Source organism: Micromonospora sp. NPDC047620, assembly GCF_043205005.1.
Lineage (GTDB): Bacteria > Actinomycetota > Actinomycetes > Mycobacteriales > Micromonosporaceae > Micromonospora.
Map to the genome: position 1 here is coordinate 1 of NZ_JBIDDG010000010.1, position 227,991 is coordinate 227,991.

At 74.1% G+C, this 227,991-nt stretch carries 200 protein-coding genes, 1 tRNA gene and 4 pseudogenes (1 of these 205 only partly in view); 60 read left to right on the forward strand and 145 right to left on the reverse strand.

Annotation, left to right across the window (positions count from 1 at the left end):
• Nucleotides 1–134 precede the first annotated feature (134 nt).
• Nucleotides 135–491, reverse strand: coding sequence for a glyoxalase (locus ACGF5C_RS13935; protein ID WP_393301102.1), 357 nt, complete (start codon nt 489–491; stop codon nt 135–137).
• A gap of 160 nt (nt 492–651) precedes the next feature.
• On the opposite strand from ACGF5C_RS13935, the gene ACGF5C_RS13940 reads away from it, so the two are divergent.
• The gene (locus ACGF5C_RS13940) at nt 652–3,507 is read left to right on the forward strand and encodes an aconitate hydratase (RefSeq protein WP_393301105.1); all 2,856 of its coding nucleotides are present in this window, start codon (nt 652–654) and stop codon (nt 3,505–3,507) included.
• A gap of 122 nt (nt 3,508–3,629) precedes the next feature.
• Here the strand turns inward: ACGF5C_RS13940 and ACGF5C_RS13945 are convergent, their stop codons facing one another.
• The 8 genes from ACGF5C_RS13945 to ACGF5C_RS13980 all read right to left on the reverse strand — a co-directional run bounded on the left by ACGF5C_RS13945 (nt 3,630) and on the right by ACGF5C_RS13980 (nt 12,868).
• Complete coding sequence (locus ACGF5C_RS13945; protein ID WP_393301108.1) at nt 3,630–4,232, reverse strand: ATP/GTP-binding protein; 603 nt, start codon at nt 4,230–4,232, stop codon at nt 3,630–3,632.
• The gene (locus tag ACGF5C_RS13950; protein ID WP_350686947.1) at nt 4,213–4,599 is read right to left on the reverse strand and encodes a DUF742 domain-containing protein; all 387 of its coding nucleotides are present in this window, start codon (nt 4,597–4,599) and stop codon (nt 4,213–4,215) included. Before ACGF5C_RS13950 ends, ACGF5C_RS13945 begins: the two co-directional genes overlap by 20 nt.
• A gap of 5 nt (nt 4,600–4,604) precedes the next feature.
• The gene (locus tag ACGF5C_RS13955) at nt 4,605–5,024 is read right to left on the reverse strand and encodes a roadblock/LC7 domain-containing protein (RefSeq protein WP_350686945.1); all 420 of its coding nucleotides are present in this window, start codon (nt 5,022–5,024) and stop codon (nt 4,605–4,607) included.
• 92 nt (nt 5,025–5,116) lie between these two features.
• Nucleotides 5,117–7,738 (reverse strand): nitrate- and nitrite sensing domain-containing protein, encoded by a 2,622-nt coding sequence (locus ACGF5C_RS13960; protein WP_393301110.1) that lies wholly within the window; start codon nt 7,736–7,738, stop codon nt 5,117–5,119.
• Between the two features lie 152 nt (nt 7,739–7,890).
• Entirely contained in the window at nt 7,891–9,477 is a 1,587-nt protein-coding gene (locus ACGF5C_RS13965) for a prenyltransferase/squalene oxidase repeat-containing protein (RefSeq protein ID WP_393301113.1), read from the reverse strand.
• Nucleotides 9,474–10,385, reverse strand: coding sequence for a terpene synthase family protein (locus tag ACGF5C_RS13970; protein ID WP_393301116.1), 912 nt, complete (start codon nt 10,383–10,385; stop codon nt 9,474–9,476). The genes ACGF5C_RS13965 and ACGF5C_RS13970 overlap by 4 nt, the downstream gene beginning before the upstream one ends.
• A complete protein-coding gene (locus tag ACGF5C_RS13975; protein WP_393301652.1) occupies nt 10,382–11,722 on the reverse strand; it encodes a cytochrome P450 in 1,341 nt (446 codons plus the stop codon). Before ACGF5C_RS13975 ends, ACGF5C_RS13970 begins: the two co-directional genes overlap by 4 nt.
• A gap of 231 nt (nt 11,723–11,953) precedes the next feature.
• Complete coding sequence (locus ACGF5C_RS13980; RefSeq protein WP_393301119.1) at nt 11,954–12,868, reverse strand: GNAT family N-acetyltransferase; 915 nt, start codon at nt 12,866–12,868, stop codon at nt 11,954–11,956.
• A gap of 92 nt (nt 12,869–12,960) precedes the next feature.
• Here ACGF5C_RS13980 and ACGF5C_RS13985 point away from each other — a divergent pair, with 92 nt between their 5' ends.
• Nucleotides 12,961–13,209 carry a DUF2630 family protein gene (locus ACGF5C_RS13985; RefSeq protein WP_393268845.1) on the forward strand — a complete coding sequence of 83 codons (249 nt, stop codon included), beginning with the start codon at nt 12,961–12,963 and terminating at the stop codon, nt 13,207–13,209.
• Nucleotides 13,210–13,254: 45 nt separating this feature from the next.
• Here the strand turns inward: ACGF5C_RS13985 and ACGF5C_RS13990 are convergent, their stop codons facing one another.
• The gene (locus ACGF5C_RS13990) at nt 13,255–14,190 is read right to left on the reverse strand and encodes a serine protein kinase RIO (RefSeq protein WP_393301122.1); all 936 of its coding nucleotides are present in this window, start codon (nt 14,188–14,190) and stop codon (nt 13,255–13,257) included.
• 348 nt (nt 14,191–14,538) lie between these two features.
• Complete coding sequence (locus ACGF5C_RS13995; RefSeq protein ID WP_393301125.1) at nt 14,539–15,408, reverse strand: carbon-nitrogen hydrolase family protein; 870 nt, start codon at nt 15,406–15,408, stop codon at nt 14,539–14,541.
• Between the two features lie 105 nt (nt 15,409–15,513).
• Here ACGF5C_RS13995 and ACGF5C_RS14000 point away from each other — a divergent pair, with 105 nt between their 5' ends.
• From ACGF5C_RS14000 to mug, 6 genes are all read left to right on the forward strand, one after another.
• The gene (locus tag ACGF5C_RS14000) at nt 15,514–16,086 is read left to right on the forward strand and encodes a helix-turn-helix domain-containing protein (protein ID WP_350685345.1); all 573 of its coding nucleotides are present in this window, start codon (nt 15,514–15,516) and stop codon (nt 16,084–16,086) included.
• Between the two features lie 163 nt (nt 16,087–16,249).
• Nucleotides 16,250–17,152, forward strand: coding sequence for a TIGR04222 domain-containing membrane protein (locus ACGF5C_RS14005; RefSeq protein WP_393301128.1), 903 nt, complete (start codon nt 16,250–16,252; stop codon nt 17,150–17,152).
• Nucleotides 17,149–17,967: a DUF692 domain-containing protein gene (locus ACGF5C_RS14010; protein ID WP_393301131.1), complete on the forward strand. Its 819-nt coding sequence runs from the start codon at nt 17,149–17,151 to the stop codon at nt 17,965–17,967. The genes ACGF5C_RS14005 and ACGF5C_RS14010 overlap by 4 nt, the downstream gene beginning before the upstream one ends.
• Nucleotides 17,964–18,410 (forward strand): hypothetical protein, encoded by a 447-nt coding sequence (locus tag ACGF5C_RS14015; RefSeq protein ID WP_393301134.1) that lies wholly within the window; start codon nt 17,964–17,966, stop codon nt 18,408–18,410. Before ACGF5C_RS14010 ends, ACGF5C_RS14015 begins: the two co-directional genes overlap by 4 nt.
• A 54-nt stretch (nt 18,411–18,464) precedes the next feature.
• Complete coding sequence (locus ACGF5C_RS14020) at nt 18,465–19,232, forward strand: SDR family oxidoreductase (protein WP_363705376.1); 768 nt, start codon at nt 18,465–18,467, stop codon at nt 19,230–19,232.
• Nucleotides 19,232–19,879, forward strand: a complete 648-nt coding sequence (mug, locus tag ACGF5C_RS14025) for a G/U mismatch-specific DNA glycosylase (protein ID WP_393301138.1) — start codon at nt 19,232–19,234, stop codon at nt 19,877–19,879. Before ACGF5C_RS14020 ends, mug begins: the two co-directional genes overlap by 1 nt.
• Before the next feature lie 4 nt (nt 19,880–19,883).
• Here the strand turns inward: mug and ACGF5C_RS14030 are convergent, their stop codons facing one another.
• The 3 genes from ACGF5C_RS14030 to ACGF5C_RS14040 form a co-directional block, all read right to left on the reverse strand.
• Nucleotides 19,884–21,860 carry an ABC transporter ATP-binding protein gene (locus ACGF5C_RS14030; protein ID WP_393301655.1) on the reverse strand — a complete coding sequence of 659 codons (1,977 nt, stop codon included), beginning with the start codon at nt 21,858–21,860 and terminating at the stop codon, nt 19,884–19,886.
• 112 nt (nt 21,861–21,972) lie between these two features.
• Nucleotides 21,973–22,740, reverse strand: a complete 768-nt coding sequence (locus tag ACGF5C_RS14035; RefSeq protein ID WP_393301141.1) for an enoyl-CoA hydratase/isomerase family protein — start codon at nt 22,738–22,740, stop codon at nt 21,973–21,975.
• 46 nt (nt 22,741–22,786) lie between these two features.
• Nucleotides 22,787–23,014, reverse strand: a complete 228-nt coding sequence (locus tag ACGF5C_RS14040) for a helix-turn-helix domain-containing protein (protein ID WP_007462679.1) — start codon at nt 23,012–23,014, stop codon at nt 22,787–22,789.
• A gap of 206 nt (nt 23,015–23,220) precedes the next feature.
• Between ACGF5C_RS14040 and ACGF5C_RS14045 the strand changes: the two genes are divergently transcribed.
• Complete coding sequence (locus ACGF5C_RS14045; RefSeq protein ID WP_393301144.1) at nt 23,221–23,820, forward strand: cadmium resistance transporter; 600 nt, start codon at nt 23,221–23,223, stop codon at nt 23,818–23,820.
• Between the two features lie 115 nt (nt 23,821–23,935).
• Here ACGF5C_RS14045 and ACGF5C_RS14050 read toward each other — a convergent pair whose 3' ends face one another.
• Nucleotides 23,936–25,540, reverse strand: a complete 1,605-nt coding sequence (locus tag ACGF5C_RS14050; protein ID WP_350709103.1) for an ABC-F family ATP-binding cassette domain-containing protein — start codon at nt 25,538–25,540, stop codon at nt 23,936–23,938.
• A 244-nt stretch (nt 25,541–25,784) separates the two neighbouring features.
• On the opposite strand from ACGF5C_RS14050, the gene ACGF5C_RS14055 reads away from it, so the two are divergent.
• On the forward strand, nt 25,785–26,702 hold the full coding sequence (locus ACGF5C_RS14055; protein ID WP_393301658.1) for a neutral zinc metallopeptidase: 918 nt from the start codon (nt 25,785–25,787) through the stop codon (nt 26,700–26,702).
• Nucleotides 26,703–26,776: 74 nt separating this feature from the next.
• On the opposite strand, the gene ACGF5C_RS14060 is transcribed toward ACGF5C_RS14055, so the two are convergent.
• Together ACGF5C_RS14060 and ACGF5C_RS14065 are read right to left on the reverse strand one after the other, a co-directional pair.
• Nucleotides 26,777–27,430, reverse strand: coding sequence for an acVLRF1 family peptidyl-tRNA hydrolase (locus ACGF5C_RS14060; RefSeq protein WP_393301148.1), 654 nt, complete (start codon nt 27,428–27,430; stop codon nt 26,777–26,779).
• Between the two features lie 42 nt (nt 27,431–27,472).
• Nucleotides 27,473–28,030, reverse strand: a complete 558-nt coding sequence (locus ACGF5C_RS14065; RefSeq protein ID WP_393301151.1) for a TetR/AcrR family transcriptional regulator — start codon at nt 28,028–28,030, stop codon at nt 27,473–27,475.
• A gap of 56 nt (nt 28,031–28,086) precedes the next feature.
• Here ACGF5C_RS14065 and ACGF5C_RS14070 point away from each other — a divergent pair, with 56 nt between their 5' ends.
• Nucleotides 28,087–29,067, forward strand: a complete 981-nt coding sequence (locus ACGF5C_RS14070; protein ID WP_393301154.1) for a DsbA family protein — start codon at nt 28,087–28,089, stop codon at nt 29,065–29,067.
• Between the two features lie 61 nt (nt 29,068–29,128).
• Here the strand turns inward: ACGF5C_RS14070 and ACGF5C_RS14075 are convergent, their stop codons facing one another.
• From ACGF5C_RS14075 to ACGF5C_RS14120, 10 genes are all read right to left on the reverse strand, one after another.
• Nucleotides 29,129–29,758, reverse strand: a complete 630-nt coding sequence (locus ACGF5C_RS14075; RefSeq protein WP_393301157.1) for a LysE family transporter — start codon at nt 29,756–29,758, stop codon at nt 29,129–29,131.
• Nucleotides 29,759–29,946: 188 nt separating this feature from the next.
• On the reverse strand, nt 29,947–30,333 hold the full coding sequence (locus ACGF5C_RS14080) for a hypothetical protein (protein ID WP_393301160.1): 387 nt from the start codon (nt 30,331–30,333) through the stop codon (nt 29,947–29,949).
• A 255-nt stretch (nt 30,334–30,588) separates the two neighbouring features.
• The gene (locus ACGF5C_RS14085) at nt 30,589–31,026 is read right to left on the reverse strand and encodes a metal-sulfur cluster assembly factor (RefSeq protein ID WP_393301163.1); all 438 of its coding nucleotides are present in this window, start codon (nt 31,024–31,026) and stop codon (nt 30,589–30,591) included.
• Nucleotides 31,023–31,499 carry a Fe-S cluster assembly sulfur transfer protein SufU gene (gene sufU, locus ACGF5C_RS14090; protein ID WP_393301166.1) on the reverse strand — a complete coding sequence of 159 codons (477 nt, stop codon included), beginning with the start codon at nt 31,497–31,499 and terminating at the stop codon, nt 31,023–31,025. Before sufU ends, ACGF5C_RS14085 begins: the two co-directional genes overlap by 4 nt.
• Entirely contained in the window at nt 31,499–32,803 is a 1,305-nt protein-coding gene (locus tag ACGF5C_RS14095; protein ID WP_357701735.1) for a cysteine desulfurase, read from the reverse strand. Before ACGF5C_RS14095 ends, sufU begins: the two co-directional genes overlap by 1 nt.
• Before the next feature lie 31 nt (nt 32,804–32,834).
• Complete coding sequence (gene sufC, locus ACGF5C_RS14100; RefSeq protein ID WP_393301169.1) at nt 32,835–33,608, reverse strand: Fe-S cluster assembly ATPase SufC; 774 nt, start codon at nt 33,606–33,608, stop codon at nt 32,835–32,837.
• Entirely contained in the window at nt 33,608–33,934 is a 327-nt protein-coding gene (locus ACGF5C_RS14105) for a non-heme iron oxygenase ferredoxin subunit (RefSeq protein ID WP_393301172.1), read from the reverse strand. The genes sufC and ACGF5C_RS14105 overlap by 1 nt, the downstream gene beginning before the upstream one ends.
• Nucleotides 33,934–35,082 (reverse strand): Fe-S cluster assembly protein SufD, encoded by a 1,149-nt coding sequence (gene sufD / locus ACGF5C_RS14110; protein WP_393301175.1) that lies wholly within the window; start codon nt 35,080–35,082, stop codon nt 33,934–33,936. The genes ACGF5C_RS14105 and sufD overlap by 1 nt, the downstream gene beginning before the upstream one ends.
• A 79-nt stretch (nt 35,083–35,161) precedes the next feature.
• The gene (gene sufB / locus ACGF5C_RS14115; protein ID WP_357465121.1) at nt 35,162–36,592 is read right to left on the reverse strand and encodes a Fe-S cluster assembly protein SufB; all 1,431 of its coding nucleotides are present in this window, start codon (nt 36,590–36,592) and stop codon (nt 35,162–35,164) included.
• Nucleotides 36,589–37,341 (reverse strand): helix-turn-helix transcriptional regulator, encoded by a 753-nt coding sequence (locus ACGF5C_RS14120; RefSeq protein WP_393301178.1) that lies wholly within the window; start codon nt 37,339–37,341, stop codon nt 36,589–36,591. Before ACGF5C_RS14120 ends, sufB begins: the two co-directional genes overlap by 4 nt.
• Before the next feature lie 98 nt (nt 37,342–37,439).
• Between ACGF5C_RS14120 and ACGF5C_RS14125 the strand changes: the two genes are divergently transcribed.
• A complete protein-coding gene (locus tag ACGF5C_RS14125) occupies nt 37,440–38,402 on the forward strand; it encodes a heme A synthase (RefSeq protein WP_393301181.1) in 963 nt (320 codons plus the stop codon).
• A 141-nt stretch (nt 38,403–38,543) separates the two neighbouring features.
• On the opposite strand, the gene ACGF5C_RS14130 is transcribed toward ACGF5C_RS14125, so the two are convergent.
• From ACGF5C_RS14130 to ACGF5C_RS14140, 3 genes are all read right to left on the reverse strand, one after another.
• Nucleotides 38,544–39,467, reverse strand: a complete 924-nt coding sequence (locus ACGF5C_RS14130) for a RimK family alpha-L-glutamate ligase (RefSeq protein ID WP_393301184.1) — start codon at nt 39,465–39,467, stop codon at nt 38,544–38,546.
• A 6-nt stretch (nt 39,468–39,473) separates the two neighbouring features.
• Nucleotides 39,474–39,806: a hypothetical protein gene (locus ACGF5C_RS14135; RefSeq protein ID WP_393301187.1), complete on the reverse strand. Its 333-nt coding sequence runs from the start codon at nt 39,804–39,806 to the stop codon at nt 39,474–39,476.
• 317 nt (nt 39,807–40,123) lie between these two features.
• On the reverse strand, nt 40,124–41,083 hold the full coding sequence (locus tag ACGF5C_RS14140; RefSeq protein ID WP_393301190.1) for a heme o synthase: 960 nt from the start codon (nt 41,081–41,083) through the stop codon (nt 40,124–40,126).
• A 263-nt stretch (nt 41,084–41,346) separates the two neighbouring features.
• Here ACGF5C_RS14140 and tkt point away from each other — a divergent pair, with 263 nt between their 5' ends.
• From tkt to pgl, 6 genes are all read left to right on the forward strand, one after another.
• On the forward strand, nt 41,347–43,485 hold the full coding sequence (gene tkt, locus ACGF5C_RS14145; RefSeq protein ID WP_393301193.1) for a transketolase: 2,139 nt from the start codon (nt 41,347–41,349) through the stop codon (nt 43,483–43,485).
• A gap of 16 nt (nt 43,486–43,501) precedes the next feature.
• Entirely contained in the window at nt 43,502–44,683 is a 1,182-nt protein-coding gene (gene tal, locus ACGF5C_RS14150; protein ID WP_393301196.1) for a transaldolase, read from the forward strand.
• Nucleotides 44,684–44,750: 67 nt separating this feature from the next.
• The gene (locus tag ACGF5C_RS14155) at nt 44,751–46,400 is read left to right on the forward strand and encodes a glucose-6-phosphate isomerase (RefSeq protein WP_393301199.1); all 1,650 of its coding nucleotides are present in this window, start codon (nt 44,751–44,753) and stop codon (nt 46,398–46,400) included.
• An 11-nt stretch (nt 46,401–46,411) separates the two neighbouring features.
• Nucleotides 46,412–47,953 carry a glucose-6-phosphate dehydrogenase gene (gene zwf, locus ACGF5C_RS14160; protein WP_393301202.1) on the forward strand — a complete coding sequence of 514 codons (1,542 nt, stop codon included), beginning with the start codon at nt 46,412–46,414 and terminating at the stop codon, nt 47,951–47,953.
• A gap of 31 nt (nt 47,954–47,984) precedes the next feature.
• The gene (locus ACGF5C_RS14165) at nt 47,985–49,001 is read left to right on the forward strand and encodes a glucose-6-phosphate dehydrogenase assembly protein OpcA (protein WP_393301205.1); all 1,017 of its coding nucleotides are present in this window, start codon (nt 47,985–47,987) and stop codon (nt 48,999–49,001) included.
• Between the two features lie 67 nt (nt 49,002–49,068).
• Nucleotides 49,069–49,839: a 6-phosphogluconolactonase gene (pgl, locus tag ACGF5C_RS14170; protein ID WP_393301208.1), complete on the forward strand. Its 771-nt coding sequence runs from the start codon at nt 49,069–49,071 to the stop codon at nt 49,837–49,839.
• 53 nt (nt 49,840–49,892) lie between these two features.
• Here the strand turns inward: pgl and ACGF5C_RS14175 are convergent, their stop codons facing one another.
• The 8 genes from ACGF5C_RS14175 to rapZ all read right to left on the reverse strand — a co-directional run bounded on the left by ACGF5C_RS14175 (nt 49,893) and on the right by rapZ (nt 56,924).
• Entirely contained in the window at nt 49,893–50,234 is a 342-nt protein-coding gene (locus tag ACGF5C_RS14175; protein WP_393301211.1) for an RNA polymerase-binding protein RbpA, read from the reverse strand.
• Nucleotides 50,235–50,367: 133 nt separating this feature from the next.
• Nucleotides 50,368–50,631 (reverse strand): preprotein translocase subunit SecG, encoded by a 264-nt coding sequence (secG, locus tag ACGF5C_RS14180; RefSeq protein WP_091105184.1) that lies wholly within the window; start codon nt 50,629–50,631, stop codon nt 50,368–50,370.
• Nucleotides 50,632–50,726: 95 nt separating this feature from the next.
• Entirely contained in the window at nt 50,727–51,518 is a 792-nt protein-coding gene (gene tpiA, locus ACGF5C_RS14185) for a triose-phosphate isomerase (RefSeq protein ID WP_393301215.1), read from the reverse strand.
• Nucleotides 51,518–52,717 carry a phosphoglycerate kinase gene (locus ACGF5C_RS14190; RefSeq protein WP_393301218.1) on the reverse strand — a complete coding sequence of 400 codons (1,200 nt, stop codon included), beginning with the start codon at nt 52,715–52,717 and terminating at the stop codon, nt 51,518–51,520. The genes tpiA and ACGF5C_RS14190 overlap by 1 nt, the downstream gene beginning before the upstream one ends.
• Nucleotides 52,714–53,718, reverse strand: coding sequence for a type I glyceraldehyde-3-phosphate dehydrogenase (gap, locus tag ACGF5C_RS14195; protein WP_393301221.1), 1,005 nt, complete (start codon nt 53,716–53,718; stop codon nt 52,714–52,716). Before gap ends, ACGF5C_RS14190 begins: the two co-directional genes overlap by 4 nt.
• 261 nt (nt 53,719–53,979) lie before the next feature.
• A complete protein-coding gene (gene whiA, locus ACGF5C_RS14200) occupies nt 53,980–54,960 on the reverse strand; it encodes a DNA-binding protein WhiA (protein WP_067304387.1) in 981 nt (326 codons plus the stop codon).
• 54 nt (nt 54,961–55,014) lie between these two features.
• Nucleotides 55,015–56,010: a uridine diphosphate-N-acetylglucosamine-binding protein YvcK gene (gene yvcK, locus ACGF5C_RS14205; RefSeq protein WP_393301224.1), complete on the reverse strand. Its 996-nt coding sequence runs from the start codon at nt 56,008–56,010 to the stop codon at nt 55,015–55,017.
• On the reverse strand, nt 56,007–56,924 hold the full coding sequence (rapZ, locus tag ACGF5C_RS14210) for an RNase adapter RapZ (RefSeq protein WP_393301227.1): 918 nt from the start codon (nt 56,922–56,924) through the stop codon (nt 56,007–56,009). Before rapZ ends, yvcK begins: the two co-directional genes overlap by 4 nt.
• Nucleotides 56,925–57,204: 280 nt before the next feature.
• Here rapZ and recQ point away from each other — a divergent pair, with 280 nt between their 5' ends.
• Nucleotides 57,205–59,043 (forward strand): DNA helicase RecQ, encoded by a 1,839-nt coding sequence (gene recQ / locus ACGF5C_RS14215; protein ID WP_393301230.1) that lies wholly within the window; start codon nt 57,205–57,207, stop codon nt 59,041–59,043.
• Between the two features lie 135 nt (nt 59,044–59,178).
• Here recQ and ACGF5C_RS14220 read toward each other — a convergent pair whose 3' ends face one another.
• The 5 genes from ACGF5C_RS14220 to rsgA all read right to left on the reverse strand — a co-directional run bounded on the left by ACGF5C_RS14220 (nt 59,179) and on the right by rsgA (nt 69,071).
• Nucleotides 59,179–61,416, reverse strand: a complete 2,238-nt coding sequence (locus ACGF5C_RS14220; protein ID WP_393301232.1) for a hypothetical protein — start codon at nt 61,414–61,416, stop codon at nt 59,179–59,181.
• 583 nt (nt 61,417–61,999) lie between these two features.
• On the reverse strand, nt 62,000–63,979 hold the full coding sequence (gene uvrC, locus ACGF5C_RS14225) for an excinuclease ABC subunit UvrC (protein ID WP_393301235.1): 1,980 nt from the start codon (nt 63,977–63,979) through the stop codon (nt 62,000–62,002).
• A gap of 189 nt (nt 63,980–64,168) precedes the next feature.
• The gene (locus ACGF5C_RS14230; protein ID WP_393301238.1) at nt 64,169–64,651 is read right to left on the reverse strand and encodes a Rieske (2Fe-2S) protein; all 483 of its coding nucleotides are present in this window, start codon (nt 64,649–64,651) and stop codon (nt 64,169–64,171) included.
• Nucleotides 64,652–64,802: 151 nt separating this feature from the next.
• Nucleotides 64,803–67,742, reverse strand: coding sequence for an excinuclease ABC subunit UvrA (gene uvrA / locus ACGF5C_RS14235; RefSeq protein ID WP_393301241.1), 2,940 nt, complete (start codon nt 67,740–67,742; stop codon nt 64,803–64,805).
• Between the two features lie 276 nt (nt 67,743–68,018).
• Entirely contained in the window at nt 68,019–69,071 is a 1,053-nt protein-coding gene (gene rsgA, locus ACGF5C_RS14240) for a ribosome small subunit-dependent GTPase A (RefSeq protein ID WP_393301244.1), read from the reverse strand.
• A gap of 173 nt (nt 69,072–69,244) precedes the next feature.
• On the opposite strand from rsgA, the gene ACGF5C_RS14245 reads away from it, so the two are divergent.
• The gene (locus tag ACGF5C_RS14245; RefSeq protein ID WP_393301247.1) at nt 69,245–69,961 is read left to right on the forward strand and encodes a maleylpyruvate isomerase family mycothiol-dependent enzyme; all 717 of its coding nucleotides are present in this window, start codon (nt 69,245–69,247) and stop codon (nt 69,959–69,961) included.
• A 7-nt stretch (nt 69,962–69,968) separates the two neighbouring features.
• A complete protein-coding gene (locus tag ACGF5C_RS14250; RefSeq protein ID WP_393301250.1) occupies nt 69,969–70,622 on the forward strand; it encodes an MBL fold metallo-hydrolase in 654 nt (217 codons plus the stop codon).
• Nucleotides 70,623–70,652: 30 nt separating this feature from the next.
• On the opposite strand, the pseudogene ACGF5C_RS14255 reads toward ACGF5C_RS14250, so the two are convergent.
• Both ACGF5C_RS14255 and ACGF5C_RS14260 read right to left on the reverse strand, forming a co-directional pair.
• A pseudogene (locus ACGF5C_RS14255) lies at nt 70,653–71,291 on the reverse strand (DedA family protein); the annotation flags it as partial.
• Nucleotides 71,292–71,390: 99 nt separating this feature from the next.
• Entirely contained in the window at nt 71,391–72,086 is a 696-nt protein-coding gene (locus ACGF5C_RS14260; RefSeq protein ID WP_393301253.1) for a class I SAM-dependent methyltransferase, read from the reverse strand.
• A 173-nt stretch (nt 72,087–72,259) separates the two neighbouring features.
• On the opposite strand from ACGF5C_RS14260, the gene ACGF5C_RS14265 reads away from it, so the two are divergent.
• Nucleotides 72,260–72,463, forward strand: a complete 204-nt coding sequence (locus tag ACGF5C_RS14265; protein ID WP_007072071.1) for a cold-shock protein — start codon at nt 72,260–72,262, stop codon at nt 72,461–72,463.
• A gap of 48 nt (nt 72,464–72,511) precedes the next feature.
• Here the strand turns inward: ACGF5C_RS14265 and ACGF5C_RS14270 are convergent, their stop codons facing one another.
• The 5 genes from ACGF5C_RS14270 to ACGF5C_RS14290 form a co-directional block, all read right to left on the reverse strand.
• On the reverse strand, nt 72,512–73,849 hold the full coding sequence (locus tag ACGF5C_RS14270) for an MFS transporter (protein ID WP_393301256.1): 1,338 nt from the start codon (nt 73,847–73,849) through the stop codon (nt 72,512–72,514).
• On the reverse strand, nt 73,846–74,421 hold the full coding sequence (locus ACGF5C_RS14275) for an ArsR/SmtB family transcription factor (RefSeq protein WP_393301259.1): 576 nt from the start codon (nt 74,419–74,421) through the stop codon (nt 73,846–73,848). The genes ACGF5C_RS14270 and ACGF5C_RS14275 overlap by 4 nt, the downstream gene beginning before the upstream one ends.
• 134 nt (nt 74,422–74,555) lie before the next feature.
• The gene (locus ACGF5C_RS14280) at nt 74,556–75,422 is read right to left on the reverse strand and encodes a hypothetical protein (protein ID WP_393301262.1); all 867 of its coding nucleotides are present in this window, start codon (nt 75,420–75,422) and stop codon (nt 74,556–74,558) included.
• A gap of 147 nt (nt 75,423–75,569) precedes the next feature.
• Nucleotides 75,570–77,276, reverse strand: a complete 1,707-nt coding sequence (locus ACGF5C_RS14285; RefSeq protein ID WP_393301265.1) for a CocE/NonD family hydrolase — start codon at nt 77,274–77,276, stop codon at nt 75,570–75,572.
• A 4-nt stretch (nt 77,277–77,280) separates the two neighbouring features.
• Entirely contained in the window at nt 77,281–77,796 is a 516-nt protein-coding gene (locus ACGF5C_RS14290; protein ID WP_393301661.1) for a MarR family winged helix-turn-helix transcriptional regulator, read from the reverse strand.
• A 166-nt stretch (nt 77,797–77,962) separates the two neighbouring features.
• Between ACGF5C_RS14290 and ACGF5C_RS14295 the strand changes: the two genes are divergently transcribed.
• On the forward strand, nt 77,963–80,092 hold the full coding sequence (locus ACGF5C_RS14295) for an MMPL family transporter (RefSeq protein WP_393301268.1): 2,130 nt from the start codon (nt 77,963–77,965) through the stop codon (nt 80,090–80,092).
• A gap of 91 nt (nt 80,093–80,183) precedes the next feature.
• Here the strand turns inward: ACGF5C_RS14295 and ACGF5C_RS14300 are convergent, their stop codons facing one another.
• Complete coding sequence (locus ACGF5C_RS14300; RefSeq protein WP_393301271.1) at nt 80,184–81,581, reverse strand: DedA family protein; 1,398 nt, start codon at nt 81,579–81,581, stop codon at nt 80,184–80,186.
• Nucleotides 81,582–81,716: 135 nt separating this feature from the next.
• On the opposite strand from ACGF5C_RS14300, the gene typA reads away from it, so the two are divergent.
• Entirely contained in the window at nt 81,717–83,585 is a 1,869-nt protein-coding gene (gene typA, locus ACGF5C_RS14305; protein WP_393301274.1) for a translational GTPase TypA, read from the forward strand.
• A 73-nt stretch (nt 83,586–83,658) separates the two neighbouring features.
• Here the strand turns inward: typA and ACGF5C_RS14310 are convergent, their stop codons facing one another.
• The gene (locus tag ACGF5C_RS14310) at nt 83,659–84,327 is read right to left on the reverse strand and encodes a class I SAM-dependent methyltransferase (RefSeq protein ID WP_393301277.1); all 669 of its coding nucleotides are present in this window, start codon (nt 84,325–84,327) and stop codon (nt 83,659–83,661) included.
• A 65-nt stretch (nt 84,328–84,392) separates the two neighbouring features.
• On the opposite strand from ACGF5C_RS14310, the gene ACGF5C_RS14315 reads away from it, so the two are divergent.
• Nucleotides 84,393–85,253: a serine hydrolase gene (locus ACGF5C_RS14315; protein WP_393301280.1), complete on the forward strand. Its 861-nt coding sequence runs from the start codon at nt 84,393–84,395 to the stop codon at nt 85,251–85,253.
• A gap of 7 nt (nt 85,254–85,260) precedes the next feature.
• Here ACGF5C_RS14315 and ACGF5C_RS14320 read toward each other — a convergent pair whose 3' ends face one another.
• The gene (locus ACGF5C_RS14320) at nt 85,261–86,202 is read right to left on the reverse strand and encodes an NAD-dependent epimerase/dehydratase family protein (protein WP_393301283.1); all 942 of its coding nucleotides are present in this window, start codon (nt 86,200–86,202) and stop codon (nt 85,261–85,263) included.
• Nucleotides 86,203–86,310: 108 nt separating this feature from the next.
• On the opposite strand from ACGF5C_RS14320, the gene ACGF5C_RS14325 reads away from it, so the two are divergent.
• On the forward strand, nt 86,311–87,015 hold the full coding sequence (locus ACGF5C_RS14325; protein ID WP_393301286.1) for a WHG domain-containing protein: 705 nt from the start codon (nt 86,311–86,313) through the stop codon (nt 87,013–87,015).
• Nucleotides 87,016–87,019: 4 nt separating this feature from the next.
• On the opposite strand, the gene ACGF5C_RS14330 is transcribed toward ACGF5C_RS14325, so the two are convergent.
• Nucleotides 87,020–87,817: a tyrosine-protein phosphatase gene (locus tag ACGF5C_RS14330; RefSeq protein ID WP_393301289.1), complete on the reverse strand. Its 798-nt coding sequence runs from the start codon at nt 87,815–87,817 to the stop codon at nt 87,020–87,022.
• 125 nt (nt 87,818–87,942) lie between these two features.
• On the opposite strand from ACGF5C_RS14330, the gene ACGF5C_RS14335 reads away from it, so the two are divergent.
• Together ACGF5C_RS14335 and ACGF5C_RS14340 are read left to right on the forward strand one after the other, a co-directional pair.
• Complete coding sequence (locus tag ACGF5C_RS14335) at nt 87,943–89,043, forward strand: mandelate racemase/muconate lactonizing enzyme family protein (RefSeq protein WP_393301291.1); 1,101 nt, start codon at nt 87,943–87,945, stop codon at nt 89,041–89,043.
• Nucleotides 89,037–90,011 (forward strand): NlpC/P60 family protein, encoded by a 975-nt coding sequence (locus ACGF5C_RS14340; RefSeq protein ID WP_393301294.1) that lies wholly within the window; start codon nt 89,037–89,039, stop codon nt 90,009–90,011. Before ACGF5C_RS14335 ends, ACGF5C_RS14340 begins: the two co-directional genes overlap by 7 nt.
• A 63-nt stretch (nt 90,012–90,074) precedes the next feature.
• Here the strand turns inward: ACGF5C_RS14340 and ACGF5C_RS14345 are convergent, their stop codons facing one another.
• From ACGF5C_RS14345 to pnuC, 3 genes are all read right to left on the reverse strand, one after another.
• Nucleotides 90,075–91,076 (reverse strand): TerC family protein, encoded by a 1,002-nt coding sequence (locus ACGF5C_RS14345; RefSeq protein ID WP_357700122.1) that lies wholly within the window; start codon nt 91,074–91,076, stop codon nt 90,075–90,077.
• A gap of 322 nt (nt 91,077–91,398) precedes the next feature.
• Complete coding sequence (locus ACGF5C_RS14350) at nt 91,399–92,574, reverse strand: AAA family ATPase (RefSeq protein ID WP_393301298.1); 1,176 nt, start codon at nt 92,572–92,574, stop codon at nt 91,399–91,401.
• Complete coding sequence (gene pnuC, locus ACGF5C_RS14355; protein ID WP_393301301.1) at nt 92,571–93,224, reverse strand: nicotinamide riboside transporter PnuC; 654 nt, start codon at nt 93,222–93,224, stop codon at nt 92,571–92,573. Before pnuC ends, ACGF5C_RS14350 begins: the two co-directional genes overlap by 4 nt.
• Nucleotides 93,225–93,323: 99 nt before the next feature.
• Here pnuC and ACGF5C_RS14360 point away from each other — a divergent pair, with 99 nt between their 5' ends.
• Nucleotides 93,324–93,617 carry an antibiotic biosynthesis monooxygenase gene (locus ACGF5C_RS14360; RefSeq protein ID WP_350709211.1) on the forward strand — a complete coding sequence of 98 codons (294 nt, stop codon included), beginning with the start codon at nt 93,324–93,326 and terminating at the stop codon, nt 93,615–93,617.
• A gap of 173 nt (nt 93,618–93,790) precedes the next feature.
• On the opposite strand, the gene ACGF5C_RS14365 is transcribed toward ACGF5C_RS14360, so the two are convergent.
• Together ACGF5C_RS14365 and uvrB are read right to left on the reverse strand one after the other, a co-directional pair.
• On the reverse strand, nt 93,791–94,651 hold the full coding sequence (locus ACGF5C_RS14365) for a helix-turn-helix domain-containing protein (RefSeq protein ID WP_393301304.1): 861 nt from the start codon (nt 94,649–94,651) through the stop codon (nt 93,791–93,793).
• A gap of 326 nt (nt 94,652–94,977) precedes the next feature.
• A complete protein-coding gene (gene uvrB / locus ACGF5C_RS14370; RefSeq protein WP_393301307.1) occupies nt 94,978–97,086 on the reverse strand; it encodes an excinuclease ABC subunit UvrB in 2,109 nt (702 codons plus the stop codon).
• A 300-nt stretch (nt 97,087–97,386) separates the two neighbouring features.
• Between uvrB and ACGF5C_RS14375 the strand changes: the two genes are divergently transcribed.
• Complete coding sequence (locus ACGF5C_RS14375) at nt 97,387–98,880, forward strand: hypothetical protein (RefSeq protein WP_393301310.1); 1,494 nt, start codon at nt 97,387–97,389, stop codon at nt 98,878–98,880.
• A 72-nt stretch (nt 98,881–98,952) separates the two neighbouring features.
• On the opposite strand, the gene coaE is transcribed toward ACGF5C_RS14375, so the two are convergent.
• Both coaE and rpsA read right to left on the reverse strand, forming a co-directional pair.
• Entirely contained in the window at nt 98,953–100,134 is a 1,182-nt protein-coding gene (coaE, locus tag ACGF5C_RS14380) for a dephospho-CoA kinase (RefSeq protein ID WP_393301664.1), read from the reverse strand.
• Between the two features lie 315 nt (nt 100,135–100,449).
• Nucleotides 100,450–101,940 carry a 30S ribosomal protein S1 gene (gene rpsA / locus ACGF5C_RS14385; protein WP_357700111.1) on the reverse strand — a complete coding sequence of 497 codons (1,491 nt, stop codon included), beginning with the start codon at nt 101,938–101,940 and terminating at the stop codon, nt 100,450–100,452.
• Nucleotides 101,941–102,338: 398 nt separating this feature from the next.
• Between rpsA and ACGF5C_RS14390 the strand changes: the two genes are divergently transcribed.
• Together ACGF5C_RS14390 and ACGF5C_RS14395 are read left to right on the forward strand one after the other, a co-directional pair.
• Complete coding sequence (locus ACGF5C_RS14390) at nt 102,339–103,145, forward strand: class I SAM-dependent methyltransferase (protein ID WP_393301313.1); 807 nt, start codon at nt 102,339–102,341, stop codon at nt 103,143–103,145.
• Nucleotides 103,146–103,229: 84 nt separating this feature from the next.
• Entirely contained in the window at nt 103,230–103,775 is a 546-nt protein-coding gene (locus tag ACGF5C_RS14395) for a Uma2 family endonuclease (protein WP_393301316.1), read from the forward strand.
• A gap of 104 nt (nt 103,776–103,879) precedes the next feature.
• On the opposite strand, the gene ACGF5C_RS14400 is transcribed toward ACGF5C_RS14395, so the two are convergent.
• Nucleotides 103,880–105,016, reverse strand: a complete 1,137-nt coding sequence (locus ACGF5C_RS14400) for an RNA-guided endonuclease InsQ/TnpB family protein (protein WP_393301319.1) — start codon at nt 105,014–105,016, stop codon at nt 103,880–103,882.
• Between the two features lie 231 nt (nt 105,017–105,247).
• On the opposite strand from ACGF5C_RS14400, the gene ACGF5C_RS14405 reads away from it, so the two are divergent.
• Together ACGF5C_RS14405 and ACGF5C_RS14410 are read left to right on the forward strand one after the other, a co-directional pair.
• Nucleotides 105,248–105,469, forward strand: coding sequence for a DUF2945 domain-containing protein (locus ACGF5C_RS14405; RefSeq protein ID WP_393301322.1), 222 nt, complete (start codon nt 105,248–105,250; stop codon nt 105,467–105,469).
• Entirely contained in the window at nt 105,456–105,884 is a 429-nt protein-coding gene (locus tag ACGF5C_RS14410; RefSeq protein WP_393301325.1) for a DUF3140 domain-containing protein, read from the forward strand. The genes ACGF5C_RS14405 and ACGF5C_RS14410 overlap by 14 nt, the downstream gene beginning before the upstream one ends.
• Nucleotides 105,885–106,074: 190 nt before the next feature.
• Here the strand turns inward: ACGF5C_RS14410 and polA are convergent, their stop codons facing one another.
• The 11 genes from polA to ACGF5C_RS14465 all read right to left on the reverse strand — a co-directional run bounded on the left by polA (nt 106,075) and on the right by ACGF5C_RS14465 (nt 118,702).
• Nucleotides 106,075–108,774: a DNA polymerase I gene (polA, locus tag ACGF5C_RS14415; protein ID WP_393301328.1), complete on the reverse strand. Its 2,700-nt coding sequence runs from the start codon at nt 108,772–108,774 to the stop codon at nt 106,075–106,077.
• A gap of 118 nt (nt 108,775–108,892) precedes the next feature.
• Nucleotides 108,893–109,645: an amino acid ABC transporter ATP-binding protein gene (locus ACGF5C_RS14420; protein ID WP_393301667.1), complete on the reverse strand. Its 753-nt coding sequence runs from the start codon at nt 109,643–109,645 to the stop codon at nt 108,893–108,895.
• A 53-nt stretch (nt 109,646–109,698) separates the two neighbouring features.
• Nucleotides 109,699–110,679 carry an amino acid ABC transporter permease gene (locus tag ACGF5C_RS14425; RefSeq protein ID WP_393301331.1) on the reverse strand — a complete coding sequence of 327 codons (981 nt, stop codon included), beginning with the start codon at nt 110,677–110,679 and terminating at the stop codon, nt 109,699–109,701.
• Between the two features lie 3 nt (nt 110,680–110,682).
• A complete protein-coding gene (locus tag ACGF5C_RS14430) occupies nt 110,683–111,594 on the reverse strand; it encodes an ABC transporter substrate-binding protein (RefSeq protein WP_393301334.1) in 912 nt (303 codons plus the stop codon).
• A 33-nt stretch (nt 111,595–111,627) separates the two neighbouring features.
• Nucleotides 111,628–112,338, reverse strand: coding sequence for an ABC transporter ATP-binding protein (locus ACGF5C_RS14435; protein WP_350709235.1), 711 nt, complete (start codon nt 112,336–112,338; stop codon nt 111,628–111,630).
• Complete coding sequence (locus tag ACGF5C_RS14440; RefSeq protein WP_393269017.1) at nt 112,328–113,173, reverse strand: ABC transporter ATP-binding protein; 846 nt, start codon at nt 113,171–113,173, stop codon at nt 112,328–112,330. The genes ACGF5C_RS14435 and ACGF5C_RS14440 overlap by 11 nt, the downstream gene beginning before the upstream one ends.
• Nucleotides 113,166–114,275 (reverse strand): branched-chain amino acid ABC transporter permease, encoded by a 1,110-nt coding sequence (locus ACGF5C_RS14445; RefSeq protein ID WP_357700094.1) that lies wholly within the window; start codon nt 114,273–114,275, stop codon nt 113,166–113,168. Before ACGF5C_RS14445 ends, ACGF5C_RS14440 begins: the two co-directional genes overlap by 8 nt.
• Nucleotides 114,272–115,222, reverse strand: a complete 951-nt coding sequence (locus ACGF5C_RS14450) for a branched-chain amino acid ABC transporter permease (protein ID WP_393301337.1) — start codon at nt 115,220–115,222, stop codon at nt 114,272–114,274. Before ACGF5C_RS14450 ends, ACGF5C_RS14445 begins: the two co-directional genes overlap by 4 nt.
• A gap of 107 nt (nt 115,223–115,329) precedes the next feature.
• Entirely contained in the window at nt 115,330–116,490 is a 1,161-nt protein-coding gene (locus tag ACGF5C_RS14455) for a branched-chain amino acid ABC transporter substrate-binding protein (RefSeq protein ID WP_393301340.1), read from the reverse strand.
• Nucleotides 116,491–116,749: 259 nt separating this feature from the next.
• On the reverse strand, nt 116,750–117,922 hold the full coding sequence (locus ACGF5C_RS14460; protein WP_393301343.1) for a hypothetical protein: 1,173 nt from the start codon (nt 117,920–117,922) through the stop codon (nt 116,750–116,752).
• A 159-nt stretch (nt 117,923–118,081) separates the two neighbouring features.
• The gene (locus tag ACGF5C_RS14465) at nt 118,082–118,702 is read right to left on the reverse strand and encodes an ANTAR domain-containing response regulator (RefSeq protein ID WP_393301346.1); all 621 of its coding nucleotides are present in this window, start codon (nt 118,700–118,702) and stop codon (nt 118,082–118,084) included.
• Nucleotides 118,703–118,783: 81 nt separating this feature from the next.
• Here ACGF5C_RS14465 and ACGF5C_RS14470 point away from each other — a divergent pair.
• Nucleotides 118,784–118,866 (forward strand) — tRNA-Leu (locus tag ACGF5C_RS14470).
• A gap of 374 nt (nt 118,867–119,240) precedes the next feature.
• Here ACGF5C_RS14470 and ACGF5C_RS14475 read toward each other — a convergent pair.
• Nucleotides 119,241–120,419 (reverse strand): trans-sulfuration enzyme family protein, encoded by a 1,179-nt coding sequence (locus ACGF5C_RS14475; protein ID WP_393301349.1) that lies wholly within the window; start codon nt 120,417–120,419, stop codon nt 119,241–119,243.
• An 83-nt stretch (nt 120,420–120,502) separates the two neighbouring features.
• Here ACGF5C_RS14475 and ACGF5C_RS14480 point away from each other — a divergent pair, with 83 nt between their 5' ends.
• The 3 genes from ACGF5C_RS14480 to ACGF5C_RS14490 all read left to right on the forward strand — a co-directional run bounded on the left by ACGF5C_RS14480 (nt 120,503) and on the right by ACGF5C_RS14490 (nt 123,875).
• Nucleotides 120,503–120,982 carry an Lrp/AsnC family transcriptional regulator gene (locus tag ACGF5C_RS14480; RefSeq protein ID WP_393301352.1) on the forward strand — a complete coding sequence of 160 codons (480 nt, stop codon included), beginning with the start codon at nt 120,503–120,505 and terminating at the stop codon, nt 120,980–120,982.
• Nucleotides 120,983–121,058: 76 nt separating this feature from the next.
• Nucleotides 121,059–122,069 (forward strand): LLM class flavin-dependent oxidoreductase, encoded by a 1,011-nt coding sequence (locus ACGF5C_RS14485; protein WP_393301355.1) that lies wholly within the window; start codon nt 121,059–121,061, stop codon nt 122,067–122,069.
• Nucleotides 122,070–122,441: 372 nt separating this feature from the next.
• On the forward strand, nt 122,442–123,875 hold the full coding sequence (locus tag ACGF5C_RS14490; protein WP_393301358.1) for a pyridoxal phosphate-dependent decarboxylase family protein: 1,434 nt from the start codon (nt 122,442–122,444) through the stop codon (nt 123,873–123,875).
• Between the two features lie 15 nt (nt 123,876–123,890).
• Here the strand turns inward: ACGF5C_RS14490 and ACGF5C_RS14495 are convergent, their stop codons facing one another.
• From ACGF5C_RS14495 to ACGF5C_RS14520, 6 genes and pseudogenes are all read right to left on the reverse strand, one after another.
• Nucleotides 123,891–124,865, reverse strand: a complete 975-nt coding sequence (locus tag ACGF5C_RS14495; protein WP_393301361.1) for a sulfite exporter TauE/SafE family protein — start codon at nt 124,863–124,865, stop codon at nt 123,891–123,893.
• 233 nt (nt 124,866–125,098) lie between these two features.
• Nucleotides 125,099–125,569 (reverse strand): Rrf2 family transcriptional regulator, encoded by a 471-nt coding sequence (locus ACGF5C_RS14500; protein ID WP_350709253.1) that lies wholly within the window; start codon nt 125,567–125,569, stop codon nt 125,099–125,101.
• An 88-nt stretch (nt 125,570–125,657) separates the two neighbouring features.
• Nucleotides 125,658–126,542 (reverse strand): acyl-CoA thioesterase II, encoded by an 885-nt coding sequence (locus ACGF5C_RS14505; protein ID WP_357456715.1) that lies wholly within the window; start codon nt 126,540–126,542, stop codon nt 125,658–125,660.
• On the reverse strand, nt 126,539–127,987 hold the full coding sequence (gene pyk, locus ACGF5C_RS14510; protein ID WP_393301365.1) for a pyruvate kinase: 1,449 nt from the start codon (nt 127,985–127,987) through the stop codon (nt 126,539–126,541). The genes ACGF5C_RS14505 and pyk overlap by 4 nt, the downstream gene beginning before the upstream one ends.
• 533 nt (nt 127,988–128,520) lie before the next feature.
• The gene (locus tag ACGF5C_RS14515) at nt 128,521–128,886 is read right to left on the reverse strand and encodes a YciI family protein (RefSeq protein WP_357701685.1); all 366 of its coding nucleotides are present in this window, start codon (nt 128,884–128,886) and stop codon (nt 128,521–128,523) included.
• A 185-nt stretch (nt 128,887–129,071) separates the two neighbouring features.
• Nucleotides 129,072–129,320, reverse strand: a pseudogene (locus ACGF5C_RS14520) (lipase); the annotation flags it as partial.
• Nucleotides 129,321–129,429: 109 nt separating this feature from the next.
• Here ACGF5C_RS14520 and ACGF5C_RS14525 point away from each other — a divergent pair.
• Together ACGF5C_RS14525 and ACGF5C_RS14530 are read left to right on the forward strand one after the other, a co-directional pair.
• On the forward strand, nt 129,430–129,918 hold the full coding sequence (locus ACGF5C_RS14525) for an isochorismatase family protein (RefSeq protein ID WP_393301368.1): 489 nt from the start codon (nt 129,430–129,432) through the stop codon (nt 129,916–129,918).
• An 18-nt stretch (nt 129,919–129,936) separates the two neighbouring features.
• Nucleotides 129,937–130,383: a nitroreductase family deazaflavin-dependent oxidoreductase gene (locus ACGF5C_RS14530; protein WP_393301371.1), complete on the forward strand. Its 447-nt coding sequence runs from the start codon at nt 129,937–129,939 to the stop codon at nt 130,381–130,383.
• Between the two features lie 167 nt (nt 130,384–130,550).
• Here ACGF5C_RS14530 and ACGF5C_RS14535 read toward each other — a convergent pair whose 3' ends face one another.
• The 5 genes from ACGF5C_RS14535 to gltB form a co-directional block, all read right to left on the reverse strand.
• Complete coding sequence (locus tag ACGF5C_RS14535) at nt 130,551–131,432, reverse strand: hypothetical protein (protein WP_393301374.1); 882 nt, start codon at nt 131,430–131,432, stop codon at nt 130,551–130,553.
• 4 nt (nt 131,433–131,436) lie between these two features.
• The gene (locus ACGF5C_RS14540) at nt 131,437–134,034 is read right to left on the reverse strand and encodes an FtsK/SpoIIIE domain-containing protein (protein WP_393301377.1); all 2,598 of its coding nucleotides are present in this window, start codon (nt 134,032–134,034) and stop codon (nt 131,437–131,439) included.
• A 126-nt stretch (nt 134,035–134,160) separates the two neighbouring features.
• Entirely contained in the window at nt 134,161–135,699 is a 1,539-nt protein-coding gene (locus ACGF5C_RS14545; RefSeq protein WP_393301380.1) for an MFS transporter, read from the reverse strand.
• 176 nt (nt 135,700–135,875) lie between these two features.
• Nucleotides 135,876–137,384 carry a glutamate synthase subunit beta gene (locus ACGF5C_RS14550; protein ID WP_393301383.1) on the reverse strand — a complete coding sequence of 503 codons (1,509 nt, stop codon included), beginning with the start codon at nt 137,382–137,384 and terminating at the stop codon, nt 135,876–135,878.
• Complete coding sequence (gene gltB / locus ACGF5C_RS14555; protein ID WP_393301386.1) at nt 137,377–142,104, reverse strand: glutamate synthase large subunit; 4,728 nt, start codon at nt 142,102–142,104, stop codon at nt 137,377–137,379. Before gltB ends, ACGF5C_RS14550 begins: the two co-directional genes overlap by 8 nt.
• 155 nt (nt 142,105–142,259) lie before the next feature.
• Here gltB and ACGF5C_RS14560 point away from each other — a divergent pair, with 155 nt between their 5' ends.
• On the forward strand, nt 142,260–143,096 hold the full coding sequence (locus ACGF5C_RS14560) for a GNAT family N-acetyltransferase (RefSeq protein WP_393301670.1): 837 nt from the start codon (nt 142,260–142,262) through the stop codon (nt 143,094–143,096).
• A 102-nt stretch (nt 143,097–143,198) separates the two neighbouring features.
• Here the strand turns inward: ACGF5C_RS14560 and ACGF5C_RS14565 are convergent, their stop codons facing one another.
• Both ACGF5C_RS14565 and lgt read right to left on the reverse strand, forming a co-directional pair.
• Nucleotides 143,199–144,386 carry an FAD-dependent oxidoreductase gene (locus ACGF5C_RS14565; protein ID WP_393301389.1) on the reverse strand — a complete coding sequence of 396 codons (1,188 nt, stop codon included), beginning with the start codon at nt 144,384–144,386 and terminating at the stop codon, nt 143,199–143,201.
• Nucleotides 144,387–144,399: 13 nt separating this feature from the next.
• Nucleotides 144,400–145,557, reverse strand: coding sequence for a prolipoprotein diacylglyceryl transferase (gene lgt / locus ACGF5C_RS14570; RefSeq protein WP_393301392.1), 1,158 nt, complete (start codon nt 145,555–145,557; stop codon nt 144,400–144,402).
• A 101-nt stretch (nt 145,558–145,658) separates the two neighbouring features.
• Between lgt and ACGF5C_RS14575 the strand changes: the two genes are divergently transcribed.
• Nucleotides 145,659–146,345: an NUDIX hydrolase gene (locus ACGF5C_RS14575; protein WP_393301395.1), complete on the forward strand. Its 687-nt coding sequence runs from the start codon at nt 145,659–145,661 to the stop codon at nt 146,343–146,345.
• A gap of 192 nt (nt 146,346–146,537) precedes the next feature.
• Here the strand turns inward: ACGF5C_RS14575 and trpA are convergent, their stop codons facing one another.
• The 3 genes from trpA to trpC form a co-directional block, all read right to left on the reverse strand.
• Nucleotides 146,538–147,341 (reverse strand): tryptophan synthase subunit alpha, encoded by an 804-nt coding sequence (gene trpA / locus ACGF5C_RS14580; RefSeq protein WP_393301398.1) that lies wholly within the window; start codon nt 147,339–147,341, stop codon nt 146,538–146,540.
• Nucleotides 147,342–147,346: 5 nt separating this feature from the next.
• Complete coding sequence (trpB, locus tag ACGF5C_RS14585; RefSeq protein WP_393301401.1) at nt 147,347–148,585, reverse strand: tryptophan synthase subunit beta; 1,239 nt, start codon at nt 148,583–148,585, stop codon at nt 147,347–147,349.
• A 118-nt stretch (nt 148,586–148,703) separates the two neighbouring features.
• Nucleotides 148,704–149,507 (reverse strand): indole-3-glycerol phosphate synthase TrpC, encoded by an 804-nt coding sequence (trpC, locus tag ACGF5C_RS14590; RefSeq protein WP_393301673.1) that lies wholly within the window; start codon nt 149,505–149,507, stop codon nt 148,704–148,706.
• 486 nt (nt 149,508–149,993) lie between these two features.
• Between trpC and ACGF5C_RS14595 the strand changes: the two genes are divergently transcribed.
• Complete coding sequence (locus tag ACGF5C_RS14595) at nt 149,994–150,251, forward strand: hypothetical protein (RefSeq protein WP_393301404.1); 258 nt, start codon at nt 149,994–149,996, stop codon at nt 150,249–150,251.
• Here ACGF5C_RS14595 and ACGF5C_RS14600 read toward each other — a convergent pair.
• From ACGF5C_RS14600 to ACGF5C_RS14625, 6 genes and pseudogenes are all read right to left on the reverse strand, one after another.
• Complete coding sequence (locus tag ACGF5C_RS14600; RefSeq protein WP_393301407.1) at nt 150,244–150,864, reverse strand: Trp biosynthesis-associated membrane protein; 621 nt, start codon at nt 150,862–150,864, stop codon at nt 150,244–150,246. The genes ACGF5C_RS14595 and ACGF5C_RS14600 overlap by 8 nt on opposite strands.
• The gene (locus tag ACGF5C_RS14605; RefSeq protein WP_393301410.1) at nt 150,861–152,450 is read right to left on the reverse strand and encodes an anthranilate synthase component I; all 1,590 of its coding nucleotides are present in this window, start codon (nt 152,448–152,450) and stop codon (nt 150,861–150,863) included. Before ACGF5C_RS14605 ends, ACGF5C_RS14600 begins: the two co-directional genes overlap by 4 nt.
• The gene (gene hisI / locus ACGF5C_RS14610; RefSeq protein ID WP_393301676.1) at nt 152,447–152,884 is read right to left on the reverse strand and encodes a phosphoribosyl-AMP cyclohydrolase; all 438 of its coding nucleotides are present in this window, start codon (nt 152,882–152,884) and stop codon (nt 152,447–152,449) included. The genes ACGF5C_RS14605 and hisI overlap by 4 nt, the downstream gene beginning before the upstream one ends.
• A gap of 180 nt (nt 152,885–153,064) precedes the next feature.
• Nucleotides 153,065–153,661, reverse strand: a pseudogene (locus tag ACGF5C_RS14615) (phosphoribosyl-AMP cyclohydrolase); the annotation flags it as partial.
• Between the two features lie 159 nt (nt 153,662–153,820).
• Nucleotides 153,821–154,825 (reverse strand): aldo/keto reductase, encoded by a 1,005-nt coding sequence (locus ACGF5C_RS14620; protein ID WP_393301413.1) that lies wholly within the window; start codon nt 154,823–154,825, stop codon nt 153,821–153,823.
• The gene (locus ACGF5C_RS14625) at nt 154,822–155,208 is read right to left on the reverse strand and encodes a MerR family transcriptional regulator (protein ID WP_393301416.1); all 387 of its coding nucleotides are present in this window, start codon (nt 155,206–155,208) and stop codon (nt 154,822–154,824) included. The genes ACGF5C_RS14620 and ACGF5C_RS14625 overlap by 4 nt, the downstream gene beginning before the upstream one ends.
• Nucleotides 155,209–155,316: 108 nt before the next feature.
• Between ACGF5C_RS14625 and ACGF5C_RS14630 the strand changes: the two genes are divergently transcribed.
• The 3 genes from ACGF5C_RS14630 (at nt 155,317) to ACGF5C_RS14640 (ending at nt 157,489) form a co-directional block, all read left to right on the forward strand.
• Nucleotides 155,317–156,063: an ABC transporter ATP-binding protein gene (locus ACGF5C_RS14630; protein WP_393301419.1), complete on the forward strand. Its 747-nt coding sequence runs from the start codon at nt 155,317–155,319 to the stop codon at nt 156,061–156,063.
• A complete protein-coding gene (locus ACGF5C_RS14635) occupies nt 156,060–156,815 on the forward strand; it encodes an ABC transporter permease (RefSeq protein ID WP_393301422.1) in 756 nt (251 codons plus the stop codon). Before ACGF5C_RS14630 ends, ACGF5C_RS14635 begins: the two co-directional genes overlap by 4 nt.
• Nucleotides 156,816–156,880: 65 nt before the next feature.
• Nucleotides 156,881–157,489, forward strand: coding sequence for a TetR family transcriptional regulator (locus ACGF5C_RS14640; protein WP_393301426.1), 609 nt, complete (start codon nt 156,881–156,883; stop codon nt 157,487–157,489).
• Nucleotides 157,490–157,570: 81 nt separating this feature from the next.
• On the opposite strand, the gene ACGF5C_RS14645 is transcribed toward ACGF5C_RS14640, so the two are convergent.
• The gene (locus ACGF5C_RS14645; RefSeq protein WP_393301429.1) at nt 157,571–158,329 is read right to left on the reverse strand and encodes a DUF2470 domain-containing protein; all 759 of its coding nucleotides are present in this window, start codon (nt 158,327–158,329) and stop codon (nt 157,571–157,573) included.
• Nucleotides 158,330–158,399: 70 nt separating this feature from the next.
• Here ACGF5C_RS14645 and rpsD point away from each other — a divergent pair, with 70 nt between their 5' ends.
• Nucleotides 158,400–159,011, forward strand: a complete 612-nt coding sequence (gene rpsD / locus ACGF5C_RS14650; protein WP_393301432.1) for a 30S ribosomal protein S4 — start codon at nt 158,400–158,402, stop codon at nt 159,009–159,011.
• A gap of 32 nt (nt 159,012–159,043) precedes the next feature.
• On the opposite strand, the gene ACGF5C_RS14655 is transcribed toward rpsD, so the two are convergent.
• Together ACGF5C_RS14655 and ACGF5C_RS14660 are read right to left on the reverse strand one after the other, a co-directional pair.
• Nucleotides 159,044–160,795: an ABC transporter ATP-binding protein gene (locus tag ACGF5C_RS14655; RefSeq protein ID WP_393301680.1), complete on the reverse strand. Its 1,752-nt coding sequence runs from the start codon at nt 160,793–160,795 to the stop codon at nt 159,044–159,046.
• Between the two features lie 159 nt (nt 160,796–160,954).
• A complete protein-coding gene (locus tag ACGF5C_RS14660) occupies nt 160,955–162,835 on the reverse strand; it encodes an ABC transporter ATP-binding protein (RefSeq protein ID WP_393301435.1) in 1,881 nt (626 codons plus the stop codon).
• A gap of 146 nt (nt 162,836–162,981) precedes the next feature.
• Between ACGF5C_RS14660 and ACGF5C_RS14665 the strand changes: the two genes are divergently transcribed.
• The 3 genes from ACGF5C_RS14665 (at nt 162,982) to ACGF5C_RS14675 (ending at nt 166,649) form a co-directional block, all read left to right on the forward strand.
• Nucleotides 162,982–163,611, forward strand: a complete 630-nt coding sequence (locus ACGF5C_RS14665; RefSeq protein WP_357701640.1) for a TIGR03085 family metal-binding protein — start codon at nt 162,982–162,984, stop codon at nt 163,609–163,611.
• Nucleotides 163,612–163,736: 125 nt separating this feature from the next.
• Nucleotides 163,737–164,684, forward strand: a complete 948-nt coding sequence (locus ACGF5C_RS14670) for a terpene synthase (protein WP_393301438.1) — start codon at nt 163,737–163,739, stop codon at nt 164,682–164,684.
• Nucleotides 164,685–164,822: 138 nt separating this feature from the next.
• The gene (locus ACGF5C_RS14675) at nt 164,823–166,649 is read left to right on the forward strand and encodes an AMP-dependent synthetase/ligase (protein WP_393301441.1); all 1,827 of its coding nucleotides are present in this window, start codon (nt 164,823–164,825) and stop codon (nt 166,647–166,649) included.
• 96 nt (nt 166,650–166,745) lie between these two features.
• Here ACGF5C_RS14675 and ACGF5C_RS14680 read toward each other — a convergent pair whose 3' ends face one another.
• A complete protein-coding gene (locus ACGF5C_RS14680; RefSeq protein ID WP_393301444.1) occupies nt 166,746–168,203 on the reverse strand; it encodes a PLP-dependent aminotransferase family protein in 1,458 nt (485 codons plus the stop codon).
• A 58-nt stretch (nt 168,204–168,261) separates the two neighbouring features.
• Here ACGF5C_RS14680 and ACGF5C_RS14685 point away from each other — a divergent pair, with 58 nt between their 5' ends.
• Together ACGF5C_RS14685 and ACGF5C_RS14690 are read left to right on the forward strand one after the other, a co-directional pair.
• Entirely contained in the window at nt 168,262–168,915 is a 654-nt protein-coding gene (locus ACGF5C_RS14685; protein ID WP_393301447.1) for a YitT family protein, read from the forward strand.
• A 264-nt stretch (nt 168,916–169,179) separates the two neighbouring features.
• Nucleotides 169,180–169,641, forward strand: coding sequence for a hypothetical protein (locus ACGF5C_RS14690; RefSeq protein WP_393301450.1), 462 nt, complete (start codon nt 169,180–169,182; stop codon nt 169,639–169,641).
• 170 nt (nt 169,642–169,811) lie between these two features.
• On the opposite strand, the gene hisF is transcribed toward ACGF5C_RS14690, so the two are convergent.
• The 12 genes from hisF to hisD form a co-directional block, all read right to left on the reverse strand.
• Entirely contained in the window at nt 169,812–170,579 is a 768-nt protein-coding gene (hisF, locus tag ACGF5C_RS14695) for an imidazole glycerol phosphate synthase subunit HisF (protein ID WP_393262708.1), read from the reverse strand.
• Between the two features lie 141 nt (nt 170,580–170,720).
• The gene (locus ACGF5C_RS14700; RefSeq protein WP_393301453.1) at nt 170,721–171,269 is read right to left on the reverse strand and encodes a hypothetical protein; all 549 of its coding nucleotides are present in this window, start codon (nt 171,267–171,269) and stop codon (nt 170,721–170,723) included.
• Between the two features lie 83 nt (nt 171,270–171,352).
• On the reverse strand, nt 171,353–171,631 hold the full coding sequence (locus ACGF5C_RS14705) for a hypothetical protein (RefSeq protein ID WP_393301456.1): 279 nt from the start codon (nt 171,629–171,631) through the stop codon (nt 171,353–171,355).
• A 46-nt stretch (nt 171,632–171,677) separates the two neighbouring features.
• Nucleotides 171,678–174,434, reverse strand: a complete 2,757-nt coding sequence (locus tag ACGF5C_RS14710; RefSeq protein ID WP_393301459.1) for an AAA family ATPase — start codon at nt 174,432–174,434, stop codon at nt 171,678–171,680.
• 90 nt (nt 174,435–174,524) lie between these two features.
• On the reverse strand, nt 174,525–174,914 hold the full coding sequence (locus ACGF5C_RS14715; RefSeq protein WP_350709327.1) for a RidA family protein: 390 nt from the start codon (nt 174,912–174,914) through the stop codon (nt 174,525–174,527).
• A complete protein-coding gene (gene priA, locus ACGF5C_RS14720; RefSeq protein WP_350709329.1) occupies nt 174,911–175,636 on the reverse strand; it encodes a bifunctional 1-(5-phosphoribosyl)-5-((5-phosphoribosylamino)methylideneamino)imidazole-4-carboxamide isomerase/phosphoribosylanthranilate isomerase PriA in 726 nt (241 codons plus the stop codon). Before priA ends, ACGF5C_RS14715 begins: the two co-directional genes overlap by 4 nt.
• Nucleotides 175,637–175,654: 18 nt before the next feature.
• Entirely contained in the window at nt 175,655–175,978 is a 324-nt protein-coding gene (locus ACGF5C_RS14725) for a hypothetical protein (RefSeq protein ID WP_393301462.1), read from the reverse strand.
• Nucleotides 175,979–176,014: 36 nt separating this feature from the next.
• Nucleotides 176,015–176,647 (reverse strand): imidazole glycerol phosphate synthase subunit HisH, encoded by a 633-nt coding sequence (gene hisH / locus ACGF5C_RS14730; RefSeq protein ID WP_393301465.1) that lies wholly within the window; start codon nt 176,645–176,647, stop codon nt 176,015–176,017.
• 147 nt (nt 176,648–176,794) lie between these two features.
• Nucleotides 176,795–176,968 carry a hypothetical protein gene (locus ACGF5C_RS14735; RefSeq protein WP_393301468.1) on the reverse strand — a complete coding sequence of 58 codons (174 nt, stop codon included), beginning with the start codon at nt 176,966–176,968 and terminating at the stop codon, nt 176,795–176,797.
• Between the two features lie 58 nt (nt 176,969–177,026).
• Nucleotides 177,027–177,638 carry an imidazoleglycerol-phosphate dehydratase HisB gene (gene hisB, locus ACGF5C_RS14740; protein ID WP_088999256.1) on the reverse strand — a complete coding sequence of 204 codons (612 nt, stop codon included), beginning with the start codon at nt 177,636–177,638 and terminating at the stop codon, nt 177,027–177,029.
• A 52-nt stretch (nt 177,639–177,690) separates the two neighbouring features.
• Nucleotides 177,691–178,764: a histidinol-phosphate transaminase gene (locus ACGF5C_RS14745; RefSeq protein WP_393301471.1), complete on the reverse strand. Its 1,074-nt coding sequence runs from the start codon at nt 178,762–178,764 to the stop codon at nt 177,691–177,693.
• Nucleotides 178,761–180,083, reverse strand: coding sequence for a histidinol dehydrogenase (gene hisD, locus ACGF5C_RS14750; protein ID WP_393301474.1), 1,323 nt, complete (start codon nt 180,081–180,083; stop codon nt 178,761–178,763). Before hisD ends, ACGF5C_RS14745 begins: the two co-directional genes overlap by 4 nt.
• A 106-nt stretch (nt 180,084–180,189) precedes the next feature.
• On the opposite strand from hisD, the gene ACGF5C_RS14755 reads away from it, so the two are divergent.
• A complete protein-coding gene (locus ACGF5C_RS14755) occupies nt 180,190–180,894 on the forward strand; it encodes an LON peptidase substrate-binding domain-containing protein (RefSeq protein WP_393301477.1) in 705 nt (234 codons plus the stop codon).
• Here ACGF5C_RS14755 and ACGF5C_RS14760 read toward each other — a convergent pair.
• The 25 genes and pseudogenes from ACGF5C_RS14760 to mraZ all read right to left on the reverse strand — a co-directional run bounded on the left by ACGF5C_RS14760 (nt 180,809) and on the right by mraZ (nt 207,450).
• On the reverse strand, nt 180,809–181,720 hold the full coding sequence (locus ACGF5C_RS14760) for a DUF2567 domain-containing protein (RefSeq protein ID WP_393301480.1): 912 nt from the start codon (nt 181,718–181,720) through the stop codon (nt 180,809–180,811). The two genes, ACGF5C_RS14755 and ACGF5C_RS14760, sit on opposite strands and share 86 nt — an antisense overlap.
• Nucleotides 181,721–181,776: 56 nt before the next feature.
• The gene (locus ACGF5C_RS14765) at nt 181,777–183,372 is read right to left on the reverse strand and encodes an AAA family ATPase (RefSeq protein ID WP_393301483.1); all 1,596 of its coding nucleotides are present in this window, start codon (nt 183,370–183,372) and stop codon (nt 181,777–181,779) included.
• Between the two features lie 77 nt (nt 183,373–183,449).
• Entirely contained in the window at nt 183,450–184,460 is a 1,011-nt protein-coding gene (locus tag ACGF5C_RS14770) for a hypothetical protein (protein WP_393301486.1), read from the reverse strand.
• Between the two features lie 44 nt (nt 184,461–184,504).
• Complete coding sequence (locus tag ACGF5C_RS14775) at nt 184,505–185,449, reverse strand: RluA family pseudouridine synthase (RefSeq protein ID WP_393301490.1); 945 nt, start codon at nt 185,447–185,449, stop codon at nt 184,505–184,507.
• Nucleotides 185,446–186,057 (reverse strand): signal peptidase II, encoded by a 612-nt coding sequence (lspA, locus tag ACGF5C_RS14780; protein WP_393301493.1) that lies wholly within the window; start codon nt 186,055–186,057, stop codon nt 185,446–185,448. Before lspA ends, ACGF5C_RS14775 begins: the two co-directional genes overlap by 4 nt.
• Nucleotides 186,058–186,123: 66 nt before the next feature.
• A complete protein-coding gene (locus tag ACGF5C_RS14785) occupies nt 186,124–186,543 on the reverse strand; it encodes a TraR/DksA C4-type zinc finger protein (RefSeq protein ID WP_088992775.1) in 420 nt (139 codons plus the stop codon).
• A 221-nt stretch (nt 186,544–186,764) separates the two neighbouring features.
• The gene (locus ACGF5C_RS14790; RefSeq protein ID WP_393301496.1) at nt 186,765–188,264 is read right to left on the reverse strand and encodes a potassium/proton antiporter; all 1,500 of its coding nucleotides are present in this window, start codon (nt 188,262–188,264) and stop codon (nt 186,765–186,767) included.
• A gap of 22 nt (nt 188,265–188,286) precedes the next feature.
• On the reverse strand, nt 188,287–188,586 hold the full coding sequence (locus tag ACGF5C_RS14795; RefSeq protein WP_393301499.1) for a DUF167 domain-containing protein: 300 nt from the start codon (nt 188,584–188,586) through the stop codon (nt 188,287–188,289).
• A 14-nt stretch (nt 188,587–188,600) separates the two neighbouring features.
• Nucleotides 188,601–189,209 (reverse strand): hypothetical protein, encoded by a 609-nt coding sequence (locus tag ACGF5C_RS14800; protein ID WP_393301502.1) that lies wholly within the window; start codon nt 189,207–189,209, stop codon nt 188,601–188,603.
• 73 nt (nt 189,210–189,282) lie between these two features.
• Nucleotides 189,283–190,083, reverse strand: a complete 801-nt coding sequence (locus ACGF5C_RS14805) for a DivIVA domain-containing protein (protein ID WP_393301505.1) — start codon at nt 190,081–190,083, stop codon at nt 189,283–189,285.
• 44 nt (nt 190,084–190,127) lie between these two features.
• On the reverse strand, nt 190,128–190,433 hold the full coding sequence (locus ACGF5C_RS14810) for a YggT family protein (protein WP_393301508.1): 306 nt from the start codon (nt 190,431–190,433) through the stop codon (nt 190,128–190,130).
• 30 nt (nt 190,434–190,463) lie between these two features.
• Complete coding sequence (locus ACGF5C_RS14815; RefSeq protein WP_393301511.1) at nt 190,464–191,159, reverse strand: cell division protein SepF; 696 nt, start codon at nt 191,157–191,159, stop codon at nt 190,464–190,466.
• Between the two features lie 195 nt (nt 191,160–191,354).
• On the reverse strand, nt 191,355–192,101 hold the full coding sequence (locus ACGF5C_RS14820; RefSeq protein WP_393301514.1) for a YggS family pyridoxal phosphate-dependent enzyme: 747 nt from the start codon (nt 192,099–192,101) through the stop codon (nt 191,355–191,357).
• A gap of 9 nt (nt 192,102–192,110) precedes the next feature.
• Nucleotides 192,111–193,226 (reverse strand): cell division protein FtsZ, encoded by a 1,116-nt coding sequence (gene ftsZ / locus ACGF5C_RS14825; RefSeq protein ID WP_350686241.1) that lies wholly within the window; start codon nt 193,224–193,226, stop codon nt 192,111–192,113.
• Nucleotides 193,227–193,478: 252 nt separating this feature from the next.
• Complete coding sequence (locus tag ACGF5C_RS14830; protein WP_393301517.1) at nt 193,479–194,294, reverse strand: cell division protein FtsQ/DivIB; 816 nt, start codon at nt 194,292–194,294, stop codon at nt 193,479–193,481.
• Nucleotides 194,291–195,835 (reverse strand): UDP-N-acetylmuramate--L-alanine ligase, encoded by a 1,545-nt coding sequence (gene murC, locus ACGF5C_RS14835; protein ID WP_393301520.1) that lies wholly within the window; start codon nt 195,833–195,835, stop codon nt 194,291–194,293. The genes ACGF5C_RS14830 and murC overlap by 4 nt, the downstream gene beginning before the upstream one ends.
• Nucleotides 195,836–195,890: 55 nt before the next feature.
• A complete protein-coding gene (murG, locus tag ACGF5C_RS14840; protein WP_393301523.1) occupies nt 195,891–196,997 on the reverse strand; it encodes an undecaprenyldiphospho-muramoylpentapeptide beta-N-acetylglucosaminyltransferase in 1,107 nt (368 codons plus the stop codon).
• Nucleotides 196,997–198,409 (reverse strand): FtsW/RodA/SpoVE family cell cycle protein, encoded by a 1,413-nt coding sequence (locus tag ACGF5C_RS14845; protein WP_393301683.1) that lies wholly within the window; start codon nt 198,407–198,409, stop codon nt 196,997–196,999. The genes murG and ACGF5C_RS14845 overlap by 1 nt, the downstream gene beginning before the upstream one ends.
• 307 nt (nt 198,410–198,716) lie before the next feature.
• Complete coding sequence (gene mraY / locus ACGF5C_RS14850) at nt 198,717–199,844, reverse strand: phospho-N-acetylmuramoyl-pentapeptide-transferase (RefSeq protein ID WP_357693294.1); 1,128 nt, start codon at nt 199,842–199,844, stop codon at nt 198,717–198,719.
• Complete coding sequence (murF, locus tag ACGF5C_RS14855; protein WP_393301527.1) at nt 199,841–201,292, reverse strand: UDP-N-acetylmuramoyl-tripeptide--D-alanyl-D-alanine ligase; 1,452 nt, start codon at nt 201,290–201,292, stop codon at nt 199,841–199,843. Before murF ends, mraY begins: the two co-directional genes overlap by 4 nt.
• Complete coding sequence (locus ACGF5C_RS14860) at nt 201,289–202,851, reverse strand: UDP-N-acetylmuramoyl-L-alanyl-D-glutamate--2,6-diaminopimelate ligase (protein WP_393301530.1); 1,563 nt, start codon at nt 202,849–202,851, stop codon at nt 201,289–201,291. Before ACGF5C_RS14860 ends, murF begins: the two co-directional genes overlap by 4 nt.
• Before the next feature lie 52 nt (nt 202,852–202,903).
• The gene (locus ACGF5C_RS14865) at nt 202,904–205,102 is read right to left on the reverse strand and encodes a peptidoglycan D,D-transpeptidase FtsI family protein (protein ID WP_393301533.1); all 2,199 of its coding nucleotides are present in this window, start codon (nt 205,100–205,102) and stop codon (nt 202,904–202,906) included.
• 5 nt (nt 205,103–205,107) lie between these two features.
• Entirely contained in the window at nt 205,108–205,713 is a 606-nt protein-coding gene (locus ACGF5C_RS14870; protein ID WP_393301536.1) for a septum formation initiator family protein, read from the reverse strand.
• A pseudogene (gene rsmH / locus ACGF5C_RS14875) lies at nt 205,703–206,816 on the reverse strand (16S rRNA (cytosine(1402)-N(4))-methyltransferase RsmH). The gene ACGF5C_RS14870 and the pseudogene rsmH overlap by 11 nt, the downstream one beginning before the upstream one ends.
• A gap of 202 nt (nt 206,817–207,018) precedes the next feature.
• Nucleotides 207,019–207,450: a division/cell wall cluster transcriptional repressor MraZ gene (gene mraZ, locus ACGF5C_RS14880; protein ID WP_393301539.1), complete on the reverse strand. Its 432-nt coding sequence runs from the start codon at nt 207,448–207,450 to the stop codon at nt 207,019–207,021.
• A gap of 356 nt (nt 207,451–207,806) precedes the next feature.
• Between mraZ and ACGF5C_RS14885 the strand changes: the two genes are divergently transcribed.
• Genes ACGF5C_RS14885 through ACGF5C_RS14900 form a run of 4 tightly spaced genes read left to right on the forward strand, consistent with a single transcriptional unit; the run spans nt 207,807 to nt 211,267 of the window.
• Nucleotides 207,807–209,054, forward strand: coding sequence for a MurT ligase domain-containing protein (locus tag ACGF5C_RS14885; RefSeq protein ID WP_350712137.1), 1,248 nt, complete (start codon nt 207,807–207,809; stop codon nt 209,052–209,054).
• On the forward strand, nt 209,044–209,766 hold the full coding sequence (locus ACGF5C_RS14890) for a type 1 glutamine amidotransferase (protein WP_393301542.1): 723 nt from the start codon (nt 209,044–209,046) through the stop codon (nt 209,764–209,766). The genes ACGF5C_RS14885 and ACGF5C_RS14890 overlap by 11 nt, the downstream gene beginning before the upstream one ends.
• Nucleotides 209,763–210,446: a TVP38/TMEM64 family protein gene (locus ACGF5C_RS14895; protein ID WP_393301545.1), complete on the forward strand. Its 684-nt coding sequence runs from the start codon at nt 209,763–209,765 to the stop codon at nt 210,444–210,446. The genes ACGF5C_RS14890 and ACGF5C_RS14895 overlap by 4 nt, the downstream gene beginning before the upstream one ends.
• A gap of 8 nt (nt 210,447–210,454) precedes the next feature.
• Nucleotides 210,455–211,267: a phosphotransferase gene (locus tag ACGF5C_RS14900; protein WP_393301548.1), complete on the forward strand. Its 813-nt coding sequence runs from the start codon at nt 210,455–210,457 to the stop codon at nt 211,265–211,267.
• Between the two features lie 186 nt (nt 211,268–211,453).
• Here the strand turns inward: ACGF5C_RS14900 and leuS are convergent, their stop codons facing one another.
• Nucleotides 211,454–214,315: a leucine--tRNA ligase gene (gene leuS, locus ACGF5C_RS14905; protein ID WP_393301551.1), complete on the reverse strand. Its 2,862-nt coding sequence runs from the start codon at nt 214,313–214,315 to the stop codon at nt 211,454–211,456.
• Between the two features lie 573 nt (nt 214,316–214,888).
• Here leuS and ACGF5C_RS14910 point away from each other — a divergent pair.
• Genes ACGF5C_RS14910 through ACGF5C_RS14920 form a run of 3 tightly spaced genes read left to right on the forward strand, consistent with a single transcriptional unit; the run spans nt 214,889 to nt 219,729 of the window.
• Nucleotides 214,889–215,944, forward strand: a complete 1,056-nt coding sequence (locus ACGF5C_RS14910; protein ID WP_393301554.1) for an AAA family ATPase — start codon at nt 214,889–214,891, stop codon at nt 215,942–215,944.
• A 1-nt stretch (nt 215,945) separates the two neighbouring features.
• Complete coding sequence (locus ACGF5C_RS14915) at nt 215,946–217,244, forward strand: DUF58 domain-containing protein (protein WP_393301557.1); 1,299 nt, start codon at nt 215,946–215,948, stop codon at nt 217,242–217,244.
• Between the two features lie 16 nt (nt 217,245–217,260).
• Complete coding sequence (locus tag ACGF5C_RS14920) at nt 217,261–219,729, forward strand: transglutaminaseTgpA domain-containing protein (RefSeq protein ID WP_393301560.1); 2,469 nt, start codon at nt 217,261–217,263, stop codon at nt 219,727–219,729.
• Nucleotides 219,730–220,006: 277 nt separating this feature from the next.
• On the opposite strand, the gene ACGF5C_RS14925 is transcribed toward ACGF5C_RS14920, so the two are convergent.
• From ACGF5C_RS14925 to ACGF5C_RS14955, 7 genes are all read right to left on the reverse strand, one after another.
• On the reverse strand, nt 220,007–220,402 hold the full coding sequence (locus ACGF5C_RS14925) for a DUF3040 domain-containing protein (RefSeq protein WP_350685819.1): 396 nt from the start codon (nt 220,400–220,402) through the stop codon (nt 220,007–220,009).
• 115 nt (nt 220,403–220,517) lie between these two features.
• Nucleotides 220,518–221,777 carry a DNA polymerase IV gene (locus ACGF5C_RS14930; protein ID WP_393301563.1) on the reverse strand — a complete coding sequence of 420 codons (1,260 nt, stop codon included), beginning with the start codon at nt 221,775–221,777 and terminating at the stop codon, nt 220,518–220,520.
• Nucleotides 221,778–221,953: 176 nt separating this feature from the next.
• Nucleotides 221,954–223,150: an alkaline phosphatase family protein gene (locus ACGF5C_RS14935; protein ID WP_393301686.1), complete on the reverse strand. Its 1,197-nt coding sequence runs from the start codon at nt 223,148–223,150 to the stop codon at nt 221,954–221,956.
• On the reverse strand, nt 223,102–223,866 hold the full coding sequence (locus tag ACGF5C_RS14940) for a methyltransferase domain-containing protein (RefSeq protein WP_350685810.1): 765 nt from the start codon (nt 223,864–223,866) through the stop codon (nt 223,102–223,104). The genes ACGF5C_RS14935 and ACGF5C_RS14940 overlap by 49 nt, the downstream gene beginning before the upstream one ends.
• Before the next feature lie 89 nt (nt 223,867–223,955).
• A complete protein-coding gene (locus tag ACGF5C_RS14945; RefSeq protein ID WP_393301567.1) occupies nt 223,956–224,132 on the reverse strand; it encodes a hypothetical protein in 177 nt (58 codons plus the stop codon).
• A gap of 97 nt (nt 224,133–224,229) precedes the next feature.
• Entirely contained in the window at nt 224,230–227,619 is a 3,390-nt protein-coding gene (locus ACGF5C_RS14950; RefSeq protein WP_393301570.1) for an error-prone DNA polymerase, read from the reverse strand.
• A 69-nt stretch (nt 227,620–227,688) separates the two neighbouring features.
• Nucleotides 227,689–227,991, reverse strand: partial view of a DNA polymerase Y family protein gene (locus ACGF5C_RS14955; RefSeq protein ID WP_393301573.1) — the final stretch only. 1,407 nt of this gene lie beyond the right edge of the window; 303 of the gene's 1,710 nt are visible here — the last part of the coding sequence; the start codon falls outside the window, past its right edge; its stop codon occupies nt 227,689–227,691.

Here is a 227,991-nt window from a genome sequence, read left to right on the forward strand (position 1 = left end):
ACCGAGGCCCTCGCCGACTGGATCGCCACCCGCGGCTACGCCGCCTGATCCAGAACCCGACACCACCGACAAGGGCCGGCCCCGAACGGGGCCGGCCCTTTCGTCATGCCTGCAGCCAGGCAGTCCCGCCGCGGTCAGTCGAGCGGGGCGAGGAACTCCAGGCGGTTGCCGTGCACATCGTGGGAGTGGAACCGGCGCATCCCGGGCAGTTCGTCGTCTCCCCAGGTGACCGGGTAGCCGGCGGCGGCCAGCCGGTCGGCGAGCGCGTCGAGGTCGGGCCGGAGCAGGCCGGGGTGGGCCTTGCGGGCGGGGCGGAAGTCGTCCTCGACGCCCAGGTGAAGTTCTGCGCCGTGCCCGGTGAACCAGCAGCCACCACGGGCCGCCAACGCCGCAGGTTTGGGCTTCTCCGTCATGCCGAGCACCCCCACGCAGAAGGCGCGGGACGCGTCCTCGGAGCCACGTGGGCAGGCGAGCTGGACGTGATGGATCATGGTGGTACCTCCTCGTCCCGAACGATGGCACGAGGTTGCGCAGCTAGCAAGACGGACGTACGGTTTTGTTGACGACGAGAATCGGCGGTAAGTGTCCCCTAACCACGGCGGCACCCCGGCCGGTGCGACAGACTGCTCAGGACTACTCACGGTCGCTGGTGTGAAGGAGTACGACGTGGCGAGCCTCGACACCTTCGGTGCGAAGACCCAGCTACGCGTCGGAGACGCGAGCTACGAGATTTTCAAGATCAGCAAGGTGGAGGGCCACGAGCGGCTCCCCTACAGCCTGAAGATCCTGCTGGAGAACCTGCTCCGGACCGAGGACGGCGCGAACATCACCGCCGACCACATCCGGCAGCTCGGCGGTTGGGACCCCACCGCCGACCCGAGCGTGGAAATCCAGTTCACCCCGGCGCGGGTGCTCATGCAGGACTTCACCGGCGTGCCCTGCGTGGTCGACCTGGCCACCATGCGCGAGGCCGTCCGCGACCTCGGCGGCGACGCCACGAAGGTCAACCCGCTCGCCCCGGCCGAACTGGTCATCGACCACTCGGTCATCGCCGACCTGTTCGGCCGCGAGGACGCCTTCCAGCGCAACGTCGAGCTTGAGTACGAGCGCAACAAGGAGCGCTACCAGTTCCTGCGCTGGGGCCAGACCGCGTTCAACGAGTTCAAGGTCGTCCCGCCGGGCACCGGCATCGTGCACCAGGTCAACATCGAGTACCTGGCCCGTACGATCATGGAGCGCAACGGCCAGGCGTACCCGGACACCGTGGTCGGCACCGACTCGCACACCACGATGGTCAACGGCCTGGGCGTGCTCGGCTGGGGCGTCGGCGGCATCGAGGCCGAGGCCGCCATGCTCGGCCAGCCGGTCAGCATGCTGATCCCGCGCGTGGTGGGCTTCAAGCTCTCCGGCGAGATGCCGGCCGGCACCACCGCCACCGACCTGGTGCTCACCATCACCGAGATGCTGCGCAAGCACGGCGTGGTCGGCAAGTTCGTCGAGTTCTACGGCCCGGGCGTGAGCGCCGTGCCGCTGGCCAACCGGGCCACCATCGGCAACATGTCGCCGGAGTACGGCTCCACCGTGGCGATCTTCCCGATCGACGGCGAGACCGTCCGCTACCTGGAGCTGACCGGCCGCGACCCGCAGCAGGTCGCGCTGGTCGAGGCGTACGCCAAGGAGCAGGGCCTCTGGCACGACCCGGACGCCGAGCCGGAGTACTCGGAGCGCCTGGAGCTCGACCTGAGCACCATCGAGCCGTCCCTGGCCGGTCCGAAGCGCCCGCAGGACCGGGTGCCGCTGGGCAGCGCCAAGACGCTGTTCCGCTCGGCGCTGACCGACTACGTGGCCGCCGACGAGACCGGTGGCGACCGGAGCCGCACCGCTGGTGTGCCGCAGCAGGAGAAGCCGTTCGGGGTCGTGGGCCACGCCGACGAGGCCAGCGCCGAGTCCTTCCCGGCCAGCGACTCCCCCGCCAACGGCGTCAGCGACCCGGCCGACGCCCCGCGCGACCTGGAGACGGCCGCGGTCGGCGCCGGCGGGCGGGCCAGCAACCCGATCCGGGTCACCGGCGACGACGGCACCGAGTTCGAGCTGGACCACGGCGCCGTGGTGATCGCCGCGATCACCTCCTGCACCAACACCTCCAACCCGCAGGTCATGATCGGGGCGGCGCTGCTGGCCCGCAACGCGGTGGAGAAGGGCCTGACCCGCAAGCCGTGGGTGAAGACCACCCTGGCCCCGGGCTCCAAGGTCGTCATGGACTACTACGAGCGGGCCGGCCTCACGCCCTACCTGGAGAAGCTCGGCTTCCACCTGGTCGGCTACGGCTGCACCACCTGCATCGGCAACTCCGGCCCGCTGCCGGAGGAGATCTCCGCCGCCGTCAACGACGCCGACCTGGCCGTCGTCTCGGTGCTGTCGGGCAACCGGAACTTCGAGGGCCGGATCAACCCGGACGTCAAGATGAACTACCTGGCGTCCCCGCCGCTGGTGGTCGCGTACGCGCTGGCCGGCACGATGGACATCGACCTGGCCAACGAGCCGATCGGCGAGGACAGCCAGGGCAACCCGGTGTTCCTGCGCGACATCTGGCCGAACACCGCCGAGATCCAGGACGTCATCGCCTCGGCGATCGGCGCCACCGGCTTCAGCTCGGCATACGCGGACGTCTTCGCCGGCGACGAGCGCTGGCAGTCGCTGCCCACCCCGACCGGCGACACCTTCGCCTGGGCCGGTGACTCGACCTACGTCCGCAAGCCCCCGTACTTCGAGGGCATGGAGCGGGAGCCGAAGGCGGTCGCCGACATCGGTCCGGCTCGGGTGCTGGCCAAGCTGGGCGACTCGGTGACGACCGACCACATCTCCCCGGCCGGTTCCATCAAGGCCGACTCCCCCGCCGGCAAGTACCTCGCCGAGCACGGCGTGCCGCGGCACGAGTTCAACTCGTACGGCTCCCGCCGGGGCAACCACGAGGTCATGATCCGGGGCACCTTCGCCAACATCCGCCTGCGCAACCAACTGGTCCCGGGTGTCGAGGGCGGCTTCACGGTCAACCACCTGACCGGCGAGCAGACCTCGATCTACGACGCCTCGGTGGCCTACCAGGAGGCGGGCGTCCCGCTGGTCGTCCTGGCCGGCAAGGAGTACGGCTCCGGGTCGTCGCGGGACTGGGCGGCCAAGGGCACCATGCTGCTCGGCGTCAAGGCGGTCATCGCCGAGTCGTACGAGCGGATCCACCGCTCCAACCTGATCGGCATGGGCGTGCTCCCGCTGCAGTTCCCGGCCGGCGAGACCGCCGAGTCGCTGGGGCTCACCGGCACGGAGACGTTCACCATCACCGGGGTGACCGCGCTGAACGACGGGCAGACCCCGCGCACGGTCAAGGTCAGCACCGACACCGGCGTCGAGTTCGACGCGGTGGTCCGGATCGACACCCCGGGCGAGGCGGACTACTACCGGCACGGCGGCATCCTGCAGTACGTGCTGCGCCGCATGATCGCCAGCTGACGCACCATCGAACAGGGCCCCTCCCGCGCTCGCGGGAGGGGCCCTGTCGCGTACCGGCTCGGCGCTCTCCGGGCGAGGCGGCGTCGCGGCTCACCTGCCCGCGCGCCGACCCCGCGGTGGGGTCACTCGGCCCGGCGGCGAGCGTCCCGGGTCTTCATGGCGTGCTCCAGCAGCGTGATGAGCACCTCCTTGCTCGACTCCCGCTGCCGGGCGTCGCAGAGCAGCACCGGCACCCCGGGGTCGAGGTTCAGCGCGGACTGCACCTCGTCGAGCTGGTACTGCCGGGCGCCCTCGAAGCAGTTCACCGCCACCACGAACGGCGTGCCGCGCCCCTCGAAGTAGTCGATGGAGGGGAAGCAGTCCGCCAGCCGTCGGGTGTCCGCCAGCACCACCGCGCCGATCGCGCCGAGCGCCAGCTCGTCCCAGACGAACCAGAAGCGGTCCTGCCCGGGGGTGCCGAAGAGGTATAGCACCAGGTCGTCGCTGATGGTGATGCGACCGAAGTCCATCGCCACCGTGGTGGTCTGCTTGCTCTCCACCCCGGAGAGGTCGTCGATGCCGACCCCGCTCTCGGTCAGCACCTCCTCCGTACGCAGGGGGCGCGTCTCGCTGACCGCGCCGACCATGGTGGTCTTGCCCACGCCGAAGCCACCCGCGACGAGGATCTTGATCGCGGTGGGCAGTGGCGGCGCTCCCGCCGGCCGCTCAGAGTGCCCGTAGTCCATTGATTACCGCCTCGAAAACGCTGTTGTCGGGAAGGCCGGCCGTGGTGCGCGGCTCGCGCACCTGCACCAGGCTGCGGGCCACCAGGTCGCCGAGCAGGACCCGGATGGTGCCCACCGGCAGGTCCATGTGGGCGGCGATCTCGGCGACGGACTGGATCCGCTGGCAGAGCCCGACGATCGCCAGGTGCTCCGGACCCAGTCCGACCTCCGGAGTCACGTCCGCGCGGGTCGCCGTCACCAGCGAGATCAGGTCGAACGTGCCCGTGACCGGCCGGGCCCGGCCACGGGTCACCGCGTAGGGGCGCACCACCGGGCCGGCGTGGTCGTCGACCCACTGGTGCTCGGCGGACTCCCCCTGCACCGTCATCGCGGTTACTTCTCGTCGGCCGGCTGCTCGGTCCGCGACGGCGACGCGACGTACTTGCCGACGCGGGTGACCAGCATCGCCATCTCGTAGGCGATCAGGCCGACGTCGGCGTCCTCGCTGGCGAGGACGGCCAGGCAGGCGTTGCGCCCGGCCGCCGTGACGAACAGGAACGACGACTGCATCTCGATGATGGTCTGCTGCACCTGCCCGCCACCGAAGCGCTTGCCCGCGCCCCGGGCCAGGCTCTGGATGCCGGCCGCCATCGCGGCCAGGTGCTCTCCGTCGTCCCGGCTGAGCCCTCGCGAGGCGGCCATCAACAGGCCGTCCGTCGAGAGCGCGACCGCGTGGTCGGCCTGCTTCACCCGGCCGACCAGATCATCCAGCAACCACGTCAGGTCGGCACTCGAAGCCGTCTTCTGCGCCACTCGTCGTCCTCTTCTCCCCCGGCTGTTGTCGCCGTACTCGTCTGGGCTGACCGCCACGCCGCGGGGTCACCCCGCAGTGCGGGCAGTGCCGGTCAGGTCGCCTGCTGATCGCCGACGTCGGGTCCCTCGCCGGCCCCGGTTCCCTCGCCTGTCTCGGGCTGACCGCCGCCGGCCCCGCCGAGCAGCCGGGCGGCGTCCGTACGGCCACGCCGGGTGCCGCTCTGGTAGGAGCTCATCATCCGGCGCACCTGCTCCGGCGGGCGTACCGTGTCCTCGTCGTCGTTCCCGGCGGCGGGCTCGTCGCGCAGTTCCGGCGCGAGGCTGGCCTGCCGGACCCGGACCGGCAGCCCGGACCCGGTGCGCACCTGCTCGGGGCAGGGCACCCGCGCGGGGCCGGCGGCCGTCGTGCTCCCGGCGCCCGCCTGCGCCGCTCCGGCAGCCGGGACGGTCTCGTCAGGGGTGGCGGCCTCCGCCGGCGCGGACGTCTGCGGGGCGGCCACGGCCGGCCGGGCGGCGGTCACCGGCAGTCCGGTCGGGAAGGTCGGGCCGTCCAGGGCCGGCTGCGTCGAAGCGCCCCGGGCCCGGGTCGGCAGCCGCTCCTCCGTCGGGGCGGTGGCCGACAGGCTCCGGCCGCGCGCCCGGGTGGGCAGGGCGTCCCCGGCGGAGTGCCCGGCGGGGGCCTCGGCGTCCGGCGTCGGCCGCGGCGCGGCCGACGGCTCGGCCACGGCCACCGGCGCCGTGGCGGGCTGCCCGGCGGCGGGAGTGGACGCGCCCGCCGCCGGCGCGGCGGCCGGTGCACCGGCCGGGAAGCCGCCGGAGGTGCTCGGGTCGGCGTCGTCGGTGGTGACCAGCTCGGCCGGGATCAGCACGACCGCGGTGGTGCCGCCGTACGCCGACTCCTTGAGCTGCACGCGCACGCCGTGCCGCTCGGTCAACCGGCTCACCACGTAGAGCCCCAGGCGGGAGGCGTTGGCGAGGTTCAGCTCGGACTGGTCGACGATCCGGTGGTTCGCGGCGGCCAGGTCCTCCTCGCTCATGCCCAGGCCGCGGTCCTCGATCTCGATGGCGAAGCCGTTGGCCACCATCTGCCCGCGCACCTCGACCGTGGTGTGCGGCGGGGAGAACGACAGCCCGTTCTCGATCAGCTCGGCGAGCAGGTGGATGACGTCACCGACCGCGCGGCCGGTCAGCGAGACCGGGCCGAGGGGCAGCACGTTGACCCGGGTGTAGTCCTCGACCTCGGCGACCGCGCCCCGGACCACGTCGACCATCGGCACGTTGCGCCGCCACGCCCGGCCCGGGGTGGAGCCGGAGAGCACGATCAGGTTCTCCGCGTTGCGCCGCATCCGGGTGGCCAGGTGGTCGACCCGGAACAGGTCCTCCAGCTCCTCGGCGTCGTGCTCGCGGCGCTCCATCGCGTCGAGCAGGGTGAGCTGGCGGTGCACCAGCGCCTGGGTACGCCGGGCCAGGCTGAGGAAGACGTCCCGGACGTTGCGGCGCAGCTCGGCCTGCTCGACGGCGGTGCGGATGGCGGTCTCCTGCACGGCGTTGAACGCCTTGCCCACCTGGCCGATCTCGTCGTCGCCGAACTCCAGCGGGGGCGCCTCCTTGGCGACGTCGACCTCCTCGCCGTGGCCGAGCCGCTCGACCACGCCGGGGAGTCGCTCGTTGGCGAGCCCGAACGCCGCCTCGCGCAGCCGCTCCAGCTGCCGCACCAGGGCCCGGGCGGTGGTGACCGACATGACGATGGAGGCGATGACGGCGAGCAGGCCCAGGCCGGCGGCCAGCACCAGCCGGACGATGACGCCGGCGGCGATCGGCGTGGACCGGTCCACGAGCGCGTCACCGGCCTCGATGATGAACCGCTGCTGCTCCTCGACCACGACGTCCGCCGCCGCGCGCCACTGGCCCGCCGTGATGGTCGGCGCGCCGGAGGTCCGTCCCTGCAGGACCACCCGGTCCTCCAGGGCCCGGAACGAGGTGTACGCCTCGCTGCCGAGCAGCGCCTCGTACCGCGTGAGGTCGGCGCCGGCCAGGTCGGAGCGGGTCTGGCTGTCCAGGTAGCGCTGGGCGCCGACGGTGCGGGCGAAGGCGGCGGACTCCTCCGGGGTCATCCGGCCCGCGGCGAGCGCCCCGGTGACCAGCGCGTCCTCCTGGGACATGAGTTCCCGGACCCGGACGAGCTGGATCAGCGCCCGGGTCTCCTGCGCGAACTGCTCGTCGTCCAGGTTGCCCAGCGACCCGTACATCCGCAGCGTCGTGTCGATGAGCCCGGTGTACGCCTCGGCGGCGGCGGTCCGGTCCACCTGGCGGCTGCGGATCGACTCGCGCACGCTGTCCAGCTGGTCCAGCCCGGCGACGACCGCGTCGATCTGCCGCTTGCTGTCGTCGCTCGCCGCCAGGTCCACCCGCCAGCCGCTGACGGACTCGCGGAAGTCGTCGACGACGGCCTGGGTCCGCTGCCACTGCGCGTCGAGCTGGGCCCGCTCGGCCTCGCCGGCCCCGCCCAGGTACGCCGCGGAGGCCCGGCGCTCCGCCTGCAGCTCCAGCACGAGCGGCTCACCCGGCTGGGCGACCCGGCTGTCGAGCGTCTGCACCCAGAGGAGGGTGACGCCCTCCCGCAGGGTCACCCAGGCGGCGAAAGCCCACAGCGCAACGAGCGAGGCCAACATAGCCACGACTTTCCGGCGCAGATTCGAGCTGCGGGAACCCATTTGAAACCATCCCTGGCGGGGAGCCTGATTCATCCGATCGGTGGTAGCGCATGTCGCTTCGACCGACCCGGCGCACGGTAGCAGTGTCAGGACGATCGCTCAAGCAGTGCTGATCATGACGCTGGGCGGTGGACCGCGGCCCGGCCGGGCGATCAGTGTCCTATGTGGCCGCTCAGTCGCGCCAGGTGCCGCGCCGTCAGCACGGCGGCCCGCACGATCAGCACCGGATGGTAGAGATCCTTGTCGTGCCACAGTGGAGCCGCGTGCCCGGTGACGTCGTCGCGGTCGTCGAGGAAGGCCACCGCGCGCCGCACGGCGGCGCCGACCCCCGGCCGCGGCGGCCGTCCGGTGCCGAGCAGCACCTGCACGGCGTACGCGGTCTCCTCCGGAGTGCCGTCCCACAACCCCCACGAGCCGTCGGCCCGCTGGGTGTCCCGCACCCAGTCGACCGCCCGGTCGAGCGCCGCGGCGGCAGCCTCGGGCGCGTACTCGGCCAGGGCGGCGGCGACGGCCGACGTGGCGTAGTACGGCGAGGCGTGCCAGCGGTCCGTCCACCGGCCGTCGGGGAGCTGGCCGTCGATCAGCCAGCCGGCCACCCGGCGCGCCACGTCGGCGTACGGTCGGCCCGGTTGGTGCCGGGCGTGCCAGCCCAGCGCCTCCAGCACGTGCGCGTTGGTGGTGACCGACGCGCCGTCCTCGCCCTGCCAGGTGCAGAAGCGTGCCCCGGTGTCGTACCCGAGCAGGCTGTCGGGGGCGACCGGGCGGCCGAGACGGGCCAACGCGAATAGGGTGACGGCGGTGGTGTCGGCGTCCGTCGGCAGCCCGGGCGAGGTCGCCGCGCCGGCCGGGCCGACCGCGGCGGCCAGGTCGGCGACCATCCGGCCGGGGACGTCCACGGCCGCGCCGACCCGGGCGAGGCTGCTGAGCACCCACGAGCGCTCGAACACGGCGATGGGCGTCGTGCACGGCACGGGCCCGCCCCCCGGGCCGACGGCGTTCGTCAGGTAGCCCAGCGCCGCCCGGTCCACGTCGGGGCGGGAGGGGTCGCCCAGCCAGGCGGCGGTGGCGGCGGGCGAGGCGCCCACGGCGCCGGAGACGGGCCGGACGGGCAGCCGCACCCGCGTCCGCTCGTCCAGCACCTCGAAGGCGTGCAACAGCTTCTCCGGCACGGGCCCGCCGGCGGCGAGCAGCCGGCCGACCGCCTCGGACCGGTGCCGCGTCATGCCGTGCGGCATCGGCAGCGGCAGCGCGTGCGCCCACCGCGACGGCTCGGCGCCACCGGCCGGGCACAGCAGCGCGTCGATCCGGTCGAGCAGCGCGGGCACGATCAGGTCCACACCCGGCATGTCCGGCACCGGTTCGTCGGCGGCCAGCAGCCGCCGTAGCGCCCCGACGCCGCGGTCGAGCACGGACGGTGGCAGGTGCGCCGTCTCGCCCCGCTCGGCACGCCCCACGCCGGGCACGGACCTCAGCAGCGCCTCCACCGCGCTCAGGGTCGGCACCAGGCCGTACGCGCCGGGCGCCCCCCACGCGCCGTCGGCCCGCTGGGCGGCCACCAGGTAGCGCAGGCGCCCGGCGTGCCCCGGCAGCCAGGGCGCGTCGCTGACCAGCCGCGCCGTCTCGTACATCGAGGGCGAGACCGTGCCGGCGGGGTCGGCGGCCATCGCCGCCACGAGCGCCTGCCCGGCGGCGAGCCCCGGCCCACCGACCCCCGCGACGGCGACCGGGGCCGCGGTCACGCCATCCCCCAGAAGTCGGCGAGCTGGTAGAAGCCGCTGCTGAAGCCGATCTGCCGGGCCAGGTAGTCCGCCTCGCGTGGGCAGGCCGACCGGAGCGGGACGAGCATCCGCCGGCAGTCGTCCACCAGGGCGGCGAGCCGCTGCTCCACCTCGGCACGGTCCTCGACCAGCAGGAGGGCGTTGAGGTCGCCCCAGCGCAGGTCCCGCTCGTACGTGCCGAGGTCGTTGACGAGGCGCAGGGCGCGCTGCACCTCGTCGCTGACCGCGACCAGGTCGTCCAGCCGGGCGAGCGTGGCCTCGTCCCCGGTGTGGATCCAGTGCGCGACGTTGACGATCGTGCAGGCGTGGTTGTCGGCGTTGGCGAGGTACGCGTCGAGGCTCGGCAGGGCCGCCCGGTCGCCGGAGCGCCAGGCCGCCTTCCACGCCCACTCCTGGGCCATCGCCCGCACCGTCGCGTCCAGGCGGTCCCGCCACAGCGGACGGTGCACGGCGAAGGCCGGGGCCGCCGCGAGTTCGTCCTGGAGCGCGGCCAGGTAGGCGCCGAGGTGGTCGTCGGTGGCGGGCGGCTCGCCGGCGGCCACCGAGCGGCAGCGCGCGACGAGCCGGTCGACCTCGTCCCGGGACTGCGCCCGGTGGTCGATCAGCCAGTCGAGGGCGAAGCCCCACAGCACGGTCCGGTTGGCGGCCCGCAGCTGCTCCGGCGTGCACCACGGGGCGCCGAACGCGATGGCCAGCGAGATGTTGGCGAACAGCATCGTGTCGAACGGTTCGGCGGGGAACAGGTCGGGGTGCGCGGCGGCCGACGCCTGGAGGTCCCGTTGCCCGCGGACCGCCAGGCCGCAGATGCGCCCCTGCTCCTGCGCGTCACGCAGCTCGTCCCGCCCGCGCTGCGCCGGTGCCGGGATCACGCCGGCCTCCGCTCGCGGACCGGGGACAGCGCCAGGACAACCGGCTTGCCCGGGCGCAGGGCCGCCGCCAACTGCCTGGGCGGCATCCCGGGCTCGCGCAGCCGGAAGCGGTAGCGGCTGAGGATCGTGGCCACCACCAGCGGAGCCTCCAGGTTGAACAGGTACATGCCGAGACACTGGTGCGGGCCGCCGCCGAACGGGAAGTACGCATACCGGTGGCTCCGGCGCGGCTGGTCGGCGCGGAACCGGTCGGGGTCGAAGGTGTCCGGACGGTCCCAGTACCGGGCGAGCCGCTGGGTGACGTAGGAGCTGACGACGACGATGCTGCCGGCGGGGATCCGGGTGCCGCCGATGACGTCGTCCGCCAACGCCGTACGCGGCAACAGCCAGCCGGCGGGATACATCCGCAGCAGCTCGTCCACGACCGACCGGGTGTAGGTGAGGGCGCCCAACTGCTCCCGGCTGATCACCCGGTCGGCGCCCACCACCTCGTCCAGCTCCGCGTAGAGCCGTTCGGCGATCCCGGGGTTCGCGTCGAGGATCGGCCACAGCCAGGTCAGCACGGCGTAGGTGGTCTCGGTCGCGGTGGCGAACGAGGCCACCACGTCGTCGCGGACCTGCCGTTCGTCGAGCGGGCGGCCGTCGGCGTCCCGGGCACGGGTCAGGGCCGCGAGCAGGTCGTCGCCGTCGCGCGGGTTGGCGAGTTCGGCCCGCACCAGCGGCAGCATGATGTCGTCGACGACGCCGATCGCGCGGCGCAGCGCGCGGTCCCCCGGCACCGGCACGGCGTCGGGCACGAAGGGCAGGAGCAGCCGCGCCCGCAGCGCCGTCACGACCGTGTCCTGGGCGGCGACGATCCGCAACTGGTCGGCGAGGCTGACCCGGTCGGCGAAGAAGACGCTGCTGATCGCCCGGCAGATGACCCTCCCCAGCTCCGCGCCGGCGTCCAGCCACCGGCCGGTGCGGGCCGGCTCCTCGAGCTCGTCCACGGCCTCGCTGACCGCGCGGCTCATGGTGTCCACCAGGGAGTCGATGCGTTTGGCCGTGAAGTGCGGCTGCATCCGGGCTCGGCTGGCCTGCCACTTCGGCCCGTCGGACAGGATGCCCTCCCCGGTGAGCCGCCGCACCGGCCGCCAGAGCATGCTCTGCCCGCCGCGGGTGTAGTTGGCCTCGTTGTCGCGCAGGATGTGCTGCACGTGGGCCGGCTCGGTCACCAGGTACGGGCGGACCGTCCCGACGTTGAGCCGGACGATCTCGCCCTGCGCCGCGTCCGCCAGCGCGACGAGCTCGCGCAGCGGATCGCGCAGCAGGCCCGGCAGCATCCTCCACAGTGGCACGGTCCGCGCCGCCCGCCCGTGCGGGCCGTCGGCATTCCGGTCAGCCATGGCACCCCTGCACCTGCGGCTCCTCCCCGATCACAGTCACGCTCCGCTGTGACAGACCGTCCGCCGGACGGCTGCCTTACGTCACGATTCGGAGAGCATGCCATCACCCGTTCGGACCCGCCAGAGCCGTACGAGAATTTTGCTCATGGGAATGCTGATCCACGAAGGAATTCGTGTCGGGCGTCACTCCTGGAGCGTGCGCAGGTAACGCCACTCGGCGGCCACCTGGCGGTAGCCGAACCACTCGTTCACCGCGCGCATGGCGTCGTTGCCGGCGTCGTTGACGGTGAAAGCCCGCCGGTAGCCGGCCGACCGGGCCGACCGCAGCGACACGTGCTTGACCAGCCGGGCCAGACCCCGGCCCCGCCACTCCGCCCGGGTACCCGTCATCCCCGACAGGTAGCGGTCGCCGCCGTCGGTCAGCGCGACGCTGAACGCCACCACCACCCCGTCCGCCACGGCCACCGTGGTGAGACCCCGGTCGAGGTCCGGCCGGTCCCAGTACGCGGCCCGCCAGTCGGCGTAGCCGATCTCGTCCATCCCCACGTCGCCCGGCTCGTCGGCGGCGGCGGCCAGGTCCGCCTCGTAGAGCGGGCGCGGATCGGGCAGGTCGGCGGCCGTGGTCAGCCGCACCCCGGGTGGCGGCGCGGGCGGCGCCGGCAACGTCGCCGCCAGGTCCAGGCGCAGGATCAGGTTGCGTCGGCCGGGCCGGTAGCCGCGTCCCTCGGCGAAGGAGAGAGCCGCCGGCCCGTCGGCCACCCGCGCGTACGCCCGACGCACGCCGAGCCCGGCGAGCCGCTGCTCGGCGGCGGCGAGCAGCGCCGACCCGACGCCCCGCCCCCGCCGCTCGGGGCGCACGACCAGGTTGACGAAGCCGAGCCCGGGCTCGGCGCTCTCGTGCAGCAGTCCCGTCCGGGCGACGCCGGCGATCCCGTCACCCGTCTCGGCGACCAGCATCCCGAAGCGCTCCGCGGGCTTGCCGGTCGCCTGCCAGGCGAGCAGCTCGGGCGTGACGACCAGGTGGGGCACGGCGGCGCGGAGCAGGCCGGCCACCGGCGGCGCGTCGCGCGGTCCGGCGGCCCGGACGGTGGGGACCATGGCTGGGCAACCTACCGCAGCGGCCGGCACGGCGGGGGGCGGCCGGCGGTGGAATCCGGGCGCGCCCGCACGGCCTGTGCCAGGCTCAGGGCATGGACGACAAGACCATCCTGAACCGGATCTCCGAGCTGGTCGACGAGGAGCACCGGCTGCGCGCCGACGCACAGGCCAACGAGTCGGGCACCGACGACGACGCCCGCAACCGGCTGCGCGAGCTGGAGGAGTCCCTCGACCAGTGCTGGGACCTGCTGCGCCGGAGGCGGGCCGCCCGGCAGACCCACGGCGACCCGGACGCCCAGGGGATGCGCCCCAAGCCCGAGGTCGAGCGCTACCTGCAGTGACCCGGGCTCCGGGGCGGCCGGCGCCGGCCGCCCCGGAGCACCCGGTCAGCGGATCCCCGCCTCCCGCAGCAGCAGCGCGGTCAGCGCCGCCGGGTCGGCCTCCCCCGCCGGCAGCCCCCGGGCCGCGAACCAGGTCGCCACCACCCGGACGTCGCGGGCCAGGAACTCCGGCCCCTGCGGGTTGGCCACCACGTCGACCACCTGCGGCAGGTCGATCAGCACCAGCCGCCCCGCGTGCACCAGCAGGTTGTACGGCGACAGGTCGCCGTGCGCGAGGCCGGCGCGGGCGAGCACCATTAGGGCGTCCACCATCTGGTCCCACAGGTCGCGCAGCTCACCGGCCTCCGGCCGCAGCTGGGCCAGCCGGGGCGCGGCCAGCCCCTCGGCCGGGTCCCCGAGAAACTCCAGCATCAGCTCCGTGCCGCGCAGCTGCACCGGGTAGGGGACGGAGATCGTGCCGTACCGGGTGCCGATCTCCCAGAGCCGGGCCAGCGCGGCGAATTCGGCCGCCGCCCACTGGCCGGCGATCATCTGCCGGCCGAACGCGGTCCGCCCGGCCATCGCCCGGTTCTCCCGTGACCGGCGGACCCGGCGCCCCTCCAGATAGCCGGCGTCGCGGTGGAAGAGCCGGTGCTGGGCGTCCCGGTAGCGCTTGACGGCCAGCAGGCAGGACCGGTCGGTGCCGGGCACGGCCCGGCGCACCAGGTGGACGTCCGCCTCCTTGCCGGTCTTGAGCACACCGAGCTCGGTGTCCTTCGCGGCCAGCTCGGTGACCAGCCAGTCCGGGTGGGGCTGCGGGCCGTGCACGGCGTCGTCCCAGGAGGACCAGCGCTCCCCCGTGTCGGGGTCCGGCTCGGCGTCGGGGTCGGCGGGGGCGGGCTCGGCCGCCCGGCCGCGCTTCAGGAAGAGCGGTTCGTCATCGTCGAAGCGGCGCTTGCCGCGGGTACGGCGCTCGCGCGCCGGAAGGTCATGATCGCGCACTGCGGTGGTGATCCCTTGCTCGAGGCTGATGGAGGCAGGTGGATGTGACCTGCGAAGACGGCCATGACCGACCCCCTCTCCTCGACCGGGCGCACGCCCGGGTGCACGATGCGCCGACCATGCTCACGGCCCGGCGGCGCCCGGTCAACCGAATTTCCCGAGCCACCCCGACCCGCGCCCCCGGAGCCAGACGCTGGGCAGGCCGACGGCGGCGCCGATGCCCGCCGCCGACCCGTCGCCGACGAGCCAGGCGCCCGGTCGAGCAGGGTGTTGTCCAGCAGGAGCAGCGGCACTCGGGCACCCCACGGGGCTCCGGTGCCCGCTGACAGGCCCGAGCGGCGGCCTCCGTCAGGCCGGCAGCGACGAACGGGCGCGGCCCTGGTCGGGAAGGCGGTCGAGCAGCATGGAGTGGGCCGCCCGGGTGGCCGCGAGGGCCTCCGGCGCCAGCGCGACGACCAGCACGGCCTCGCCGGTGTCCGCGCCCCGCGCCAGCGGCCGGCCCTCCGGGTCGTAGACCGCGGCGCCACCGTTGAACCGCCACGGGTCCGCGCCGTCGACGCAGTTGGCGAACACCACGTACATCGTGTTGTCCAGCGCGCGGGCGGCGTAGTAGAGGTCGCGGCGGTGCTCGGAGCCGGCCAGGTAGCCGCTCGGGCACAGGTAGCCGTGCGCCCCGTCGGCCGCGGCGGCGCGGCCGTGCTCCGGGAAGCAGCCGTCGTAGCAGATGCCGAGACCGAGCCGCCAGTCGTCGACGAGCAGGGTGGCCCCCCGGTCGCCGGGGCTGAACAGCTCGCGTTCGCCGCTCCAGAGCTGCTGCTTGTCGTACCCGACGCGGACCACGCCGGCCCGGTCGACCACCAGGGACGAGATGGTCCGCCGCCCGTCCGGGTGCCGGACCGCCGCGCCGACCACCACGGCGGCGCCGCCGTCGCGGGCGGCCTCGCGCAGCGGGTCCAGCCGAGGGTCGGCGACGGCCGCCGTGGCGTCGGCCGCGACGTCGGTGCCGGCCGGGTCGGCCGCGAGCGTCGGCGGGTGGTACGCGGGCAGGAAGAGCTCGGGCAGCACGGTCACCCGGGCGCCCCGTTCCGTCGCCCGGCGGACCAGCCGGGCGGCGCTCGCCGCGTTGCCGGCCACGTCTCCGGGGACAGGCTCGGCCTGCACGGCGGCGACGGTCAGCGGGGCGGCGGGGACCGCGACGGCGGCGGGGAGTGGCGTCACGGCCCGATCCTAGCCGGCGGGCGAAGGCCCGATGATCATTCGTGCGGCGCAACCAAGCCGTACGTACGGTTTGCGTGACGGGGGGTGACCTGACACGATCGACCCGTGCCCAGAGTAAGTCAGGACCAGCTCGACGCGCGCCGGCAGGAGATCCTCGCCGCCGCGCGGGCGTGTTTCGCGCGGCACGGCTACGAGGGCGCCACCGTGCGTCGGCTCGAAGAAGCCACCCGGCTGTCCCGGGGTGCGATCTTCCACCACTTCCGCGACAAGGACTCGCTCTTTCTCGCGGTCGCCGAGGACGACGCCGCCGCGATGGTGGAGACGGTCGCCCGCAACGGCCTGGTCCAGGTGATGCGCGACCTGCTGGCCGGCGCGGTCTCCCCCGACACCACCGGCTGGCTCGGCAGCCAGCTGGAGGTCTCCCGGCGGCTGCGGACCGACCCGGCGTTCGCCAAGCGGTGGGCGGAACGATCGGCGGCGGTCGCCGAGGCGACCCGCGAACGGCTGGCCCGCCAGCGGGAGGCGGGCGTGCTCCGCGAGGACGTGCCGATCGACGTGCTGGCCCAGTTCCTCGAACTGGCCTACGACGGCCTGGTGCTGCACCTCGCGATGGGACGCCCCGCCGGCGACCTCGGCCCGGTGCTCGACCTGGTCGAGGAGGCGGTCCGCCGCCGCTGACCGCCCGACCCCGGCACGGCGCCGGCCCGGGTCGCCGCCCCGGGTTTCCGGAGCCGCCACCCGTTTCCGTATCGGTCCGGTAACTCGCCCCCCGCGGTCGGTCCGCCCTGGCGGAACTGCTCCACAATGAGGCCGCGATCCCCTCGTACGACAGGAGCAGCAGATGTCTGTCCTCGCCGCACCGGGTGACACCTGGGGCATCCCCGGGCCCGTCTTCCTCCGGGTCTACCTCCTCGCCGCCGCCGTGGTCGTCGTCGGCGCCATCGTCCACCGCGTCCGCGTCCTCGCCGGCCCGCCGGCCGGCGACGTCGGCCAGCTCGGCCCGCAACAGGTCGCCTACCTCAACGGCGGGAAGGAGCTGGCGATCTGGGCCTCGCTCGGCGGACTGCGGGGCAGCGGGGCGGTCGGCGTACGGCCCGACCGGCGGCTGACCACCGGCGGCCCCATGCCGGCCGGGACCACGCCGCTGGACCAGGCGATCCACCTCGCGGCCGGCCGGAACGCGACCACCCGCGAGCTGCACCGCGACGAGTGGGTACGCCGGGCGCTCGACCAGCTCCGGACCGACCTGGAGCAGCGCGGGCTCGCGCTCACGCAGGCACGCCGGGCGGCGCTGCGCCAGTGGGCGTTCCTGCTCACCCTCCTGGTGGCGGTCGGTGTGTTCCGGATCTTCGCGGGTCTGTCGAACGATCGTCCGGTGGGTTGGCTCGTGCTGAGCCAGATCCCGCTGATCGTGGTGGCCGTCCTGCTGTACCGGGTGCCCTGGCGGACCCGCGCCGCCAACCGGGAGCTGCGCGGTCTGCGACAGCAGCACACCTACCTCGCGCCCGCGTCGGCCCCCGCCTACGCCACCTACGGCGCGGCGGGCGCCGCGATGGGGGTGGCGTTGTTCGGCACCGCGTCGCTGTGGGCGATGGACCCCGGCTTCGCCGAGCAGGCCGAGATCCAGCGGCAGGCGGCGAGCGGCGGTGGCGGCTCCTCCGGCTGCGGTGGCGGCAGCTCGTGCAGCGGCGGCAGCTCCTGCGGCGGCGGAGGCGGCTGCGGCGGGGGCGGGTGCGGGGGATGACCGGCCCGCGCGGGGTGGGCATCGGCTGGCGACCGGAGATCGCGGGTTTCGTCGCCGACCTGCCCGGGCTGCGCTTCGTGGAAGTGGTCGCGGAGGGCGTCACCGCAACCGGGCCGCTGCCCGCCGGGCTCGCAGCGCTGCGCGAACGCGGCGTGACCGTCGTGCCGCACGGCGTGCGGCTCTCCCTCGGCGGCGCGGAGCCGGTCGACCCGGCCCGGGTCGCCCACCTGGCCGCGGTGGCGGAGCTGGTCGAGGCGCCACTGGTCAGCGAGCACATCGCGTTCGTCCGGGCCGGCGGCGTCGAGGCCGGCCACCTGCTGCCGCTGCCACGCAGCCGGGAGGCCGTCGACGCGGTCTGCGCCAACGTCGCCCGCACGCAGGCCGAGCTGCCGGCGCCGATCGCGCTGGAGCCGATCGCCGCCCTGTTCGACTGGCCCGACGACGAGCTCGACGAGGCCGACTTCCTGACCGAGATCCTGGACCGCACCGGCGCGTTCCTCCTGCTCGACGTCGCCAACGTGTACGCCAACGCCCGTAACCGGGGCGGCGACCCGGTCGCGCTGCTCGACCGGCTGCCGCTGGAACGCATCGCCTACCTGCACGTGGCGGGCGGCGCCGACCACGGCGGCTTCTACCACGACACCCACACCGACCCGGTGCCCCCGGCGGTGCTCGACCTGCTGCGGGAGCTGTGCGCCCGGCACCGGCCGCCGGCGCTGCTGCTGGAACGCGACGGGCACTACCCGCCCGCGGCCACGCTGCGCGCCGAGCTGGACTCCCTCGCCACCGCCTCCGGCTTCCCGGCGGTGACGTGAACGGCGACCTGGCCGCCCGGCAGGCGGAACTGGTGGCGGCGTTGGTGGCCGGCGGTCCGCCCCCGCCCGGCTTCGACCCGACGGCGCTGGCCGCCGCCCGGGCCGCGCTGCTGCGCAAGCGGGCCGGGGACGTGGCCCGGCACTGGCCGCTGCTCGCCGCCGGCCTCGGCACGGACTGGCCGGCGACCTTCCACCGGTGGGCGGCGGGGCGGCCGACCGCCGGCTCCCTGCGCGACGGCTGGGACCTCGCCCGCGACCTGCGCGACCGGGACTCGCTGCCGCCGCTGGGCGCAGAGGAGCTGGCCACCCGGGAGGCCACCGGCCGCTACGACGGGCACAAGCCGCCGCGGCCCCGCCGCCTGCCGGGGTGGGGGCGCGCCGGCGGCGCCGTCGCGGTCCAGCTCGCCGGTCGGGTACGCCTGCTGCGCCCCGCGCGCCGCTGAACCGACCCACCGCCCCCGGCTGGCGCATCCGCCGGGTACGGCAGGATCGACGGCATGGATCTCGGACTGACCGATCGGGTGTACGTATTGACCGGCGCCTCCCGCGGCCTGGGCTACGCGACCGCGGAGTGCCTCGTCGCCGACGGCGCCCGCGTGGTGCTCTCCGCCCGGGACGCCGACGCGGTGGCCGCCGCCGCGCAGCGCCTCGGCGGGCCGGAGCGGGCCGTCGGGCTGACCGCCGACCTCGCCGACCCGGAGACACCGGAGCGCCTGGTGGGGGCGGCCCGCGAGCACTTCGGGCGCCTCGACGGGGCGCTGGTCTCGGTGGGCGGACCGCCGCCGGGCAGCGCCGCGTCGGTCACCGACGAGCAGTGGCGCCGCTCCTTCGAGACGGTCTTCCTGGGCACCGTCCGCACGGTGCGTACGGTCGCCGCCGCCCTGGGCGAGGGCGACGGCGGCGCGATCGGGCTGGTCCTGTCGACCTCGGCCCGTTCGCCGGTGCCCGGCCTGGGCATCTCCAACGGCCTGCGGCCCGGCCTGGTCGGGATGGCCAAGGACGTCGCCGACGAGTACGGGCCCCGGGGCGTACGGATGGTCGGTCTGCTGCCCGGGCGGATCATGACCGACCGCAACGTCGAGCTGTTCGCCGCCACGGGCGACCCCGAGCGGGCCCGCGCGGAGGCCGAGGCGGGCATCCCGCTGCGCCGCATCGGCGCGCCGGCGGAGTTCGGCCGGGTGGCCGCGTTCGTGCTCTCCCCCGCCGCGAGCTACCTCACCGGGGTCACCGTGCCGGTCGACGGTGGCGCCCTGCGGAGCCTGTAGTGGTCCCGTCTCCCCACGGACCGGTCGGGGCCGGGGGCATCGGACGGGGTGGCCGCCCCGGACCGACACCCGGCCCCGGGGATGCCGCGCACCGCTATCCGCGGCCCACACGGGAGGAACTCGCCGCGGCGGCGGACCGCACGATTCCCGACCTCGTCGCGCCCGGGCTGGACGTGCTCTTCGTCGGGATCAACCCGGGACTGTGGTCGGCCGCGACCGGGTGGCACTTCGCGCGGCCCGGCAACCGGTTCTGGCCGGCGCTGCACCGGGGCGGCTTCACGCCCCGGCTGCTGCACCCCGCCGAGCAGGACGAGCTGCCCGGCCTCGGGCTGGGCATCACCAACATGGTCGCGCGGGCCAGCGCCCGGGCCGACGAGCTGACCGCCGCCGAACTGGTGGAGGGGGCGGAGATCCTCACCGGCAAGGTCGAGCGGTACCGCCCCCGGTGGGTCGCCGTGGTCGGGGTGACCGCGTACCGCATCGGGTTCGCCCGGCCGAAGGCGGCGTTCGGCCCGCAGCCGGAGCCGCTCGCCGGCGCCCGGCTCTGGGTGCTGCCCAACCCCAGCGGCCTGAACGCGCACTTCACCCCCGAGACCCTCGGCGCGGCGTTCGGCGAGCTGAAGGCGGCGGTCGCCGCCACCGGCTGAGACGTCAGTTGGCCGCGGCCGGCGGCATCGCCTCGTCGGCGACGTAGGACCGCAGCGGCAGACTCACCGGCTCGGGGCCGGTCGCGTCCACGTACGGGGTGGGCGAGTCGGCGACCGCGAACTGGGTGCGGTAGAGCTCGGCGTAGAGCCCGCCCACGGCGACCAACTCCTCGTGCCGGCCCCGCTCGACGATCCGACCGTCGTCGAGGACCAGGATCTGGTCGGCGTCGCGGACGGTGGAGAGCCGGTGCGCGATCACCAGCGCCGTACGCCCGGTCAGCGCCACCGACAGCGCCCGCTGCACCGCCGCCTCACTCTCCGAGTCGAGGTGCGCGGTCGCCTCGTCGAGGATCACGATCGACGGGGCCTTGAGCAGCAGCCGGGCAATGGCGATGCGCTGCTTCTCGCCGCCGGAGAAGCGGTAGCCGCGCTCGCCGACGGTGGTGTCCAGCCCGTCCGGCAGGGACCGCACCAGGTCGGCGACCTGCGCGCCGGCCAGCGCCGCCCAAATCTCGTCGTCGGTGGCGTCCGGCTTGGCGTAGCGCAGGTTGTCGGCGATGGTCTCGTGGAACAGGTGCGAATCCTGGGTCACCACGCCGATCTCGTCGCGCAGCGAGTCGAAGGTGGCGTCGCGGACGTCGACCCCGCCGACCAGCACCTGCCCGTCGGTGACGTCGTAGACCCGGGAGATCAGCATGGACAGCGTCGACTTGCCGGCGCCGGAGGGCCCGACCAGCGCCACCATCTGCCCCGGCTCGACGGCGAACGAGACGCCCTTGAGCACCGGCTCGTTGACCGTACGGTCCAGCGCGGCGACCTCCTCCAGCGAGGCCAGCGAGATCTCCGCGGCGCTGGGGTAGCGGAACCGCACGTCGCGGAACTCGACCCGGCCGCTGCCCCGGGGCACCGCGACGGCGTCGGGCTTCTCCTCGATGGCCGGCTTCAGGTCGAGCACCTCGAAGACCCGGTCGAAGGAGACCAGCGCGCTCATCACGTCCACCCGGACGTTGGACAGCGCGGTCAGCGGGCCGTAGAGGCGGGTGAGCAGCAACGCGAGGGTGACCACGGTGCCGGCGCTGACGTTGCCGGTGACCGCGAGCCAGCCGCCGAGGCCGTAGGTGAGCGCCTGGGCCAGCGAGGCGACCAGCAGCATCGCGACGAAGAATGTCCGCGAGTACATCGCGGACTGGATGCCGATGTCGCGGACCCGCTCGGCCCGCCCGGCGAACCGGCGCGCCTCCACCTCGGGCCGGCCGAAGAGCTTCACCAGCAGCGCTCCCGAAACGCCGAAGCGCTCGGTCATCGTCGCGTTCATCTTCGCGTCGAGGTTGTAGGACTCCCGGGTGATCTCGGCGAGCCGCTTGCCGACCCGGCGGGCCGGGATGATGAAGACCGGCAGCAGCACCAGCGACAGCGCCGTGATCTGCCAGGAGAGGGTGAACATCACGGCGGCGGTGAGCACCAACTGGATGACGTTGCTGACCACGCCGGACAGCGTCGACGTGAACGCCCGCTGGGCGCCGAGCACGTCGTTGTTGAGCCGGCTGACCAGAGCGCCGGTCTGGGTGCGGGTGAAGAACTGCAGCGGCATCCGCTGGACGTGGTCGTAGACCCGGGTGCGCAGGTCGAGGATGATGCCCTCGCCGATGCGGGCCGAATACCACCGCTGGGCCAGGGAGAGCAGGGCGTCGGCCACGGCGAGCACGGCGATGACCAGGGCCAGCCGCACCACCAGGTCGCCGGCCCCCGAGCCGCCCCGGCTGATCGCGTCGATCACGTCGCCGGCGAGCACCGGGGTGGCGACCCCGATGATCGCGGCCAGCACCACGGTCACCAGGAAGACGACGATGTCGCGGCGGTAGGGCCGCGCGAAGGCCACGATCCGGCGGGCCACGCCGCGCTTGAGCCGGTGCGTGGAGATCTCGTCGCGGCTGCGCATCGACCGGAGCATGCTCCAACCGGCCATGCCGCCACCGGACATCGGGTTGGACACGTTCACCTCCGGGTCGTCGGGTCGACCGCACCGTCAGGTCGATTCTCCCGACGACTCTGACAACCTCGGTCGTAACCCGGATCTTCCCGAACGGTCCTTACTATTCTCCCCGCCCGGCGAGATCGCGCAGTCGACGCGTCTGCGCCTCGCGCTCGGCCCGCTGCTGCTCGCCGGCGGACCGGCTGGCGGCGCCGGCCAGCAGCGCCTTGATCTCCACCACCGCGTCCCGGTTGTTGGCCAGCAGACCCGCCGTCAGGTCGCGCACCGCGGCGTCGAGGTCGACGTTCGGCACGACCAGGGTGGCCAGGCCGATCCGGTCCGCCTCGGCGGCGTCCATCCGCCGGCCGGTGGCGCAGATCTCCAGCGCCCGGGAGTAGCCGACGAGGTCGACCAGGCGCTTGGTGCCGGCGAGATCCGGCACCAGGCCGAGCGTCACCTCGGCCATGGAGAACTTCGCGTCCTCGGCGAGCACCCGCAGGTCACAGGCGAGCGCCAGCTGGAAGCCGGCGCCGATCGCGTGGCCCTGCACGGCGGCGACGGAGACGATGTCGGGCCGGTGCAACCAGGTGAAGCCGCCCTGCAACTCCGCGATGCGGTCCGCGCACTCCTGCTCGGGCAGGGTGGCGAGCTCGGCGAACGAGCCCGGCCCGGAGGCGCCGGCCACCGTCAGGTCGAGGCCGGCGGAGAACGCCCGCCCCTCGCCACGGACGACCACGACGCGGACGTCGCCGGGCAGGTCGCGCGCGAAGTCGCTCATCGCGCGCCACATCGCCGGGGTCTGGGCGTTGAGCACGTCGGGCCGACACAACGTGACCGTCGCGACCGGCCCTTCGCGTTCCAGCCGAACCCCGGTCGCCTCGGCGGTCACCGGACGACCCGGGGCGCGGTGCTGGTGGACGACGCTGGGGGGCGGGTCACGCCTTCTTGCGGCGCCGGGCGCCGCCGCGCTGCCGCAGCTGCACCCCGGACTCGGTGAGCACCCGGTGGATGAACCCGTAGGAACGGCCGGTCGAGGCCGCGAGCGCGCGGATGCTCTCACCCGAGGTGTACCGCTTTACCAGGTCCTTGGCGAGCGTCTGACGCTCGGCTCCGACGATCCGGCGACCCTTCTCAGTGCTGGTGGCTGTGCCAGTGGCTGCCATGCTGTGTCCTCACGTCCCAGACTGTGCGGTTCGGATACGGTCCCACCTATTAGACCGCCTCGAACGATCATGCGCCAGATATCAACTCTTCGCCAACCGACACGCTATGCGTTGTCATCTTCCCGATAGAGTGATACTCCCGACGGGGCCGGGGTCGACGCAGCGTGCCCGCGCGGGGGCGGCGGGCGCTCCGTACCCTGCCTGACGTGACGGACCTCCTCGACACGGCCGCTGGCGCGGCGGTGGTCTTCGCCGCCACCGACATCGACGACATCGTCGTCCTGACGCTGTTCTTCGTCGCCGCCCGCAGCACCGGCCGCCCCCGCACCTGGCAGATCGTGGCCGGGCAGTACCTGGGCATCGGCGCGCTGGCGCTGGCCAGCGCGGTGGTCGCGGCCGGGCTGCTGGTGGTGCCCGATCCGTGGACCGGGCTGCTCGGGCTGCTGCCGATCGCCCTCGGCGTGCACGCGCTGCTCGACCGGGAAGCCGACGAGGCCCCGGCGGTGGTGGGCTCCACGCTCGGGGTGGCCGGGGTGACGATCGCCAACGGCGCGGACAACATCGCCGTCTACGTGCCGGTGTTCCGCGCCCTCGGGCCGGCCGACAGCGCGGTGTTCCTGCTGGTCTTCGTGGTGCTCGTCGCGCTGTGGTGTGCGGCGGGCGCCTGGCTGGGGGGCCACCCACGGGTGACCGGTGTGGTCGAACGAGCCGGCCACTGGCTCGTCCCGGCCGTGTTCATCGCCATCGGCGTGGTCATCCTGGCCACCTCGAACGTCCTCCCCCACCTCCTGGCCCTCCTGCGCTGACCCCCTCGCCGCGAGCCGCGTTGATCATGAAGTTGTTGCGCTCCTCCCCGGCGTGTCGCGACAACAACTTCATGATCGACGCCGTGGGCCGGCGTCGGGCGGTGGGTGCGGTGGGTCAGGCCAGCTCGACGAGTTCGAGCAGGTCGTCGCTCCAGGCGTCCTCGTCGCCGTCGGGGAGCAGGATGGCGCGGTCCGGCTTGAGCGCCATGACCGCGCCGGGGTCGTGGGTGACCAGCACGATCGCGCCCGGGTAGCGGGCGATGGCGTCGAGCACCTGCTCCCGGCTGACCGGGTCGAGGTTGTTCGTCGGCTCGTCGAGCAGCAGCACGTTCGCCCCGGAGCAGACCAGGGTGGCCAGCGCCAGCCGGGTCTTCTCGCCACCGGAGAGCACCCCGGCCGGCTTGTCCACGTCGTCGCCGGAGAACAGGAACGCGCCGAGGATCTTCCGCAGGTCGGTGTCGGTCTGCTCGATGGCGGCGCTGCGCATGTGCTCCAGGACCGTGCGGTCCACGTCGAGCGTCTCGTGCTCCTGCGCGTAGTAGCCGAGCCGCAGGCCGTGGCCGGCGTGCACCTCGCCGGTGTCCGGCTCCAGCAGGCCGCCGAGCATCCGCAGCAGGGTGGTCTTGCCGGCGCCGTTGAGGCCGAGGATGGCCACCCGGGAGCCGCGGTCCACCGCCACGTTCACGTCGGTGAAGATCTCCAGCGAGCCGTACGACTTCGACAGGCCCGTCGCGGTGAGCGGGGTCTTGCCGCACGGGGCCGGGCTCGGGAAGCGCACCTTCGCCACCTTGTCGGCGACGCGTACCTCCTCCAGGCCGGCGATCAGCTTCTCGGCTCGCCGGGCCATGTTCTGCGCGGCGACGGTCTTGGTGGCCTTGGCCCGCATCTTGTCGGCCTGCGCCATCAGCGCGCCGGCCTTCTTCTCGGCGTTGGCCCGCTCCCGGCGGCGGCGCCGCTCGTCGGTCTCGCGGGCCTCCAGGTACGCCTTCCAGCCGAGGTTGTAGACGTCGACCACCGAGCGGGTGGCGTCGAGGAACCAGACCTTGTTGACCACCGACTCCAGCAGCGAGCCGTCGTGGGAGATCACGATCAGGCCGCCCTTGTGGTTGGCGAGGAAGCCGCGCAGCCAGGTGATCGAGTCGGCGTCGAGGTGGTTGGTCGGCTCGTCGAGCAGCAGGATGCCGCCGCCGTTCTCGCCGGCGTCCCGGAACAGGATCCGGGCCAGCTCGATGCGGCGGCGCTGGCCGCCGGAGAGGGTGCCGATGGTCTGGGCGAGCGCCCGGTCCGGCAGCCCGAGGTTGGCGCAGATCCGGGCGGCCTCGGCCTCGGCCGCGTACCCGCCGAGGGAGGCGAACTGGTCCTCCAGCGCGCCGTATCGGCGGACCAGCCGGTCGTCGGCGCCGTCGGCGAGCTTCGCCTCGATCTCCTTCATCTGGGCCATCAGCACGTCCAGGCCCCGGGCGGAGAGCACCCGGTCGCGGCCGGTGACCTCCAGGTCGCCGGTCCGCGGGTCCTGCGGGAGGTAGCCGATGGCGCTGCGCCGCTCGATCTGCCCGGCGTAGGGCTGACCCTCGCCGGCGAGCACCTTGAGCGTGGTGGTCTTGCCGGCGCCGTTGCGGCCGACCAGGCCGATCCGGTCACCCGGCTGCACCCGCAGCGTGGTGTCGGACAGCAGGATCCGGGCGCCGGCACGAAGCTCCAGGCCGGTGGCAGTGATCATGTCGGAGGACTCGCTCTCGGGGTCTGGAAGGGCTGACTCAGGGCACGCGAAAGCGCCGGCGGGCACGAGGCCCGTCGGCGCGGGGCGGTTCAGCCTTCGCAGAGCAGCACGTGGCAAGTGTACCGGGCGCCGCCCGACCGCCCCGCCGGATTACCGACCAAGATCATCGGGTACCGAAACGCCGTCCGGACCCGGTCCGGTACCGCAACCACGAAAACGGATCAAAACGGTGATCGGGGTAGAGATGGAGCTGAACGAGAACGCGCGGATCGACACCAGCCAGGTGGACGACCGGCGAGGATCCGGCGGGGGCGGCGGGCTGGGCGGCATTCCCATCCCGATCGGCGGCGGCCGGGGCGGCATCGTCGGCCTCGTCATCGCCGTGCTGGTGGCCCTCGTCGGCGGCGGCTTCGGCCTGAACGCCGCCACCAACGGCGGCGGAGACCCGCAGGGCGACAACACGTCGCTGGAGCAGAAGTGCTCGGCCGACGACGCGCTCCAGCAACTCGACTGCCGCAACGCGCTCTACGTCAACTCCATCCAGGCGTACTGGCAGAAGGCGCTGCCCGAGGCGTTCGGCGAGCAGTACCGCCCGTCCCGGACGGTGTTCTTCAGCCAGGGCGTCAACACCGCCTGCGGGCAGGCCGACTCCGGCGTCGGCCCGTTCTACTGCCCCGCCGACGACCTGGTCTACATCGACCTCACCTTCTACCGGGTGCTCGCCCAGCAGCTCGGGGCCTCCGGCGAATTCGCCCAGCCGTACGTGCTCGCCCACGAGTACGGCCACCACGTGCAGGACCTGCTCGGCACCGAAGCCCAGATGCGCCGCCAGCAGCAGCGCGACCCGGACAACGCCAACGCGCTCTCGGTCAAGCTGGAACTGCAGGCCGACTGCTACGCCGGCGCCTGGGCGAAGAACGCCACCGGCACCGCCGACTCCAGTGGCCAGAAGATCTTCACCAGCATCAGCGAGCAGGACATCCGGCAGGCCGTCGACACCGCCGAGAAGATCGGCGACGACGCCATCTCCGAGCGGGCGAACCGGCCGGTGAACCCCGACGAGTTCACCCACGGCTCGTCGCAGCAGCGCAAGGAGTGGTTCACCCGGGGCTACTCCACCGGCGACCCGAAGTCCTGCGACACCTTCAGCGGCAGCCTCTGACCGGCGAGCAGGAACGGTCCCGTGGGCGGCCGATGGGCGAGGGCCTGCTGGCCGCCGCCGCGTTCCGGGCCGGGTCAGGCCGGGTCGGGATCGCGGACCAGGATCCGGACCGCCCGGGCGGCCGCGATCGCGCCGACCAGCACGGCGTGCCGGGGCTCGGGCACGTCCAACAGCCGCTCCGCGCGCAGCGCCGCCAGCGGCGCGAGCCGCCGGTCGGCCAGCACGGTGTCCACCGCCCGCCGGTCGCCGCCGCAGACCAGCGCGCTCAGCGACGACACCTCCGGCAACAGCAGCCGTACGGCCAGCTCGGTCGCGTCGCCCAGCGCCGCCTTCGCCTGGTTGTCGCGCCGCCGGGCGAAGCGCTGCTGGGACCACCCCCCGGCGGCGGTGCGGCCCTGCACGTACCGGGTGTCCACCTTCGACACCGTCAGCTCCTCGCCCGCCGCGACGCCCACCGCCACCGCGCCCTTGCGAACCAGCAGCAGGCCGATCCGGCGGGGCATGGCCGCGGCGGCCACGAAGCCGGGCACGTCCGGGGCGGCCGGCGCGCCGGGCGGGGTGTGCAGCTCGGCGGTCGCGCCGTCCGGGGCGCCGAGCAGCAGGCCATACCCCTGGACGGTGGTGGCGGGCGCGCCGTGCCGGTCGGCGAAGCCCTCGACCCAGCGGGCGACGCGGCCCGGGGCCACCTCGACCCACCGACCGCCACCTACTGCCGGCCTGCCGACCACGGCAACCTCCCCTGTGCTGGTCGCGCCGAGACGCGGATGGAATCAGCCACGGAGCAGCCGCCACGTGGCCAGCGCGGTCTCGGCCGCCCCGGCCGGAGCCCGCGCCGCGGTCCAGTCGGCGATGACGCCCGTGAGGGCGCCGGCGAGATAGGCGGCGTGGACGTCCACCGGCACGTCGTCGACGCCGGGGGGACGCGCCCGCGCCTCGAAACTCCTCCGCAGTTCCGCGGCCAGCCGGTCCCGCAGGCCCGCAGCGAAGCGGGCGCTGCCGTGCGGGGACAGCATCCGACGGTAGAGGACCGCGTTGGCGGCGACGGTGTCGAAGAGGTCGCGCAGCGGCTGCGGCGCCTCGTCGCGCGGAGCGTCCAGCGGGCAGAGCGCCGCGGCGCGCGCCACCTGGGCGATCGCCTCCTCCATCGCGTCCGTGACGAGCGCGTCCAGGTCGGGAAAGTGGAGGTACGTGGTCGCGCGGTTGACCCCGGCCCGCTTGGCGACCTCGGCGATCGTGATGTCGCCCAGTTCCCGCTCGGCGGCCAGTTCCAGGACGGCGGCCCGGAGTCGGGCCCGCGTCCGTCGCGCCCGCGGATCGGAGGAGTTCACCGGGCTACTATACGACACCCGTCGCTTACACGACACGTGTCGTGTAACGTGTCGGGATGCGGATCGAGGTGTGGGCAGACGTCGTCTGCACGTGGGCGTACATCGGCAAGCGGCGGCTGGAACGGGCGCTGGCGTCCTGGGAGGGCGAACCGGTCGAGGTCGTCTGGCGGCCGTTCCGGATCGACCCCTCCGCCCCCGTCCCGGCCGAGCCCCTGGCGGACGCGCTGCGTGACCCGATGGTGGACGCCGCACTCCAGCGGTGCGCACCGGACCTGACGCCTGGCGAGAACCGGGAACGCGTCTCCCACATCGCGCTGGCCGAGGGCATCGGTCCGCGCTGGGGCGCCGGCTGGCGGGCCAACAGCCACGACGCCCACCGCCTGATCGCCCTCGCCCACTCCGCCGGCGGTACGCGACTGCAGGACGCGGTGGCGGAAGAGGTGCTGCGCGCGCACTTCGTCGACGCGCGGGACATCAGCCGCCCGGAGGTGCTGGCCGAGGTGGCCCGGAGGGCGGGCTTCCCCGAGGGGGACGCGCTGCTGGCCGACGGCGGCGGCGAGGCCGCCGTCCGGGAGTTGGTCCTGCGGGGCAGGGCCGCGGGCGTGGCGACGTCACCGACATTCGTCGCGAACGGGGTGGCACTGCGCGGCGCTCAGCCCCCGGAGGTGATCCACGACTTCCTGTCCGGGGCCGCACGGGTCAGCCCTCGACAACTACCCGAGGAGGTCGAACGCCTCCGCCACGCCGAGGCGCTGCTTGACCTGGGCGATCCCCTGGGTGCCCTCACCCTGCTCCAGCCCCTGCTCGACGCCCACGGTGACGACCCCGGCACCAGGCTGCTCGCCGCCCGGGCATACTTCCACTCCGCCCAGCTCACCCGGGCCCTGCGGATGCTGGAGCCGCTCGCGGCGGCGACGCCGGACGACTCGTACGTGCAGTTGCTGCTCGGGCGGACCCTTCAGCGACAGGGGGACGCCCGGCGCGCCGCCGTCCACCTGCGCCTGGCGGCGGCCATGTCCCCCGGCTACGCCGCCTGAGCCGGCTCGCCGACGGCGGTCCTCGCCGCCTGACGGGGGCGGCGCCGTCGTCTTGCGGCCTTCATCGGGGCAGCACCATGGCGATCGCCAGGGCCGCGATGAGCCCGCTGGAGACCAACGCCGTGACGCGCCGACCGCGTGGCCCGGCCAGCGCCCGCCCGACGAGGGTGCCCCCACCGGCGATCAGCAACTGCCAGCTGGCCGAGGCGACGAAGGCCCCCGCCACGAAGAGCAGTGCCTCGGCCGCGCCCGGATCCGCGCCACCCTGCCGCCCGAGGACGAGGGCGGCGAAGTAGACCACCGTCGCCGGATTGAACAGGGTCAGCGCGAGCACGCCGGCGAAGGCCCGGGCCGGGGTGTCCAGGCCCCGGCGGGCCTCGGCGGGGACCGCCGGCGCGGTGCGGGGGCGCAGCGCACGCCAGGCGCCGTGGCCGGCGAGGGCGAGCAGCACGACGGCGGCGGCCAGCCGCAGCGGGCCCGCGACCGGGGCGACCAGGCCGGCGACCGCGGCCCCGCCGAGGGCCGCCACGGCGGCGTAGAGCCCGTCCGCGGCGGCCACGCCGAGCGCGGCGGCGGCGCCGACCCGGAACGACGTGCGGGCGCTGAGCCCGAGGATGAGGATCGCGATCGCACCGACCGGGACGGCGACGCCGTAGCCGGCGACCAGACCGGCCAGGAACGCGCCGGTCACGACGGCCGGCGGCGGGTCGAGGCGCGACAGGGCACCGGCCGCTGTCGCCGCACGGCGGTGGCCGCGGCAACGGGGAGGCTCAGCACCGGGTACGTCTCGATCACGGCCCCGATCCTGCTTCCCCACCCCCACCCGCCGCCACCCATTTCCCGGCACCTCGCAGCTGCGACGGGGGCCGGCCGTGGGTGTCAGGCCAGCCGGTGCGCCGCGACCGTGTTCGAGCAGTCGGCGATGGTGGTGGGCTCCGAGACGTTGAGGGCGTCCAACCGGGACCACCCGTTCACTCCCGTGGTGGTGTTACGGAGGAAGATCCAGAGCGCGTTGGTGTAGGTGGCGCAGTGGACGTCGATCCCGTGACTCGGGTAACCGAGCCCGCGACTGCCGCAGTCGATGTGCGGATAGGCCCGGATGTTGGTCCCGTTCCCGAACGAGATGGCACCCCCGCTGTACAGATCCGGGTGGGTGCCGTGCCCGCTGCAGTGCGCACTGGCCGGGCTGGCGGGCAGCAACGCCAGCGCCGAGCCACTCGCGACGAGCGCCAGCGCGGACGCGATGGAGAGCAACCGAGATCGCATGTTGCCGCCTCCTCCAGATAGATGGTGACAACTATCGATAGAGGATGTCACGCGGATCGCACCCCGGCGTCGGCTCCGCCGGAACGCGGCAGGGTGGAAGAGAAGGCCGTCCCCGCACGCGCCGGGGCCATCCGCGGCTGTAGGACACCCTCGCCGTCGTCGGCGAGCTGGCCGCCGTTGTCCGTCGCCAGGAACGCGTCGAGCGCGCCGCCCGGGAGGGGCAGCGCGCTCGACGGGGACCGACGCTGGGCCGGGTCAGACGTTGAAGCCGAGGGAGCGGAGCTGGTCGCGCCCCTCGTCGGTGATCTTGTCGGGGCCCCACGGCGGGAGCCACACCCAGTTGATCCGGATGTCGTCGACCAGCCCGCCGCCGGGGCCGGTGGTCAGCGCCTGGCGGGCCTGGTCCTCGATCACGTCGGTCAGCGGGCAGGCCGCCGACGTCAGCGTCATGTCCAGCGTGGCGACGTTGTCGTCGCCGACGTGCACGCCGTACACCAGGCCGAGGTCGACCACGTTGATGCCCAGCTCGGGGTCGACGACGTCCTTCATTGCCTCCTCGATGTCGGCGACGGCGGCCCGGGCACCCGCGGCCTTGCCGCCGTCACCCGCGGCCGGCGCGGCGGCGTCCGTGGCCGGCGTCGCCGTGCCCTCGGCCGCCGGCGTCGCCGCGGTGGCGGTGTCCTCGCTACTCATGCCTTAACCTCCGAAGGGCTCACGCCCACGCCGGCGCGTGCCGCGGCGTCCTTGAACGCCATCCACGGCAACAGCGCGCACTTCACCCGGGCGGGGTAGCGGGCGACGCCCGCGAACGCGACCCCGTCACCGAGCACGTCCTCGTCCGGCGTGACCTGACCACGGCCGGACATCAACTCCACGAACGCCTCGTGCACCCGGAACGCCTCACCCGCGCCCCGCCCGACCAGCAGCTCGTGCAACACACTCGCCGACGCCTGGCTGATCGAGCAGCCCATGCCGTCGTACGAGACGTCGTGCAGCACGTCGCCGTCGGTCGCCACCCGGACCGTGACCTCGTCGCCGCAGGTCGGGTTGACGTGGTGCGCCTCGGCGACCCGGTCCGTCGGGTCGCCCGCGTCCCGCAGGCCACGGCCGTGCGGGTGCTTGTAGTGGTCCAGGATGATCTCCTGGTAGAGCTGGTCGAGCTGCATCAGTCGAACACCTTCCGCGCCTGCTCCAGGCCCGCCACCAGGGCGTCGATCTCCTCGGTGGTGGTGTAGAGGTAGAACGAGGCCCGCGTCATGGCCGGCACGCCGAACCGGGTGCACACCGGCCGGGCACAGTGGTGGCCCACCCGCACCTGCACGCCGAGCGAGTCGAGCACCTGCCCGACGTCGTGCGGGTGGATGTCGCCGAGGGCGAACGAGATGGTGCCGCCCCGGCCCACCGGCACGGTCGGCCCGAAGATCCGCAGGCCGCGCACCGTGGCGAGGGCGTCCAGCGCGTACGCCGTCAGCTCCTTCTCGTGCCACTGGATGGCCCGCATCCCGATGCCGGTGAGGTAGTCGACGGCAGCGCCGAGCGCGACCGCCTCGGCGATCGGCGGGGTGCCCGCCTCGAACCGGGCCGGCGGCGCGGCGAACGTCGAGCGCGCCATCGACACCGTCTCGATCATCGACCCTCCGCCGAGCACCGGCGGCATCGCCGCCAGCAGCTCGGCCCGGCCCCAGAGCACCCCGATACCGGTCGGGCCACACATCTTGTGCCCGGTGAACACGACGAAGTCGGCGTCGTAGTCGACCACGTCCATCGGCATGTGCGGCACCGACTGGGAGCAGTCGAGCAGCAGCAGCGCCCCCACCTCGCGGACCCGCTCGGTGATCCGCGCGGTGGCGTTGACGGTGCCGAGGATGTTGGACATGTGCACCAGGGAGACGATCTTCGTCCGCTCGGTGACCAGGTCCGCCAGCCCCGACTCGTCCAGGCGCCCGTGGTCGGTGACCGGGAACCAGCGCAGCGTCGCGCCGGTCCGCTCGCAGAGCAGCTGCCACGGGACGATGTTCGAGTGGTGCTCCATCTCGGAGATCACCACCTCGTCACCGGGGCCGAGCCGGAACCGCGGGTCGGCGTCGGGCCGCAGCGAGGCGTTGGAGAAGGCGTACGCGACGATGTTGATCGCCTCGGTGGAGTTCTTGGTGAACACCACCTCGTCCACGCTCGGCGCGTTGACGAACGCGGCGACCTTCGCCCGCGCGCCCTCGTACGCCTCGGTGGCCTCCGTGCCCAGCGTGTGCACCGAGCGGGAGACGTTGGCGTTGTGCATCGCGTAGTGCTCGGCGAGCACGTCGAGCACCTGTCGCGGCTTGTGCGAGGTGTTGGCGCTGTCGAGATAGACCAGCCGGTGCCCGTTGACCTCCCGGTCCAGGATCGGGAAGTCGGCGCGCACCTTCGCCACGTCGTAACGCGGCACGTCGTCGTACTGCGGCATCCCCGGCGGGATCGCGATGGTAGTCATGTCGACCGGCCCACCCATTCTCCGAGAGGAATCAGACCCGCGCCGAACCGGCCCCGGCGACGTACCGCTCGTAGCCCTCTTCCTCGAGCTTGTCGGCCAACTCCGGGCCGCCCTGCTCGACGATCCGGCCGGCCACGAACACGTGCACGAAGTCCGGCTTGATGTAGCGCAGGATCCGGGTGTAGTGGGTGATCAGCAGCAGGCCGGTGTCGCCGGTGTCGCGGACCCGGTTCACCCCCTCGCTGACCACGCGCAGCGCGTCGACGTCGAGGCCGGAGTCGGTCTCGTCGAGGATGGCCATCTTCGGCTTGAGCAGCTCCAGCTGCACGATCTCGTGCCGCTTCTTCTCACCGCCGGAGAAGCCCTCGTTGACGTTGCGCTGGGCGAACGCCGGGTCCATCTGGAGGCGCTCCATGGCCCCGCGCAGCTCGCCGCCCCAGGTGCGCAGCTTCGGCGCCTCGCCGTCGATGGCGGTCTTGGCGGTACGCAGGAAGTTCGCCACCGAGACGCCGGGCACCTCGACCGGGTACTGCATGGCCAGGAAGAGGCCGGCGCGGGCCCGCTCGTCGACGGACATGGCCAGCACGTCCTCGCCGTCGAGGGTCACCGAGCCGCCGGTGATCTCGTACTTGGGGTGGCCGGCGATCGAGTAGGCCAGGGTGGACTTGCCGGAGCCGTTCGGCCCCATGATCGCGTGGGTCTCGCCCGAGCGGACGGTCAGGTCGACACCGGCCAGGATCGGCTTGAGCTCACCCTCGGGCAGCTTGACCGACACCTTCAGGTCGCGGATCTCCAGGGTGCTCATTATCGGGTCACTCCATTGCTCGGCGTGAGGCTGACGTAGATGTCGCCGTCGCGGACTTCGACGGGATAGACGGGAACGGGTTCGGTGGCGGGCAGCCCGGTCGGCGCGCCGGTCCTCAGGTCGAAACGGGAACCGTGCAGCCAACATTCCAGCGTGCAGCCGGAGACCTCCCCCTCGGAGAGGGCGACCGCGGCGTGCGAGCACTCGTCGTAGACGGCGTAGAAGGCGTCGTCCTCGCCGTGCACGATCGCGATCTGCGTGCCGTCGACGTCCGCGGCGATCGCGGTGCCCTTCGGCACGTCCTCGGTCGAGCAGATCTTGATCATCAGGCGCCGGCCTTGCTCAGCCGGGCCTCGATCGCGTCGCCGAGCCGCTCGCGCAGCTCCTCGACCGGGATCTTGTTGATCAGCTCGGCGAAGAAGCCGCGGACCACCAGGCGCCGCGCCTCGCCCTCCGGGATGCCCCGGGCCATCAGGTAGAACAGCTGCTCGTCGTCGAAGCGGCCGGTCGCGCTCGCGTGGCCGGCGCCGGCGATCTCGCCGGTCTCGATCTCCAGATTGGGTACGGAGTCCGCCCGCGCGCCGTCGGTCAGCAGCAGGTTCCGGTTGATCTCGTACGTTTCGGTGCCGGTCGCCTCGGCGCGGATCAGGACGTCGCCCACCCAGACGGTGCGCGCGCTCTCGCCCTGCAGGGCGCCGCGGTAGCCGACGTAGCTGCGGCAGTCCGGCACGCTGTGGTCGACCAGCTGGCGGTGCTCCAGGTGCTGCCCCGAGTCGGCGAAGTAGAGGCCGTACAGCTCGGCCTCGCCGCCCCGGTCGGTGTACTCCACCGAGGTGTACTGCCGGACCAGGTCGCCACCGAGGGAGACCTGGACGTGGACCACCCTGGCGTCCCGACCCAGCTTCACCTTCAGGTGCTGGGCCTGGACGGCGTCGTCGGCCCAGTCGGCGACGGTGACCAGGGTCAGCTTCGCCCCGTCGGCCACCGCCACCTCGACGTTGTCGGCCAGCGTGCCGGTGCCGACGTGCCGGAGCACGAGAACCGACTCGGAGAGCGCGCCGATCTCGATGAAGGTGTGAGCGAAGGCGAGCACGTCGGTCGGACCGCCGTGCACGGTGATGGTCACCGGCTCGGTCACCACCGCCTCCCGGGCGACCTGCACCAGCGTGCCCACGCCCGACTCGCCGTATGCGCGGGCGCTGACCCGGTCCACCGGGACCAGGACGCTGCCCCACCGCGGGTCGTCCTTCGCCAGCGAGCCGACCGTGACTCCCTCGGGGAGCTGCCCGTACTCAAGGGCGGGCCAGTGCGCCGACTCGTCGGAGACGGCACCGTCCAGCAGGCCGCGCAGGCGCTTGAGCGGGGTGAAGCGCCACTCCTCCTCCAGGCCGGTGAGGGCCGGGAAGTCGGCGACGTCGTACGAGCGGAGCGCCTGCGACTTGGTGCTGGGCGGCGCGGAAGCCTGGGTAGTCATCTCTTCCTTGGTCTGTTTCGCGACGACGGTGTGGTGAGCTGGGGCGGCGGGCCGGCGGACCGGCCCGCCCACGGCGGCGTCAGCCGACCGCGCCCTCCATCTGCAGCTCGATCAGGCGGTTGAGCTCCAGGGCGTACTCCATCGGGAGCTCCTTGGCGATCGGCTCGATGAAGCCGCGCACGATCATCGCCATCGCCTCGTCCTCGCTCAGGCCCCGGCTCATCAGGTAGAAGAGCTGGTCCTCGCTGACCTTGGAGACGGTGGCCTCGTGCCCCATCGACACGTCGTCCTCACGGATGTCGACGTACGGGTAGGTGTCGGAGCGGGAGATGGTGTCGACGAGCAGCGCGTCGCACTTGACCGTGCTGCGGCTGTTGGTCGAGCCCTCCAGCACCTGCACCAGGCCGCGGTACGAGGTGCGGCCGCCGCCCCGGGCGATCGACTTGGAGACGATGGTGGAGGAGGTGTGCGGCGCGGCGTGCACCATCTTGGCGCCGGCGTCCTGGTGCTGGCCCTCGCCGGCCATGGCCACCGAGAGCACCTCGCCCTTGGCGTGCTCGCCGGTCATGTAGACCGCCGGGTACTTCATGGTGACCTTGGAGCCGATGTTGCCGTCGATCCACTCCATGGTCGCGCCCTCGTGGCACACGGCGCGCTTGGTGACCAGGTTGTAGACGTTGTTCGACCAGTTCTGGATGGTCGTGTAGCGGCACCGGGCGTTCTTCTTGACGATGATCTCCACCACGGCGCTGTGCAGCGAGTCCGAGGAGTAGATCGGCGCGGTGCAGCCCTCGACGTAGTGCACGTACGCACCCTCGTCGACGATGATCAGCGTCCGCTCGAACTGACCCATGTTCTCGGTGTTGATCCGGAAGTAGGCCTGCAGCGGGATCTCCACGTGCACACCCTTCGGCACGTAGATGAACGAGCCGCCGGACCAGACGGAGGTGTTCAGCGCGGCGAACTTGTTGTCACCGACCGGGATGACGGTGCCGAAGTACTCCTTGAACAGGTCCTCGTGCTCCTTGAGGGCGGTGTCGGTGTCGAGGAAGACGACGCCCTGCTCCTCCAGGTCCTCACGGATCTTGTGGTAGACGACCTCGGACTCGTACTGCGCCGCGACACCCGCGATCAGCCGCTGCTTCTCCGCCTCGGGGATGCCCAGCTTGTCGTAGGTGTTCTTGATGTCCTCGGGCAGGTCCTCCCAGCTGGTGGCCTGCTTCTCCGTGGACCGGACGAAGTACTTGATGTTGTCGAAGTCGATCCCGGTGAGGTCGGCGCCCCAGGCCGGCATGGGCTTGCGGCCGAACAGCCGCAGGCCCTTCAGCCGCAGGTCGAGCATCCAGGCGGGCTCGTTCTTCTTGGCCGAGATGTCCCGCACCACCGCCTCGTTGAGGCCGCGCTGGGCGACCGCCCCGGCGACGTCGGGGTCGGCCCAGCCGTACTCGTAGCGACCCAGGGCGGCGAGCTGCTCTTCCTGGGTCAGGGGCTGGACGATCTGCTCGGTCATCTATCTGTCCTCACAGTGGTGACGGTGTTACCGGACATGCGCGGCTGGGTGGGGATGTGCGTGGTGCACACCCCGTCGCCGTGCGCGATGGTGGCCAGGCGCTGCACGTGGGTGCCGACCAGGCGGGAGATCACCGCGGTCTCGGCCTCGCACAGCTGGGGGAACTCGGCGGCCACGTGCGCCACCGGGCAGTGGTGCTGACAGAGTTGGCCGCCGGAGGCGATCGTGGACGCGTTGGCAGCGTAGCCCTCGGCGGTCAGCGCGCCCGCGAGCGCCTCGGCCCGCGCGAGGGGGTTGTCGCCGGCGTCCTCCATGGCGGCCCGGCAGCGGGCCTCCAGGGCGGCGACCTGGTCGGCGGCGAACGCCTCGACCGCCTCGGCGCCGCCGTTGCGCGCGATCCAGCGCAGCGCGGCGGTGGCCATGTTGTCGTAGTGGTGGGTGCCGCAGCGGACCCGGGCCGCGTCGGTCAGCAGGAACACCTTCGCCGGGCGGCCCCGGCCCCGGTGGCCGCGGACCGTCTGGTCGCGGGCGACCACGTCACCGTCGGCGAGCATCGCGTCGAGGTGGCGCCGGATCGCGGCCGGGCTGAGCCCGAGCGCCGAGCCGAGCTGCGCGGCGGTGGTCGCCCCCCGCTCCAGCAACAGGTGGGTGACCCGGTCCCGGGTGGAAAGGTCGCCGGCGGACACGGACTGACCGGCGGCCGGGGCGGCCGCCGGCTGGTGCCCGGAGAGCGCCGCCGCGTTTTTCACAACGCCCACGTTACGTAATTCGTCGGGGGGTCGCAAACCCGGGTCCCGGTGATCCGAACCACCGCGCCAGCGGAGTCGCACGAACCTCGATCACTACGGTGCGTAGGATTTGCGCCGTGACTCCATCCGTCCGGTTCCCGGTCTCCACCGCCCTGCTGCGCCGTCTCGCGCTCGCCTCGATCATCGCGAACGTGGGCATCGTCGTCACCGGCGGGGCGGTCCGGCTCACCCAGTCCGGCCTCGGCTGCCCCACCTGGCCCCGGTGCACGGACGAGTCGTACGTGGCAACCGCCGAGATGGGCATCAACGGGGCGATCGAGTTCGGCAACCGTCTGCTCACCTTCGCGGTCGGCGTCATCGCGCTGGCGGTGCTGGTGGCCGTGCTGCTGCAACGCCCCCGCCGCCGGGAGTTGCTCCCCCTCGCGGTCGCCGTGCTCTTCGGCATCCCGGCCCAGGCGGTCGTCGGCGGCATCACCGTGCTCACCGACCTCAACCCGTGGGTGGTGGGCCTGCACTTCCTCGCCTCGATGGCCGTGATCGCGGCCGCGTACGCGCTGTGGCGGCGGATCGGGGACCCGGTCGGCCCGGCGGTGGCCGTGGTGCCGGCGCCGCTGCGGACCCTGGCGGTGATCACCACCGTGGTCAGCGCGGCCGTGTTGGTGATCGGCACCTGGGTGACCGGCAGCGGGCCGCACGCGGGCGACCACGGCGCGGCCCGCAACGGCCTCGACCCGGAGTCGATCGCCCAGGTGCACGCCGACAGCGTCTTCCTGCTCATCGGCCTCTCCGTGGCGCTGGTCTTCGCGTTCCGCGCGGTCGGCGCGGCACGGGCCGCACGGGCCGCCCTGGTGCTGGTCGCGGTGGAGCTGGGTCAGGGTCTGATCGGCTTCGTGCAGTACTTCACCAACCTGCCCGCGCTGCTGGTGGGCGCGCACATGCTCGGCTCCTGCCTGGTCCTGCTGGCGACCCTCTCGGTCCAGTGGGCCACCCGCGAACGCCGTCCCGTCGCACCGACCCCGGACCCCTCCCCCGCCGAGGACGCCGTCCCCGTCGCCGCCTGACGGGCGTCAGGCGGCGCCCGACGGCGACCGACGGCGACCGACGGCGACATCCACCGACGGCGGGCGGGATGTGCCGCACCGCGCGGACCCTGACGGCCCGGGCGCCGGGCGGTCCGCAGCGTGGCGGCGCCCGGCGCCGGGTCAGCGTGGTGGGCGGCCCAGGTGGGTCAGGATCGCGCCGGCCAGGCGGTCGGCGGCGCCCTCGGCGTACCCGAGGAACAGCGACGGCTCGGTGAGTTCCAGCTCGACCAGGATCGAGGCGCCGTCCGGGCCCGGGATCAGGTCGACCCGGGCGTAGAGCAGCCGCTCCGGCCCGCCGGGCACCGCCGCGAGGGCCCGATCCGCCACCGCCAGCTGCTCCGGGGTGGCCGTCCGCGGCGTGATCTCCTCGGGCTTGTAGAGCCCCTCCACGCCCAGGTCCGGCCCGGTGAGCATGGGGCCCTTGCGGATCGCGTGACTGTACGCCAAGCCGTCCGGGCCGGCCAGGAAGAGCAGCGCCGTCTCACCGGCGGTGTCGACGGCGGCCAGGTACGGCTGGACCATGGTCACGCGGCCGGCCGCCGCGAGCCGCCGCACGTGCGCGACGGCCAGTTCCCGGTGCTCCGGATCGGCCAGGTCGTACCGGCCGGTGTCCTGGCTGCCCGCGCTGATCGACGGTTTGAGCACGTACTCGCCGGAGTCGGCGGGCGGCTGCCAGCTCTCCCCCGGCTCCACCCAGGTCGTGGGGACGGTCGGCACGCCCGCGGCGGAGAGCTCGGCGAGGTACCGCTTGTCGGTGTTCCAGCGGACCACGTCGGCCGGGTTGGCCAGGGCCGGGACGACGGTCGCCCAGGCGACGAACTCGTCGCGGCGGGGCATGTAGTCCCACGGCGAGCGGAGCACGGCCAGGTCGTAGCCGGCCCAGTCGGCGGTGGGGTCGTCCCAGACCACCGGTTCCGCGGTCACGCCGCGGCGCGCGAGCGGGTCGAGCACCAGCCGGTCGTCGGCTTCGAGGGCGGGCAGTTCGGCACAGGTGACGAGAGCGACCCGGGGTTCCCCCCGGGTCGACTGGTGGTGGTTGGTCAATTTATGTCAACGGGCCATCGAGCGCCGGGCCATCGACCGCCAGAGGTCGTTGCTCGGACGCATCTGGTCCATGAGTTCACGCTCCCAGGCGTTCTCGACGGTGACTCCCGCCTTCGCGCAGGCGTGCCGCGCGACGACGGTGTCGTCCGCGAACTGGTCGCCCCACACCCCGTCCTCGCCCACGAGAACGATGCGCGCGCCGCGCTTGCCGACGTACTCGATGACCGCCTTCGCCCCGCCGTGTCCGGCGGCGAACGACTTGATGCCCGCGACCAGGCCCTGGGGGGCCTGTTCGGCGGTCTGTTCGGCCGTCAGCGTCGTATCGGAACCATCTGCCATGACGCGAAGCGTAAGCAGACTTCCATCCGGGCGGGCGAGAACCATGAAGCTTTTGTGATGCCAATTACCTGTAGGTTTAAGGAGGGCCACAGGTGAATCGCCCGATTTTATCCGGACTTATCACCGCAAAGCTCCGCCGCAAACCCGGCCCGCCTGGGGCATGCCGAACCGTTCGGACCGATACCCACGCTGTCACGGATGTAACAAGAAACCCGGACAAGGCATACACGATGCTGACTTACCGCACAACGTGCCCACACCCGGCGCGCCGCCAGCGAACGCACTCGCCGGCGGGGGTGCGCGATAACCGCCCGGGGTCAGATCAGCGCGTCGAGCGCGACGGCGGCGAAGAGGATCGTCAGGTAGGTCGTCGACCAGTGGAACAGCCGCATCGGCTTGACGGCCTGGCCCCGCGAGACCCGACGGGCCAGCCGGTGCGCCTCCACCAGGAAGATGCCGCCGACCACCAGGGTGGGCACGCCGTAGATCGCGCTCATCCCCAGCGGCCACACCGCCAGCGAGGAGGCCACGGTGAGCCACGCGAAAATGATGATCTCGGCGTTGACCCGGCGGGCGGAGGCCACCACCGGCAGCATCGGGATGCCGGCCCGGGCGTAGTCGTCCTTGTACTTCATCGCCAGCGGGTAGAAGTGCGGCATCTGCCAGAAGAAGACCACCGCGAACAGCGCCCACGCGGCGGGCGCCAACGACCCGGTCACCGCCGCCCAGCCGATCAGCACCGGCGCCGCCCCGCAGGCGCCGCCCCAGAACGTGTTAGCCGTCGTGGTGCGCTTGAGCCACAGGGTGTAGACGAGGTCGTAGTAGGCGATCGCGGCCAGGGTGAGACCGGCGGCCAGCAGGTTGGTGAAGGCCGCCATCAGCGCGACCGACACCACCGCCAGCACCAGCCCGAAGATCAGCGCGTTGCGCGGCGACACGGTGTGCGCCGGCAGCGGGCGGCGCTTGGTGCGCCGCATCAGCTCGTCGATGTCCCGGTCGATGTAGCAGTTGATGACGCTGGCCGCGCCCGCGGCGAGCGAGCCGCCGACCAGCACCACGGCCATCAGCCAGAGCGACGGCATGCCGCCGTCCGCGAGCATCATCGCCGGCACGGTGGTGACCAGGAGCAGCTCCACGATCCGCGGCTTGGTCAGCGTCACGTACGCCGAGACCACCGCGCGGACGTCCCGGCGACCGACCCCCGGGGCCTCCGCCGCCGCGCGCACCGGTGGCTTCCCGGCAGAGTTGCTGACGGGGCGCTCGGTGATCATGCTCACGGATTGCCACCTTCCGGCGTCGGCAGGGGAGGTCGGATCGGTCTGACCCGACTCGGGCCACACACCGCACCACAGACTACGCGCTGTCGTTTTGGCTGCCCGGGCGACCCGACAACGGTGCGGGCCGTCACACCCCCGATCGAACCACCGATCCTCCCGGACGCGCACAGACCTGCATGCAGAGATCCCCGGGCGGACGTTTAGGACCGCTCGATAGGGTCATCGCTGAGGGTTCCGCCCATCTGCCGAGGAGCACAACCATCGTGGCTGCCAACCGACCCGAGCACCCCGCACTGAACTGGTCCGACCTCGACCGCCGGGCCGTCGACACCGTCCGCGTGCTGGCCATGGACGCCGTGGAGAAATCCGGCAACGGCCACCCGGGCACCGCGATGAGCCTCGCGCCCGCGGCCTACCTGCTCTTCAACCGGGTCATGCGGCACAACCCGGCCGACCCGAACTGGCCCGGCCGGGACCGGTTCGTGCTCTCGGCGGGCCACTCCAGCCTCACCCTCTACATCCAGCTCTTCCTCGCCGGCTACCCGCTCAGCCTCGACGACCTCAAGTCGCTGCGGCAGTGGGGCTCGCTCACCCCGGGCCACCCCGAGCACGGCCACACCCCGGGCGTCGAGACCACCACCGGCCCGCTCGGCCAGGGCCTCGGCAACGCGGTCGGGATGGCGATGGCCGCCCGCCGCGAGCGTGGTCTGTTCGACCCGGAGGGCGAGCCGGGCGCGTCGGTCTTCGACCACGACATCTGGTGCATCGCCTCCGACGGCGACATCGAGGAGGGCATCACCCACGAGGCCAGCGCGCTCGCCGGGCACCAGCAGCTCGGCAACCTCACGGTGATCTACGACGACAACGAGATCTCCATCGAGGACGACACCCGGATCGCCATGAGCGAGGACGTCGCGGCCCGCTACGAGGCGTACGGCTGGCACGTGCAGACGGTCGACTGGCGCACCGGCGACGCCGACCAGGGCGACTACCACGAGGACGTGGAAGCCCTCTACCAGGCGCTGCTGGCGGCGAAGGCCGAAACCGGCCGCCCCTCCTTCATCGCGCTGCGCACCATCATCGGCTGGCCCGCGCCCAACAAGAAGAACACCGGCAAGATCCACGGCTCCGCGCTCGGCGGCGACGAGGTGGCCGCCACCAAGCAGATCCTCGGCTTCGACCCGGCGCAGTCCTTCGAGGTCGACGAGAAGGTGCTCGCGCACGCCCGCCTGGTGATGGAGCGGGGCGCCCGCGCCCAGCAGGAGTGGACCGCGGCGTTCGACGGATGGTCGAAGACCAACCCGGAGCGCCGGGCGCTCTACGACCGGATGGCCGGCCGCGTGCTGCCGGACGGCTGGGCCGAGGCCCTGCCCGAGTTCCCGGCCGACGCCAAGGGCATCGCCACCCGGGCCGCCTCCGGCAAGGTCCTGGAGGCGCTCGCCCCGGTGCTGCCCGAGCTGTGGGGCGGCTCGGCCGACCTGGCCGATAGCAACAACACCACCATGAAGGGCGAGCCCTCCTTCATCCCGGCCGCCTGGGCCACCAAGGAGTTCCCGGGCCACGAGTACGGCCGCACGCTGCACTTCGGCATCCGCGAGCACGCCATGGGCGCGATCCTCAACGGCATCGCCCTGCACGGCGGCACCCGCCCGTACGGCGGCACCTTCCTGGTGTTCAGCGACTACATGCGCCCCTCCGTGCGGCTCGCCGCGCTGATGAAGCTGCCGGTGGTCTACGTCTGGACGCACGACTCGATCGGCCTCGGCGAGGACGGCCCCACGCACCAGCCGGTGGAGCACCTGACCGCGCTGCGCGCCATCCCCGGCCTGGACGTGGTCCGCCCGGCCGACGCCAACGAGACCGCCTGGGCCTGGCGGTGCGCGCTGGAGCACACCGACCGGCCGACCGCGCTGGCGCTCAGCCGCCAGGCGCTGCCGACCTTCGACCGGTCGGCGCTGGCCGGCGCCGAGGGCGTGGCGAAGGGCGGCTACGTACTCGCCGAGGCGTCCACCGGCAAGCCGCAGGTGATCCTCGTCGGCACCGGTTCCGAGGTGCGGCTCTGCCTGACCGCGCGGGAGCGGCTGGAGGCCGACGGCACCCCCACCCGGGTCGTCTCGATGCCCTGCCAGGAGTGGTTCGCCGAGCAGGACGAGGCGTACCGGGAGTCGGTGCTGCCACGCGGGGTAAAGGCACGGGTGAGCGTGGAGGCGGGCATCGCCATGTCCTGGCGGCACCTCGTCGGCGACTGCGGCGAGAGCGTCAGCCTGGAGCACTACGGCGCCAGCGCCCCGCACTCCATGCTCTTCGAACAGTTCGGGTTCACCCCCGACCGGATCGTGGCCGCCGCGCACGCGGCGCTCACCCGGGTGGGCGACATCACCGGTTTCACGACCGGCAACTGAGGGGAGCGTGGACGGCATGACGAAGGACAGGCTGGGCGAGCTCAGCGCCGCGGGTGTGGCGATCTGGCTCGACGATCTCTCCCGGACGCGACTCAGCTCCGGCGGGCTGGACCAGTTGCGCCGCGAGAAGCACCTGGTCGGGGTGACCTCCAACCCGACCATCTTCGCGAAGGCGCTGAGCGACGCGGACGAGTACGACTGGCAACTGAAGGACCTCGCCATCCGTGGGGTGGACGTCGAGGAGGCCGTCCGCATGCTCACCACGTACGACGTGCGGTGGGCCTGTGACGTGATGCGGCCGGCGTACGACGCGACCGCGGGGGTGGACGGCCGGGTCTCCATCGAGGTGGACCCGCGGCTGGCCCACGAGACCGAGAAGACCGTCGCCGAGGCCGGGGCGCTGTGGTGGCTGATCGACCGCCCCAACCTCTTCATCAAGATCCCGGCCACCGAGGCGGGCCTGCCGGCGATCACCGCCACCCTGGCCCAGGGGATCAGCGTCAACGTCACGCTGATCTTCGGGCTGGACCGCTACTCCCAGGTGATGGACGCGTTCCTGGCCGGCCTGGAGCAGGCGAAGGCGAACGGCCACGACCTGTCCAAGATCGGGTCCGTGGCGTCGTTCTTCGTCTCCCGCGTCGACACCGAGGTCGACAAGCGGCTGGAGAAGCTCGGCTCCGCCGAGGCCAAGGCGCTGCGCGGCAAGGCCGCCATCGCCAACGCCAAGCTGGCGTACGAGCGCTACGGCACGGTCTTCTCCTCCGACCGCTGGCAGGCCCTCGCCGACGCCGGCGCACACCCGCAGCGGCCGCTGTGGGCGTCCACCTCCACCAAGAACCCGGACTACCGGGACGTCATCTACGTGGAGGAGTTGGTCGCGCCCGGCACCGTCAACACCATGCCGGAGCCGGTCATCCACGCGTACGCCGACCACGGCGAGACCCGCGGCGACACCATCACCGGCTCGTACGACGAGGCCCGCAAGGTCTTCGCGGACCTGGAGTCGGTCGGGGTCGACATGGCCGACGTGATCGCCACCCTGGAGCGCGAGGGCGTGGAGAAGTTCGAGGCCAGCTGGCTGGAGCTGCTCGACGGCGTGCGCAAGTCGCTGGCCGCCGCGGGCAAGGGCGCCGGCCACCCGGGCGACGCCGCGAAGGGCAACGCGCGGGCCGCGCAGCAGGCGGGAGGCAACGCGTGAGCGAGCGAACCATCAGGCACAGCAGCGTGGCGCCTCGCGCCGCCGCCGAGCGGAGCGAGGTGGCGGCGTGAGCGATTTGCTCGCCGGGCCGGTCGAGGCGGCCGCCGGGCTCGCCGTGCACGGGGCCGACACCGTCGACAAGTCGGCCCCCGCCTCCACCCGCGACGCGCTGCTCCGGGCCGGCGTGCCGGGCAGGCTGGCGGAGAAGGACCCGACCCTGTGGGGCCCGGACGCCGAGGCCGAGGCGAAGATCCGCCTCGGCTGGGTGGACACCCATCAGCGCAGCCGCGAGCTGCTCCCCCAGCTCGCCGAGCTGACGGCGGAGCTGGCCGACCTGGACCACGTGGTGCTCGCCGGCATGGGCGGCTCGTCGCTGGCCCCGGAGGTCATCGCGCGCACCCTCGGCAAGCAGCTGACCGTGCTCGACACCACCGACCCGGGGCAGGTCCGGGCGGCGCTGGCCGACCGGCTGGAGCGCACCGTGGTCGTGGTGGCCAGCAAGTCGGGCTCGACGGTGGAGACCGACAGCCACCGCCGGGCCTACTGGCAGGCGTTCCTGGACGCCGGGATGACCGAGGCGGAGGCCGGCCGGCACTTCGTCATCGTCACCGACCCCGGTTCGCCGCTGGAGGCCACCGCCGCCGAGATGGGCGCCTTCACCGTGCTGGCCGACCCGAACGTGGGCGGCCGCTACTCGGCGCTGACCGCGTTCGGGCTGGTCCCGTCGGCGCTGGCCGGCGTCGAGGTGGCCGAACTGCTCGACGAGGCGGACGCGCTGTCCCGGTCGCTGGGCGGCGACCGGGACAACCCGGGCCTGGCCCTGGGCGCCGCCCTCGGGGCGGCGGCCACCATGGGCCGGGACAAGGTCGCCCTGGTCTCCGACGGCACCGGCATCGACGGCCTCGGCGACTGGGCGGAGCAGCTCATCGCCGAGTCCACCGGCAAGTCCGGCATCGGCATCCTCCCGGTCGTCGTGGAGTCCCCGGAGAGCCCCGGCGCCGGCGGCGCCGACGTGCTCACCGTGACCTACGGCGGCGCGCTGGCCACCGGAGCCGTCCCGGGCGGCGGCACCGGCCCGGACGTGGCGGTCAACGGCCCGCTCGGCGCGCAGTTCCTGGCCTGGGAGTACGCCACCGCGATCGCCGGTGTGGTGCTCGGCATCGACCCGTTCAACCAGCCCAACGTCACCGAGTCCAAGGAGAACACCAACAAGATCCTCGCCTCGGGTCCGCCGGCGGAGACGCCGTCGTTCACCGAGGGCGCGATCGAGGTGTACGCGCCGCAGGGCGCCCCGGGCGACCTGGCCGGCGTGCTCCGCTGGCTGGTCGACGGGCTGGGCGGCGACGGTTACCTCGCGGTGATGGCGTACCTCGACCGGTTCGCCGACGCCGACGCGGCCCGGCTGCGGCCGCTGCTGGCCGGGGCCTCCGGCCGGCCGGTCACCTTCGGCTGGGGGCCGCGGTTCCTGCACTCCACCGGCCAGTACCACAAGGGCGGCCCGCAGGTCGGCAGCTACCTCCAGCTCACCGGCGCGGTCGCCGACGACCTGCCGGTGCCCGGCAAGCCGTACACCTTCGGGGAGCTGCAGGCGGCGCAGGCCGCCGGCGACCGGCAGGCCCTGGCCGGGCGGGAGCGCCCCCTGGTGCGGCTGCACCTGACCGACCGGTCCGCGGGCGTGGCCCAGCTGCTCGATGCGGTCGGGTTGCTGCGGGCGTGACGATGAGGACCATGGACGATGCCGAGCGAGGAGGCGGCGTGAACCCGCTGCGCGACCCGCAGGACCGCCGGCTGCCGAGGATCCCGGAGCCGTGCGCCCTGGTGATCTTCGGCGTCACCGGCGACCTGGCCCGCAAGAAACTCCTTCCGGCGGTGTACGACCTGGCGAACCGGGGGCTGCTGCCCCCGGGCTTCGTCGTCCTGGGTTTCGCCCGTCGGGACTGGGGCGACGGCGACTTCGAGTCACTGGCCCACGAGGCCGCCAAGAAGCACGCCCGCACCCCCTGGCGGGAGGAGGTGTGGGCGCGGCTGGTCGGCAACATCAAGTTCGTGGGCGGCTCGTTCGACGACGACGCCGCGTTCGACCACCTCGCCGCCACCCTCGACGAGCTGCGCCGGACGCACGGCATCCCGGGCAACGCCGCCTTCTACTTCTCCATCCCCCCGGCGGCGTTCCCCGTGGTGCTCAAGCAGCTGGCCCGCACGGGGATGGCCGACAACGCCAAGTCCGGCGGCTGGCGCCGGGTGGTGGTGGAGAAGCCGTTCGGGCACGATCTGCCCTCGGCGAAGGCGCTCAACGACCTGGTCGACGACGTCTTCACCCGCAAGGACGTCTTCCGCATCGACCACTACCTGGGCAAGGAGACCGTCCAGAACATCCTCGCCCTGCGGTTCGCCAACAACCTGTTCGAGCCGCTGTGGAACTCCAAGTACGTCGACTCGGTGCAGATCACCATGGCCGAGGACGTCGGCATCGGCACCCGCGCCGGCTTCTACGATTCGGCCGGCGCGGCCCGGGACGTGCTCCAGAACCACCTGCTCCAACTGCTGGCGCTGGTGGCGATGGAGGAGCCGACGAGCTTCGACGCGGACGAGATCCGCACCGAGAAGCTCAAGGTGCTGCGGGCGATCACCCTGCCCAAGGACATCGCGGAGGGCACCGTCCGCGGCCAGTACCTGCCCGGCTGGGTGGGCGGCCAGCGCGCGGTCGGCTACCTGGAGGAGGAGGGCGTCCCGGAGGACTCGACCACCGAGACGTACGTGGCGGTCCGGCTCGGCATCCAGAACCGCCGCTGGGCGGAGGTGCCGTTCTACATCCGGGCCGGCAAACGGCTGCCGCGCCGCGTCACCGAGGTCGCCATCATGTTCAAGAAGGCGCCGCACCTGCCGTTCAACGCCGCCGACATGGAGTCGCTGGGCAACAACCAACTCGTCATCCGGGTGCAGCCCGACGAGGGCGTGGTGCTCAAGTTCGGCTCGAAGGTGCCCGGCACCACGATGGAGGTCCGCGACATCGCGATGGACTTCCAGTACGGCGAGGCGTTCACCGAGTCCAGCCCCGAGGCGTACGAGCGGCTGGTGCTGGACGTGCTCATCGGTGACCGCACCCTCTTCCCGGACGCCGCCGAGGTCGAGCAGAGCTGGCAGGTGGTGGACCCGCTGGAGCACGCGTGGGCGGGCACGAAGCCGGAGCCGTACCGGGCCGGTGAGTGGGGGCCCCGCGCCGCCGACGAGATGCTGGCCCGCGAGGGTCGGGCCTGGCGCAGAGCGTGAGCAAGCCCAGCGAGTCAACCAGGAGGCTCCAGTGATCGGCCTGTGGGACACCACCGGCAACGAGGTGGTCAAGGCGCTCGCCGCCGAACGGCGCAGCGCCGGCGGGGTGGCCAGCGGCATGGCGCTCACCCTGATCGTGGTGGTGGACGAGAAACGGGTCCGCGAGGCGGAGGCGGCGGCCACGATAGCGGCCGCCGCCCACCCCTGCCGGCTGGTGGTGGTGGTCCGCTCCGACGTCGAGCGGGAGCGCAACCGCCTCGACGCGGAGATCGTCGTCGGCGGTCGGCTCGGCCCCTGCGAGGCGGTGGTCACCCGGATGTACGGGCGGCTCGCCCTGCACGCCGAGTCGGTGGTGATGCCGCTGCTGGTGCCGGACGTGCCGGTGGTGACGTGGTGGCACGGCGAGCCGCCGGCCGAGATCGCCACCGACTTCCTCGGCGTCGTGGCCGACCGGCGGATCACCGACGCCGCGCAAGCCGCCGACCCGATCGAGGCGCTGCGCCAGCGGGCCCGGGACTACGCGCCGGGCGACACCGACCTGGCGTGGACCCGGATCACCCCGTGGCGCACGCTGGTGGCCGGGGCGTTCGACACCACCCAGGCGCGGGTGACCGAGGCGACCGTGGTCGCCCCGGCCTCCGACCCCACCGCCGCGCTGATGCGGGGCTGGCTGGCCGCCCGGCTCGGCATCGACCCGGTGTGGCAGCGCACCGACGAATTCCCCCGCATGCGGGAGGTGCAGCTGCGCTGCGCCAACGGCGACGAGCTGACGCTGACCCGGGAGGACAGCGTGGCGACGTTCCGGCGTACCGGCCAGGAGGACCGGCACCTGCCGCTCGTCCGCCGGCCGCTCGGCGACGAGCTGGCCGAGGAGCTTCGCCGGCTCGACGCCGACCAGGTGTACGCGGAGGCGCTGGGCACCACGGCCGGCCTGACCGGCCTGGACCAGCGCCCGGCGCAGCGGGTGCACGTCTGGAAGGACCCGGCCACCGCGCAGCGGGCCGAGGCGGGGGTGACCGCGCACGCGGGAACGAGCGCCCAGCACTGAGCGCCCGACTGCCGGGCGCACGAGGAACACCGACCGCGCGGCGGCCGGAGAAACGAAGGCACATCAGATGAGTGAGGCGAGTGTCGCCGTCCACGCCGACGCCGACCTGCTGGCCCAGGCGGTGGCCGCCCGGTTGGTGGTCAAGCTGCTCGACGCGCAGGCCGAGCGGGGCCAGGCGTCGGTGGTGCTGACCGGCGGGCGGATAGCCGCGGCGGTGTACCGGGCGGTGGCGGCGCTGCCGGCCCGCGACGCCGTGGAATGGTCCCGGGTGGACGTCTGGTGGGGCGACGAGCGGTTCCTGCCCGCCGGCGACCCGGAGCGCAACGAGACGCAGGCCCGGGCGGCCCTGCTGGACGTGGTGCCGCTGGACCCGGCCCGGGTCCACCCGATGCCCGCCTCCGACGGGCCGGCCGGGCCGGATCCGGAGGAGGCGGCTGCCCGCTACGCCGAGGAGTTGGCCCGGGCGGCGCGTCCCGGCCACGCCGCGCTCCCCCACTTCGACGTGCTGATGCTGGGCGTCGGCGAGGACGGGCACGTGGCGTCGGTGTTCCCGGAGCACCCGGTGCACCACGACACCCGGCCGGTCAACGCCGTCCGGGGCAGCCCGAAGCCCCCGCCGGTGCGGACCACCCTGACCCTCCCGGCGATCAACACCGCCGAGGAGGTCTGGTTGGTGGCCAGCGGCGCCGACAAGGCCCGGGCGGTCGGCATGGCGCTGGCCGGGGCGGGGCCGGTGCAACTCCCGGCGGCCGGCGTGCAGGGTACGGGTCGTACGCTCTGGCTGCTGGACCGGGCAGCGGCGGCCGACGTGCCGACCCGCCTGCGCAGCCTGCGCTGATCGTGTAAGGAAGGGCCCCTTGTTAACGCTATGCGTTAACAAGGGGCCCTTCCTTACAGCGCGGCGGTACGGCCGCGGCGGCGGCGCAGGTCGGCGAGGGCCTCGGCGAGGATTGCCGCGCCCTCCTCGGCGGTGCGCCGCTCCTTCACGTACGCCAGGTGGGTCTTGTAGGGCTCCGGCCGGGCCCGGCCCGGCGGGTTCTGCGCGTCCTGCCCGGCGGGGAGGCCGCACCGCGGGCAGTCCCACACCTCAGGGACCTCGGCGTCGGCGGCGATGCGGATCTCGGTGTGGTGGTCGTTGCGGCACCAGTAGGTGACCGCCCGGCACGGGACGGGCTGGTAGCGCTCGGCGGTGGACCCGATGCGGGTGCCCCGGATGACGTTGCCACTCGACACGGCTGCTCGCTCCTGTCGTCGGGAGGGGTACCGCCGCGGAGGGGGCGGCGGGCGACGCGGTGCAGCGGGTGAAACGGACTGCGCGCGGCCCGTCAGTGACGGACCGCGCGCAGATTGTACGACTTGACGGCGCTCAGACGACGCCGCTGGCCGTCTGGAGGCGCAGCCAGAGCCCGAGCCCGACGATGCAGGCGAACCAGACGATGCCCACCAGGACGGTGTAGCGGTCCAGGTTCTTCTCCGCCACCGACGAACCGGCGAGGCTGGAGCTGACGCCGCCACCGAACATGCTCGACAACCCGCCGCCCTTACCGCGGTGCAGCAGGATCAGCATGGTCAGCAGGATGCTCGTGATGACCAGCAACACGATCAACGTGTATGCGAACCAGATCGGCATGGCTGGGGTCAGTCCTCTCGTTACGATCCTCGCCCGGGCAGATCGGGCACGGTGGCACCGACCGACGGACGGGCGGAGTCAAGGATAGCGAGCGATCAGCGGGCGATGTGCTCCGGGAACCGGCAGATCTTCGCGAACTCCTCGGCGTCCAGGCTCGCACCGCCCACCAACGCCCCGTCGACGTCCGGCTTGGCCATGATCGCCGCGACGTTGGAGGACTTGACGGAGCCGCCGTAGAGGACCCGGACCTGGTCGGCGGCGTCCTGGCCGAAGGACTCGGCCAGCCGCTGGCGGACCGCCTCGCACACCTCCTGCGCGTCCTCCGGGGTGGCCGTCTTGCCCGTGCCGATCGCCCAGACCGGCTCGTACGCCACCACGACCTTCGCCACCTGCTCGGCGGTCAGCCCCTTCAGGGCGCCGTCGAGCTGGTCGCTGCAGTGCGCCACGTGGGTGCCCCGGTCCCGGACGTCGAGCCCCTCCCCGACGCAGAGGATCGGGGTGAGCCCGTGGGTCAGCGCCGCCTGCACCTTGGCGTTGACGATCGCGTCGTCCTCGTTGTGGTAGGCGCGCCGCTCCGAGTGCCCGACCACCACGTACGTGCAGCCCAGCTTGGCCAGCATCGGGCCGGAGATGTCGCCGGTGTAGGCCCCCGACGCGTGCGGCGACAGGTCCTGCGCGCCGTAGCCGAGCAGCAGCTTGTCGCCGTCGACGGCGGTCTGCACCGTACGCAGGTCGGTGAACGGCGGCAGCACCACCGTCTCCACGTCGGTGAGCTGCTTCTCGGTCAGGCTGGCCGCCAGCTTCTGCACCAGCAGGTTGGCCTCGAGGTGGTTGAGGTTCATCTTCCAGTTGCCGGCCATCAGGGGCCGGCGGGTGGCGCTCGCCATCAGTTCTCCAGAGCCGCGATGCCGGGGAGGGTCTTGCCCTCCAGGTATTCCAAAGAGGCGCCACCGCCGGTGGAGATGTGCCCGAAAGCGGACTCGTCCAGCCCCAGCGCGCGGACCGCCGCCGCCGAGTCACCGCCACCGACCACAGTGAACGCGTCGGCCTTCGCGATCGCCTCGGCGACCCCGCGCGTGCCGTGGGCGAACGCCGGCATCTCGAACACGCCCATCGGGCCGTTCCAGAAGATCGTCCGCGCGCCCTTGAGGGCGGCGGCGAACCCGGCGACCGTCTCCGGCCCGATGTCGAGACCCACCCGCTTGCTGGGAATGCCGTCGGCCGGCACGGTGTCGTGCGCGGCGTCCGGGGCGAACGCGTCCGCGGCCACCACGTCGACCGGGAGCAGGATCTTGTTCCCGGAGCGCTCCAGCAGGTTGCGGCAGGTCTCCACCATCTCCTCCTCCAGCAGCGAGGAGCCCACCTCGTGGCCCTGCGCCTTCAGGAAGGTGAAGCACATGCCGCCGCCGATGAGCAGCCGGTCGACCGTCGGCAGCAGCGCCTCGATCACGGCGAGCTTGTCGGAGACCTTCGAGCCGCCGAGCACCACCACGTACGGCCGCTCCGGCTCGCCGGTGAGCTTCGAGAGGACCTCCACCTCGCGCAGCACCAGCCGGCCGGCGACGTGCGGCAGCCGCGCCGGCACGTCGTGGACGCTGGCGTGCTTGCGGTGCACGGCGCCGAACGCGTCGTCGACGTACGCGTCGCCGAGGGCGGCGAGCTGGTCGGCGAACGCGCCCCGCTCGGCGTCGTCCTTGCTGGTCTCGCCCTTGTTGAAGCGCAGGTTCTCCAGCAGCGCCACCTCGCCGTCGGCCAGCGCCTCCACGGCGGCGCGGGCGGACTCGCCGACGGTGTCGGTGGCGAAGTGCACCCGCGACCCGAGCAGCTCGCCGAGCCGCCCGGCGACCGGACGGAGGCTGAACTGCGGGTCAGGAGCGCCCTTCGGGCGGCCCAGGTGCGAGCAGACGACCACCTTCGCGCCGGCCTCGACAAGCGCGCCCAGCGTCGGCAGGACGGCCCGGATGCGGCCGTCGTCCGTGATGTCACCGGTCTGCTTGTCGAGCGGGACGTTCAGGTCGGCGCGCACCAGCACGCGCCGACCCGACACCCCCTCGGCGAGCAGGTCGTCGAGGGTACGGATGCTCACAGCGAGCTACCGACCAGCTTGACCAGGTCGACCAGGCGGTTGGAGTAGCCCCACTCGTTGTCGTACCAGCCGACGACCTTGACCTGGTTGCCGACGACCTTGGTCAGCGGCGCGTCGAAGATGCACGACGCCGGGTCGGTGACGATGTCGGCGGAGACGATCGGGTCCTCGTTGTAGACCAGGACGCCCTTGAGCGGCCCGTCGGCGGCCGCCTTCATCGCGGCGTTGACCTCGTCGACCGTGGTCTCCCGGTTGAGGTTGACGGTGAGGTCGGTGGTCGAGCCGGTCGGGATCGGCACCCGCAGCGCGTAGCCGTCCAGCTTGCCCTTCAGCTCCGGCAGCACCAGGCCGATCGCCTTCGCCGCGCCGGTCGAGGTCGGCACGATGTTCAGCGCGGCGGCGCGGGCCCGACGCAGATCCTTGTGCGGCGCGTCCTGGAGGTTCTGGTCCTGGGTGTACGCGTGGATCGTCGTCATCAGACCGTGCTGGATGCCGAACGTGTCGTGCAGGACCTTCGCCATCGGGGCGAGGCAGTTGGTGGTGCAGGATGCGTTGGAGATGATGGTGTGCTTGGCCGGGTCGTACTGCTCGTGGTTGACGCCCATCACCACCGTGACGTCCTCGTTCTTCGCTGGCGCGGAGATGATGACCTTCTTGGCCCCGCCGTCGATGTGCGCCTTGGCCTTGGTGGCGTCGGTGAAGAAGCCGGTGGACTCGATGACCACGTCCACGCCGAGGTCCCCCCAGGGCAGATTGCCGGGGTCCCGCTCCGCGAACACCTTCACGGTCTGTCCGCCCACGGTGATCTCGTCAGCGGTCGCCTTGACCTCGTGCGGGAGCCGACCGAGGATGGTGTCGTACTTGAGCAGGTGCGCAGTGGTCGGGGTGTCGCCGAGGTCGTTCGCGGCCACCACCTGGATGTCGGCGCCCGAGGCGAGCGCCGCCCGGAAGAAGTTACGGCCGATCCGGCCGAAGCCGTTGATGCCAACCCGGATGGTCACAGGTCCCATCTCCTCGCGTTCTGTCCGCCGGCGTGGGATCACAGCCGGCGAAGTGGTGTGCGCCGACCGTTGGAGCCGGCCGTTGACGGTTCATCTCGGCCACCCCGCCGCGGTCGTGGAGACCTGACCGCCCGAGGCGGTGTGCACGGCGAGGAGTGCCTGTGCCGGCCCCCTTGCCGTACGCAGCGACCCTATCCGAGCGTGCGCCGCCGCGCTGCGGCGGGTGGAGATCCGTCCGCGGCGCGACGCCTCACCGTCCTATCAGACCACGAGCATGTCGGGCGTGACGGCCGCTTCCGTATCCGGGATGCCAAGGTCCCGGGCCCGCTTGTCCGCCAGCGCCAGCAGCCGGCGGATCCGGCCGGCGATGGCGTCCTTGGTCAGCGGGGGGTCGGCCAGCGCGCCCAGCTCCTCCAGCGACGCCTGCCGGTGCTCCAGGCGCAGCTGACCGGCCGAGGTCAGGTGGTTCGGGGCGTCGTCGGCGAGGATCTCCAGCGCCCGGGTGACCCGGGCGGCGGCGGCCACCGCGGCGCGCGCCGAGCGGCGCAGGTTGGCGTCGTCGAAGTTGGCCAGCCGGTTCGCCGTGGCCCGGACCTCGCGGCGGACCCGGCGCTCCTCCCAGGCCAGCACGCTGGAGTGCGCACCGATGCGGGTGAGCAGCGCGGCGATCGCGTCGCCGTCCTTGACCACCACCCGGTCCACCCCGCGCACCTCGCGGTTCTTGGCGGTGATGCCGATCCGGCGGGCCGCGCCGACCAGGGCCAGCGCCGACTCGGGGCCGGGGCAGGTGATCTCCAGCGCGCTGGAGCGGCCGGGCTCGGTCAGCGAGCCGTGCGCCATGAACGCGCCCCGCCAGGCCGACACCGCGCAGCAGACGTTCGCGGCGACGACGTGCGGTGGCAGGCCCCGCACCGGGCGGCCCCGGACGTCGAGCAGCCCCGTCTGCCGCGCGAGGGCCTCGCCGTCCTTGACCACCCGCACGATGAAGTGGCTGCCCTTGCGCAGGCCGCCGGAGGCCAGCACGTGGATCTCGCTGGGGTAGCCGTAGACCTCGGCGATCTCCCGCCGCAGCCGCCGGGCCACCGCCCCGGTGTCGAGTTCGGCCTCCACCACCACCCGGCCGGAGACGATGTGCAGCCCGCCGGCGAAGCGCAGCAGCGCCGCCATCTCCGCCCGCCGGCAGCAGGGCTTGGGCACGTCGACCCGACTCAGCTCGTCCTTGACCGCAGCCGTCATCGCCATTGTGCGTCCCCTCACGGACCTGTTCCGGCGTGTCGCCGGAGATTACGTACGTGTCTAACGATCGGCGCCCAGGACAGGCACCAGTGCGGCGCCCAGGGCGGCCGGATCATGACGGGGAGTGCCGTCGGTGACCGCGACGGGAGCGAGGACCAGGCGGGCACCCAGCGATTCTGCCGCACGTTCGACCGGTTCGGGGTCACCCGCCGCCTTGGAATCGGCGACCACATGGTCGACCTTCAGCTCCGGCAGGTACCAGCGCAACGCGGCCAGGTGGTCGGCCAGGGAGAGCCCGAGCGTCTCCTTCTCCGACGCGAGGTTCAGCGTCACCAACCGCCGCGCGGGGCTGGCGACGACGGCGGCGGCCAACTCCGGCACCAGCAGGTGCGGCAGCACGCTCGTGTACCAGCTGCCGGGCCCGAAGATCAGCCAGTCCGCCGCGCCGATCGCGGCGACCGCCTGCGGGCAGGCCCGCGGGGCGCCCGGGGTCAGCCGCAGCGACTCCACCCGGCCGGTGGTCACCGCGACCTGGTGCTGGCCGGTGACCGTACGCACCTCGTGCGGCCGGCTCGGGTCGGCGCCGCGCACCCGCGCCTCGATGCCCACCGGCTCGCAGGACATCGGCAGCACCCGGCCCACCGCGCCGAGCATCGCGCCAGCGTGTTCCAGGGCGGCCACCGGATCGCCGAGCAGCTCCATCAGCCCGCAGAGCACGAGGTTGCCCACCGCGTGCCCGGCCAGCCCGTCGCCCCGCCCAGGGGCCGGGTCCTCGGAGCCCGGCGGCGGCACCTCGGCGAAGCGGTGCTGGAACAGGCCGGCGCTGCGCCGGGTGGCGGGGTGGTCCCCGGCCAGCGCCACCAACGCCTGCCGCAGGTCGCCCGGGGGCAGGCCGCCCCGCTCGGCGCGCAGCCGGCCGCTGGAGCCGCCGTCGTCGCCGACGGTGACGACCGCGGTGATGTCCAGGTCCAGTTCGGGGGCGCAGCGGCGCAACGCGCGCAGCGAGGCGGACAGGCCGTGCCCGCCGCCGAAGGCGACCACCCGCGTCGCCGTCACTCGCGCCCCAGGTCGCGGTGCTGGGCGTTGGCGGCCAGGCCGGACTGACGCAGCCGGGCCGCCAACTCCTCGGCGATGGCCACGCTGCGGTGCTTGCCGCCGGTGCAGCCGACCGCGACGGTCAGGTAGCGCTTGCCCTCCCGCTCGAAGCCGGCGGTGGTGGCGTTGACCAGGTCGGCGTACGAGGCGACGAAGGCGTCCGCGCCCTCCTGCCCCAGCACGTACGAACTGACCGCCTCCTCCCGGCCGGTGTGCTCGCGCAGCTCGGGCACCCAGTACGGGTTGGGCAGGAAACGGGCGTCGAGCACGAAGTCGGCGTCCGGCGGCAGTCCGTACTTGAAGCCGAAGGAGAGCACGGTGACCCGCAGCCGGCGGGTGTCCTCGCCGCCGAACAGCTCCTCGATGCGGCGGCGGAGCTGGTTGACGTTCAGGTGGCTGGTGTCGATGATCACGTCGGCCTGGTCGCGGGCCTCCTCCAGCAGGCCGCGCTCGACCGCGATGCCGTCGGCGAGCCGCCCGTCGCCCTGCAACGGGTGCGACCGGCGGACGCTCTCGAACCGCCGGATCAGCACCTCGTCGTCGGCGTCGACGAACACCACCCGGGGTGAGAAGCCGCGCTCCTTCAGCTCCCGGATCGCCCCCGCCAGGTCCGTGGAGAAGGCGCGCGAGCGAACGTCCAGCACCATCGCGGTGCGCCGGGCCGCCCCGCCGGCCTTGAACGCCAGCTCCGCCATGTCGAGCATGAGCGCCTGGGGCAGGTTGTCCACCACGTAGAAGCCGACGTTCTCCAGCGCCCGGGCGACCGTGCTGCGACCACCGCCGGAGAGGCCGGTGACCACCACCAGGGTGGTGTCCGGCTCCGCCGGTGTCGGGTCCCCGGTGACCCGAGCCTCGGGTGTCCGCGCCTCGTTCACTGACTGCTCCCCACGGGTGGCGCGGTCGGGCGACCGCGACTGGTCGATCTGCGACTCTATCCCTCGTCAGGTGCGTCGACCGCGTAGGCCACGGCCGGGGCAGCCACGCACCGCGAGCCCGGCCCCCGCCGACGACGCGGCGATCTTGCACCTGCCGCCCCGACATGTCGGGCCTATCACGCAATCCGAGGGCACAAACTGCAAGATCGCCGCGCCCGGCGCGGCGGGGGGCGTGCGCTCGGGTGCGGCGGGTGTCGGGGGCGGTTCGTAGAATCCCCGGATGGCTTCCCCCACCGACCTGCGCACGTCCGACGCCCTGGAGACGCTGCGCCGGGTGTTCGGCTACGACGCCTTCCGCGGCTTCCAGCAGGAGGTGATCGACCACGTGGTGGCCGGCGGCGACGCGCTGGTGCTGATGCCGACCGGTGGCGGCAAGTCGCTGTGCTACCAGATCCCGGCGCTGGTGCGTGACGGCGTGGCGGTGGTGGTCTCGCCGCTGATCGCGCTGATGCAGGACCAGGTCGACGCGCTGACCGCGGTCGGCGTGCGGGCCGGCTTCCTCAACTCGACGCAGGACCTCGACGCCCGCCGCGCGGTGGAGCGGGCGTTCGTCGGCGGCGAGCTGGACCTGCTCTACCTCGCCCCGGAGGCGCTGGGCACCCGCCCCGTGCAGCAGCTGCTCGACCGGGGCCGGATCGGCCTGTTCGCCATCGACGAGGCGCACTGCGTGTCGCAGTGGGGGCACGACTTCCGCCCCGACTACCTCGCCCTGTCGATGCTGCACGAACGCTGGCCGCACGTGCCCCGGATCGCGCTCACGGCCACCGCGACCAGCGCGACCCGCGCCGAGATCGCCACCCGCCTGAAGCTCACCGACGCCCGGCACTTCGTGGCCAGCTTCGACCGGCCCAACATCCAGTACCGGATCGTGCCCAAGCGCGAGCCCCGCAAGCAACTGCTGGGCCTGCTGCGCGACGAACACCCCGGCGACGCCGGCATCGTCTACTGCCTGTCCCGCGCCTCGGTGGACAAGACGGCGGAGTTCCTCACCGCCAACGGCATCGCCGCGCTGCCCTACCACGCCGGCCTGGACGCGGCGACCCGCGCGCGAAACCAGCAGCGCTTCCTGCGCGAGGACGGCCTGGTGATGGTGGCGACCATCGCCTTCGGCATGGGCATCGACAAGCCCGACGTCCGCTTCGTCGCCCACCTCGACCTGCCCAAGTCCGTCGAGGGCTACTACCAGGAGACCGGCCGCGCCGGGCGCGACGGGCTGCCGTCGACCGCCTGGCTGGCGTACGGGCTGCAGGACGTGGTGCAGCAGCGCAAGATGATCGAGACCTCGGAGGGCGACCTCGCCCACCGGCGCAACCTCGCCGCCCACCTCGACGCGATGCTGGCGCTCTGCGAGACGGTCCGCTGCCGCCGCGCCCAACTGCTCGACTACTTCGGCGAGCAGGCCACGGCCGCCTGCGGCAACTGCGACACCTGCCTCGACCCGCCGGAGTCGTGGGACGGCACCGTCGCGGCGCAGAAGCTGCTCTCCACCGTGTTCCGGCTCGACCGGGAACGCAACCAGCGCTTCGGCGCGGGGCACTGCGTCGACATCCTGCTCGGCCGCACGACCGACAAGGTCACCCAGTACAGCCACGACTCGCTGACCGTGTTCGGCATCGGCGGCGAGCTGCGCGAGGCCGAGTGGCGCGGCGTGGTGCGCCAACTCCTGGCCGAGGGGCTGCTGGCGGTCGAGGGCGACTACGGCACGTTGGCCCTGACCGAGGCCAGCGCGGAGGTGCTGGGCCGCCGCCGCACGGTGATGATGCGGCGCGAGCCGGAGCGGGTCGCCTCGCCCCGGGCGGCCAAGCCGCGGGGGGCGGCCACCGTCGTGGCCGACCTGTCCCCGGCGGCCGCCGGGGTCTTCGAGCGGCTGCGCGCCTGGCGGGCGGCCACCGCCAAGGAGCAGGGCGTCCCGGCGTACGTGATCTTCCACGACGCGACGCTGCGGCAGATCGCCACCGACGCGCCGGCCTCCCTGGCGGAACTGTCCCGGGTCAGCGGCGTCGGCGAGAACAAGCTCGCCAAGTACGGCGAGCAGATCCTGGCCGTCCTGGCCGAGTGACCGGCGGCGGCTGAGCCACCGGCTACTTGACCGCTGCTGCGGGCGAGGGGGTTCGCCGGGCTCGGTGATCGGGTCGGGAAGCAGAACCTCCCGCCCCGATCACGGTCGATCGCCGGAGCGGCCCGGCGGTCCGGATCAGCCGGCGGAGTCTGCCTCAGGGCTGAGGCGGAACACCTCGTCGGAACGGGTGTAGTACAACGTGTGCCCGTCACGGGCGAAGGTGTAGTTGGTGATCCCGTTAACCAGCCTCCGTGGCTCCAGTGTCGTCGGATCGACCTGGAAGAGGTTGCCCCGGCTCAACGCGTACAGGGTGCCGTCCTCGGCGAACTCGAGGTCCGCGCTGACCCAGACGGCGGCCCCCTGCCACAGGTACGGGGTGAGCTGGGTCTTGCGCAGCACCTGGCCGGTGGCCGGGTCCAGCTCGTACAACCGACCCATGTCGATCGCCCAGAGGTTGCCGTTCGGGGCGACGGTCAGGGCGGTCACGGCCTCAACCTCCGGGCTGAGCGTGATCTCCCACAGCTTGGCGTCGCGGGTGGTGTCCCAGGCGAAGATCTTCGCGGTCCGGTCCGTCGGCGTGGAGCCCAGCCCACCGTGGACGGAGGTGCCGGCGAAGAGCACCTGGCCCGCCGCGGCCAGCGACACGATACTGTGGCCCGGAACGACATCCCGGTACGTGACAAGTTGCCCGGTCTGCGGGTCGTACAGGCCGAGAACCCCGCCGAGCTTGCCGTAGGAGGGGACAGTGCCGAAGGCCACCCGGTCGCCCACGGACGCCCAGGCGAACGGCCGGTCCTGCTCGAGGTGCTCCAGGGCGCCGATGTGCTCGGGGTTGGTGGTGCCGTCCCACTGCCGGGTCGGGTCGTACCGGTACAGGTTGGCCCGGGTGTACGTCCCGAGGTAGAGGTCGCCGTCGTGGGCCAGCATCCCCTCGACCTGCCCGACGTGCCCGCGCGGCAGCTGCTCGGTGGTCCCCGTTGCCGGGTCGTACGCGGAGACACCCTCGTACATGTAACCGCCGGTGTAGATCCGACCGTCGGGTCCCCGGCCGATCGACTGGATCTTGATCGGCGCGGTCTCCACGTCGGTCTGGCGGATGTCGTGCTTCCCGGTCACCGGGTTGTAGAGAGCCAGCTCGCCGGTCTGGTACATGAACGCGAGCGTGTTGCCCGGGAAGTCTGCGCTGCCCAGGTGCACCCAGCCGAAGTCCCGCGCCGGCTTGAGGTTCTTCATGCCCGTCCCCCGCACCTGGCCGGATGTGAGGTTGTAGGCACGCAGTTCACCGGCCGCGTCGATGTAGTAGACGTCCCGTTGCGGCCCGGGCTCCGACACACTGCCGAACGAGGTCGGCCCGAGATCGGTGGCCCACTCACCTCGCTTCAGGTCGTAGGCGAGCAGGTGGTTGCCCGGGGTGACCCGGGCGAACATCGTATCGCCCCGGATGTCGAGGAAGTAGACGAACTCGTTGTCGCGGTGCTCGGCGGGGAGTTCGATGGTGCGCCGGGTTCCGGTGCCGGGATCGAGCACGACGATGCGCGGCTTCGAGCTGCCGAGGCCGGCGTAGACCAGTCCGTCGGCGACGGCGACGCTGCGCACGTACGCCTCGTCCGAGACGCTGCCGTAGCTGGTGAAGTCACCGGTGGCGGGGTTGAAGCTGAACACCTCACCCTTCGGGTAGGTGCCACCCCAGACGATGCCGTTCTCGTCGACCTCCAGGTCCCACAGGTAGAGGGCGTTCGGGGTGGCCCGGCCCAGCGACTCCAGCTTGGCGGTCGACGGCGACCAGCGGTAGAGCGCCCCATTGTTGTAGGCACCGACGTAGACCGAGCCGTCGTCGCCCGTGATGAGTGTCCATGATCCCTGTGCGCCAGCGGGCAGGGAGACCGCGTGCCTGAGATCGCCGGACACTACGTCGATCACCTCGAACCGGGCGGGCGTACCCGTGGTGACGGCGTACATCTCCTGGCGACCGTCGGGCCCCACGCCGTACGCGGTGTCGAGGATGTTGGCGGCCACCACCGGGTGCCCGATGGAGGTCTCGGTCCGCGGCACAGCACGCCGGAAGGTGACGTCGTCCCAGGTGACGCTGGTGACGTCGCCGGTGGACGAGTAGAGCAGGATCCGGGCGTTGACCGTCCCCGCGGGGGTTGTCGCGGTCACCGCTTCCCAGGCCCAGGCGGTCGGGTCGCTGTAGGAGATGCGGTGCGAGCTGCTGGACAGCTGCCGCCCCGCCGCGTCGTAGTAGTAGACGATGATCGACGGAATGCCGCGCTTGACGAGCGCCCAGGCCCCGAAGTCGTACGTCTGGTCAGCGATCACCGGCACCGGGTCGCTGAGCAGGCCAAACTGGCCGGTGTTGCTGGGATCCTCCATGGAGAGCGCCTGCGACCCGCCGCGCGTCGGCGATGCGACAACGCTGAAGCCGCCCGTCCCGTATCTTTGGGTCCAGCCCGGAATTGCAGTGGCCGGGGCAGGGTCCTCGAATCCACCGTTCCGTACGACCGAGTCCACGGTCAGCGGCTGGACCGGTGCAGCGGCGAGAGCCCCGCTACCCGTTGATGCCATGAGGACACCGGCCGCTATGGCCAGGTGCAGTTTCCGCATCGGTATGAGCAAGTCGACCTCCGTCAGGGCGGTGGCGTGAAGGAAGATTCGCGGCTGTCAACGGTTTCCTACCCACCATCAAGGGCCGCATTACGGCCTTGACCGTATATCGAACGTGTCGGATGTCAAGACCCTGACGCAGTCGGGCCGGCAGCCGGCCGCAGGCCGCGGCGGCGGCTCGGTGGGCGTGAGCCGGTGGCCGTACCGCCGGCGGCTCCGGGGTCCGGAAGAAGGCGAGGGCCCGGAAGGGCCGGTCCGGCACCCGAGCAGAGGCGTCTGGACTGGCCGTCCTGGCCGAGCGACCGGCGGCCGGCTGAGCGGGCCGGCCGGCCGGCCGTCGCCGACAGCGGGGTCAGTCCGCCGCCGGGGCCTTCGCCTCGCCGCCGAGGGCGGCGAGGATCGCCTCGGCGGTGCGCCGACCGACGCCGGGCACCTCGGTGATCTCCTCCACGGTGGCGGCGGAGAGCCGCTTGAGTGAGCCAAAGTGCCGCAGCAGCGCCTTGCGCCGCACCTCGCCCAAGCCGGGGACCTTGTCCAGCGCCGACTCGGTCATCCGCTTCGAGCGCCGCTGCCGGTGGAAGGTGATGGCGAAGCGGTGGGCCTCGTCGCGCACCCGTTGCAGCAGGTAGAGCCCCTCGGACGTGCGCGGCAGGATGACCGGGAACTCGTCGTCGGGCAGCCAGACCTCCTCCAGCCGCTTCGCCAGGCCGCAGAGCGCCACGTCGTCGACGCCCAGCTCCGCGAGGGCCTGGGCCGCCGCCGCGACCTGCGGCGCGCCGCCGTCGACCACCACCAGCTGCGGCGGGTACGCGAACTTGCGCGGCCGGCCGGTGGTCGGGTCGATCAGGGTGCCGACCCGCGGCTCGTCGGCCCCGGCCTGCCCGGCCGGGGCGTCGGGGTCGTCGGCCGCCTCGACGCCCACCTCACCGGTCTCGGCGCGGGCGTCGAGATAACGGGCGAAGCGCCGGCGCAGCACCTCCGACATGGCGGAGAGGTCGTCGGTGGCGCCGCGGATGACGAACCGCCGGTATTCGCTCTTGCGGGGCAGCCCGTCCTCGAAGACGACCATGCTGGCCACCACGTCGGTGCCCTGCATCTGCGAGATGTCGAAGCACTCGATGCGCAGCGGCGAGGTGCGCATGTCGAGCGCCTCGCTGATCTCGTCGAGGGCCTTGCTCCGGGTGGTCAGGTCGCCGGCGCGGCGCAGCTTGTGCCGCGCGAGGGCGTCCTTGGCGTTGCGCTCGACCGTCTCCAGCAGGGACCGCTTGTCGCCGCGCTGCGGCACCCGCAGCGTCACCCTGCTGCCCCGGTGGCTGGAGAGCCAGTCGGCCAGCGCGACGGCGTCGGCGGGCAGCTCCGGCACGAGCAGCTCGCGCGGCACGTCGGCCTCGCCCTGCTCGCCGCCGTAGACCTGCGTGCAGAAGTGGTGCACCAGGTCGCCCGTGGTCAGGTCCTCCGTCTTCTCCACCACCCAGCCGCGCTGGCCCCGGACCCGGCCGTCGCGGACGTGGAACACCTGGACGGCCGCCTCCAGGGGGTCGTCGGCGAACGCGACCACGTCGGCGTCGGTGCCGTCGCCGAGCACCACCGTCTGCTTCTCCATCGCCCGGCGCAACGCGGCGATGTCGTCGCGCAGCCGGGCCGCCCGCTCGAACTCCAACTGCTCGCTGGCCTCGGTCATCTCCCGTTCCAGCTTGCGGACCATCGTGTCGGTGCGGCCGGCCATGAACTCGCAGAAACCGTCGACGATCTCGCGGTGCCGCTCGGGGGTGACGCTGCCGACGCACGGCGCCGAGCACTTGCCGATGTAGCCCAGCAGGCAGGGGCGGCCGACCTGGCCTGCGCGCTTGAACACCCCGGCGGAGCAGGTGCGGGCCGGGAAAACCCGCAGCAGCAGGTCGAGTGTCTCGCGGATCGCCCACGCGTGCGAGTAGGGCCCGAAGTAGCGCACCCCCTTGCGCTTGGCGCCCCGCATCACCTGCAGGCGCGGGAACTCCTCGTCGAGGGTGACCGCCAGGTAGGGGTACGACTTGTCGTCGCGGTAGCGGACGTTGAAGCGCGGGTCGTACTGCTTGATCCAGGTGTATTCGAGCTGGAGCGCCTCGACCTCGGTGCCGACCGTGACCCAGTCGACCGACTCGGCGGTGGTGACCATCTGCTGGGTGCGCTGGTGCAGGCCCCACAGGTCCGCGAAGTAGGAGTTGAGGCGGCTGCGCAGGTTCTTCGCCTTGCCGACGTAGATCACCCGGCCGGTGCCGTCGCGGAACCGGTAGACCCCCGGCGACTCCGGGATCGTGCCGGGCGCGGGACGGTAGGTCGAGGGGTCAGCCACGGCAGCAAGCCTAGTCCGCGCCCCCGACAGCCCCCGTCAGGAGCGCGGGCGCCGCCCTGCCCGCCCGGCCCGGCCGCCCTCCGGGAGCCCCGCCGGCTGACCGGCGGGCCGGCGACGGTCGATGCGGACGCCACGACGGGATGACGACGGCCGACGACCCGGTGGGGTCGCCGGCCGCGGTGCGTCCGGTCAGGCCAGCGAGATCTGGTCGCCCGTGACCTTGATGTTCTTCGCCGGGAGGGGCTTTTTGGCCGGGCCGCCCTTCACCGAGCCGTCCTCGATGGAGAACTTGCTGAAGTGGCAGGTGCAGTTGATGGTGCCGCCGTCGACGTTGGTCACCGGGCAGCCCTGGTGCGTGCAGATCGAGTCGAAGGCCTTGAAATCACCCGCGGTCGGCTGCGTGATCACCACGCCCTCGGCGGGGTAGACAGCGCCGCCGCCGACCGGGATGTCGGCGGTGCGGGCCAACGACTGCGCACCCGCGCGGTCGCCGCCGCCGGCGTCGCCGGTGCTCGGCACCGCCGGGCCGCCGCTGGTCGGGGTCGCGCCGCCGCCGGAGTCGTCGCTGCCGCAGGCAGCCAGGACCACCGCCGCGCCGACCGCGCCGGCGCCCGTGAGGAGGGCGCGCCGGGTCTGCGTCGCCGGCCCGGTCAGCTCCTGCTCGTCACTCATGCCTTGCCTCTCTCTCGGCTGCCGCCGCCCAGTGATGATCCGCGGCCACGCACGGGTACACGCAACACTGTGCCCGACGGTTCACCCGATCGGCGAGTGCCGGGCTGGCCGGACGGGCCCGGCGGCCCGCCCGGACGGGTGCCGGCGGGCCTCAGCGGGCCCCGGCCGGGACCTTCCGCGCGCGCGACTTCGCGCCGTTGGCCTTGGCCGCCCGGGAGGTGGCCGCCGCCGCGCCCTTGGCCTCGCCGTCGAGCTTGAGCACCTGCCGCAGGAACTGCCCGGTGTGGCTCTCGGGCACCTCGGCGACCTCCTCGGGGGTGCCGGTGGCGAGCACCGTGCCGCCCCGGTGACCGCCCTCGGGGCCCATGTCGATCAGCCAGTCGGCCGACTTGATCACGTCGAGGTTGTGCTCGATCGTGATCACCGTGTTGCCCTTGTCGACCAGCCCTTCCAGCACCATCAGCAGCTTGCGGATGTCCTCGAAGTGCAGGCCGGTGGTCGGCTCGTCGAGGACGTAGACCGTCCGGCCGGTGGAGCGCTTCTGAAGCTCCGAGGCGAGCTTGACCCGCTGCGCCTCGCCGCCGGACAGCGTCGGCGCGGGCTGGCCGAGCCGGACGTAGCCCAGGCCGACGTCCACCAGCGTCCTGAGGTGCCGGTGGATGGCCGGGATGGCGGAGAAGAACTCCGCCGCCTCCTCGATCGGCATCTCCAGCACGTCGGAGACGGTCTTGCCCTTGTAGTGGACCTCCAGGGTCTCCCGGTTGTAGCGGGCGCCCTTGCAGACCTCGCACGGAACGTACACGTCGGGCAGGAAGTTCATCTCGATCTTGATGGTGCCGTCGCCGGAACACGCCTCGCAGCGGCCGCCCTTGACGTTGAACGAGAACCTGCCCGGACCGTACCCCCGGACCTTGGCCTCGGTGGTCTCCGCGAAGAGCTTGCGGACGTGGTCCCAGACCCCGGTGTAGGTGGCCGGGTTGGACCGCGGCGTCCGCCCGATCGGCGACTGGTCGACGCCGACCACCTTGTCGACGTGCTCCAGCCCGGAGACCCGGGTGTGCCGGCCGGGGACCAGCCGCGCGCCGTTGATCTGGTTGGCCAGCACCGCGTAGAGGATGTCGTTGACCAGCGTGGACTTGCCGGAGCCGCTGACCCCGGTAACCGCGATGAGCTGACCCAGCGGGAACGACACGGTCAGGTTGCGCAGGTTGTGCTCGCGCGCGCCGTGCACGACCAACTCGCGGCCGGGGGTCTGCGGGCGACGCCGCTGCGGCGTCGGGATGGACCGGCGGCCGGACAGGTACGCCCCGGTCACCGACTCCGGGTTCTCCAGCAGCGCCGGCACCGAGCCGCTGTGCACGATCTTGCCGCCGTGCTCGCCGGCGCCCGGGCCGATGTCGACGATCCAGTCGGCGGTGCGGATGGTGTCCTCGTCGTGCTCGACCACGATCAGCGTGTTGCCCAGGCCGCGCAGCCGGACCAGGGTCTCGATGAGCCGGTGGTTGTCCCGCTGGTGCAGCCCGATCGACGGCTCGTCGAGCACGTAGAGCACCCCGACCAGGCCGGAGCCGATCTGGGTGGCCAGCCGGATGCGTTGCGCCTCGCCGCCGGAGAGGGTGCCGGCCGGGCGGTCCAGGGAGAGGTAGTCCAGGCCGACGTCGAGCAGGAACTTCAGCCGGGCGTTGATCTCCTTGAGCACGCGTTCGGCGATCATCTTCTGCCGATCGGTCAGCTCGATGCCGGCGAGCAGGTCGGCGGCCTCGCCGACCGACAGGTTGCAGACCTCGGCGATGCTCTTGCCGGCCAGGGTCACCGCGAGCACCTCGGGCTTGAGCCGGGCGCCGCCGCAGGCCGCGCACGGCACGTCCCGCATGTAGCCCTCGTACTTCTCCCGCGACCACTCCGACTCGGTGTCGGTGTGCCGGCGCTCGATCCACTGCACCACGCCCTCGAAGCCGGTGTAGTAGGAGCGCTCGCGGCCGAACTTGTTGCGGTAGCGCACGTGCACCTGGTCGTCGGAGCCGTGCAGGATCGTCTTCTGCGCCCGGGACGGCAGGGCCCGCCACGGGGTGTCGACGTCGAAGTGCTCGGCCTCGCCGAGGGCCTCCAGCAGGCGGAGGAAGTATTCCAGGTTGTGCCCGGTCGACCAGGGCTGGATGGCGCCCTCGCGCAGGCTGCGCTCGGGGTCGGGGACGAGCAGTTCCGGGTCGACCTCCTTCTTGGTGCCGATGCCCGTGCACTCCGGGCACGCGCCGTAGGGCGCGTTGAAGGAGAAGACCCGGGGCTCCAGGTCCTCGATGGCGAGCGGGTGGTCGTTGGGGCAGGCCAGGTGCTCGGAGTAGCGCCGCTCGCGCTCCGGGTCGCCCTCGGCCAGGTCGACGAAGTCGAGCAGCACGAGGCCGCTGGAGAGGCCCAGGGCGGCCTCGACCGAGTCGGTCAGCCGCTGCTTGGCGCTCGGCTTGACGGCGAGCCGGTCGATCACCACCTCGATGGTGTGCTTCTCCTGCTTCTTCAGCTTCGGCGGCTCGGTGAGCGGGTGCACCACGCCGTCGACCCGGGCCCGGGCGTAACCCTTGGCCTGGAGCTCGGCGAAGAGGTCGACGTACTCGCCCTTGCGGCCCCGCACCACCGGCGCGAGCACCATGAACCGGGTGCCCTCGGCCATGGCGAGGACCCGGTCGACGATCTGCTGCGGGGTCTGCCGGGAGATCCGCTCGCCGCAGACCGGGCAGTGCGGCTCGCCGATGCGGGCGAACAGCAGCCGGAGGTAGTCGTAGACCTCCGTGATGGTGCCCACCGTCGAGCGCGGGTTGCGCGAGGTGGACTTCTGGTCGATGGAGACGGCCGGGCTGAGGCCCTCGATGAAGTCGACGTCCGGCTTGTCCATCTGGCCGAGGAACTGCCGCGCGTACGACGACAGCGACTCGACGTAGCGGCGCTGCCCCTCGGCGAAGATCGTGTCGAAGGCCAGGCTCGACTTGCCCGACCCGGAGAGCCCGGTGAAGACGATCAGGGCATCCCGGGGCAGGTCGAGACTGACGTCACGCAGGTTGTGCTCGCGCGCGCCACGGATTATCAGTCGGTCGGCCACTGTCCGTGTACTCCCGGGTGAAGAAGATGAGGAGGAAATGTCCGCTCTGAGGCTGGTCTGAGCGGTTGTCTGCGCACAGGAAAGGCGCCCCGGCAACTCTAGCCCCGAGGTACGACACTTTTCCCCGGCGGCACATTCCCCCAGCTCAGCCCGGTCGGGCGCGCCGCCGGCCACCCCCCTGGCACGGCGGAGCACCCCCCGCGGAGCACCCCCCGCGGAGCACCCGCGGCCGGTCGAGCGCCACGCGCCGACCGGCCGCTGTCGCGCGACGATCCGTCAGGGGCGGGTGGCCCGCCGGCGGGCGGAGCGCCAGCCGCCGCGCCGCTCGGCGGCCAGCCGCGCCTCGCGCCGCCGGCTCTCGTACGCGACCTCCCGCTGCAACCGGCGCCAGCTCTCCCAGCGCCGCGCCGGCAGCTCGCCGTTCTCCAGCGCCTCGCGCACCGCGCAGCCGGGCTCCCCGTCGTGCCCGCAGTCGGCGTACCGGCAGCCGGTGGCCAGTTCGGCGATGTCGGCGAACGCCCGGTCCAGCCCCGCCGAGCCGTCCAGCAGGCCCACGGCCCGCACCCCCGGGGTGTCCAGCACCGCCCCGCCGCCGGGCACCGGGACCAGCGCCCGCCACGTGGTGGTGTGCCGGCCCTTGCCGTCGACGCGCCGGATCGCCTGGGTGGGCATCACCACGGCCCCGGCCAGCGCGTTGACCAGGCTCGACTTGCCGGCACCGGACGGGCCGAGCAGGCCGAGCGTGCGGCCGGGCGCCACCTCGGCGCGCAGCGGCTCCAGCCCGGTGCCGCGCTCGGCGCTGACGGCCAGCACCGGCACCCCGGGGGCGACGGCGGTGAGCTGGCGTGCCACCGCCTGCGGGTCGGCCGCCAGGTCGGCCTTGGTGAGCACCACCAGCGGCCGGGCACCCGACTCGTGCGCCAGGGACAGCAGCCGCTCGATCCGGCCGGTGTCCGGCTCCGGGTGCACCGGCTCCACCACCGCGGCGGCGTCCAGGTTGGCGGCCAGCACCTGGCCGCTGGCGTCCTTGCCGGCGGTCCGCCGGACCAGGGCGGTGCGCCGCGGCAGCACCGCCTCCACGGTCACGTTGCGGTCCGGCCAGGTGCCCAGCAGCACCCAGTCGCCGGCGCAGGGCAGGCGGGTCAGGTCCCGGGCGGCGGCGGCCAGGACCGCACCGCCCAGGGTGGCGCGGACCGGGCCGTCCGCGCAGAGCACGGTGCAGACACCCCGGTCCACCCGGGCCACCCGGCCCGGGCGGTGGTCGTTGCGCCGTCGTACGTGTGCCGCCCGGTCGGCGTCCCAGCCGAGGGCGGTGAGATCGATGGTCATGGCATTCCTTATCGGTGTCGGAGCGGGTGGTGCACGCGTGCTGCGACCGGCAACGTCACCACCTCCTCCCCGACTTCCGGTGCCGCGTCCGACGCCGACGGTAGGGCGCGCGACGACGCGCCGAAAGCGATTTCCCCGGCGACTCGGGGCGGTCCGACGGTTAGGGTCGGTAGGTGACCACTGATCCACTCCTGCTGACCGGCGAGGTGGACGCGGCCACGGACCGCCTGCTGCGGACCGCGGCCACCTTCGACGGTGCGGACGTCGCCGCCGCCTCCCTGCTGCCCGGCTGGACCCGCGGGCACGTGCTGGCACACCTGGCCCGCAACGCCGACGGATTCGTCAACCTGCTCACCGCGGCCCGCACCGGCGAGCCCGTCCCGATGTACGCCTCCGCGACGGCCCGGGAGGCCGACATCGAGGCCGGCGCTCCCCGGCCGCCCGAGGCCCACCTCGACGACCTGCGCCGCTCGGCCGACCGGTTCGCCGAGGCGGTGGCGGCGATGCCCGTCGAGGCGTGGGCGGGCACGGTCCAGACCCGGCGCGGCCCGTGGCCGACGGCCATGCTGGTCTGGGGCCGGCTGCGCGAGATCGAGGTGCACCACGTGGACCTCGACGCCGGTTACCGGCCGGCCGACTGGCCCGAGTCGTTCGGCCACCGGCTGCTGCACGAGGTCGCCGGCGACCTCGCCGGCCGCGCCGACGTGCCGCCGATGGTGCTGCGCTTCGACGGCAGCCGGCACGAGCTCGTCGTCGGCGACCGCTCGGCCGCGCCCACGGTCGCCGGCTCCGCCCCCGAACTCGCCGCCTGGCTGATCGGCCGCAGCCCCGGCACCGTGCTGGCCGTCACCCCCGACGGTCCCCTGCCGCAACCACCGGAATGGATATAGCCGACCCATGACCTACAGCGGAGACGTCACGCCCGGCGGTGCGCCGGCCGTACGCGAACTCGACGCGCTCACCATCACCAAGGTGTCGGTGGGCCCGATGGACAACAACGCCTACCTGCTGCGCTGCCGGGCCACCGGCGAGCAGGTGCTGATCGACGCGGCGAACGAGGCGCCGCGGCTGCTCGACCTGGTCGGCGACGCGGGGCTGGGCGCCGTGGTCACCACCCACCAGCACATGGACCACTGGGTGGCACTGGAGGAGGTGGTCGCCAAGACGGGCGCCCGCCCGCTGGTGCACGCCGACGACGCGGCGGGGCTGCCGATCGAGGCGGAGACGCTGGCCGACGGCGGCACCGTGCCGGTGGGCGACTGCGCGTTGGAGGTCATCCACATAAAGGGGCACACCCCCGGCTCGATCGCGCTGCTCTACCGCGACCCGGCCGGGACGCCACACCTGTTCACCGGCGACAGCCTCTTCCCCGGCGGGGTCGGCAACACCGACAAGGACCCGGAGCGGTTCGCCGCGCTGATCGACGACGTGGAGCACAAGCTGTTCGACCGGTTGCCCGACGACACCTGGTTCTACCCGGGCCACGGCAAGGACAGCACGCTCGGCGCGGAGCGCCCGGCGCTGCCCCAGTGGCGCGCCCGGGGCTGGTGAGCACCGGCGGGGCCGGGCGCGTCGCGCGCCCGGCCCCGCTCCCCCCGTTGGGCGGCGGTCAGCCCCCGTGACCGCCCGCAGCCGGCGCCGCGTGCCCATCAGCACCACCCCCGCCAGCAGCAGCCCGACCGCCATGGTGACCAGCATCGGGCTGGACTCGCCGGGCAGCAGCCCGGCCAGCGACCGCGAGGCGGTGCCCAGCACCAGGTAGAGCCCGGCCCAGGCCGCCGCGCCGACCGTCGCGCAGCCCAGGAAGCGCCGGTACGACATCCGCAGCCCGCCCGCCGCCAGCGGCAGCAGCGCGTTGAACACCGGCAGGAATGGCGCGATCAGCACCATCCGGCCGCCCCCGCGCCGCAGGATCCCCTCCGCCGCCGCCCAGCGTTCCTCCCCGATCCACCCGCCGATCCGGCTGCGGCGCAGCCGGTCCCCGTAGCGGCGGCCGGCGAGGAAGCTCAGCGACCACCCGGAGAGGCAGCCGGCCACGACGACGGCGAAGGTGGCGACGCCGGTGACCGGGCCGCCGACCCCCATGGTGGCCAGGATCGCCACGTCCCCCGGGACCAGCACGCCGAGCAGCGGTACGGCGTCGAAGATCATCACCACCCCGAGCACCCCCATGAGCAGGGTGGTGGGAAGCTCTCCGACCTGGGCCAGCCAATCCGCCATGCCCCGTACGCTATGACCGCCCGGCCACCCCGGGCATCGGGTCCGATCCCCCACCGCCCCCTGGTATCCGGGTCGGGGTCGACCCTGAGGAGCCCGGGGTCACCGGGGGCGCAGCACCTGGACCCGCCGGACGGGTGTGTCGACGGCGGGCTCGGTGGTCGGCAGGACGTAGCTCGTCACGGCCGCCAGCACGTCCGGCGGCAGGTGCCCCCGCCCGGGTTCGCCGACGAGCACGTCGGCGCCGGTGGCGGCGGCCCGGCGCAGGAAGGGCAGCACCCGCGCCGTCATCGCCTCGTCGTAGAGCACGTCCCCGGCCACCAGCAGGTCCACCTCGGACGGATCGGAGTCGAGCAGGTCGCCGCCGGTGGCCGCGACCGTCACCCGGTTGGCGCGGGCGTTGACGGTCACCGCCGCGACCGCGTACGGGTCGATGTCGTTGGCGACCACGCGGTCGGCGCCGGCGAGCGCGGCGGCGATCGCCACCAGGCCGGACCCAGCGGCCAGGTCGAGCACCCGCCGCCCGGCGGCGAGGTCGGGATGGTCGAGCAGGTGACGGGCGAGGGCCTGCCCGCCGGCCCAGACCGAGGCCCAGTACGGCGGCGGCAGGGCGCGCCCGGCGTGCGCCTCCATCCGGGCCCACCACACGATGGCGTCCTCGGCCAGGTGCAGCCGCACCTCGGGCACGAACGGCGCCCGCACCAGCCGGAGCCGGTCCAGGCCGCCGCCCGGAGCGTCGATCTCGCGCTCCAGCTCGGTCAGCGCGACGGCTGCGGCACCTCTCACCGGCGCAAGCATGCCCCAGCGGGCCGGTCGCCGCGCGGCTTTCGCCCAGTGACCCCGAGAGTTCACCACGCCGCCTGCGGCACTTCGGCCAGCAGATCGGCGTTCGGCCGGTTACTGTCGGGGAGGTACCGGGCGATCATCGGTCGAGCACCGAGGGTCACCCGCTTGGGAACAGGGAGAGATGCATGGCAACCGGCACGGTTAAGTGGTTCAACTCGGAAAAGGGCTTCGGCTTCATCGAGCAGGATGGCGGAGGGCCGGACGTCTTCGTCCACTACTCGGCCATCGCGACGAGCGGTTACCGGGAGCTGAACGAGGGCCAGAAGGTCGAGTTCGAGGTGACCCAGGGGCAGAAGGGTCCGCAGGCGGACAACGTCCGCCCGATGTAGATCCGTGCCGGTGGCGGCGGCCGGGAGCCGGCCGCCGCCGCAGCGCGTTCAGCACACCTCCGGCGCGGCGGGCAGGTCCCGACACCGCCACAGCGGCCCGACCAGCAGGATCACCGGGGTGAGCGCCAGCCAGCCGGTCATCACCGCGATCGCGGTGCCGGTCCCGTACGCCGCGCCGACCGCCCCGGCCAGCAGCGCGGCCAGTGGGATCGTGCCGTAGTTCAGCATCTGCATGCTCACCGTGACGCGGCCCAGCAGGTGGTGCGGGGTGTAGGTCTGCCGGAAGCTGCCCTTGACCACGTTGCCCACCGCCACCCCGAAACTGACCAGCACGCCGCCGACCGCCGGCAGCACCAGCGCGCCCGCGGGGCCGGCGAGCGGGATCAGCAGCGCCGGCGGCCCGCTGAGCACCCCCGCCAGCAGCAGGGCCCGGGCGGTGCCGAGGCGCCGGCCGAGCCTGGTGGCCAGCAGCGCGCCGACGATGCCGCCGAGACTCATCACCGCGACCAGCGCGCCGACCGACGCGGGCGCGAGGCGCGCCTCCCGGACGAGGAAGACCACCAGGACGGCCTGGTAGCCGACCAGCCCGACGTTGCTGGCCGCGCCGAAGACGGTGAGCGCCCGCAGGTAGGGGTCCCGGGCGACGAACCGGATCCCCTCCCCGATCTCGCGTCGCAGCGACCGGGACCGCCGCACGCGCCCGGGAGGCTTCTCGACGGTGCGGATGCGCAGCAGGCAGACGGCGGAGAACAGGAAGCTCAGCGCGTCGAGCAGCAGCGCCGTGACCGCGCCGGCGAGCTGCGCGACCCCGCCGGCGAGCCCGGGGCCGAGCACGTAGCTCGCGGTCTGGGTGGCCTGGAGCTTGGCGTTGCCCTCCGGCACCTGCTCGGGGCGCAGCAGCACGGGCAGGTAGACCTGGTCGGCGGTCTCGAAGAAGACCCGGGCCAGGCCGGCGCCCAGCGCGACCACCAGCAGCTGCCCGACGGTCAGCACGCCGAGCAGTGCGGCGACCGGGACGCTGAGGAACAGCGCCGCGCAGACCAGGTCGCAGACGATCATCAGGGGCCGGCGCGGCAGCCGGTCCACCCAGGCGCCGACCGGCAGGCCGACGAGCAGCCAGGGCAGCCAGGAGGCGGCGGTGAGCACCGCGACGCCGAAGGCGCCGGCGTCGAGCACGGTGACCGCGACCAGGGGCAGCGCCACGGTGGTGACGTTGCTGCCGACGGCGCTGGCCGTCTGCCCGGCCCAGAGCAGCCGGAAGTCCCGGTGCCGCAGCAGGCCGCCGCGTCGTACCCCCGGGTCACCCGCCGGGCGCGGCGTGGGCGCCGGCGGGGTCTCGCCGGCGGCGGGGGTACGGGGCGGCGCGGAGCCGGCGGCCCGCGTCACGGCGTGGCCGGAATGCCGTAGGCGAAGAGGAAGACCGGCTCGCGTTTCTGCCCGTCGTCGGGCGCCTCCCGGCCGGCCCACCGGGCGAGCAGGTCGTTCACCTCGCGCCCCAGCTCGGCGAGTTCCTCGTCGGTCAGGTGCAGCCAGCGGTCGGTGGAGAACGGCCCCGAGGGCCAGGCGGCCTGGCTGGCCTCGTCGGTGGCGTGCCAGGCGCGGGCGAGGGCGACGTGCCGGTCCAGGTTGAGCGAGGTGGCGGCGTCGGCGACCGCCCGGGCGGCGGGGTCGGCGTCGAAGTCCGACTTGGACCAGCGCACGCCCCGGCTGACCAGGCGCCACCAGCGTTCCCGGCGGTCGCGGGCCAGCTCGGGTGCCTCCTCGAGCAGCTCGGCGCCGGCCAGCACCTTGAGGTGGTGGCTGACGTTCGCCGGCGCCTGGTCGGTGCGCTCGGCGAGCTGGCCGACGGTCGACGGGCCGTGCACCTTGAGCACGTCCATCAACCGGCGACGCAGCGGGTGAGACAGCGCGGCGAGGACCCGCGAGTCGGTGATCTGGCGCACCTCAGGGTTCGTCATGCCGCCAGTCTGGCATCCGCAACGACAGTTGCGCAAGAAACGTTGCACAACTGTCGTTGCTGATTCCGTCCCGCCCGCACAACGGCGGTTCGACACCCCGCTCGCGACCCCCGACGGTCGGGGTCGCCAGCGGGTCAGGCGGCCAGCCGGCGGCCCAGCTCGTCGGCGACCTGCGCGGCCATGGTGGCGGGGATCGCCGCGGCGATCTTCTCGGGGGTGAGGGTGGCGAGCACGCCCGCCACGATCGCCTGCTCGTCGGTGAAGTCCTTGCCGGACAGCGCGGTGAGCTGCGCGACGAGCGTGTCGAGCCGCTGCATCGTGTAGTCCAGCTTCGCCACGATGCTGTTGCTGGCCTTCTCGGGGCCGCCCGCGTCGGGGTCGACGCTGCGCCCCATGCTCGACCCGCCGTAGAACATTCCGGTGTACATGCTGTTGATCTGACTCTCGGCCTGTGCGCTCATGTCGTCCTCCAGAAGTCCGATGGCGGTCAGGTAGCGGCGGAACAGCGGGGTCTGGTCGCGTCTCGCCTTGATCGAGTCGCGGAAGAAACTGAAGTGGGTGTGCCACAGGTGGGAGTCATCCCCGCTCGTTCGCTTGCGCAGGCGGTCCCACCGTCGGACGACCTTGCCGTCCGGGGAGTAGATGATCTCCCTGATGTCCCGGCTGTCCGGGGTGTTGGCGACGCACTGCGCCACGCACCAGCTGGAGAAGCTGCGCAGGTCGTGCGTACGGCCGCCGGAGCGGACCGCGAAGAGGCCGACGTCGAGCGCCGCCGCGTCGAGGGTCAGGCCGGCGGAGTCGCGCGGCGACTCGACGACGGAGTAGTCGTTGGTCACCACCCGGTCGGAGCCGCAGTGGTAGCCGCCCCGGTGGGCGGGGTCGCCGACGATGCCGACCTCGGCGGGTTCGAGGTCCTGGCTGCGGCTGGTGTCGGGGTCGATGTCAAGGTGGTCGAGCAGCAGACGGCGGACGGTCAACAGGTTCTCCGGTGCCCGCGTCATGGGATTCCCCCTTACGGATGGTCGGGGGCCGGGCACGACGGTGACACCGCGTAGGCGGTGTGGGGCCGCACGCGCGGGCCCGGCCGAGTGGTGCACAGCGCCGGGCGTTGGCCCAACCATAGCGCCACCGATGAATGAATGCCCAGCTCAGAAGGGGTTTTTTCGACTGACAGGAAGCTGCGTGGCGGTCGCCATGATCGGCAGGACCACTGCGGACGGTCGCTGCGGGTCGTGCAGGATCTCTCGCCATCCGGCACGGAGGGTGACGGCAGCACCGAGGGCTTCGCCGGTGCCGGGGTTGCGCGCGTAGCGCGGATGGGCGCCGCCGGAGACCTGGACCCGCAGCCGGTGCCCGGACGCGAACCGGTGCGCCGTAGGCCAGAGCTCCACCGGCACGCGCACCACGCCGGCCGGGTCGGCGGGGTACCGGCCGGGCGCGACGCGGACCAGCCCGTCGCAGACGTTCCAGGACCGGCCGCGCCGGTCCACGTCGCACAGTCGCACGAAGACGTCCAGGTGGGACAGTTCGCTGCGGAGGTGGATCTCGGCGCGGACCGGGCCGATCACCTCGACGGGCGCGTCGAGCGGGGCGCTGGTGAAGGTCAGCACGTCGGGTCGGGCCTCGACCGGGCGGTTGTCCACCGGCCCGGCACGCTGGGCGACGAGCAGCGGCCCGCCGAGCGAGGGCGTCGGGTCGGCCGGGTCGTAGCGGAAGCGATCCGGCGCCGACGGGACCGGCGCCGCGGTGCCCAGCCGGCCGCCCGGGTGCAGGTGCCACCGGACCGGCGCGGCCGGCGGGGGCCAGTCCGGCAGGTCGCGCCAGCCGCCACCGGCCCCGCCGACGTGCACCCGGACCGGGGCCGCCCGGCCGGCGGCGGTGCCCCGCCGCTCCGCCCGGTGCGGCGGGCGGCCGGCGAGGTGCTCGTCGAGCCAGTCCAGCCCCTCGCGCAGGGCGGCGACGAACAACCCCGGGCTGCCGTGGGTCCACGGCCCGACGGTCAGCCGGGGGTTGGCACCGGCCGCGCGCAGCGCCGCGAAGTCGCGCAGCTGCGCCGGCAGGAAGATGTCGTGCCAGCCGGTCACCATCGCCACCGGGGCGCGGACCTCGGCGATCCGGTCGCCGAAGACGCGGTCGCGCCAGTAGCCGGCGTCCGGGGTGTGGTGGCGCAGCCACTCCTGGAAGAACGGCACCGTCACGCCGGTGGCCACGCGGTCCGCCTCCAGCAGCGGCAGGTGCGCCAGCGCCGCGGTGAGCCGGGGCTGGCCGCGCTTGAGCTCCCACTGCCGGGCCAGCCACGGCACGGTCTGCGCCTGGAGCAGCTCCGCCCAGGTGAGGACCGTGTCCAGGGCGAAGGACTCCCCGGCGTACGTCGAGTCGCGGGTGCCCGAGGCGGTCACCACCGCGACCATCGCCCGCAGCTCCGGTCCCGCGTCGGCGGCCAGGGCCCACTGCACGAAGCCCTGGTAGCTCGCGCCGAACATGCCGAACGCGCCGGACCACCAGGGCTGGCGGCGCAGCCAGTCGAGGGTGTCCAGGCCGTCGTCGCGCTCGTGCACCAGGGGGTCGAAGGTGCCGCCCGAGCCGAACGTGCCGCGGCAGGACTGGATCACCATGTGGAAGCCGCGCTCGGCGGCCAGCCGGCCGAGCAGCCGCATCGGCCCGCCCCGCCCGTAGGGGGTGCGGATCAGCACGGTGGGCGCGCCCGGCAGGTCCGGGGCGTAGTGGTCGGTGCGCAGCGGCACACCGTCACGGACCCGCACCGCGATGCCGCGGGTGACGGTGACCCGCCGGGTGCGCGCGGGCGGCAGCCGCAGCGCGGCGGAGGCGAGCCGGACGGCCGGCCGGCCGAGCACGACGTCAGCCCTTCGCGCGCCGGAGCGGCTCGTCGCGGGCGGCCCGGACGGTGTCGCGGTGCTCCCGCATCGAGGCGGTCATCGCGGCCATGAACCGGTGCACGACCTCCAGCTCGTCGTCGCCGAAGCCGGCCATCACCTCGTCGGTGCGCCGGCCCAGCGGGCGGAAGAAGTCCGTCGCCAGCGCCGCGCCCCGCTCGGCATAGTGCAGGAAGACCTTGCGCCGGTCGGCGGTGTCGCGGTCGCGGCGGATGTGCCCAGCGCGCTCGAGCCGGTCGATCAGCGCGGTGACGGATCCGGAGGAGAGGCTGAGCTGCTCGCCGAGGCGCCCGGGGGTGATCGGTCGGCCGGCCAGCTCGGCGTCCATCACCGCGATCAGCGCCTGCAGGTCGGTGGCGCCCAGCCCGTGCAGGTTGGCGAAGGCGTGCCCGACGTGCTGCGCGTCGACCGAGTAGCGGCGCAGCTCGGCCGCGATCTCGGCGATCAGCTTCTCGCGGCGGGTGTCGCGCCGCCGGTACATGCCGTGGCCTGTCACGTCCGCCGCTTCCTCCCGCCGCCGCTCCGGTTGCAGCATAGCTCAGCAGCCGATAGTCTCGATCATCGAGATACTCGACAGTCGGCATACTTCCGGTGGCGGCGAGGTCTTGCGTCGAAGCAGTCCCGTCGAGAGACCGTGAGGGCATCCGATGTCTGTGTTCACCCGTGTGGCCCGCGGACGACTGGCCGCGTGGCTCACCGTGGTCGCCGCGATCGTCCTCGGCGCGGCCGTCTTCGGGCTGCCCAAGCCCGACAACCCGGCTCCCGTCTCCGCCACCGGCCTGTCCGTCGAGTGGCAGTCGACCCAGGTGGAGCGCCTCCAGGACCAGTTGCCCTCCCGCGACGTCCAGCCGGCGATCGTCGTGGTCAGCCGCGCCGACGGCGGGCCGCTCACCGAGGCCGACCGCGCGGCGCTCACCGGGCAGTCCGGCGACCTCGGCCGGTTCGCCGCCGGCGGTCGCGTCAGCCCACCGCAGGTCTCCCCCGACGGCACCGTCGCGCTCGTCGCCGTGCCGCTGCCCACCGGCGGCGGGCAGAAGGAGGTCGCCGGCCGGGTCGACGAACTCCGCGCCTCCCTGGACGACGTGCCCAAGACGCTCACCGTCGAGGTGACCGGCGGGCCCGCGTTCACCACCGACCTGACCAAGGTCTTCGACGGCGCCGACACCACGCTGCTCGTCGTCACCGCCTGCGTCGTCGCGCTGCTGCTGCTGATCACCTACCGCAGCCCGTTCCTGTGGATCGTGCCGCTCGTCGTCGTCGCGGCGACCGAGCAGCTCACGCTGCGCGCCCTCGACACGATCGTCCCGGCGGTCGGCATCAACCTGCCCGGCGGCGCCGTCACCGGCATCGCCAGCGTCCTGGTCTTCGGCGCCGCCACCGACTACGCGCTGCTGCTCATCGCCCGCTACCGGGAGGAGCTGCGCCGCGAGGAGGACCGCTTCGTCGCGATGCGCACCGCGCTGCGCCGCACCGCCGAGCCCATCCTCGCCAGCGGCTTCACCGTCGTGCTCGGCGTGCTCACCCTGCTGCTGTCCGAGCAGGAGCTGAACCGCGCCCTCGCCGTGGCCTGCGCGACGGGCGTCGTCCTCGCCATGCTCTCCGCGCTGTTCGTCCTGCCCGCCGCACTGGTGATCTTCGGCCGCGGCCTGTTCTGGCCGTTCGTGCCGCGAGTCGGCGGCACGGTCCGCGAGGGCCGGCTGTGGGGCCGGCTCGGCGCCGCCGTCGAACGCCGTCCGGTGCCGGTCGCCGTGCTCGCGACGCTGCTGCTCGCGGGGCTCGCCCTCGGCGGGCTCGGCATCCGCACCGGCCTGTCCGAAACCGAGCAGTTCCGGGTCAAGCCCGAGGCGGTGGCCGGCGCGGAGACCCTCGCCCGCGCCTTCCCCGCCGGGACTACCCAGCCGGTCGCGGTCCTGACCACCCCCTCGGCGGTACGGGCCGTCACGGACGCCGCCGCGGCCGTGCCCGGCGTCGTCTCGGCGCGACCCGGCGAGGCTGGCGCGCGGGTCGCCCAGGTCGACGTCGTGCTCGACGCGGAGCCCGGCACCGCCGCCTCCGACCGCACCGTCGAGGCGCTGCGCGACGCGGTCGCTGCCGTGCCCGGCTCCGCCCCGCCCGCGGTCGAGGGCGCCGCCGCGTTCGCCGGGGCCGTCGTGGGCGGCCCGGTCGCCGCGACCTACGACTCCGGCGAGGCCGACGGCAAGGACCTGCGGCTCATCCTGCCGGTCATCCTGCTGCTCGTCGGCGCCGTACTCGTGTTGCTCCTGCGCGGCCTGATCGCGCCGGTGCTGCTCGTGCTCACCGTGATCGCGTCGTTCTTCGCCAGCATCGGCGCGTCGTGGCTGATCTTCGACCACGTGCTCGGGTTCCCCGCGCTGGACAGCGGCGTGCTCCTGCTCGCCTTCGTGTTCCTGGTGGCGCTGGGCGTCGACTACAACATCTTCCTCGTCACCCGGGCCCGCGAGGACGCACGGCGCACCGGCACCCGGGACGGCATGCTGTCGGCCCTGCGGGTCACCGGCGGCGTCATCACGAGCGCCGGCATCCTGCTCGCGGCGGTCTTCGCCGTGCTGGGCGTCCTGCCGCTGATCCTGCTGACCCAGATCGGGATCATCGTCTGCGTCGGCGTCCTGCTGGACACCCTGCTCGTCCGGACGGTCCTGGTGCCGGCGCTGGCGTTCGCGCTCGGCGACCGCTTCTGGTGGCCGGGCCGGATCGCCCCCGAGCCCGCCACGGCCGACACCCCGGCCCATCTGGAGCCGGCGGCGGCCCGGGACTGAGAGACGCGATCCGGGGCCGTGGCGCGACCTGGCCCGCCGGGTCGGGGTCACCGGCGACGTCACGGACCCGGCGGAGGCCGCGGACCCCGGGTCAGGCGTCGGCGCGTACCGCCGCCGGTTCCGGTTCCGCCGGGGCGTCGCCCACCGCCCGGTCGCGGGTGGCCCAGGCCACCACGAACAACACCGTCCACGCCACCCCGAGCAGCATCGCCGTGGCGCTGCCGCTGGCGGTGCTCCACCCCAGGTAGAGGCGGGCGCCGACGATGCCGACCATCCCGGCCGCCGCGCCGGTCCACGCGGCCACCGCCACCGGCCAGCGCGCCCCGCGCGACAGCAGCCAGGCGAGGGTGCAGAGGCTGGCCGCCACCACGGCGTTCTGCGTCGGGAACAGGGCGGGATCCCGGCCCCCCGGGCCACCGGTGGCCGACCCCGTCACGTCGACCACCACGGCGAGCACCACCAGCGGCACGAACGCCCCCACCGTGCCGACCACGCTGAGCAGGTCGGCCCGCCAGGGCCGGTTGCGCCAGGCCAGCACCGCGGCCACGACGGCCACCAGCACGATCAGCGTCGACCCGCGCAGCGCCGAGACGACCGCCAGCGTGACGTCGGCCGCCCCCGGCGTACGCCGGTCGGCGAACCAGTCGGCGATGGCCCCGTCGATCACCGCCAGCCCGCTGTGCCGGACCACCGCCCCCAGCACCCAGGCGATGGCGAACCCCGCCACGAAGAGCAGCAGCAGCCCGCCGACCAGGTTGATCAGCAGCGTCCAGGCCGGCCCCACGTGCATGGCGAGCAGGAAAAACAGCACGCCGTAACGGCCGCTGAGCCAGCGCACCGGCCGCAGCCCGGCGGCCCGGGACGCCAGCGCCCGCGCCGGGTCCGGATTGCGGCCCAGCCACCGCCCCGCCAGCACCACCGCGACCAGCGCGGCCACCAGCACCAGCACGGCGCCGGTGGCCCGCCCCAGCAGCCGGGAGACCGTCTCGTACGACTCGCCGGCCAGGTTGCCGGCCAGCACCGAACCGCCCACCCAGGTCACCGCGCCGGCGAGGTTCCACGGCGCGAACCGCCGGTACGGCATCCCTGCCGCGCCGGCCAGCCGGGGCACCAGGGTGCGGGCGAAGGCCACCCAGCGGGCGGTCAGCACGCCACGCCCGCCCAGCCGGCCCAGCATCGCGTCCGCCCGGCCCCACCGCTCGTGGCCCACCCGGCCCCCGAGCCGACCGGCCCGCAGCCGGGGCCCGTACCGGCGGCCGGCACGGAACGCGAGTGTGTCCCCGATCACGGCTGCAAGGATCATCACCAGCAGGGCCGGCGCGAGCCGCAGCGTCCCCGCGTACGCTAGGAAACCGACCAGCAGCAGGGTCGCCTCGCCCGGCACCAGCAGACCGAAGATCACGGCGGTCTCCCCCGCGACGATCATCGCGGCGATCACATAGATCAGCAGGGGCGGCAGGCCCTGCAGCCAGGTCAGCAGGTCGTGCATCGGGCCCCCATTCCCACGGGGGTCAGCATGCCAGGCGCTGAAACGGTCGGAACATCAGTTTCGGCAGAGATCCGGGCCATCTGGGGGGAGACCCCGACGCGTGCCCCGGCAACCGCAGACAGGAGTATGAAGCGTATGCAGCTTCGCACCGACCTCCGCAACGTCGCCATCATCGCCCACGTCGACCACGGCAAGACGACCCTGGTCGACGCCATGTTGCGGCAGGCCGGCGCCTACGGCGCCCGCGGCGAGGTAACCGAGCGGGTCATGGACTCGATGGACCTCGAACGGGAAAAGGGCATCACGATCCTGGCCAAGAACACCGGCGTGCGGTACATGCCGGCGGACGGCTCCGACCCGGTGACCATCAACATCATCGACACCCCCGGCCACGCCGACTTCGGCGGCGAGGTCGAGCGCGGCCTGACCATGGTCGACGGGGTGGTGCTGCTGGTGGACGCCAGTGAGGGCCCCCTGCCGCAGACCCGGTTCGTGCTCCGCAAGGCGCTCAAGGCCCGCATGCCGATCATCCTCGTGATCAACAAGGTGGACCGTCCCGACGCCCGCATCAAGGAGGTCGTGGACGACACCTACGAGCTCTTCCTCGACCTGGACGCCGACGAGGAGCAGATCGACTTCCCGATCGTCTACGCCTGCGCCCGCGACGGCATCGCCTCGCTGACCCAGCCCGCCGACGGCGCGGTCCCGGACGACAGCCACAACCTCGAGCCGCTGTTCCGCACCCTGCTCGACACCATCCCGCCGCCCGCGTACGAGGAGGACGCGCCGCTGCAGGCGCACGTCACCAACCTCGACGCGTCCCCGTTCCTCGGCCGGCTGGCGCTGTGCCGGGTGCGGCAGGGCACCATCCGCAAGGGCGAGACCGTGGCCTGGTGCCGCACCGACGGCAGCACCCAGCGGGTCCGCATCTCCGAGCTGCTGATGACCGAGGGCCTGGAGCGCAAGCCCGCCGACTCGGCCGGCCCGGGCGACATCATCGCGGTCGCCGGCATCCCCGAGATCATGATCGGTGAGACCCTGGCCGACGCGGAGAACCCGCAGCCCCTGCCGCTGATCACCGTCGACGAGCCGGCCATCTCGATGACCATCGGCACCAACACCTCGCCGCTGGTCGGCCGGGTCAAGGGCGCCAAGGTCACCGCCCGCATGGTCAAGGACCGGCTCGACAAGGAGCTGATCGGCAACGTGTCGCTGCGGGTGCTGCCCACCGAGCGCCCGGACGCCTGGGAGGTGCAGGGCCGCGGCGAGCTGGCCCTGGCCATCCTGGTCGAGCAGATGCGCCGCGAGTCCTTCGAGCTGACCGTGGGCAAGCCGCAGGTCGTCACCAGGGAGATCGACGGGAAGACCTGCGAGCCGGTCGAGCGGCTCACCATCGACGCCCCCGAGGAGTACCTCGGCGCGATCACCCAGCTCCTCGCGACCCGCAAGGGCCGGATGGAGCAGCTGGTCAACCACGGCACCGGCTGGATCCGGATGGAGTGGCTGGTCCCGGCCCGCGGCCTGATCGGCTTCCGCACCGAGTTCCTCACCGAGACCCGGGGCACCGGCATCCTGCACCACGTGTTCGAGTCGTACGAGCCGTGGTTCGGCGAGCTGCGCACCCGCAACAACGGCTCGCTGGTCGCCGACCGCTCGGGCGCGGTCACCGCGTTCGCGATGACCAACCTCCAGGAGCGCGGCCAGCTCTTCGTCGAGCCCGGCACCGAGGTGTACGAGGGCATGATCGTCGGGGAGAACTCCCGCTCCGACGACATGGACGTCAACATCACCAAGGAGAAGAAGCTGACCAACATGCGCTCCTCCACGGCCGACGAGACCGAGAAGCTGATCCCGCCGCGCAAGCTGTCGCTGGAGCAGGCCCTCGAGTTCTGCCGCGAGGACGAGTGCGTCGAGGTCACCCCGGCCGCCGTCCGGATCCGCAAGGTGGTGCTCGACCAGACCGCCCGCGGCCGGGCCGCCGCCCGCCGCAAGCACGCCGGCTGACGTACGACCGCAGCCTCCCCGGAGCCCGGACCGCCCCGCGCGGTCCGGGCTCCGCCCGTTCGCGACGCCCGGGTCAGGCGGGGCGGGTGGCGAGGAAGGCGAAGAGGTCGGGCACCGGGCCGGGGCCGGACTCGACCGTGCGGACCAGGGTCAGGCCGGCGTCGGTGACCGCGTTGAGCAGGTCGGCCAGCGGGACGTGCCACGCGCCCACACGCGCCCGCACCCCGTGCTGCGTCCAGGCCCGGAAGCTGCGCTCCCGGTCGGCGTAGCCGCCGTCGACCACGATCCGCCCCGGGTCGGACCGGTCGGCGAACGCCCCGACGTAACACGGGTGCACTCCGACGTGAACGAACCGCCCGCCGGGCGCGAGCACCCGGGCCGCCTCGGCGACCACCGCCGCGTAGTCCGGCACGTCGGTGTGGGCCAGCACGCACGCCACGGCCGGCACCGAGCCGTCGGCGACCGGCAGCGCCGCCGCGTCGGCGCGGGCCACCGGCAGGCGCGGCCGGGCGTGCCGCAACTGCCCGCCCGACAGGTCGACCCCCACCGGGTGCCACCCCAGCCGGCGCAGCTCCGCCGCCTGCAAGCCGGTGCCGCAGCACAGGTCGAGGCAGCGGCCGGCGCCCGCACCGAGCAGGTCGCGCAGCCGGCCGCGGACCCGGGTCATGTAGTCGCTGGACGTGTCGGCGGCGAACGCCTCGTACCAGTCGGCGTGCGCGTCGTAGGCGGCGGCGACCGTCATCCCCGCACGGTACGACGCATCGCCCCGTTCCGCCGCCCCGCCGGTGATCCGCTACGGTCACCCGCATGACCTGGGACGAGCTCGACGCCCACCTGGACGGGGTGCCCGGCACCGTGTCGGCGTACCTGGGGCGGCCCGGCGCCGACCCCGCCTGGACCCGGCACGCCGACGCCACCCACTACGCGGCCAGCACCATGAAGGCGGCGGTGCTCGTCGCGCTGCACCGGGCCGCCGAGGCCGGCGCCCTCGACCTGGACGCCCCGGTGCCGGTGCGCAACAAGTTCGACTCGGCGCTGCCCGGCGCGCCCCGCTTCTCCTGCGCCCGCCACTACGACAACGACGAGGCCGTCTGGGAGCGGGTCGGCGACAGCGCGCCGCTGCGCTGGCTCGCCCACCGGATGATCGTCCGCTCCAGCAACCTGGCCACCAACATCGTCATCGGCCACGTCGGCCTGGCGGCGGTAGCGGAGGTCTGGGCGCTCGCCGGGGCCCGGCACAGCGTCACCGGGCGGGGCATCGAAGACTTCGCGGCCCGCGAGGCGGGCATCACCAACCTGGTCACCGCCGCCGACCTGGCCGCCCTGCTCGGCGCGCTGGCCACCGGGGCGGACACCCCGGGCCCGCTCGCCTCGCCGGCCGGCTGCGCCGCCATGCTCGACGTGCTGTTCGCCCAGGAGCACCGCGAGGACCTCGCCGCCGGGCTGCCCGAGGGCACCCGCATCGCGCACAAGAACGGCTGGGTGCACGGCGTGCGGCACGGCGCCGGGGTGGTCTTCCCCGACGACGCGCCGGCGTACGCGGTCGTCGCCTGCACCACCACCGACCTCGCCGACGGCGGCCCCGACGGCGAGGGGACGGAGGACGATGCCTGCCGGCTGATCGCCAGGATCTCCGCCGCCGCCTGGGCCGCCCGGCACGACCTGTGACAGCCGCTCAGCCGGCCGGGGCCAGCGCCGCGCGGAACCAGTCGACGGTGGCGGCCAGCGCCTCCGCGAGCGGCGTGGGCCGGACCCCGAACCGGGTCTCGAACGCCGTGGAGTCCATCACCTGCGGCTCCCGGTACTGGTAGAACAACTCGGCGTACTCGCGCATGAACGCCTCGTCGAACGGCCCCCACGGCCGGGGCGAGTCCAGCACGTCGACGGCGAACGGGCGGCCCACCAGACGCTCGACGATCCGGTGCACCTCACGGGTGGTGGGCGCCGGCGCGGCGGGCAGGTGCCAGACCCGCCCGGCGGCCTCCGGGTGGTCGCCGAGCAGCGCCAGGCCGTCCGCCACGTCGGGCAGGTAGCTATAGCTGTGCGGCAGGTCGATGTCGCCCAGCGCCAGCGCGGTGCCGCCGGTCAGCACGGCCGGGAAGACGGTGCCGCCGAGGCTGGAGTTGAACACGCCGGGCCCGAAGAAGTCCGCCGAGCGGCCCATCACGACGGACACCTGACCCCGCCGGTGCGCGTCGAGGTACGCCGCGTCCAGGTCGGCCCGCATCCTGCCCTTGCGGCTCACCGCCCGCCACGGCGTCTCCTCGGTCATCACCGACCCGCCGGTCGGCCCGTACGGGTAGAGCGTGTCGAGCACGACCAACCGCGCGCCCGCCGCCGCGGTCGCGGCCAGCACGGCGCGCTGCATGCGGGGCATCACCTCGACCTGCTGCGCGTAGGGCACGTTCGCACAGTGGTGGACGACCGTGGCGCCGGCCAGCGCGGCGATGGCCTGCCCCGGGTCGGTGAGGTCGGCGGCGAGGCGCTCGGCGCCCGGCACGGCGGCCTCGCCGCGCCGGCTGACGATGCGGACCCGACGGCCCCGGCCGGCCAGGTGCGCGGCGAGGGTGGTGCCGGCCGGCCCGGCACCCAGGACGACGTGCAGTTCTCCGGACATCTCGACTCCTCATTGTTATAGGTCATCGCGTTTGTTAGAGCCTCTAACCAAAGTTATGATCTGTCAACAGTGCCGCGTGTCACGCGGCCGACCGGACGGAGAGACGACGTGCCGAAGACCGACGACGGCCCGCGCGGGAGGTACCGCGCCCAGGTGCGCTCCGAGATCAAGCGCGCCGCCCTCGACCAGGTCGCCGCCGGCGGGGCGGCCGCCGTCGCGCTCAACGCCATCGCCAAACGGCTCGGCGTCTCCGGTCCGGCCCTTTACAAGTACTTCGGCAGCCGCGACGAACTGCTCACCGAACTGATCCTCGACGGGTACGCCGACGTCGCCGCCGCCGTCGCCGAGGCCGCCGAGGCATCGGCCGGGCAACCCGCCCGCGACCGGCTGCACGCCCTCGCGGCGGCATTCCACGCCTGGGCGGTCGCCCACCCGCAGACCTACCTGCTGCTCACCGGCCCGCCGAGCCCCACCTACCAGGCCCCGCCCGACACCGTCGACCGGGCCCGGGCGGTGCTCGGCCCGTTCCTCGGCGTCCTCGCCCACGGCCGGCCCGCTCCCCGGGCCACCGCCCTGCGCGACCAGCTCACCCGGTGGTCCGCCGACACGCCCGAGGTGGCCGCCTGGGTCCGGGCGTACGCGCCCGAGGCCGACGCCGGGGCGGCACTGGCCGCAGCCGTCACCGTCTGGACCCGCCTGCACGGCGTCATCGGACTGGAGGCGGTCGGCCACTTCGCCGGGATGGGCTTCGCGCCGGCGACCCTGCTCCGCGCCGAGATCGACGCGCTCGCCGACGCGTACGGGCTGCCCTGAGCCGTCACTCCAGCAGATGCGCCCGCAGCGCCGCCACGACGTCGTCGGTGATCCCGAGCCCGTCCCGCAGGTACGCCCCGAACGAACCGTGCACCCGGCGCACCTCCCCGTACGCGGCGTCGAGGTATTCCTCGCGCACCTCCAGCACCGGCCGCACCGCCCCGACGTCCAGCCCCGGCTGCCGCCGGCGCATCGCCTCCAGGAGGACCTCCCGCAGGCTCTCGGTCAGCGCGTTGTTCGCCAGGTAGTCCGCCCGGATCGCGGTCTCGTCCACGCCGAGCGCGCTGAGCAGCAGCACCGTCAACCAGCCGGTGCGGTCCTTGCCGGCCGAACAGTGGTAGACCAGCGGCAGGTTCCGCGCCTCCGCGGCCAGCCGCACCGCCGCGCCGAAACTCTCCCGCGCCGACGCCCCCGTGACGAACCAGCGGTAGATCGCCGCCATCGCCGCCGAAGTGCCCTGCTCGGCCAGGGCCGCGTACGCGCCCAGGTCGTGCCCGAGCAACATCGCCGAGACGTAGGTGAAGACGGGGTGCTCGGCGTCGTGCACCGGCAGGTGCACCACGGTCGGCTCACCCGGCAGCCGGTCCGGCGGGGCGACCACGATCTCCGAGTGGTCCCGGAGGTCAACCACGCAGGCCGGGCCGAGCTTCGCCAGCACCGGCAGGTCCTCGTCGGCCAACCGGCCCAGCGCCGGGGTGCGGATCAGCACGCCCGGCCGCACCCGCCGGCCGTCCACGCCGACCAGCCCGCCGAGGTCCCGCGCGTTCGGCGCGCCCACCAGATCCCAGCCCCGCTCGCTCATGCCGGCACTCCGCTCCGCTCCGTGCCGCCATGAGGCACCACCGCACCGCACCTGATGATTCGCTCGCTCCGCTCGCTCATGCCGGCCTCCCCTTCGCCCGTGCGTGTCCGTATAGGGTGCCGGACATGACGATCGCCGCGGTGCGCACCCACCGGCTCTCCGCCCCCCTGCACACCCCGTTCGTCACCGCGCTGCGCCGCACCACCACCGTGGAGACCCTGGTGGTGGAGGTCGTCGACGCCGACGGCCGCGCCGGCTACGGCGAGGCGCCGCAGGTGTGGCAGGTGACCGGGGCGTCGGTGGCCGGCTCCGAGGCGTGCGTCCGCGACCTGCTCGGCCCGGCGCTCACCGGGCGGGACGCCGACGACCTGGTGGCCCGCTGCACCGAGGTGCAACGGGCCGTCGCCGGCAACGAGGCGGCGAAGGCGGCCGTCGACGTCGCCCTGCACGACCTGGCGGCGCGGCGGCTCGGCGTACCGCTGGTGCGGCTGCTCGGCGGCACGGCCCTGCGGGTCCCCACGGACGTCACGCTCGCCGCCGGCGACGCGGTGGACCTGGCGGCGGCGGCCCGGCAGCGGCGGGCGGAGGGCTTCGGCGTGCTCAAGATGAAGGTGGGCACCGACGCGGCCGGCGACCTGGAGCGGGTCCGCGCCGTGCGGGCGGCCGTCGGCCCGGACGTGCGGATCCGGCTCGACGCCAACCAGGGCTGGACCCCGCGCGAGGCGGTCCGGGTGATCCGCGGCGTCGAGGACGCGGGGCTGGACGTGGAACTGGTGGAGCAGCCGGTCCCCCGCTGGGACCTCGACGGGCTGGCCTGGGTCAGCGACCGGGTGGACGTGCCGGTCCTCGCCGACGAGTCGGTCTTCGGCGTCCGCGACCTGGTCGAGGTGATCCGCCGCCGGGCCGCCGACATGGTCAACGTCAAGCTCGCCAAGTGCGGCGGCCTGCACCCCGCCCGGACCCTGCTCGACCTGGCCGCCGCGCACGGCCTCGGCACCGTCGTCGGGTCGATGATGGAGAGCGAGGTGGGCATCGGCGCCGCCGCCAGCCTGGTCGCCGCCTACGGCACCACGGCCGTCGCCGACCTGGACGCCGCCTGGTGGCTGGCCTGGTCGCCGGTGCGGGACGGCCTCCGGTACGACGGCGCGACCGTCGTGCTGCCGGACGCGCCGGGCCTCGGCGTGACCTCCGTGAATGAAGCAAAGATGCAGACTCGTGATTGCTGACTGGCGGAAACTTTCATAGGGTCGCGGGAACGATCGAGCTGGGGGTGGACGTGGAGCTGCAACCGGGCCGGGAGGCCGTGGTCCGGGTCGCCGTCGCGACCCTCTGGACCGCCCCCGAGGCGGTACGACCCGTCGACGGTCCCGCCCTGGCCGCGCGCACCGACATCGCGGCCTGGATCTCCGGGATGGACACCGACCAGCAGGTCGGCGACTGCGTGCTGAGCCAACTGCTGCTCGGCGAGCGGGTGCTCGTCACCGACGTGCGCCCGGACGGCTGGGCGCAGGTGGTGGCCGTCGAGCAGCCGGCCCCGGGGCTGCACCCGCGCGGCTACCCCGGCTGGCTCCCCGCCGAGCAGCTCGCCCCGGGCGCGGGCCCCGCCGACGCCGAGCCGCTCGTGGTCGACGCCACCGTCACCGCCCTGCGCACCGCCCCGGGCGGCGCCGAGGTCGTGCCCGGGGTGGTCCTCGGCACCCGGCTGGCCCCGGCCGGCCCGGCGGTCGACGGCTGGCGCCCCGTGCATGCGCCCGGTCACGCCGACCCGCTCTGGCTGCCCGCCGCCCACGCCGTGCCGGTGCCCACCACGCCCCCGTCGGCCGGGGAGGTGCTGGCCGTCGCCCAGCGGCTGGTCGACGTCGTCTACATCTGGGGCGGCGTGTCCGCGTACGGCATCGACTGCTCCGGCCTGGTCCACCTGGCCTGGCGGCGGCTCGGCGTGCTGCTGCCGCGCGACGCCGACGACCAGGCCGCGGCGACCACGCCGGTGCCGTTGGGCACGGAACGCCCCGGCGACCTCTACTTCTTCGCCCGGCCCGGCCGGAAGATCCACCACATCGGCATCGTCACCGCCGACCCGCGTCCAGGCGACGACCGGCGGATGCTGCACGCCTGCTACCTGCAGCGCCGGGTGCTGGAGGAGCGGCTGCCGGCCGAACGCACCGCCACCCTGGTCGGCGCGCACCGGGTCTGACCCGCGTACGGCACGAGGGGGCGCTCCCGGTCCGGGAGCGCCCCCTCGTCGCGCGGGTACGCCTCAGCGGCGGGCGTCGGACAGCAGGCGGCGCCGGTCGTGGGAGGACTTGACCAGGCTGGCCACGGTCGCCACGGCGAGAGTGCCGAGGATGACCGTCAGCGAGAGCCAGATCGGGATGTGCGGGGCCCAGGAGACGGGCTCCCCACCGTTGACGAACGGCAGGTTGTTGTCGGCGAGCGCCTCCAGCACCAGTTTCACGCCGATGAAGCCGAGCACCACGGCCAGGCCGTAGGTGAGGTAGATGAGCCGGTCCAGCAGGCCGCCGAGCAGGAAGTAGAGCTGCCGCAGCCCCATCAGCGCGAAGACGTTGGCGGTGAAGACCAGGTACGGCTCCTGCGTGATGCCGAAGATCGCCGGGATCGAGTCGAGCGCGAAGATCAGGTCGGTGGTGCCGATGGCGATCATGACGATCAGCATCGGGGTGAACATCCGCTTGCCCTTCGGCGAGCGGGTGGTCAGCTTGGCGCCGTCGTAGTCCCGCGAGATCGGCAGCGCCTTGCGGCTCCACCGGATCAGCACGTTCTCGCTGAAATCGTCCTCGTCCGGCTCGCCCTGCCGGACGAAGTTGATCGCGGTGTAGATGAGGAACGCGCCGAAGATGTAGAACACCCAGGAGAACTGGGAGATCAGCGCGGCGCCGGCGGCGATGAACCCGCCCCGCATGACCAGCGCCAGCACGATGCCGATGAGCAGCACCTTCTGCTGGTACTTCCGGGGCACGCCGAAGCGCGCCATGATGATCACGAAGACGAAGAGGTTGTCGACCGAGAGGCTGTACTCCGTCAGCCAGCCGGTGTAGAACTCCCCCGCCGCGCTCGCCCCGGAGGCGAGCCAGACGCCGGCGCCGAAGATCAGGGCCAGGGCGACATAGAAGCCGACCCACAGGCTCGACTCGCGCACGCTCGGCTCGTGCGGCCGCCGACCGATGATCAGCAGATCCACGAGCAGGATCCCGGTCAGTACGACGAGGGTCCCCGCCCAGACCAGTCCGGACACGTCCAAGGTTCATTCCTCCGGCAGACACGCAACGACGGGCACACCGTACGCCCTCGGTGGGCGCGGTGTGCCGGTGACGCTGACTCTGGTGACTGTCGGAGGTCTCTTCCGCCATCGCCCCTGGAGGCGGTGACCGACGGGGCCGGGTCGCCCACCAGGGATCGGCGCTCGACCGTGCTGACGACTCCGTCGCGGGGGAATACTCCCCTCCTCGTCCGCCATTCTTGCCCACCGCGCCCAGCCACCGCACCTCGGGTTGGCCGTGTCTTCGCCCACCAACAGCCGCCGATCATTTCGGTGAGGCTGAGCGCACTCTGCGTACGGCATCCTAGGAGGCTAGGTGCTCCGGAGTGGCGGGGTCGCGCGGGTCCGCCGGCGACCCGCCGGGCACCAGCGGGTCGGCCAGCGGCCAGCCGGCCGCGAGCAACGCGTCGCAGGCGGCCACCGCGCGGGCCAGCCGCTCCGGATGCGGGCCGGTCAGCTCGACCACCGGCACCCCGCACCCGGCCAACACCGTCCGGAACCGCCCGGTCATCCACGCCCGCAGGTGCTCCCCGTCGCGCAGCCCGTCGTCGTCGAAGGGCACCCCGACGTGGTCGGTCAGCAGGTACAGCGCGGGCCGCCGAGCCGCCACGCGCACCTCCGTCGACGCCGACCCGAGGTAGCGCTCCTCCCACACGGCGGTGGCCCGGGCGTCGGTGTCGCAGAACAGCAGCGGGCCGCACGACCGGGCCGCCGCGTCCTCCGCCGCCTGCTGCTCCCGGACCACCTCGGCGAAGTCGTCGCGGTCCCACACCACGTCGAAGATCGTGGCCGCCGGGTCCCGCTCGCGCAGCCGGGCCAGCTTCCGCTCGGTCAACTCCCGGCCGTACTCGGGGACCCACCGGGTGCCGTAGTGCTCCGCGAGGGCGGCGGCCATCATGGTGGTGCCCGTGGACTCCGCGCCGACCACCACCACCCGCCACACGAACCACGCCCGCACCGGCGCGCTGAGCCGGCCCCAGTGGCCCACCGGGTCCGCACGCACCGCCGTCCCGGAGACCGGCACGCACCGCCGCCCCTGGTCCACGCACACGCCGACGGCGTCGAAGCGCCGGGCCAGTTCCTCGCCGTACGCCTCGGAGGAGAAGACGGCGTCCACCCGCCGCCCGCCCAGCGCCTCGCGGAACACCGCGCAGTGCAGGTCCCACACGCCCGGGTCGGCGTAGTCCACCGGGTGGTCGTCGTACCGCCCGACGAAGCGGACCCACGGGGTGTCCGCGTGCACCTCGCGCAGCCAGTCCAGCCGCAGCGCGAGCGGGATCGACTCCCGGCGCGAGGGCGCCACCACCACGGTGACGGCCGCGCAGCGGGCGGCGGCGGCCTCGATCAGCGCGTGGTGGCCGGCGTGCGGCGGATAGAACTTGCCCACCACCAGCCCGTGCCGGAACTCCGGCGCCCCCGGCCCTGCCGCGCCGCCGCTACCCGCCGCCGGGCGTTCGTCGGCCGGCGCCGGGCCCGTCACGCCGCCACCGTGGCCGGACCGGACGGCGCCCGGGTCGCGCCGGCGCCGCGCCGCAGGTCCGCCCGCCACTCGCGCAGCCCGAGCACGCAGAGGCCGAGGAAGATCAGGTAGAGCACCGCCGTGAGGTACAGGCCCTTGTAGGCGTACAGCGGGATGTAAATCAGGTCGGCCGTGATCCACAGCCACCAACTCTCCACCCGCTTGCGGGTCTGCCCGTACGTGGCCAGCAGCGACAGCGCGGTGGTCAGCGCGTCCGGCAGCGGCACGGTGGAGTCCGTGGCGCGGTCCAGCAGCACCCACAGCGCGCCGGTCAGCGCCACCCCGGCCAGCCCCAGCGCCCACCACTCCCGGCGGCTGGTCCGGCTGACCGTCAGCCGGCTGCGCCGCTCGCCGCCGTAGAGCCACGCCCACCACCCGTACAGGCCCAGGACGACGTAGACGACCTGGAGGCCGGCGTCGGCGTACAGGCCGGCCGTCCAGAACAGCAGCATCAGCAGCAACACGTTGGCGATGCCGACCGGCCAGTTGGCGATCCGCTGCCGGGCCACCAGCCAGACGTTGAGCACCCCGGTGGCGAAGCCCAGCAGCTCCGCGCGGGTGGTGCCGGTGCCCGCCACGGTGAACGCCGTGCCGGTGAGCCAGTCGATCATGCCTCTCCCCTTTCCGCGCGCCCGCCCTAGAGCCGCCCGACCACCGGGAACAGGCCCCCGCGACGGCGGGCCGCCGGGGCGACGTGAAAGGCTGCGGCCATGGTGCTTGAGGTCGCGCTCATCGACGTACTGCCGGGACACGAGGACGAGTTCGCCGCCGCGTACGCCAAGGGGCACCCGGTGCTCGCCGGGACGCCGGGCTGCCGGTCGGTGCGGATGACCCGGGGCGTGGAGTCCCCGTCCCGGTTCGTGCTGCTGGTCGAGTGGGACTCGGTCGAGGCGCACAACGACAACTTCCGGGGCACCGAGCGCTTCACGCAGTGGCGGGCGCTGATCGGCCCGTACTTCGCAAACCCGCCGCTGGTCGAGCACTTCGTGGACGTGCCGGCCTGAGACTGTCGTACCCCTGACCTACCCTGCGCGGTGCACGCGCCGGCTGCCGGTCCCGACGGGCTCGGGGGCGCCGGGCCCGGTGGCCCGCGCGGCGATATCCGGCGGGCAGCGTCTCGGCCGCGCTGCTCGCACGCGGCCGGGTCGGTCGGCAGGCATCGCCGCCTCGGCAGGGATCACCCGGCGGCACGCCGGCTCAGCGCCGCGCTCGTCTCCTCCGGGCTGAGCGCCGCGTCCAGCAGCCAACCGGTGAGCTGGTCGTAGCGGTCGACGTCGGCCGTCGTCGCCAGGCGCACGTCGGTGGTCAGCGCCTCCAGCATCACCGTGCGGGGGTCGGCCGGGTCGGGAAACGAGTAGCAGGAGTACGGCGTGAGCGGCTGCGCCCCGCCCCGCGCGGCGACGCCCCGAGGCAGCAGCCGGATCGTCACGTGCGGCAGGCCGGCCAGGTCGACCAGGTGCCGCAACTGCTCCTGCCACACCTGCGGCGGGGTGTCGCCGGCCTCGAAGGCCGCCTCGGCGAGCAGCGCCGTGTAGCGGGGCGGGTCGGCCCGCCGCAGCACCTCGTGCCGCATCGCGCGGGCGCGCACGTCGGCATCCACGTCGACGGTCGGGTCGAGCAGCCGCCCGGCGGCGATCCGCAGCCGCGCGTACGCCGGGGTCTGGAGCAGCCCCGGCACGACGGCGGGCTGCCAGTCCACGATGGTCGCCGCTCCCGCCTCCAACTCGGCGTAGGTGCGCTGCCGCTCCCCCATCTCCCCCAGCGCCTTCCACCAGCCCCGGCTGGTGGCGGCGTCGCGGGCGATGACGATGAGCGCCTCCCGCTGCGGCGGCGGCACCTCGTAGACGTCGAGCAGGTCGAGGACGTCGGCGAGATCCGGCCGGCTCTGCCCCAGCTCGATGCGGGACAGCTTGGAGGTGGACGCCCAGCCGAGCCGGTCGCAGACCTGCTCCAGTGTCAGCCCCTCCCGCCTGCGCAACTGGCGCAGCTCGGCGCCCAACCGCGCGCGTCGAATGACCGGACTCGTTGGCAACGGCATCCCCGCCTCCCCACCGAGGGAGAGTACGCAGGACGATCACCCAGCGCAATAGTTCGCTCGCGTACCGCAATCGAGGCTAGTGGCCCCGTTGCCGACCGGGCCCCGCCGGTCGCCCGTAAGGGTCGGTACGTGCCGAACGAGCAGACGTCGCCGACCAGGTCACGGGCGGTGCAGTACGGCGGGCGCCTCCGGGACCCCCGGGCCCGGCGCCCGGGGCCGCGTACGCTCGGTGGACGCGTGCGGTGATCTTCGGGCGACGGGCCGGCCTCGTGGCGTGACCACAGGGCGAGGAACCCGGCGGAGCCGCCGGGTTCCTCGCCGGGCGGTCACTTCACGCCGGCGGCGTCCATGCCGCGCAGCTCCTTCTTCAGGTCGGCGACCTCGTCGCGGATGCGGGCGGCCAGCTCGAACTGCAGCTCCCGGGCCGCGGCCAGCATCTGGTCGTTGAGCTCCTGGATGAGCTGGGCCAGCTCGGCCCGGGCCATCCCCTCCCGCGCGGGGCCGGCGCCGCCGGCCCGGCCGCGACTGCGGGTCTCCTTGACCGGCGCCTTGCCCCGGGACAGCTGCCGCACCGCACCGCCGACGCGGCTGTTCTCGGTGTCCTCCGCCTCGCGGTAGATGTCGTCGAGGATGTCGTGGATCTTCTTGCGCAGCGGCTCCGGGCTGATGCCGTGCGCCTCGTTGTGCGCGATCTGCTTGGCCCGCCGCCGGTTGGTCTCGTCGATCGCGTCCGCCATCGACGGAGTGATCTTGTCGGCGTACATGTGCACCTGGCCCGAGACGTTCCGGGCCGCCCGGCCGATGGTCTGGATCAGCGACCGGCCACTGCGCAGGAAGCCCTCCTTGTCGGCGTCGAGGATGGCGACCAGCGACACCTCGGGCAGGTCGAGGCCCTCCCGGAGCAGGTTGATGCCGACCAGCACGTCGTAGTCGCCCTTGCGCAGCTCGCGCAGCAGCTCCACCCGGCGCAACGTGTCGACCTCGGAGTGCAGGTAACGCACCCGGATGCCGTTCTCCAGGAGGTAGTCGGACAGGTCCTCGGCCATCTTCTTCGTCAGCGTGGTGACCAGCACCCGTTCGTCGCGCTCGGTGCGCAGCTTGATCTCGTGCATCAGGTCGTCGATCTGGCCCTTGGTGGGCTTCACGACGACCTCGGGGTCGATCAGGCCGGTCGGCCGGATCACCTGCTCGACGAACTCGCCCTGGGCCTGCTCCAGCTCCCAGGGGCCGGGCGTGGCGGACAGGAAGACCATCTGGCCCACCCGCTCCAGGAACTCGTCGAACCGCAGCGGCCGGTTGTCGGCCGCGCTGGGCAGCCGGAAGCCGTGGTCGATCAGCATCCGCTTGCGTGACGCGTCGCCCTCGTACATGCCGCCGATCTGCGGGATGGTCACGTGCGACTCGTCGACGACCGTCAGGAAGTCGTCGGGGAAGTAGTCGAGCAGGCAGTGCGGCGGGCTGCCCGGCAGCCGGCCGTCGATGTGCATCGAGTAGTTCTCGATGCCGGAGCAGAAACCGACCTGCCGCATCATCTCGATGTCGTAGGTCGTGCGCATCCGCAGCCGCTGGGCCTCCAGCAGCTTGCCCTGCCGCTCCAGCTCGGCCAACCGCTCGCCCAGCTCGGCCTCGATGTCGCGGATCGCCCGCTCCATCCGCTCCGGGCCGGCCGCGTAGTGGGTGGCCGGGAAGATCAGCAGGTGGTCGACCTCGCGGACCACGTCGCCGGTGAGCGGGTTGAGGTAGTAGAGCTTCTCCACCTCGTCACCGAAGAGCTCGATCCGGACGGCCAGCTCCTCGTAGGCCGGGATGATCTCCAGCGTGTCGCCCCGGACCCGGAAGGTGCCCCGGTTGAAGGCCATGTCGTTGCGCGAGTACTGGATGTCGACCAGGCGGCGCAGCAGCTGGTCGCGGTCGAGCTCCTGCCCGACGGCGACGCGCACGGCCCGGTCGAGGTATTCCTCCGGGGTGCCCAGGCCGTAGATCGCCGAGACGGTGGCCACCACCACCACGTCGCGCCGGGTGAGCAGCGACATCGTCGCCGAGTGCCGCAGCCGCTCGACCTCCTCGTTGATCGAGGAGTCCTTCTCGATGTAGGTGTCGGTCTGCGGGATGTAGGCCTCGGGCTGGTAGTAGTCGTAGTAGGAGACGAAATACTCCACCGCGTTGTGCGGCAGCAGCTCGCTGAACTCCTTGGCCAGCTGCGCGCAGAGCGTCTTGTTGGGCGCGAGCACCAGCGTCGGCCGCTGCAACCGCTCGACGAGCCACGCCGTGGTGGCGCTCTTGCCGGTGCCGGTCGCGCCGAGCAGCACCGTGTTGCGGTCGCCGCGTCGGACCCGACGCTCCAGGTCGTCGATGGCCGCCGGCTGGTCGCCGGCCGGCTGGAAGTCGCTGACGACCTGGAAGCGGCCGTCGAGCCGGGGAATGTCGAGCGCCATGACCTCAACGGTACGCCGGGGGTCCGACACCCCGCGCCGACTACGGAGGGTCCCTGATCGGCTTCAATATTCCCATTGTGTGGCCGATCTCACGAGACTACGCTCTCAGTGTAGGCCGCTCGCGGCGGCCGACCGGGCAGGCGGCCAGGCCCTCAGCGGCCGGCCCGCCCCCGGCACAGGGGTCGCAGCACCCGGCACGCCCGGCGTGCGCACCCGACGTGGTCGCGCCCGAGGCGCTGACCGGCCGCCGCGAGCGCCCCTGCACGTCACCCCGCGACGGTGAATCCCGTTCAACCATCCGTGGACACCTCCGCCGCCCGGGCCACCCGTCCCGACCCGACCTTCCCGCCGCAGGACCGCCCGCCGCACGACGACGCCCACACCGGGGCCGTCCCGCGGGTGCTGACCGGCCGCCGGCGCACCACCCTGCTGGTGCTCGCGGTCGTGGCCGTGCTCTCCGCGGCGGCGCTGGTCGCGGGGCTGGTGAGCTGGTCTCCCGACCGGTCGGAGCCGCCCCGGGCGCTGACCAGCGACGAGCGCGACCGGCTGGCCGCGATGCGGGTCACCAACCACCGCGACCTGCGGGCCGGGGTGCGGGTGACGACGGGCACCGGGTCCGACCGCACCGAACTGGTCGGCTGGGTCGACTGGTCCCGGCCGCTGGTCTACCTGGACGTCGGCGGGCCCGGCGCGGGCGCCGAACGCGGCCTGCTGCAGGCCACGCCGACCGTGGCCGTGCTGCGGCCCGACCCGGCGGCGGTGCCCACCGCCGCACCGCCTCCGCTGGTGCCGCCGGCGGACCGCTGGCGGCTGCACGACCCGTCCGGCGGGCGAGGGCTCGCCGCCGTGCTCGACCTGCTCTTCCGGCTCGGCGCGGACCGCCCCGAGCCGCCCTCGGAGGCCGCCCGCTGGGTGGGCCGCGCCACCGTCGGGGCGGAGCCGGTCGACATCCTCCAGGCGCCGTCGGCCCCGGGCGCGCCACCGCCACCCGCGTCCGCGGCGACGGGCGACCACCCGCGCTACTGGCTGGACCGCGACGCCCGCCTGCACCGGCTGGAGACCGGACTGCCCGGCGTCGGGCCGGTCACCGTGCAGCTCACCCGCACCGACCGGCCGACGCTGCGGCCGGTTGACGCCCTCGGCGGCCGGCCCGGGCAGCCCCGCGCCCTGACCGCCGGGGAGCGGGACCGGCTGGACCGGTTGCCCGCCCGGCTCCGCGCCGCCGGCGGCGCCACCGTCACCCTCACCGCGCCCCTGGCCGCCGGCACCAACCTGCGCGGCGCCGGCTGGGTGAGCTGGACCGGCCGGGCCGCGTACGTGGCCGTCGCCGACCTCGGCGCACCGGAGCGCCGGGCGCTGCTGCGCGTCGACGGGACGGACGTGACCCGGGCGGAGGTCCCCGCCACGACGGTCTCCGGCACGGTGGAGGCACCCGGCCGGCCCCCGCTGCCGCCGCCCGCGCGGGGCTGGCGGGCCGACCCGACGCGCGCCGGCGACCTGGGCCTGCTGCTCGACGCGGCGCTGCGGGCCGCCCGGCCGCCCGCGCCGTGGGGCGCCGCCCTGCGGGTGCGCGGGGACAGCCTGTCCGGCAGGACCGTGGACGTGGTCGAGCTGCGCACGTCCGGGGCGCTGCTGCGCTACTGGATCGACCGGTCCGGCGTGCTGCGCCGGCTGGAGCTGCGTACCCGGTCGGGCGCCTGGGCCCAGCTCGACCTGGCCCCCGGCGCGGTGCCCCGGTTGCCCGCTGCCCGGCCGGCGCCGCAGCGCCCGGAAGCGCCGGCCGCCGGGCGGTGACCGATCGGGGTCAGGGTCGCCGCCGGGGTGACGTCAGAGCCCGACGCGCCGGCGACGGCGGCCGGTGACCGGTCAGGGGCGCCAGCCGGTCTGCGCCGCCCATTCCTCGGCGCGCAGGTGCTCCTCGTCGAACCACGGGTCCTTCGCCGTGGTGTAGGTGGCGCTGTCCGGGGCCGAGGCGGCCAGTTCCCGCTTCAGCAGCAGATAGGCCGCCCGCTGGTCCGGGTCGGCACGCAGGTGGTCGCGCATCAGCAGCGCGTACCGCCAGCCGGGCGAGTCCACGGCGCGCACGTGCAGGTAGACGGGGCGGCCCGGGTCGGCGCTGCCGTGCAGCCGCTTCTCCCACCGGCCGCCACCGGGCAGTCGCGGGTTGTCCCACCAGTCGCCGGGCAGGCGCGGGAAGCCCGCGGCCGCGAGCCGCTCGGCCAGCGGGCCGTCCGCGTCGGCGAGGGTCGGCACGGTGAGCTGGATGTCGATCACGTCCTTGGCGGCGAGGCCGGGCACCGCGGTCGAGCCGATGTGGTCGATCCGCAGGTCGGCGGGGGCGATCGCGTGCCGGATCCGGGCGGCGAGCCGCGCGTACTGCTGCGGCCAGGTCAGGTCGGCCTCGGTCAGCACGACGCGGTTCGGTCGCACCGGTCGCCGCTCGCGCAGGTTCGCCTCGTAGGGCAGCAGCCGCTCCTGCCACAGCGCGTCGACCGCCGCGTGCAGGTCGACGAGGCTGCCGTCGTTGGTCAGCACCACGTCCGCCGCGGCCCGGCGTCGGGCGTCGTCGGCCTGCGCGGCGATCCGCCGCTCGGCCTCCGCCCGATCCATCCCGCGGTCGCGGGCCAGGCGCGCCAACCGGGTGGCCACCGCCGTCTGCACCACGACCACCAGGTGGTACGTGGGCGCAAGCCCCACCTCCACCAGCAGCGGCACGTCGTTGACCACGATCGCGTCGGGCGCCGCCGCGGCGGCCAGTTCGGCCGTGCGGGCCCGTACGCGGGGATGGATGATCCCCTCCAGCCGGCGCCGGGCCGCCTCGTCGGCGAAGACCACCGCGCCCAGCGCCGCCCGGTCGAGGGCCCCGCCGGCGTCGAGGACCCGGTCGGAGAAGGCCGCGACGATCTCGGCCAGCCCCTCGGTGCCCGGCGCCACCACCTCCCGGGCCACCTGGTCGGCGTCGATGACTACCGCGCCCCGCTCGGCCAGCCGGGACGCCACCGCGCTCTTGCCGGATCCGATCCCCCCGGTCAACCCCACCATCAGCACCGGACCAGTCAACCCGATCTTCCCCGCACCGCCAAACCGGGCCGGTGCCCGCGCCCGGCACGCCCGCCACGCCGGACGGTGCCCGTCTGGGCCATCTGGCTGGCCGCCGAGTGGATGGGCCCGGCCTCCGGGCCCCACCGGCACGGACGGGCCCGGCCCCACCGGAACGAACCGGCCGGTGCCTGGGGCCGCCGGAACGGCGCCGAGCGGCCGGCCCGCCGGAGCGGGGGCCGGGCGGGGCGGGCAACGGCGAGGGCCCCGCCCCCGGCGATCTCGCGATCGCGGGGACGGGGCCCTCGTCCGTCGTTCAGCGGGTCACTTGCCGCCGGCGAGCTTCTCCCGCAGAGCGGCGAGCGCCTCGTCGGTGGCCAGGGTGCCGGCCGGCTCCTCGGCCTGCCGGCTCGGGGCCGCGCTGGTCGAGGTGGTGGTGCCACCGGTGACGGCCGGAGCCGGGTTGGCAGCGGCCTCGGCGTCGGCGGCGCGGGAGGTCTGCACCTGCTTGGTGTGGGCCTCCCAGCGCTGACGGGCCTCGGCGTACTGGTTCTCCCAGGTCTCGCGCTGCTTGTCGTACCCCTCGAGCCACTCGCCCGTCTCCGGGTCGAAGCCCTCCGGGTAGATGTAGTTGCCCTCGGCGTCGTAGGTCGCGGCCATGCCGTAGAGGGTCGGGTCGAAGTGCTCCTCGCCCTCGACGAAGCCCTCGTTGGCCTGCTTGAGCGACAGCGAGATCCGGCGACGCTCCAGGTCGATGTCGATGACCTTGACCATGACCTCGGAGCCGACCTGGACGACCTGCTCCGGGATCTCCACGTGGCGCTCGGCCAGCTCGGAGATGTGGACCAGGCCCTCGATGCCGTCGTCCACCCGGACGAAGGCGCCGAACGGCACCAGCTTGGTGACCTTACCCGGCACGATCTGCTGGATCGCGTGGGTGCGGGCGAACTGCCGCCACGGGTCCTCCTGGGTCGCCTTCAGCGACAGCGAGACCCGCTCGCGGTCCAGGTCGACGTCCAGGACCTCGACCTCGACCTCCTGGCCCACCTCGACGACCTCGGACGGGTGGTCGATGTGCTTCCAGGACAGCTCGGAGACGTGCACCAGGCCGTCCACGCCGCCCAGGTCGACGAACGCGCCGAAGTTGACGATCGAGGACACGACGCCCTTGCGGACCTGGCCCTTCTGCAGCTTGTTGAGGAACTCGGTGCGCACCTCGGACTGCGTCTGCTCCAGCCAGGCCCGGCGGGACAGGACCACGTTGTTGCGGTTCTTGTCCAGCTCGATGATCTTGGCCTCGAGCTCGCGGCCGACGTACGGCTGCAGGTCCCGCACCCGACGCATCTCGACCAGGGAGGCGGGCAGGAAGCCGCGCAGCCCGATGTCGAGGATGAGGCCGCCCTTGACCACCTCGATGACCGAGCCGCGGACGACGCCGTCCTCGTCCTTGATCTTCTCGATGGTGCCCCAGGCCCGCTCGTACTGCGCCCGCTTCTTGGAGAGGATCAGACGCCCCTCCTTGTCCTCCTTCTGGAGGACCAGGGCCTCGATGTGATCACCAACCGAAACGACCTCGGCCGGGTCCACGTCGTGCTTGATCGACAACTCCCGAGAGGGGATGACGCCCTCGGTCTTGTAGCCGATGTCGAGCAGGACCTCGTCCCGATCGACCTTGACGACGGTGCCTTCGACAATGTCGCCGTCGTTGAAGTACTTGATGGTCTCGTCGATCGCGGCGAGGAAAGCCTCCTCGGAACCGAGATCGTCGTGGGTGACCCGGGTGGCGCTCGAGGGGGCCTCGATGCTGCTCGTCATGTGGGCGGTTGCTCCGGTCGGATGGTGTGTCACAGCAGGCTGGTGTCGCGGTGACCTGTTCGCGCCAGCGGATCCGTCGCCGGGCACACCGAAGATCGAGTGAGATCATGGAGGTAACTCCGCCAGTGGTCCCGGAGACCGCGCACCTGCTCCCTGCCGAGGCACACGATCCGCGAGCGCATCGTCTAGCCTACCCGCTGCATTACCACAGCGTGCAAGGCCTCCCGCCCTCTCGCCGCCTCGCCACCTGCGAAAGCGGAGATTTCGGTAGGAAGCCGCCCCACCTGTCGCGTCCGTCACAAGAGCACCACCGGAAACCGTAGCGCCACTCCCGTCCCGCCGCGCCCGGGGGCCCGCCGCCCCGTCGCGCCCGGCGGGAGAGGCACTAGCGTGAGCGGGTGGACGACGACAGCAGCCGGGTGACCCGGCGCCGGGTGGGCGACGCCGAGGCCCGGCGCGCCAGCCGCCACTGGTGGGACACCGACGCGGACGACTACCAGGCCGAGCACGGCGGCTTCCTCGGCGACCTCGACTTCGTCTGGTGCCCGGAGGGGGTGCGCGAGGCGGACGTAAGGCTGCTGGGCGACCTGACCGGGCGGCGGGTGCTGGAGGTCGGCTGCGGCGCCGCGGCCGCCGCGCGGTGGCTCGCCACCCGGGGCGCCCGGCCGGTCGCCATGGACCTGTCCGCCGGCATGTTGCGGCACGCCGCCCTAGCCGCCGCGCGCACCGGCGTACGCGTGCCGCTGGTGCAGGCCGACGCGCTGGCGCTGCCCTTCGCCGACGCGGCGTTCGACACCGCCTGCACGGCGTTCGGGGCGATCCCGTTCGTGGCCGACTCGGCAGCGGTGATGCGCGAGGTGTTCCGGGTGCTGCGCCCCGGCGGTCGCTGGGTGTTCTCGGTGACCCACCCGATGCGGTGGATCTTCCTCGACGACCCGGGCGAGGGCGGGCTGACCGCCACGCACTCGTACTTCGACCGCTCCCCCTACGTGGAGCAGGACGAGACCGGCGCGGCCACCTACGTCGAGCAGCACCGCACGCTCGGCGACCGGGTCCGGGAGATCGTGGGCGCCGGGTTCGACCTGGTCGACCTGGTCGAGCCGGAGTGGCACGAGGGGCACGAGGGGATCTGGGGGCAGTGGAGCCCGCTGCGCGGCCGCCTCTTCCCCGGCACCGCCATCTTCGTCACTGAGAAGCCCGCCTGAGAAGCCGGACGGTCGGTGCGACGTCCTGAGAAGCCGGACGGTCGGTGTGACGTCCGGGGCCGCAGGCAGGGTTACGCTGAGCCGGTGAGCGTCGAGCCGATCGCGACACCACCTGGCCCCTGGTGTCCTGACCCGATCCGGCAGCAGCGAGCGGACTACACGCTGGAGGACCTGCTCAACCTGCCGGACGACGCCCCGCGCGTCGAACTCGTCGACGGAGTCGTCCAGGTGACCCCCTCCCCCACCCTGGGCCACCAGGACATCTCGTTCCTGCTACGGCTGTGGTTGCACACCCACGCACCCCGTGACCTGCGAGCTGCACAAGACGTCGGCGTCGAACTCACCGTCAACACCAGCCGCCGCCCGGACGTGCTCCTGTGCCGGGCAGAGGTGCCGTCGGACCGGTCCCTCGTACGCCCGGACGACGTCGTCCTCGCGGTCGAGATCGTCTCGCCTGGAACCCGCCGCGTCGACCGGTTCGCCAAGCCGGGTGAGTACGCCGCCGCGGGCATCCCGTTCTACTGGCGCATCGAACAGGATCCCGTGCACCTCTACGCCTACCGCCGGGGCGAGCGGCTCGGGCCGCCGCGCCGGGCGGAGAGCGGCAGTTTGACATCCTCCCGGCCCTGAAGGGCCAGGATTCCCACGGTCGCCCGTGAGGTTTCCTGTTTCATCGCCGATAGCCTTGCCGGGAGGATTTTCCCTTGAGGTCTTACATCAGCTCCGCAGGCGTTTTACCTCTCCGCCAGCCCAGCGGCGAGGATGTTCGTCGCGGCGTTGATGTCCCGATCGTGCTCAGTTGCACAGCCGGGGCACGTCCAGACGCGGGTGTTGAGGGCGAGGGTGCTGTTGATCCGCCCGCACGTCGAACAGGTCTTGGACGACGGGTACCACCGGTCGACGGGGATCACCTCACGGCCGTACCACTGGGCTTTGTACTCCAGCATGCTGCGGAACTGACCCCAGGCCGCGTCGGAGATGACGCGGGCCAGGCGCCGGCTGCGGAGCATGTTACGCACGCTGAGGTCTTCGATCGCGACCGTTTGGGTCTCACGGACGAGCCGAGTGGTCAGCTTGTGCAGATGGTCCCGCCGCCGGTCGGCGATACGAGCATGGATCCGGGCCACCTTCAGTCGGGCCTTCGCCCGGTTCGCGGAACCCTTCTGTTTGCGGGCCAGGTTCCGCTGCGCCTTGGCAAGCTTCCGCCGGTCGGCCTGCCCGTACCGCGGGTTGGCCACCTTGCCCTGCTCGTCACTCACCCCAGGCATCGGACGCGACAGGGTGAGCAGACTGGTGATGCCCGCATCCACACCAACCTCCGCCGCGACGGGCGGCAACGGCTTCACCGCCGGATCCTCAACCAAAATGGACACGAACCAGCGGCCGGCAGCGTCCCGGGACACCGTGACCGTGGAAGGTTCCGCCCCGGTGGGCAGGGACCGGGACCACACGATGTTCAGCGGGCTGTTCATCTTGGCCAGAGTGAGCTGACCGTCACGCCACCGGAACGCCGAGCGCGTGTACTCGGCCGACGCCCGCGACTTGCGCTTGGACTTGAACCGCGGATACCGGGCCCGCTTGTCCCAGAACGCCACGAACCCGGCCTGCAGATGCCGCAACGTCTGCTGCAACGGCACCGACGACACCTCGTTCAGGAACGCCAGGTCATCGGTGCGCTTCCACCCGGTCAGCCACCCCGACGACTGCACATAGGTGGTGCGTTGCCGGTCAACCGCCCACGCCCGGGTCCGCGCCTCCAACGCCCGGTTGTACACCAGACGCACACACCCGAAGGTGCGGTTCAACTGCCCGGCCTGCTCAGGGGATGGGTAGAAGCGGTACTTGTACGCCCGCTTCACCACCTCCCCCACGCCTCACACCCTATCAACCGTCCATAGAAGACGATCAGCGAGGGGAGGGAGCGGCGTTTCCTTCCGACCCTGAACGGCCGGGTTTCCACGCCGCAAATCCGATGAACTGATCACCGACAGCGCCGAGCTGGTCGAACTCAGCGAGCCGTTCGAGATCAAGCTGCCGATCGCCGAGATCACCCCGTAGCCGGTCCCCCGTTTCCTGGCATCGACGCCGGGTAACCACCCGGTATGGCCGAGCAGAACGAGTTCCGCAAGGGTGACCACGTCTCCTGGGCCAGTCACAGCGGCCGGGCGTACGGCGTGGTCAAGGAGAAGCTGATCGACCGGACGCACGTGCGCGGGCACGCCGTGAACGCGTCCCCGGAGCACCCGCAGTACCGGATCCGCAACGACGACTCGGGCCGGGACGTCGCCCACCGACCGGAGGTGCTGCGCCATGAGCAGGGGTGACGAGGGCCGGGACGTCTACCGGGAGTTCACCGAGGCGGTGAACATGAAGCCGGGGGAGCTGTCGACGTGGCTGGAGACCGAGGAGTCCAAGCACGTCGGGTGGCGCAAGGGCACCAAGGGCGGCGAGTCCGTCGGGCACGAGTCCGGCCGGAAGATCATCGATCTGCTGCGGCGCAAGCGCGACCAGCTCTCGGAGGCCGACTACCGGCACATGCGCAAGGTCGTCGGGTACGTCCGGCGGCACATGGCGCAGCGACCCAGCGGCGACGTGCGCCAGACCCGGTGGCGGTACTCCCTGATGAACTGGGGTCACGATCCCGTCAAGGCCCCGCTTCCGCCGCCCGGCGGACCGTCCCGGAAGGCCCTGGAGCGGCACGGCGCCCCTCCGAAGGCCCGCCGGGGACCGGGACGCTGAACCGGACCCGGCCACGACGCCCGGCAGGGGTGATACGCCGGACCGGGCCAGCGCGTAGGACCACGAGCCGATGTGGCTCTCGGCACGACGCCGACCGCGACGGGTTCCGGGGCAGCCCGACCGGCGCAGGGATCAAGCCTGACCGCCCGGAGCGGGTCGGGCTGCCCCGGAACCCCCACCACGAAGACACTCAGTGGTCGGCGCTGTTCCAGTCCCGCCCCTCGCCGACCGACACCTCCAGCGGCACCGACAGCGGGTATGCCCCGCCCATCTCTCGCCGCACCAGCGCCTCGAGGGCCTCCCGCTCGCCCGGCGCGACCTCGAACACCAGCTCGTCGTGCACCTGGAGCAGCATCCGCGAGCGCAGGCCAGCCTCGCGCAGCGCGGTGTCGACGTGCAGCATGGCCACCTTGATGATGTCGGCGGCCGAGCCCTGGATCGGCGCGTTGAGCGCCATCCGCTCGGCCATCTCCCGGCGCTGCCGGTTGTCGCTCACCAGGTCGGGCAGGTAGCGCCGGCGACCCAGGATCGTCGAGGTGTAGCCGTCGTGCCGGGCCCGGGAGACGATTTCCTGGAGGTAGTCGCGCACCCCGCCGAAGCCGGCGAAGTAGTCCTCCATCAGCCCGCGCGCCTCCTCGGCGGTGATGCCGAGCTGCTGGGAGAGGCCGAACGCGCTCAGCCCGTACGCCAGGCCGTAGTTCATCGCCTTGATCTTGCGCCGCTGGTCCGCGGTGACCTCGTCGAGGGGCACCCCGAAGACCGACGAGGCGGTGGCGGCGTGGAAGTCGGCGCCGGAGTTGAACGCCTCGATGAGCGCGTCGTCCGACGACAGGTGCGCCATGATGCGCATCTCGATCTGGCTGTAGTCGGCGGTGAGCAGGCACTCGTAGCCCTCCCCGACGACGAAGGCGCGGCGGATCCGCCGTCCCTCCTCGGTGCGGATCGGGATGTTCTGCAGGTTGGGCTCGGTCGAGGAGAGCCGGCCGGTGGCCGCCACCGTCTGGTTGAACGTCGTGTGGATGCGCCCGTCGTCGGAGACCGACTTGAGCAGCCCGTCGACGGTGGTCTTGAGCTTGGCCACATCCCGGTGGCGCAGCAGGTGGGCCAGCACCGGGTGCGGGTTCTGCGCGTGGAGCCACTGCAGGGCGTCGGCGTCGGTGGTGTAGCCGGTCTTGATCTTCTTGGTCTTGGGCAGGCCCAGCTCGCCGAAGAGGATCTCCTGCAACTGCTTCGGCGAACCGAGGTTGAACTCGCGCCCCACCGCCGCGTACGCCCCCTGGGCGGCGGCCTTCACCTCGGCGGCGAAGTGCGCCTCCAGCTCGGAGAGGTAGTGCGTGTCGGCGGCGATGCCGGTGCGCTCCATGCCGGCGAGCACCCGCATCAGCGGCAGCTCCACCCCGGCCATCAGCCGGGCGGACTGCTCGCCGTCGCGGGAGAGCTCGGCGTCGATGGCGTCGGCGAGGTCGAGGGTGGCCCGGGCCTGGAGCATGAGGTTCTGCTCCGCCTCGCCGTCGTTGCCGAGGCCGTCGAGGGTGAGCTGGCCGGTCTCCGGCGCGTCGACCCGCAGCTCGCGGTGCAGGTAGCGCAGGGCCAGGTCGGTCAGGTCGTAGGAGCGCTGGTCGGGGCGGGCCAGGTAGGCGGCGATCTGGGTGTCGCGGAGGATGCCGTCCAGGCGCCAGCCGTGCGCGGCGAACGCGAGCACGACCGGCTTGCTGTCGTGCAGCACCTTGGGCCGCGCCTCGTCGGCCAGCCAGGCCGCCAGGGCCGCCTCGTCGGCCGGCCCCAGGGTGGCGGGGTCGAGCCAGGCCGCCGCGCCGCCGGCGGTCGCCAGGGCCATGCCGGTCACGGAGGCGGTGTGCCGGCGGTTGGGCCCGGTGTCGAGCTTCGCCGCCACGCCCACCGGGGTGCCGGCCGGCGCGTGCGTCTCCAGCCACCCGGCCAACGCCCCGGGCTCGGTGAGCACCTCGCCGGTGAGGTCGAAGCCGGCCTCGGCCTCCGGCTCCACGGCCTCCAGGTACTGGTAGAGCCGGTCGCGCAGGATGCGGAACTCGAGGGTGTCGAAGACCTGGTGGACCGCCTCGCGGTCCCACCCCTGCCAGCGGGCGTCCTCGGGGCGCAGCGGCAGCTCCAGGTCGGAGACGAGGCAGTTGATCTCGTAGTTGCGGATCACGTCGGCGAGCCGCTCGCGCAGGCTGTCGCCGGCCTTGCCCTTGATCTCGTCGGCGCGCGCGACGACGCCGTCGACCCCGCCGTACAGGTTGATCCACTTCGCGGCGGTCTTGGGGCCGACGCCCGGGACACCGGGCAGGTTGTCGCTGGTCTCGCCGACCAGGGCGGCCAGGTCGCGGTAGCGCTGCGGGGCGACGCCGTACTTCGCCTCGATCGCCGCCGGATCCATCCGGGCCAGGTCGGAGACGCCCTTGCGCGGATAGAGCACGGTGATGTTCTCACCGACGAGCTGGAAGGCGTCCCGGTCGCCGGTGCTGATCAGCACCGACATGCCCTGGTCGCGGGCCTGGCAGGCGAGGGTGGCGATGATGTCGTCGGCCTCGTAGCCCTCCTTCTCCACCACCGGGATGCGCAGCGCCGCCAGGACCTCCTTGACCAGGCTGACCTGACCCTTGAAGTCGGTCGGGGTCTCGCTGCGGCCGGCCTTGTACTCCGCGTACTTCTCCGTGCGGAAGGAGCGGCGGGAGACGTCGAAGGCGACGACGATGTGCGTGGGCTGCTCGTCGCGCAGCACGTTGATCAGCATGGACGTGAAGCCGTAGACCGCATTGGTCGGCTGCCCCGTCGTGGTGGAGAAGTTTTCCACCGGCAGGGCGAAGAACGCCCGGTATGCCATGGAATGTCCGTCGACGAGGAGCAGGCGCGGCGTCGTAGCTGTCACGGCAGCGACTCTAGCCGCCCGCTCCGACACTCCGGGACACCGGCACGGGCGCGACCGCGACGGACGTCACCGGCACGGGCGCCGGCGCGGCCCGGACGGGACCGCGCCGGCATCCGCCTCAGAGCACCTTGGCCAGGAACGCCTTCGTCCGGTCGTGCCGGGGGTTGGCGATCACCTCGCGCGGGTTTCCCGACTCGACCACGACGCCGCCGTCCATGAAGACCAGCGAGTCGCCAACCTCGCGGGCGAAGCCGATCTCGTGGGTCACCACGATCATCGTCATGCCGTCGCGGGCCAGGTCCTTCATCACGTCGAGCACCTCGCCGACCAGCTCCGGGTCGAGCGCGCTGGTGGGCTCGTCGAAGAGCATCAGCTTCGGCCGCATGGCCAGCGCCCGGGCGATCGCCACCCGCTGCTGCTGGCCACCGGAGAGCTGACCGGGATAGTTGCCGAGCTTGTCGCCCAGCCCCACCCGCTCCAGCAGGGCGGCGGCCCGGTCGCGGGCGGCGGCCTTCCTCTCCCGGCCCAGCAGCACCGGCGCCTCGGCGACGTTCTGCAGGGCGGTCATGTGCGGGAAGAGGTTGAACCGCTGGAACACCATCCCGATCGAGCGGCGCTGGGCGGCCACCTCCTTCTCCCGCATCTCGTGCAACTTCCCGCCGCGCTCGCGGTAGCCGATCAGCTCGCCATCCACCCAGATCCGACCGGCGTTGATCTTCTCCAGGTGGTTGATGCAGCGCAGGAACGTCGACTTGCCGGAGCCGGAGGGGCCCAGCAGACAGCAGACCTCGCCGCTGCGGACCTCCAGGTCGATTCCCTTGAGCACCTCGACCGACCCGAACGACTTGTGCACCTGCTCGGCCCGGACCATCGGCCCGGACTCCGCCGTGGGCGCGCCGGCCTGGGCCGGCACCGTCACCTCGGTCATGCGCCGTCCACCTTCCCGGTCGCGCCGCCCGCCTCCGCGGTGATCCCGCGCAGCTTGGTCTTCGCCCGCCCGCTGCGCCCGACGCCCCTGGAGAAGTGCCGCTCCAGGTAGTACTGCCCGACCAGCAGCACGCTGGTCAGCAGCAGGTACCACAGGCACGCCGCCACGTACATCGGGAAGACCTGGAAGGTCCGGTTACCGACGGCCTTGAGCTGGAAGAACAGCTCGGCCGAGACCGGCACGAAGGCCACCAGCGAGGTGTCCTTCAGCATCGCGATCGTCTCGTTGCCGGTCGGCGGGATGATCACCCGCATGGCCTGCGGCAGCACGATCCGGCGCAGGATCTGCCCCCGGGTCAGGCCGAGCGCCTGCGCGGCCTCCGTCTGCCCCTCGTCGACCGACTGGATGCCGGCCCGGACGATCTCCGCCATGTAGGCGGCCTCGGAGAGGCCCAGCGCCAGCATGCCGGCGACGAACCCGGTGAGGATGTCCACCGCCGAGAAGCCGAACAGCCGCGCCTCGAAGTCGTCGACCCCGAACAGGGCGCCGATCTGCCGGTCGAAGGGCAGGCCGAACTCGATCCGCGCCCACAGGATGCCCAGGTTGCCGAAGAGGATCGCCAGCACCAGCCGGGGCACCGCCCGGAAGAACCAGGTGTACGCCCAGGCCACGCCGCGCAGGATCGGGTTCTCCGACAGCCGCATGATGGCGATGACGACACCCAGCCCGACGCCGATCAGCATCGAGAGGATGGTCAGCGCGATCGTGCCGCGCAGCCCCTCGATGATCGGCGGGCGGAACATCTCGTCGACCATGAACGACCAGTTGAACGCCTTGTTCGTCACCAGTAGGTGGACGAACATGGCCACCAGCACCCCGATCACGCCGACGGCGACCCACCGTCCGGGATGCCGCACGGGCACGGCCTGGATGGGTTCCGGCCGTGCCCGCTCGGGTGTGTCAGTCTCGACCGACATGGGTCAGCTGGTCGGGTTCAGCGCCGGAGTCGTGATGGCGCCGCCCTCGACGCCCCACTTCTTCAGCGCGGTCTCGTAGCTGCCGTCGGCGATGACCGCCTGCACGGCCTCCTTCAGCACCTCGGCGAACGCGGCCTGGTCCTTCTTCACCGCGTAGCCGTACGGGGCGGACTCGTAGATGTCGCCGAGCAGCTCCAGCTGGCCGTTGCTCTGCTTCACCGCGTACGCGCCGACCGGCGAGTCGGCCAGCATGGCGTCGTCCTTGCCGCTGACCACGGCGGCGGTGGCGTCGCTCTGCGCCTGGTACTGGTCGATGGTGATCGCCGGCTTGCCGGCGTCGGTGCACTTCTTCGACCGGGCGGTGATGTCGTCGAGCTGCACGGTGCCGACCTGCACGGCGATCTTCTTGCCGCAGGCGTCGTTCGGGTCGATCTTGGCCGGGTTGCCGGCCTTCGTCGCCCACTGGGTGCCGGCGGAGAAGTAGCTGACCATGTTGACGGTCTTCATCCGCTCGGCGTTGATGGTGAACGAGGAGACGCCGATCTCGTACTTGCCGGAGTCCACGCCGGGCAGGATCGAGTCGAACGGCGCCGACTCGTACTCGGCCTTCAGGCCGAGCTTCTGCGCGACGGCGTTGAACAGCTCGACGTCGAATCCGACGACCGTCTTGCCGTCGGCGTCGAGGAACTCCGCCGGGGCGTACGTCGAGTCGGTGCCGACCTTGATCACGCCGTCGGCCTTGATGGCGTCGGGCACCTTCGCCGCAAGCGCCGAGTCGGCGGCGGCGGTGACGCTGGGTCCGGCGCCGGGCTGCTCGGTGCCCTCCTTCTCGCCGCAACCGGCGAGCGAGAGGGCGAGCAGCGCGGCACCCGTGGCGCCGAGCACGGCCCGGCGGCCACCAGAGATGTGGAACATGTCGTTCTCCTTGCGATGAGGGGTGGCGGCCGGTCAGGCCACGCCGAGGTAGGCCTCTTTGACCGCCGGGTCGTGCAGCAGGTCCGCACCGGTCCCGCTCTTGACGATCCGGCCGGTCTCCAGCACGTACGCCCGGTGTGCCCGGGCCAGGGCCTGCTGGGCGTTCTGCTCGACCAGCAGGATGGTGGTGCCCTGTTCGTTGATCTCGGTGATGATGTCGAAGATCTGCTGGATCAGCATCGGCGCCAGACCCATCGAGGGCTCGTCGAGCAGCAGCAGCTTCGGTCGACTCATCAGGGCCCGGCCGACGGCCAGCATCTGCTGCTCGCCGCCGGAAAGGGTACCCCCGGCCTGCTTGCGCCGCTCCGCCAGGCGCGGGAACAGGTTCAGCACCCGGTCGAGGTCCTGGGCGATGCCCGCCCGGTCCCGCCGGGTGTAGGCGCCCATGTCCAGGTTCTCCAGCACCGTCATGCCCGGGAAGATGCCTCGGCCCTCCGGCGCCTGGCACAGCCCCCGCCGGACCCGCAGGTCGGCCCGGAGCTTGGTGATGTCCTCACCGTTGAACCGGATGCTCCCGCTGGCGACCGGCCGGATCCCGGAGATGGCCCGCATCGTGGTCGACTTGCCGGCGCCGTTGGCGCCGATCAGGGCGACGATCTCGCCCTCGTCCACCGTCAGGCTGATGCCGTGCAGCGCCTGGATCCGCCCGTACAGCAGGCTCACGTCGTCGATCTCAAGCAGCATCGTCCGGCACCCCCAGGTACGCCGCGATCACCTTCGGGTTCTCCCGCACCTCGGCGGGCAGCCCCTCGGCGATCTTCTTTCCGAACTCCAGCACCACGATCCGGTCGGTGACCCCCATGACCAGGCGCATGTCGTGCTCGATGAGCAGCACGGTCACGCCGGTGTCCCGGATCTGCCGGATGAGCTGGAGCAGTTCCTCCTTCTCGGCCGGGTTGAAGCCGGCGGCCGGCTCGTCGAGGCAGAGCAGCACCGGGTCGGTGGCCAGCGCGCGGGCGATCTCCAGCCGCCGCTGCTCGCCGTAGGAGAGGTTGCGGGCGAACTCGTGCATCCGCTTGCGGATGCCGACGAACTCCAGCAGGCGCTCGGCCTTCTCCCGACCCTCGCGCTCCTCCTTCCAGTACCGCGGCAGGCGGAACAGCGCGGAGATCACGCTGGTCTTGTGGTGCGCGTCGGCACCGACCAGGACGTTCTCCATAGCGGTCATCTCGGGGAAGAGGCGGATGTTCTGGAACGTCCGCGCCATGCCCATCTTGGTGATCTGGTGCCGCTTCTTGCCGCTGATCTTCTGGCCACGGAACCGGATCTGCCCCTCCGTGGGCTGGTAGATGCCGGTCATCGCGTTGAAGCAGGTGGTCTTGCCGGCGCCGTTCGGCCCGATCAGACCGAGGATCTCCCCCTTGTAGAGGGTGAAGTCCACCTCGTTCAGCGCGACCACGCCACCGAAGCGCAGCGTGACGTTGTCGACCTCCAGCAGCGGCTCCCGGGTGGGCACCGCCTCCACGGCCGGCGCGCCGGCCTGCGCCGGGACGGCCGGCGTCTGCTCGGTGTCACTCACCGACGGTCACCTCCTTGCGGCGGTCCTTGAACTCCGCCGCGCGTCGTCGGTTCGGGATCAGGCCCTCGGGCCGGAAGATCATCATGATCACCAGCACCAGGCCGAAGAAGAGGAACCGGAACTCGTACAGCTCGTAGCCGAGCACCTCGATGCCGCGGAACCGCTCGATCATGTACGCCACCAGGCCACCGCCGACGATGGCGCCGACGATGTTGCCGGAGCCGCCGAAGATGACCGCGGCCAGGATGATGATCGAGTTGAGCAGCTCGAAGTTCTGCGAGTTGACGAAGTTCTGCTTGCCCGCGAAGAGCGCGCCGGCCAGCCCGGCGATGGCGGCGCCCGCCGCGAACGCCCACAGCTTGAACTTGAAGGTCGGCACGCCCATCAGCTGCGCCGCGTCCTCGTCCTCCCGGATCGAGATCCAGGCGCGACCGACCCGGCTGTGGGTCAGGTTCCGCACCCCGATCACCACCAGGATGATCAGCGTGAGCACCAGCCAGTAGTAGGGCCGGGCGTCGAGCACGCCGAAGATGGGCTTGCCGTCGGCGTACTGGCCGGGCGGGTGCGGGATCTGGTTGAAGCCCCGCTGGCCCTTCAGGAACTCCGAGCTGACCGCCCCGATCCGGATCATCTCGGCGAAGCCGAGCGTCACCAGTGCCAGGTAGTCGCCGCGCAGCCGCAGGGTCGGCGTACCCAGCATCACGCCGGAGACCATCGTCAGCGCGATCGCCACCGGCACCGCCAGCAGCCACGGCCACAGCGTCTTGATGTCGCTGCTCGGGGAGGTCAGCACCGCCACGGTGTACGCGCCGACGGCGAAGAAACCGAAGTAGCCGAGGTCGAGCAGGCCGGCGAAGCCGACCACGATGTTCAGGCCGACGGCCAGCAGCACGTAGATCGAGACGGTGAACATCACCTGCGTGAAGTTCGCACCGGGGGTCGGGATCGGCCCGAGGTACTGGTAGAACTCCTTGTTCGGCAGCGCGTAGAAGAACACGATCACCGCGGCGAGCAGCGCCCAGCGCACCCAGCGCGGCGCGCCGCGCCACCGTTCCCCGGCCGCCTCTCGGCCGGAGCGCACCTTCTCCAGGACGGTCGTCATGCCCGTGCCCTCCCCAGCGACTCACCCAGCAGACCGGTCGGCCGGAACATCAGCAGCACCACCAGCAGCGCGAACGCGGCGAAGTCCTTCCACTCGCTGCCGAACAGGCCGGAGGCGTAGTTCTCCACGACGCCCAGCAGCAGGCCGCCGAGCAGCGCGCCGCGCAGGTTACCGATGCCGCCCAGCACCGCGGCGGTGAACGCCTTGAGGCCGAGCAGGAAGCCGACGCTGTAGGTGAGGGTCTGGATCCGCACGTCGTAGAGCAGGCCGGCGACGCCGGCCATCGCGCCACCGGCGATGAAGACCATCATGATGATCCGGTCCTTGTTCACGCCCATCAGCGCGGCGGTGTTGGCGTCCTGGGCCACCGCCCGGATGCCGCGACCGACCCGGCTGCGGTTGATGAACATGTCCAACCCGATCATCATCACCAGCGCGGCGCCGATGGTCAGCAGCTGGATGGCGTCGATCGGCACCCCGGCGACCTCGAACAACGGCTTGGAGCTGACCAGCGCCGGGGCGCCCTGCGGACGGCGGTCGGTCCAGACGCCGAACGCCTCGGCGATGGCGATGGACGCGCCGATGGCGGTGATCAGGAAGGCCAGCGGCGGCGCGTTGCGCTTACGCAGCGGCCGGTACGCCACCCGCTCGATCACCGTCGCGGTGCCCGCCGAGGCGACCGCCGCCACGATCATCGCCGCCAGCAGGTAGAAGATGATCGTGCCGAGCCCGCTGACCTGCGAGTCCTGGTTGAGGCCGAATCCGTTCCAGGTCCACAGCGCGGCGAACGCGCCGGCGATGAAGACCTCGGAGTGGGCGAAGTTGATGAGTCTCAGCACGCCGTAGACCAGCGTGTAGCCCAGCGCGACCAGGGCGTAGATCGCGCCCTGCGTCAGGCCGGTCGTGGTGAGTTCTCCGAAGTTGGAGAACAGTCCGTCGAAGTTCAAGGGAGGGACGCTCCATCAGGGTCTGGAGAGAAAAAGGGGGTGCGGCCGGGAGCGAGCTCCCGGCCGCACCCGCGATCACAACTCAATCGCTGTAGCAGCGACCGGCGTCAGGACTTCGGGATCTCCTGGTCCGGGACGACCTTGCCGCCCTGGACCTTGAAGGCCCAGACCTTGACCTGCGCCGGGTCGAGCTCGCCGCCCTCGACGAACTTGTAGCTCGCCGCGACGCCCTCGCCGCTGTAGCCCTTCACGAACTCCAGCAGGCCCTCGCGGGTGGTCTTGCCCGCCTTGATGCCGGCGAGCAGGATGTTCGCCGCGTCGTAGGCCGTGTCGCTGTAGGTGCCCGGGTCGGTGCCGTTGAGGGCCTTGTACTCCTGGGCGAAGGTGCCGCGCGCCTCGGTGGCCGGCTGGCACGGGCAGGTGAGGATGGTGCCCTCGGCCGCCGCCGCACCCGCGGAGGTGATGTACGCGCCGTCGTTCACGCCGTCACCGGCGATCAGCGGAGCGGTGACCCCGGCAGCGCTGAGCTGCTTGCGGATCAGGCCGGCCTCCTGGTAGTAGCCGCCGTAGAAGATGGCCTTCACGTTCGCGGCCTTGACCTTGGTGACCACGGCGGAGAACTCGGTCTGCTTGCCCTCGCCCTGGACCTTGTCCGAGCCGACGACCGCCGGGCCGAGCAGCTTCTTGACCTCGTCGGCCAGGCCGGCGCCGTACGCGGACTGGTCGTCGATGACGTAGACCTTGTCGGCCTTCAGCACGTTCTTGATGTAGTTGCCGGCCGCCGGGCCCTGGCTGAAGTCGTTGCCGACCGCCCGGAAGAACGTCTTCCAGTTCTGCTTAGCAAGGCTCGGGCGGGTCGCGGAGGGGGTGATGGTCACCAGACCGGCCTCGTTGAACAGCGGACCGGCGGCCTCCGACTCACCCGAGTAGGCCGGGCCGACGATACCGAGGATCTTCGCGTCGTCGATGGCCTTCTGGGCCAGACCCGGGGCCTGGTCCGGGCTGCCCTGCGAGTCCAGGGCGACCAGCTCGACCTTGCAGTCGGCGTTTGCCTTGTTGTACTTGTCGACGGCCAGCTTGACGCCGTTGTTCTCGTTGATGCCGAGCGCCGCCGAACTGCCGGTCAGCGCGCCGAAGAACGCGATCTTGTTGCCACAGGCTTCCCCACCGGACGCCGTGTCGTCGCCACCACTGGAGCATGCGGTGCCGCCGGCGACGAGCGCCAGCATGGCCACCCCACCGATAACGCGCGCGAGCTTCTGCCTCAAGGCCCGAACCCTCCTCCGTCCCATGGTCCGAACCACCCGCTGCCTATTGGCCCTTGCGGGGGCGGACGAACCAGACCGTCGTCGCCGGTCTGGGGCCGGACGCTATCCCACCTTTCAGCTGTGACGAAAGCCCCAGCGGAGCGGGTTGACCGAACCGTTACACGCCGTGGCGGATTGGAAACGATCGCTGTAAGAACCGTCGGCCATGAATGCCCCTCGCCTTCGTTTCATCGGTAACGGGCAGGTCAGGGCCCACTCCCTACCGATCCATGACCGACAGCCCCGTCCACCAGGCACGCGACGCCTGGCCGTCATCGGCGACCAACACCAGTCGATCTCCCTGCGCCGCCACCGCCACCGCCGCGTTGCCGCCGTCGGGCACCACGGCAGGCATCGCCATCGTCCGCCACGAATCCCCCGAATCGACCGAGAGCCACAGTCCGTGACCGCCGCCGTCCCCGGTCACCGCCACCAGAGCACGCCCGGCCGGCACCAGACCGTCGACCGACGACACCCCCGGCCCCGGCGCGCCGAACCCGCCGACCCGCCGCCACTCGTCCCCGGCCAGCCGCCAGGCCGCGAACCCCTCGCGCACCGGACCGACCGTCACCAGCCCGCCGTCGCCCGCCGAGGCCACCCGCTGCGCCTGGCCGCGCCCGTCGGCCGCCGGCAACGCCACCCGCCGCCAGGCACGGCCGTCCGCCGAGGCCCACGCCAGGGGCGCCAGCGCGGTCGCGCCCGGCGGCAGCACCGCCCCCACCACCCACCAGCCCGACGGCACGGCCACCGCGTCGTACGCCACCGTCCGGCCGCGCCCGTCGCTGGCGAGCACCGGCACGCCCTCCCGGATGGTGAACCGCTCGCCGTCGGGGGACGTCCAGACCGCCGCGCCGTCGACCCGGGCCCCCGCGATCAGCCAACCGGCCGGCCCGGCGGCCAACCGGGTCACGCTCACCGCCCGCGGCCCCGCGTACAGCTCGAAGGGGGCCGGCACCTCCCGCAGCGCGCCGTCCGGGGCCTGCGCCCAGGTGCCCGTGCGGGGATTGCCGTGCACGCCGCCGTTCTTCGCCCCGAGCGCCGCCACCCGCCCGTCCCGGCAGGCGGCCGCGTAGAGCACGTGCTGGCGGCCGTAGAAGGTCGACGCCGCCACCGGCAGCGCCGACCACGCCGCGCCGTCGGCGCTGCTCCAGGCCGCCGGCCGTGTCTCCCCCGCCGCGTCGGCCAGCCCACCCACCACGTACCACCGGCCGGCGCAGGCCACGGCGTCGCGCAACAGCGGCCGACCGGCCGCGCCCGGCGGCGCGGGCAGGGTCAGCGGCTGCCACGCCGGGCGCAGCGGCTCGGCGGCGGGCTCCGCCGGGGCCCGGCCGCAGCCGGCCAGCAGCACGGCGACGACACCGAGCACCGCCACCAGCCGCCGGGGGGTCCACATGGGATCAGATGTTATCGATCGGCTGGCCCGGCGGGGAGCCCCCGTCGCACGGCCCCGGCGTGTCGCGCCGTCCCGGTGCGTCGCTCCCGGGCCCATCCGGCCGACCGCGACGGAGGGCCCGGCGCGGGATCCGAGCGGCCCGGCGTGTCGCGCCCCGGGTCAGGAGGTGGGCTGCGCGACCTCGCCGCCGGCGGTCTCGGCGAGGATCCGCTCGGCGACCTCCTTCATGGTCATCCGGTGGTCCATCGCCGTGCGCTGGATCCACTTGAACGCCTGCGGCTCGGTCATCCCGTAGGTCGTCATCAGCGCGCCCTTGGCCCGCTCCACCGTCTTGCGGATCTCCAGCCGGTCGGTCAGCCCGGCGACCTCCGACTCGAGCGCGGCGATCTCGGAGTAGCGCGACAGCGCGATCTCCACCGCCGGCACCAGGTCGCTCTTCTGGAAGGGCTTCACGAGGTACGCCATCGCGCCGGCCGCCCGGGCCCGCTCCACCAGGTCGCGCTGGCTGAACGCGGTCAGGATGATCACCGGGGCGATCCGGGCGCCCGCGATCCGCTCGGCGGCGGCGAGCCCGTCCATGATCGGCATCTTGATGTCGAGGATGACCAGATCGGGCTTGAGCTCCTCGGCGAGCCGGACGGCGGTCTCGCCGTCACCGGCCTCCCCGACCACCTCGTAGCCCTCTTCGACCAGCATCTCGGCGAGGTCCAGCCGAATGAGCGCCTCGTCCTCGGCGATCAGAACGCGCCTGCGCTCGACGTCCGTCTGCGTCTCGGCCACGAGCCACTCCCACCATTGTTCCCGGCACGGCTACCACCCATGCTCCCGCACGAGCGTAGTCGGGTACAGTAAGCGGCACTCGCCGGGATGGTGGAACGGCATACACGGAAGTCTCAAACACTTCTGCCCGAAAGGGCTTGCGGGTTCGAATCCCGCTCCCGGCACTCCTGTCACACAGCTGTTCCATGATGCGCGGGTGCGCCCGCCCGAGATGCGGGCCGTGCCCGCGCCCTCCGCGCCCGAGGCGACAACATCCGGTTGCCCGCGGGCTGGCCCCGCACCACCGTCTGGTGCTGGCGCGTCGACCGGCCCGGACCGCTCACGACCTGCACCGCCGCCGCTGCTTCCGCTGCTCGCCTGATGTCGGCTATCCGACCGACCCGGCGGCCTGCTCCTACCTACGGGGCCGCCACCTCGGCGACGGCCGTCTGGTCACCACCCACGGGGTGCCGGTCCCACGAATCTACAGCGCCGATGCGTGGCCCGATCTGGTCGACCTCTGCGACGACACGATGAAGGCCGTGCTCGCGGACAAGGCTCAGCCGAGTTCGGCGAGCGCCCGCGCCAGGTCCGCGCGCAGGTCGTCCGGGTCCTCCAGGCCGACGGAGACGCGCAGCAGCCCGGCGACCGGCTTGGCCTCCTCCTCGACGGGCCGGTGGGTCAGCGAGGCCGGGTGCTGGATGAGCGTGTCGACCCCACCGAGCGACACGGCGTGGGTGATCAGCCGGCAGCCGTCGGCGACGGCGGCCGCGGCGGGCGCGCCGCCGCGTACCTCGAAGGCGAGGAGACTGCCGGGGCCGGTCATCTGCCGGCCGACGAGCCCGGCCGGGTCGTGCAGCGACGGGTGGTGCACCCGCGTGACGGCGGGGTGGGCGGCGAGCCAGGCGGCGAGTTTCTCCGCGCCGGCCTGCTGGGCGCGGACCCGCACCGGCAGGGTCTGCAGGCCGCGGTGCAGCAGGTACGCGCCGAGGGGGTGCAGGATCGCGCCGGTGAGCGCGCGGACCTGGCGCAGCCGGGCGGCCCAGTCGGCGTCGCAGGCGACGACTCCGGCGAGCACGTCGCCGTGTCCGCCGATGCTCTTGGTGGCGCTGTGCAGCACGAGGGCGGCGCCGTGCCGGGTGGGCTGCTGGAGCACGGGGGTGGCGACGGTGTTGTCCACGAGCAGCGGGACGTCGCCGGCGGCCCGCGCGAGGGCGGCGATGTCGACCAGGTCGAGGGTGGGGTTGGCCGGGGTCTCGGCGATCACCAGGGCGGTGTCGGGGCGGACGGCGGCGGCGACCTCGCCCGCGCTGGCCCAGGTGACGGTGGTGCCGAGCAGGCCGGTGGCGAGCACGTGGTCGGTGCCGCCGTAGAGCGGGCGGACGGCGACGAGGTGACGCTTCCCGTCCCGGGTGGCGGCGAGCAGCGTGGCGGTGAGGGCGGCCATGCCGCTGGCGAAGGCGACGGCGTCGCCGGTGCCTTCGAGGTTGGCGAGGGCGGTCTCGAAGCGGGCGACGGTGGGGTTCCACAGGCGCTGGTAGACGGCGCTGCCGCCGGCGGGGAGCGTGCCCCCGGTGGCGAGGGTCTCGTACGCGTCGCCGCCGGCGTCGACGGACGGCAGGGGGTTGGTGGTGGAGAGGTCGATGGGCGGCACGTGGACGCCGAGGGCGGCGAGGTCGTCGCGGCCGGCGTGCACGGCTCGGGTGTCCACGGTCGTCATGCCGGAAGGATCGAACATAGAGCCAGCAGTGGGCAATAGTTCCGAAGATGATTCGGCTAGATTCCTTTGATTGGTGCGGTGATTCGACGGAGGATGTCTCCATGCCCCTTGCGACGAACGATGTGCGGCGGTTCGCGGCCCTGGACGACACCGATCGGGCGATCCTGTCCGAGCTGGCCGCGGACGGCCGGCTGCCGAACAACGCCCTCGCCGAGCGGGTCGGGGTGGCCCCCTCGACGTGCCTGACCCGCACCCGCGCGCTGCGCGAGTGCGGGGCGATCCGCGGATTCCACGCGGAGGTGGATCCGGCGGCGGTGGGGCTGCCGTTGCAGGCGCTGGTGTCGGTGCGGCTGACCGCGCACGAGCGGGCGGCGGTGGACGCGTTCCGGGCCCGGTCGGTGCGGCTGCCGGGGGTGGTGTCGGTGTTCCACGTGGCGGGCGCGGAGGACTACGTGCTGCACGTACGGGCCGCCTCGGCGGACGCGCTGCGCGACTTCGTGCTGGACCACCTGGCGGTGGACCCGGCGGTGCTGCACACCCAGACGAGCCTGATCTTCGAACAGGCCCGCGGCCTGGGCTGAGCACCCGGCGCGAGGCGCCGCGTGAGCTTGGTTGCCCCGGGGAACAATTCGGGGGCCGGGCGGGTTGGCCAGCCGTGTGATCAACGTACCGCTGTCTGTTCTTGACCTTGCCCCGGTCGCGGCCGGCGCCACGGCCGGCGAGGCCCTGCGGCACACCACCGAGCTGGCCCGCCGCACCGAGGAACTGGGATACCACCGGTTCTGGGTGGCCGAGCACCACAACATGCCGGGGATCGCGAGTTCCGCCCCGGCCGTGCTGCTCGCGCACCTGGCGGCGCACACGTCGACGATCCGGCTGGGCTCGGGCGGGGTGATGCTGCCCAACCACGCGCCGCTGGTGGTGGCCGAGCAGTTCGGCACCCTCGACGCGCTGCACCCGGGCCGGATCGACCTGGGCATCGGCCGCGCCCCGGGCACCGACCAGGTGACCGCGCTGGCGCTGCGCCGAACCATGGAGGGGCTGTCGGCGGAGGGCTTCCCCCGGGAGCTGGCGGACCTGATGAACTACTTCACCGGCGAGCGGCCGGGGCCGATCACGGCCACCCCCGGTCGCGGGCAGCAGCCGGCGATCTGGCTGCTCGGCTCCAGCGGGTTCAGCGCCCAGCTGGCGGGGATGCTGGGGCTGCCGTTCTCGTTCGCGCACCACTTCAGCTCGCAGCACACGCTGCCCGCCCTGGCGCTGTACCGGCAGAGCTTCCGGCCGTCGACGTGGCTGGCCGAGCCGTACGCGATGGTGGCGGTCAACGCGGTCTGCGCGGACACGGACGAGCGGGCGGCGTGGCTGGCGGGGCCGAGCGCGCTGTCGCTGCTGCGGCTGCGCTCGGGTCGACCGGGGCCCCTGGCCACGCCGGACGAGGCGGCGGCGTACCCGTACACGGAGGTCGAGCGGGAGTTCGTGCGGCAGCGCCGGGAGGGCCAGGCGATGGGCTCGCCGGAGACCGTGCGGCGGCAGCTCGGCGAGCTGCTGGCGCGTACCGGCGCGGACGAGCTGATGCTGACCACGCTGGTGTACGACGTGGCCGACCGGGTGCGCTCGTACGAGCTGATCGCGGCGAAGGTGGCCGGTGGCCTGCGCCGGGACGGCTGAAACACGATCTTCACGTCGCCGTCACCGGGGAGACGCGCGGGCCGCCTAGGTTTGTCCCCGGTGGTGGTACGGCATCCCCGGTCGGGACGGGTCGGGGATGCCGCGGTGTGGGGCACCGGGCCGCGGCTGTGCGGATTCCGCGGCGGCGGCCCGGTGCCTGCCCCCACGCCCCCGGCCCGTCCTGCGCGACGGCCCGGCCTGTCCTGCCGCCACGCCCCCGGGCTGCCCCACGCCCCGGCCTGTCCTGCCGCCACGCCCCCGGCCTGTCCCGCTCCCGCCCCGGCGCCGGGCGGGCGAGCGCCGGCAGCGCCGCGTCTCGATGCGATCCGCCGTTTCCTTGCCGCCGGCCCGGATTATTGATCAACTCAGGGCGTGGCTGAGCACATGACCCCGGACGAGTTCCGACGCGCCGGGCACGCGGTGGTGGACTGGATCGCCGACTACTGGGCGACGGTGGGGCAGCGCCCGGTGACGTCGCAGGACCCGCCCGGCGCGGTGGCCGCCGGGCTGCCGGCCGGCCCGCCCGAGCACGGCGAGCCCGTGGCGGCCATCCTCGCCGACCTGGACACGCTGATCGCCCCGCACCTGACCCACTGGCAGCACCCCGGTTTCTTCGGCTACTTCCCGGCCAACACCTCCGGGCCCAGTGTGCTGGGCGACCTGGTCAGCTCGGGGCTGGGCGTGCAGGGCATGCTCTGGGCCACCGGGCCCGCGTGCACCGAACTGGAGACGGTGATGCTGGACTGGCTCGCCGACCTGCTGGAGCTGCCGAAGCGGTTCCGCGCCGGCTCCGGCGGCGGCGGGGTTATCCAGGACTCCGCGTCCTCGGCGACGCTGGTGGCGACCCTCGTCGCGCTGCACCGGGCCGGCGGCGGCCGGTGGCGCGAGGTCGGCGTCGACCGCCGATACCGCGCCTACACGTCCACCCAGGGCCACTCCTCGATCGAGAAGGCCGCGCGGATCGCCGGGCTGGGCGCCGACGGCGTACGACCGATCGAGGTGGACCCCGAGACGCAGGCGATGTCCCCGGCGGCGCTGCGCGCGGCGATCGAGGCGGACCGGGCCGCCGGCGTGGTACCGGCCCTCGTGGTGGCCACCGTCGGGACCACGTCCACGACCGCGATCGACCCGCTGCCGGAGATCGGCGCGATCTGCGCCGAGTACGGCGTCTTCCTGCACGTCGACGCCGCGTACGCGGGGGCGGCGGCGGTCTGCCCGGAGCTGCGGTTCGGGCACGCCGGCCTGGAGTACGCCGATTCGTACTGTTTCGACCCGCACAAGTGGCTGCTCACCGGCTTCGACTGCGACGCGTTCTGGGTCGCCGACAGCGCGGAGCTGATCGAGGCGCTGACCGTGCTGCCGGAGTACCTGCGCAACGCCGCCACCGAGTCCGGCGCGGTGATCGACTACCGGGACTGGCAGGTGCCGCTGGGCCGCCGGTTCCGGGCGTTGAAGCTCTGGTTCGTGCTGCGCTGGTACGGCGCCGAGGGGCTGCGGGCGCACATCCGGTCCGGGGTGGCGCTCGCCGCCCGGTTCGCCGAGCGGGTCCGCGCCGACGACCGGTTCGCGCTGGTGGGGGCGCACCCGTACTCGCTGGTCTGCTTCCGGCTGCGCGCCGACGACGAGGTCAACGCGGAGCTGCTGGCCCGGGTCAACGCCACGGGTCGGGTGCACCTGACGCACACCCGGGTGAACGGCCGGCACACGCTGCGCCTGGCCGTCGGCTCGCCGCAGACCACCGAGGCCCACGTCGACGAGGCGTGGTCGCTGCTCCGCGACGCCGCGACCGCCCTCCTGCCCGACTGACCCAGCACTCCCCCGCTAGCGCGGGTCGGCCGTGCCGGCGGTCGACACCGGGATCCGGGTGCTCGTGCCGGAGATGGACGCCGGGGCCGGGACCGGGGTCGCGGCGAGGGCCGCCGCGGCGACGGCCCGCTCCCGGCGGGTCCGCAGCAGCGCCCGGACGGCCAGCGCCAGGGCGGCGACCCAGGCGGCGGCGAGCAGCGCGTAGACCGCCGGTCGGGCGGGGCCGCCGAGGTCGGCCGAGCGCATCAGCGTGCGGGCGTTGGTCAACACGATCACGCCGCCGATCGCCGCGCCGAGCAGTTGGGCGGGGACGATCCGGACCAGCCAGGCGGCGACCGGCGCGGCGATCAGGCCACCGACGAGCAGCGCGGCCACCATGGGCAGCAGGAAGCCCTCCGCGCCGAGGCCGATGAGGAAGCCGATGCTGGCGGCGCCGGCAACCACGAACTCGGCCGTGTCCACCGAGCCGATCACCCTGCGGGGCTCCAGCCGGCCGCTGACCAGCAGGGCCGGCGTGGCGACCGGCCCCCACCCGCCGCCGCCCGTGGCGTCGACGAAGCCGGCGACCAGGCCGAGCGGGCCGAGGAAGCGCCCCCGCAGCCGACCGGCCCGCCGGTCGGTGCGCAGCGGTCGGGAGAAGCGCACCAGCAGGTACGCGCCGAGCGTGAACAGGATGCCGGCCATCCACGGGGCCGCCGACTCGGTGGAGATCGCGCTGAGGAAGGTCGCGCCGGCGAACGCGCCGACCGCGCCGGGGACCGCGATCCGGGCCACCACCCGCCAGTCGACGTTGCCGAACCGCCAGTGCGCCACCCCGGCGGCGAGCGTGGTGCCGATCTCGGCCAGGTGCACCGACGCCGACGCGGCGGCCGGGGCGACGCCCACGAGCAGCAGCAGCGTGGAGGAGGTCAGCCCGTACGCCATGCCGAGCGCGCCGTCGACGAGTTGCGCGGCGAGCCCGACCAGTGCGAGGACCAGCAGCTTGCGCACGAGCGCCCCCTGACTTTTCGGCATCTCCTATCGACTTGGTCGACAATGCGGCACGCGGGGTGCCGGGGTCAAGACTCCGACCGGTCAGTGAGACGACAGTGGCGCCGGTCCGGCGACCGGGACGACGGTGAAGCCGGACCGGCGACAGGGACGGCGGTGACGCCGGTCCGGGCGGCGGGGCGACGCGTCGACCGCCGACGCGCGAGCTGCTGCGCCGGCGGGCTCGGCCCGGGTCAGGTCCAGGCGCGGGGGTCGGCGGCCAGCTCCGTGACCCGCTCGGGCAGGGTGCCGGCGGCCACGTCGGCGACGGTGACCAGCTCCAGGATCTGGCGTTCGCTGGCCCGCAGGGCGATCCAGACCTCCTGGAGGGACCGGGCGGCGCCGTGGTAGCCGAGTTCCTCGGGCCGCTGCCCGCGTACGTGCGCGAGCGGGCCGTCGATCACCCGGATCACCTCGGCCAGCGAGATCTCCCCGCCCGGCCGCGCCAGCCAGTAGCCGCCCTCGGGGCCGCGCTGGGCGTGCACGATGCCGCCGCGGCGCAGTTGCAGCAGGATGCTCTCCAGGAACTTCGGCGGGATCTCCTGGGCGCGGGCGATCTGCTCGGCGGTCACCGGCCGACCTCGCCCGGCCCCGGCGCCACCGGTCACCGAGGCGAGCTCGGCGACCGCGCGGAGGGCGTAGTCGACCCGGGCGGAGAGGCGCATGCCGGCAAGATTAACCCGCTGGTCACCCCGGCCGACCGATCACCCCTCGGCCGATCGGCCGACGGCGATGTGCCGCCCCGGCTCGGCGTCACTCACCGACGCGGCGCAGCAGCCCTTCCTGCACGGCACTGGCGATGTGTCGGCCGTCCGTGGTGAACAGGCGACCCGTGGCGAGCCCCCGCGCGCCGGAGGCGGACGGGCTCCAGCAGTCGTAGAGGAACCACTCGTCGGCGCGGAACGGCCGGTGGAACCACAGCGCGTGGTCGAGGCTGGCCCCCACCACCCCGCCTGGGCCCCAGACCTCGCCGTGCACCGACAGCACCGAGTCGAGCAGGGTCAGGTCGGAGGCGTACGTCAGCGCGCAGGCGTGCAGCAGCGGATCGTCGGGCAGCTTGCCGTCGATGCGCATCCAGACCCGCTGGTGCGGGTCGGCCGGCCGATCGCCGGGGCGCACCCAACCGGGCTCGCCCACGTAGCGCACGTCGATCGGGCGCGGGATCTGCGCCCAGATGCCAAGCCGCTCCGGGTAGCGGGAGAGGCGGTCGGTCATCGTCGGGACCTCGTCCGGCCCCGGCACGTCGGGCGGCGTGGGCGCGTGGTGGTCCAGGCCCTCCTCCGGGCGGTGGAACGACGCCGACATGAAGAAGATCGGCTTGCCGTGCTGGAGCGCCACGGAGCGGCGTACCGAGAAGGAGCGGCCGTCGCGGATGTTCTCCACCTCGTACGCGATCGGCTCGCTCGGGTCGCCGGCGCGCACGAAGTAGCCGTGCAGGGAGTGCACGAAGCGCGCCGGGTCGACCGTCCGGCCGGCGGCCACCAGGGCCTGGCCGGCGACCTGGCCGCCGTACACCCGCTGGGGGCCGACCGGCGGGCTCATCCCCCGGAAGGTCATCTCGCCGGTGTGCTCCAGGTCGAGCACCTCGAGGAGCTGGTCGACCGCGGCCTGGCCGACCGCGACCTCCCCAGCGCTCACTGGAGCGCTCGCGCGGACGCGGCGTCGACCAACGACCCGAGCTGGTGTACGCGCAGCGTGTTGGTCGAGCCGGGGGTGCCGGGCGGGCTACCGGCGACGATCACCACGTGGTCGCCGGGGTTGGCCCGGTTGAGCCCGAGCAGCGCCTGGTCGACCTGGCGGAACATGTCGTCGGTGTGCTCGACGAACGGCATCAGGAAGGTCTCCACGCCCCAGGAGAGGGCGAGCTGGTTGCGCACCTCGGGCACCGGGGTGAACGCGAGCAGCGGCAGGTCGCAGTGCAGCCGGGACAGCCGCCGCACGGTGTCGCCGGTCTGCGAGAACGCCACCAGGGCCTTCGCGCCGATGGCCCGGGCGATCGAGGACGCGCCGACGGTGAGCGCGCCGCCATGCGTACGCGGGTCGTGCTGGAGACGCGGCACCCCGATCGAGCCGGACTCGGTGGTGGTGACGATCTTCGCCATGGTGCTGACGGTGAGCACCGGGTACTTGCCGACGCTGGTCTCGCCGGAGAGCATCACGGCGTCCGCCCCGTCGAGCACGGCGTTGGCCACGTCGGAGGCCTCGGCGCGGGTCGGGCGCGAATTCTCGATCATCGAGTCGAGCATCTGGGTGGCCACGATGACCGGCTTGGCGTTCTCCCGGCAGAGCTGCACGGCGCGCTTCTGCACCAGCGGGACCTGGTCGAGCGGCAGCTCCACGCCGAGGTCGCCGCGGGCGACCATGACGCCGTCGAAGGCCAGCACGATCTGCTCCAGGCAGTCGACGGCCTCGGGCTTCTCGACCTTGGCCAGCACGGGGCGGTGCACCCCGACCTCGGCCATGATGCCGTGCACCAGCTTGATGTCGTCGGCGGAGCGGACGAAGGAGAGCGCGATCAGGTCGACGCCGAGACCGAGGGCGAAGCGCAGGTCCTCGGCGTCCTTCTCGGACAACGCGGGGACGCTGACCGCCACGTTGGGCAGCGAGACGCCCTTGTTGTTGGAGACCGGGCCACCCTCGGTGACCAGGCAGCGGATGTCGTTGCCGGTGACGTCGGTGACCTCGACGGCGACCCGGCCGTCGTCGATCAGCAGCCGGTCGCCGGGCTTGACCTCCTGCGGAAGCTTCCGGTAGGTGCAGGAGACCCGGTCCTTGGTGCCGAGGACGTCGTCGCCGGTGATCACGACCGAGTCGCCGGTGCGCCACTCGTGCGGGCCGTCGGCGAACCGGCCGAGCCGGATCTTCGGGCCCTGGAGGTCGGCGAGCACGGCCACCGGGCGTCCGGCCGCCTCTGCGGCCTCGCGCACCAGCCGGTACACCGCCTCGTGGTCGGAGTGGCTGCCGTGGCTGAAGTTGAGTCTGGCCACGTTCATGCCGGCCTCGACGAGCCCCCGGATCCGCTCCGGGGACGAGGTGGCAGGACCAAGAGTGCAGACGATCTTCGCGCGGCGTGTCACGCCCATCAGGCTAGTCTCTCCTCCGGGTCGGACTGCGGGCCGACCCCTCGCGGGCTGCGGAAAATTGTCCAACGACGCGCGTCACGCGCGCAGCCGGCGGGCGGAACCCACGCCGGAACGTTGAGACGGCGGGCAACGGCGACCGCGCGCCGGAATCGTACGCCCCCGGCGCCACCGGGCACCGGGGTGCTCCCGGCCGGCGGGCCCGCCGTCGATGGCCGGTCCACGCCGTGCCGCGCCCTGGCCGCACACCCGCCGCGCCGCGCGGACGCCCGCCCGGCCCTACCCGCACACCCGCCCCGCCCGACCCCTGGCGGCCTGGCCCGCACGCCCGACCCGCTCCCCCGGCCGATCCGACGGGTTCTGCTGATGGCGCCGGAGGGTGCCGGCGTGACGGTGCCGATGCCGTTCCACGGTCGCAGGTGCCCGCCCGGGTCGCTCGCGCGCCGGGGCGGACCGCCGCGGGAGGCCCGGCGGTGCACGCCGGGACGGCGGCCCGCGCCGCGCGCCACGGTGCGCCGGGCGTCCGGCGGAACCGCTCAGGTCTGCGTCTTGACCAGTGGGAACTCCAGCGAGCCCGCCGGGCAGAGGAAGGTCATCACGTCCACCCGGTAGAGCCCCGCCTGCACCGCCGGGTCGGCCTCCATCACGCTGCGCACGTCGTCCACCGAACCGGTCCGGGCCAGACCGAAGCCGATCGGCGGGTCCGGCTCGCGGGCCTGGCCGTCCACCGAGCCGGCGACCAGGATGATCCCCCGCCGCTGGAGGGCCTGCATGTGCGCGAGGTGCTCGGCCTGCAACCGCTGCACCGTCTCCGCCGGCAGCGCCCGCCCGGCCGCGCCGGGATACAGCACGATGCACTCGTACGTGTCGAGCGCGAAGTCGACCTGCGGCACTCCCGTCATGGGCGCTCCCTCCCGCGTCGCGCCGCGCGGCGACCCGTGGTCGACACCGACCGGCACGGGCCCAGCGTCGCACGTGCGGGCGGCCCGCACGGGCGCTCCGGTCAACTCCGCCCACGCCCCGGCCCGGTTGTCGCCCCGCTGCGCCCTTTCCCCCACCCGGCCCGCCATTCATGGCGGGGAGGACGTCAAAGGGCGAGGCAGTCCGGGCGGATCGGGGCGTCGCGCAGCGCCTGCCGGACCACGGTGTACGTGGTGCCGTCGAGCACGAGCCCGAGGTGCCCGACGACCCGCAGCGGGCACGCCGCCTGGATCAGCACGTTGGTCGCGCCGTCGGCGAGCGAGGCGTTGTCGACCGGCCGGACCAGCTCGTCCTGCCACGTCCGGACCGTGGTCCAGCGGACCGCGCCGGGGGTGTCGTCGCCGCCGTTGAGGTCTTGTCGCGCCGTACGCACGAACCGGCAATTCGCGCGGCTTGCCGATCGAGCGCTCCCGCACGGCGGCGACGAGGCCGCCAACCACGCCCCGCCAGCTATGATCATCTTCGTGACGACGGCCCTCGTGCTCATCGACCTGATGCCCCGGATCATCGCGCTGGAGTTGGCCCCGCACCGTGGCGAGGATGTCCTCGACCGCTGCCGCCGGCTCGCCGCCGTGTTCCGCGCCGAGGGCCGGCCGGTGGTCCAGGTCCGGGTCGAGCGGCCCGGGGTGGCCGAGCAGCCGCCGGGCAGCGACTTCGCCGAGGGGCTGGTCGAGCCGGGGGACGTCGTGGTCGTCAAGCGCACCGTCGGCGCGTTCCACGGCACCGACCTGCACGAGCAGCTGCGCCGGCGCGGGGTCGACACCGTGGTGCTGGCCGGGCTGGTGACCACGATGGGCGTCGAGTCGACCGCCCGCGCGGCCAGCGACCACGGCTACGAGCTGGAGTTCGTGGCCGACGCCATGTCCGGCTTCGCCGCCGACGAGCACGAGTTCACCGTCGAGCGGATCTTCCCGCGCTTCGGCGCCGTCCGGCGGACCACCGACTACCGCTGAGGCGGCTACGCTGCTGCGATGGCGGAGACCATCGAGGACAGTCCGGTCGGCTGGGTGGCCAGCCACGTGGAGCGTTACCTGGCCACCGACGGCGCCGACGGCGGCAGGTACCACGGGTACGACGCCCTGCTGATCACCACCCGGGGGCGCCGGTCGGGCAAGCTGCGGCGGACGGCGCTCATCTACGGCCGGGACGGCGACCGGTACCTGCTGGTGGCGTCGAACGGCGGTGCGGCGCGGCACCCGGCCTGGTACCTCAACCTGTGCGCCGACCCGGAGGTGCAGGTGCAGGTCGGGGCCGAACGGTTCCGGGGCCGGGCGCGGACCGCCACCGCCGAGGAGCGGCCCCGGTTGTGGCAGGTGATGACCGGTGTCTTCCCGACCTACGCCCGCTACCAGCAGGGCACCGACCGGGAGATCCCCGTCGTCGTGGTCGAGCCGGAGCCGACCGACGTCGCGCCGTAGCGGAACCAACCACCGGTGGAACACCACGGCCGTCTCCGGGCGCCGATGACGTCCACCGTGTTCCACCGGTCCCGAGGGCCGGGCGCCCTGGCGACGGGCCGGACGCGCTGGTGACGGCCGGGCGCGCTGGTGACGGCCGGGCGCGCTGGCGGCGGAGCGACGGCCGGTCAGCGGAGGAGGCGGAACAGCAGCAGATAGGCCACGTAGGCGACCGGCACGGCGACGAAGCAGATCAGGAAACCCAGGTGCACGTAGCGGGGCGGGGTGCCGGCGACCATGGCCGGCCGCCCCCAGCGACCGAGCACCAGGTAGCCGGCGAAGAACGACAGCGCGGGCAGGCCGGCGCAGATCCAGGCGCCGAGGGTGAACCCGTCGACCAGGCCGACGCCGGAGGCGAGCACCATGACCACCATCAGCACCGCCGCCACGGCCGCGCAGCCGGCGTAGACGGCGAGCGCCCGGGCCACCGGCGACCAGGCCGGCAGCAGCGCGGGGCGTTGCGCGAGCAGCTCGGCCTGCTGCCCGTGCCGGTCGGACTCGTCGGCGTAGCGCCGGGCCAGCTCCAGCTCGATGGTCGGGTCGGTCTCCGCCGGGCGCGGGCCCGGCACCCCGCCCGCCGCCGGGGCCGCCCCCGGCGGCAGCGCGAGCTTCGTCTCCCCCACCCCGACCTGGGGATACGCCCCGACCCCCGGCCGCCCCGGGGCGCCGGCTGCGCCGGCGGGCTCCCCCGCCCCCGGTCCGGCGCCGCTGATTGGTGCGCCGCCCGGACCGCCGTCGCCGGCCGACCCGGCGCCGGGCACGGCGGCTGGCCCGGTGACGGGGCCCGCGGGTGCGGCGGCCGGCGTGGGCACGCCGGGGGCCGGGAGGCCGATGGCCTGGCCGAGCTGGTCGAGGCGCTGCCCCTGGGCGGTCAGCCGGTGCTGGAGGTAGTCCGCGGCGGCGTGCAGGTTGCGCCGGCGCTCGGCCTCGGCGGCGGCGCCGCGTTCACCGGCCCGACGCCGCTCGGCGAGCTGGCGGGCCAGCGCCGCGTACTCGGAGTAGTCGGACACCGCCTCAGTCCTCCCCGTCCGGGCCGTGCCCGTCGCGGGCGAACGGCACGATGAGCCGGGTGCGCTGGTCGTGCCGGTCGACCAGCAGCGCCCGGTCGGGCCGGGGCGCGTACGCGAGGTCGTGCACCCCGAGGTGCAGCCCGAGCTCGGTGCCGGGCACGTTCAGCGCCACCAGGCAGGCGACGTCGTCGCGGTTGTGCGCGCCGCCGAGGTCGTCGGCGAGCCGGCGCAGCCCCCGCCACCAGCCGAGCAGGTGCACGCCCCGACCGGGGCCCTGGCGCAGCAGCGCCCCCAGGTCGTCGTGGCCGGAGCGGAACGTCTCCGGGTCGGGGGCGGCGAGCGCCGCGCTGGCGGCGTCCATCCCGAACACGACGAGGTAAGTGCGGCCGGTGTCCGGCGCGGCACTGCCCCCCGGCCGGGCCGAGGTGGTCGGGCCGGACGGCGTGGTGGGGGCCGACAGCCCGGCGGCGAGGGTGGCGACGTGCCGGCGCAGGCCGGCGATGTCGAGGCGGTCGACGGCGTGACCGGCGGCGACCAGCGTGTCGGTGGTGTCGTCGACGGCGGGCTCCGCGGCGGCGACCAGCGGGGCGAGGAGGAACCGGGCGTCGCCCGGGGCGTGCTGGCGGGCGAGGCTCAGGGTGGCCGCCCGCAGCACCTCCGCGCCGGTGGCCGAGGTGCCCACCACGGCCAGGTGCCGACCCGGGGTGGCGTCCATCATGAACAGCGCGGAGGTGCCGTCCACATCGACCGTCCGCCCGACCAGGGCGAGCGGGCGACGCCCGCCCGGGCGCAGCCCGGCGAAGGTGGGATCGTCCTCGACGCGCGCGGTCTCGTACCCCTTGAACACCGACGGGGGGTGCGCGCCCGCCGGCCGCGCCTGCCACAGCTCGTGCCGCAGCGCGGCCAGCTCGGCCGCGGCGGCGTGCGCGTCAGGGAAGCGGACGACGGTGTCGGCGCCGACCGCCCCGGCGGCGGTGTTGAGCACGGCCGAACCGACGGGCAGGGTGTGGGCGGCCTCGTTCAGCGGGTCGAGCACGCCGCCGCCGCCGGGCAGCGCCACCCGGAGCGCGAACTGACCGAAGATCGCCTCGGCCCGCCCGTAGAGCGCCTCGACCCCGGTCATGCTCTGGCTCGCCAGGACCAGGTGCACGCCGTACGAGCGGCCCTTGCGGGCCAGCTCCTCGAGCAGGTCGACCGACTCGCGGGCCAGCGCGTCGTTGCCGGCGAGCAGCACGTGGAACTCGTCGACCACCGCCACGATCCGGGGCACCGGCGTGTCGCGGGGCAGGTCGGCGAGCTTGGTGACGCCGTGCCGCTTGAGCGCGGCGGCCCGCCGCGACAGCTCGCGGCGCAGCTCCCGCAGGACGGCGACGCCGTACTCCCGGTCGGACTCGATGCCGACCGCCCGGGCGTGCGGCAGCCAGGACGGGTCGCGGGGGGTGGGGACGAACTCGGTGAAGCTCACCCCCTCCTTGAAGTCGAGCAGGTAGAGCTGGAGCTCGGCGGGCGAGTAGCGGGCGGCGAGCCCGTAGAGGACGTCGAGCAGGAAGACGGTTTTGCCGGCGCCGGTGCGCCCGCCGACGAGCCAGTGCGGGGTGGCGTCGTCGAAGGCGACGGTGACCCGGTCCCGGCCGGCACGGCCGACCACGGTGCGCAGCCCGTTGCCCGCCGACTCGGCCCACCGCCGCTGGGGCAGCAGCTCGGCGAAGCCCACCGCGTCGCCGCGCCGGGCGGCGGCGCCGAGGTGGGCGGCGAGGGCCGCCACCGACGCGGCCGGCGGGTCGCCGTCGAGCAGCACGGGGGCCGCCAGGCCGGTGCCGTCGACGCTGAACGGGGCGCCGGGCGGGTCGCCGACGTGGGCGTACCGCTCGGTCAGCCGGACCGTGGTGGTGGCGCCGAGCTGCGGCGGCGTGTCGGCGGACGCGGCGGACGGCTGGCCGGCGACGAGGACGCAGACGGCGGCGGCCGGCCCGGCGTGGGTGAGCGCGGCGAGCCGGGCCGCCTCGCGGGGCGGCGGCGTCGACGCGGCGACGACCAGCAGCAGCTCCTGGTCGGGGCGGTCGGCGTGCCGGGCGGCACGGGCGTGCCGTTCGGCGGCGTCGAGCAGGGCGGCCACCTCGGCCTCGCCGGTGGCGGGCGGGTCGAGCACGCCGGCGTCGACCAGCGGGCGCAGCGGCCCGAAGGTGGCGCCCAGCGCGGCGGTGTCGATCCCGGCGACCCGGACCCCGCCGGGCGGGGCGGTGGCGAGCAGCCGCAGCACGAGCGCCCGCAGCAGGCCGGCCACCCGGGGGTCGCGGGCGTCCGCGTCGACCGCGAGGTGGTGGCCGCCGCCCAGCGGCACGAGGACGGGGAAGGCGCCGTCGGGGGTGGACGCCTCGCCGACGCGCACCGGGACGGGCGCGACGGCGACCGGGGTGGCCCCGGGGGTCGGGGTGGCGAGCGCGCCACCGAGCTCGGCGAGCCGGGCGACGAGCGCGCCCGCGCCGTTCGGGACGGCCGGGGCGGCGTGCCCGGCGAGCGCCCGACGGGCGGTGTCGAGGTGGGACCGGGCCGCGCGGTGCGCCGCGACCGCCTGCCCGTACGCCGACGCGAGCCTGCCCACCCTCTGCTCCCGTCGCCGTCGCCCCGCCTGGTCCTCAAGGACCCTAACGGACACGGGCGACACCCGGACAGTGGCGAGGCGGGCGCGTCGGCCCTTCCTTGCACCGTGGACAGGTGGGGCGGTGGGTCAGCCGGATCGGGGGCATTCGGCCGGCTGGCCCACCGGGCGTGCCGTGCCGGTCAGGCGGAAGCGGCGGCGGACGCGGCGCGGCGCGCAGGCCGCGCATTCGTGCGCCTCCCGGCCCGCCGGGGGTCGACCGGTGGCCGGCCGGGGCAGCACGGGGCGGCCGGCCGGGACGTCGCTTCCCGCCGGTCGGACGATCCGGGCTACGGCCCGGACGGGCCGGACGGACCGCACCGCGCTCGACGCCGGCCGGACGACGCGGGCCGCCGTCGAGGCGACCCGACGCACCGGACGCCGTACCGCCGGCACGGCCAGCGCCAGAGCGACCCGCCGGCGCAGCGGGCGCCCACGCAGTCGGTCGAGCCCGATCCCCGCCACCACGGTGGCGATCGCCGTCACCGTCCCGGCCAGCACGAGGGTCTGCCGGGGGCCCGCGTGCTCGGAGAGCCAGCCGAGCAGCGGCGCGCCGACCGCGGCGGAGACGGAGCCGGTGACCGCCAGCGCGGCCAGCACCCGGCCCCGCATCGCGTAGTCGGTGTCGAGCTGGGCCCGGGCGCCGACGGTGGTGTCGATGACCACGGCCGCGGCGGCGACCGGCAGGATCACCGCCGCGAAGCTCAGGGTGCCCGGGGCCAGGCCGGCGACGATCTGCAGCACGCTGGCCAGCAGGCCGGCAGCGAGCAGGATCCCGTAGCCCAGCTCGCGCCGCCGGGCCGCGACGAGGGCGCCGAGCACCGTGCCGATCGCGAAGACGGTGGAGAGGAACCCGTAGCCGGAGGCACCGCCGCCCAGCGGCCCGTCGCTCATGGCCGCCATGGTCACCTGGTAGTTGCGGCCGAGGCTGCCGAGCACGAACGACAGGGCGAGCGCGACGAGCACCACCGGCTGGCGCAGCAGATAGCGGAAGCCGGCGACGATGCCGCCGTCCGCCGGCTCCGCGTCGGCCGGCGCCGGCTCCCCCGCGTGCAGCTCCCGCTCGCGTACGGCGAACAGGGCCACCACCACCGCGACGAAGCTGGCGGCGTTGACCGCGAAGAGCAGCGCGGGGCCGACGGCGGCGACCAGGACGGCGCCGGCGCTCATGCCGAGGATGCGGCCGGCGGAGTTGGTCAGCGAGCCGAGCGCCAGGGCGTTGCCGAGGCTCTCCCGGTCCACCAGGGTCGAGCACCAGCGGCCCATCACCGGGCCCTCGATGGCCGAGACCGCGCCGGTCACCAGCGAGATCGCGTAGATCGCCGGGAGGCCGCCCGCGCCGGTGACGGCGACCAGCGCCAGCCCGGCCGCCAGGGCCGCGTGGAGCGCCTGGGCGACGATCAGCAGCGGCTTCGCGCGCAGCCGGTCGGCCAGCGCCCCGCCCCAGACGCTGAGCAGCAGCGTGGGAAGGGCCTGGAGCAGGACGGTGAAGCCCATCGACGTCGCCGAGCCGGTCTCGGCGAGCACGTACCAGTTCACGCCCAGGACCTGCATCCAGGTCCCGACGACGGACACGAATCCGGCGGCGGCCCAGATCCGGTAGTTCCGGTGGCGCAGCGCGGCGAACACGACTGATTCCCCCGTGGGACGGCGACATGACGGTGCCGAACCCGGGTGGCGGTGCACGGCAGCCGCCAAGTCTGGCGGCAATTAAACCGATTTGCCGTCTTTCGTGAGGCGGCTCACGCGACGTGGTCCCGGCCTGCCAGGCGCAGGCCGGGACCACGTCGGGTCCGAGGGGGTGGTCAGCGGGCCGCGAGCGGCTGCCGGGCCGGATCCACCGGGGCCGGGAGCGTTCCGACCCCGCCGAGGTACGCGTGGATCGCGGCGGCCGCCGCCCGCCCCTCGGCGATCGCCCAGACGATCAACGAGGCGCCCCGGTGCATGTCACCGGCGACGAAGACGCCGTCGGCGTCGGTCTGCCAGTCCGGCCGGGCGTCGACCGCCCCCCGCGCGTTGCGGACGACCCCGAACTGGTCGAGCAGCGGCTGCTCCTCGGTGCCCTCGAAACCGATGGCCAGCAGCACCAGGTCGGCCGGCAGCTCCCGCTCCGAGCCGGGCAGCGGGGTGACAATCCGCCGCCCGTCCCGCTTCTCCACGCTCACCTCGGCGATCCGCACGGCCCGCACCTGCCCGGTGCCGTCGTCGACGAACTCCTGCACCGCGACGGCGAAGACCCGCTCGCCGCCCTCCTCGTGCGCCGGGTAGCTGCGCAGGAGCCACGGCCAGGTCGGCCACGGGTCCCGGGCCTCGTCGCGGGCCTGCGGCGGCCGGGGGTAGAGGTCGAGCTGGTGTACGCCGGCCGTGCCCTGCCGGTGCGCCACGCCGAGGCAGTCCGCCGCCGTGTCGCCGCCACCGATGATCACCACGTGCTTCCCGGCCGCGTCGATGGGCGTGCCGTCGGGCAGCACGGCGGTGTCGGGCCGGCCGCCGGCCGCCGCGGCGACCACCCGGTTGGCCGCGACGAGGTGGTCCATCGCCTGGTGCACGCCGCGCAGGTGCCGGCCCGGGGTCTCCGGGGTGTCCCGGCCCTGCAGCGCGCCGCAGGCGAGCAGCACCGCGTCGTGCTCGGCGCGCACCTGCTCGGCGGTGACGTCGACGCCGACGGTGACCCCGGTGCGGAAGCGCACGCCCTCGGCGGCGAGCTGGGCCAGCCGCCGGTCGATGTGGACCTTCTCCAGCTTGAAGTCGGGGATGCCGTACCGGAGCAGGCCGCCGATCGCGTCGTCGCGCTCGTACACCGTCACGGCGTGGCCGGCGCGGGCGAGCTGCTGCGCGGCGGCGAGGCCGGCGGGGCCGGAGCCCACCACGGCGACCGACCGGCCGGTCGGCGCGGGCACCGGGCGCGGCAGCAGGCCGCCCCGTGCGACGGCCGCGTCGGCGATCTCCACCTCGACCTGCTTGATGGTGACCGGCTGGCCGCCGCCGATGCCGAGCACGCAGGCCGCCTCGCAGGGCGCCGGGCAGAGCCGGCCGGTGAACTCCGGAAAGTTGTTGGTGGCGTGCAGCGACTCCACCGCCGCGTCCCAGCCGCCCGTGCGGACCAGGTCGTTCCAGTCGGGGATGCGGTTGCCCAGCGGGCAGCCGTCGTGGCAGAACGGGATGCCGCAGTCCATGCAGCGGGTGGCCTGCTCGCGGATCAGCTCCTCGCCGGCCGGCGGGTAGACCTCCCGCCAGTCGCTGATCCGCACCGGCACCGGGCGGCGCGCCGGCAGCCGCCGGTCGTAGCGCAGGAAACCGTTCGGGTCAGGCACGAGCCACCTCCTGGACCGCCGCCCGCGGGGCGGGCGTGGTCGGCATGGACTTCGCGGCGGGCGCGGAGAGCGCGCTCATCACCGCGTCGTCGATGTCGCGGCCGGCGGCTTCGGCGGCCCGCATGATCTCCAGCACCCGGCGGTAGTCCCGGGGCACCACCACGGTGAACTCCGCCACCGCCTCCGGCCAGCGCTTGAGCAGCTCCTCGGCGACCGCCGAGTCGGTCTCGGCGAAGTGCCGCTGTACCAGCTCGTGCAGCACGGCCTGCTCCTCCCCGGACAGCGGGGCCAGGTCGACCAGCTCCGCGTTGACCCGGCGGCGGTCCAGCCGGTACACGAACGCGGTCCCGCCGGACATGCCGGCGGCGAAGTTCCGGCCGGTCGGCCCCAGCACCACCACGGTCCCGCCGGTCATGTACTCGCAGCCGTGGTCGCCGACGCCCTCGACGACGGCCACCGCGCCGGAGTTGCGCACCGCGAACCGCTCCCCCACCCGGCCGCGCAGGAAGAGCTCACCGGCCGTGGCGCCGTAGAGGATGGTGTTGCCGGCGATGGTCTGGTCCTCGGCCCGCTCCCCCGGTGCGGCGTCGCCGTCGACGAAGGGGGCGGCGGCGTCCGGCCGTACGATGAGCCGGCCGCCGGAGAGGCCCTTGCCCACGTAGTCGTTGGCGTCGCCGTGCAGGCGCAGGGTGACCCCGCGCGGCAGGAACGCGCCGAACGACTGCCCGGCGGTGCCGCGCAGCGTGAACTCGACCGTGTCGGTGGGCAGGCCGGCCCCGCCGAAGCGACGGGTCACCTCGCCGCCCAGCATCGCGCCGACGCTGCGGTGCTCGTTGCGCACCGCCACCTCGACCCGTACGGGCGTGCCGTCGCGCAGCGCCGGCCCGGCGAGGGCGATCAGCTCGTTGTCCAGCGCCAGGTCCAGGCCGTGGTCCTGGGCGCGGACGCCCCGGCGGGCGGCGCCGGCCGGCAGCTCCGGCAGGTGCAGCACGGGGGTCAGATCGAGCCCGCCGGCCTTCCAGTGCGCGATCGCCGGGGCGACGTCGAGCAGCTCGGCGTGCCCGATGGCCTCCTCGATCGAGCGGAGGCCCAGCTCGGCCAGGTAGCCGCGGACCTCCTCGGCGAGGAAGAGGAAGAAGTTCTCCACGAACTCCGGCCGGCCGGTGAAGCGTTCCCGCAGCACCGGGTTCTGGGTGGCGATGCCGACCGGGCAGGTGTCCAGGTGGCACACCCGCATCATCACGCAGCCCTCGACGATCAGCGGGGCGGTGGCGAAGCCGAACTCCTCGGCGCCGAGCAGCGCCGCGACCAGCACGTCCCGGCCGGTCTTGAGCTGGCCGTCGACCTGCACGGTGACCCGGTCGCGCAGCTTGTTGAGCAGCAGCGTCTGCTGCGCCTCGGCCAGCCCCAGCTCCCACGGGGTGCCGGCGTGCTTGAGCGAGTTCAGCGGGGACGCGCCGGTGCCGCCGTCGTGGCCGGAGATCAGGATGACGTCGGCCTTGAGCTTCGCCACGCCCGCCGCCACGGTGCCGACGCCGACCTCGCTGACGAGCTTGACGTGCACCCGCGCGGACGGGTTGACGCACTTCAGGTCGTGGACGAGCTGGGCGAGGTCCTCGATGGAGTAGATGTCGTGGTGCGGCGGCGGGGAGATCAGGCCGACGCCCGGCGTGGCGTGCCGGGTGCGGGCGATCCACGGCCAGACCTTGTTGCCGGGCAGCTGCCCGCCCTCGCCGGGCTTGGCGCCCTGCGCCATCTTGATTTGGAGGTCGTCGGCGTTGACCAGGTATTCGCTGGTCACGCCGAACCGGCCGCTGGCGATCTGCTTGACGGCGGAGCGGCGGGCCGGGTCGTGCAGCCGGTCGACGTCCTCGCCGCCCTCGCCGGTGTTGGACTTGCCGCCGAGGCGGTTCATGGCGATGGCGAGGGTCTCGTGCGCCTCCGCCGAGATCGACCCGTACGACATGGCGCCGGTGGCGAACCGCTTGACGATCTCGGTGGCCGGCTCGACCTCGTCGAGGGGCACCGCCGGCCGCACGCCGGTCCGCAGGGTGAACAGCCCGCGCAGCGAGCCTGCCTTCGCGGCCAGCTCGTCGACCTTCGCCGTGTACTGGCGGAAGACGTCGTACTGGCGGCTGCGGGTGGCGTGCTGGAGCAGGAAGACCGTCTCCGGGTTGAACAGGTGCAGCTCACCCTCGCGGCGCCACTGGTACTCGCCGCCCACCGCCAGCCGCCCCGAGGAGGACTCGGCGCCCGGCTCCGGCCAGGCCACGGCGTGCCGGGCGGCCACCTCGGCGTGGATGCCGTCCAGCCCGATCCCGCCGATCTTGCTCGGGGTGCCGCGGAAGTAGCGCTCGACCAGCCGGGAGTCCAGCCCGACGGCCTCGAAGACCTGCGCCCCGCAGTACGACGACACCGTCGAGATGCCCATCTTGGACATGATCTTCAGGACGCCCTTGCCGAGCGCCTTGACGTAGTTGCGGACCGCCTTCACCGGCTCGACGCCGGCGAGCGCGCCGGTGGCGATCATGTCCTCGACCGACTCGAAGGCCAGGTACGGGTTGACCGCCGCCGCGCCGTAGCCGATCAGCACGGCGGCGTGGTGCACCTCGCGGCAGTCGCCGGACTCGACGACCAGCGCCACCTGGGTGCGGGTCTGCTCCCGGACCAGGTGCTGGTGCACGGCGGCGGTGAGCAGCAGCGACGGGATCGGGGCGAGGTCGGCGTTGGAGTCCCGGTCCGACAGCACCAGGATGCGTACGCCGTCCTCGATCGCCTCGGAGACGTGCCGGCAGATCTCGGTCAGCCGGGCCTTGATCCCGGCGCCGCCCTCCCGGACCCGGTAGAGCCCGGAGACCCGCACCGCCTTGAAGCCCGGCAGGTCGCCGTCCTCGTCGATGGAGAGGATCTTGGCCAGCTCGTCGTTGTCGATAACCGGGTACGGCAGCACGATCTGCCGGCAGCTCGCCGGGCCCGGGTCGAGCAGGTTGCCCTCCGGCCCGATCGTCGACGCCAGGCTGGTCACCAGCTCCTCGCGGATGGCGTCCAGCGGCGGGTTGGTGACCTGCGCGAAGAGCTGGTGGAAGTAGTCGTAGAGCAGCCGCGGCCGGGTGGACAGCGGGGCGATCGGGGTGTCGGTGCCCATCGAGCCGAGCGGCTCGGCGCCCGTCCGCGCCATCGGCGCGAGCAGGATCTTCAGCTCCTCCTCGGTGTAGCCGAAGGTCTGCTGCCGGCGGCGCACCGAGTCGTGGGTGTAGACGATGTGCTCGCGCGGGGGCAGGTCGGTCAGCTCGATCAGGCCGGCGTGCAACCACTCGGCGTACGGCTGCGCGGCGGCCAGCTCCGCCTTGATCTCGTCGTCGTGCACGATCCGCCCGGCGACGGTGTCGACCAGGAACATCTTCCCCGGCTGGAGGCGGCCCTTGGCGACCACCCGGGCGGGGTCGAGGTCGAGCACGCCGGCCTCGCTGCCGAGCACCACCAGGCCGTCGTCCGTCCGCCACCAGCGGCCCGGGCGCAGCCCGTTGCGGTCGAGCACGGCGCCGACGATCTCGCCGTCGGTGAAGGCGACCGAGGCCGGCCCGTCCCACGGCTCCATGAGGCTCGCGTGGAAGCGGTAGAAGGCCCGCTTGTCGGGGGCCATGTCCGGGTCGTTCTCCCACGCCTCGGGGATCATCATCAGCACCGCGTGCGGCAGGCTCCGCCCGGCCAGGTGCAGCAGTTCGAGGACCTCGTCGAAGTTCGCCGAGTCGGAGGCGGCGGGGGTGCAGACCGGGAGGACCCGGCGGATGTTGCCGGGCAGGTGCCCGCCGGCTCCGCCGGCGGCTGAGGAACCGCCGCTGGTGAGCATCGACTCTCTCGCCTGCATCCAGTTCCGGTTGCCCCGAATGGTGTTGATCTCGCCGTTGTGCGCGATGAGCCGGTACGGGTGCGCCAGCGGCCAGGACGGGAACGTGTTGGTGGAGAACCGGGAGTGCACCAGCGCGATCGCGCTCTCCACCCGCTCGTCGGTCAGCTCGGGGTAGAACGCGGGAAGCTGGTCGGGGGTGAGCATGCCCTTCCAGACCATGGTCCGCCCGGACAGCGACGGGAAGTACGCCGGCACGCCCCGCTCGGCGCTCTCCCGCTCGGCCTGCTTGCGGACGCAGAACGCCACCCGCTCCAGCTCGATGCCGCCCAGCGGCGACCCGGCCGGCCCGGCGGGCGAGTCGGTGAGCCGGTGCGCGGCGAGGAACAGCTGCCGGACCCGGGGCATCGCCGCGAGGGCGGTCTCGCCGAGGCCGCTCGGGTCGACCGGCACGTCCCGCCAGCCGAGCAGGTCGGCCCCCTCGACCAGCGCGTACTTCTCCACCACGCGGCGGGCACGGGCCTCGGCGGCGTCGTCGTCGGGGAGGAACACCAGGCCGGTGGCGTACGCTCCGGCGGGCGGCAGCGGGAAGTCGACCACCGCGCGCAGGAACGCGTCCGGCACCTGGATCATGATCCCCGCGCCGTCGCCGGTGTTCGGTTCCGCGCCACGGGCTCCCCGGTGGTCCAGTCGGCAGAGCGCGTCGAGGCCGTTGACCACGACCGCGTGCGAGCGCCGTCCATGCAGGTCCGCCACGAAGGCCACACCGCAGGCGTCGTGCTCCTGGGCGGGGTCGTAGAGCCCGGCCGCGGGCGCTCCCGGGCCGAGGTGCGGGGCCTGCTGGGGGCTGCGGTGAGGGTACGGAAAGGCCACCGGGCCTCCTGTCGTCACTCAGGGTGGATCTCGATCGGGACGACGTCGGCCCTCAAGGGTCTATTGAGTCTACGTTAGGGTCCGGCGCGCAAGGCCAGTGCAGATTGATCACACATTCCAGACTCTGGGACGTGTAGTCTCGCCCGGTGGATCGCCTGCCGAAGGACCTGTTCGACCGGTTGGAACGCTTCTACGACGCCGTGCCCCGGGACGACGCCCGGACGGAGGAGCACGGCACCCTCGTGCTGTTCGTCCGGAACGGGGCCGGCTGGCCGTTCTACGCGCGGCCCCGGCTCGACGCCACCGAGCCGCCGTCGCTGGCCGACGTCGCGGCGGTACGCGAACGGCAGCGCGAACTCGGCCTGCCCGAGGCCCTCGAGTGGGTGCACGAGACGACCCCGGACCTGCTCGCGGTGGCCCGGTCGGCGGGCCTGTCCGTGCTGGAGGCTCCGCTGATGGTGCTCGACCCGGGCGCCCTGCCCGACCCGGGCGCCCGCACTGACGTGCCGGTGCGGCTGCTCGACCCGGCGGAACCCGGCTTCGCGGCGGACGTGGCCGCGCAGCGAGCGGTCGCCGCCGTCGGGTTCGCCGCGCCCGGCACCGACCGCGGCGAGGCCGGCCCGGCGCAGCGGGACGCCGCCGTGGCCGGGTTGGACGAGGCGACGCTGGACGAGGAGCGGGCCCGGATCGCCGACGGTCGGCGACTGTCGGCGCTGGCCGGCACGCCCGCCGACGGCGCGCTGGCCAGCGGGATGGCGATGCGGGTCGGCGACGTGGCCGAGATCGCCGGGATCGCCACCCTGCCGGCCGCCCGCCGCCGCGGCCTGGGCGCGGCGGTCACGGCCGCGCTGGCCCGCGCGCTGCTCGCCGCCGGCACCGACCTGGTCTTCCTCTCCGCCGGCAGCGAGGACATCGCCCGGGTCTACCTCCGCGTCGGCTTCCGCCGCGTCGGTACCGCCTGCATCGCCGAGCCCGCCCCCGTCACCCCCTGACACCCCCGCCCGGCCCTCGCCCGGTCGAGCATGGAGTTTGTGCTGCCCGGTTCATCCCGGCACCCGTCCCCGACGACAACCGCGTGACCGACGGGGAGCGGGTCAGGTCGGGGGGCGCCACTGGGCGGCCGTGGTGGCGGCGGTGGAGAGCAGACGGGGCGTGATCGTGCCGAGGGCGGCGTCGCGGGCGCGCAGCGCCAGCGGGCCCCGGGCCTTCAGCACCGCCGACATCCGGCGGGTCTGCCGGACCACCGTCGCCGCGCGGGGCCGGCGCACCCGGTCGTACGCGACCACGGCGTCGGGCAGTCGGGACTCGCGCAGCAGCGAGGCGAGGGTCGCCGCGTCCTCGAAGGCGAGGCAGGCGCCCTGGCCGAGGTGCGGCGGCATGGCGTGCGCGGCGTCGCCGAGCAGCACCACCCCGCCCGGGCCGGCCGGGAAACCGTACGACCTGGGCAGCGGTCGCAGCTCGCGGATCTCCTGCTGCACCAGGTCCGCCGGGTCGGTGGCGTCGAGCAGCTCGGCGATCGGCGCGGGCCAGCCCGCGTACCAGCGGCGCAGCAGGGCCAGCTGGGTCTCCGGCGGCTCCGGGCGGGGCGCCCCGGCGGCCGTGGCCACCCAGTAGATGCCGCCCCGGCTGGAGGCGCCGGAGGATCCGCGCTCGCCCAGCGAGGCGGACACGAACCGGTACCCGGCGCCGAGCACCTCGCCGCCGACGGGCCGGTCGGCGGGCAGCTTCGGGGCGCGGTACCAGGGGATCACCGCCCGCCACGCGGCGCAGCCCGAGCTGACCACCCCGGACTCGGGGGCGAGCTGGCGGCGGATCTCGCTGTCGGTGCCGTCCGCGGCGACCACCAGGTCCGCCTCGACGGTGTGCCGGCCGTCGCCGACCGACGGGCGTTGGCCGGGCTCGGCGCGGACCGTCCGCACCGTCACCCCGGTGCGCAGCTCCACCTCGTCGCCCAGCCCGGCGATCAGCGCGTCGTGCAGGTCCTCCCGGTGCACCACCACCGGCATCCGGTCGGCGGGGGTCGGCCGGGGCTGCACCAGCCAGTGGCCGTCCGGGCGGCGTACCCCGCCGTCGGGCAGCGGCGTGGCGATCGCCTCCAGGCCGGCGCCGAGACCGAGGGCGCGCAGCGCGCGTACGCCGTTGGGCCAGAGCGCCACGGCGGTCGGCTCGGGGCGGACCCGGTCGGCGCGCTCCAGCAGGGTGACCCGCCACCCGGAGCGCGCCAGCGCGCCGGCGACCGCGAGGCCACCGACGCCGGCCCCCACCACCACCGCGCTACGCATGTGGTGCTCCCCCTCAGCTGTCGCGGTCGGCGGGCCGGAAGCCGGCAGCCCCCGCCCGGTCCTCCGAGCTCTCCTCGTCGCCGTCCGGCTCGACGGACCCGTCGCCGGCGCTCGCGGCGTCCTTCCCGGTCACCGTCTCCTCGCCGGTCGTGGCGGGCAACTCGCCGGTCTCCCGCCAGCGCCGGTACTGCTCCTCGCCGACCACCCGGTAGCCCTCCGGCGCGGCCGGCTTCGCCCCCGCCTCGGCGGCGGAGAGGTCGACCTGCGAGACGTCGGAGTCGGCGGGCACGGGCGGCGTCGCGGCGGCGCCGACCGGAACGAGGTACTCGCGGGGCCCGCGCACCCGCAGGAAGTAGACCAGGGCGCCGAGGAACACCAGGCCGGCGGTCCAGACGTTCAGGCGTACGCCGAGGATGGTGTTCGCCTCGTCGGTACGCATCAGCTCGATCCAGAACCGCCCGGCGGTGTAGCCCATCACGTAGAGGGCGAACGCCCGCCCCCGGCCGAGGCGCAGCTTGCGGTCGAGGACGAGGACCAGCGCGGCGACGCCGAGGTTCCACAGCAGCTCGTACGCGAACGTCGGGTGGTAGAGCCCCGGCTCGAGGATCGGCCGGCCGGCGTCGTCCCGCAGCGCCTGGCCGGGGTTGTCCGGATCCATCCGGTGGATCTCCAGGCCCCACGGCAGGGTGGTCCGGCCGCCGTACAGCTCGTTGTTGAACCAGTTGCCGAGCCGGCCGATCGCCTGGGCCAGCGGCAGGCCGGGGGCCAGCGCGTCGGCGACCACCGCGAACGGGATGCCGAGCTGCCGGGCGGCGATCCAGGCGCCGACCGCGCCGCCGGCCACCGCGCCCCAGATGCCGAGACCGCCCTCCCAGATGGCGAACGCCTTCAGCGGGTCGCCGCCCGTGCCGAAGTACTTCTCCGGCGAGGTGATCACGTGGTAGATCCGGGCGCCGATGATGCCGGCCGGCACCGCCCAGACCGCGATGTCGAGGACCGCGCCGGGGGCCACGCCGCGCTGGCGCAGCCGCCGTTCGGTGACCCAGCAGGCCACCACGATGCCGACGATGATGCACAGCGCGTACGCCCGGACCGGCACCGGTCCGAGCTGCCACACGGCGGTGCTGGGGCTGGGCAGGGCCGCCTGGGGGGACAGCGAGGCGAGAGTCACGGATGCACACGCTACCGTCGTGCGCCCCTCCGGCGGCACCCCGGTCCACCGTCGCCCGATCCCGGTGACTTCTGGTTTGCGCCCCCGTAGGCTCTTTGTCCATGGGCGCGCTCACCTGGGCGGTCGCGGCGGTCGTCACCGACGACGCCGGCCGGGTGCTGCTCTGCCGCCAGGGCCGGGGCGAGCGACGCTACGGGCTCCCGGGCGGCCGGCTGCGTCCGGCGGAGAGCCCGGCGCACGCCGCGATGCGCGACATCCGGGCCGAGACGGGCTGGGAGGTCGAGGTCGTCGACCTGGTCGGCCTCTACCACCTGGTCGGCGCGTGCGCCCCGGCGTCGACGAGCCCCGCCGGCCCGGCCTCGTCGGCGGCGCGGGTCGCGTCGTCGGCCGGTCGTGCCGGGCCGCTGCCCGACGTCCTGGTGCACGTCTTCCGGGCACGCGCCCGGGGGCCGGGGCCGACCGGCGAGCCGACGGGCGGCTGCCAAGCGTCCTGGCACGCCCCCACCGCTCTGCCGGAGGCGCTCACGCCGACCACCCGGGCCGCGCTCGCCGACGCGATGGCGGGCCGCTCCGGCGTCCTGCACACCGCGGGGGCGGGCTGCGCGGGATCGGCCGTCACGGGGTCGGTCGGCGCGGGGGTGGGTGGTGCGGGGGCGGATGGTGTCGCACCGGACAGCCTCGCACCGGACACTGCGGCTGAAACGGGCACCACTCCGAGCGCGATCGCACCCCCGGCCGGACACCCGCCGGGCCAGCGGGCCAATCCACCCACGCCAACCCGCCACTAACCAACTCCCCCGCGCGCCCCTACGCGCCCACGCTCCCGCCCCACTCCGCCCACCCTCGCGATCTTGCACTTTCCGCCCTGGCAAAAGGGGCATTCCGCGCATTACGCGGGCACAAAGTGCAAGATCGCGGGCGGCGGACGGCGAGGGAGGGAGGGAGGGAGGGAGGGAGGGAGGGAGGGAGGAGGGGGTGGGTCAGGGGGTGGGGGTGCGGACGCCTTGGGCGAGTTCGGCGCTGAGGGTGCGGAGGGCGGCCAGGCCGGACGCCTCGTCCGGGGCGTCGAGAAGGCAGCGGATCAGGGCGCTGCCGACGATGACGCCGTCGGCGTACCCGGCGACCGTGCCGGCCTGCGCGCCCGTGCCGACGCCCAGCCCCACGCCGACCGGCAGGTCGGTGACCTCCCGCAGCCGGGAGACCAGGACCGGCGCCGCGTCGGAGGTCTTCGCCCGGGCGCCCGTGACGCCCATGATCGCGGTGGCGTAGACGAAGCCCCGGCAGTGCGCCGCGGTCATCGCCAGCCGCGCGTCGGTCGAGGAGGGCGACACCAGGAAGGTGCGGTCCAGCCCGTACGCGTCCGAGGCGGCGAGCCACTCGCCGGCCTCCTCGGGGATCAGGTCCGGGGTGACCAGGCCGGTGCCCCCGGCCGAGGCGAGGTCCCGGGCGAAGGCGTCCACGCCGTAGCGCTCGACCGGGTTCCAGTACGTCATCGTGACCACGGGCGCCCCGGTGGCCGCGACCGCCTCGATGATGCGCAGCGTGTCGGCGGTGCGTACGCCGCCGGCGAGGGCGATGTCGCTGGCCCTCTGGATCACCGGGCCGTCCATCACCGGGTCGGAGTACGGGATCTCCACCTCGATCACGTCGACGCCGGCCTCGACCATCGCGGTCATCGCGGCGATGCTGCCCTCGACGGTCGGGAACCCGGCCGGCATGCAGCCGACCAGCACCGCCCGCCCGTCGGCGCGCGCCTTGTCGAACGCCACCCCGATCCGGCTCACGTTTCTCACTGCTCCTTGTCGAGGATGCCGAAGTAGTTGCCGGCCGTGTGGACGTCCTTGTCGCCCCGGCCGGAGAGGTTGACCACGACGGTGGGCTCCCGGCCCAGCTCGGCGGCGAGCTTCGGGGCGATCTTGAGGGTGCCGGCGAGCGCGTGCGCGCTCTCGATCGCCGGGATGATGCCCTCCGTCCGGCAGAGCAGCTCGAACGCGGCCATCGCCTCGTCGTCGGTGACGGGCATGTAGCTGGCCCGGCCGGTGTCGTGCAGCCAGGCGTGCTCCGGCCCGACGCCGGGGTAGTCCAGCCCGGCGGAGATCGAGTGCGACTCGCAGGTCTGGCCGTCGGCGTCCTGGAGGACGTACGTGCGGGTGCCGTGCAGCACGCCGGCGGAGCCGCCGGTGATGCTGGCCGCGTGCCGCCCGGTCTCCACCCCGTCGCCGCCGGCCTCGAAGCCGTAGAGCCGCACGCCGGGGTCGCCGACGAAGGCGTGGAAGATGCCCAGCGCGTTGGAGCCGCCGCCGACGCAGGCGGTGACCGCGTCCGGCAGCGCGCCGGTCAGGTCGAGGCACTGCTGGCGCGCCTCGTCGCCGATGCCGCGGACGAAGTCGCGGACCATCGCCGGGAACGGGTGCGGCCCGGCGGCGGTGCCGATCAGGTAGTGGGTGTCGTCGACGTTGGCGACCCAGTCCCGCATCGCCTCGTTCATCGCGTCCTTGAGGGTGCGCGAGCCGTTGGTGACCGGGACGACGGTGGCGCCGAGCATGCGCATCCGCGCCACGTTGAGCGCCTGCCGCTCGGTGTCGACCTGGCCCATGTAGACCACGCAGTCGAGGTCGAACAGGGCGGCGGCGGTGGCCGTGGCCACGCCGTGCTGGCCGGCGCCGGTCTCCGCGATCACCCGGGTCTTGCCCATCCGCTTGGTCAGCAGCGCCTGGCCGAGCACGTTGCGCACCTTGTGCGCCCCGGTGTGGTTGAGGTCCTCCCGCTTGAGCAGCACCCGCGCGCCGGCCTTGGCGGAGAACCGCCGGGCCGCGTAGAGCAGCGAGGGCGTGCCGGCGTAGTCGCGCAGCAGGGCGGCGAACTCCGCCCGGAACGACTCGTCGGCCATCGCCGTGCGGTGCGCGGCGTCCAGCTCGTCGAGCGCCGCGACCAGCGCCTCCGGTACGAACCGGCCGCCGAACCGGCCGAAGTGGCCGGCGGAGTCGGGCTGCGGACCGGCCGGGGCGGCCAGCGCGTCGGCGCTCATGCCCGCACTCCGCTTCGCTCCGTGCCGCCATGAGGCACCACCGCACTGAACCTGATGATTCGCTCGCTGCGCTCGCTCATGGTCATCGTCCTCTCGGTGCTGAGGAACCGGCGCGGGATCAGCGCGCCGGGCGGGGCGTGGCCGGGTGGTTGCCGGCGTTGACCAGCTCGGCCACCGCCTCGCGGGGGCTCTTCTGGGTGACCAGACCCTCGCCGACCAGGACCGCGTCGGCGCCCGCCGAGGCGTACCGGATGAGGTCGTGCGGACCACGCACCCCCGACTCGGCGATCTTGACGACGCTGCTGGGCAGGCCGGGCGCGATCCGCTCGAACACCGAGCGGTCGACCTCAAGGGTACGCAGGTTGCGGGCGTTGACCCCGATGACCTGGGCGCCGGCCTCCAGCGCCCGGTCGGCCTCCTCCTCGTCGTGCACCTCGACGAGCGCGGTCATGCCGAGCGACTCGATCCGCTCCAGCAGGCCGACGAGGGCGTTCTGCTCCAGGGCGGCGACGATCAGCAGCACCAGGTCGGCGCCGTGCGCCCGGGCCTCGTGCACCTGGTAGCTGGAGACCACGAAGTCCTTGCGCAGCACCGGGATGTTGACGGCGGCGCGGACGGCGGCCAGGTCGTCGAGCGAGCCGCCGAACCAGCGCCCCTCGGTGAGCACGCTGATCGCCCGCGCGCCGCCGGCGGCGTAGTCACCGGCCAGGTCGGCCGGGTCGGCGATCTCCGCCAGCCGCCCCTTGGACGGCGAGGAACGCTTCACCTCGGCGATCACCGCGACGCCCGGCTTGCGCAGGGCCGCGTACGCGTCCAGCGGCGGCGGCGCGGCGGCGGCCAGTTCGCGGATCCGCTCCAGCGGAACCTGCTCCTGTCGCCGGGCGACGTCCTCACGCACGCCGGCCAGGATCTCGTCGAGCACGCCTAGGGACGCCGTCGGACCGGCCTCGTCCCCCTCCGCGTGCGCATGCTCAGCAGTCACCAACGGACTCCCCTCTCCGGGTGTCATGGGCCGATGCTAGGGGGCGCCACCTGGCGACGGGTGCCGGGGGTATGGCGTGCCTCACGAGATGGGCTGCGGCATAATGGCCGACTTCCGGTGAACGAGACGTCACTCAGGGCGACGGCGTCCATCGACGGCCGTCACCCCGTCTCGTCGCCCCCACCGCGCGAGACATCGGCCCGATCCTGTCCACTCCCGCGCCCAGCCGCCCGGCGCGGCCACGGCGGGACGCCAGCACCCTGTGACCTAGCTCAAGGGCGAACGGCCCTTTCCCTGGTCGCGGGCCGGACGGAAAGTTGACGTGTCGGTCACCACGGCGAAACGTGAGCCAGCCAGCATCTCTGTCGGGCAGACTCGATGTCGCGCCTGCCCCACCGACACCAACGATCTCCGTGCGGGGTGATCATGAGCACTGTCGAGCCCAACCAGACCATCGGACTGACGACCATCTCGCGTGCCGTCGCGTCGCTCGCCGTCGGCGTGGTCCACACCGTGGAGCGCGCGGTGGTCGGCGAGGCCCGGATGCGGACCGCGCGCGGCAACGCCTGGGAGGCCGTCTGCGCCGACCGGGCCCGCGCCGACCAGCGGGCCGAGCTGGGCCGCCTGGCGGCGGAGCTGACGGCCGCCCGGGCCGCCGCCCGCGACCGTCAGCCCGTCAGCTGACCGTCGGATCCTCGCCGCGATCCAGCGCGTCCCACGCCTCCGTCGTGCGCCGCCCGGTGACGCGGCCGTCCTCGCCCCGGGCGGCCGGCGCGCCGCCGCCCCGGGCCGGCCGCTCGTAGCGGGCGCCCATCGCCGGCCACCGCCGGCCCCGCAGCGCCGTCAGCAACCCGCCCGCCGCGGCGAGCACCCCGCCGACCAGGCAGAGCGCCGGCCAGTGCCGGCTGACCTCACCGTCGAACCCGGCGACCAGGCCGTAGCCGCCGCCGGCCGCCACCGCCGCGCCGAGCCCGCACAGCAGCGCGCCCAGCAGCCGCCGCGACCGCCCCCGGGTGGCGAGCACCGCGCCGCCCCCGGCCAGCCCCACCAGGGCCAGCGCCGGCAGCCACGGCAGCAGGCCCGCGCCCGTGCGCGCGTCGCGTACCGGCGGCAACGGGGTGGGCCGAGCGGTCAGTTCGACCGCCCAGGTGCGGGTCGACGCCCAGAACGCGAGGCCCGCGCCGGCCACGCAGAGCAGCACCGCGTACGTCAGCTCGCGCCGGCCCGCGACGGCCCGCGCGCGCTCCTCGGCCTCGGCCGTCCCCGACTCGTGGCCGCGCGGCTGCGCCGCCGTCATCGGGCGGGCCGGAGGGTCTCGGCGGCGGCGATCGCGGCGAGCACCGCCGCGGCCTTGTTCCGGGTCTCCTGGTCCTCGGCGGCCGGGTCCGAGTCGGCCACCACCCCCGCCCCGGCCTGCACGTACGCCCGGCCGTCGCGCATCAGCGCGGTGCGGATGGCGATCGCCATGTCCAGGTCCCCTCCGAAGCCGAAGTAGCCGACGGTGCCGCCGTAGAGGCCGCGGCGGACGGGCTCCAGTTCCTCGATGATCTCCATCGCCCGCACCTTCGGCGCGCCGGAGAGCGTGCCGGCGGGGAAGGTCGCGGCGAGCGCGTCGAAGGCCGTGCGGTCGTCCCGCAGCGTGCCGACGACGGTCGAGACGATGTGCATGACGTGGCTGTACCGCTCGATGGTGGCGAACTCCGGCACCTCCACGGTGCCCGGACGGCACACCCGGCCCAGGTCGTTGCGGCCCAGGTCGACCAGCATCACGTGCTCGGCCCGCTCCTTGGGGTCGGTGAGCAGCTCCGCGGCGAGCCGGGCGTCGGCCTCCGGGGTGGCGCCGCGCGGCCGGGTGCCGGCGATCGGGTGCAGCAGCGCCCGCCGCTGCCCCTCCGCGTCGGCGGTCACCTTCAGGTGCGCCTCCGGGGAGGAGCCGACGATGTCGAAGCCGTCGAAGCGCAGCAGGTACATGTACGGGCTGGGATTTGTCGTACGCAACACCCGGTAGACGTCCAGCGGGTCGGCGTGCGTCTGCCGCTCGAACCGCTGCGCCAGCACGATCTGGAAGCACTCGCCGGCCCGGATCGCCTCCTTCGCCGCCTCCACCGCCTTCGGGTAACCGCCCTCGGGCGTGCGGCTGCGCACCTCCCCGGCGGGCGGCCGGTCGACGGTGGACACCATCGGCGGGATGGGCCGGGACAGGGCGGTGGTCATCGCGTCGAGCCGGCCGACCGCGTGGTGGTACGCGGCCGTGACCCGGGCCTCGCGGTCCGGCTCGTCCAGCGGCGGCAGGATCGCGTTGGCGACCAGGATCGCCGAGCCGTCGTAGTGGTCCAGCACCACCAGGTCGGCGGCGAGCATCATGCCCAGCTCGGGCAGGCCCAGGTCGTCCTCGGTCAGCTCGGGCAGCCGCTCGAACCGGCGGATCAGCTCGTAGCCGAGGTAGCCGACCATGCCCCCGGTCAGCGGCGGCATGCCGCTGGCCGCGTCCCAGGCCGGGCCGGCGAGCGCGTCGACGGTCTCGCGCAGCACCCGGACCGGGTCGCCGGAGGTGGGCACGCCGGCCGGGGGCTGCCCCGTCCACGTCGCCACGCCGTCCCGCTCGGTCAGCGTGGCGCTGCTGCGTACGCCGATGAACGAGTACCGCGACCAGGCCAGCCCGGCCGAGCCGACGCCCTGCTCGGCGGACTCCAGCAGGAACGTTCCCGGACCGCCGGCCAACTTGCGGTAGACGCCGACCGGCGTCTCCGCGTCGGCGAGCAGCCGCCGGGTGACGGGGACGACGCGCCAGCGGGCGGCCAGCTCGGTGAAGGAGGCCACGTCCGGGCTGACCGCGCCGTCGGTCCGGGCCCCGCCGCCGGGCGTCGCGCGCTGCGCCGTCACCGGGCCCCCGCCCCTTCCCCGCTGACCGGCAGCTCCGTGAAGAAGCAGGTGCGGTGCCCGGTGTGGCAGGCCGCGCCGACCTGGTCGACGTCGACCAGCAGCGCGTCGCCGTCGCAGTCCAGGGCGACCGAGCGGACGTACTGGTGGTGCCCGGAGGTGGCGCCCTTCACCCAGTACTCCTGGCGGCTGCGCGACCAGTAGGTGGCCCGCCCGGTGGTCAGGGTGCGGTGCAGCGCCTCGTCGTCCATCCAGGCGACCATCAGCACCTCGCCGGAGTCGTGCTGGCGGACCACCGCGGCCACCAGGCCGTCGGGGGTGCGGCGCAGCCGGGCGGCGATGGCCGGGTCGAGCCGGGACGCACGGGCCGGGCCGCCGGCCGCGGGCTCCTGCGGGCTGGGGTGGGCGCCGGTCACGGGCGCGTCAGGTACGGGCACAGTGACCCATTGTCCCGCACGCGGGGCGGGCACCGGCGACGGCTCCCGCCGGGGGCGCGGCGGCCGGCCGGCGGGCCGGGTCAGCTGGTCGACGTAGCGGTCCAGCCGGCCGTCGACCAGGGCGTCGGCCAGGTCCGCGCCGGCGACCTCGGCGACCTCGGCGGCGTACGGGCGGATCAGCGGCAGGGCGCCGGCGACCAGGCGGGCCGCGGCGGCACAGACCTGCCCGACCGAGCCGGGGCGCAGCCCGAGGCAGAGCAGCATGTCCTCCCGGTAGTTCGGCGGCGCCACCGGCAGGTCGAGGGCGGCGGCGAAGGCCGCCCGGCGGGACGCCACCCGGACCGTCGGGTTGGCCGGCCGCAGCACGGACGGGCAGAGCCGGGCCAGGTCGGCGGCGGCCAGCCGGACACCGAGGTGGTCGTCGGCGTCCCGCGCGCCCGCCACCTTGCCGAGAGTGGCGATCAACTCTTCCAACTGCGGCTCGCCGGCCGGCTGGCAGAGCACCGGCAGGTCGATTCGGACCCGCCAGTGCGGATCCGCCCAGAGCAGCCGGGCCGGCGCCGTCACCGGCAGCCCGAACGCCCAGTCGGCCGGCTCGCCGAGCCGGCTCAGCCAGGAGCGCACGTCGCGGGCGGCCACGGAGACGTGGGTCAGCCGCCCGGCGTGCTCCGCCAGGTACGCCCGGCGGGCCGCGTACGGGGCGCCACCGAGCAGCACGTCGACGTCGACGTCGCTGTGCGCGGTGGCGGCCCGCCGGGCGTGGCTGCCGCGCAGCATGATGCCGACGACGGGCTGCTCGGTGCCGGCCCGCAACCGGGCGGCCCATTCGCGGAGGAACCCCTCGTCCGGTGACGGAGCGTGACCCACGGCGCCATCGTGCCGTACGCCCGATCAGTGCGCAATGCCCGATGGCGGACCCGGTGTCCGGTCCGAAGGCTAATGCCCGACGGACCTCATCGACGCCTCGGGGTACCGTTCGCCGGCCACCGCGCCCGGCGGCACCGCCTCGCCCAGCCGGGACCGCTGCGTCGGGGTGAGCCGGATGTCGGCCGCCGCCGCGTTCTCCGCCAGCCGGTGCGCCCGTCGCGTGCCCGGGATCGGGAAGACGTCCTCGCCCTGGGCGAGCAGCCAGGCCAGGGCGGCCTGGGCCGGGGTGCAGCCGATCTCGTCGGCCACCGCCCGCACCTCGTCGACCAGCTTGAGGTTGGCGTCGAGGTTGCCCTCGGCGAAGCGCGGCGCCGCCGTGCGCCAGTCGTCGGTGGCGAGCTGCTCCCGGCTGGTGATCGCCCCGGTCAGCAGCCCCCGCCCCACCGGCGAGTACGCGACCAGCGCCACCCCCAGCTCCCGGCAGGTGGCCAGCATCTCGCCCTCGACGTCCCGGCTGAACAGCGAGTACTCCATCTGCACGGCGGTCACGGGGTGCACCGCGTGCGCCGCGCGCAGGGTCGCCGGGCTGACCTCGGACAGGCCGATCAGCCGCACCTTGCCGGCGGTGACCTGCTCGGCCATCGCGCCGACCGTGTCCTCGATCGGGGTGGCCGGGTCGCGCCGGTGCAGGTACCACAGGTCGATGGCGTCCACCCCGAGCCGACGCAGGGAGGCGTCGCACGCCGTGCGCGCCCAGGCCGGGCTGCTGTCCACGTACGCACCGGGGCTGCCGGTGGCGCCGGATCCGTCGCCGCGCACCCGGTTGCCGAACTTGGTGGCCAGGAAGACCTCCTCGCGGCGCGCCCGCACCACCGGGGAGAGCAGTTCCTCGTTGCGGCCCCGGCCGTACATGTCGGCGGTGTCCAGGTGGTTCACGCCCAGGTCGAGCGCCCGGTGCAGGGTCCGGGTCGACTCGGCGTCGTCGGCCCCGCCGTAGGCGAAGCTCATCCCCATGCAGCCCAGCCCGATCGCGGAGACCTCCGGCCCGGCCGCGCCCAGCCGACGGCGGATCATCGGCACCCCTCCGCCCGGCGGTAGTTGTCGATCTTGTAGTTGAGCACCTTCAGGTCCTCCTCCAGCTCGGCCATCCGGCTCAGCACGCGGGCGCGGTGCGCCTCGAACAGCGCCCGCCGGGCGGCCAGGGTGGCGTCGCCCTGCCGGGCCAGCTCGGCGTAGCGGCGCATGTCCCGTACGGGCATGCCCGTACGGCGCAGCCGGGTGAGCAGTAGCAGCCAGTCCACGTCCCGTTCGGTGTAGCGACGGCGCCCGGCCGAGTCCCGCCCGACCGGGGCGACCAGCCCCTCCTGCTCGTACCAGCGCAGCGTGTAGGTGGTCAGGCCGACCCGCTCTGCCGCCTCGCCGACGGTGAGGGTCGTCTCCCGCGTACTGATCTCCACGCCTCCAGGCTTCCAGTTCGAGTGCACGCGAAGTCAACCGTTGCGCGCCGGAAGACAGCACAACTAGCGTGGAGTTCAACAGCCGTTGAGTTTCCGGGGAGGTGGGCGATGGACGAGGCGATCGCCGTCCGTGACCTGGTCGTCGACCGGGGCGGGCAACGGGTGCTGCACGGCATCACCGCGTCCGTGCCGCGCGGCCGGGTCACCGGGCTGCTCGGGCCGAGCGGCAGCGGCAAGACCACGCTGATGCGCGCGGTCGTCGGGGTGCAGGTGGTCGGCGCCGGCTCCGTCACCGTGCTCGGGCGCCCCGCCGGCACGCCGGAGCTGCGCCGCCGGGTCGGCTACCTCACCCAGGCGCCCAGCGTCTACGCCGACCTCACCGTGCGGGAGAACGCGCGCTACTTCGCCGCGCTGCACGGCCGGGGCCGGGCCGACGCCGACCGGGCGGTCGCCGACGTCGGGCTCGCCGGGGCGGCCGGCCAACTCGTCGGCACCCTCTCCGGCGGGCAGCGCAGCCGGGCGTCCCTGGCCTGCGCGCTGGTCGGGGAGCCGGAACTGGTCGTCCTCGACGAGCCGACCGTCGGCCAGGACCCGGTCCTGCGGGCCGACCTCTGGGCCCGGTTCCACGCCATGGCCGCCGCCGGCACCACCCTGCTGGTCTCCAGCCACGTGATGGACGAGGCGGCCCGCTGCGACCGGCTGCTGCTGATCCGCGAGGGGCGGCTGGTCGCCGACGACACCCCGGACGCGGTGCGCGCCGCCGCCGGCGCCGACGACCTGGACGAGGCGTTCCTGCGGCTGATCAGGGCGAGCGAGGCGGGCCCGGCGGGCGCCGCCGGACGGGAGGCGTCGTGAACCCCCGGATCCTGGCCGCCACCACCGGCCGCATCCTGCGCCAACTGCGGCACGACCGGCGCACCGTCGCGCTGCTCGTGGTGGTGCCGTCGGCGCTGCTCGCCCTGGTCTACTTCATGTACGTCGACCAGCCCGCCCCGCCCGGGCAGCCGTCGACGTTCGACCGGGTCGCCCTGGTGATGCTCGGCTTCTTCCCCTTCGTGATCATGTTCCTGGTGACCAGCATCGCGATGCTGCGCGAGCGGACCACCGGCACCCTGGAGCGGCTGCTCACCACCCCGCTGGGCAAGCTCGACCTGCTCTTCGGCTACGGCATCGCGTTCGGGCTGGCCGCGGTCGTCCAGGCGGTCATCGCGTCCGCCGTGGCGTACGGGGTCTTCGACCTGGACACCGCCGGCAGCAGCGGTCTGGTGATCATGATCGCCGCGCTGAACGCGGTGCTCGCGGTCGCGCTCGGGCTCTTCTGCAGCGCCTTCGCCCGCACCGAGTTCCAGGCCGTACAGTTCATGCCGGTCGTGGTGGTGCCCCAGTTGCTGCTCTGCGGGCTGTTCGTGCCCCGAGGCGAGATGGCCGGCTGGTTGCAGGCGGTCAGCGACGCGCTGCCGCTGTCGTACGCCGTCGAGGCGCTGCAGGAGGTGGGCGCGAACGCCGAGCCGACCGGCACCATGTGGCGGGACGTGGCGGTCGTCGCCAGCTCGGCGGTGCTGGCGCTGGTGCTCGCCGCGGCCACCCTGCGGCGGCGCAGCGGCTGACGCCGCGGCACCCGCCCCGCCCCCCGGTGGGACCGACGGCGGACGACGACGAGCGAAGGGCGGCGATGGCGCGGCGGACCGGACGGCGACCCGGCAACCCGGACACCCGGGAGGCGATCCTCGGGGCCGCCCGCGCCGCCTTCGCCGAGCGGGGGTTCGACGGGGCCTCGATCCGGGCCATCGCTGCCGCCGCCCAGGTGGACCCGGCGCTGGTGCACCACTACTTCGGCAGCAAGGACCAGCTCTTCCTGTCCGCGATGCACGCGCCGGTCGACCCGGGCGAGCTGCTGCCGAAGGTGCTCGCCGGGGACCGGGAGGGCCTCGGGGAGCGGCTGGTCCGCACGTTCCTCGGTGTCTGGGACTCCCCGGCCGGCACGGCCGGGGTGGCCCTGCTGCGCTCGGCGGTGAGCAACGAGTGGACCGCCCGGCTGCTGCGGGAGTTCCTGGTCAGCCAGGTGCTCCGCAAGGTCCTCGACCAGCTCGACGCCGACCCGGCCGAGTTGCCGCTGCGGGGCTCGCTGGTGGCCAGCCAGATGATCGGGCTGGCCATGATGCGGCACGTGGTCCGGTTGGAGCCGGTCGCCTCGGCCGCCCCGGAGACGCTCGTCGCGGCGGTCGCCCCGACGGTGCAGCGCTACCTGACCGGCGACCTCGCCGAGGTCTTCGCCGGCTGACGGCGCCAGCGTCCCGGCGTTCCGAGCAGGACCCGGCGGCGGGCCAGATGGCGGCCGGCGGGACCCGGCGATGCGGCAGGCTCAGGCGCGGTCGGCGTACCGGGAGGCGGCGTGGCGGCAGAGCATCGGGTGCAGGAGGCGGGCCAGCTCCTCCTCGCCGTCGAGCGGGCGCGGGAACGCCAGGCGGGCCCGCCGGCGGGCGTCGGGCCGGCCGTGGGCCACCAGCAGGCCGTACCGGTCGATCCGGACCACCCGGGGCGCGACGTCCGGGCCGCTGTCGGCCAGGCCGAGCTGCCGCCGCAGGTAGCCGGCCACCTCGGCCGCGTGATGCTCGGCGAGGTCGGCCAGCAGCCCGGCCTCGACCGCGTGCAGGGGGTCCGGCTCGGCCTCGGCGTACGCCGTGGGGTCGATCCGGCGCACGGCGTCGGCGCGTTCCCAACGGGCCTCGACCACCTCGAAGCGGTGCAGCCGGAACCGGGTGCCGACGTCGAGCAGGTCGCCGGTCGGCTCGACCGCCGCGAAGTCCAGCGCGGCCCGGCGCTCCTCCGCGCCCTCCAGGCGGGTCGCCCAGCCGGAGACCCAGGCCCGGCCGAGGCTCGGCGCGCCCGCGGCGGGCGGCAGGTCGAGCACGTCCAGCACCAGCGCGACGTCGGACTCGCCGTCGGCGGGCCGCAGCGCGGCGGCGAGGTCGCTGACCACTGGCACCAGCAGCAGCACCCGCCCGTCCGGGTCGGTCACGTGCCGGACCTGGTGCGGGCCGGGCCGGTGCGCGACGTGGGCGATGCCGGGCAACCGCCCCGCGACGAGGGTACGGACGATCTCCGCCGGGCTGGGCCGCATGACACGACCTCCTTAATAGGTTAGGCTTACCTAACTCGGAGACTAGAGCACCGGATCGGAGACGTCCAGCGTGAACCACCCCAGGCCCAAGGCCAGGCTCTCCCGCGCCCTCGGCATCCCGCTGACCCGCAAGTGCGTGCGGTACCTCGAACGGCGTCCCTTCCCGCCCGGCGTACACGGCCGGCAGCGCCGCAAGACCTCGGACTACCAGGTGCGGCTGCTGGAGAAGCAGCGCCTGCGCCACCAGTACAACGTCAGCGAGACCCAGCTGCGGCGCACGTTCGACGAGGCCGCCCGGGGCGCGGGCAAGACCGGTGAGAGCCTGGTCGCGCTCCTGGAGCGGCGACTCGACGCGGTGGTGCACCGGGCCGGGCTGGCCCGCAGCATCTACCAGGCGCGGCAACTGGTCGCGCACGGCCACTTCACCGTCGACGGGCGCAAGGTCGACCGGCCGTCGTACCGGCTGCGGCCGGGCCAGGTGGTGGCCGTCCGCGAGCGCAGCCGCGCCTCGGCGCCGTTCCAGCTCGCCGCCGCCGGCACCCACGCGGCCGACGGGCCCGCCCGGCCGTACCTGTCGGTGGAACTGGCCGAGCTGCGCGCCACGCTGCTGCGCGAGCCCGCCCGGCACGAGGTCCCGGTGCTCTGCGACGAGCAGCTCGTGGTGGAGTTCTACTCCCGCTGACCGGCCGCCAGGGTCGGGTCAGCGGGGTCGGCTCAGCGGGTCTGCTCCAGCCAGGAGGCGTAGAGCAGGCCGTAGACCGACTCCGGGTCGCGGACCAGCTCGTCGTGCGGGCCACGCTGCACGATCCGGCCCCGGTCCACCACGATCACCTCGTCCGCGGACTGTGCCGTGGAGAGCCGGTGCGCGATGGCGAGCGTCGTCCGCCCCCGCGTCACCGCGTCCAGGGTGCGTTGCAGCCGCACCTCGGTGGCCGGGTCCACCGCGCTGGTCGCCTCGTCCAGCACCAGCAGGTCCGGGTCGGCCACGTACGCGCGGGCCAGCGCGACCAACTGCCGCTCCCCCACACTCAGCGCCTCGCCCCGCTCCCCCACCGGGGTGCGCAGGCCCGCCGGCAACCCCTCCAGCCAGTCGGCCAGGCCCAACTCCGTGAAGGCCGCGGCGAGCTGTTCGTCGGTCAGCTCGGGGCGGGCGAAGCGGACGTTCTCCGCCACCGTGGCGTCGAAGAGGAAGCCGTCCTGCGGCACCATCACCACCCGCGACCGCAGCGAGGCGAACCGGACCTGCTCCAGCGGCACCCCGGAGAGCAGCACCCGGCCGGCGGTCGGGTCCATGAGCCGGGTCAGCAGCTTGGCGAACGTGGTCTTGCCGCTGCCGGTCTCGCCGACCACCGCCACCCGGCTCTTCGCCGGGATCTCCACGTCGATCCCGTGCAGCACAGGCGGGCCGCCCGGGTAGGCGAAGCCCACCCCCGCGAAGCGGATGTCCAGCGGGCCGGGCGGCAGCTCGCGCCCCTGCTCGCCGGGGTCGGCGACGTCCGGCGCGACGTCCAGCACGTCCAGCACCCGGCGCCAGCCGGCGATGGCGTTCTGCGCCTCGTTGAGCACCTCCGTGGCGATCTGCACCGGCTGGATGAAGAGGGTGACCAGGAAGAGGAAGGCGGTCACCTCGCCGACGCTCAGGGTGCGGTCGGCGCCCAGGGTCACCCCGAGCACCACCACGCCCGCGAGGGCCACCCCGGCGGCCAGCTCACCGACGGAGCTACCCACGATGCTGATCCTGATCGCCCGCTGCTGCGCCCGCCGCTGGCCGTCGATCGCCTCGTCGAGCCGGCGCGCGGTGCGCCCGGCGATCCCGTACGCCCGGATGACCGGCGCGCCGACCACGCTCTCCCCGATCGCGCCGAGCAGCGCCCCCGTGCGCTGCCGGACCACCCCGTACGCCCCGGCGAGGCGGCGCTGGAGCACCCGGATCACGAGCACCGCGGGCAGGAAGGCTGCGTAGACGACCAGGGTCAGCTGCCAGGAGTACGCCAGCATCACCAACGTGGTGACCACCAGCTGGCCGAGGTTGATCACCAGGATCACGCCGCCCCACTGGAGGAACTGGGTGATCTGGTCGACGTCGCTGGTCACCCGCGACACCAGCGAACCGCGCCGCTCGGACTGCTGGTGCAGCATGGACAGGTCGTGCACGTGCCGGAACGCCCGCACCCGCACGTTGGCCAGCGCGGTCTCGCTGACCGTGAACAACCGGCGCATCATCAGGTAGCCGCAGACCGTGGTCACCACCAGCACGGCGGCGGTGGCGGCGACCACCGTCCAGACCACGGTCAGGTCGAGACCGCCGACGATGCCGTTGTCGATGCCCTGCTGCACGGCCACCGGCACGGCCGCCCGGCCGACCATGTAGACCAGGGCCAGGCCGAGCGTGCCGGCGAGGCCGACCCGCAGCTCCGGGGAGAGCGCCAGGCCCCGCCGCAGCGTCTGCCAGGTCGTCTCGGTCACCTCGGCCCCGTCGGCCTCGGTCGCCCCCTGCGCCTTACCACTCACCGGGCCCGCCTTTCGTTCGCGACTGCGGGGCTCCGCTCCGCTGCACTCCTCGCGCTCACCGGGCCCGCCTTTCGTTCGCGACTGCGGGGCTCCGCTCCGCTGCACTCCTCGCGCTCACCGGTCCACCTCGATCTCCAGGCCCGAGCTCAGCGGGGCGACCTCGTCGTACGTCTCGTCCTTGGCATGGTCGACCTCGGCCTGCTCGTAGGCGGTGACCAGGTCGGCGTAGCCGGGCACGGTGGCGAGCAGCTCGGCGTGCGTGCCCCGGGCGACCACCCGGCCCTGCTCCAGGTAGACCACCTCGTCGGCCAGCGCGATGGTGGCCCGCCGGTAGGCGACCACCAGGATCGACGCGGCCGGCGCGCCGGGCTCCCCGGCGGAGGACCGCAGCCCGGCCAGGATGGCCGCCTCCACGCGGGGGTCGACCGCGCTGGTGGCGTCGTCGAGGACGAGCAGGCGTGGCCGACCGGCGAGCGCGCGGGCCAGGGTGAGCCGCTGCCGCTGGCCACCGGAGAGCGAGGTGCCCCGCTCGCCGACCTTCGTGTCGAGGCCGTCGGGCAGCGCGGCGACGAAGCCGTCCGCCTCGGCGAGCCGCAACGCGGCCCAGACGTCGTCGTCGCCGATGCCCGGCCGGTCCAGGGTGATGTTGGCCCGCACCGTGTCGTCGAAGACGAACGGCACCTGGGCGACCAGTGCGGCGGTGCGGGCCAGCGAGGCGGCGGTGAGCCGGCGCACGTCCACCCCGTCCAGGGCGACCGTGCCGGCCCGGGGGTCGACCAGCCGCACGGCCAGCGAGGCGACCGTGGACTTGCCGGCGCCGGTCGGCCCGACCAGGGCGACGGTCTTCCCCGCGGGCACGGTGAAGGAGACCTCGCCGAGCACCTCCGTGCCGGGCAGGTGCGCCTCGGCGGGCTCGTAGCCGAACCGGACGCCGGCGAAGGCGAGGGTGGCGGGGCGGGGGTCGGCCGGGTCGAGCGTCGTGTCGCCGTACGGCATCTCGCCGGTGGCGTCGAGGACCCGGCGGACCCGGTCCCAGCCGGCGACGCTGCGCGGCAGCTCGGCCAGCACCCAGCCGATGGCCCGGACGGGGAAGGCCAGCACGGTGAAGAGGAAGGCGACGCTGACCAGCTCGGCGACGCTGATCGCGCCCTGCCGCAGCCGGAACGTGCCGACCACCAGCACCGCGAGGGTGCCGAGGCTGGGCAGGGTCTCCAGCACGGGGTCGAAGACGCCGCGCAGCCGCCCGACCGACACCAGCGCGTCGCGCAGCTCGCCCGCGCGGGCGGCGAACCGGTCCGTCTCCTGGGCCTCCCGGCCCATCGTCTTGACCACCAGGGCCCCGTCGAAGCTCTCGTGGGCGATGCCGCTGACCTCGGCGCGCAGCCGCTGCGCCCGCGCCTGGCGGGGGGCCATCCGGCGGGAGTAGGCGACGTTGAGCGCGAAGAGCGCCGGGAAGACCGCCAGGCCGACCAGGGCCAGCGCCCAGTCGGTGGCGAAGAGCGAGGCCACCGCGCCGACCAGCATCACCAGGGTGCCGACCGCGAACGGCAGCGGGGCGATCGGGTGCCAGGCGGCCTCGACGTCGGAGTTGGCGTTGGACAGCAGGGTGCCGGTGGCGTTGCGGTGGTGCCAGGACAGCGGCAGCTCCAGGTAGCGCCGGGTGACCCGGCGCCGGTAGGCGGCCTGGAGGCGGTACTGCATGTAACCGGCGCCGAGCCGGCGGCCGAAGATGCCGGCCACCCGCAGCACGCTGATGCCGAACAGCGCGACGGCCGCCAGGGCGAGCGCCCCGACCCCGACCGAGCCGCGCTCGATCGCCGGGACCACCACGTCGCCGACCACCGCGCCCACCACGTACGCGCTGGCCACCGTCATGGCGCCGAAGAGCACGCTGCCGGTCACCGCGACCGCGAAGATCCGCGGCTGCTCCCGGATGGCCACCCCGAGGACGGCCAACCCCCGACCGAGCACGTCCCGACTTGTCCTGCTCGCCACGCTCTCCCCCGCCGTAAGCCGCAATTATCTCCCTCATCCTTACCGGTCGGGGCCAGCTCCGCCGCCCCGGGCCGCTATGTCCGCCGTCACGGCCGCCCCGCCGCGCCGGCGCGCCGACCCAGGCGTCCGCGCCTACGATCGATGCCATGCCGCGGTACGCCCGATCGGAGCGCGAGGCGCTCGCCGACCTGATGCTCACGCTGGGCCCGGACGCCCCGACGGTCAACGAGGGATGGACGACCCGCGATCTCGCCGCCCACCTGGTGCTGCGGGAACGCCGCCCGGACGCCGCCGGCGGCATCCTGCTGCGACCCCTGCGCGGGTACGCCGAGCGGGTACGCCGGCGCATCGCGGCACGCCCCTGGCCCCGCCTGGTCGAGCAGGTGCGCCGGCCGCCGGTGTGGAGCCCGGTCAGCAACCCGGTGACCGATGAACTGGCCAACACGATGGAGTTCTTCATCCACCACGAGGACGTGCGCCGCGCCCGCCCGGGCTGGCTCCCGCGCGACCTGGCGGCCCGGCTCCAGGCGGCACTGTGGACGCGCGCCGCCGGGCTGGCCCGGCTGGCACTGCGCCGGTTCCCGGCCGACGTCTTCGTGCAGGCGCCGGGCTACGGCGCGCTCTCCGTCGGCCGGGGCGGCGAGCCCGTCCGGGTGGTCGGGGCGCCCGGCGAGCTGGTCCTGTTCCTCTCCGGCCGGCAGCGGGTGGCCCGGGTGCAGGTCGACGGGCCGACGGCGCTGGCCGACCGGCTGCGCAACGCCCACCTGGGCATGTAACGGACTGTACAGAAGCGGTCACCATTTCGCCGGCAGGCTGCCTCTCCCCAACGACCGCCGCCGATCTCCTCTCCCGTACGCTGTCCCGCGCCGTCCCGCCCGGGGGCGGCGCGACAGGGGGCGCCATGCGGACCTTCGCGCTCTCGGCGCTGCGGGAACCCCCTTTTCCCGCGCGCCGGCACGACGCCACCGATCAGATGGCACAGGAGAGCACCGAGTGGGTGCTCGGCCACGGCCTGGTCGCTAACGGGCACCGGCTGCACCGGCTGCGCCGGGCCGACGCCGCCGGCCTCGCCGGTCGGGCCTGCCCGGAGGGGCCGGTCGACCGGCTGCGCCTGCTCGCCGACCTGGTCTCCTGGCTGTTCGTGATGGACGACGCCTGCGACGAGGACGGCCTCGGCGACGGCCCCACCCGGCTGGCACCGACCGTCGCCGCCCTGCTGGACGTGCTGGACCGGCACGGCGACCCGGTGGCGCCCGGCGCCGCCGGCCCGCTGGGCGACGCGCTGGCCGACCTGTGCCGGCGCGTGCGCGCCGCCGGGACGCCGGCGGTGCTGCTGCGCTTCACCAGCCAGGTGCGGGAGTACCTGCTGGCGCTGCTCTGGGAGGCCGCGAACCGCGAGCACGGCCGGGTGCCGGAGTTGGCGGAGTACGTCCAGATGCGCCGGCACACCGGCGCGGTCCACCCCAGCTTCACCCTCACCGAACTGGCCGCCGGCGGCCGGCCGGGGGCGGCCGCCCGCGCCGAGCCCGCGCTGGTCACGCTCGACCTGCTCGCCGCCGACCTGGTCTGCTGGTGCAACGACGTCTTCTCGTACGGCAAGGAGAACCTCGCCCAGCCGGACGGCCACAACCTGGTGGCCGTCATCGCCGCCGAGCGGACCGGCGGCGACGAGCCGTCGGCCCTGCGGGCGGCGGCCGACCGGTTCAACGAGTCCCTGACGGCCTACCTGGCGACGGAGTCGGCCCTGCTGGCCGCCGGCGACAAGGGCCTGCGACCGGCGGTGCTCGCCCGCCGCAACTGGATCCGGGCCACCTACGACTGGTCGCTGCGGGCCGCCCGGTACGCCTGAGGGTGTTCCAGGTCCCGGGACGTGGCCCAGCCGTGATCGACCGGGGCTGGCCGACGCCCGGGGTGCAGGCAATACTCTTCGGTAACGAATACTGACGTGACGACCGTCACGCCTCCACCCCCGAAGGCGGCTACAGCGATGGCTCTCGATGTACCGTACCGCTCCATCCCGGACATGTTCCTCAAGCGCGTGGCGGCGTCCCCCGACCGCGACGCCTTTGCCCACCCGGCCTCCGACGGCTCGGGGCCGGTCTGGTTGACCTGGGCGCAGGTGGCCCGCCGCGCCAAGGCGGTCGCCGCCGGGCTGCACGGGCTCGGCGTCGGCCAGGAGAATCCGGTGGCGATTCTGGCCAACACCCGGCTCGAATGGGTGCTCGCCGACCTCGGCATCATGTGTGCCGGGGGCGCGACCACCACCGTCTACCCCACCACCGAGCCGGAGGACGCGACCTACATCATCGCCGACTCGGGCTCCCGGGTGCTGTTCGCCGAGAACCCGGCCCAGGCCGCCAAGATCGCCGGAGCCGACCTGCCGGCCCTGACCCACGTGGTGCTCTTCGACGGCGCGGCCGACCCGTCCGCCGCCGTCCCGCAGCTCACCCTCGCCGAGCTGGAGGAGCAGGGCGCCCGCGCGCTGGCCGCCGAGCCCGACCTGATCGAGATGCTGGTCGCCGGGATCGGCCCCGACCACCTGGCCACCCTGATCTACACCTCCGGCACCACCGGGTGCCCGAAGGGCGTCGAGCTGCTGCACGGCGGCTGGTGCTGGGAGGGCGTGGCGCAGGCCGAGCTGGGGCTGCTCCGCGAGGACGACCTGCAGTACCTCTGGCTCCCGCTGTCCCACTCGTTCGGCAAGACGCTGCTCTGCGGGGTGATCCACGTGGGCCTGCCGACGTACGTCGACGGGCGGGTGGACAAGCTGGTCGAGCTGCTCGCGGTGGTGAAGCCGACGCTGATGTGCGGCGCGCCGCGGGTCTTCGAGAAGGTCTACAACAAGGCGGTCACCACGGCCCAGGACGCCGGCGGCGCGAAGGCGAAGATCTTCGCCTGGGGCGTCCGGGTCGGCAAGGAGAGGGTCGCCCTGGAGCAGGCCGGCAGGCCGGTCCCGACGGGGCTGAGGCTGAAGTACGCGGTGGCCGAGAAGCTGGTGTTCAGCAAGCTCCAGGCCCGCCTCGGCGGCCGGATCCGGGTGCTCGTCTCGGGCGCCGCACCGCTCAGCGCGGAGATCGCCACCTTCTTCGCCGCCGCCAACCTGCCGATCTCCGAGGGCTACGGCCTCACCGAGACCAGCGCCGGCAACTTCGTCAACCCGCCGGACGGGCTGCGGATCGGCACCGTCGGCAAGGCGTTGGGCGACCTGGAGTGCCGGATCGACACCGACGGCGAGATCCTGGTGCGCGGCCGGCCGGTGATGCGCGGCTACCACAACCTGCCCGAGGAGACCGCCGCCGGGTTCACCGAGGACGGCTACTTCCGCACCGGCGACATCGGCCTGCTCGACGACGACGGCTACCTGAAGATCACCGACCGGAAGAAGGACCTGGTCAAGACCTCGGGCGGCAAGTACATCGCGCCCTCGCACATCGAGGGGATGTTCAAGGCGACCTGCCCGTACACCTCCCAGGCGGTGGTGATCGGCCAGGCCCGCAACTACTGCACGATGCTGGTCACGCTGGACCCGGACGCGATCAGGGGCTGGGCCGCCGGCACCCCGCTGGAGGGCCGCGACTACGCCGAGATCGTCGCCTCGCCCGAGGCGCAGGCCATGGTCGAGGGATACGTCGCGGAGCTCAACGCCAAGCTCAACCGCTGGGAGACGATCAAGAAGGTCGCCATCCTGCCGCGCGACCTGACCATCGAGGACGGCGAGATCACCCCGTCACTCAAGATCAAGCGCAGTGGGGTGGAGAGCAACTTCGCCGCCGAGATCGAGAAGATGTACGCCGGCACGCTCGCCGAACTCTGAGCACGCCGCGTCGGCGGCCCGCCCGGCCAGGCGCGGGCCGCCGACCGTCACAGGTGATGCCGGTCGACCAGGGCGCAGCAGCCCGTCGGGAGGCGGTCAGGCGATGACGGCCGGCTCCCGCCACTGCGGCCGGCCGCCGCGGTCCAGGTCGTACCGGACGGCGGCGATCCGCCCGACCGCCTCGACGAGGTCGGCGGCGGGCAGGGTGAACGGCAGCCGCAGGAAGCGCTCCAGCGTGCCGTCCAGGCCGAAGCGGGGGCCGGGCGCCAGCCGTACGCCGACCTCCTCGCTGGCCCGGGCGAGCGCGCTGGAGATCGGGCCGTCGAGTTCGGCCCACAGGGTCACGCCGCCGTGCGGCACGGTGACCCGCCACTCGGGCAGGCGCTGGGCGAGCGCCGCCAGCAGCGCGTCGCGCTGGGCGGTGAGCTGCGCCTGGCGCGCGGCGACGATCGCCGGGGCGTCGGCGAGCAAATGGACCGCGACCAGTTGGTCCAGCACCGGGCTGGCCATGTCGACGCCGACCCGGATGGCGGCCAGCCGCTGCACCTGCGGGGCCGAGGCGCGGACCCAGCCGATCCGCAGGCCGCCCCAGAAGGGCTTGCTCATCCCGCCGATGGTGACCACCCGGGAGTGCCGGTCGAAGCTGGCGGTCGGCGGGGGCAGCACCGTCCCGTCCAGGGGCAGGTCGACGAAGGACTCGTCGACGACCAGGTCGGTGCCGACGGCGTGCGCGGTGCCGACCACCCGCTCGCGCAGCGACGCCGGCATCAGGTGGCCGGTCGGGTTCTGGAAGTCCGGGATCAGGTACGCCAGCTTGGGCCGGGCCTGGCGGAGGCTGCCGAGCAGCAGGTCGGCGTCCCACCCGGGCTCGTTGACGGCGAGGCCGTGGGTGGTGATCCGGGCACGCCGGGCGGCCAACGCGGCCAGCGCGTTGGGGTAGCTGGGCGCCTCGACCAACACGTTGCCGCCCGGCGCGAGCGACAGGCGCAGCACCAGGTCCAGCGCGTGCTGCGTGCCGTTGGTGACCATGATCTGGTCGGGCGAGGTGGGCAGGCCACGCTCGGTGTACGCCTGGGCCACCGCCTCGCGCAGCTCGATGATCCCGGTCGGGTGGTAGCCGGCGCCGCCCAGGTAGCGCGGCAGGTCCTCGGCGGCGGCCCGGGCGGCCGGCAGCAACTCCGGCGGGGCGGCGAGCGCGGCCACCCCGAGGTCGATCATGTCCCGGTCGTCCAGCGGGGTCCACAGGCCGGTGCTCGCCACCCGGTGGGTGCCCGGGAGCATGGTCCAGCTGCCGGCACCGCGCCGGCTGGCCAGGTGGCCGCTCTCCCGCAGCTCCCGGTACGCGGCGGTGACCGTGGTCCGGCTGATCTTCAGAGCCTCGGCGAGCTCCCGCTCAGCCGGCAGGCGTACGCCCAGCGGCAGCCGGCCGTCGGCGAGCAGGCCCCGCACGGCACCGGCCAGGGCGGCGTAGTCGGGGCTGCGGCGGCGGCCCGGAAGTGCATGCCACTGGCCGAGAAGCCGAGCCAATTGAGCACCCCGAACCTGACTCGTCATGGCCACCCCTCCGATATTGGCTCTTCCATCCCGCCAATTGGACCCTAGAGTGGCATGGGTGGCAGCAATTGGCAATCTCCGGCATCGTCCCGCACGGCGGCTGACCCAGCTCTACGCGGGGCTCGTCCTCTACGGCGTGAGCATGGCCCTCATGGTCAACTCCGGGCTGGGCCTCGACCCGTGGGACGTGTTCCACCAGGGCCTGGCCGAGCTGACCGGCCTCTCCTTCGGCACGGTCACCATCGCGGTGGGCGCGCTGGTGCTGCTGCTCTGGATCCCGCTGCGCCAGCGCCCCGGCCTCGGCACGGTGAGCAACGTCCTGGTGATCGGGCTGGTGGTGGACGCGACGCTGGCCCTGCTGCCGGCCGGCGGGCCGCTCGGCGTACGGATCGGGCTGCTGGCGGCCGGGATCGTGGCCAACGGCGCGGCCACCGGCCTCTACATCGGCGCCCGCCTCGGTCCCGGCCCCCGCGACGGCCTGATGACCGGCTACGTCGCCCGGCGACCCGGCCGGTCGGTCCGGCTGGTCCGCACCGTCATCGAGGTCACGGTGCTGGCGCTGGGCTGGCTGCTCGGCGGGACGGTCGGCGTCGGCACGGTCGCCTACGCGCTCACCATCGGCCCGCTGACCCAGGTCTTCCTGCCGCTGTTCACCGTCCCCGAGCCGGCGGAGGTCGCCCCGGGCCGCGTCGAGCCGCTCCCTGCGGCCTGACCGCTCCCACCAGAGCAACGACCGGTCGGACCAGGGCCTCCCGGGCCCGACCGGTCCCGCCGCAGTGGACGACTCCCGGCGACCCGGGCCCTCCCGGGCTGACCGGTCGCGCCGCTCCGGGCGGCCCGACCGCTCCCGCCAGGGCGCTCCCGGCGACCGGCCCCTCCGCGAGACCTCGGCCGCGGGCGGCCCCGAACCCCTGTTCCGGGACGCTGGCGCGGCGTCGGTGTTCCCTTCGGCCGCCACGCCCGGCAGAATCCTGGCATGGGGGAGAACGGTTGGCGCTGGACCGACGCCTGGATCTTCGTCTCGCTGGTGATCGCCAGCGGTGCCGGCCGGCACCGCCGGGCGGCGTCCAGCCGCCGGCCGGAGGGCGTGCGCCTCGCCGATGTGCTCTCCACCGCCGACCACCTCAACCAGGCGATCCCCGAGCGGCACGAGGTGGAGGTGGCGGTCCGCCGGCTCGTCGGGGCCGGGCTGGTCAGCGTCACCGACGGCTGGTTCCGGATCACCGCCGACGGTGAGCGGCTCTGGCGCACCCGACCGAGCGCCGGGCTGGCCACGACGGTGGACACGGTGCAGGGCGTGCTCAGCCGGCGCCACACCCCGGTCAGCGCCGAGTGGCACCTCGACGAGGAGGAGCACGCCGCGGCCGTCCAGGAATACGTGGTGCGGTCGATCCCGGCACCCCGGCGCTCCCCGGAGAACCGGTCCCGCCCGGACTGACCCGCCGACGACCTGGACCACGCGCAGCTCAGCCGGACCGGACAACCCGCCACGCACCGCGACCGGCCCGACCGGTCAGCGGACCGCGACCGGCCCACGCACCGCGGCCGGGCCCGGCCCGACCGGTCAGCGGACGGTCGCTCCGCGCGGGGCGGCCCCGGCCCGAGCGGTCAGCGGACGGGGTGACCGGCGCCGCGCAGCGCGTCCTTGACCTCGGCGACGGTCAACTCCCCGAAATGGAAGACGCTGGCGGCGAGCACCGCGTCCGCGCCGGCGCCGACGGCCGGCGCGAAGTGCGCCACCTCGCCCGCGCCACCGCTGGCCACCACCGGCACGTCGACCACCCGGCGCACCGCGCCGATGAGTTCGAGGTCGAAGCCGGCCTTGGTGCCGTCGGCGTCCATCGAGTTGAGCAGGATCTCCCCCGCGCCCAGCTCGGCGCCCCGCCGGGCCCACCCGACCGCGTCCAGCCCCGTGCCGCGCCGGCCGCCGTGGGTGGTCACCTCGAAGCCGCTGGGCGTGGTGCCGGCCGGCGCGCGCCGCACGTCGAGCGAGAGCACCAGCACCTGCCGGCCGAACCGGTCGGCGATCTCGGCGATCAGCTCGGGGCGGGCGATCGCGGCGGTGTTCACCCCGACCTTGTCCGCGCCGGCCCGCAGCAGGGTGTCGACGTCGGCGACCTGCCGGATACCGCCGCCGACGGTCAGCGGGATGAAGACCGACTCCGCGGTGCGGCGGACCACGTCGAGCATGGTGCCGCGGTCGCTGGAGGAGGCGGTGACGTCGAGGAAGGTCAGCTCGTCCGCGCCGGCCCGGTCGTACGCCGCGGCCAGCTCCACCGGGTCGCCGGCGTCGCGCAGGTCGAGGAAGTTGACCCCCTTGACCACCCGCCCGGCGTCCACGTCCAGACACGGGATCACGCGTACCGCCACCGTCATGCCGCGAGCCTATCCTTCCCGGTGACGGCGCTGACCCGCCCTGTGAGGCCGACCACCGCCGTCGACACGGCTTCCCTGCCCTACCGGAGGCGTCCGGAAGGTGCGCTTTCCGCATATTCGGACGAGCGTCCGCCCACCCGCTCAGAGCCGTCCCGCCACGGTTCGGGCCACCCGCTCCAGCGGCGCGCGGTTCTCCACCGGGTCGTTGAGCCGCACCAGGCGCACCGACGCCCAGACCCCCGACCGGTGCACGAAGACGGCCTCGTGGCTCGCGTACGCCTCGTCGCCGACCCCGGCCAGCGGCCGCAGCTCGTGGCCGAGGTCCCGCTCGATGTCCAGGAACTTCCTCGCGCCCTCGCCCACGAAGATCTCCACCTGTGCCGTCGGCCCGCTGGTCGGCCCGGTGTAGGTGCAGGTCTCCCGCACCGCCTGGCCCTCCTCTAGCGGGGTGCCGGCGAGCTGTTCGGCCTCCCGCCGGGACACGAGCGCGCACGGGTCCGGGGCTGACGCCGCCGGCGTCGGAGAGGGCTCGGCGGCCGTGGTCCCGGTGACCACCGCCTCCGGGGTCGCCTCGACACCGGCGGCGGGCGGGGTCTCCTCCGTATCCCCGCAGCCGGCCACCGGCCCGGCCGTTGCGAGCAGCCCGGCCAGCAGCAGCACGGACCGCCGGTGACGACGGATCTGCTTCACCTCGACGTACCTCCTCGATCGATGATGGCCGGAGCCCGGCGCCCTCCAACACGCGGACCGCCCGCGGCGTGGCCGCCGACCGGTCACGGTCGGTCTCCTCCACTCCGCGGCGCCGGGGCGTCCGGCGCGGTGATCCACTCGGCGGGGGTCAGCCGGTCGACGCGCCAGCCGGCGGCGGCGGCCACCGCAACCACCGTCTCCGCGTCGGGCCCCTCGACCAGCGCCAGCGCCACGTCGTCTGCCGGGATCCGCAGCGCGCCCCGCAGCCGGGTGACCCCGGTGCTCAGCGCGCCGACCGGCACGTCGGCGCACTCCCCCGGAACGCGGTCGTAGCGTTCGAGGACGAAGAGTCGAGTGGCCATGCGTCGACGCTAGGCCCGCCCGACGCCGGGGTAATCGGGTGTTTCCCTAACCTTCGCCGTCGGCCGCGCGGGCCATCGCGGCACCGAGTTCGGCACGGCTGGCGACCCCGAGCTTGCGGTAGATCCGCGCGAGGTTGGCCTCGACCGTCTTCGGGCTGATGAACAGCGTGTCGGCGATGACGCGGTTGGTGCGGCCGGCGGCGGCGAGCCGGGCCACCTCGCGTTCCGTGCCCGTGAGCTGGCGGGGCGCGGGCGGGCGGCCACCGGTGCGGCCCGCCTCCGCGCGGGCCCGGGCCACCAGGGCGGCCGCCCCGAGCGCCTCGAACTCGGCAGCCGCCGCGACCAGCGCCTCCCGCGCCTCGCGGCGGCGCCGCACCCGCCGGTACGCGACCCCGGCCACCAGCAGGCAACGAGCCCGGTCCAGGGGCAGCACGTCGGCGGGCACCGCGGCCCGGGCGGCGGCCAGCTCCGCCAGGGCGTCCGACGGGTCCCGGCCCCGCGCGCCGGCGAGCAGGGCCCGACTGCGGGCCAGGCCCAGCGTGGTCCACGGCCGCGGCAGCCGCCGGTGCCGGGCGGCCAGCCGGTCCAGCACCGCCTCGGCGGTGGCTAGGTCGCCCGCGCCGACGCAGGCCTCCAGCCAGTCCGGCTCGAAGCGCTGGGCGATCGGATCGACCAGGCCCAGCTCGTCGACGGTCGCGGCCAGCTCGCCGTAGTGCCGGGCGGCCGCCGGCAGCCGCCCACCGGTCAGCGCGGCGAAGCCGGCCAGCTGGGCGTAGATCCGCCGCCGCCAACGGTCGTCCAGCTCGGCGGCCCGGCGCAGCCCGGCCTCGGCGACGCGGGCGGCCTCGGTCAGCTCGCCCCGGTACGCGCGGAGCAGCCCGTCCAGCCAGTGTTCGCCGGCCGAGTCGCTGCCGTACTGCTCGCCCAGTTCGCGGGCGGCGGCGATGTGCGCCGCGGCGGCCGGATACCGCCCGGCGAGCAGCTCGGTCTCCCCCAGGTGGCAGAGGAGCTCGTGCTGGGAGGGCTCGTCGCCGCGGGCGACCGCCCGGTCCAGCATCCGGTGCAGCCGGTCGCGGGCCCGCCCGTGCTCGTCCACCGCCTTCCACCAGGCAGCCGGCACGATGCCCGCCAGCCAGGACGGTTCCTCCCCCTCCAGCGCCAGCCCCCGGTCCAGCAGCTCGGCGCGGGCCGGCAGCCCGGCGCGCACCTCGTTGAAGAAGAGCAGCAGCAGCGCCGCGGCGTGCACCGGGCGGACGTCCGGGCGGTCGGCCAGCAGGGCGACCGCCGCCTCCGCGTGCCGCCGGGCCGGGTCCGGCGCGTCCCGGAACAGGCTGAGATGCGCGTGGATCCGCCCCGCCAGCGACGAGCCGGTCGGGGCGGCGTCGAGCGCCCGCTCGGCCGCCGCCCGGACCACGTCCGGCGGCTCGTCGGAACTCCACGCGACGACCGCCCGCAGCAGCAGCGCCTCGGCGCGCGCCGGCCCGGTCAGCTCCTCGGCCGCGCGGTCGGCGGCAGCCCTCGCGGCCGGGTAGTCGCCGCTGTCGAACCGGCACTCCGCGGCGGCTAGTCGCCACCGTGCGTGCCCGCCGGGCGCGCCCGGCAGGGCGAGCCGGGCCGCGCTGTCGTACAGCCCGGCCGCCGTCTCCGGCGCCCCCCGGCTGCGCTGGCGCGCGGCGGCCGCCGCGATCTCGGCCGCCGCCGCCGGGTCGGGGCCGGCGACGCACCGGGCCAGCTGCCGGGCCCGCTCGTCCGGGTCGGTCGCGGTGTCGGCCAGCAGCCGGTGCAACCGGCGGCGCACCCCCGGCGGCACGTCGGCGCGGACGGCGGCCGCGTAGACGGGGTGGGTGAACACGACCTCCTCCCCGCGCACCGCGACCAGGCCGGCCTCCTCGGCTGGGTCGAGGGCGACCGCCGGGACCCCGGCCCGGGCCAGCCCCGCCACGGTGGGCAGGCCGGAGAGGGCGACCAGCCGGATCGCGTGCCGCGTGTCCGGCGGCAGGGCGGCCACCCGCTCGGCGACGAGCTGCCGCAGCGACGGCGCGGCCGGCAGGTCGGCGCCGGGCGCCGGCAGCTGCGGCATCCGCAGGACCGCCCGGGCCAACTCGATGGCGAGCAGCGGATTACCCCCGGCCTCCTCGGCGATCCGCACCAGCAGGGGCCGGGGCAGCGCCGTCCCGGTCTCGGTGCGCAGCACGTGGTGCAGCGCCCCCACGCCGAGCGGGCCGAGGGCCACCCGGTCGAGTCGGGCACCGGCGGCGCCGCGGTCGAGCCCGAGCGGGGCCGGCTCCGTCCCGGCGGGTTCGGCGCGGGCGGTGACCAGGACGGCGACCCGGGGCACCAGCCGGCGCACCGCGAACCGCAGCGCGCGCTCGCTCGGCGGGTCGAGCCACGGGGCGTCGTCGACGGCCAGCAGCAGCCGTGGCGCGGCCGGGTCGGCGGCGCCGTCCAGCAGCGACCGGGTGGCCGCGCCCACCGTCCGCTCGTCGACCGGCTGCGCCACCTCGTCGCCGGCGAGCAGCACCCCGCCCAGCGCCGCGCGCTGCGGCGCGGGCAGCTCGGGCACCCGGGCGGCGAGCGGGGCCAGCAGGTCGGCGAGCGCCGCGAACGGCAGCGCCGCCTCCGTCTCCGTCGGCGCGCAGGCCAGCACCAGCCAGCCGGCCCGGCCGGCCGCGGCCAGCAGGGCCCGGTGCACGACCGTCTTGCCGATCCCGGCGGGGCCCTCCACCAGCACCGACCGGCCCTCGTCGAGGGCCCGCCAGGCGCGGTCGACCACTGTGTCCCGACCGACGGCCGCCCCGTTCACCGGGTCAGTCTGGCACCGGCGGGTCGGGTCGGTCGAGGACCGGACGGCGGGTCGCGCCCGGCCGTCCGGAGCGGGATGCCGCGGCTGCGCTCAGCGGTCGCCGAGGTACGCCTCCACCTCCACCTCGACGAGGTGGTCCGGATCCAGCAGGCCGGCGACCACCACCATCGTGGCCGCCGGGCGGACCGCGCCGAAGACCGCGTTGTGGGCCCGGCCCACCTCGTCGGCGTACGCGCGGTCGGTGACGTACATCCGGGTGCGGACCACGTCGCCGGGCGCCGCGCCGACCTCGGCGAGCGCGTCCAGGGCGATCCGCAGGGCCTGCGCGGTCTGCGCCGCCGCGTCCCCGACGTGGGTGACCACGCCGTCCACGGTGGAGGTGCACCCGGCGGTCCAGGCCAGGTCGCCGGCCCGGACCACCCGGGAGTAGCCGTACACGGACTCCCAGGGGCCACCGGAGCCGAGCCGGGTGGCGGTCACGCCGCGGCCAGGGTGTCCAGCGCCTGCGCGACGGTGAACGCGCCCGCGTAGAGCGCCTTGCCGGCGATCACGCCCTCCACGCCGATCGGCTCCAGGGTGGCCAGCGCCCGCAGGTCGTCCAGGGTGGAGACGCCACCGGAGGCGATCACCGGGGCGTCCGTGCGCGCGCAGACCTCGCGCAGCAGGTCCAGGTTCGGCCCGCGCATGGTGCCGTCCTTGGTGATGTCGGTGACCACATACCGCGCCGCGCCGGCCTTGTCCAGCCGCTCCAGCACCTCGTAGAGGTCGCCGCCGTCGCGGGTCCAGCCCCGGGCGGAGAGGGTACGGCCCCGCACGTCGAGCCCGATCGCCACCCGGTCGCCGTACTCGCCGCAGATCCGGTCGCACCAGACCGGGTCCTCCAGGGCCGCGGTGCCGATGTTCACCCGGGCCGCCCCGGTACCGAGCGCGGCCTGCAACGACTCGTCGTCCCGGATGCCGCCGGAGAGCTCCACCTTCACGTCGAGCTGGCGCACCACCTCGGCCAGCAGGTGCGCGTTGGAGCCCCGCCCGAACGCCGCGTCGAGATCGACCAGGTGGATCCACTCGGCACCGTCCCGCTGCCAGGCCAGCGCGGCCTCCAGTGGGTCGCCGTACGTCGTCTCGCTGCCGGCGGCGCCCTGCACGAGCCGGACGGCTTGGCCGTCGGCGACGTCCACGGCGGGCAACAGGGTGAGGCTCACGATGTCTTCTCCTCGAAGTCAGGTGCGTCGGTCCAGGGCGATCACCACGATCGCCGGCAGTACGAGCAGCAACAGCACGACCAGCGCGATCCGCAGCGCCAGGGAGTCCACGAGCGACCAGATCAGGACCATCGCCGCCAGGGTCAGCAGCACGATCGCGGCGCGCTCGCCGCGGCTGTGCCGGGGCAGCCGGCCGGTACGCCGCCGCCGCAGCGCGGGCGTGATCCGGCGGACCAGCGCCCGCCGGCGCTCCCGCCGGGCCGCCCGCCGCTCCCGGACGACCCGTTCCCGGGCTGCCTCGGCCTCCCGGGCCGCCCGGCGACGGGCCCTCTCCTTGCTCACGGCGTGCCCCGCCGGCGGGCGGAGGCGGACGGGCGCTCAGTCACCGGTCGACAGCGCGGCGAGCCAGTTGCCGAGCAGCGCGGCACCGGTGTCGGCGGACTTCTCCGGGTGGAACTGCGCCGCGCACAGCGCGCCCCGCTCCACGGCCGCCACGAAGTCGGTCTCGTGGTGGGCGGTGGTGACCGTGGCGCCGGCGGCGGCCAGCGCCCCCGGGTCGCCGACGGCGTACGAGTGCACGAAGTAGAACCGGCTGTCGGCGGGCAACCCGGCGAAGAGCACCGACCCGGCCGGCGCCGACACCGTGTTCCAGCCCATGTGCGGCAGGCGGTCGGCGGCCAGCCTCGTCACCCCGCCGGGGAGCAGCCCGAGGCCCTTGGTCACCACGCCGTGCTCGTCGCCGTGCTCGAAGAGCACCTGCATGCCGACGCAGATGCCCAGCACCGGACGCCCGGCGGCGACGCGCTCCGCGATCACCGGCCCGGCGCCGAGCGCCTCGATGCCGGCCATGCAGGCGGCGAACGCGCCCACGCCCGGCACCACCAGGCCGTCCGCCTCGGCGGCGGCGGTCAGGTCGTCGGTCACCGTCACGTCCGCGCCGGCGCGGGCCAGGGCCCGCTCCGCCGAGCGCAGGTTGCCCGACCCGTAGTCGAGCACCACCACGTTGCTCATGCCGCCACCTCGCTTCGCTCGGTGGCGGCATGAGGCACCACGGCGCCGCACTGGTGACTCGCTCGCTGACGCTCGCTCATGCCGCCACCGCCCCGCCCCGGGCGACGGCACGGGGCCGCGCCGCGGCCGGTCCGACGATCCGCCCGCTCACGAGCCGTCCCCGGGCAGCATCCAGAGCACGCCGCCGGCCGTGGCCAGCACGGCGAGCAGCGCGGTCACGACGACCGCTCCGCGCGGTGCGCCCTGCTTGTGCAGCGACCAGGTGCCGCCCACCAGCACACCGGCCAGGATCAGCAGCAACGTCGGCAGGACCCCGCCCATCAGCTCCGCCCTCCGTCCGCGGCTGCGGGACTCCGCCGTGCCGCCTTCCGCGAGCCCATCAGAGAGCACCCTTCGTGCTGGGGATCGCGCCCGCGGCGCGCGGGTCGATCGCGGTGGCCTCGCGCAGCGCGCGCGAGACGGCCTTGAACTGCGCCTCCACCACGTGGTGGGCGTCCGGGTGCCCACCGGGGCGGGCCGCCCGCAGCACGTCCACGTGCAGGGTGATCCGGGCCGCCTGGCCGAAGGACTCCCAGATGTGCCGGGTCATGCTGGTCGGGTAGACCGGCCCGATGTACGGCGCGAGCGCCGGCTCGTCGTGCACCACGTACGGGCGGCCGGAGAGGTCGACGGCGGCCCGGACGAGGACCTCGTCCATCGGGACGGTGGCGGAGCCGTACCGCCGGATGCCGGCCTTGTCGCCCAGCGCCTGGTCGAACGCGGCGCCCAGGGCGAGCGCGGTGTCCTCCATCGTGTGGTGGGCGTCGATCTCCAGGTCGCCGACGGTGCGCACCGTCAGGTCGAAGCCGCCGTGCCGGGCGATCTGGTGCAGCATGTGGTCGTAGAAGCCGACCCCGGTGCCGATCTCGGCACGGCCGGTGCCGTCGAGGTCGATCTCGACGAGGACCTTGGTCTCCTTGGTGATCCGCTCCACCCGGGCGGTCCGGCTCATTGCTTGCCTTTCGTTCGCGACTGCGGGGCTCGCAAGCTCACTCCTCGCGCTCTCACCAGATCTTCTCCATGGCGGCGAGGAAGGCGTCGGTCTCGGCGGGGGTGCCGGCGGTGACCCGCAGCCAGCCGGGCAGGCCGACGTCGCGGACCAGCACGCCGGCGTCGAGCAGGGTGCGCCAGGCGGCGGCCTGGTCGCCCCCGACCTCGAACAGCACGAAGTTGGCGTCGCTGTCCGCGACCCGCAGCCCCCGGCCACGCAGCTCCGCCACGATCCGGTCGCGCTGCTGCATGATCGCGGCCACCGTGCCGAGCAGGGCGTCGCGGTGCGCCAGCGCCGCCCGGGCCGCGGCCTGGGTCAGCGCCGAGAGGTGGTACGGCAGCCGGACCAGCTGCACCGCCGCCACCACCGCCGGGTCCGCGGCCAGGTAGCCCAGCCGGCCGCCGGCGAACCCGAACGCCTTGCTCATCGTCCGGGTCACCACCAGCCGAGGGTGCCCGGGCAGCACCGCCAGCGCGCTGACCGTGCCGGGGCGGGCGAACTCGGCGTACGCCTCGTCGACGACGACCATGCCGGGCGCGACGTCCAGCACGGCGGCGACCACGGCCGGGTCGAGCGCCGTGCCGGTCGGGTTGTTCGGCGAGCAGAGGAAGACCACGTCCGGGGCGTGCGCGCGGACCTGGGCGACCGCCTCGTCGGCGGTCAGCCCGAAGTCGACGCCGCGCCGGGCCGGCGCCCACCGCGTGCCGGTGCCGAGCGCCAGCAGCGGATGCATCGAGTACGCCGGGGTGAAACCGAGCGCGGTGCGCCCCGGCCCGCCGAACGCCTGGAGCAGCTGCTGCTGGATCTCGTTGGAGCCGTTGGCCGCCCACACCTGGTCGACGGTGAGCCCGTGACCCAGGTAGCCGGCGAGGTCGGCGCGCAGCGCCACGGCGTCGCGGTCCGGGTAGCGGTTGAGGTCGCGCAGCTCCGCCGCGAGGGCCTTGCCGATGGCGTCCACCACCGCCTCGGGCACCGGGTAGGAGTTCTCGTTGGTGTTCAGCCGCACCGCGACGTCGAGCTGCGGCGCCCCGTACGGCGTGAGCCCGCGCAGGTCGTCCCGGATCGGCAGGTCGTCGAGCCCGCTCACGACGCCGTCCCCGGGAAGCGCACGCTGACCGCCTGCCCGTGCGCGGGCAGGTCCTCCACTCCTGCGAGGGTGACCACGTGCGGGGCCACCTCGCGCAGCGCCTCCTGCGAATACTCCACCAGGTGGATGCCGCGCAGGAAGGACTGCACGGAGAGCCCGGAGGAGTGCCGGGCGCAGCCGCCGGTGGGCAGCACGTGGTTGGAGCCGGCGCAGTAGTCGCCGAGCGACACCGGCGACCAGGCGCCGACGAAGATCGCACCGGCGTTGCGCACGCGCAGCGCCCACTCGCGGGCGTCCCGGGTCTGGATCTCCAGGTGCTCGGCCGCGTAGGCGTCGACCACCCGCAGCCCGGCGTCGAGGTCGTCGACCAGGACGACGCCGCTCTGCTCGCCGGTCAGCGCGGTGGTGACCCGCTCGGCGTGCTTGGTGGCCGGCACCTGCCGGGCCAGCTCCCGCTCGACCGCGTCGACCAGCGCGACCGACGGGGTGACCAGCACGCTGGCGGCGAGGGGGTCGTGCTCGGCCTGGCTGATCAGGTCGGCCGCGACGTGCGCCGGGTCGGCGGTGTCGTCGGCCAGGATGGCGATCTCGGTCGGGCCGGCCTCGGCGTCGATGCCGACGACGCCGCGCAGCAGCCGCTTGGCGGCGGTCACCCAGATGTTGCCCGGGCCGGTGATCATGTCGACGGGGTCACAGTGCGCGTTGCCCCCGGCGTCGACGGCCGCCCCGTACGCGAGCATCGCGACGGCCTGGGCGCCGCCGACGGCGTAGACCTCGTCGACGCCGAGCAGGGCGCACGCGGCGAGCACCCGGGGATCGGGCAGGCCGCCGTTGTCCTTCTGCGGCGGGCTGACCACGACCAGGGAGCGGACCCCGGCCGCCTGGGCCGGCACCACGTTCATCACCACGGTCGACGGGTACATCGCCAGGCCGCCGGGGACGTAGAGGCCGACCCGGTCGACCGGCACCCAGCGCTCGGTCACCGTGCCGCCCGGCACCACCTGGGTGGTGTGGTCGGTGCGCCGCTGGTCGGCGTGCACCTTGCGGGCCCGCGTGATCGACTCCAGGAGCGCGGCGCGCACCCCGGGGTCGAGGGTCCCCTCCGCCTCGGCGATCGCCTCGCCGGGCACCCGCAGCACCTCGGGCGAGACCCCGTCGAACCGCTCGCTGGCCTCCCGGATCGCCGGGTAACCATGCTCCCGGACCGCCTCCACGAGCGGGCGGATCCTCTCGACGGCCACGGAGACGTCGAGCTGGGCACGGGGCAGCAGGCGGCGCGGGTCGCGGACGCCGCCGCGCAGGTCGATCCGGTTCAACACCCTTGCGAGTCTAGGCGGCCGGCCCGGACGCCGACCGCTGCCGCCCGTACGGCGGGACGGTGAGCCGGGACACGCCACCGCGCCGGGATCGGGCTACCCTCGACGCGTGACTGCGCGGCTGCCGGTGTTTCCGCTCGGGACGGTCCTCTTCCCCGGTCTGGTGCTGCCACTGCACATATTCGAGGAGCGCTACCGCGCCCTGGTCCGGCACCTGGTCGGGCTTCCCGAGGGCGCCCCACGCGAGTTCGGCGTGGTGGCCATCCAGGCCGGCTGGGAGGTCGCCCCCACCGCCCCGGACGGCCGGCCGGTGCCCGGCGGCGGCGACGTCACCCTGCACGAAGTGGGCTGCACGGCCGAGCTGCGACAGGTCACCGAGCGCCCCGACGGGGGCTTCGACATCGTCACGGTGGGCCGGCGCAGGTTCCGCGTCACCGACGTCGACCGCGAGGCCGCGCCCTACCTCACCGCCGAGGTGGAGTGGCTACCCGAGCCGGACGGGCCGGACGAGGTCGCCGACCTGCTCGCCGCCCGGGTGATCTCGGTCTTCCGGCAGTACCTGGGGCTGATCCGGGCCGACCCGGAGGAGCTGTCCGAGCAGTTGCCGGAGGACCCCACGGTGCTCTCCCACCTGGTCGCCGCGACGGCGGCGCTGACGGTGGCCGACCGCCAGCGGCTGCTCGCCATCGACGACACCGCCGCCCGGCTCCGCGCCGAGCTGCGGCTGCTCAACCGTGAGGCGGCGCTGCTGCGCCAGGTGCGGGCGGTTCCGGTGCCGCTGGCGGAGCTGGCCTCCCCGCCGACTCCCAACTGACGCCGGGCGCGCCGGGCTCGGGCTCCGGGCGCAGCGACGGCCAGCGGGACCAGCCCGCCAGCAGGGTGTACGTCACGGCCGCGCCGAAGGCGGGCAGCAGCAGGTTGCCGTGCGGCACCGGCAGCACGCCGAAGATCAGGTCGATCCCGCCGGCCCGCAGGTCCGCCGGCTTGCTGAAGGCCCGGCCGTCCGGGGCGGTCTCCATCAGCCGCTGGTAGCCGGCCAGCCCGATCCGCCGGCCCACCTGCCAGGCGACCAGCGCCGCGCCGAACGCGCCGAGCACGGTGGTGAGCAGGCCGACGGGCCCCCGCACACGGCGCAGCACGAACCACAGCGCGAGCGCGGCGAGCACCCCGAAGCCCAGCCCGAGCAGGCTGAACCAGCCGTCGGCGGCGACCGGCTGCTCCGGCTGCGGCTCGGCGTAGATCGCGCCGTCGGGGACCTTGAGCACCGGGGTGTCGGGGGCGAGCGCGGCCCAGAGCAGCCCGAGCGGCACCCCCAGGACGGTCAGCGCGAGCCCCGCGCCCGCCGCGAGCCGCACCGCCCGGCGACGCGGCAGCTCGGGCTCGGCCGGCGGGACCGGTTGGCCGACTCCGTAGGCGGCGCCCGGGTCGCCGTAGGGGAACGCGCCGGGGCCGCCGTACGGGCTCGCGGCGCCGGCTGGCATCGCAGCGTACGGGCCGGCCTCCCGCGCGACCTGCTGGTCGACCTCCCGGGCGGCGTACGGGCCGGCGGGGGCATCCTCGGCCGGGGCGGCCGGTGCCGGGGCGCCCGGCTCGTCGGGTCGGCGGCCGGGCCGGTCGGGTTCGGGGGTGTCCGCGCTCACCCCGTGATCCTCTCAGGCCGGGCCGCGGCGCGGGTGGCCGGTGGCGGCAGACCCGCTCACCGGGCGAACGGCTCCAGCATCACCGCGGCGGCCTTCAGCCACGCCTGCCGGGTCTCCTGCTGGAGCTGCTGGTACTCGATCGAGGAACCGGTCTCCAGCGCCGGGTCGTACGGCACGACGGCGACGGCGCGGGTGCGGGTGGCGAAGTGGCGTTCCAGGTCGTCCTGCAACGGGGAGCGGCCCGGCGTGGGGCAGGAGATCAGGGTGACCGCGTTGTCGGCCAGCTCGCCCATGCCCACCTCGTGCAGCAGGTCCAGCATCCAGTCGGCGCTGAACGCGGCGTCCTCGCGCGGCACCGTGGTCACCACGAGCTGGTCGGCCGCCTGCATGACGGTACGCCAGTTGGCGCTCTCCACGTTGTTGCCGGTGTCCACGCAGATCACGTCGTGGGTGCGCCGCAGCAGCTCCAGCACCCGCCGGACGGTGAACTGGTCGAGCCGCTGGGCGAACCGGGGGCTCTCCTCGCCGGCCAGCACGTCGTACGAGCCGTCGGAGGCGTGCCGCAGGTAGTCGTCGAGGTGCTCCAGCAGCTCCGCGCCCTCCTTGATCTCGATGTGCGCGAGGTCGCCGACCAGGTGCCGGATGGTGCGGGCGTGCCGGGCGCTGCCGGCGCGCAGCCCGAGGGTGCCGCGCAGCTCGTTGTCGTCCCAGGCCAGCACGCCCCGCCCGCGCACGCTGCCGACGGTCGCCGCGGCCAGCACGGTGGCGGTCGTCTTGTGCACGCCGCCCTTGGGGTTGGCGAACGCGAGCACCCGCGGGGTGCCCAGGTCGCGGCGGAGCACCCCGGCGGCGCGCTCCAGCTCGCTCTCCGCCCCGCGCGGGCGCCACTCGACGCGGGCCGGGTAGCCCCGCTCGGCGACCGGGGGCGGGGCGGGCGGCGCCGCCGGGGGCGGCTGCTGGTAGGCGGGCTCGGGGCGGTAGCCGCCGTCGAGCAGGGGGGCGTACCGGGACTCGACCGGGGGCGGTTCGTGCCGGTAGCCGTTGTCCAGCAGCGCGTAGCGCGACTCGACCGGCTCGTGCCCGCGCCGCTGCGTCGGCACGACGTGGGAGGGGTCGGGCCGGTGGGCCGGCGGCTCGCGGTGGTCCGGCTCGGCCGGGTGGCCCGGGTCCACCCGGTAGGCCGGCTCGGCCGGGTCCACCCGGTAGGCCGGCTCGACCCGGTAGGTGGCCTCGGCCCGGTACCCCGCGTCGACCGGGCGGCCGTACCCGGCGTCGGCCGGGCGGCCGTACCCCGCGTCGGCGGGGTGGCCGTACTCCGTGCCGTATCCGGCGTCGGCCGGGTGGCCGTACCCCGCGTCGGCGGGGCGGCCGTACTCCGTGCCGTACCCCGGCGGGCCGGGCTCCGCGCCGTGCGGCGGCTCGGGGGCCCGCCCGATGGCTGGCACCCGTGCGGCGTAGCCGTTCCCCGACGACCGGCGCGGCAGCGGCTCGGGCGGGGCCGGCGGCACCTCGCGCCGGTCGGTCTCGGCCTGCTCGGCCGGTCGACCGCCGTGCCGGGCCCGGTCGAGCAGCGCCCGCCACCGCGGTGCTGGTTCGGCCGGCCGTGCCCAGCCGGTCTCGCTGCCCTCCACGGCTCGCCCTCCCAGCACCATCGACGTCCGCCTGACAGGCTACGAACGAAACCCTATTCGGACCACACCCGTCCGCGCACCTTCGGTCCTGCCCACCGTCACCCGGCCGGCGCCCCGGTGCCGCCGGCGGCGGCGTCTGCCGAGGTGGGCGGGGTCGGTGGCGGGATTCCGCCGGACGCCGGGCCGGTCCGGACCGGTGACGAATCCGTCACCTCGGGTGCGGGTTCCGACGTTTCGCCCACCGGCGGGGTCGGGGGCGTGCCCCGGTCGCGTTCCCCCGTGGCCGCTCCCGCGGCGAGGCCGGCGTCGGCCGGCGGGTGCGCGACCTCCCGCTGCTCGGGCAGCGGCGGCGTGAAGACGGTCCGGTCGAGCCGGGTGACCTCGGGTGCCGGGTCGACCGCCCGCACCCCGGGCCGGGCGGCCAGGCGGCGCAGGGCCACCGGCTCGGCGCGGACCACCGCGGCGTAGAGGCAGGCGCAGCCGGAGCGGTACGCGGCCGCCTCCGCCGCCGACACCTCGGCGCCGCTGTCGTACACCTGCCGCAGCTCGTGCTCGGCCTGCCCGCCGGTCAGCGCGGCGGACCGGGCGCGGTAGTCGGCGGCCTCCCGCTCCTTGCGGGCGGCGACCTCGGCCATCCCGGCGACCACGTCGTCGGGCACCCGCTGCGCGGGGATGCGGACGATCTCGGTCTGCCGGTCGGCGAGCGGCACCCGCCCGAGGACGGCGGCGACCGGCACGTCGCCGAGGATCGCCGCCGCCCCCTGCGGGGTCAGGTAGGACGAGAGGGACACCAGCGCGTACGTCCCGTCGCCGGCCGCCGGGGCGGCGGGCGGCAGCGCGGCCAGGTCGGCGGCGGCGGCGCGGACGTAGCCGGGGATCGAGTCGCCGTGGGCCACCCCGACCCGGGTCACCTCGCCGACGGTGCGGTCACCGGCCGGGCGGTCGTCGCCGGACCACACGGCGGTGAGCAGCACGGCGGCGCAGCAGAGCAGCGCGACCGTGGTGAGCACCCGCGGCCGGGCCGGACCGTCGCCGGGCCGGGTCACGGCGCCGGCCAGCCGGGACAGCGGTGGCTGGTCCCATCGCCGCAGCGGATCGCCGGCGCGCACGGGTGCGGTCCCCCTCGTCGGATCGTCTGGCGGTGGGGCGACGCTCAGTCGCGGAGGATCTCGAGCGCCCGGCCCAGGTCGTCAGGGTAGTCGCTGACGAAGCGCACCTCGTCCCCCGTGCGGGGGTGCAGGAAGCTCAACGAGCGGGCGTGCAGCCACTGTCGGGTCAGGCCCAACCGGGCGGAGAGGGTCGGGTCCGCCCCGTACGTGAGGTCGCCCACGCACGGGTGCCGCAGGGTGGAGAAGTGCACGCGGATCTGGTGGGTGCGGCCGGTCTCCAGCCGGACGTCGACCAGGCTCGCCGCCGGGAACGCCTCGACCGTGTCGTAGTGGGTGATGCTCGGCTTGCCGCCGGAGACCACCGCCCAGCGGTAGTCGTGGGTGGGATGCCGGTCGATCGGGGCGTCGACGGTGCCCCGCAGCGGGTCGAGGTGCCCCTGCACCACGGCGTGGTAGCGCTTCTCGACCTCGCGGTACTTGAACGCCCGCTTCAGCGCGGTGTACGCCTGCTCGCTCTTGGCCACCACCATGATCCCGGTGGTGCCCACGTCGAGCCGGTGCACCACGCCCTGCCGCTCGGCGGCGCCGCTGGTGGAGATGCGGTGCCCGATCGCGGCCAGCGCGCCGATCACCGTGGGGCCGGTCCAGCCGGGGCTCGGGTGCGCGGCGACGCCGACCGGCTTGTCCACCACCACGATGTCGTCGTCGGCGTGCACGACCCGCAGCCCGGGGACCGCCTGCGGCACCACGGTGGGCGGGGCGGCCGGGGCGGGCAGGGTCACCTCCAGCCAGGAGCCGGCCCTCACCTTGTACGAGTTGGCCCGGACCACCCCGTCGACCAGCGCGTCGCCGGCGTCGACCAGGGCCGCGGCGGCGGTGCGGGAGAGCCCGAAGAGCCGCGACACCGCCTGGTCGAGCCGGGTGCCGTCGAGACCGTCGGGCAGGGGCAGGGAGCGGTGGTCGCCGCCGGCGGCGAAGGCGGAGGTCATGCCCGCTCCCGCTGCCCCGCGTCGGCCGGCGCCGGCGCCTCGGTGGCCCCGTCCTTGCCGACCCGGCTGCCGTCGCGCTGGCGGCCGGTCAGCTCCAGTGCGACGGCGAGCACCACGCCGCAGACCAGGGCGCTGTCGGCCAGGTTGAACACCGGCCAGACCCGGCCGTACGGGTCGAAGAGGCTGACCATGTCCACCACGTGCCCGACGAACCAGCCCGGGGCGCGGAAGATCCGGTCGGTGAGGTTGCCCAGCGCCCCGCCGAGCACCAGGCCGAGCGAGATCGCCCAGGGCAGCGAACGCAGCCGCAGGGCCATCCAGAGGATCCAGCCGACCACGCCGAGGGTGATCAGCGGGAAGACCCACGTGTGGTCCGCGCCGATGCTCCAGGCCGCGCCGCTGTTACGGGTCAGGGTGAGGTAGACCGCGCCGCCGAGCAGCTTGACCGGCTCGCGGTCGGACAGGGTGAGCAGGGCGAGGTGCTTGGTGACCAGGTCGGCCACGAGGGCGGTCAGCGCGACGCCGAGCAGGATGGTGACGGCCCGGCGGCGGGGCGTGCCGCCTCCCGGCTCAGCGCTGCCGGACCCGGCGGGCGGTGCTTCGGACATCTGCTCCCCATCGACGCTCGCGGCGGCGCTCGCGCGCCGCCTCCCATGGCCGCCGGGGAGCGGGCCTCAGCGCCGCTCCTCCAGCTGCTTGCACGTCACGCAGAGGGTGGCCGACGGGAACGCGGCGAGCCGCTCCACCGGGATCGGGTTGCCGCACCGCTCGCACCAGCCGTAGCCACCCTCGTCGAGCCGCTCCAACGCCCGCTCGACCTGCGTGATCCGTTCCAGGATGCTGTTGGCGAGTGAGATCTCCTGCTCGCGTTCGAACGTCTTCGTCCCGGTGTCGGCCTGGTCGTCCCCGGCCGAGTCGGTCAGCCGGTCGCGCTGCAGCTCGGTGATCTCGCTCAGCGTCTGATCGTACTCGGCGCGCAACTCGTCACGCCGCGCCGCCAGGGCCGCCCGGATCTTCTCGGTCTCCGCCGCGCTGCGGGTGGCCTTCGCCACCGGCTTGCGGCCGGCGGTCCTGGTCTCGGCTGGCTTCGCCATCGTCGCTCCCTCGGCCGCGGAACCGCGGCGGACCGCGGCGCCTGGACAGGGGCCGCCGACATCGGCGCCCCCAGTACAAAAGGGGCGCGCGGCGACGTGGCCGCGCACTCCGGAGATTCGCAAGAATACGGAACGTACAGGCGTCCGACAACGTGCCGCTCCGACGCACCGCCGCTCGACCCCGAGTCGCACCTTATCGGGGCAAAAGGAACGCTAGCAGATCAACCGTCGCGATCCTCGCCGTACTCGCCAAACCAGCGGGCCAGCCGGCCCCGCCGGCTGACCGCCCGCAGCCGGCGCTCCGCCTCGTCGCGCACCCCGGCGGTCGCCACGATCAGCAGGCTGTCGCCGGTCTTCAGCCGGAAGTCCGGGCCGGGTACGACGCCCGCCCCGTCCCGCAGCACCAGCGTCACCGAGGCGCCCAGCGGCAGCCGCAGCTCGTCGACGTGCACCCCGGCCAGCCGGGAACCGGGCGGCACCTCCACTTGGAGCAGGTCGGCGCGCATCCGTTCCAGCGGGGCGGTCTCCACCCGGATCTCCGCCGCCTCGGCCGGGGCGGTCACCCGCAGCCGGCGGGCCACCGGGGCGAGCGTTCCGGTCTGCAGCAGCGTGAAGATCACCACCAGTACGAAGACCGAGTCGAAGAGCCGGTCGGCGCCGGGCACCCGCTCCGACAGCGGGATGGTGGCGAGCACGATCGGCACCGCGCCGCGCAGCCCCGCCCAGGACAGGAACGCCTGCTCGCGCAGGCCGAACCGGAACGGCAGCGCGGACGCCGCCACCGACAGCGGCCGGGCGAGCAGCACCAGCGCCAGCCCGGCGACCACCGCCGGCAGCACCGCCGAGCCCAGCCGGCTCGGCGTGACGAGCAACCCGAGCAGCACGAACAGCCCGATCTGCGCCAGCCAGGCCAGCCCGTCGGCGAAACCGAGGATGGCCTGCCGGTGCGGCAGCCGGGCGTTGCCGAGGATCACCCCCGCCACGTAGACGGCGAGAAAGCCCGAGGCGTGCAGCACCGCGCCGGCGGCGTAGGCGAGCACGGTCAGCCCGACCGCCGCGATCGGGTAGAGCCCCGCCGACGGCAGGGCGGCGTGCCGCAGCGCCCACCGCCCGCCGACGCCGGCCGCGAAACCGACGGCCGCGCCGACGCCCAGCTCGTAGCTCACCAGGGCGGTCTCGTACCACCACGGATGGGTGATCCCCTCCCGGGACAGCAGCACCACCAGCAGCACGACCGGGGCGTCGTTCATCCCCGACTCGGCCTCGAGGGTCGCCACCAGGCGCGGCGGCAGGCGCAGCCGCCGCAGCGTGGCGAAGACCGCCGCCGCGTCGGTGGAGGAGAGCACCGCCCCGTAGAGCAGCGCCAACCGCCAGTCCAGCCCGAGCAGCAGGTGCACGGCGAGGCCGACGACCAGGATGCTGACCAGCACGCCGACGGTGGAGAGCAGGGCGGCGAGCCCGAGCACCGGGCGCAGCGTGCTCCACCGCGCGGTCAGCCCGCCCTCGGCGATGATCACGATGAGCGCGCAGAAGCCGAGGGTCCGGGTCAGCTCGGCGTCGTCGAAGCGGATGCCCAGCCCGGCCTCGCCGATGGCGACGCCGAGGGCCAGGTAGACCAGGAGGCTCGGCACCCCGAGCCGGGTGGACAGCCGCACCGCCCCGACCGCCACCAGCAGCACCGCCGCGCCGAGCAGCAGCGCGAGATCCAGCCCCGGCGTCACGGGTGCCCGACCCGGGCGTACGTCACCCGGCGGCCCCGTCGCGCAGCCGGCGCAGCGCCTCGGCCAGCTCCGGTGCGGAACCCTCGACCAGGAAGAGCTTGTCGCGGCTGGCCGCGCCCGCCCGCAGGGACACCGCAGCCGGTCGGACGCCCAGCGCCCCGGCCAGCGCCCGCCGGGCCGCCTCGGTGGCCCGGCCGTCCACGGCCGGCGCGTTGACGGCGACCACCAGCGCGGGCCCGTGCGGGCCGTCGAAGCGGCCGCCGACGCGGGCGCGGGCGGAGCCGGGCTTCACCCGGACCGCCACGGTCAGCGTGTCGTCCACCGGAGCCGGGCCGCTCAGAGCCGGCCGGCGTCGGCGAGCAGGACGGTGTCCGGCGCGCAGTGGGCGCACGGGGTGAAGCCGAGCTCGACGGCCTCGCCGACCGGCAGCGACTCGTGCTCGCGGCCCACGAGGTGGGCACACCCGGCGAGGTGGTAGCGCGGACGCCCGTCGATCACCCGCACCTCGGCGTCGAGGCGGGCCACCCGGGCGGCGTCGGCCGGCGAAACGTCCTGCGCCGCCGGCTCGTCGTCGTACGCCCCGACCGCGCCGGGCGCGGCGCCCCGGGAGCCGGCGTCGGCCACCGGTGGCTCGGGCGGTTGCCGCCACCCGGTGCCGCCGGCGTCGACCGTCGGAGGGACGTGCTGGACGGGGATCTCCGGCTCCACGGGCGGCCCGTACGCGAAGGCCGGCCCGGCCGGCCGGGCCGCCGTGCGCGACGGCCGCTCCGGCCGCTCCGCCGCCAGCCGGTCGCCGGCCGCCTGGCGGGCGCCCGCGACCAGCGCGACGGCGGCCAGCAGGCTGGCCGCGATGGAGACGACGAGAAGGACGCTGGAGCCACCGGCGAGGCCGGCCACCAGCAGCACCACCGCGACGAGGATGAGCAGGAGACTCGCGACAATCACGGCTCACCCCCGCCGTCGTGCCGATGAGGCGAGGTCGGCGACCGTCGCGGTGACGACGGCCGCCGACCGGTGGTCAGCGACCAGATTCGAGGGCGCCGGAACGACCGCCGCCGTAGGAGCCGGCGAGACCGGCTGCGGCGAGCCCGTTGCCGCCGACGGCCCGGGCGCCCTCGCCACGGGTCATCTCGGCCTCCAGGCCCTGGCCACGGCCGTCGAGGTCACGCAGCTGGCTCTCCAGGTAGGCCTTCAGGCGGGTGCGGTACTCGCGCTCGAACTGCTTGAGCTCCTCGATGTGCTTCTGCAGCGCGGTGCGCTTGGCGTCCAGGCCGCCCATGGCCTCCTGGTGCCGCTGGCGGGCGTCGCGCTCGAGGGCGTCGGCCTTGGAACGGGCCTCGCGGGTGACCTCCTCGGCCTTGGAACGGGCCTCGGAGAGCAGCTGGTCGGCCTCGCGACGGGCGTCCGAGACGTGGTCGTCGGCCGTCCGCTGGGCCATCATCAGCACCCGCAGCGCCTGCTGCTCGCCGTCACCGGTCACCGCCGGCCCGCCGGCCGTACGGACCTGCTCCAGCTCCGCCTGCATCGCCCGGGCGGCCTGCTCGGCCGCCGCCTTGTCGCGCTGCACCCGGTCGAGCTGGGCCTTGACGTCGTTGAGCTCCGCCGCGAGACGGGCGTCGCCGCCGGGGCCGACGGGGGCGCCGCCACGGCCACCGCGCTCCACCTGGGCACGCAGCTCGTTGTTCTCCTCGATGAGACGGGCAAGCTCGCGCTCGACCTCGTCCAGGAAGGCGTCGACCTCCTCCTCGTCATACCCCCGCTTGCCGATCGGCGGCTTTTTGAAGGCGACGTTGTGGACGTCGGCCGGGGTCAGCGGCATCGAAACTCCTCGGGTCAGTTGCGGCCGCGAAAGCGCGTCGATCGTCATGTGATCCTGTCAATCGACGGCCCTAACACGAACTCCATCAGCACGAACAGGATAACCAGGAGCACAAGTGAGGCCAGGTCGATGCTCACGGTACCAATTCGCAACGGAGGGATCACACGCCTCAACGCGTTGAGGGGGGGATCAGTGACGCTCCACACGATTTCCAGACCCACCGATGCCCCGCGGCCCGGCTGCCAGCGCCGACCGTACTGCAGGACGGCGCTCAGGACGAACCGGGCGAGCAGGGTGATGAGGAAGATGTAGAGCACCAGATACAGCACTTGCAGCACGATCGACAACACGACAGGCGACGTCCCTCGAGTCGGGCGGGGCTAGCTCAGGCTGAAGAAGCCGCCCTCGGCGATCTTGGCCTTGTCCTCCGCGGTGACCTGGACGTTGGCCGGTGAGAGCAGGAACACCCGATTGGTCACGCGCTCGATCGTACCGCGCAGGCCGAACGCGAGCCCGGCGGCGAAGTCGACAAGTCGACGCGCGTCCGCCTCGTCCATCTCGGTGAGGTTGATGATCACCGGGACGCCGTCGCGGAAGTGCTCGCCGATGGTCCGCGCCTCGCGGTAGGTGGTGGGGTGCAGCGTGGTGATCTGGTAGCGCTGCTCCTCCTCGGCGACGACCGCCCGCTCCCGCGGCTGCGCCTGCGGCGCCAGGGCCAGGTTGTCGCGGGTGTGGTAGGTCAGCGCCCCGGAGGTCTCGCCGGCGGTCGACCGGGTGATGGAGCGGACGCTGGACCGCTCGGCCCGCTCCGGGCGGTCGCCGTCGGCCCGCTCGGACTCGGCCGCCCGGGAGGCGACCCGCTCGGAGAGCCGGCCGCGGTCGCCGAGGCGGGACCGGGGCGCCGGCGGCTCCTCGGCGTCGTCCTCCTCGTCGTCGGCGAACTCCTCCGAGTACCGGCTCTGCCGGTAGCGCGAATCGCGGTAGCCACCCTTCTCGTAGCCACCGTCGTCGTAGGCCCGCTCGTCGTCCTCTTCGACCAGACCGAGCCAGACCCCCGCCTTGCGCAGTGCACCCATCCCGCGCCCTTCCCGTCCGCCGTGCGGCACGCGCCCCCGTGCCGTGTCGCCTTGTCGCGAGTGGAACACTCTCTGCCCACCGGACCGGGCCGGCAATCCCCTGGCGCGCGATTCGCGTCGCACGCCACGACCCCCGACAACGGGACGCCGCCCCTTCAAACAACACGCATGTAATTTGCTTCTCTCGCGGTCAGGCTACCGCAGCGTGGGACGCATTCCGAGCAACGCGCTGCCCACGCGGACATGTGTCGCGCCGTACCGGATCGCGATCTCCAGGTCCCCGCTCATGCCGGCGGAGAGGGCGGCGGCTCCCGGATGGAGCGTCCGGAACCCGGCGGCCACCTCGGCCAGCCGGGCGAACGCCCGCTCCGGCTCCCAGCCCAGCGGCGCCACCGCCATCAGGCCGGTCAGCCGCAGGCCGTCCGCGCCGGCCACCGCCTCGGCCACCGGGCCGAGCCCGGCGTCCGGGTCGGCCGAGTCGGGCAGCGCCCCGCCCCGGCCGGTGGCCCCGTCGATGCTGACCTGGACCAGCACGTCCAGCGGCCGGTCCCGGCCCGCCGCCGAGGCCGCGTCCAGCGCCCGCGCCAGCCGGACGCTGTCGACGGAGTGGACCACATCGGCGTAGCGGACCACCGACCGGGCCTTGTTGCGCTGCAACTGCCCGATGAAGTGCCACCGGGGCGTCACCCCGGCCGCGGCCACCTCGGCCGCCTTGGCGGACGCCTCCTGGTCCCGGTTCTCCCCCACGTCGGTGACGCCGAGCCCGGCCAGGGCCACCACGTCCCCGGCCGGGTAGGTCTTGGTCACCGCGATCATCGTGACCTCGGAGGTGTCCCGTCCCGCGTCGGCGCACGCCTGCGCGATCCGGGATCGTACGTCGGCCAGGCCGGCCGCGAGTTCGGCGCGCCGGTCCGGGCGCACCATGGCTGGGCTGTCGGTCATCGGCGGGGCTCAGGAACCGTTCTTGAGGAAGTCGGGCACGTCCACGTCGTCGAAGAGCACCCGGCGCGGCGACTGGGTCGGCGCCGGCATCGTCGGCGGGGGCGTGACCGGCGTGCTGGGCTGGGTGGGCTGGTTCTGGTTGGGCTTGCGGCCCGACTCGGCGGCCTTGTACGCCGGAGCGCCGCCGTCGAAGCCCGCCGCGATGACGGTGACCCGCACCTCGTCGCCGAGGGCGTCGTCGATGACCGCGCCGAAGATGATGTTGGCGTCCGGGTGGGCCGCGTCGGTGACGAGCTGGGCCGCGTCGTTGATCTCGAACAGGCCCAGGTCCGACCCGCCGGCGATGGAGAGCAGCACGCCGCGGGCGCCGTCCATGCTCTGCTCCAGCAGCGGGCTGGAGATGGCCGCCTCGGCCGCCTCGACGGCGCGGTTCTCGCCGCGGGCGCTGCCGATGCCCATCAGCGCACTGCCCGCGCCGCTCATCACGCTCTTGACGTCGGCGAAGTCCAGGTTGATCAGGCCCGGCGTGGTGATCAGGTCGGTGATGCCCTGGACACCCGAGAGGAGCACCTGGTCGGCGGTGCGGAACGCGTCCATCATGCTGATGTTGCGGTCGCCGAGCGCCAGCAGCCGGTCGTTGGGGATGACGATCAGCGTGTCGCACTGGTTGCGCAGCTCGTCTATCCCGGACTCGGCCTGCACCTGGCGGCGCTTGCCCTCGAAGGAGAACGGCCGGGTCACCACGCCGATGGTCAGCGCGCCGAGCTTGCGCGCGATGTTCGCCACCACAGGCGCCCCACCGGTGCCGGTGCCGCCGCCCTCGCCGCAGGTCACGAAGACCATGTCGGCGCCCTTGAGCACCTCCTCGATCTCGTCGCGGTGGTCCTCGGCGGCGTTCTTGCCGACGTCGGGGTTGGCGCCCGCGCCGAGCCCACGGGTCAGCTCGCGGCCGACGTCGAGCTTGACGTCGGCGTCGCTCATCAGCAGCGCCTGCGCGTCGGTGTTGATCGCGATGAACTCGACGCCCTTGAGCCCAACCTCGATCATCCGGTTGACGGCGTTGACGCCGCCGCCACCGATGCCGACGACCTTGATGACCGCCAGGTAGTTGTGCGGAGGTGTCATCTCCGGTCCTTTCCCTTCGAGATTGGCATGGGCCGACCGGGTACGGCTTGGCCAGACCAGCGGTCGACGACAGCTGTCACCAGCGAGGATCAGGATTAAACCCTCACCCTCTACTAGAGGCTTACAGTTATGTCAACCACTGATCCCCTTCGGGGCAACGTAAGCGCACCCACGCCGTGAGCCAAGGACCCGCCCGGCGTGTCGCCGTGGGAGCGGGACGGGTCACGTCGCCCGGTGGGCCCGAGCTGCCGGTCACCGCAGGGTCACCACGTCCGGGGCGCTCACGTCGATGGTGTCGGCCTTGCGGTCGAGCAGGGCCGTGGCGACCCGCGCCTTGTCCGCGCCCCGGGTCGCGTCCCCCCAGACCACCACCCGGTCGTCGCGCAGCCGGAGCTTGATCCGGGCCAGCCCCTCGACGGTCACGTCCACCAGCCCGGCACGCAGCTCCGGGGTAAGCACGGCGAGCACCTCCAGGGCGGCCCGGGTCGCCCCGTCGTCCGGCCCCGGCTCGGCGAGCCGGACCACCGGCAGGCCGTCCGGCTGCCGGGGCAGGGTCCGGAAGACCACGCCCGCCCCGTCGATCACCACGAACTGTTCGCCGCGCGGCACCGCCGCCACGCCCGTGCGCTCGGTCACCCGGACCACCAGCGCGTCCGGCCAGTCCCGGGTGACGACCGCCCGCTCCACCGCCGGCAGTCTCCCGACCCGCCGCGCGATGGCGGCCAGGTCCGCCCCGGCCAGCGGAGCCCCGTCGGGCACCGCCGCCGCGTCGCGCACCTGCACCGCGGTGACCAGCTCCGCGCCCTCGACCCGGACCTCGCGCACCCCGAACAGCCCGGTGCCGAGCAGCGCCCAGGCGACCAGCCCGGCCAGGCCGAGCACGCCGGCCGCGATCGCCCACGGCAGCGCGGCGCGCATCCGGCGCTGCCGGGCGCGGGCCATGAACCGCCGGGTCGAGGCGGGGACCGCGTCGCTTCCGGCCCGGACCAGCTGCCATCGGCGCACCGGTCCGCGCCGGCCGCCGCCGTCCGCGCCGGTGGTGCGCCCGCGCGCCGGACCGGGGCTCATCCGGCCGCGGGCGCCGCGCCGTCCGGGACCGCGCCGCCGACGCCGGGAACGGTGCCGCCGATGGTCGTCGCTCCGCCGGCCTCGCCGCCGGGCGTCGTGCTCGCCAGCGCCGCCGGATCGGCGGTACGCGCCGACAGCGCGTCCAGCAGCTGGTCCCCCATCAGCGAGATCGGCGGGGCGCCCATGGTCACCACGACGTCACCGGGGCGGGCCCGCCGGGCCACCTCGGCCGGCGCCGCCTCCCACGAGTCCACGAAGACCTTCCGCTCCGCCGGCAACGGCACGGCCTCGACCAGCGCCGCCGAGCCCTCCCCCGGCTGGCGCAGCTCGCCCGGGCCGAAGACCTCCAGCAGCACCAGCTCGTCGGCGATGGCCAGCGCCTCGGCGATCTCCGTCTGGAGGTCGCGGGTGCGGTAGAGCCGGTAGGGCTGGAACACCACGATCAGTCGGCCGTCCCCGGCCACCTCGCGCAACGTCTGCAGCGCCAGCGTCATCGAGGTCGGGTGGTAGGCGTACTCGTCGTAGACCAGCACGTCGTCCGCGACGCCCTTGCGCTCGAAGCGCCGCCGCACGCCGGGGAACGCCGCGAGCGCGGCCTCTGCCGCCTCCAGCGGCAGCCCCAGCAGGTACGCGGCCAGCACCGCCGAGGCGCTGTTGAGCCCCATGTGCCGCCCCGGCACCGGCAGCCGGAACTCGCCCAGCGACCGGCCGTCGATCTCCGCCAGGTAGCGGACCCCCCGTGCCGAGGAGGCGACGCCGGTCAGCCGCAGGTCGGCGTCGGCCGCCTCGCCGTACGTGTGCACCCGCCGGCCCTCCGCGCGCAGCGTCTCGGCCAGCCGCCGCCCGCCCGGGTCGTCGGCGCAGGTGATGATGAAGCCGTCCGGGTCGGTGAGCCGGGCGAACTCGGCGAAGGCCGCCTCCAGGTTGGCCAGGTCGCCGTAGGTGTTCAGGTGGTCGGCCTCGACGTTCGTGATGATCGACACGTACGGGCGGTAGATCAGGAAGGAGCGGTCGCTCTCGTCCGCCTCGACCACGAAGTACTCGCCCGTGCCGTGGTGGGCGCCCGAGCCGACCTCGGAGATCTCCCCGCCGATCACGAAGGACGGGTCCTGCCCGGCCTGCTGGAGCACCATCGTGACCATCGAGGTGGTGGTGGTCTTGCCGTGCGTGCCGGCGACCGCCACCGTCCGGCGGCCGGTCATCGCCGCCGCGAGGGCCTCGGAGCGGTGCAGGACGCGCAGGCCGCGCCGGCGCGCCTCCACCATCTCGAGGTGGTCCTGCGGGATCGCCGAGGAGTAGACGACCGTGTCGACGCCGTCGAGGTTGGACGCCTCGTGGCTCATGTGGATGGTCGCGCCGAGAGCGCGCATGCCGGCCAGGGACGGCCACTCCCGCAGCTCGCTGCCGGAGACGGGGATGCCCCGGGTGAGGAAGAGCCGGGCCAGGCCGCTCATGCCGACCCCGCCCACCCCGATCAGGTGGATCGTGCCCAGGTCCTCCGCGGTGAGCGTGCCTGCCGGGGTGAATTGTGCGGTGTTCATGACGGGAACCTTCCGGTCGCGGCGGCGCGGGCCTCGGGGCGGACGGGCCGCGCCCTCATCGGGCCACCGCCTCGTAGACGAAGTTGAGCAGCGCCTCGTCGCCGTCGCGGCGCCCGTACGCGGCCGCGGCGGCACCCATTGCGGCGAGCCGGTGCGGGTCGCGGATCAGCGGGATGACGGTCCGCTCGACCCAGTCGGGGGTCAGCTCGGCGTCGTCGACGAGCAGCCCGCCGCCGGCCTCCACCACGGGCAGCGCGTTGCGCTTCTGCTCCTGGTTGCTGTGCGGGTAGGGCACGTAGATGGTGGGCAGCCCGATCGCGGCCACCTCGGCGCAGGTCATCGCCCCGCCCCGGCCCAGCATCAGGTCGGCGGCGGCGTAGCCGGCCTCCATCTCGGACAGGTACGGCAGCGTCACGTACGGGACCGGCAGGTCGGTGGGGACCGGCACCGGCTCGTTGCGGGCCCCGATCACGTGCAGCACCTGCACCCCGTTGCGGGCGAGTTCCTTGGCCGCCCCGGCGACCGCGAGGTTGATCGAGCGGGCGCCCTGCGAGCCGCCGGCGACGAAGAGCACCGGCAGGTCGGGACGGAGCCCGAAATGGGCCCGCGCCGCGTTGCGCATGGCGACCCGGTCCAGGCCGGCGATGCCCCGGCGCAGCGGCACGCCGACCACCCGGGCGTCACGCAGCGCCTCGGCCTGGGCGGGCTGGTGCGGGAAGCCGACGGCGACGTGCTTGGTGAACTTCATGCCGAGCCGGTTGGCCACGCCCGGCGGCACGTTCACCTCGTGGATGACGATCGGCAGCTCGCGCCGCCAGGCCGCGAGGTAGGCCGGCACGGAGACGTACCCGCCGAAGCCCACCACCACGTCGGCGCGCACCTCCTCGATCACCTTGCCCGCGGCGCGGGCCGCGGTCCACATCCGGCCCGGGGTCTTGACCAGGTTCATGTTGACCGACCGGGGCAGCTGGTAGGCCGGGATCTGCCGCAGGTCGTAGCCCTGCGGCGGGATCAGCTCGTTCTCCAGGCCCCTCGGGGTGCCCAGGCAGGTGATCCGGACGCCGGGGTCGTGTCGGCGCAGGCAGTCGGCGAAGGCGAGCAGCGGGTAGATGTGCCCCCCGGTGCCACCTCCCGCGAGCACCACCGAACGCAGCGGACCCATCAACGTCTCCTCTCGTCCGCCGACCCGCGCCGGGTCCGGGCGAGCCGGACGCCGCGCGGTGCGGCCTGGTCGTCGGGCCGCCGCTCCCGCGACCGGGGCACGGACCCTCGGGCAGCCGGGGGCGACGCCGGGCGGCGTCGCCGCCCGGGAAGCGGCGGCAACGGGGCCCAGAGTAGTCGGACCCATCGGGCCGGCGGACGGGCATGCAGCGCTCTGGCGGCGTCGGGTTCGGCGCGGGCGAAGGAGGCGAGCATCCCGATCGCGGCGAGCGTCACGACCAGGGCGCTTCCGCCGTCGGAGATGAACGGCAGCGGCAGGCCGGTGATCGGCAGCAGCCCGACCACCCCGCCGATGTTGATCACTGCCTGGCTGACCAGCCAGGTGGTCGCCGCGGCGGCGGCGAGCCGGCGGAACGGGTCCTCGACGCGCCGGGCGATGCGCAGCCCGGTGTAGGCCAGCACGGCGAACAGGCTGAGCACCACGACGCAGCCGATCACGCCCAGCTCCTCGGCGATGATCGCGAAGATGAAGTCGTTGTGCGCCTCCGGCAGCCAGCCGAACTTGAGGCTGGACTTGCCGAGCCCCACGCCGAACCAGCCGCCGTGCTCGATGGCCAGCCGCCCCTGGTAGATCTGGTAGCAGCCCGCGAGCTTGCAGTCGTCCGGGGAGGGCGGGTTGAAGAACGACATCAGCCGGGCGAAGCGGTAGTTCTCCTCGCCCCGCTCGCCGGAGCCGGCGCCCAGGGAGGCGACGGCGATCAGCAGGCCGACGCCGAGCAGCCCGAGCACGGACAGCGTGCCGAAGACGCGCATCCGCACCCCGGCCGCCCAGAGCAGCCCCACCACCACGGCGAGCAGGCAGAGCATCGTGCCGAGGTCGTTGTAGCCGACCAGGACGAAGAGCAGGCCGACGACCGGGAAGAGCGGGGTGGCCAGCTCGCGCCACCAGCCCAGTGCGGCGCCCTTGCGGGCGATCACGTGGGCTCCCCAGAGCACCAGGGCGAACTTCGCCAGCTCCGAGGGCTGCACCTGGATGCCGCCGACGAAGAGCCACAGCAGCCGGGCCTCGATCGGGCCGATCCGGGCGGAGTCCTGGCCGGTCAGCCGCGCGTACGCGAGCAGCAGGTTGAGCACCAGCAGCAGGCCGACGGCGGTGAACAGCAGCGGCCGGCCGAGCACCCGGTAGGTCTTCGCCGGCAGCCGCTGGCAGGCCCAGAAGGCGACGATGCCGATCACCGCGAAGATCGCCTGTTTGGTGAGCGCGGCGAAGGCGTTGCCGCCCTGGGCGTACTCGCGGACGCTGGTCGCGGAGAAGACCATCGTCAGGCCGATCAGCAGCAGCATCCCGGCGCTGGACAGCAGCAGGTAGTAGGAGGCCAGCGGGCGGTCCAGCAGGCCGCGCAACGCGGCCAGCCCGCCCGCGGCGTCCACCCCGCGCAGCGCCCGGCCGCCGGCCTCGTCCGGCCCGCGCGTCGCGGCGGGCGCGTCGCGCGTACGGGTGGCTCCGGGTGACCGCCGGGGCGTCGTCTCTGTCGTGCCCTCGATGCCTCTGCCCTCCCCCACGCAGACCATCATCGCGGTTTCCCGGGGTCGCCACCGGCGCAACCGGCCGGTCGGCGTGTCGGGCTTGCGCGCGGCGGTGTGCGCCTCCCCCTGCCGGGCACGGCGCGGGGCCCGGGCGACGCGCGCCCGGGCCCCGCGGCGGGACCGACCGGTCGACTCAGGTCATGTTGGCGAGGAACTCGCTGTAGAAGAGGCCGAGCGCGATGGCCACGCCGATGCCGGCGATGATCCAGAACCGGACCACGATGTTGACCTCGCTCCAGCCGGCGAGCTCGAAGTGGTGCTGCAGCGGCGACATCCGGAACACCCGCTTGCCGGTGGTACGGAACGAGATGATCTGGATCACCACGGACATCGTGATGATCACGAAGAGGCCGCCGATGATCGGCAGCAGCAGAATCGTCCGGGTGGACATCGCCATGCCGGCGATCAGGCCGCCGAGGCCCAGGGCCCCGGTGTCGCCCATGAAGATCCGTGCCGGCGAGGTGTTCCACCACAGGAAGCCGACGCAGGCGCCGGCCGCCGCGCCGGCGATCAGCGCGATCTCCAGCGGGTCCCGGACCGTGTAGCAGTAGTCCTGGGTGTAGTTCGGGTCGGCGCACCAGTGCCGGTACTGCCAGAACGCGATCAGCGCGTACGCCGCGAGGACCATCACCGAGGCCCCGGTGGCCAGGCCGTCGAGGCCGTCCGTGAGGTTGACGCCGTTGGTGGCGGCCATCACCACGAAGATGAAGATGACCACCGCGCCGATCTTGGTGACGTCCAGCGCCGGGATGTCCCGGATGAAGCTCAGCGTGGTGCTGCCCACGGTCTCGGTGTTGGTCACCGCGCCCGAGGCGTCGGTCATGGTGCTCGGGAAGTAGAGCGCCACCACCCCGAAGACCGCCCCGACCAGGATCTGGCCGAGCAGCTTGCCGCGCTTGTTGAGCCCGCCGCTGTGCCGCTTGCGCACCTTGAGGAAGTCGTCGATGAAGCCGACGGCGCCGGAGAAGACCATCAGCCCCAGCAGCACCAGGGCGGTGATCGTCGGCTCGACCTGGGCGATCTGCGCGTCCGGCAGGGTGGTCAGGGCCAGGTGACCGGCCACGTACGCGATGACCGTGGCGAGGATGAACACCACGCCGCCCATCGTCGGCGTGCCCTTCTTGCCCTCGTTGCTGGCGAGCCCGAGGTTTGATCGGATCGGCTGGCCGGCCTTCAGCCGGGCGAACACCTTGATCGCGATCGGGGTGCAGAAGAGCGAGATCAGGAAGGCCACCCCGACGGCGACGATGACCGCCCTCATGCAGTGCCGCCTTCGGTCGCGACCGCGGGGCCCGCGGGCCCACCCGTCGCGTCGGTGCTCCCCCCACCGGCGGCGTCGGCGCGCAGCGCGTCGGCCACCTCCCACGTGCGGTACCGGGAGCCCTTCACCAGGACGACGTCGCCCGGCCGTAACTCGCTCCGCAGCACCTCGACGGCCGCCGCCTGATCGGTGAGCAGCACCGACTCTCCTCCCCAGTCACCTACCGATGTCGCGCCTTCGTGGATCGGCGCGGCCGGCTCGCCCACCACGAGCAGCCGGTCGACGCCCAGCTCGGCCGCGAGCCGGCCGACCTCGGCGTGCCCGTCGCGTTCGAACGGGCCGAGTTCGGCCATGTAGCCGAGCACCGCGACGGTGCGCCGCTCCCGCCCGATGCCGGCCAGCGCGCGCAGCGCGACCGCCATGGAGGCGGGGTTGGCGTTGTACGAGTCGTCGATCACGGTCACCCCGTCGGCGCGTTCGAAGACGTCCATCCGACGGGTGGAAACCAGCCCCAGCGCGCCCAGCGCGATCGCCGTCTCGGCCAGCGGCATGCCCAGCTCGCGGGCCACCGCCGCGGCGGCGAGGGTGTTGGAGACCTGGTGCCGGCCGGTCAGCCCGAGCCGCACCGGCGCGGTCCCCTCCGGGGTTACCAGGGTGTACGCGGCGCGGCCCCGGTCGTCCAGCGTCACGTCCTCGGCCCGCACGTCGGCGTGTGCCGCCTCGCCGTAACGGATCACCCGGGCGACCGTACGCGAGGCCATCGCGTCGACCAGCGGGTCGTCGGCGTTCAGCACGGCCAGGCCGTCGGCGGGCAGCGCCTCGACCAGCTCCCCCTTGGCCAGCGCGATCGTCTCCACCGAGCCGAACTCGCCGATGTGCGCCACCCCGACGTTGAGCACCACGGAGATCCGCGGCGGCACCACGTCGCACAGGTAGCGCACGTGCCCCACCCCCCGGGCGCCCTTCTCCATCACCAGGTAGCGGGTCTCCGGCCCGGCCTGCAACGCCGTGTACGGGTGCCCCAGCTCGTTGTTGAACGAGCCGGGCGGGGCGACCGTCGGGCCGAGCCGCGCGGCGAGCTGGGCGATCAGGTCCTTGGTGGTGGTCTTGCCGGAGGATCCGGTCAGCCCGATCACGGTGAGCCCCGGCAGCCGGTCGACCACCTCGCGGGCCAGCCGGCCCATCGCCGCCAGCGCGTCGTCGACCAGCACCATCGGCACGCCGGGCACCTCGCGGGTGCCGAGCACCGCGACCGCGCCGGCCTCCACCGCGGCGGCGGCGTAGTCGTGCCCGTCCACCTTCTCGCCGGGGAAGGCCACGAAGAGCGCGCCCTGGCGCACCTTGCGGGAGTCGAACTCGACCGGGCCGGTGACCGTGGCGTCCGGGTCGGCGGCGGCGAGCCGCCCGTCGACCGCCGAGGCGACCTCGGCCAGGCTGAGCGCGATCACCGCTGACCCGCCGGGTCGGCGAACCGGGCGCGCAGCGCGTCGGCCAGCTCGGTGCGGTCGTCGAACGGGTGCACCTCGCCGCCGATCTCCTGCCCGCGTTCGTGGCCCTTGCCGAGCACCGCGACGACGTCGCCCGGCTCGGCCAGCCGGACCGCCGCGTCGATGGCGGCCCGGCGGTCGGGCACCTCCTCGACCCGGGCGGCCGTGCCGGCCCGGCGGGCGCCGGCGAGCACCTCGGCGCGGATGGCCGCCGGGTCCTCCGTACGCGGGTTGTCGTCGGTCACCAGCACCACGTCCGCTCCCTCCGCCGCGGCGGCGCCCATCACCGGCCGCTTGCCCCGGTCGCGGTCACCGCCGGCGCCGATGACGCAGATCAGCCGGCCGGCGCCGAACTCCCGCAGCGCGGCCAGCGCGGCGACGATCGCGTCCGCCTTGTGCGCGTAGTCGACCACACCGCGCACCGGCCCGGGGGCGGCCACCAGCTCCAGCCGGCCGGGCACCCCGCCGCAGGCGGCCACGCCGGCGGCGGCGGTCTTCGCGTCCACCCCGGCGGCGACCAGGACGGCGATGGCCAGCAGGGCGTTGGCCACGTTGTGCCGCCCCGGCAGCGCCACCCCGGCCGGCAGGGTCAGCCCGTCCGGGCCGTGCACCGTGAAGCGCTGCGCGTACCCCTCGCCGCCGACCTCGTCGGCCCACCAGGTGGCGGTCGGGTCGCCGGCCGCGGAGTAGGTCACCGTCGCGGGCTTGTACAGGGGCTTCAGCGCCGGGTCGTCGTGGTTGAGCACCTCCACCGCGCAGCGCCCGTCGAACAGCTGCGCCTTCGCGGCGAAGTAGTCCGCCGAGTCGGCGTGGAAGTCCAGGTGGTCGGAACCGAAGTTGGTGTAGCCGCCGACGGTGAACCGGACGCCCCCGACCCGCCCCATCGCCAGGGCGTGGCTGGAGACCTCCATGACCACGGCGGTGACGCCGCGCTCGCGGGCGGCGGCCAGCATCGCGTGCAGGTCGGTCGCCTCGGGCGTGGTGCGCACGCTGTCGACCACCAGGTCGCCGAGGCGGGTCTCCACGGTGCCGATCAGGCCGGTGGTGTGGCCGGCGGCGCGCAGGCCCGACTCGACCAGGTAGGCGGTGGAGGTCTTGCCGGCCGTGCCGGTCACCCCGATCACCGTCAGCCCCTCGGTCGGGTCGCCGTAGACGGCCGAGGCGAGGGCGCCCAGCACCGCGCGCGGATCGGCGACCACCATCGCCGGCAGGCCCGCCTCGGCCGCGGCCGGGGCGCCCGCCGGGTCGGTCAGCACCGCCACCGCGCCGGACGCCGCCGCGCCGGCGGCGAACTCCGCGCCGTGCCGGCGGGCACCCGGCAGGGCGGCGTACAGGTCGCCGGGGCGGACCTCCTGGCTGGCGTGGGTCACCCCGGTCACCACCAGCTCGGCGGCCCCCTCCGGGGGCTCGACGGCGAGCCGGGCGGCGAGGTCGCCGAGCCGGGTGCCGATCACGGTACGGGGACGAGGATTGCCGGGCACGGCGTCAGACCCTACCCGGTCGTCCGGTTCCGGCCGCACAGCCGCCCCGGTGGTTCGTCCGCACCCACCGATGATGTCCCGGCGTGACCGCTCAGCGCGGATAGACCGTGAACTTCGGGGCCTTCTCCCCACTCGGCGGCACGCCGTAGTGACGCAGCGTGAACTGCATCATCTCCCGGAACGCCGGCGCGGCGATGTCCCCGCCGCCGCCGGCGGGCGTGTGCGCGAAGACCGCGATCACGTAGCGGGGATTCTCGGCCGGGGCCATGCCGATGAACGAGGCCACCTCGCCGGGCTGCTTGCGCCCGTCGACCAGCCGCCAGCCGGTGCCGGTCTTGCCGGCGACCCGCCACTCCGGGATCGCGGCGGCCCGGCCGGTGCCGTCCTCGACGGTGGTCACCGCCTCCAGGATGGTGCGCAGGGCGGCGGCGTTCTCCGGGCTGAGCACCGACCGGGTGACCGGGGGCTCGGTCGGGGTGGACTTCCCGTCCGGCCCGATGACCGCCTTGACCAGGCGCGGCTGGACGTACGTGCCGTTGTTGGCGATCGTCGCGTAGACGGCGGCCATCTGCAGCGGCGTGGCGTCGACGCTGTGCCCGATCGGCACCGACCCGTACGACGACCCGCTCCACTCGTCGGCCGGCAGCAGCCGCCCGCTGGCCTCGCCGGGCATGCCGACCCCGGTCGGCTCGCCGAGACCGAACCGCTTCTGGTAGTCGATCAGGCGTTCCGGGCCGAGCTTGTCGGCGATCTGGATGGTGCCGACGTTCGACGAGTACGCCATCATGCCGGGCAGGCTCATCCGGCGGCCGCCGGCCGGGTGGGTGTCGGCGAACCAGGTGTCGCCCATGCGGATCGCGTTCGGGATCGGCAGCGTGGTGTCGGGGGTGATCACCCGCTCCTGGAGCGCGGCGCCGAAGGTGACCGCCTTGTGCACCGAGCCGGGGTCGACCACGAAGCTGGTGGCGGCGTCCTCGCGGTCGGTCGGGTCGCTCGGCACGGGCTTCGCCGCGTTGTAGGTGGGGTGGCTGGCCTGGGACAGCACCTCGCCGGAGGGGATCTCGATGACCACGGCCGCGCCGGTGCTGCCCTTGCTCTTGGCCATGTGCCGGGCCAGTATCCGCTGTGTCATGAACTGGAGGTCGCGGTCGACGGTGAGCTGCAGGGAGCTGCCCGGCTTGGCCTTCGTCGTCTCGCTGTAGCCGCCGGGAATCGGGGCGGCCAGGTCGCCGAGGCCGACCTCGTAGACGCGCTTGCCGTCCTCGCCGCGCAGCACGTCGTCGTAGCGGGCCTCCAGCCCCTCCAGCCCGACCATGTCCTGGCTGGTGAAACCGAGCAGGTTGGCGGCGAGGTCGCCGCCGGGCACCTCGCGCCGCTCGTCGCGGTGGGTGCCGATGCCGGGCAGCTCCAGCGCGGTGATCTGCCGGGCCCGGTCGATGTCCACCCCCCGGGCCAGGTACTCGAACTCGGAGTCGGCGCCGTTGATCCGCTTGCGCGGCTTCATCTTCTCGGCCAGCTTGGAGGCCGGGATGCCGAGCAGCGGGGAGAGCGCCTTCGCGGTGCCCTGGATGTCCTTGACCCGGGTCGGGTCGGCGTAGACGTACCGCGCCTCGACGCTGTGCGCCAGCGGGGCGCCGTCCCGGTCGTAGATCGCCCCCCGCGCCGCCGGCAGGGTGACGGTGCGCAGCCGGTCGGCCACGCCGCCGCCCGCGTACGCCGGGGTGTCCACGGCCTGGAGGACGACCAACCGGATGCCGATGACGGCGAACAACGCCAGGGCCAGCACGGTGCCCAGCCGCAGCCGGCGGCGGGGATCGGCCAGCCGCGGCGGCTTCGGCGGCTTGCGCGACGGTCGCCGGGCGGCCGGGCGGTCCGGCCGGCGCGGCGCGCGGCGGGGTGCCGGCGGATCGTCGTCGGGGCGCGGGCCGCGCGGGGTGACGGTGCGGACGACGCCGGAGCGGCCCGCCGCCTCCCGACGGCCGGTCCGGCCGGCGCCCGCGCGCCCGCCGTCGAGCACCTGGAGCGCGGGGCGGAACGGGTCGGCGGAGCGGGTGCTGCGCGGGGTCCGGCGCTGCTCGGCGCGGCCGGCGGCGTCGTCGCGCTCGCCCCGGGCGCCAGCGCGCTGCTCCCGGACGGTGCGGCCCCGCGGGGTGTACGCCCGCGCGTCGGAGATGCCACCGGCCCCCGGCTCGCCGGAACGCCGCTCGGCGCCCCGGCCACCGACCTCGCGGGACGAACCGCGCCGGGAGCCCGTGGCGTCCCGGCGCGGTTCCTCCGATCTCGGTGGCACGGTCGTCAGCCTCCCGCGCCCTGCTGGCTGGTGATCGACGGTTGACCGTCGGCCGGCTGCGGCACACCGATCACCTTGCCGTCGGGCAGCCGGATGTAGGCCGGCTCACCCGCCTCCACCAGGCCGAGCCGGCGGGCCTGGGCCTCCAGGTTGCCCGGGGCCTCCGCGTCGGCGATCTGCTTGTTGAGCTGCTGCTGCTCCAGGTCGAGCTTGGCCTGCTGCTCCTGGAGCTTCTCCAGCCGGAAGGCGTTCTCGTTGATCTTCGTGTTGACCAGCAGGATGCCGAGCACCCCGCCGACCACCAGCACCAGCACCAGCGCCGCGAACGGCGCCCGCGGCACCTTCACCGGCGGCGGCGGCGCCACCCGCAGCCGGGGCGGGCGCGCCGCGGTGGCGCCGCCCCGCTCGGCCGGCCGCAGCGCGGCACTGCCCTGCGTCGGGAACTCGCGCGCCCCCCGGGCGCGAGTCTCCTCCAGCCGGCTCGTCCGGTCCGCCTTCGGCGTGCCGGTCCCGGTGCGCGTGGCCCGCTCCGCCGCGATCCGGCCCCCCGACCGCGGTGCGCGCTGCCCGCCGCCGGTCACGTCCCGGCGGTCGCGCTTGTCATTCGTCATGTCCCTCCCCCTCTTCGTCCGTCCCTGTCCCGTCCCCCGGGGTCCCTCGGATCCGTCTCGGACCCGGCGGACCCCGCCCCCGGTTGGTGCATCGCCTTGACCCGCCGGCGGTACCGTTCGCGGTCGGTACGCCCCTGCTGCGCCGCGTCCGGGTCGAGCCGCTCCGCGGCCCGCAGGCGCACCGAGGCGGCCCGCGGGTTCGCGGCGACCTCCCGCTCCCCGGGCAGTTCGGCGCCCCGGCTCAGCAGCCGGAACGTCGGACCCGACCCGGGTAGTTCGACCGGGAGGTCGACCGGGCCCTTGCTACGGACCCGGTCGGCGAGCGCCGCCTTGGTCAGCCGGTCCTCCAGCGAGTGGTAGGACAGGACCACCATGCGGCCGCCCACGTTGAGCTTGTCGAGCGCGGCCGGCAGCGCCGTCTCCAGCGCTGCCAGCTCCTTGTTTACCTCGATCCGTAAAGCCTGAAACGTTCTCTTTGCCGGGTGTCCCCCGGTTCGTCTGGCTGGTGCCGGAATGGACTCCCGCACCAGCTCCGCCAGCCGCGCCGACGAGGTGATCCGGGCCCGCTCGCGCTCCCGGATGATCGCCGAGGCGATCCGGCCGGCGAACTTCTCCTCGCCGTAGACCCGCAGCACGCGGGCCAGGTCCGGGTGGGAGTAGGTGTTGACCACCTCCTCGGCGGTCACCCCCCGGGTCTGGTCCATCCGCATGTCCAGCGGGGCGTCCTGCGCGTACGCGAACCCGCGGTCGGGCGCGTCGAGTTGCAGCGACGAGACCCCCAGGTCGAACAGGATCCCGTCGATCCCCGGGTAGCCGAGCCGGTCGAGCACCTCGGGCAGCTCGTCGTAGACCGCGTGTTCCAGGTGGACGCGGTCGGCGAAGCGGGCCAACCGGACGCGCGCGTGGGCGAGCGCCTCCGTGTCCCGGTCCAGCCCGATGAGCACCGTCTCCGGATGCGCCTCCAGCACCGCCTCGGCGTGCCCGGCCAGGCCCAGCGTCGCGTCGACATGGACCGTCCGCCCGCCCCGGCCCAGCGCGGGGGCCAGCAACTCGAGACACCGCTCGAGCAGCACCGGCACGTGCGTGCCGCGTAGCTCCCCCATGTCGACCCCCACTGGTTGAACCTCGTCCTTCATGTGCCTGTCGTCGGACGACGCTGTGCCGTCGTACCGCCAGATCCCCATCCGCTCCCGCCCGCCGGAGGCCGCGGCCCTCCCATCGGATCGTGCGCCTGGCACCGGGGAAGGGGTGCCAGGAACTCGAAAGCGGGTGGAGATCTCGCAGTACGTCGGGCGTCGTCACGCCCTACAGACCGCCGGGCAGCACCCCCTCCTCGATGTCGGCGAAGTCGTCTTCGCTCTCCGCGAGGTAGTTCTCCCAGGCCGCCCTGTCCCAGATCTCCACCCGGGTGCTCGCGCCGATCACGACCAGGTCCCGCTCGAGGGCGGCGTACGACCTCAGGTGGGCCGGGATCGTCACCCGGCCCTGCTTGTCGGGCACCTCGTCGTGGGCGCTGGCGAAGAAGACCCGGCTGTAGGCCCGGGCCGCCTTGTGTGTCATCGGCTGCACGCGCAACTGCTCCGCGATCCGCTGGAACTCGGGCATCGGGAAGACGTAGAGGCAGCGCTCCTGCCCTTTGGTGATCACGACACCCCCCGCCAGCTCGTCCCGGAACTTCGCCGGAAGGATCAACCGGCCTTTGTCGTCGAGGCGCGGGGTGTGGGTGCCGAGAAACATCGGCCCAACCCCCTCGCCCTTGAGCGGCGTTCGCGGCGCCGCTGACCCCCCGGGCCGGTGGGCCCTCCCGGCCTCACCATCGCGCCCCACTCTACTCCACTTCCCTCCACCCGCAACCAGAAACGCCCGCGTGGCGCGCCCTTCCGCCGCGCGAAACCGCACGTCAGAGGGGGTGGAGCGGAGTGGAGGGCCGGACGGCCCCCCGGAGCCGGTCCGCTTTCCGACATAGATCGACTCCGTCCGGCTGAGCGTGATCCGGCCACCCCGCCGGACCGCCCCGGCCGAACGGTTCGCCCTCGGCGGCGATCTGGTGGGCCCGCCGGTCCGGTAACCTCGCTCGGGTGACGGACGCGAAGATGCCCCTGCGGGCGAAGGTGGCCAGCTCGGTGTCGCGGACCGCCGCGGCGCTGTCGCGGGCCGCGGGCCGCGGCGACGGCTCGGTGATCGGCGGCTGGATCGGCCTGAAGATCGATCCCGACCTGCTGGCCCACCTGTCGGCCGGGCGCGCCATCGCCCTGGTCTCCGGCACCAACGGCAAGACGACCACCACCCGGCTGACCGCCGCGGCGGTCGGGGTGCTCGGCCGGGTCGCCACCAACTCCTTCGGCGCCAACATGCCGACCGGGCACACCTCCGCGCTGGCCAAGGCCGGCAGCACCCCCTACGCCGTGCTGGAGGTCGACGAGCACTACCTGGCCCAGGTGCTGGAGGCCACCGAGCCGCACGTGGTGGCGCTGCTCAACCTCTCCCGCGACCAGCTCGACCGGGCCAAGGAGGTCGCCATGATGGCGCAGCTCTGGCGCGCCGCACTGGTCCGGCACACCGACGTCCGCATCGTCGCCAACGCCGACGACCCGATGGTGGTGTGGGCCGCGACGCCGCCGCCCAACCACGACCACCGCATCGCCCCGCCCCAGGTCACCTGGTTCAGCGCCGGGCAGCGCTGGCACGACGACTCGTGGGTCTGCCCCGAGTGCGGCTCGACCATCCAGCGCTCCGGCGAGCAGTGGTGGTGCAGCGGCTGCCCGCTGCGCCGGCCCCAGCCGCAGTGGACGGTGGAGGACGACGGCGTGCTCGACCCGACCGGCGCCTGGCACAAGGTCAAGCTCCAGCTTCCCGGCAAGGTCAACCTCGGCAACGCCGCCACCGCGCTGGCCGTCGCCGCCGAGTTCGGCGTCCGGCCGGTGGACGCGGTGCTCCAGCTCGGCACCGTCACCTCCGTCGCCGGCCGCTACGCCCAGGTCGACCGGGACGGGCGCAACATCCGGCTGCTGCTGGCGAAGAACCCGGCCAGCTGGCTGGAGGCGTTCGACATGGCCGACGAGGCGCCGACCCTGCTCTCCATCAACGCCCGCGACCCCGACGGGCTCGACACCTCCTGGCTGTTCGACGTCGACTTCGCCCCGCTGCGCGGCCGGCAGGTGCTGATCACCGGCGACCGCGCGTACGACCTGGCGGTCCGGCTGGAGGTCAACGACGTGCCGTTCCAGCACGTGCGGACGTTCCACGACGCCGTCCGGGCGGTGCCTCCGGGCCGCCTGGAGGTCATCGCGAACTACACCGCGTTCCAGGACATCCGAGCGGAGTTGGACCGTGTCAACTGAGAGCCTGCGTATCGTCTGGATCTACCCCGACCTGCTCTCCACCTACGGCGACCGGGGCAACGCCCTGATCCTCGCCCGCCGGGCGCGGCAGCGCGGGTTCCCGGTCGAGGTGCTGGAGGTCCGCTCCGACCAGCGCCTCCCCGCCACCGCCGACATCTACCTCATCGGCGGCGGTGAGGACGGTCCGCAGGCGCTCGGCGCGCAACGGCTGCTCGCCGACGGCGGCCTGCACCGGGCCGTCGCCCAGGGCTCGGTCGTGTTCGGGGTCTGCGCCGGCTACCAACTCCTCGGCACGTCCTTCTTCGCCAAGGGCACCCGGTGCGCCGGGCTGGAGCTGCTCGACCTCTCCTCCGACCGCGGGCCGACCCGGGCCGTCGGGGAGCTGGCCGGCGACATCGACCCGCGGCTGGGCGTGCCGGCGCTGACCGGGTTCGAGAACCACGGCGGTCGCACCCACCTCGGCCCCGGGGTCTCCCCGCTGGCCCGGGTGACCGCCGGGGTCGGCAACGACGGCGCCACCGAGGGGGCGTGGCGGGGCAAGCTGCTCGGCACGTATTCGCACGGCCCGGCCCTGGCCCGCAACCCCGCCCTGGCGGACCTGCTGCTGCGCTGGGCCACCGGCGTGCACCAGCTCCCGCCGCTCGACGACACCTGGACGGACCGGCTCCGCGCCGAGCGCCGCGCCGCGGTGGCCGCCGCCGCCCGGGCATGAACCCGGCCGTCCGGCGGCTGCTGCGGCAGCGGTCGGCCGCCCGGTTCGCGCTGCTGCTGATCCTGCTCGCCACGTTCGGGGCGGCGCTGCTCGTCGTACCCCTGCCGGAGGTCGGGGAGCTGCCCCGGCTGGCCGACCGGCTGGGCGACCTCGCCCCCGTGGCAGCGGTCGTCGGCGGGGCGCTGCTGCTGGTGGCGCTCGTCCCCCGGACCTTCATCACGCTCGCCTCGGGGGCGATCTTCGGCGCGCTGGAGGGCGCCGCGTACGCGCTGGGCGCGGCGCTGCTGGCGGCGGCGCTGGGCTTCACGGTCGGCCGCCTGCTCGGACGGGAGTTCGTCGCCGAACGGGTGCGGGGCCGGCTGGCCCGCCTCGACGGCTGGTTCGCCCGGCAGAGCGTCCTCGGCGTGGTCACCGTACGGCTGCTGCCGATCGCGGGCTTCGGCCTGGTCAGCTACGGCTACGGCACCACCGGTGCCCGGGTGCTGCCGTTCCTGGCGGGCAGCGTGATCGCCTCCGTCCCCACCGCCTTCGGGTACGCGGCCGTGGGCGCGGCGGCCGCCTCCCCGGGCGACGTCAACTGGTTCGCCGCCGCTCCCGCCGCGCTCGGCCTGGTCGCCAGCGCGGTGCTGATCCGCCGCTGGTGGCGCGCCGAGCGGCAGCGCCGGCTCACTGCGGGCTGAGGCCCGCCGTGCCGAGCCGACCCTTCTCCTCCCCCGACCCGGGCCGCCCCGACCGGCGCGGGGACCAGGGCGAGGAGCGGCTCTCCGGGGGCTTCATCGCCGAGGTCGTCCGCGTCGGCGACACCGTCCGGCGTACGCCGCCGCAGAACGCCGACTTCGTCGCCGCGCTGCTGCGGCACCTGGAGCGGGTGGGCGCGGACGTCGCGCCCCGCCACCTCGGCACCGACGAGCAGGGCCGGCAGGTGCTCAGCCACGTCGACGGCCGGGTGCCGTGGCGGGACCGGGAGGACCCGGCGTACTTCGCGGACCCGGCGTTGACCATGCTGGCGGCGCTGGTCCGGCGGTTGCACGACGCGTGCGCCGGCAGTTCGCTCGCCGGGGACGCCGAGACGGTCTGCCACCGCGACCTGTCCCCGAAGAACACGGTGTACCGCGACTCTTCCGCCGGCCCGCTGCCGGTGGCGCTGCTCGACTGGGACCTGGCCGGTCCCGGCCGGCGGATTGAGGACGTGGCCTTCGCCGCCTGGCACTGGGCGGAGCTGGGGCCGGGCGGCGACCCGGCGGAGCTGGGCCGGCGCGCCCGGCTGCTCTGCGACGCCTACGAGGCGGCCGGCCCGCGGCCGCTCGCGCTGCCCCGCGCCGACCTCGTGGACGTGATGCTCGACCAGCTCGACGGGACCTGGCGCGGTATCGCGGCCGGAGCGGACCGGGGTGACCCGGGCATGCGGCGGCTCCGCGCGGCGGGCGCCGCCGACGCGGTACGCGGCTGGCACGACTGGCTGGCCGACCAGCGTGAAACGGTGACGGCCGCCCTGCGCTGACTGCCCCCAAGCCCGCACGCCGCGCACCCCGTCGAGCTGCCAAGGGATGGGGCGGCCGGGCGGGGTGCGCACCCCGGACCACGCCCGCCGTTCCGCCCGGGCGTGCCCCGACCGGACGCCAGGGCACGCAAGGAAGGGACCCTTCCTATGCAAAAAGCGATAGGAGGGGGCCCTTCCTTGCGCCGGTCAGACGACGACGGAGACCGCGCGGCCCTTGACCACGATGACCTTGCGGGGCTCCCTGCCGGCCAGGGACGACGCGACCGCCTCCAGGGCCGCCGCGCGGACGGTCTCCTCGGAAGCGTCGGCGGGGACCTCGACCCGGCCCCGCACCTTGCCGTTGATCTGCACCGGGTAGGTCACCGTCTCGGCCACCAGCAGCGCCGGGTCGGCGGTCGGGAAGTCCGCGTACGTCAGGGAGGTGTCGTGCCCCAGCCGGCGCCACAGTTCCTCGGCGATGTGCGGGGCGAACGGCGCCACCATCAGCACCAGTGGTTCGGCCACCTCGCGCGGGGTCTCCGCCAGTCGGGTCAGCCCGTTGGTCAGCTCGATCAGCTTGGCGATCGCGGTGTTGAACCGGATCGCCTCCATGTCGCCGCGGACCCCGTCGACGGCCTTGTGCAGCAGCCGCCGCGTCGCGTCGTCGGCGGGCGCGTCGGTGACCCGCAGCGCACCGGTCTGCTCGTCGACGACCGCCCGCCAGACCCGCTGCAGGAAGCGGTACGAGCCGACCACCGCCCGGGTCTCCCACGGGCGGGACACCTCCAGCGGGCCCATCGACATCTCGTAGACCCGGAAGGTGTCCGCGCCGTACGCGGCACACATCTCGTCCGGGGTGACCACGTTCTTCAGGGACTTGCCCATCTTGCCGTACTCGCGCTTGACGGCCGTGTCGCCCAGGTAGAAGCCGCCGTCGCGCTCGGTCACGTCCTCGGCCGGCACGTAGGCCCCCCGGGCGTCGGTGTACGCGTACGCCTGGATGTAGCCCTGGTTGAACAGCTTGCGGAACGGCTCGAACGACGAGACGTGGCCCAGGTCGTACAGCACCTTGTGCCAGAACCGGGCGTACAGCAGGTGCAGCACGGCGTGCTCGGCGCCGCCGACGTACAGGTCGGTGCCCCCGCAGTCGCCCTCGCCGCGCGGCCCCATCCAGTACCGCTCGTTCTCCGCGTCGACGAACCGCTCCGAGTTGGTCGGGTCCAGGTAGCGCAGCTCGTACCAGCAGGAGCCGGCCCACTGCGGCATCACGTTGGTCTCGCGGGTGTAGCGCTTCGGACCGTCGCCCAGGTCCAGCTCCACCTCGACCCAGTCGCGCCGGCGCGACAGCGGGGTCTCCGGGTTGCTGTCGGCGTCCTCCGGGTCGAACGTCCGTGGCGAGAAGTCGTCCACCTCGGGCAGCTCGACCGGCAGCATCTCCTCCGGCAGCGCGATGGCGGCACCGGTCTCGTCGTACACGATCGGGAACGGCTCGCCCCAGTAACGCTGCCGGGAGAACAGCCAGTCGCGCAGCCGGTAGGTCACCGCGCCGCTGCCGTGCCCGTTGGCCTCCAGCCACTCGATGATCCGGGCCTTGGCGTCGGCGACCCCCAGGCCGTCCAGGTCCAGGCCGCGGTCGGGCGCGGCGCTGTTGACCGCCGGGCCGTCCCCGGTGTACGCCTTGCCGTCGAAGCCCTCCGACGGCTGCACGGTGCGCACGATCGGCAGGTCGAAGACCTCGGCGAACGCCCAGTCCCGCTCGTCCTGGGCGGGCACCGCCATGATCGCGCCGGTGCCGTAGCCGGCCAGCACGTAGTCCGCGATGAAGATCGGGATCTGCGCGCCGTTCGCCGGGTTGGTGGCGTACGCCCCGACGAAGACGCCGGTCTTCTCCTTCGTGTCGGCCTGCCGCTCGACGTCGGTCTTGGCCGCGGCCGCCTTGCGGTACGCCTCCACGGCCGCCCGCGGGTTGGCGTGCCCGCCGGTCCAGGCGTCCTTCGTCCCCTCCGGCCAGGCGGCCGGCACCAGCGCGTCGACCAGCTCGTGCTCGGGCGCCAGCACCATGTAGGTCGCGCCGAAGATCGTGTCCGGCCGGGTGGTGAAGACCTTGATGCGGGCTTCGCCCGCAGAACCGGAATCATCGGTCGAGGCCGCGAACTCGATGTGCGCGCCGGTGGAGCGGCCGATCCAGTTGCGCTGCATCAGCTTGATCGGCTCGGGCCAGTCCAGCGTGTCCAGGTCGTCCAGCAGCCGGTCGCCGTACGCGGTGATCCGCATCATCCACTGCTTCAGGTTGCGCTTGAAGACCGGGAAGTTGCCCCGCTCGGAGCGGCCGTCGGCGGTGACCTCCTCGTTGGCCAGCACGGTGCCCAGCCCGGGGCACCAGTTGACCGGCGCCTGCGACACGTACGCCAGCCGGTGCTCGTCGACGACGGCCCGCCGCTCGGCGACGGACAGTTCCGCCCACGGCCGGCCGTCGGGCGTGGGCCGGTTGCCGCCCTCGAACTCGGCGATCAGCTCGGCGATCGGGCGCGCCCGCTTCGCCTCCGTGTCGTACCACGAGTTGAAGACCTGCAGGAAGATCCACTGGGTCCAGCGGTAGAAGTCGGTGTCGATGGTGGCCACCGAGCGTCGCTCGTCGTGGGCCAGGCCCAGCCGGCGCAGCTGCGCCTTGTAGCGCTCGATGTTGGCCACGGTGGTGGTCCGGGGGTGGGTGCCGGTCTGCACCGCGTACTGCTCGGCGGGCAGGCCGAACGCGTCGAAGCCCATCGCGTGCAGCACGTTCCGCCCCGCCATCCGCTGGTAGCGGGCGAAGCAGTCGGTGCCGATGTAGCCCAGCGGGTGCCCGACGTGCAGGCCGGCGCCCGACGGGTACGGGAACATGTCCAGCACGTACAGCTTCTCCGCCCCGGCCCGGGGGTGGCCGGGGTCGGCCAGCGGGCCGGTCGGGTTCGGGGCGTGGAAGGTGCCCTCCCGCGCCCAGACGTCCTGCCAGCGGTGCTCGATCTCCTCGGCCAGGGCCGCGGTGTACCGGAACGGGGGAATGTCGCCCGCCGCTGCTGCCTCACTCATGGCGTCTCCTCGCTTCGCTCGTCGCCGCCGGCCACGCCACGGCCGGGCTGGATGCTGACCTCGCTCGGCGCGGTCATGTCGGTATGGATCGGGTCTGCTCTCCCGGCGCGTCGTGCCGTCGGGGCCGGCGCCGGGGCCGACCGCCGGGGCGCCCGGCGGAGGGCACAAAAAAGCCCCTCGCGCAGGAGGGGCCGCCGTGCTGTCGCGCGTCAGCGCATCAGCACGGCCCGGTAAGGAGCAGGAAGAATCCGGCCATGACCGGGAGTGTACCCGCCGTCCGGTCCCGCACGCCGCCCGCTACCACGGGTCGGGACGCGGGCCCCGTCCGAAACGCCCCCGGGCGCGCCCTTCGTGATCATGGGCGGCACCCAGAGCGACGGGCGGATCCCCCGACCCGGCGAATATTCGGGGCGTAACCGACGGTCCACCTGCGGGGGTCGGCGACAGCGACAAACATGGTTAGCCTGAGAGACCAGTGAGATTCCTGCGGCAGACGAGGCTCGGCGCCGCGAACCCAACGGCGGGTCCAGCTGCTCTATACAGAGCTGCCGTCCGGCGACGAGGAGGAGGCCCGTGACACAACAGACCTGGGACGAGGTGGGCGGCCTGTTGCCGCACGACGAGTTCCGCGCCGCCAGCGAAGCCATCGTCTCGAACATCGAGCAGGTCATCGAGGGCAAGACCGCCACCGTGCGGCTCGCCCTGGCGGTGCTGCTCGCCGAGGGACACCTGCTCATCGAGGACGTGCCGGGCGTCGGCAAGACGAAGCTCGCCAAGGCCATGGCCCGCTCGATCGACTGCTCGGTGCGCCGCATCCAGTTCACCCCGGATCTGCTGCCCAGCGACGTCACCGGCGTCAGCGTCTACAACCAGGAGACGCACGACTTCGAGTTCCGTCCCGGCGCGGTCTTCGCCAACCTGGTCGTCGGCGACGAGATCAACCGCGCCTCGCCGAAGACCCAGTCCGCGCTGCTGGAGTGCATGGAGGAGCGGCAGGTCACCGTCGACGGCGTCACCTACCAGCTCCAGACGCCGTTCATGGTCGTCGCCACCCAGAACCCGATCGAGATGGAGGGCACCTACCCCCTCCCCGAGGCGCAGCGCGACCGGTTCACCGCCCGCATCGCCATGGGCTACCCCGACCCCGACGCGGAGCTGGCCATGCTCGACGGGCACGGCGCCACCGACCCGCTGGACGAGCTGCGGCCGGTCTCCGACGCCGACACGGTGCGGCAGCTCATCGCGCACGTCCGGCAGGTGCACGTCGCCGACGCCGTCAAGCAGTACGCGATCGACCTGGTCACCGCGACCCGGGAGGCCCCCGACCTGCGCCTCGGCGCCTCCCCGCGGGCCACCCTCCAGTTGCTGCGCACCGCCCGCGCGGTCGCCGCCCTGGAGGGGCGGGACTACGTCCTCCCCGACGACCTGCAGGCGCTGGCCGTGCCGGTGCTCGCGCACCGGATCATCCCGACCGCCGACGCCCAGCTGGCCCGGCGCACCACCGACGCGATCGTCTCCGAGCTGGTGCACCGGCTGCCGTTGCCGCACGACCGCAAGCGCTCCCCGTACGACACCCGACCGACGGGCGAGGGCAACGGCCGAGCCCCCTACGAGCCGCGGAGGCGGTGACGTGCGAGACGGGCTGCGAGGGCTGACGACCCGCGGCCGATCGTTCCTGGCGGCCGCGGTCGCGGCCGCGATCTCGGCCGGCATCCTCGGCGAGAAGGATCTGCTCCGGGTGGCCGTCCTGCTGGCCGTCCTGCCGCTGCTCGCCGCCGCCTACGTGGGGCGCAGCCGCTACAAGCTGGCCTGCAACCGGTCGCTGGACCCGCACCGCGCGCCCGTCGGGGCGAGTTCCCGGGTGGTGCTGCGCTTGCAGAACCTGTCCCGGCTGCCCACCGGCACCCTGCTGCTCGAGGACCGGCTGCCGTACGCGCTGGGCAGCCGGCCGCGGGTGGTGCTGGAGCGGCTCGGCGCCCACCAGGCCAGCTCGGTGGCGTACACGGTGCGGGCCGACGTGCGCGGCCGCTACGAGGTGGGCCCGCTGGTGGTCCGGATGACCGACCCGTTCGGGCTGTGCGAGCTCAGCCGCGCGTTTCCGAGCACGGACCACCTGACCGTCATCCCGCAGGTCACCCCGCTGCCCTCGGTACGCCTGCCCGGCGAGTACGCCGGCAGCGGCGACAGCCGGGCCCGCTCGGTCGCCGTGCACGGCGAGGACGACGCCGCCACCCGGGAGTACCGGATGGGCGACGACCTGCGCCGGGTGCACTGGAAGTCGACCGCGCGCACCGGCGAGCTGATGGTGCGCCGGGAGGAGCAGCCGTGGGAGAGCCGGGCGACCGTCGTGCTGGACACCCGCGCGTACGGCCACCGGGGCGACGGTCCGACGGCGTCCTTCGAGTGGGCGGTCTCCGCCGCCGCGAGCATCGCGGTGCACCTGCGGCAGGCCGGCTACAAGCTGCGCCTGGTCACCGGCTCGGGGGCCGACGTCGACGCCTCCGAGGCCGCCGGCGACGGGCTGCTCCTCGACCAGCTCGCCGAGGTCGGGCTCGACAAGAACGTCGAGCTCACCACGCTGGTGCAGCGGGTCCGGCAGCGGGCGGACGGCGGCCTGATCATCGGTCTGTTCGGCTCGCTGGGCACGGCCGAGGCCGAGCTGCTGGCCGGGCTGCGGGGCAACGGCGCGACCTGCGTCGGTTTCCTGCTCGACAGCTCCACCTGGCTCAACCTGCCCGCCAAGGCGCGGGCCGAGGCCGACCACGCGCACAGCGCCGCCGCGCTCGCCCTGCTGCGGAGCGGCTGGCGGGTGATCGGGGTCGACCACGGCGCCCGGTTGCCGGCGTTGTGGCCGCAGGCGGCCCGCGGTTCGCAGGGCTTCGCCCTGCGGGCGGCGATGGCCGAGACGGTGGCCGGCGGCGTGCGATGAACGGAAGGGTCCCCTCATGATCGCCCACCGGAACCTGGGCTTCGTGGCCGCCGCGGCGACGCTGCTCGCCGCGGCGCCACTCTCGGCCATCTTCGAACGCTGGACGTGGCTGATCCAGGCCGCCATCGCGGTGGCCGTGGTCGCTGCCGCGGCCGCGCTCGCCCGGGTGGCACGGGTGCCGCTCTGGGGGCAGGTGCTCGGCATGCTGGCCGGCCTGACGCTGGCCCTGACCTGGCTCTTCCCCGGCGGCACCGAGTTGCTCGCCTTCCTGCCCACGCCGGCGACCTTCGCGCACTTCGGCGACCTGTTCAGCGGGTCTCTGGAGGACATGCGCTCCTACGGCGTCGAGGTGCCCGACACCGACCCGCTGCTGTTCATCACCGTGCTGGGGATCGCCGGCGTGGCGGTGGTGGTCGACGTGCTCGCCGTCGGGCTGCGCCGGCCGGCGCTGGCCGGCCTGCCCATGCTGGCCATCTACTCCGTGCCCGTCGCGGTCTACGTCGACAGCGTCCCGCCGGTGCCGTTCGTCGTCGGCGCCGCCGGCTACCTCTGGCTGCTGGTGACCGACAACGTCGACCGCGTCCGCCGGTTCGGCCGGCGGTTCACCGGCGACGGCCGCGACGTCGACGTCTGGGAGTCCTCGCCGCTGGCCGCCGCCGGCCGGCGGCTCGCGGTGGTCGGCGTGGCGCTGGCCGTGGCGCTGCCGCTGGCCGTGCCGGGGATGACCGGCGGGCTGCTCGACACCCTGACCTCCGGCTCCGGCGCCGGCAACGGCAGCGGGCGCCCCGGGCAGGGCGGGGCCCCGGGCCGGATCGACCTGTTCGCGGCGCTGAGCGGGCAGCTCAACCAGTCCGAGGTGGCCGACCTGGTCAAGGTCACCACCAACGAGCCCAGCCCGTTCTACCTGCGCTTCGGCGTCGCCGACGAGCTGAAGTCGAGAGGCTTCGACGTGGGCAACCCCCGGGGCCGCTCCGTCGAGAACCTGCCGGCACCGTCCGGCGAGGGCGTCGAGCAGCGGACGTACCGGGCCACGGTCGAGGTCACGAAGAACCTCACCATGCCGCTGCTGCCGGTCTACACCGAGCCGGTGCGCACCGAGGACCTGAACGGCAACTGGCTGTACGACCCGAACCTGCAGGTGATCTTCTCCAACCGCGACAACTCCCGCGGCAAGCGCTACGCGTTCGACTACGTGCGCTCGACGTACACCCCCGATGCGCTGCGGCAGGCGCGACCGCTGCCGTCGGACCACCCGGTGCGGCGCGCCCACCCGGCGCCACCGCCGATTCCCGAGGTGGAGGAGCTGGTCCGCACACTGGTGGCGAACAAGGACACCGAGTACGACAAGGTCCGCGGGATCTACGACTACTTCTCCGCCGACAACGGCTTCACGTACTCGCTGAGCACCAAGGGCGGCATCAGCGGCCAGGAGATCGTCGACTTCCTCAACAACAAGGTCGGCTTCTGCCAGCAGTACGCCGCCGCGATGGCGTGGCTGGTCAGGGCCGCCGGGATCCCGGCCCGGGTGGCGTTCGGGTTCACCAACGGCAGCAACTCCAGCGGCGGCACGTACACGCTGACCAACCGGAACCTGCACGCCTGGACGGAGGTCTACTTCAACGGCATCGGCTGGGTGCCGTTCGACGCGACCCCCGCGTACGGCGTGCAGGGCTCGACCCGGTCGGCCTGGGCCCCCGAGATCGACGCCCCCGAGGACGACGCGCCGGCCCCGGGCCCGTCGACCCCCGTCGGCGAGACCGACCCGTCGGCGGGCCCGGCAGGCCCCGAGGGCCCCGAGGAGGACCCCGACTCCGGCCTGGCCATCGGCGCGGCGGCCCCGACCGAGCAGGCCCCCGTCTGGCCCTGGTACGCGGCCGGCGCGGTGCTCCTCCTGGTGGCCCTGCTCGCCCTGCCGGCGCTGCGCCGGCTGGCCCTGCGGAGGCGGCGCAGCGGCCCGGCGACGCCGGCCCCGACCGCCGTACGGGCGGGGGAGGCCGGCGACGCGCCCACCGACGGGCAGCGCATGGTGGTCCTGGTGGACGCCGAGCGGGCCCGGGCGGACGCGCACGCCGCCTGGGACGAGCTGCTCGACACGCTGGTGGACTACCGGGTGCGGGTGGACCGGACGGAGACGCCGCGGGCCACGGCCGACCGGCTGTCCCGGGAGGCGCTGGCCGCCGACGCCGAGGCCATTACGGCGGTACGGCTGCTCGGCCGCGCCGAGGAGCGCGCCCGCTACGCGCGCGACCCGCTCACCGGCGAGCACCTCCCGCCGGCCCTGCGCACCATCCGCGGCGCGCTCGCCGCGCGGGCCGACCGGCGTACCCGCCTGGTGGCGGCGGTGCTGCCGCCCTCGGTGCTGCTGCGCTGGCGACTGGCCACGGCCGACGCGTCGTCCCGGCTGCTGGCGGCGGGCGCGCGCGCCCGCTCCCGACTGCTGCGCTGGAGCCCGCGCCGCCTGCTGGCCGACCGCATGGCCCGCTGACCCGCACGGCCCCCACGGACGGGCCGGGAGCGGCGAGGTCGCCGCTCCCGGCCCGTTCCCGTCGCGGCGCAGGCTGCGCACAGAGGGCGGGTAGCGGGCAGGCCCCGGAGGAGTGCGGGCGCCAAGGCCACAGGGGCTTCCTGAAGGCGCGCGGAGCGGCAGAGGCCGCCCGGGGCGAGCCGGCGGTAAGCGCACGGAAACGCCTCAGGTCGCCGGGCGTGCCGGCGACGCGGTTCGTCGTCGCGGTGGTGCGACCCGCCTCAGCGGCGGGCCGGGCTCAGCGGTGCCCCTCCGGGCGCTGCCGCCACCGGTCCTCCATCCGGTCGAGGATCGAGGGCCGCCGACCCGTACGACCGCGGGGGCGGCGACGACTCGTCGTGCCTCCCACGACGTGCAGGTCGGGTGACTGCGCCCGACGATGCGACTGCACCGCGAACGCGGCCGAGGCCAGCATGACGACAAAACCCGCCACTGCCAGCGGCGGAGTCTTGATCACCGCGCCATAGACCAACAGGGCCAGCCCAGCGATGATCACGCCGGCAGCGACGAGCAGGCGACGCCGCGCGTGGAAACGCGGATCGCTGGCGCGCACGGCCGAGGCGAATTTGGGGTCCTCGGCAAGCGACCGCTCGATCTGCTCGAACAGCCGCTGCTCGTGCTCCGAGAGCGGCACGGCACTCCTCCCCGGTCACGTGGGTCGGCCCGGTCGGGCCGACAGACCGTGGCAGCCAACCGGCTGCTTACCCGCAAGTCTACGAGGGCCCTCGCGCGTCGGAAAGCGGGACGACCTACGGCCGGGGTGGATTTTCATTTCGTCGCCCGTCCCGGACCCCGAGCAGACTAGCCGGACCTATGACGGACCGCCCGAAACGGGCAGCCGCGGCGTCGGCGGCAGCTTCCGCCTCCCGCCAGCCCCGCTCGGGCGCGCCGAGGGCGAGCTGCCGCGGGGTCTCCCGCGCCGGGGCGAGGCCCTCGACCCGGACGCCGACCAGGCGGATGCGCTCTCCCGGGTCGAGCGCGGCGTAGAGCGCCCAGACCGTGTCGAAGATCTCCCGGGCGACGTCGGTCGGCACACCCGACGTGCGCGACCGGTTGACGGTGCGGAAGTCGGCCAGCCGCACCTTCAGCGACACCGTCCGCCCGACCTGCCCGGCCCGGCGCAGCCGGGCGCCCACCTTCTCGGCGAGGGCGAGCAGCGCCCGGCGGATCTCCAGGGGATCGGCCACGTCGGCGTCGAAGGTCACCTCCGCGCCGATCGACTTCTCGACCTGCTCGGGGCTGACCCGGCGCGGGTCCCGCCCCCAGGCCAACTCGTGCAGGTGCGTCGCGGACGCCTCGCCGAGCGCCTTGCGCAGCATGCCGACCGGCGCCTCGGCGAGGTCGCCGATGGTGGCCAGGCCGAGCCGACGCAGCGTCTCGGTGGACCGCTCCCCCACCCCCCACAGCGCCGACACCGGCAGCGGGTGCAGGAAGTCGAGCACCCGGTCGGCCGGAACGACCAGCAGCCCGTCGGGCTTGGCGCGGGTCGAGCCGAGCTTGGCCACGAACTTGCTCGGCGCGACCCCGACCGAACAGGTCAGCCCCTGCTCCCCGGCGACGCGCTCGCGGATCCGCCGGGCGATGGCGGCCGGGGAGCCGAAGAGCCGCCGGGCCCCGGCCACGTCGAGGAACGCCTCGTCGAGCGAGAGCGGCTCCACCAGCGGGGTGACGTCCCGGAAGATCTGCATGACCGCCCGGGAGGCCGCCGAGTACTGCGCGAAGTCCGGCGGGAGGTAGACCGCGTGCGGGCAGAGCGCCCGGGCCCGCGCGGTGGGCATGGCGCTGCGGACGCCGTAGCGCCGGGCCTCGTAGCTGGCGGAGCTGACCACCCCGCGCGGGCCGACCCCGCCGACCACGACGGCCCGGTCGCGCAGTTCCGGCCGGCGGCGGACCTCGACCGAGGCGAAGAACGCGTCCATGTCGACGTGCAGGATCGGGCAGCCGGAGTCGTCGGCGTCCGGCCCGAACCGGGGATCGCCTCCCCGGGGCAACGACTGGCTGCGACCCATCCCCGCAGGTTAGCGGGCGCCTCCGACATGCCGCCCGGACGGCCGGCGGCGTTTCGTGCGGGCGGTCGAGGGGCTCGCCCGGCAGGGGTGGTCGACGGCGGCAGCGCCCGACCGGGCCGGGCCGGCGATCCGCTCCACGGGACGCCGCCCCGGCGGGACGGCCGGCCGCCCGTCCGTCAGCCGCGTACGACCAGCAGCGGGATGGTCATCTCGGCCGCGGTGTCCGCCCCGTGGTACGCGACCAGCCGCGACACCATCGGCGGCTCCGACCGGGACGCCGTCACCGCGTACGTGGCGTTGCAGACGACCACCACGTCGCCGATGCGGAGCAGGTGCTCCTCCGGCACCGGACCGAACCAGCCGGAGGCCACCACCTCCTCGCGGGTGCGGACCCGGGCCGCGGGGCCGAGCACGGCCGACCAGGCGGCCACGACGTCGTCCACGGCGCCGGGCGTGACGTGCAGGTAGCGGACCCGGGGCTCGCCGGCGACCACCGCCACCCCGGCGCGCAGCCGGGGGTCGGTGTCCAGGTCGACGCGGTGCCCGGCCGGCACGTCGAGCTGGCCGTGGTCGGCGGTGACGAGCAGCGCGGCGTCGGGCGGCAACCCGTCGACGAGCCGGGTGATCAGCCGGTCCACCTCCGCCGCGGCGATCCGCCAGGGCGCCGAGTCGACGCCGGTGAGGTGGCCGTGCCGGTCCAGGTCCGGGTGGTAGCCGGAGACCAGGGTGGGCCCCGGCCCGGCGGCCAGGGCGGTGAGCATCCGCGCGGCGAGCGCGTCGACGCCGGCCGCGCCGCGGTAGTCGCCGCCCCGGTTGGCGGCCACCGTCAGCCCGCTGCCACCGAACTCCGGCCGGCTCACCACCGTCACCGCGACACCGGCCGCCCGGGCCCGTTCGAGCTGGGTGGGGACGGGCTGCCAGTGCCGCGGCTCCGGGTCGGCCGCCCATTCGATGTGGTTGAGCACGCGGTCGGTGCCCGGCACCCGCAGGGTGAAGCCGAGCACGCCGTGCGCGCCGGGCGCGGCGCCGGTGCCCAGCGTCACCAGGCTGGTCGGCGTGGTGGACGGGAAACCGGAGGTCAGCGGCCGGCCCACGGTCGCGACGAGCCCGGCCAGGGCCGGCGCGTACGGCGCGGCGGTCGGGATCTGGTGCCAGCCGAGGCCGTCCACCAGCAGCACCGCCACCCGGCGCACCCCGGCCAGCGCGGCGCCCAGCCCGAGCGGGTCGGCGGCGCCGGGCACGCCGAGCACGGCGAGCGCGCTGGGCAGCACGTCGGCGAGGCTGCCACTGCCGTAGCGCGGCCCGACGATCTCCAGCGGGTCGGTCACGGGCGACGGGCGAACAGGTGCAACTGGGCGGCGAGGTCCCGCCAGGGGGCCCGCGCGGCGAGCGCCCGCTCCAGCTCCACCAGGGCGGCTGGCTGACCGTCCGCGACGGCCGCCGGGAGGAGGTCGGCGAGCACGCGTACGCCGTGGATCTCCTCGACCACGAGCCCGGCGGCGCCGAGCAGCGCGGCGGCGGTCTCGGCGTCGTAGCGCCGGCGCAGCGTGTCCCGGGCGCCCGCGGTGCCGGCCGGGTCGGCGGCCAGCGCGGCGGCGACGTCCAGGTGCCCGTTCATCGCCCGGCCGAGCACCGCGGCGGCCCGGCCGGCGACCAGCACGCTCGCGGCGCCACCCGGGCGCAGCGCGGCGGCCAGCGCGGCCACGACCGGCCCCGGGTCGTCGACCACCTCCAGCACGGCGTGGCAGAGCACCAGGTCGGCGCTGCCGGGCTCGACCAGCCCGGCGAGCGCGTCGCCGTCGCCCTGCACGGCACGGACCCGCTCGGCGACGCCGGCCTCGGCGGCCCGGCGGGTCAGCGCGGCGAGCGCGTCGGGACTGGCGTCGACCACGGTGACCCGGTGCCCGGCCTGGGCGAGCGGTACGGCGAAGCCGCCGGTGCCGCCGCCGACGTCGAGCACGGTCAGTGCGGTGTCGCCGCGTCGCTCCAGCTCGGTGCGCAGCACCGACCAGATCACGGCGGTACGGGGGGTCAGCGGCGGCCCGGCGAGCCGGCCTGGGGTCTGCTCCACCCGGTCGAGCCTAGTCACCCGGTCCAGCCCCGACGGGGGCCGCCCGGGGGAGGCGCCGTCCCGGCGGCCGTTGGCCGCGCGCGACGGGGGCCGCCCGGGGGAGGCGGTCAGGACTCGCCGGTGGCGCCGTCCTCCTCGGCCCGCGACCGCAGGGCGTTGGCCACCGGGCCCTCGGTGATCTCGTACTCGCGCGGTTCGGTGTGGTGGGTCGGGGTCCAACCGGCGTTGAGCCGGGTCCGCCGGGAGTTGGCCACTCCGCCGCTGTATCCGTGATTCCCCGTCATCGGTTCATTCCCCCTCGTGCCACGCGGGCCGCTCTGCCCGCGCGAGCAGGAGTCTCCCGCCATCGGCTCCGAAAAACCGTAATGTGGATCACTGTCGTCAACGGAAATCTCGCGATGCCGGGCTGACCGGCGGCTCGATGGCGTCCAGCCGGTCGGCGGTGAGGTTGGTGACTCCCTCGTGCCGCTGCAACCGGCCGCGCACCACCAGCGCCGCGCTGGTGCGAGCGATTCGACGGTAGCGCTGCCAGAGCCCCGGGGAGCAAGTGACATTGAGCATCCCCGTCTCGTCCTCCAGGTTGAGGAAGGTGACCCCGCCGGCGGTCGCGGGGCGCTGCCGGTGGGTGACGATCCCGCCGACCCGGATCCGCCGACCCGGCTCCACCCGGCCGAGCCGGGCGATCGGCACCGCGCCGAGGGCGTCGAGCTGCGGGCGGATGAAGCGGGCCGGGTGGCTCTCCGGCGACAGCCCGGTCGCCCACACGTCGGCGACCAGCCGGTCCACCGCCTCCATGCCGGGCAGGGTGGGCGCCGCCGCGCCGGTCACCGTGCCGGGCAGGCGGCCCGGCCGGTCCTGGGCCGCCGCGCCGGCCGCCCAGAGGGCCTGCCGCCGGGACAGCCCGAAACAGGCGAAGGCGTCCGCGGTGGCCAGCGCCTCCAGCTGCGCGGCGGTGAGACCCACGCGCCGGGCCAGGTCCGGCATGTCGCGGTACGGCCCGTGCGCCGTCCGCTCCGTATCGATCCGCTCGGCCACCTCGTCGCCGAGGGTACGCACGGCGGAGAGCCCGAGCCGGACGGCCGGGCCGCCCAGCCCCCAGGCGTGCGGCGGCTCCCCCGGCGCGCTGCCCCACCGGGTCTGCGGGGTGGACTCCAGCACCGCCTTGGCGCCGCTGGCGTTGATGTCGGGCCGGCGGACCTCGACGCCGTGCCGGCGGGCGTCGTCGACCAGGGTCTGCGGGGAGTAGAAGCCCATCGGCTGGGCGTTGAGCAGCGCGGCCAGGAACGGGCCCGGGTGGTAGCGCTTGAGCCAGGAGCTGGCGTAGACCAGGTAGGCGAAGCTCATCGCGTGGCTCTCCGGGAAGCCGTAGCTGGCGAACGCGGAGAGCTTGCGGTAGACGTCGTCGGCCAGCTCGCCGGTGATGCCCCGCTCCGCCATGCCCGCGTAGAGGCGGTCGGCGATGCGGGCCATCCGCTCGGCGGAGCGCTTGGCGCCCATCGCCCGGCGCAACTGGTCGGCCTCCGCGGCGTCGAAGCCGGCCAGGTCGATGGCGAGCTGCATGAGCTGCTCCTGGAACAGCGGCACGCCGAGGGTCTTCTCCAGCGCGTTGCGCATCAGCGGGTGCGGGTAGGTCACCGGCTCCTCGCCGTTCTTGCGCCGGATGTACGGGTGCACCGAGCCGCCCTGGATCGGGCCGGGCCGGATCAGTGCCACCTCGACCACCAGGTCGTAGAAGCAGCGGGGCTTGAGCCTCGGCAGGGTGGCCATCTGGGCGCGGCTCTCCACCTGGAACACCCCGACCGAGTCGGCCCGGCAGAGCATGTCGTAGACCTCCGGATCGTCCAGCGCCATGCCGCCGAGGTCCAGGCTCATCCCGATCATGTCGTAGCCGTAGTGCAGCGCGGAGAGCATGCCGAGCCCGAGCAGGTCGAACTTGACCAGCCCGACCGCCGCGCAGTCGTCCTTGTCCCACTGGAGCACGCTGCGGCCCGGCATCCGCCCCCACTCCACCGGACAGACCTCGATCACCGGCCGGTCGCAGATCACCATGCCGCCGGAGTGGATGCCCAGATGCCGGGGGAACGTCTGCAGCTCGTTCGCGTACGCGACCACCTGCTCGGGGATGTCCTCGACGTCCACCGCCGCGACCGAGCCCCAGCGGTCGATCTGCTTGCTCCAGGCGTCCTGCTGGCCGGGCGAGAAGCCGAACGCCTTGGCCACGTCCCGCACCGCCGAGCGGGGCCGGTAGGAGATGACGTTGGCGACCTGGGCGGTGTGCTCCCGGCCGTACCGGGCGTAGACGTGCTGGATGACCTCCTCCCGGCGGTCGGACTCGATGTCCACGTCGATGTCGGGCGGGCCGTCGCGCTCGGGGGCGAGGAAGCGCTCGAAGAGCAGCCGGTGCCGGACCGCGTCCACGTTGGTGATCCGCAGCGCGTAGCAGACCGCCGAGTTGGCCGCCGAGCCCCGGCCCTGGCAGTAGATGTCCTGCTCGCGGCAGAACGCGACGATGTCGTAGACCACCAGGAAGTAGCCGGGGAAGCCCAGCTCCTCGATCATGTTCAGCTCGTGGTCGAGCTGCGCGTACGCCCTCGGGTGCGCCTCCCGGGGGCCGTAGCGCTCCCGGGCCCCCCGCTCGGTCAGGTGGCGCAGCCAGCTCATCTCGGTGTGCCCCGGCGGCACCGGGTACGCCGGCAGCCGCGGCGCGACGAGCTGGAGGTCGAAGGCCAGCTCGGCCCCGAACTCGGCGGCCCGGGCCACCGACCCCGGGTACGCGGCGAACCGGGCCGCCATCTCCGCACCGCTGCGCAGGTGGGCGGTGCCGGCCGCGGGCAGCCACCCGTCGATCTCGTCCAGGCTGCGCCGGGCCCGTACGGCGGCGACGGTGGTGGCCAGCCGGCGCCGGGCCGGGGTGGCGTAGTGCACGTTGTTGGTGGCCACCGTGGGCAGGCCGGCCGCCGCCGCCAGCTCGGCGAGCGCGTCGTTGCGGTCGGCGTCGACCGGGTGCCCGTGGTCGGTCAGCTCCACCGCCACCGTCTCCGCGCCGAAGAGGGCGGTCAGCCGGTCCAGCTCGCGGGCCGCCGCGTCCACCCCCTCGGTGAGCAGCGCCGCCGGCACGTGCCCCTTGCGGCAGCCGGTGAGCACCAGCACGTGGTCGCGCAGCTCCGCGGCGACCTCCTCCAGCTCGCCGTAGACCGGGCGGCCCTTCTCGCCGCCGCGCAGCTGGGCGCGGGCGATGGTCGAGGCGAGCCGGGCGTACCCCTCGTGGCCGTGGGCCAGGAGCAGCAGGTGCCGCCCGAGCGGGTCGGGCTCGCCGTTCTGCGGGCCGGGCAGGTCCAGGGAGAGCTCGGCGCCGAAGATCGTCGGCAGGTGCAGCGCGCGGGCCGCCTCGGCGAAGCGCACCACCCCGTAGAAGCCGTCGTGGTCGGTGACGGCGAGCGCGGTGAGCCCCAGCCGGGCGGCCTCCTCGGCCAGCTCCTCGGGGTGGCTGGCGCCGTCGAGGAAGCTGAAGTTGGTGTGGGCGTGCAGCTCGGCGTACGGCACCACGCCGTCGGGGCGGGTCAGCTCCGGTGGCTGGTAGTGCTCCCGCTTGCGGCTCCAGGCGGGAGAGTCGCCGCCGTCGGCGTCCACGGCCAGCGGGTCGACCACGTGCAGGTGCCGCTCGTCACGCGACCGGCCGCCCTGCCCGTCGGCCCACCCGGCACGGGGTTTCCGGCCGGAGAGCACGCGTTCCAGCTCCGACCAGGGCAGCTTCGGATTGTGGAAGCTCATCGGGGCTCCGCCGGGTTGACGTCGTGCCGCTGCCGCTCGGCGGCGACGCCCGCAGTCGGCCGGGCGCCCTCAGTCATAGATCGCCTCCACCAGCCAGTGCCCGGCCTCCACCGCGAGCAGCAGGGCCGTACCGTCGGCCAGGCAGACCTGGAACCGGGCCCGGCGGCGGGCCTCGGCCGGCGCCCACCAGCGCTCGTCGACCGGCCACGGGCCGGCCCAGCCGACGATCTCGGCCGGCCGCGCGGTGCCCACGGTCAGCCGGGCCGGCGCGGTGCTGACCTGGAGCCGCGCGCTGACCACGACCGGCTCGCCGGCGGCGTCGTGCACGGCCGCGGCGAGCGGGTCGGGCAGCACCACCGCCGGCGCGGGCGG

What these genes read in the sequence shown, in the direction of transcription:
- hisB (WP_088999256.1), bottom strand. Translation starts at nt 177,638, where the DNA reads ATGAGCCGGACCGCCCGGGTGGAGCGGATCACCAAGGAGACCAAGGTC.
- ACGF5C_RS13945 (WP_393301108.1), bottom strand. Translation starts at nt 4,232, where the DNA reads ATGGACTACGGGCACTCTGAGCGGCCGGCGGGAGCGCCGCCACTGCCC.
- ACGF5C_RS14050 (WP_350709103.1), bottom strand. Translation starts at nt 25,540, where the DNA reads ATGATCACTGCCACCGGCCTGGAGCTTCGTGCCGGCGCCCGGATCCTG.
- murG (WP_393301523.1), bottom strand. Translation starts at nt 196,997, where the DNA reads ATGGGTCCGCTGCGTTCGGTGGTGCTCGCGGGAGGTGGCACCGGGGGG.
- murC (WP_393301520.1), bottom strand. Translation starts at nt 195,835, where the DNA reads ATGAACACCGCACAATTCACCCCGGCAGGCACGCTCACCGCGGAGGAC.
- ACGF5C_RS14070 (WP_393301154.1), top strand. Translation starts at nt 28,087, where the DNA reads ATGCGGATCGAGGTGTGGGCAGACGTCGTCTGCACGTGGGCGTACATC.
- ACGF5C_RS14480 (WP_393301352.1), top strand. Translation starts at nt 120,503, where the DNA reads ATGCCCCTTGCGACGAACGATGTGCGGCGGTTCGCGGCCCTGGACGAC.
- ACGF5C_RS14460 (WP_393301343.1), bottom strand. Translation starts at nt 117,922, where the DNA reads ATGTGGACCCCCCGGCGGCTGGTGGCGGTGCTCGGTGTCGTCGCCGTG.
- ACGF5C_RS14670 (WP_393301438.1), top strand. Translation starts at nt 163,737, where the DNA reads ATGCGGACCTTCGCGCTCTCGGCGCTGCGGGAACCCCCTTTTCCCGCG.
- zwf (WP_393301202.1), top strand. Translation starts at nt 46,412, where the DNA reads ATGGACGATGCCGAGCGAGGAGGCGGCGTGAACCCGCTGCGCGACCCG.
- ACGF5C_RS14085 (WP_393301163.1), bottom strand. Translation starts at nt 31,026, where the DNA reads ATGAGTAGCGAGGACACCGCCACCGCGGCGACGCCGGCGGCCGAGGGC.
- ACGF5C_RS14595 (WP_393301404.1), top strand. Translation starts at nt 149,994, where the DNA reads ATGAGCACTGTCGAGCCCAACCAGACCATCGGACTGACGACCATCTCG.
- rsgA (WP_393301244.1), bottom strand. Translation starts at nt 69,071, where the DNA reads ATGACCATCGATCTCACCGCCCTCGGCTGGGACGCCGACCGGGCGGCA.
- ACGF5C_RS14530 (WP_393301371.1), top strand. Translation starts at nt 129,937, where the DNA reads ATGGCGGAGACCATCGAGGACAGTCCGGTCGGCTGGGTGGCCAGCCAC.
- ACGF5C_RS14275 (WP_393301259.1), bottom strand. Translation starts at nt 74,421, where the DNA reads ATGACGAACCCTGAGGTGCGCCAGATCACCGACTCGCGGGTCCTCGCC.
- ACGF5C_RS14420 (WP_393301667.1), bottom strand. Translation starts at nt 109,645, where the DNA reads ATGGTCCGGGCCGAGCAGGTGCACAAGTCGTTCGGGTCGGTCGAGGTG.
- ACGF5C_RS14105 (WP_393301172.1), bottom strand. Translation starts at nt 33,934, where the DNA reads ATGATCAAGATCTGCTCGACCGAGGACGTGCCGAAGGGCACCGCGATC.
- ACGF5C_RS14250 (WP_393301250.1), top strand. Translation starts at nt 69,969, where the DNA reads ATGACCTACAGCGGAGACGTCACGCCCGGCGGTGCGCCGGCCGTACGC.
- sufB (WP_357465121.1), bottom strand. Translation starts at nt 36,592, where the DNA reads ATGACCGAGCAGATCGTCCAGCCCCTGACCCAGGAAGAGCAGCTCGCC.
- ACGF5C_RS14475 (WP_393301349.1), bottom strand. Translation starts at nt 120,419, where the DNA reads ATGTTCGATCCTTCCGGCATGACGACCGTGGACACCCGAGCCGTGCAC.
- hisH (WP_393301465.1), bottom strand. Translation starts at nt 176,647, where the DNA reads ATGAGCAACGTGGTGGTGCTCGACTACGGGTCGGGCAACCTGCGCTCG.
- ACGF5C_RS14690 (WP_393301450.1), top strand. Translation starts at nt 169,180, where the DNA reads ATGGGGGAGAACGGTTGGCGCTGGACCGACGCCTGGATCTTCGTCTCG.
- ACGF5C_RS14885 (WP_350712137.1), top strand. Translation starts at nt 207,807, where the DNA reads ATGCCCCTGCGGGCGAAGGTGGCCAGCTCGGTGTCGCGGACCGCCGCG.
- mraZ (WP_393301539.1), bottom strand. Translation starts at nt 207,450, where the DNA reads ATGTTTCTCGGCACCCACACCCCGCGCCTCGACGACAAAGGCCGGTTG.
- ACGF5C_RS14645 (WP_393301429.1), bottom strand. Translation starts at nt 158,329, where the DNA reads ATGCGGCCCAGCCCGGCGGAGATCGTCCGTACCCTCGTCGCGGGGCGG.
- ACGF5C_RS14870 (WP_393301536.1), bottom strand. Translation starts at nt 205,713, where the DNA reads ATGACGAATGACAAGCGCGACCGCCGGGACGTGACCGGCGGCGGGCAG.
- ACGF5C_RS14445 (WP_357700094.1), bottom strand. Translation starts at nt 114,275, where the DNA reads ATGACGACCGTCCTGGAGAAGGTGCGCTCCGGCCGAGAGGCGGCCGGG.
- ACGF5C_RS14005 (WP_393301128.1), top strand. Translation starts at nt 16,250, where the DNA reads ATGTCTGTCCTCGCCGCACCGGGTGACACCTGGGGCATCCCCGGGCCC.
- secG (WP_091105184.1), bottom strand. Translation starts at nt 50,631, where the DNA reads ATGCCGATCTGGTTCGCATACACGTTGATCGTGTTGCTGGTCATCACG.
- ACGF5C_RS14290 (WP_393301661.1), bottom strand. Translation starts at nt 77,796, where the DNA reads ATGTACCGGCGGCGCGACACCCGCCGCGAGAAGCTGATCGCCGAGATC.
- ACGF5C_RS14920 (WP_393301560.1), top strand. Translation starts at nt 217,261, where the DNA reads ATGATCGCCCACCGGAACCTGGGCTTCGTGGCCGCCGCGGCGACGCTG.
- ACGF5C_RS14640 (WP_393301426.1), top strand. Translation starts at nt 156,881, where the DNA reads ATGGCGCGGCGGACCGGACGGCGACCCGGCAACCCGGACACCCGGGAG.
- ACGF5C_RS14665 (WP_357701640.1), top strand. Translation starts at nt 162,982, where the DNA reads ATGCCGCGGTACGCCCGATCGGAGCGCGAGGCGCTCGCCGACCTGATG.
- ACGF5C_RS14805 (WP_393301505.1), bottom strand. Translation starts at nt 190,083, where the DNA reads ATGCCGCTGACCCCGGCCGACGTCCACAACGTCGCCTTCAAAAAGCCG.
- ACGF5C_RS14405 (WP_393301322.1), top strand. Translation starts at nt 105,248, where the DNA reads ATGGCCGAGCAGAACGAGTTCCGCAAGGGTGACCACGTCTCCTGGGCC.
- ACGF5C_RS14830 (WP_393301517.1), bottom strand. Translation starts at nt 194,294, where the DNA reads ATGAGCCCCGGTCCGGCGCGCGGGCGCACCACCGGCGCGGACGGCGGC.
- ACGF5C_RS14705 (WP_393301456.1), bottom strand. Translation starts at nt 171,631, where the DNA reads ATGGCCACTCGACTCTTCGTCCTCGAACGCTACGACCGCGTTCCGGGG.
- ACGF5C_RS14515 (WP_357701685.1), bottom strand. Translation starts at nt 128,886, where the DNA reads ATGACGGGAGTGCCGCAGGTCGACTTCGCGCTCGACACGTACGAGTGC.
- ACGF5C_RS14320 (WP_393301283.1), bottom strand. Translation starts at nt 86,202, where the DNA reads ATGTCCGGAGAACTGCACGTCGTCCTGGGTGCCGGGCCGGCCGGCACC.
- ACGF5C_RS14220 (WP_393301232.1), bottom strand. Translation starts at nt 61,416, where the DNA reads ATGGAGGATCCCAGCAACACCGGCCAGTTTGGCCTGCTCAGCGACCCG.
- ACGF5C_RS14030 (WP_393301655.1), bottom strand. Translation starts at nt 21,860, where the DNA reads ATGTCCGGTGGCGGCATGGCCGGTTGGAGCATGCTCCGGTCGATGCGC.
- uvrB (WP_393301307.1), bottom strand. Translation starts at nt 97,086, where the DNA reads ATGGCGCTCGACATTCCCCGGCTCGACGGCCGCTTCCAGGTCGTCAGC.
- ACGF5C_RS14230 (WP_393301238.1), bottom strand. Translation starts at nt 64,651, where the DNA reads ATGAGTGACGAGCAGGAGCTGACCGGGCCGGCGACGCAGACCCGGCGC.
- ACGF5C_RS14500 (WP_350709253.1), bottom strand. Translation starts at nt 125,569, where the DNA reads ATGCGCCTCTCCGCCCGGGTCGACTACGCCCTCCGCGCGGTCGCCGAG.
- ACGF5C_RS14010 (WP_393301131.1), top strand. Translation starts at nt 17,149, where the DNA reads ATGACCGGCCCGCGCGGGGTGGGCATCGGCTGGCGACCGGAGATCGCG.
- ACGF5C_RS14895 (WP_393301545.1), top strand. Translation starts at nt 209,763, where the DNA reads ATGAACCCGGCCGTCCGGCGGCTGCTGCGGCAGCGGTCGGCCGCCCGG.
- ACGF5C_RS14675 (WP_393301441.1), top strand. Translation starts at nt 164,823, where the DNA reads ATGGCTCTCGATGTACCGTACCGCTCCATCCCGGACATGTTCCTCAAG.
- ACGF5C_RS13985 (WP_393268845.1), top strand. Translation starts at nt 12,961, where the DNA reads ATGGACGACAAGACCATCCTGAACCGGATCTCCGAGCTGGTCGACGAG.
- ACGF5C_RS14425 (WP_393301331.1), bottom strand. Translation starts at nt 110,679, where the DNA reads ATGTCGGTCGAGACTGACACACCCGAGCGGGCACGGCCGGAACCCATC.
- ACGF5C_RS14330 (WP_393301289.1), bottom strand. Translation starts at nt 87,817, where the DNA reads ATGAGCGAGCGGGGCTGGGATCTGGTGGGCGCGCCGAACGCGCGGGAC.
- ACGF5C_RS14785 (WP_088992775.1), bottom strand. Translation starts at nt 186,543, where the DNA reads ATGGCGAAGCCAGCCGAGACCAGGACCGCCGGCCGCAAGCCGGTGGCG.
- ACGF5C_RS14135 (WP_393301187.1), bottom strand. Translation starts at nt 39,806, where the DNA reads ATGGCAGATGGTTCCGATACGACGCTGACGGCCGAACAGACCGCCGAA.
- ACGF5C_RS14410 (WP_393301325.1), top strand. Translation starts at nt 105,456, where the DNA reads ATGAGCAGGGGTGACGAGGGCCGGGACGTCTACCGGGAGTTCACCGAG.
- typA (WP_393301274.1), top strand. Translation starts at nt 81,717, where the DNA reads ATGCAGCTTCGCACCGACCTCCGCAACGTCGCCATCATCGCCCACGTC.
- pgl (WP_393301208.1), top strand. Translation starts at nt 49,069, where the DNA reads ATGAGTGAGGCGAGTGTCGCCGTCCACGCCGACGCCGACCTGCTGGCC.
- ACGF5C_RS14620 (WP_393301413.1), bottom strand. Translation starts at nt 154,825, where the DNA reads ATGATCCGCCGTCGGCTGGGCGCGGCCGGGCCGGAGGTCTCCGCGATC.
- ACGF5C_RS14950 (WP_393301570.1), bottom strand. Translation starts at nt 227,619, where the DNA reads ATGAGCTTCCACAATCCGAAGCTGCCCTGGTCGGAGCTGGAACGCGTG.
- ACGF5C_RS14335 (WP_393301291.1), top strand. Translation starts at nt 87,943, where the DNA reads ATGACGATCGCCGCGGTGCGCACCCACCGGCTCTCCGCCCCCCTGCAC.
- tal (WP_393301196.1), top strand. Translation starts at nt 43,502, where the DNA reads ATGACGAAGGACAGGCTGGGCGAGCTCAGCGCCGCGGGTGTGGCGATC.
- ACGF5C_RS14020 (WP_363705376.1), top strand. Translation starts at nt 18,465, where the DNA reads ATGGATCTCGGACTGACCGATCGGGTGTACGTATTGACCGGCGCCTCC.
- ACGF5C_RS14945 (WP_393301567.1), bottom strand. Translation starts at nt 224,132, where the DNA reads ATGACGGGGAATCACGGATACAGCGGCGGAGTGGCCAACTCCCGGCGG.
- ACGF5C_RS14300 (WP_393301271.1), bottom strand. Translation starts at nt 81,581, where the DNA reads ATGCACGACCTGCTGACCTGGCTGCAGGGCCTGCCGCCCCTGCTGATC.
- ACGF5C_RS14930 (WP_393301563.1), bottom strand. Translation starts at nt 221,777, where the DNA reads ATGGGTCGCAGCCAGTCGTTGCCCCGGGGAGGCGATCCCCGGTTCGGG.
- ACGF5C_RS14310 (WP_393301277.1), bottom strand. Translation starts at nt 84,327, where the DNA reads ATGACGGTCGCCGCCGCCTACGACGCGCACGCCGACTGGTACGAGGCG.
- ACGF5C_RS14365 (WP_393301304.1), bottom strand. Translation starts at nt 94,651, where the DNA reads ATGCCGTTGCCAACGAGTCCGGTCATTCGACGCGCGCGGTTGGGCGCC.
- ACGF5C_RS14820 (WP_393301514.1), bottom strand. Translation starts at nt 192,101, where the DNA reads ATGACCGACAGCCCAGCCATGGTGCGCCCGGACCGGCGCGCCGAACTC.
- ACGF5C_RS14435 (WP_350709235.1), bottom strand. Translation starts at nt 112,338, where the DNA reads ATGCTGCTTGAGATCGACGACGTGAGCCTGCTGTACGGGCGGATCCAG.
- ACGF5C_RS14430 (WP_393301334.1), bottom strand. Translation starts at nt 111,594, where the DNA reads ATGTTCCACATCTCTGGTGGCCGCCGGGCCGTGCTCGGCGCCACGGGT.
- whiA (WP_067304387.1), bottom strand. Translation starts at nt 54,960, where the DNA reads ATGGCGATGACGGCTGCGGTCAAGGACGAGCTGAGTCGGGTCGACGTG.
- ACGF5C_RS14775 (WP_393301490.1), bottom strand. Translation starts at nt 185,449, where the DNA reads ATGACCTCCGCCTTCGCCGCCGGCGGCGACCACCGCTCCCTGCCCCTG.
- ACGF5C_RS14315 (WP_393301280.1), top strand. Translation starts at nt 84,393, where the DNA reads ATGACCTGGGACGAGCTCGACGCCCACCTGGACGGGGTGCCCGGCACC.
- ACGF5C_RS14040 (WP_007462679.1), bottom strand. Translation starts at nt 23,014, where the DNA reads ATGGCAGCCACTGGCACAGCCACCAGCACTGAGAAGGGTCGCCGGATC.
- ACGF5C_RS13980 (WP_393301119.1), bottom strand. Translation starts at nt 12,868, where the DNA reads ATGGTCCCCACCGTCCGGGCCGCCGGACCGCGCGACGCGCCGCCGGTG.
- rpsA (WP_357700111.1), bottom strand. Translation starts at nt 101,940, where the DNA reads ATGACGAGCAGCATCGAGGCCCCCTCGAGCGCCACCCGGGTCACCCAC.
- hisF (WP_393262708.1), bottom strand. Translation starts at nt 170,579, where the DNA reads ATGACGGTGGCGGTACGCGTGATCCCGTGTCTGGACGTGGACGCCGGG.
- mraY (WP_357693294.1), bottom strand. Translation starts at nt 199,844, where the DNA reads ATGAGGGCGGTCATCGTCGCCGTCGGGGTGGCCTTCCTGATCTCGCTC.
- sufC (WP_393301169.1), bottom strand. Translation starts at nt 33,608, where the DNA reads ATGAGCACCCTGGAGATCCGCGACCTGAAGGTGTCGGTCAAGCTGCCC.
- ACGF5C_RS14575 (WP_393301395.1), top strand. Translation starts at nt 145,659, where the DNA reads ATGGGCGCGCTCACCTGGGCGGTCGCGGCGGTCGTCACCGACGACGCC.
- recQ (WP_393301230.1), top strand. Translation starts at nt 57,205, where the DNA reads ATGGCTTCCCCCACCGACCTGCGCACGTCCGACGCCCTGGAGACGCTG.
- ACGF5C_RS14565 (WP_393301389.1), bottom strand. Translation starts at nt 144,386, where the DNA reads ATGCGTAGCGCGGTGGTGGTGGGGGCCGGCGTCGGTGGCCTCGCGGTC.
- tpiA (WP_393301215.1), bottom strand. Translation starts at nt 51,518, where the DNA reads ATGGCGAGCGCCACCCGCCGGCCCCTGATGGCCGGCAACTGGAAGATG.
- pnuC (WP_393301301.1), bottom strand. Translation starts at nt 93,224, where the DNA reads ATGATCGACTGGCTCACCGGCACGGCGTTCACCGTGGCGGGCACCGGC.
- ACGF5C_RS14630 (WP_393301419.1), top strand. Translation starts at nt 155,317, where the DNA reads ATGGACGAGGCGATCGCCGTCCGTGACCTGGTCGTCGACCGGGGCGGG.
- ACGF5C_RS14680 (WP_393301444.1), bottom strand. Translation starts at nt 168,203, where the DNA reads ATGACGAGTCAGGTTCGGGGTGCTCAATTGGCTCGGCTTCTCGGCCAG.
- ACGF5C_RS14360 (WP_350709211.1), top strand. Translation starts at nt 93,324, where the DNA reads ATGGTGCTTGAGGTCGCGCTCATCGACGTACTGCCGGGACACGAGGAC.
- ACGF5C_RS14055 (WP_393301658.1), top strand. Translation starts at nt 25,785, where the DNA reads ATGGAGCTGAACGAGAACGCGCGGATCGACACCAGCCAGGTGGACGAC.
- lspA (WP_393301493.1), bottom strand. Translation starts at nt 186,057, where the DNA reads ATGTCCGAAGCACCGCCCGCCGGGTCCGGCAGCGCTGAGCCGGGAGGC.
- ACGF5C_RS14735 (WP_393301468.1), bottom strand. Translation starts at nt 176,968, where the DNA reads ATGGGCGGGGTCCTGCCGACGTTGCTGCTGATCCTGGCCGGTGTGCTG.
- sufD (WP_393301175.1), bottom strand. Translation starts at nt 35,082, where the DNA reads ATGACTACCCAGGCTTCCGCGCCGCCCAGCACCAAGTCGCAGGCGCTC.
- ACGF5C_RS14265 (WP_007072071.1), top strand. Translation starts at nt 72,260, where the DNA reads ATGGCAACCGGCACGGTTAAGTGGTTCAACTCGGAAAAGGGCTTCGGC.
- ACGF5C_RS14280 (WP_393301262.1), bottom strand. Translation starts at nt 75,422, where the DNA reads ATGACGCGGGCACCGGAGAACCTGTTGACCGTCCGCCGTCTGCTGCTC.
- ftsZ (WP_350686241.1), bottom strand. Translation starts at nt 193,226, where the DNA reads ATGACACCTCCGCACAACTACCTGGCGGTCATCAAGGTCGTCGGCATC.
- ACGF5C_RS14600 (WP_393301407.1), bottom strand. Translation starts at nt 150,864, where the DNA reads ATGACGGCGGCGCAGCCGCGCGGCCACGAGTCGGGGACGGCCGAGGCC.
- trpB (WP_393301401.1), bottom strand. Translation starts at nt 148,585, where the DNA reads ATGAGCGCCGACGCGCTGGCCGCCCCGGCCGGTCCGCAGCCCGACTCC.
- ACGF5C_RS14095 (WP_357701735.1), bottom strand. Translation starts at nt 32,803, where the DNA reads ATGACTACCATCGCGATCCCGCCGGGGATGCCGCAGTACGACGACGTG.
- ACGF5C_RS14080 (WP_393301160.1), bottom strand. Translation starts at nt 30,333, where the DNA reads ATGCGATCTCGGTTGCTCTCCATCGCGTCCGCGCTGGCGCTCGTCGCG.
- ACGF5C_RS14295 (WP_393301268.1), top strand. Translation starts at nt 77,963, where the DNA reads ATGTCTGTGTTCACCCGTGTGGCCCGCGGACGACTGGCCGCGTGGCTC.
- ACGF5C_RS13935 (WP_393301102.1), bottom strand. Translation starts at nt 491, where the DNA reads ATGATCCATCACGTCCAGCTCGCCTGCCCACGTGGCTCCGAGGACGCG.
- ACGF5C_RS14815 (WP_393301511.1), bottom strand. Translation starts at nt 191,159, where the DNA reads ATGGGTGCACTGCGCAAGGCGGGGGTCTGGCTCGGTCTGGTCGAAGAG.
- ACGF5C_RS14765 (WP_393301483.1), bottom strand. Translation starts at nt 183,372, where the DNA reads ATGGTGCTGGGAGGGCGAGCCGTGGAGGGCAGCGAGACCGGCTGGGCA.
- pyk (WP_393301365.1), bottom strand. Translation starts at nt 127,987, where the DNA reads ATGGGCGTGACACGCCGCGCGAAGATCGTCTGCACTCTTGGTCCTGCC.
- leuS (WP_393301551.1), bottom strand. Translation starts at nt 214,315, where the DNA reads ATGAGTGAGGCAGCAGCGGCGGGCGACATTCCCCCGTTCCGGTACACC.
- ACGF5C_RS13950 (WP_350686947.1), bottom strand. Translation starts at nt 4,599, where the DNA reads ATGACGGTGCAGGGGGAGTCCGCCGAGCACCAGTGGGTCGACGACCAC.
- ACGF5C_RS14260 (WP_393301253.1), bottom strand. Translation starts at nt 72,086, where the DNA reads ATGCTTGCGCCGGTGAGAGGTGCCGCAGCCGTCGCGCTGACCGAGCTG.
- ACGF5C_RS13960 (WP_393301110.1), bottom strand. Translation starts at nt 7,738, where the DNA reads ATGGGTTCCCGCAGCTCGAATCTGCGCCGGAAAGTCGTGGCTATGTTG.
- sufU (WP_393301166.1), bottom strand. Translation starts at nt 31,499, where the DNA reads ATGCAGCTCGACCAGCTCTACCAGGAGATCATCCTGGACCACTACAAG.